The organism is Sphaerimonospora mesophila (assembly GCF_001417795.1).
GTDB classification, from domain to species: domain Bacteria; phylum Actinomycetota; class Actinomycetes; order Streptosporangiales; family Streptosporangiaceae; genus Sphaerimonospora; species Sphaerimonospora mesophila.
This window is the reverse complement of the sequence record NZ_BCBX01000040.1, coordinates 73736-268075: the sequence shown is the minus strand read 5'-3', so window position 1 is coordinate 268075 and position 194340 is coordinate 73736. Positions and strand designations below refer to the sequence as shown.

General features: G+C 70.6%; 163 protein-coding genes and 3 pseudogenes. 102 read left to right on the top strand and 64 right to left on the bottom strand.

All coding sequences use genetic code 11. The features are described 5' to 3' along the window. Nucleotides 1–651: 651 nt before the first annotated feature. Nucleotides 652–1116, bottom strand: a complete 465-nt coding sequence (locus AP234_RS22640) for an Lrp/AsnC family transcriptional regulator (RefSeq protein WP_055481696.1) — start codon at nucleotides 1114–1116, stop codon at nucleotides 652–654. Nucleotides 1117–1247: 131 nt separating this feature from the next. On the opposite strand from AP234_RS22640, the gene AP234_RS22635 reads away from it, so the two are divergent. Next, a complete protein-coding gene (locus AP234_RS22635) occupies nucleotides 1248–2132 on the top strand; it encodes a phenylalanine 4-monooxygenase (RefSeq protein WP_055481695.1) in 885 nt (294 codons plus the stop codon). A gap of 37 nt (nucleotides 2133–2169) precedes the next feature. Here AP234_RS22635 and AP234_RS22630 read toward each other — a convergent pair whose 3' ends face one another. From AP234_RS22630 to AP234_RS22615, 4 genes are all read right to left on the bottom strand, one after another. Then, nucleotides 2170–3648 carry a phosphodiester glycosidase family protein gene (locus AP234_RS22630; RefSeq protein ID WP_055481694.1) on the bottom strand — a complete coding sequence of 493 codons (1479 nt, stop codon included), beginning with the start codon at nucleotides 3646–3648 and terminating at the stop codon, nucleotides 2170–2172. A gap of 171 nt (nucleotides 3649–3819) precedes the next feature. After that, nucleotides 3820–4038 carry a hypothetical protein gene (locus tag AP234_RS22625; protein ID WP_055481693.1) on the bottom strand — a complete coding sequence of 73 codons (219 nt, stop codon included), beginning with the start codon at nucleotides 4036–4038 and terminating at the stop codon, nucleotides 3820–3822. A 156-nt stretch (nucleotides 4039–4194) separates the two neighbouring features. Beyond that, the gene (locus tag AP234_RS22620; protein WP_055481725.1) at nucleotides 4195–5805 is read right to left on the bottom strand and encodes a PucR family transcriptional regulator ligand-binding domain-containing protein; all 1611 of its coding nucleotides are present in this window, start codon (nucleotides 5803–5805) and stop codon (nucleotides 4195–4197) included. A gap of 89 nt (nucleotides 5806–5894) precedes the next feature. Next, entirely contained in the window at nucleotides 5895–6710 is an 816-nt protein-coding gene (locus tag AP234_RS22615; protein WP_055481692.1) for a TetR/AcrR family transcriptional regulator, read from the bottom strand. A 167-nt stretch (nucleotides 6711–6877) separates the two neighbouring features. On the opposite strand from AP234_RS22615, the gene AP234_RS22610 reads away from it, so the two are divergent. From AP234_RS22610 to AP234_RS22595, 4 genes are all read left to right on the top strand, one after another. Then, nucleotides 6878–8362, top strand: a complete 1485-nt coding sequence (locus AP234_RS22610; RefSeq protein ID WP_152990565.1) for an MFS transporter — start codon at nucleotides 6878–6880, stop codon at nucleotides 8360–8362. A 166-nt stretch (nucleotides 8363–8528) separates the two neighbouring features. Continuing rightward, nucleotides 8529–9791 (top strand): aspartate aminotransferase family protein, encoded by a 1263-nt coding sequence (locus AP234_RS22605; protein WP_200926650.1) that lies wholly within the window; start codon nucleotides 8529–8531, stop codon nucleotides 9789–9791. Continuing rightward, complete coding sequence (locus AP234_RS22600) at nucleotides 9775–11280, top strand: CoA-acylating methylmalonate-semialdehyde dehydrogenase (protein WP_055481690.1); 1506 nt, start codon at nucleotides 9775–9777, stop codon at nucleotides 11278–11280. The genes AP234_RS22605 and AP234_RS22600 overlap by 17 nt, the downstream gene beginning before the upstream one ends. A 131-nt stretch (nucleotides 11281–11411) precedes the next feature. Continuing rightward, the gene (locus tag AP234_RS22595) at nucleotides 11412–12629 is read left to right on the top strand and encodes an extracellular solute-binding protein (RefSeq protein ID WP_055481689.1); all 1218 of its coding nucleotides are present in this window, start codon (nucleotides 11412–11414) and stop codon (nucleotides 12627–12629) included. Here the strand turns inward: AP234_RS22595 and AP234_RS22590 are convergent. The 3 genes from AP234_RS22590 to gabT form a co-directional block, all read right to left on the bottom strand. Continuing rightward, complete coding sequence (locus AP234_RS22590; protein WP_055481688.1) at nucleotides 12626–13855, bottom strand: hypothetical protein; 1230 nt, start codon at nucleotides 13853–13855, stop codon at nucleotides 12626–12628. The two genes, AP234_RS22595 and AP234_RS22590, sit on opposite strands and share 4 nt — an antisense overlap. 49 nt (nucleotides 13856–13904) lie before the next feature. After that, the gene (locus AP234_RS22585; protein ID WP_055481687.1) at nucleotides 13905–14153 is read right to left on the bottom strand and encodes a hypothetical protein; all 249 of its coding nucleotides are present in this window, start codon (nucleotides 14151–14153) and stop codon (nucleotides 13905–13907) included. A gap of 169 nt (nucleotides 14154–14322) precedes the next feature. Beyond that, entirely contained in the window at nucleotides 14323–15672 is a 1350-nt protein-coding gene (gabT, locus tag AP234_RS22580) for a 4-aminobutyrate--2-oxoglutarate transaminase (protein ID WP_055481686.1), read from the bottom strand. A gap of 108 nt (nucleotides 15673–15780) precedes the next feature. Here gabT and AP234_RS22575 point away from each other — a divergent pair, with 108 nt between their 5' ends. Then, entirely contained in the window at nucleotides 15781–17337 is a 1557-nt protein-coding gene (locus AP234_RS22575) for a PucR family transcriptional regulator ligand-binding domain-containing protein (protein ID WP_055481685.1), read from the top strand. A 22-nt stretch (nucleotides 17338–17359) separates the two neighbouring features. Here the strand turns inward: AP234_RS22575 and AP234_RS22570 are convergent, their stop codons facing one another. Further along, a complete protein-coding gene (locus AP234_RS22570; protein WP_055481684.1) occupies nucleotides 17360–18001 on the bottom strand; it encodes a TetR/AcrR family transcriptional regulator in 642 nt (213 codons plus the stop codon). A 223-nt stretch (nucleotides 18002–18224) separates the two neighbouring features. Here AP234_RS22570 and AP234_RS22565 point away from each other — a divergent pair, with 223 nt between their 5' ends. Next, nucleotides 18225–19670 carry an aldehyde dehydrogenase family protein gene (locus tag AP234_RS22565; protein ID WP_055481683.1) on the top strand — a complete coding sequence of 482 codons (1446 nt, stop codon included), beginning with the start codon at nucleotides 18225–18227 and terminating at the stop codon, nucleotides 19668–19670. Nucleotides 19671–19714: 44 nt separating this feature from the next. Here the strand turns inward: AP234_RS22565 and dxr are convergent, their stop codons facing one another. Beyond that, nucleotides 19715–20947, bottom strand: a complete 1233-nt coding sequence (dxr, locus tag AP234_RS22560; RefSeq protein WP_055481682.1) for a 1-deoxy-D-xylulose-5-phosphate reductoisomerase — start codon at nucleotides 20945–20947, stop codon at nucleotides 19715–19717. 107 nt (nucleotides 20948–21054) lie between these two features. On the opposite strand from dxr, the gene AP234_RS22555 reads away from it, so the two are divergent. Then, nucleotides 21055–22185 (top strand): trypsin-like serine peptidase, encoded by a 1131-nt coding sequence (locus AP234_RS22555; RefSeq protein WP_055481681.1) that lies wholly within the window; start codon nucleotides 21055–21057, stop codon nucleotides 22183–22185. Between the two features lie 80 nt (nucleotides 22186–22265). On the opposite strand, the gene AP234_RS22550 is transcribed toward AP234_RS22555, so the two are convergent. Further along, nucleotides 22266–23351, bottom strand: a complete 1086-nt coding sequence (locus AP234_RS22550) for a lytic polysaccharide monooxygenase (RefSeq protein ID WP_055481680.1) — start codon at nucleotides 23349–23351, stop codon at nucleotides 22266–22268. 479 nt (nucleotides 23352–23830) lie between these two features. Here AP234_RS22550 and ispG point away from each other — a divergent pair, with 479 nt between their 5' ends. From ispG to AP234_RS22530, 4 genes are all read left to right on the top strand, one after another. Continuing rightward, a complete protein-coding gene (gene ispG, locus AP234_RS22545) occupies nucleotides 23831–25003 on the top strand; it encodes a flavodoxin-dependent (E)-4-hydroxy-3-methylbut-2-enyl-diphosphate synthase (RefSeq protein ID WP_055481679.1) in 1173 nt (390 codons plus the stop codon). Nucleotides 25004–25127: 124 nt separating this feature from the next. Beyond that, the gene (locus AP234_RS22540; RefSeq protein ID WP_063843042.1) at nucleotides 25128–26882 is read left to right on the top strand and encodes an alpha/beta hydrolase; all 1755 of its coding nucleotides are present in this window, start codon (nucleotides 25128–25130) and stop codon (nucleotides 26880–26882) included. 86 nt (nucleotides 26883–26968) lie between these two features. Then, a complete protein-coding gene (locus AP234_RS22535) occupies nucleotides 26969–27811 on the top strand; it encodes a GNAT family N-acetyltransferase (RefSeq protein ID WP_055481723.1) in 843 nt (280 codons plus the stop codon). Nucleotides 27812–28281: 470 nt separating this feature from the next. Next, nucleotides 28282–29106, top strand: coding sequence for an SAM-dependent methyltransferase (locus AP234_RS22530; protein WP_083502345.1), 825 nt, complete (start codon nucleotides 28282–28284; stop codon nucleotides 29104–29106). Between the two features lie 9 nt (nucleotides 29107–29115). On the opposite strand, the gene AP234_RS38820 is transcribed toward AP234_RS22530, so the two are convergent. Then, nucleotides 29116–31284 carry a serine/threonine-protein kinase gene (locus AP234_RS38820; protein WP_055481678.1) on the bottom strand — a complete coding sequence of 723 codons (2169 nt, stop codon included), beginning with the start codon at nucleotides 31282–31284 and terminating at the stop codon, nucleotides 29116–29118. 153 nt (nucleotides 31285–31437) lie between these two features. Between AP234_RS38820 and AP234_RS22520 the strand changes: the two genes are divergently transcribed. Next, nucleotides 31438–32109, top strand: coding sequence for a ThuA domain-containing protein (locus tag AP234_RS22520; RefSeq protein ID WP_055481677.1), 672 nt, complete (start codon nucleotides 31438–31440; stop codon nucleotides 32107–32109). Nucleotides 32110–32112: 3 nt separating this feature from the next. Here the strand turns inward: AP234_RS22520 and AP234_RS22515 are convergent, their stop codons facing one another. Beyond that, nucleotides 32113–33084, bottom strand: a complete 972-nt coding sequence (locus AP234_RS22515; protein ID WP_055481676.1) for an SIS domain-containing protein — start codon at nucleotides 33082–33084, stop codon at nucleotides 32113–32115. A gap of 102 nt (nucleotides 33085–33186) precedes the next feature. After that, a complete protein-coding gene (locus AP234_RS22510) occupies nucleotides 33187–34293 on the bottom strand; it encodes a hypothetical protein (protein WP_055481675.1) in 1107 nt (368 codons plus the stop codon). A gap of 124 nt (nucleotides 34294–34417) precedes the next feature. On the opposite strand from AP234_RS22510, the gene AP234_RS22505 reads away from it, so the two are divergent. Genes AP234_RS22505 through AP234_RS22490 form a run of 4 tightly spaced genes read left to right on the top strand, consistent with a single transcriptional unit; the run spans nucleotide 34418 to nucleotide 38244 of the window. After that, a complete protein-coding gene (locus AP234_RS22505) occupies nucleotides 34418–35515 on the top strand; it encodes a polyamine ABC transporter substrate-binding protein (RefSeq protein ID WP_055481674.1) in 1098 nt (365 codons plus the stop codon). Next, nucleotides 35512–36378 (top strand): ABC transporter permease, encoded by an 867-nt coding sequence (locus AP234_RS22500; RefSeq protein WP_055481673.1) that lies wholly within the window; start codon nucleotides 35512–35514, stop codon nucleotides 36376–36378. The genes AP234_RS22505 and AP234_RS22500 overlap by 4 nt, the downstream gene beginning before the upstream one ends. After that, entirely contained in the window at nucleotides 36371–37165 is a 795-nt protein-coding gene (locus AP234_RS22495) for an ABC transporter permease (RefSeq protein WP_055481672.1), read from the top strand. Before AP234_RS22500 ends, AP234_RS22495 begins: the two co-directional genes overlap by 8 nt. Then, a complete protein-coding gene (locus tag AP234_RS22490) occupies nucleotides 37162–38244 on the top strand; it encodes an ABC transporter ATP-binding protein (protein WP_055481671.1) in 1083 nt (360 codons plus the stop codon). Before AP234_RS22495 ends, AP234_RS22490 begins: the two co-directional genes overlap by 4 nt. A 218-nt stretch (nucleotides 38245–38462) precedes the next feature. Here the strand turns inward: AP234_RS22490 and AP234_RS22485 are convergent, their stop codons facing one another. Further along, nucleotides 38463–39080 (bottom strand): TetR/AcrR family transcriptional regulator, encoded by a 618-nt coding sequence (locus tag AP234_RS22485; RefSeq protein WP_055481721.1) that lies wholly within the window; start codon nucleotides 39078–39080, stop codon nucleotides 38463–38465. 106 nt (nucleotides 39081–39186) lie between these two features. Between AP234_RS22485 and AP234_RS22480 the strand changes: the two genes are divergently transcribed. From AP234_RS22480 to AP234_RS22465, 4 genes are all read left to right on the top strand, one after another. Then, nucleotides 39187–40476, top strand: coding sequence for a nucleotide disphospho-sugar-binding domain-containing protein (locus AP234_RS22480; protein WP_055481670.1), 1290 nt, complete (start codon nucleotides 39187–39189; stop codon nucleotides 40474–40476). Continuing rightward, nucleotides 40473–41864: an NAD(P)/FAD-dependent oxidoreductase gene (locus AP234_RS22475; protein WP_055481669.1), complete on the top strand. Its 1392-nt coding sequence runs from the start codon at nucleotides 40473–40475 to the stop codon at nucleotides 41862–41864. The genes AP234_RS22480 and AP234_RS22475 overlap by 4 nt, the downstream gene beginning before the upstream one ends. Nucleotides 41865–41933: 69 nt before the next feature. After that, a complete protein-coding gene (locus AP234_RS22470) occupies nucleotides 41934–43331 on the top strand; it encodes an aminobutyraldehyde dehydrogenase (protein ID WP_055481668.1) in 1398 nt (465 codons plus the stop codon). 398 nt (nucleotides 43332–43729) lie between these two features. Then, entirely contained in the window at nucleotides 43730–44302 is a 573-nt protein-coding gene (locus AP234_RS22465) for a hypothetical protein (RefSeq protein ID WP_152990564.1), read from the top strand. Between the two features lie 359 nt (nucleotides 44303–44661). Here the strand turns inward: AP234_RS22465 and AP234_RS22460 are convergent, their stop codons facing one another. Then, nucleotides 44662–45345 carry a DNA alkylation repair protein gene (locus tag AP234_RS22460; RefSeq protein ID WP_055481666.1) on the bottom strand — a complete coding sequence of 228 codons (684 nt, stop codon included), beginning with the start codon at nucleotides 45343–45345 and terminating at the stop codon, nucleotides 44662–44664. A 5-nt stretch (nucleotides 45346–45350) separates the two neighbouring features. Further along, complete coding sequence (locus AP234_RS22455; RefSeq protein WP_055481665.1) at nucleotides 45351–46019, bottom strand: TetR/AcrR family transcriptional regulator; 669 nt, start codon at nucleotides 46017–46019, stop codon at nucleotides 45351–45353. A 160-nt stretch (nucleotides 46020–46179) separates the two neighbouring features. Between AP234_RS22455 and AP234_RS22450 the strand changes: the two genes are divergently transcribed. From AP234_RS22450 to AP234_RS22440, 3 genes are all read left to right on the top strand, one after another. Beyond that, the gene (locus tag AP234_RS22450) at nucleotides 46180–47556 is read left to right on the top strand and encodes an alkaline phosphatase D family protein (protein WP_083502335.1); all 1377 of its coding nucleotides are present in this window, start codon (nucleotides 46180–46182) and stop codon (nucleotides 47554–47556) included. 85 nt (nucleotides 47557–47641) lie between these two features. Next, nucleotides 47642–49168 (top strand): glycoside hydrolase family 3 protein, encoded by a 1527-nt coding sequence (locus AP234_RS22445; protein ID WP_055481663.1) that lies wholly within the window; start codon nucleotides 47642–47644, stop codon nucleotides 49166–49168. Between the two features lie 51 nt (nucleotides 49169–49219). Further along, nucleotides 49220–50068 carry an ATP-grasp domain-containing protein gene (locus AP234_RS22440; RefSeq protein WP_055481662.1) on the top strand — a complete coding sequence of 283 codons (849 nt, stop codon included), beginning with the start codon at nucleotides 49220–49222 and terminating at the stop codon, nucleotides 50066–50068. 24 nt (nucleotides 50069–50092) lie between these two features. On the opposite strand, the gene AP234_RS22435 is transcribed toward AP234_RS22440, so the two are convergent. Further along, nucleotides 50093–50848 carry a glucose 1-dehydrogenase gene (locus AP234_RS22435; RefSeq protein ID WP_055481661.1) on the bottom strand — a complete coding sequence of 252 codons (756 nt, stop codon included), beginning with the start codon at nucleotides 50846–50848 and terminating at the stop codon, nucleotides 50093–50095. 303 nt (nucleotides 50849–51151) lie between these two features. On the opposite strand from AP234_RS22435, the gene AP234_RS22430 reads away from it, so the two are divergent. The 3 genes from AP234_RS22430 (at nucleotide 51152) to AP234_RS22420 (ending at nucleotide 53628) form a co-directional block, all read left to right on the top strand. Beyond that, the gene (locus tag AP234_RS22430) at nucleotides 51152–51922 is read left to right on the top strand and encodes a GntR family transcriptional regulator (protein ID WP_055481660.1); all 771 of its coding nucleotides are present in this window, start codon (nucleotides 51152–51154) and stop codon (nucleotides 51920–51922) included. A 290-nt stretch (nucleotides 51923–52212) separates the two neighbouring features. After that, entirely contained in the window at nucleotides 52213–52857 is a 645-nt protein-coding gene (locus AP234_RS22425) for a GNAT family N-acetyltransferase (RefSeq protein WP_063843040.1), read from the top strand. A 72-nt stretch (nucleotides 52858–52929) separates the two neighbouring features. Then, nucleotides 52930–53628: a copper homeostasis protein CutC gene (locus AP234_RS22420; RefSeq protein ID WP_055481659.1), complete on the top strand. Its 699-nt coding sequence runs from the start codon at nucleotides 52930–52932 to the stop codon at nucleotides 53626–53628. Between the two features lie 16 nt (nucleotides 53629–53644). On the opposite strand, the gene AP234_RS22415 is transcribed toward AP234_RS22420, so the two are convergent. Then, nucleotides 53645–54835 carry a DUF6986 family protein gene (locus AP234_RS22415; protein WP_055481658.1) on the bottom strand — a complete coding sequence of 397 codons (1191 nt, stop codon included), beginning with the start codon at nucleotides 54833–54835 and terminating at the stop codon, nucleotides 53645–53647. A gap of 93 nt (nucleotides 54836–54928) precedes the next feature. Further along, the gene (locus AP234_RS22410) at nucleotides 54929–56251 is read right to left on the bottom strand and encodes an FAD-dependent oxidoreductase (RefSeq protein ID WP_055481657.1); all 1323 of its coding nucleotides are present in this window, start codon (nucleotides 56249–56251) and stop codon (nucleotides 54929–54931) included. A 172-nt stretch (nucleotides 56252–56423) separates the two neighbouring features. On the opposite strand from AP234_RS22410, the gene AP234_RS38115 reads away from it, so the two are divergent. Together AP234_RS38115 and AP234_RS22400 are read left to right on the top strand one after the other, a co-directional pair. Next, nucleotides 56424–57050 carry a hypothetical protein gene (locus AP234_RS38115; protein ID WP_063843039.1) on the top strand — a complete coding sequence of 209 codons (627 nt, stop codon included), beginning with the start codon at nucleotides 56424–56426 and terminating at the stop codon, nucleotides 57048–57050. Nucleotides 57051–57206: 156 nt separating this feature from the next. Beyond that, entirely contained in the window at nucleotides 57207–58961 is a 1755-nt protein-coding gene (locus tag AP234_RS22400; protein ID WP_083502334.1) for a proline--tRNA ligase, read from the top strand. Between the two features lie 292 nt (nucleotides 58962–59253). Here the strand turns inward: AP234_RS22400 and AP234_RS22395 are convergent, their stop codons facing one another. Together AP234_RS22395 and AP234_RS22390 are read right to left on the bottom strand one after the other, a co-directional pair. Beyond that, the gene (locus AP234_RS22395; protein ID WP_235558321.1) at nucleotides 59254–59790 is read right to left on the bottom strand and encodes a ferritin-like domain-containing protein; all 537 of its coding nucleotides are present in this window, start codon (nucleotides 59788–59790) and stop codon (nucleotides 59254–59256) included. Next, the gene (locus AP234_RS22390; protein WP_152990563.1) at nucleotides 59783–60298 is read right to left on the bottom strand and encodes a hypothetical protein; all 516 of its coding nucleotides are present in this window, start codon (nucleotides 60296–60298) and stop codon (nucleotides 59783–59785) included. The genes AP234_RS22395 and AP234_RS22390 overlap by 8 nt, the downstream gene beginning before the upstream one ends. A gap of 280 nt (nucleotides 60299–60578) precedes the next feature. Here AP234_RS22390 and rimP point away from each other — a divergent pair, with 280 nt between their 5' ends. The 14 genes from rimP to AP234_RS22325 all read left to right on the top strand — a co-directional run bounded on the left by rimP (nucleotide 60579) and on the right by AP234_RS22325 (nucleotide 75914). Next, nucleotides 60579–61079 (top strand): ribosome maturation factor RimP, encoded by a 501-nt coding sequence (rimP, locus tag AP234_RS22385; protein WP_055481654.1) that lies wholly within the window; start codon nucleotides 60579–60581, stop codon nucleotides 61077–61079. A 23-nt stretch (nucleotides 61080–61102) separates the two neighbouring features. After that, on the top strand, nucleotides 61103–62092 hold the full coding sequence (gene nusA, locus AP234_RS22380) for a transcription termination factor NusA (protein ID WP_055481653.1): 990 nt from the start codon (nucleotides 61103–61105) through the stop codon (nucleotides 62090–62092). Beyond that, a complete protein-coding gene (locus tag AP234_RS35215) occupies nucleotides 62076–62369 on the top strand; it encodes a YlxR family protein (protein WP_083502332.1) in 294 nt (97 codons plus the stop codon). The genes nusA and AP234_RS35215 overlap by 17 nt, the downstream gene beginning before the upstream one ends. A gap of 191 nt (nucleotides 62370–62560) precedes the next feature. Beyond that, nucleotides 62561–65680 (top strand): translation initiation factor IF-2, encoded by a 3120-nt coding sequence (gene infB / locus AP234_RS22375; RefSeq protein WP_055481652.1) that lies wholly within the window; start codon nucleotides 62561–62563, stop codon nucleotides 65678–65680. 70 nt (nucleotides 65681–65750) lie between these two features. After that, nucleotides 65751–66050 (top strand): DUF503 domain-containing protein, encoded by a 300-nt coding sequence (locus tag AP234_RS22370; RefSeq protein ID WP_055481651.1) that lies wholly within the window; start codon nucleotides 65751–65753, stop codon nucleotides 66048–66050. A 49-nt stretch (nucleotides 66051–66099) separates the two neighbouring features. Next, nucleotides 66100–66582 carry a 30S ribosome-binding factor RbfA gene (gene rbfA, locus AP234_RS22365; protein WP_055481650.1) on the top strand — a complete coding sequence of 161 codons (483 nt, stop codon included), beginning with the start codon at nucleotides 66100–66102 and terminating at the stop codon, nucleotides 66580–66582. Beyond that, complete coding sequence (locus AP234_RS22360; RefSeq protein WP_055481649.1) at nucleotides 66579–67583, top strand: DHH family phosphoesterase; 1005 nt, start codon at nucleotides 66579–66581, stop codon at nucleotides 67581–67583. Before rbfA ends, AP234_RS22360 begins: the two co-directional genes overlap by 4 nt. A 115-nt stretch (nucleotides 67584–67698) precedes the next feature. Further along, nucleotides 67699–68625, top strand: coding sequence for a tRNA pseudouridine(55) synthase TruB (gene truB / locus AP234_RS22355; protein ID WP_055481648.1), 927 nt, complete (start codon nucleotides 67699–67701; stop codon nucleotides 68623–68625). A gap of 75 nt (nucleotides 68626–68700) precedes the next feature. Beyond that, complete coding sequence (locus tag AP234_RS22350) at nucleotides 68701–69645, top strand: bifunctional riboflavin kinase/FAD synthetase (protein ID WP_055481647.1); 945 nt, start codon at nucleotides 68701–68703, stop codon at nucleotides 69643–69645. A gap of 215 nt (nucleotides 69646–69860) precedes the next feature. Then, nucleotides 69861–70130 carry a 30S ribosomal protein S15 gene (rpsO, locus tag AP234_RS22345; RefSeq protein WP_055481646.1) on the top strand — a complete coding sequence of 90 codons (270 nt, stop codon included), beginning with the start codon at nucleotides 69861–69863 and terminating at the stop codon, nucleotides 70128–70130. 383 nt (nucleotides 70131–70513) lie between these two features. Continuing rightward, nucleotides 70514–72817 (top strand): polyribonucleotide nucleotidyltransferase, encoded by a 2304-nt coding sequence (locus AP234_RS22340; RefSeq protein ID WP_055481645.1) that lies wholly within the window; start codon nucleotides 70514–70516, stop codon nucleotides 72815–72817. Next, nucleotides 72814–74133 carry a M16 family metallopeptidase gene (locus tag AP234_RS22335; RefSeq protein WP_055481644.1) on the top strand — a complete coding sequence of 440 codons (1320 nt, stop codon included), beginning with the start codon at nucleotides 72814–72816 and terminating at the stop codon, nucleotides 74131–74133. Before AP234_RS22340 ends, AP234_RS22335 begins: the two co-directional genes overlap by 4 nt. A 131-nt stretch (nucleotides 74134–74264) precedes the next feature. Further along, nucleotides 74265–75002, top strand: a complete 738-nt coding sequence (dapB, locus tag AP234_RS22330) for a 4-hydroxy-tetrahydrodipicolinate reductase (protein ID WP_055481643.1) — start codon at nucleotides 74265–74267, stop codon at nucleotides 75000–75002. A gap of 363 nt (nucleotides 75003–75365) precedes the next feature. Next, the gene (locus tag AP234_RS22325; protein ID WP_055481642.1) at nucleotides 75366–75914 is read left to right on the top strand and encodes a hypothetical protein; all 549 of its coding nucleotides are present in this window, start codon (nucleotides 75366–75368) and stop codon (nucleotides 75912–75914) included. A gap of 63 nt (nucleotides 75915–75977) precedes the next feature. On the opposite strand, the gene AP234_RS22320 is transcribed toward AP234_RS22325, so the two are convergent. From AP234_RS22320 to AP234_RS22305, 4 genes are all read right to left on the bottom strand, one after another. Then, complete coding sequence (locus AP234_RS22320) at nucleotides 75978–76847, bottom strand: 1,4-dihydroxy-2-naphthoate polyprenyltransferase (protein WP_055481641.1); 870 nt, start codon at nucleotides 76845–76847, stop codon at nucleotides 75978–75980. A 177-nt stretch (nucleotides 76848–77024) separates the two neighbouring features. Beyond that, the gene (locus AP234_RS22315; RefSeq protein ID WP_055481640.1) at nucleotides 77025–77627 is read right to left on the bottom strand and encodes a GNAT family N-acetyltransferase; all 603 of its coding nucleotides are present in this window, start codon (nucleotides 77625–77627) and stop codon (nucleotides 77025–77027) included. Nucleotides 77628–77665: 38 nt separating this feature from the next. After that, nucleotides 77666–78211, bottom strand: a complete 546-nt coding sequence (locus AP234_RS22310) for a CGNR zinc finger domain-containing protein (RefSeq protein WP_055481639.1) — start codon at nucleotides 78209–78211, stop codon at nucleotides 77666–77668. A 93-nt stretch (nucleotides 78212–78304) separates the two neighbouring features. Then, nucleotides 78305–79702 carry a PLP-dependent aminotransferase family protein gene (locus tag AP234_RS22305; RefSeq protein ID WP_055481638.1) on the bottom strand — a complete coding sequence of 466 codons (1398 nt, stop codon included), beginning with the start codon at nucleotides 79700–79702 and terminating at the stop codon, nucleotides 78305–78307. On the opposite strand from AP234_RS22305, the gene AP234_RS22300 reads away from it, so the two are divergent. From AP234_RS22300 to AP234_RS22280, 5 genes are all read left to right on the top strand, one after another. Further along, a complete protein-coding gene (locus AP234_RS22300) occupies nucleotides 79701–80657 on the top strand; it encodes a DMT family transporter (RefSeq protein WP_083502331.1) in 957 nt (318 codons plus the stop codon). The two genes, AP234_RS22305 and AP234_RS22300, sit on opposite strands and share 2 nt — an antisense overlap. A gap of 94 nt (nucleotides 80658–80751) precedes the next feature. Then, entirely contained in the window at nucleotides 80752–81237 is a 486-nt protein-coding gene (locus AP234_RS22295; RefSeq protein ID WP_055481637.1) for a MarR family winged helix-turn-helix transcriptional regulator, read from the top strand. A 109-nt stretch (nucleotides 81238–81346) separates the two neighbouring features. Further along, a complete protein-coding gene (locus AP234_RS22290) occupies nucleotides 81347–82783 on the top strand; it encodes an MFS transporter (protein WP_055481636.1) in 1437 nt (478 codons plus the stop codon). 315 nt (nucleotides 82784–83098) lie between these two features. After that, a complete protein-coding gene (locus AP234_RS22285; RefSeq protein WP_055481635.1) occupies nucleotides 83099–83308 on the top strand; it encodes a hypothetical protein in 210 nt (69 codons plus the stop codon). 183 nt (nucleotides 83309–83491) lie between these two features. Next, complete coding sequence (locus tag AP234_RS22280; protein WP_055481634.1) at nucleotides 83492–83863, top strand: ClpX C4-type zinc finger protein; 372 nt, start codon at nucleotides 83492–83494, stop codon at nucleotides 83861–83863. 8 nt (nucleotides 83864–83871) lie between these two features. On the opposite strand, the gene AP234_RS22275 is transcribed toward AP234_RS22280, so the two are convergent. The 4 genes from AP234_RS22275 to AP234_RS22260 form a co-directional block, all read right to left on the bottom strand. Beyond that, a complete protein-coding gene (locus AP234_RS22275; protein WP_055481718.1) occupies nucleotides 83872–84363 on the bottom strand; it encodes a GntR family transcriptional regulator in 492 nt (163 codons plus the stop codon). Between the two features lie 71 nt (nucleotides 84364–84434). Beyond that, nucleotides 84435–84914 carry a GntR family transcriptional regulator gene (locus AP234_RS22270; protein ID WP_055481633.1) on the bottom strand — a complete coding sequence of 160 codons (480 nt, stop codon included), beginning with the start codon at nucleotides 84912–84914 and terminating at the stop codon, nucleotides 84435–84437. 119 nt (nucleotides 84915–85033) lie between these two features. Further along, nucleotides 85034–85693 carry a JAB domain-containing protein gene (locus AP234_RS22265; RefSeq protein WP_055481632.1) on the bottom strand — a complete coding sequence of 220 codons (660 nt, stop codon included), beginning with the start codon at nucleotides 85691–85693 and terminating at the stop codon, nucleotides 85034–85036. 52 nt (nucleotides 85694–85745) lie between these two features. Further along, nucleotides 85746–86483, bottom strand: a complete 738-nt coding sequence (locus AP234_RS22260; protein WP_055481631.1) for a GntR family transcriptional regulator — start codon at nucleotides 86481–86483, stop codon at nucleotides 85746–85748. 184 nt (nucleotides 86484–86667) lie between these two features. On the opposite strand from AP234_RS22260, the gene AP234_RS22255 reads away from it, so the two are divergent. From AP234_RS22255 to AP234_RS22235, 5 genes are all read left to right on the top strand, one after another. Then, on the top strand, nucleotides 86668–86922 hold the full coding sequence (locus AP234_RS22255; RefSeq protein WP_235558320.1) for a hypothetical protein: 255 nt from the start codon (nucleotides 86668–86670) through the stop codon (nucleotides 86920–86922). A gap of 326 nt (nucleotides 86923–87248) precedes the next feature. Next, nucleotides 87249–88166, top strand: a complete 918-nt coding sequence (dapA, locus tag AP234_RS22250) for a 4-hydroxy-tetrahydrodipicolinate synthase (RefSeq protein WP_083502330.1) — start codon at nucleotides 87249–87251, stop codon at nucleotides 88164–88166. A gap of 77 nt (nucleotides 88167–88243) precedes the next feature. Further along, nucleotides 88244–89929: a ribonuclease J gene (locus AP234_RS22245; protein ID WP_055481628.1), complete on the top strand. Its 1686-nt coding sequence runs from the start codon at nucleotides 88244–88246 to the stop codon at nucleotides 89927–89929. A 397-nt stretch (nucleotides 89930–90326) separates the two neighbouring features. Further along, on the top strand, nucleotides 90327–90692 hold the full coding sequence (locus tag AP234_RS22240; protein ID WP_055481627.1) for an RNHCP domain-containing protein: 366 nt from the start codon (nucleotides 90327–90329) through the stop codon (nucleotides 90690–90692). A gap of 32 nt (nucleotides 90693–90724) precedes the next feature. Continuing rightward, nucleotides 90725–91135, top strand: a complete 411-nt coding sequence (locus AP234_RS22235; protein ID WP_055481626.1) for an RNHCP domain-containing protein — start codon at nucleotides 90725–90727, stop codon at nucleotides 91133–91135. 63 nt (nucleotides 91136–91198) lie between these two features. Here AP234_RS22235 and AP234_RS22230 read toward each other — a convergent pair whose 3' ends face one another. The 6 genes from AP234_RS22230 to AP234_RS22205 all read right to left on the bottom strand — a co-directional run bounded on the left by AP234_RS22230 (nucleotide 91199) and on the right by AP234_RS22205 (nucleotide 100876). Continuing rightward, nucleotides 91199–92812, bottom strand: a complete 1614-nt coding sequence (locus AP234_RS22230; protein WP_063843038.1) for a DHA2 family efflux MFS transporter permease subunit — start codon at nucleotides 92810–92812, stop codon at nucleotides 91199–91201. A 41-nt stretch (nucleotides 92813–92853) separates the two neighbouring features. Beyond that, the gene (locus AP234_RS22225; RefSeq protein ID WP_063843037.1) at nucleotides 92854–96168 is read right to left on the bottom strand and encodes a BTAD domain-containing putative transcriptional regulator; all 3315 of its coding nucleotides are present in this window, start codon (nucleotides 96166–96168) and stop codon (nucleotides 92854–92856) included. Between the two features lie 15 nt (nucleotides 96169–96183). After that, nucleotides 96184–97374: a hypothetical protein gene (locus AP234_RS22220; protein WP_200926649.1), complete on the bottom strand. Its 1191-nt coding sequence runs from the start codon at nucleotides 97372–97374 to the stop codon at nucleotides 96184–96186. After that, entirely contained in the window at nucleotides 97371–98630 is a 1260-nt protein-coding gene (locus AP234_RS22215; RefSeq protein WP_055481625.1) for a glucarate dehydratase family protein, read from the bottom strand. The genes AP234_RS22220 and AP234_RS22215 overlap by 4 nt, the downstream gene beginning before the upstream one ends. Next, nucleotides 98624–99529: a 5-dehydro-4-deoxyglucarate dehydratase gene (locus AP234_RS22210; protein ID WP_055481624.1), complete on the bottom strand. Its 906-nt coding sequence runs from the start codon at nucleotides 99527–99529 to the stop codon at nucleotides 98624–98626. Before AP234_RS22210 ends, AP234_RS22215 begins: the two co-directional genes overlap by 7 nt. Before the next feature lie 318 nt (nucleotides 99530–99847). Next, entirely contained in the window at nucleotides 99848–100876 is a 1029-nt protein-coding gene (locus AP234_RS22205; RefSeq protein ID WP_055481623.1) for a LacI family DNA-binding transcriptional regulator, read from the bottom strand. Between the two features lie 519 nt (nucleotides 100877–101395). Here AP234_RS22205 and AP234_RS22200 point away from each other — a divergent pair. From AP234_RS22200 to AP234_RS22185, 4 genes are read left to right on the top strand one after another with little or no spacing between them, the layout of a single operon-like run. Continuing rightward, entirely contained in the window at nucleotides 101396–102499 is a 1104-nt protein-coding gene (locus AP234_RS22200) for a Gfo/Idh/MocA family protein (protein ID WP_431998984.1), read from the top strand. Further along, nucleotides 102496–103659: a dihydrodipicolinate synthase family protein gene (locus AP234_RS22195; protein ID WP_055481621.1), complete on the top strand. Its 1164-nt coding sequence runs from the start codon at nucleotides 102496–102498 to the stop codon at nucleotides 103657–103659. The genes AP234_RS22200 and AP234_RS22195 overlap by 4 nt, the downstream gene beginning before the upstream one ends. Next, nucleotides 103659–104528, top strand: a complete 870-nt coding sequence (locus AP234_RS22190) for a sugar phosphate isomerase/epimerase family protein (RefSeq protein WP_055481620.1) — start codon at nucleotides 103659–103661, stop codon at nucleotides 104526–104528. Before AP234_RS22195 ends, AP234_RS22190 begins: the two co-directional genes overlap by 1 nt. Further along, nucleotides 104528–105622: a glycerate kinase gene (locus AP234_RS22185; RefSeq protein WP_055481619.1), complete on the top strand. Its 1095-nt coding sequence runs from the start codon at nucleotides 104528–104530 to the stop codon at nucleotides 105620–105622. The genes AP234_RS22190 and AP234_RS22185 overlap by 1 nt, the downstream gene beginning before the upstream one ends. Before the next feature lie 51 nt (nucleotides 105623–105673). Here the strand turns inward: AP234_RS22185 and AP234_RS22180 are convergent, their stop codons facing one another. From AP234_RS22180 to AP234_RS22165, 4 genes are all read right to left on the bottom strand, one after another. Next, a complete protein-coding gene (locus AP234_RS22180; protein ID WP_055481618.1) occupies nucleotides 105674–107164 on the bottom strand; it encodes an aldehyde dehydrogenase (NADP(+)) in 1491 nt (496 codons plus the stop codon). 66 nt (nucleotides 107165–107230) lie between these two features. Beyond that, entirely contained in the window at nucleotides 107231–109267 is a 2037-nt protein-coding gene (locus AP234_RS22175; RefSeq protein WP_063843036.1) for a DUF6807 family protein, read from the bottom strand. Next, nucleotides 109255–110307: a mandelate racemase/muconate lactonizing enzyme family protein gene (locus AP234_RS22170; RefSeq protein ID WP_055481617.1), complete on the bottom strand. Its 1053-nt coding sequence runs from the start codon at nucleotides 110305–110307 to the stop codon at nucleotides 109255–109257. Before AP234_RS22170 ends, AP234_RS22175 begins: the two co-directional genes overlap by 13 nt. Before the next feature lie 121 nt (nucleotides 110308–110428). Continuing rightward, a complete protein-coding gene (locus AP234_RS22165) occupies nucleotides 110429–111310 on the bottom strand; it encodes an NAD-dependent epimerase/dehydratase family protein (RefSeq protein WP_055481616.1) in 882 nt (293 codons plus the stop codon). Nucleotides 111311–111661: 351 nt separating this feature from the next. Here AP234_RS22165 and AP234_RS22160 point away from each other — a divergent pair, with 351 nt between their 5' ends. The 8 genes from AP234_RS22160 to AP234_RS22125 all read left to right on the top strand — a co-directional run bounded on the left by AP234_RS22160 (nucleotide 111662) and on the right by AP234_RS22125 (nucleotide 121162). Then, a complete protein-coding gene (locus tag AP234_RS22160) occupies nucleotides 111662–112585 on the top strand; it encodes an aldose epimerase family protein (RefSeq protein ID WP_235558319.1) in 924 nt (307 codons plus the stop codon). Between the two features lie 340 nt (nucleotides 112586–112925). Further along, nucleotides 112926–113936 carry a carbohydrate ABC transporter permease gene (locus AP234_RS22155; RefSeq protein WP_083502343.1) on the top strand — a complete coding sequence of 337 codons (1011 nt, stop codon included), beginning with the start codon at nucleotides 112926–112928 and terminating at the stop codon, nucleotides 113934–113936. 52 nt (nucleotides 113937–113988) lie between these two features. Next, the gene (locus AP234_RS22150; protein ID WP_235558323.1) at nucleotides 113989–114783 is read left to right on the top strand and encodes a carbohydrate ABC transporter permease; all 795 of its coding nucleotides are present in this window, start codon (nucleotides 113989–113991) and stop codon (nucleotides 114781–114783) included. Between the two features lie 39 nt (nucleotides 114784–114822). Beyond that, complete coding sequence (locus AP234_RS22145) at nucleotides 114823–116091, top strand: extracellular solute-binding protein (RefSeq protein ID WP_055481613.1); 1269 nt, start codon at nucleotides 114823–114825, stop codon at nucleotides 116089–116091. Nucleotides 116092–116160: 69 nt separating this feature from the next. Next, nucleotides 116161–117447 carry a Gfo/Idh/MocA family protein gene (locus tag AP234_RS22140; RefSeq protein ID WP_055481612.1) on the top strand — a complete coding sequence of 429 codons (1287 nt, stop codon included), beginning with the start codon at nucleotides 116161–116163 and terminating at the stop codon, nucleotides 117445–117447. Nucleotides 117448–117633: 186 nt separating this feature from the next. Then, nucleotides 117634–118638: a LacI family DNA-binding transcriptional regulator gene (locus AP234_RS22135; protein WP_055481611.1), complete on the top strand. Its 1005-nt coding sequence runs from the start codon at nucleotides 117634–117636 to the stop codon at nucleotides 118636–118638. 216 nt (nucleotides 118639–118854) lie between these two features. Beyond that, entirely contained in the window at nucleotides 118855–119664 is an 810-nt protein-coding gene (locus AP234_RS22130; protein ID WP_235558318.1) for an NAD-dependent epimerase/dehydratase family protein, read from the top strand. 1 nt (nucleotide 119665) lies between these two features. Beyond that, nucleotides 119666–121162, top strand: coding sequence for an aldehyde dehydrogenase (NADP(+)) (locus AP234_RS22125; RefSeq protein WP_200926648.1), 1497 nt, complete (start codon nucleotides 119666–119668; stop codon nucleotides 121160–121162). Nucleotides 121163–121243: 81 nt separating this feature from the next. Here the strand turns inward: AP234_RS22125 and AP234_RS22120 are convergent, their stop codons facing one another. Beyond that, a complete protein-coding gene (locus AP234_RS22120) occupies nucleotides 121244–122617 on the bottom strand; it encodes a pectate lyase family protein (protein WP_055481609.1) in 1374 nt (457 codons plus the stop codon). Between the two features lie 255 nt (nucleotides 122618–122872). Here AP234_RS22120 and AP234_RS22115 point away from each other — a divergent pair, with 255 nt between their 5' ends. The 8 genes from AP234_RS22115 (at nucleotide 122873) to AP234_RS22080 (ending at nucleotide 131933) form a co-directional block, all read left to right on the top strand. Next, complete coding sequence (locus tag AP234_RS22115; protein ID WP_235558322.1) at nucleotides 122873–124243, top strand: ABC transporter substrate-binding protein; 1371 nt, start codon at nucleotides 122873–122875, stop codon at nucleotides 124241–124243. 159 nt (nucleotides 124244–124402) lie between these two features. Then, nucleotides 124403–125176, top strand: a complete 774-nt coding sequence (locus tag AP234_RS22110; protein ID WP_055481608.1) for an IclR family transcriptional regulator — start codon at nucleotides 124403–124405, stop codon at nucleotides 125174–125176. Between the two features lie 59 nt (nucleotides 125177–125235). Then, nucleotides 125236–127812, top strand: coding sequence for a DNA translocase FtsK (locus AP234_RS22105; protein WP_055481607.1), 2577 nt, complete (start codon nucleotides 125236–125238; stop codon nucleotides 127810–127812). Nucleotides 127813–127917: 105 nt separating this feature from the next. Then, nucleotides 127918–128655: a helix-turn-helix domain-containing protein gene (locus AP234_RS22100; protein ID WP_063843035.1), complete on the top strand. Its 738-nt coding sequence runs from the start codon at nucleotides 127918–127920 to the stop codon at nucleotides 128653–128655. Nucleotides 128656–128684: 29 nt separating this feature from the next. After that, nucleotides 128685–130124: a 30S ribosomal protein S12 methylthiotransferase RimO gene (gene rimO, locus AP234_RS22095; RefSeq protein WP_055481605.1), complete on the top strand. Its 1440-nt coding sequence runs from the start codon at nucleotides 128685–128687 to the stop codon at nucleotides 130122–130124. Further along, entirely contained in the window at nucleotides 130121–130753 is a 633-nt protein-coding gene (pgsA, locus tag AP234_RS22090; RefSeq protein ID WP_055481604.1) for a CDP-diacylglycerol--glycerol-3-phosphate 3-phosphatidyltransferase, read from the top strand. Before rimO ends, pgsA begins: the two co-directional genes overlap by 4 nt. Nucleotides 130754–130777: 24 nt before the next feature. Then, the gene (locus AP234_RS22085; protein WP_055481603.1) at nucleotides 130778–131299 is read left to right on the top strand and encodes a CinA family protein; all 522 of its coding nucleotides are present in this window, start codon (nucleotides 130778–130780) and stop codon (nucleotides 131297–131299) included. 253 nt (nucleotides 131300–131552) lie between these two features. Beyond that, complete coding sequence (locus tag AP234_RS22080) at nucleotides 131553–131933, top strand: helix-turn-helix domain-containing protein (protein ID WP_055481602.1); 381 nt, start codon at nucleotides 131553–131555, stop codon at nucleotides 131931–131933. 87 nt (nucleotides 131934–132020) lie between these two features. Here AP234_RS22080 and AP234_RS22075 read toward each other — a convergent pair whose 3' ends face one another. From AP234_RS22075 to AP234_RS22065, 3 genes are all read right to left on the bottom strand, one after another. Continuing rightward, on the bottom strand, nucleotides 132021–132842 hold the full coding sequence (locus AP234_RS22075) for a DNA-formamidopyrimidine glycosylase family protein (RefSeq protein ID WP_055481601.1): 822 nt from the start codon (nucleotides 132840–132842) through the stop codon (nucleotides 132021–132023). Nucleotides 132843–132855: 13 nt separating this feature from the next. Next, nucleotides 132856–133320 carry an RrF2 family transcriptional regulator gene (locus AP234_RS22070; protein WP_055481600.1) on the bottom strand — a complete coding sequence of 155 codons (465 nt, stop codon included), beginning with the start codon at nucleotides 133318–133320 and terminating at the stop codon, nucleotides 132856–132858. An 85-nt stretch (nucleotides 133321–133405) separates the two neighbouring features. Further along, a complete protein-coding gene (locus AP234_RS22065; RefSeq protein WP_055481599.1) occupies nucleotides 133406–135286 on the bottom strand; it encodes an endonuclease/exonuclease/phosphatase family protein in 1881 nt (626 codons plus the stop codon). 252 nt (nucleotides 135287–135538) lie between these two features. Between AP234_RS22065 and AP234_RS22060 the strand changes: the two genes are divergently transcribed. After that, nucleotides 135539–136723 (top strand): ROK family protein, encoded by a 1185-nt coding sequence (locus tag AP234_RS22060; protein ID WP_055481598.1) that lies wholly within the window; start codon nucleotides 135539–135541, stop codon nucleotides 136721–136723. Between the two features lie 287 nt (nucleotides 136724–137010). On the opposite strand, the gene AP234_RS22055 is transcribed toward AP234_RS22060, so the two are convergent. The 4 genes from AP234_RS22055 to AP234_RS22040 all read right to left on the bottom strand — a co-directional run bounded on the left by AP234_RS22055 (nucleotide 137011) and on the right by AP234_RS22040 (nucleotide 141772). Then, nucleotides 137011–138465: a glycoside hydrolase family 3 protein gene (locus AP234_RS22055; protein ID WP_055481597.1), complete on the bottom strand. Its 1455-nt coding sequence runs from the start codon at nucleotides 138463–138465 to the stop codon at nucleotides 137011–137013. A gap of 105 nt (nucleotides 138466–138570) precedes the next feature. Next, a complete protein-coding gene (locus AP234_RS22050) occupies nucleotides 138571–139422 on the bottom strand; it encodes a carbohydrate ABC transporter permease (RefSeq protein ID WP_055481596.1) in 852 nt (283 codons plus the stop codon). Then, entirely contained in the window at nucleotides 139419–140345 is a 927-nt protein-coding gene (locus AP234_RS22045; protein WP_235558317.1) for a carbohydrate ABC transporter permease, read from the bottom strand. Before AP234_RS22045 ends, AP234_RS22050 begins: the two co-directional genes overlap by 4 nt. Before the next feature lie 89 nt (nucleotides 140346–140434). Then, nucleotides 140435–141772, bottom strand: a complete 1338-nt coding sequence (locus AP234_RS22040; protein ID WP_055481594.1) for a sugar ABC transporter substrate-binding protein — start codon at nucleotides 141770–141772, stop codon at nucleotides 140435–140437. 216 nt (nucleotides 141773–141988) lie between these two features. Here AP234_RS22040 and AP234_RS22035 point away from each other — a divergent pair, with 216 nt between their 5' ends. Continuing rightward, nucleotides 141989–143164: an ROK family transcriptional regulator gene (locus AP234_RS22035; RefSeq protein ID WP_055481593.1), complete on the top strand. Its 1176-nt coding sequence runs from the start codon at nucleotides 141989–141991 to the stop codon at nucleotides 143162–143164. 57 nt (nucleotides 143165–143221) lie between these two features. Here the strand turns inward: AP234_RS22035 and AP234_RS22030 are convergent, their stop codons facing one another. Next, complete coding sequence (locus tag AP234_RS22030) at nucleotides 143222–144313, bottom strand: glycosyl hydrolase 53 family protein (protein ID WP_055481592.1); 1092 nt, start codon at nucleotides 144311–144313, stop codon at nucleotides 143222–143224. Between the two features lie 91 nt (nucleotides 144314–144404). Then, a complete protein-coding gene (locus AP234_RS22025) occupies nucleotides 144405–146405 on the bottom strand; it encodes a beta-galactosidase (RefSeq protein WP_055481591.1) in 2001 nt (666 codons plus the stop codon). Between the two features lie 205 nt (nucleotides 146406–146610). Between AP234_RS22025 and AP234_RS22020 the strand changes: the two genes are divergently transcribed. The 4 genes from AP234_RS22020 to AP234_RS22005 all read left to right on the top strand — a co-directional run bounded on the left by AP234_RS22020 (nucleotide 146611) and on the right by AP234_RS22005 (nucleotide 150817). Further along, nucleotides 146611–147930 (top strand): extracellular solute-binding protein, encoded by a 1320-nt coding sequence (locus AP234_RS22020; protein WP_055481590.1) that lies wholly within the window; start codon nucleotides 146611–146613, stop codon nucleotides 147928–147930. A gap of 46 nt (nucleotides 147931–147976) precedes the next feature. After that, nucleotides 147977–148873: a carbohydrate ABC transporter permease gene (locus AP234_RS22015; protein ID WP_055481589.1), complete on the top strand. Its 897-nt coding sequence runs from the start codon at nucleotides 147977–147979 to the stop codon at nucleotides 148871–148873. After that, entirely contained in the window at nucleotides 148873–149745 is an 873-nt protein-coding gene (locus AP234_RS22010; RefSeq protein WP_055481588.1) for a carbohydrate ABC transporter permease, read from the top strand. The genes AP234_RS22015 and AP234_RS22010 overlap by 1 nt, the downstream gene beginning before the upstream one ends. A gap of 70 nt (nucleotides 149746–149815) precedes the next feature. After that, nucleotides 149816–150817: a LacI family DNA-binding transcriptional regulator gene (locus tag AP234_RS22005; protein WP_055481587.1), complete on the top strand. Its 1002-nt coding sequence runs from the start codon at nucleotides 149816–149818 to the stop codon at nucleotides 150815–150817. A gap of 88 nt (nucleotides 150818–150905) precedes the next feature. On the opposite strand, the gene AP234_RS22000 is transcribed toward AP234_RS22005, so the two are convergent. Together AP234_RS22000 and AP234_RS21995 are read right to left on the bottom strand one after the other, a co-directional pair. Next, entirely contained in the window at nucleotides 150906–152087 is a 1182-nt protein-coding gene (locus AP234_RS22000) for an ROK family transcriptional regulator (protein ID WP_055481712.1), read from the bottom strand. A 131-nt stretch (nucleotides 152088–152218) separates the two neighbouring features. Further along, a complete protein-coding gene (locus AP234_RS21995; protein ID WP_055481586.1) occupies nucleotides 152219–157168 on the bottom strand; it encodes an ATP-dependent helicase in 4950 nt (1649 codons plus the stop codon). Between the two features lie 105 nt (nucleotides 157169–157273). Between AP234_RS21995 and AP234_RS21990 the strand changes: the two genes are divergently transcribed. The 5 genes from AP234_RS21990 to AP234_RS21970 all read left to right on the top strand — a co-directional run bounded on the left by AP234_RS21990 (nucleotide 157274) and on the right by AP234_RS21970 (nucleotide 160263). Next, nucleotides 157274–157468, top strand: a complete 195-nt coding sequence (locus tag AP234_RS21990) for a DUF3046 domain-containing protein (protein WP_055481585.1) — start codon at nucleotides 157274–157276, stop codon at nucleotides 157466–157468. A 99-nt stretch (nucleotides 157469–157567) separates the two neighbouring features. Then, the gene (locus AP234_RS21985) at nucleotides 157568–158005 is read left to right on the top strand and encodes a hypothetical protein (protein ID WP_055481584.1); all 438 of its coding nucleotides are present in this window, start codon (nucleotides 157568–157570) and stop codon (nucleotides 158003–158005) included. Beyond that, nucleotides 158002–158310 carry a winged helix-turn-helix domain-containing protein gene (locus tag AP234_RS21980; protein ID WP_055481583.1) on the top strand — a complete coding sequence of 103 codons (309 nt, stop codon included), beginning with the start codon at nucleotides 158002–158004 and terminating at the stop codon, nucleotides 158308–158310. The genes AP234_RS21985 and AP234_RS21980 overlap by 4 nt, the downstream gene beginning before the upstream one ends. Next, complete coding sequence (locus AP234_RS21975; RefSeq protein ID WP_055481582.1) at nucleotides 158303–159181, top strand: ATP-binding cassette domain-containing protein; 879 nt, start codon at nucleotides 158303–158305, stop codon at nucleotides 159179–159181. The genes AP234_RS21980 and AP234_RS21975 overlap by 8 nt, the downstream gene beginning before the upstream one ends. Further along, entirely contained in the window at nucleotides 159178–160263 is a 1086-nt protein-coding gene (locus AP234_RS21970) for an ABC transporter permease (RefSeq protein ID WP_055481581.1), read from the top strand. Before AP234_RS21975 ends, AP234_RS21970 begins: the two co-directional genes overlap by 4 nt. An 84-nt stretch (nucleotides 160264–160347) precedes the next feature. Here AP234_RS21970 and AP234_RS21965 read toward each other — a convergent pair whose 3' ends face one another. The 3 genes from AP234_RS21965 to AP234_RS21955 all read right to left on the bottom strand — a co-directional run bounded on the left by AP234_RS21965 (nucleotide 160348) and on the right by AP234_RS21955 (nucleotide 162566). Beyond that, the gene (locus AP234_RS21965) at nucleotides 160348–160623 is read right to left on the bottom strand and encodes a hypothetical protein (RefSeq protein ID WP_055481580.1); all 276 of its coding nucleotides are present in this window, start codon (nucleotides 160621–160623) and stop codon (nucleotides 160348–160350) included. A 111-nt stretch (nucleotides 160624–160734) separates the two neighbouring features. Next, the gene (locus tag AP234_RS21960; RefSeq protein WP_055481579.1) at nucleotides 160735–161397 is read right to left on the bottom strand and encodes a response regulator; all 663 of its coding nucleotides are present in this window, start codon (nucleotides 161395–161397) and stop codon (nucleotides 160735–160737) included. Further along, nucleotides 161385–162566, bottom strand: coding sequence for a histidine kinase (locus AP234_RS21955; RefSeq protein WP_055481578.1), 1182 nt, complete (start codon nucleotides 162564–162566; stop codon nucleotides 161385–161387). The genes AP234_RS21960 and AP234_RS21955 overlap by 13 nt, the downstream gene beginning before the upstream one ends. A gap of 378 nt (nucleotides 162567–162944) precedes the next feature. On the opposite strand from AP234_RS21955, the gene AP234_RS21950 reads away from it, so the two are divergent. From AP234_RS21950 to rny, 6 genes and pseudogenes are all read left to right on the top strand, one after another. Then, complete coding sequence (locus AP234_RS21950) at nucleotides 162945–164147, top strand: alpha/beta hydrolase (protein WP_083502327.1); 1203 nt, start codon at nucleotides 162945–162947, stop codon at nucleotides 164145–164147. A 153-nt stretch (nucleotides 164148–164300) separates the two neighbouring features. After that, nucleotides 164301–164912: pseudogene (gene recA / locus AP234_RS39630) on the top strand (recombinase RecA); the annotation flags it as partial. After that, nucleotides 164904–165716 (top strand): annotated as a pseudogene (locus AP234_RS39625) (intein-containing recombinase RecA); the annotation flags it as partial. The pseudogenes recA and AP234_RS39625, both read left to right, overlap by 9 nt. Nucleotides 165717–165884: 168 nt before the next feature. After that, nucleotides 165885–166511, top strand: a pseudogene (locus AP234_RS39620) (intein-containing recombinase RecA); the annotation flags it as partial. An 8-nt stretch (nucleotides 166512–166519) separates the two neighbouring features. Beyond that, a complete protein-coding gene (gene recX / locus AP234_RS21940) occupies nucleotides 166520–167089 on the top strand; it encodes a recombination regulator RecX (RefSeq protein ID WP_083502326.1) in 570 nt (189 codons plus the stop codon). A gap of 304 nt (nucleotides 167090–167393) precedes the next feature. After that, nucleotides 167394–169019, top strand: a complete 1626-nt coding sequence (gene rny / locus AP234_RS21935; protein ID WP_055481576.1) for a ribonuclease Y — start codon at nucleotides 167394–167396, stop codon at nucleotides 169017–169019. A gap of 69 nt (nucleotides 169020–169088) precedes the next feature. Here rny and AP234_RS21930 read toward each other — a convergent pair whose 3' ends face one another. From AP234_RS21930 to AP234_RS21910, 5 genes are all read right to left on the bottom strand, one after another. Then, nucleotides 169089–169841, bottom strand: a complete 753-nt coding sequence (locus AP234_RS21930; RefSeq protein WP_055481575.1) for a transporter substrate-binding domain-containing protein — start codon at nucleotides 169839–169841, stop codon at nucleotides 169089–169091. A gap of 83 nt (nucleotides 169842–169924) precedes the next feature. Further along, nucleotides 169925–170794: an amino acid ABC transporter permease gene (locus AP234_RS21925; RefSeq protein WP_055481574.1), complete on the bottom strand. Its 870-nt coding sequence runs from the start codon at nucleotides 170792–170794 to the stop codon at nucleotides 169925–169927. Then, a complete protein-coding gene (locus AP234_RS21920) occupies nucleotides 170791–171459 on the bottom strand; it encodes an amino acid ABC transporter permease (RefSeq protein ID WP_055481573.1) in 669 nt (222 codons plus the stop codon). Before AP234_RS21920 ends, AP234_RS21925 begins: the two co-directional genes overlap by 4 nt. Before the next feature lie 78 nt (nucleotides 171460–171537). Beyond that, the gene (locus tag AP234_RS21915) at nucleotides 171538–172407 is read right to left on the bottom strand and encodes a glutamate ABC transporter substrate-binding protein (protein ID WP_055481572.1); all 870 of its coding nucleotides are present in this window, start codon (nucleotides 172405–172407) and stop codon (nucleotides 171538–171540) included. 56 nt (nucleotides 172408–172463) lie between these two features. Beyond that, complete coding sequence (locus AP234_RS21910) at nucleotides 172464–173219, bottom strand: amino acid ABC transporter ATP-binding protein (RefSeq protein WP_055481571.1); 756 nt, start codon at nucleotides 173217–173219, stop codon at nucleotides 172464–172466. 309 nt (nucleotides 173220–173528) lie between these two features. Between AP234_RS21910 and miaB the strand changes: the two genes are divergently transcribed. Beyond that, a complete protein-coding gene (miaB, locus tag AP234_RS21905; protein ID WP_055481570.1) occupies nucleotides 173529–175025 on the top strand; it encodes a tRNA (N6-isopentenyl adenosine(37)-C2)-methylthiotransferase MiaB in 1497 nt (498 codons plus the stop codon). Nucleotides 175026–175034: 9 nt separating this feature from the next. Here the strand turns inward: miaB and AP234_RS21900 are convergent, their stop codons facing one another. The 3 genes from AP234_RS21900 to AP234_RS21890 all read right to left on the bottom strand — a co-directional run bounded on the left by AP234_RS21900 (nucleotide 175035) and on the right by AP234_RS21890 (nucleotide 178640). After that, entirely contained in the window at nucleotides 175035–175763 is a 729-nt protein-coding gene (locus tag AP234_RS21900) for a hypothetical protein (RefSeq protein WP_152990562.1), read from the bottom strand. Nucleotides 175764–175830: 67 nt separating this feature from the next. Next, a complete protein-coding gene (locus tag AP234_RS21895) occupies nucleotides 175831–176253 on the bottom strand; it encodes a hypothetical protein (RefSeq protein WP_055481568.1) in 423 nt (140 codons plus the stop codon). Further along, the gene (locus AP234_RS21890) at nucleotides 176250–178640 is read right to left on the bottom strand and encodes a cbb3-type cytochrome c oxidase subunit I (protein WP_083502325.1); all 2391 of its coding nucleotides are present in this window, start codon (nucleotides 178638–178640) and stop codon (nucleotides 176250–176252) included. Before AP234_RS21890 ends, AP234_RS21895 begins: the two co-directional genes overlap by 4 nt. 444 nt (nucleotides 178641–179084) lie before the next feature. Here AP234_RS21890 and AP234_RS21885 point away from each other — a divergent pair, with 444 nt between their 5' ends. The 11 genes from AP234_RS21885 to AP234_RS21835 all read left to right on the top strand — a co-directional run bounded on the left by AP234_RS21885 (nucleotide 179085) and on the right by AP234_RS21835 (nucleotide 193385). Then, nucleotides 179085–180011, top strand: a complete 927-nt coding sequence (locus tag AP234_RS21885) for a ribonuclease Z (RefSeq protein WP_055481567.1) — start codon at nucleotides 179085–179087, stop codon at nucleotides 180009–180011. Nucleotides 180012–180052: 41 nt separating this feature from the next. Continuing rightward, nucleotides 180053–180583 carry a methylated-DNA--[protein]-cysteine S-methyltransferase gene (locus AP234_RS21880; RefSeq protein ID WP_055481566.1) on the top strand — a complete coding sequence of 177 codons (531 nt, stop codon included), beginning with the start codon at nucleotides 180053–180055 and terminating at the stop codon, nucleotides 180581–180583. Between the two features lie 69 nt (nucleotides 180584–180652). Next, nucleotides 180653–181579: a tRNA (adenosine(37)-N6)-dimethylallyltransferase MiaA gene (gene miaA / locus AP234_RS21875; protein ID WP_152990561.1), complete on the top strand. Its 927-nt coding sequence runs from the start codon at nucleotides 180653–180655 to the stop codon at nucleotides 181577–181579. A 9-nt stretch (nucleotides 181580–181588) separates the two neighbouring features. After that, nucleotides 181589–182425, top strand: coding sequence for a diaminopimelate epimerase (gene dapF / locus AP234_RS21870; protein WP_055481564.1), 837 nt, complete (start codon nucleotides 181589–181591; stop codon nucleotides 182423–182425). Between the two features lie 116 nt (nucleotides 182426–182541). Further along, entirely contained in the window at nucleotides 182542–183855 is a 1314-nt protein-coding gene (locus tag AP234_RS21865) for a carbohydrate-binding protein (RefSeq protein ID WP_235558316.1), read from the top strand. Between the two features lie 166 nt (nucleotides 183856–184021). Then, nucleotides 184022–186334 (top strand): tetratricopeptide repeat protein, encoded by a 2313-nt coding sequence (locus tag AP234_RS21860; RefSeq protein ID WP_235558315.1) that lies wholly within the window; start codon nucleotides 184022–184024, stop codon nucleotides 186332–186334. 724 nt (nucleotides 186335–187058) lie between these two features. Beyond that, nucleotides 187059–188135 carry a quaternary amine ABC transporter ATP-binding protein gene (locus tag AP234_RS21855; RefSeq protein WP_235558314.1) on the top strand — a complete coding sequence of 359 codons (1077 nt, stop codon included), beginning with the start codon at nucleotides 187059–187061 and terminating at the stop codon, nucleotides 188133–188135. A 5-nt stretch (nucleotides 188136–188140) separates the two neighbouring features. Then, the gene (locus tag AP234_RS21850; RefSeq protein ID WP_235558313.1) at nucleotides 188141–190156 is read left to right on the top strand and encodes an ABC transporter permease subunit; all 2016 of its coding nucleotides are present in this window, start codon (nucleotides 188141–188143) and stop codon (nucleotides 190154–190156) included. Further along, nucleotides 190153–191139, top strand: coding sequence for an ABC transporter substrate-binding protein (locus AP234_RS21845; RefSeq protein ID WP_055481563.1), 987 nt, complete (start codon nucleotides 190153–190155; stop codon nucleotides 191137–191139). Before AP234_RS21850 ends, AP234_RS21845 begins: the two co-directional genes overlap by 4 nt. Before the next feature lie 244 nt (nucleotides 191140–191383). Further along, complete coding sequence (locus AP234_RS21840; protein WP_055481705.1) at nucleotides 191384–192304, top strand: ABC transporter substrate-binding protein; 921 nt, start codon at nucleotides 191384–191386, stop codon at nucleotides 192302–192304. A 298-nt stretch (nucleotides 192305–192602) separates the two neighbouring features. After that, entirely contained in the window at nucleotides 192603–193385 is a 783-nt protein-coding gene (locus tag AP234_RS21835; RefSeq protein WP_235558312.1) for an HNH endonuclease family protein, read from the top strand. A 281-nt stretch (nucleotides 193386–193666) separates the two neighbouring features. On the opposite strand, the gene AP234_RS21830 is transcribed toward AP234_RS21835, so the two are convergent. Continuing rightward, nucleotides 193667–194340 (bottom strand): CU044_5270 family protein (locus AP234_RS21830; protein WP_055481562.1); only part of this gene is annotated, 674 nt, incomplete at its 5' end.

Here is a 194340-nt window from a genome sequence, read left to right as displayed (position 1 = left end):
CTGTGGGGCCTTCCCTTTTTTTGTTGTGGGGGGTTGTGGCGGGTCGTGGGGTGTTGGCTGGGGTGGCTGTGCTGTGGGCGCGTCCGGGGTGTGGGTGGGGGCGGGTGGGTGCTCCGGCCGGCTTGAGACCGTGCCCGAGACCACCGCGCCCGGGGAGGCCGGAGGCCTCTGCCGCTAGAGCGTAACTGTCACGGCCGGCCGGAGCAGCCGCCCGTCCCTGCCCGCACTGTTGTGGCACCAGACCCCGGCCACCCCACCACAAAACCCGCCAACCCGGCCACCCCACCACATCAGTCCAACCCCAGACACCCACCCACCGAACCCACCCGACGACCGAACCCGGCCGCCCACCCGTACTGGCCAGCGCACCGGACCGCTGACCGGCGCCGGATGGGACCCCCGTCCACCGACCGGTGCAGGGATGGGCAGGAGGTGCTGCGAGAGCAGGAGGTGCTGCGAGATGGGAGGCCGGGGGTGGAAGGCCGGTCTGGACAGCGGGACCGTCTGGACAGCGGGACGTTTTGACAGACCACAGCGCGGCAGTCTGGGTCCGTCTGGACAGCGGGATGGATGGCGGTTGGTCAAGGGCCTGGGTGGGGCCTTGCGATCCAGGACCGTCGTCACGATGCCACGCCCCGGCGAGCCAGGTGATCACTTCACGACGGCGGCCGCTAGGAGGGGTTCGATGCGGAAGGGAATCTGGGTGGACAGCGCGATCGTCGTATCGGTTCGTTGAATGGCGGGGGAGGCGAGGATTCTCGCGATGATCTCCTGAAGGTGGGGAGTGTTGCGTGCGACAACGCGGCAGAGCAGGTCGGCCTGGCCGCTGGTGCCGTACACCTCGAGGATCTCGGGGATCTCGGTCAGTGAGTGCACGGCCTCGGTGAGTTTTCCCTGGGCGATCTGCAACGAGGCGAACGCGAGGATCGGATAGCCGATCTCCTCGGTCGCCACGGTGGGTCCGAAGTCGCTGATCACGCCGCGGCCGGTGAGTTTCTCGAGTCTTGCCTGAACCGTTCCTCGGGCGACGCCGAGCAGCCGGGCGAGTTCGGTGAGCCCGATCCTGGGGTTGGCGCGCATGGCGACGAGCAGACGGCTGTCGAGCGAATCCAGCATGCGTTCGAGACTACGCCGGACTGATCGGATCGACCAGTGAAGTCCCTGATCGTTCACTGATATTGAGCACCTCGCCCACTTCAAGTGGTCACTCTTGCCAGCTAAACCCCGACTTGCTGTCATATAGAAGTATGTTCGAGGAAGCACAGTATTTCGCTCCGGTGGAGACGCGCGACGACGGATCCGTCGTCGTCGAGTTGGCCAAGAGCCACCCGGGGTTCGCTGACGCCGTCTATCGCGAGCGTCGCAACGCGATCGCCGCGCTGGCGCTCAACCACACGCCAGGCGAGCCGATTCCGCATGTCGAGTACACCGCCGAGGAGCACCACGTCTGGGCGCTCGTGACCAGTGAGCTGGCGGTGAAGCACCGTACGTATGCGGTGCGGGAGTTTCTCGACGCGTCGGAGCGGCTCGGGTTGCCGCGTGACCGCATCCCGCAGCTTCAGGAGGTCAGCGAGCTGCTCGCGCCGATCACCGGTTTCCGTTACCTGCCGGCGGCCGGGTTGGTTCCGCTGCGGGAGTTCTACGGCGTGCTGGCGGACGGCCTGTTCCACTCCACGCAGTACATCCGGCACCACTCGGTGCCTTTCTACACTCCGGAACCGGACATCATCCACGAGGTGATCGGCCACGCGAGTACGCTCGCGTCGCCGCGTTTCGCGGAGCTGTACCGGCTCGCGGGCCGGGCGGCACGTCGGGTCGAGACGGATGAGGCGCTGGAGTTCGTCTCCAAGGTGTTCTGGTTCACGTTGGAGTTCGGGGTCATGCGGGAGGGGGCCGAGCTCAGGGCGTACGGCGCGGGCATCCTGAGTTCCTACGGCGAGATCGAGGAGTTCCGGGGGATGGACATCCGGCCTCTCGATCTCGCCGCGATGGGCACCACGCAGTACGACATCACGAAATATCAGGAGGTGCTCTTCGAGGCGGCCTCACTCGATCATCTCGAGGACGTCGTCGGCACGTTCTGGGACACCTGCGACGACGACGCGATCGCCAGGCTGGCCTCGGTCACCTGATATCTGAGCCCTTCAGAGCATCCGCATGACCTTCTGGTCAGCGGGTGGTGTCGGGGCCGAGGACGAGCAGCGCGTCTCCGACGGCTCGTTCCGCGCCGTCGGAGGGGTGATTGACGACCTTTTTGCCGATCACCATCGCGGTCGAGCCGCCGCCGTCGAGGTTGATCGCGTCACGTGCGCCCAGCCACTTCATGATCGCTGCGGCTTCGAAGAAGGATGCGCCGACGGTCTTGCCGGGGGCGCGTCCGTCGACGACCGCGATGATCAGCTTGCCGTTCCTGGTGACCCCGGCGAGCGTCCGTGGGTGCCTCCGTACGATCATGTTGACGTTCGCCATGCCGTCGCGGGACGCCGTGATGGAGATGCGGCCGCCGCGGACCAGGCCGATCGCACCGCCGATGATGTTGGTTCGCGGCGTGAGCGGGATGGTCTTCCTTGCCCTGAGGTCGGTGACCGTGGTCGTGACCTTGATGGTCGAGCCTTCGGTGGCGTTCTCCCAGAGCCAGTCGGCCGCTGCGCCCACGCCGTGGAGGACGCGGGTGCCGGGGGCGACCTTGCCGCCCGCCGAACGGACCTGGACGACCTGGCCCGACGCGTCGAGCACGGCCTCGGCGCCGTCGTTCTTGGGGGTGGCCCGGCCGAGTTCCTCGGTGTACATCACGAGCTCGTCGGGTTTGGCCACGCGGTTGACGCCGGTCACCTGTACGGGGGCTCCGCCGCTGGGGCGTGCGACCACCATGGAAGACAGCTCGGTGACGCGTGCCGTACGACCCTGGAGCACCAGACCGACTCGGCCGGTAACCGCCTCGCTGAGCAGTTTGCCGCCGACGACCGAGATCCCGGTGGGGTCACCGCGGAACGCGGGCAGCGTGTGGATGTCGAAGAATCCGCCGTTGACCGCGGCGATGGCCTTGGCCGATGCGGCCATCTCGGTGACCTTCTCCCGCTTGGCGGTGCTCTTGCCGAGCGAGGCCTGGAAGGACCCGCGGAACTTCCGTGGATCGACCGTGATGACGCGGACGCTCCAGGGCCCGGTGGTGGCGAAGCCGTCGTCGCCCTGCCAGTCGACCTTGGCGGATACGCCCGCCTCCTTGAGCTGCTTGACGGTCTTGGCGGCCTCGCTCTTCTTGTCGAGAGGCCAGCTCCCCACCCGTACCATCCAGTAGTCGGCGGCCGGGAAGTCCGTCACGGCGGGCCGGGTGAACTTTACGATGACGGGTTCCAGTCCCGCCGCCTGGATCGCCTCCGCCTGAGTCTGAGCGGTGGCCTCGGACATGAAGTCCTTGCCTTTGACCACCACGCTCACCGTGTAGCCGTCCTTCGCGCCGCCGTGCCTCAGCACCGAGTAGGTGACACCGGGGGCGATGCTCTTGGCCGCCGACTTCGGGATCCCCGGCACACCGAGGGGGAACTTCGTCGTCGGGAGGCCCGAGACGGAGTCGGCGAGCGCCGGAGCAGGGAAGGTGGTCATCGTCACGGCCAGGGCGGTGGTCGCCATGGCCAGGCGGCGTCTCATGCGGTTCCTCTCCAGGGTGATGATCCTTTCCTGGACCATCGTGGCGAGAACCGTTAGAGAATGAGGCCAAACGCCGAAAAAGCAACAGAATTGAGCCCGTTTTCCCGATAAATCCCCTCAAAGTGAATAAATGGCGCGAACGTCTTAAACGGGCATTTTTGGGGTGATCGGCTACGACTGGGATGTCCGGCCGTCGATCTCCCTGGCCTGCCGTACGAAGTCCTGGGCGGAGCGGGCCTCGACGTGGATCAGGGCCCCGTCGCGGCCGCGGGACATGCCCCAGTAGCACATCGTGGCCTCGCCCCACCAGATCGTCCACTTGGGGAAGCGGGCAGACAGCGCACGCACGACGATGGACGGGCTGACTTGAGGTTCGATTCTGGTCTGCACTCTTCGAGCAAACACGATTCGATTCGTGAGTACGAGCCTACGGAGAGTAGTCGGTGAGATAGCTTTTATACCCGGACATGCAGACCTGACTTCCGGTGTGCAGCATCTCCACAGGCCGAGGTGCACAACGGGCAAATCGACCGATGGCCGAGGGGGTCAGGGGCTCTCGCGGCGAAACGTCTCCAGGGCCAGCAGCGCGACGTGCAGGGACAGGCACGACTCCACGTCGTCCAGATCCGTCTCGAGGACGCGCTCCAGCCGCCGCAGCCGGTCGTAGAAGGCCGGCCGGGAAAGATGCGCCTTCTGCGCGGCGACGGCCTTGTTGCGTCCCGCGTCGAGGTAGATCCGCAGGATTCTCGTGAGGTCGCCGTGTCGCTGGGCGTCGTACGCCAGCAGCGCGCCCAGCTCACGTTCGGCGAACGTCTGCAGCCGCGCGTCGTCGCGCAGCAGGTGCAGCAGGCCGCGCAGCCGCAGGTCGGGCAGGCGGTAGAAGGCCCGGCCGTCGGGCTGGCGCACCGCCACCTCCGCGACCTGCTCGGCCTCGAGGAAGCTGCGCCGTACGTCTTTGACCGACTCCACCACGGACCCCGCGGCCAGCACGAACGGAGAGGCGAAGGCGGCCCGCAGGCGTTCGGCCAGCGCGCCGAGGGCGGCCTCGGCCGGGGCCCGCGGCGGGAGGGGCAGCAGCACGCCGACCCGGTTCTGGTCGAGCGCGCCGACCAGCGCGGGCAGCTTGATCTCCCGGCACGCGGCCGCCGCCGCCTCGGCCAGCTCGCCGAGCCTGGCCTGCTCGCCGAGCGCGGTGCCGGGCGGCGCGGTGAGCCGGACCACCGCGCTGATCAGCCTGCGGCCGGTGAGCGGCACGCCGACCGCGCGGGCCCGCGCCGCCGCCTCATCGGGATTGGAGAAGGCGTGGGTGAGGATGCCGGTGATTATCGTGCCGTGCGCCTGCCGTTCGAGGGACTCCTTGTGCCGTTCGAGCAGCCGGCCGAGGGCGAGCGTGGTGGCGGCACGCTCGATCAGCACGATGTCGCGCGGGGTGGGCGGGGCGTCGCAGAACATGATCAGCCGGCCCCAGTCCTGTCCGCGGGCGCCGACCATGGTGACCAGCCAGCCGGCCGCGGTGTCGTAGGCCGTTCGCTCCGCGGGGGAGACCGAGCGGGACCGGGTCTCCCAGTTGGCCAGGATGACGCCCGTGTCGGCGCCGGCGGCATCGCAGGCGAGGACCTGGTGGGCCAGGTTCTCCAGCAGGACCGGGCACCCGGAGAAGCGGGCCACCTGACCGAGGACCTCGGCCGGGGAAGCGCCCTCGACGGACAGCGCGGTGAACACCTCGTGGAGCTGTTCGGAGGCCCGCAGCTCCTGCAACTGGCGGTCGATGATCCGCGCGTGGACCGACTCGGTGATCTGTACGAACGGCGTCTCGCGGGCCAGGGTGATCAGCGGGAGTCCGTGCTCCTCTGCGGCCTTGACGACGGCGTGGGGCAGCTCGCGGACGAACCTGCGGCCCAGTTCGACGATCAGGCCCGAGGCCCCGACGGAGGCCAGATCGGAGACGTACTCGGCGAGCTCGCCCGGCTCGCCCGGCAGGGCGACGCCCGTGGTCAGCACGAGCTCACCCCCGCGCAGCAGGTGCGCGATGTCGGCGATCTCGCCCACGTGCACCCAGCGGACCCGCGTGTCCAGCCGGTCGACGCCGGCGACCACGCGCGGACTGCCCCGACGTACCGTGTCCAGCGCCAATACGTCGGCGACCGTCGGCAACATGCCCACGAGGCTACCTGATCATTCTGTAAAGCCGGCGCGGCGTCCGATGACAAGATGGCGCTCCCGGACGGCGTGCCGAGGAATGATCCTCACGACCCGGGGATCCTCTCCTGTCCGGTGCCGTACATCGCCTGACCCGGCCCGTGGCCGGCGTCACCGGACGGCGGCCCGGGCTGGGCGAGCCGGGCGGCCAGGCCGTCGAGCACGCACTTCAGGCCGTAGTCGAAGCGGATCTCCAGAGAGATCTTCGGGTCGAGATCCGGATGGATGCGGAAGTACTCCCGCATCCGGGGCAGGTCGTCGAGCCGGGCCTCGATCAGGGGCCGCGTCTCGCAGAGCATCTCCTCGGCGGACATGCCCGAACGGGCGACCGCCTCGTGCCAGGCCACCTCCGTGGCGGCCATGCCGACGATGTAGGCCGTCAGCGTGGAGATCGCGTGGGCGGCGTCGAAGTCGCCGAAGCCGGCGTCCTGGAAGACGGCCAGCGTCCAATCGGACATCCGCAGCGCGTTGGGACCGACGGTGGGGCGGACGCCGAGCAGGCGGATCGCCCACGGGTGGCGCAGGAAAAGCTGGCGCAGGCCGTAGGCGAAGCGGGTCGCGGCGTTCTGCCAGGAGACCGTCTCACCGTACAGCCGGAGCTCCCCGAACACCTCGTCGAGCACCAGGTCGAACAGCTCGTCCTTGGTCTGGACGTACCAGTAGAGGGAGGTGGCGCCGGCGCCCAGCCGGGCGCCGAGGCGGCGCATGCTCAGCGCGTCGAGTCCCTCGGCGTCGAGCAACTCGATCGCGGCCCGCACGATCTGGGCCTCGCTGAGTCCCGGCTGCTCCCGGTGGGTGCGGCCGGCGCCATCCCTGGCCGCCCGCCGGGCCCACACCGAGGTGAAGTGCTGCTTCGCGGACACGATGGGACTCCTTCGTTCGCCCAAGGATAGGCGACTCGCACGCTGTGCGATAGTTCTCGTACAGTGTCCCAGAAACCTCGAACGCTGTACGAGTCGCAGGTCCGGCGAGAGGGCCGGTGCGGAGTCCGGTGCGAAATCCGGCAAGAAGTGGTGAGAAGGAGAAACTCGTGTCCCATCCCCGCCGATGGTGGATCCTCGGTGTGCTCTGCCTGAGCCTGCTGGTGCTCGTGGTGGACAACACCGTGCTCAACCTGGCCATCCCGTCGCTCATGCGCGATCTCGGGGCGTCCCCGGCAGACATTCAGTGGATCATCGACGCCTACATCCTGGTCTTCGCCGGTCTGCTGCTCACGGCGGGCAGCCTGTCCGACCGGTACGGCCGGAGGCGTTTCCTGATCATCGGTCTGGTGCTGTTCGGCGGCGCCTCGCTGGTCGCCACCCTGGTCACCGAGCCATGGCAGCTCATCGGCGCCCGCGCGCTGATGGGGATCGGCGGCTCGATCCTGATGCCGAGCACGCTCTCGATCCTGATCACGGTCTTCGACGACAGTGAGCGGCGCAAGGCGATCGCCGCCTGGAGCGCCGTGGCGATGGTCGGTGTGATCGCCGGTCCCACGCTGGGCGGCTTCATGCTCCAGCACTTCTGGTGGGGCTCGGTCTTCCTGCTCAACGTCCCGATCGCGGCGATCGCGATCATCGCGGCCGTGCTGCTCATGCCCGAATCCCGCGGCCCGGCCCGCGGCCTCGACCCGCTCGGCGCTGTGCTGTCCGTCGTCGGCATGGCCGCGCTGGTCCTCCTGTTCATCGAGGGTCCCCGTGCGGGCTGGAGCTCGGCCCAGGCGCTGGGCGGGGCGGCGGTCGCCGTGCTCGCGCTGGGCGGGCTCGTCCTCTGGGAGCGACGCTGCGCGCACCCGATGCTGCCGCTCGGGCTGTTCCGCGAGCGCGACTTCAGCGGCGCTTCGTTCTCGATCGTGCTGATGTCGTTCGGGGTCGGAGCCGTGCTGCTCATGCTCACCCAGTACCTGCAGTTCGTGCTGGGCTACGGGGAACTGCGCGCCGGGCTGGCGCTGCTGCCGTACGCCGTCTCCGCCGCGCTGTTCAACGCCGTGGGCGCCGGGCTCGGTCAGCGGGTGAGCAACCGGACCCTCGTGGCGACCGGCATGGTCGTGGTGGCGCTCGGCTTCGGTGCGCTCGCCACCGTGGGCCCGTCCGACGGGTACGGCAAGCTGGTCGTCGCGCTGCTGGTCATCGGGGTGGGCGGCGGCCTCGCCGGTCCCGCAGCGTACGCCACGCTGATGGGGGCGGTGCCGCCCGATCACGCGGGCGTGGGCTCGGCGCTCAACGACACCGTGCAGCAGACGGGGTCGGCGCTCGGCATCGCCGTCGTGGGCAGCGTGCTCGCCGGGGTCTACACCGCGGGCATGCCGGAGCGCGCTCCGGCGGCGGCCAGGGAGTCGATCGATGTGGCGCTCCGGCTCGGCGACGCCGGGCTCGCGCGGACCGCGAAGGAGTCGTTCGTGTCGGCGATGTCGCTCGGTTCCTGGGTCGGCGCCGGCTTCTGCCTGCTCGCGGCGGTGACCGCCCTGCTGGTCCTGCGCCGCCGCCCCGCCGTCGAGCCGGCCGCCGATCCGCAGCCCGTCGCCTCGTCCTGAAGACACGCGAACTGTCGATCTGTAAGGTAAAACCAAAAAATGCCGACATGTTGGCGGGTGTGCCTGCACGCCTACCAGCAGGGATACTCGAAGCATGCCCGATTCCTCGCCCAATCCCACACAGACGTCGCAAACCGACAGCCTGCTCACCCGCCATCGCGCGGTCATGCCCAACTGGGTTGGCCTGTACTACGACGAGCCGATCGAGATCGTCAGCGGCAAGGGCAACCGTGTCGTCGACGCCTCCGGGAAGAGCTATCTCGACTTCTTCGCCGGCATCCTGACCAACATGATCGGGTATGACATCGCCGAGGTGCGCGAGGCCGTGGAGCGGCAGCTCGCCACCGGGGTGGTGCACACCTCCACGGTCTATCTCCTGCGCGGGCAGGTCGAGCTCGCCGAGAAGATCGCCCGGCTGTCGGGCATTCCGGACGCCAAGGTGTTCTTCACCAACTCGGGCACCGAGGCGAACGAGACCGCGCTGCTGCTGGCGACCTACGCGCGGGGATCCGACCAGGTGCTCGCCATGCGGCAGAGCTACCACGGCAGGTCGTTCGGCGCCGTGGCCGTCACCTCCAACCGTTCCTGGAAGAACAACTCGCTCTCGCCGCTGAACGTGCACTTCCTGCACGGCGCCGACAAGCACCTCGCCCAGTTCCGCGGGATGTCGGACGCCGACTACATCGCGGCCTGTGTCGACGACCTGCGGCACGTGCTCGCCACCGCGGTCAGCAAGGACGTCGCCGCCCTGATCGCCGAGCCGATCCAGGGGGTCGGCGGCTTCACGATGGCCCCCGACGGCCTGTTCGCCGCATACAAGGAGGTCCTCGACGAGGAGGGCATCCTGCTCATCTCCGACGAGGTCCAGACCGGCTGGGGCCGTACGGGCTCGGCGTTCTTCGGCATCCACAACCACGGTGTGACCCCCGACATGATGACGTTCGCCAAGGGGCTGGGGAACGGCTTCGCCGTCGGCGGCGTCGTCGCCAGGGGCGACCTGATGGACGGCCCGCACGCCGCCGGCGTGGCCACGTTCGGCGGCAACCCGATCTCGATGGCGGCGGCCAACGCGACCCTCGACTACGTGCTCGACCACGATCTGCAGGCCAACGCCGCCAGGACCGGCGAGATCATCATCGGTGGACTGCGCGAGGCGGCGACCCGCCTGCCCGTCGTCGGCGACGTACGAGGCAAGGGGCTGATGTTCGCCGTCGAACTCGTCGACCCCGCCGGCGGCGCGCCCGCTCCCGCGCTGGCCGTCCGCTTCATGGAGGAGACCAAGAGGCTCGGCCTGCTCGTCGGCAAGGGCGGCCTGTACGGCAACGCCCTGCGGATGGCCCCGCCGCTCACGCTCACCGAGGACGAGGCCCGCGAGGGCCTGGGCATCCTCGTCACCGCTCTGGAGACCATCAATGACGAAGCTCGTTAACCACTGGATCGACGGCACTCGCACCGGGGCCGTCGCCGGCCCGGGCGGTGGCGCGGACATCTTCAACCCGGCCACGGGCGAGGTCGCCGGCCAGGTGGTCCTGGCGACCGTCGAGGAGGTCGACGCGGCGGTGGCCGCGGCCGCCCGCGCGTTCCCGGCCTGGCGCGACATGTCCCTGACCAAGCGGACCCAGATCCTCTTCCGCTTCCGTGAGCTGCTCGACCGGCACCGCGACGACGTGGCCGCGCTGATCAGCGCCGAGCACGGCAAGGTGCACTCGGACGCGCTCGGCGAGGTGGCCCGCGGCCTGGAGGTCGTCGAGTTCGCCTGCGGCATCCCGCACCTGCTCAAGGGCGGGTTCTCCGAGAACGTCTCGACCAGGGTCGACTCCTACTCGATCCGCCAGCCGCTCGGCGTGGTTGCCGGGATAGCCCCGTTCAACTTCCCGGCCATGGTGCCGATGTGGATGTTCCCGATCGCCATCGCCTGCGGGAACACGTTCGTGCTCAAGCCCTCGGAGCGGGACCCGTCCGCCTCGCTGCTGATCGCGGAGCTGTGGCAGCGGGCGGGGCTGCCGGACGGCGTGTTCAACGTCGTGCAGGGCGACAAGGTCGCGGTGGACAGGCTGCTGGCGCACCCCGAGGTGAAGGCCGTGTCGTTCGTCGGCTCGACCCCGATCGCCCGGTACGTGTACGAGACCGGCACCGCGCACGGCAAGCGGGTGCAGGCGCTCGGCGGGGCGAAGAACCACATGCTGGTCCTGCCCGACGCCGATCTCGACCTGGTCGCGGACTCGGCCGTCTCGGCCGGCTTCGGCTCGGCGGGGGAGCGGTGCATGGCGATCTCGGTCGTGCTCGCCGTCGACCCCGTCGGCGACGAGCTCGTGGAGAAGATCGTCTCCAGGGTGCGCAAGCTTGTGATCGGCCCGGGCGACGACCCGACGTCGGAGATGGGCCCGCTGGTCACCGCGGCCCACCGCGACAAGGTCGCCTCCTACCTCGAGATCGGCGTCCAGGAGGGGGCCAAGATCGTGGTGGACGGCCGGGAGACGCCGGTCACCGGCGGCCGCGGGAGCGGGTTCTGGATCGGGCCCACCGTGCTCGACCACGTGCCGCCGGGGTCCCGTGTGCACCGGGAGGAGATCTTCGGCCCGGTGCTGTCGATCGTGCGGGTGCGGTCGTACGAGGAGGGCATGGAGCTCATCAACTCCGGCGAGTACGGCAACGGCACCGCGATCTTCACCAACGACGGCGGCGCTGCCCGGCGCTTCCAGAACGAGGTCGAGGTCGGCATGATCGGCATCAACGTGCCGATCCCGGTCCCGATGGCGTACTACAGCTTCGGCGGCTGGAAGGACTCCCTCTTCGGGGACACGCACGTCCACGGCACCGAGGGCGTGCACTTCTACACCCGGGGCAAGGTCGTCACCTCGCGCTGGCTCGACCCCTCACACGGTGGGATCAACCTGGGCTTCCCCACCAACGCCTGACCCCGGCCCACCGGACCGGCCCCGATATGAGCCGTCACCGGCGGGCCGCCCGCAGCGGCGACCCGCCCGGTGGGCGCCGCCCCGGCCAGTAGGCTCGGGGAGGACCACGTCTCGGGTAGGGGGTCGTTCGCGTGAGCCGTACACACCGGCTGGTGGTCGCCGTCGCGGCGGCCGGGCTGCTGGCCGCGGCATGCGGCGGGCCGCGACAGGACGGCACGACGCGGGCGACACCGGTGTTCACGCCCGCGGCCGGGCGCGCCCCGGCCGCGGGCCCCGCCGGCCCGGCCTCCCCGTCCTCCTCCCCGTCGGTCTCGCCCTCGGCGAGCGCGCGTGCCTCCACGCCCGGCCCGACGCCGCTCGCCTCCATCGGCACCGGCGAGCGGGCGGTCAGCGTGCTCGCCCTCAACGGCTACGTCGAGTGGGGCGGCACCGACCCCAAGGTCTCCTGGGTCGGGGAGTTCGAGAAGACGACCGGCTGCAAGGTCGGTCTGAGGTTCTACGACCCCTCCCGGGACGACGGGGCGAGCGTGCCCGCCCCGTCGTCCTTCGACGTGATCTCGGCCACGCCCGTGATCGCGGGCGGGCTGATCGCCGAGGGGAAGGTCGCGCCGCTGAACACCGCGCTGCTCCCCGGCTACGACAAGATCCCCAAGCGGCTGCGCGAGCTGCCGGCCGAGGACGGCCAGGTGTACGGCGTGCCGTACCTGTGGGGGCTCAACCAGGTGCTCTACGACTCCGGCGAGGTCGATCCCGACGGCGCGGACGCCATCTTCGCCGACGAGGGACCGGTCATGTTCAGGGACAGCCCGCTCTCGCTGGCCGACGCCGCGCTGGTCCTGAAGGAGCGCGGCGCCCGGGTCAAGGACCCGTTCCACCTGACCCCGGAGCAGCTCGACGCGGCGGCCGAGCTGTTCGACAAGCCGGACAGGCGACTCTTCTGGACTGATCCCATCGAGGTCGTGAAGGGCTTCGCCGCGGGTTCCGTACGGCTCGCGCAGGGCACGCCGTACCACCGGGACGTGCTGAGCCGCGGCGACAGGCCGGTGCGTGCGGCCGGCGACCGTCCGGTGACCGGCTGGGCCGACTCCTGGATGGTGTCGGCGCGTGCCGCCCACCCGTCGTGCGCGTACCGGTGGCTGGACTGGACGAGTTCGGCGGCCGTGCAACGTCAGGTGGCGGCCTGGACCGGGTCCGCCCCCGCCAATCCCGGCGCCTGCACCGGTCGCGCCCGGCGGGTCTGCGCGGCCTACCGGATGGGCGAGCCGGACGCGTTCAGGGGCGTCTACTTCGCCGAACGCCCCACCGACTACGACCAATGGATCGGCCGCTGGTCGCAGATAGCCGGCTAACCCGTGGCGAGCCGGTCGACGACGGTCTTCAGGTCGGCGCCGGTCACGTCGCCGAACGGGCCGGTCGGGTAGTCGACCAGCCAGACGTACAGCATGTTGGACATCCCCGGGGCGCTCTCACACGAGCTCGCCGGGCAGGGGGCCGGGCGCTGCTGCCACGGGGTGAGCGGGCCGCCGATGACGGGGGCCGGCAGGCCGGGCGGCATGATGTAGACCACGCCGAGCAGCGTCGATGAACCGTCCGGCCTCTCGTAGTAGATCAGCGCCTCGGGCCGGGTCGGGTCGAGGGCGACGCCGTCGCCGAGCAGCTCGGGCTTGGCGAGTTGCCGCACGCCCTCCACCTCGGTCCAGCTTTCGTACCCGTCCTTCTCCGCGTCGCCGACGGCCGGCCAGCGCCCGGGCACCTCCCGCCTCGTCACCTCGAGCAGTGCGTTGGCCGCGGCGGCCTGCGCCTCGGCGGTCGGCCCGTCCGCGTTCCCGGCCGCGGCGTTCCCCGCGTCGGGCTGGCCTCCGGCGGCGGGCCCGTGATGATGGTGGTGGCCGAGAGACGAGCCGGTGTCGGAGGCCGACTTCGCCAGGGCGGCGGAGACGGAGACCGCGACCGACGGGGTGAAGGATGCGCCGACCGCCGCGGCCACCAGCCCGGACAGCGCGGCCACGCCGACCCGCCTGATCACGGGACGCCCGGTCCAGGAGAGCACGGCCCTGAAGAGCCCGGCGGGAGCCGGCCGGGGCGCCACCGGTTCCTCCCCGGCCGGTCCGTCCTCGACGGGTGCTGTGCCCGGGGGGCCGGAGGCCTCGGCGGTCTGGGCCACCGGCTGCGGGGCGGCGATGCCCGGTGGCGTCCGGCGCTCGGCCAGCACGAGCGAACCCGCGATCAGCATGACCTCCAGGGCCGCGCTCAGCAGATCGGGCGCCTGGACGGGCTGCGGCGTCCACGCGCCCGGATCGAGGGGGAACCCGGCGGTCGTGCCGACCAGCCAGATCAGGAGCACCGCCAGGTTGAAGAACGCGCCGGTCAGCAGCACGTCCTGACCGGCGCCCCGCCGGGTGAGCACGGCCGCAGCCCACGCGAGCTGGGCCCAGCCCACGAAGGCGAAGAACACACCGTGCGCCAGGGACGCGCCGAAGTGACCGGGCATCACGCCGAAGTGGATCGCGGCCGCTCCGGCCGACAGCGCGGCCAGGGCCCACGGCGACGCGGCGGGGGTCCGCGTGTCGTTCATACCTCGATTATCGGGCGTGGTGATCTCCGAAGGGGAGACCCAAGCGCGATCAGGATGTGGCGGCGCGGGAGCGGCGCGGCAGCGGCACCTTGCCCTCTGGCGCGGGCAGCAGGGCCTCCGCGCAGTCTTCACAGGCGTGCACGGGGGCGTTGTCGGGGAGCAGGCCGACCCGGACGCGGGGGCGGGGCCACTTCTTGTGGCACACTACGCAGGCATCGCCATCGCGTTGCGTGGTGCTGAGGCCGGCAGGATCGAACGTCAGCATGAGCCGCTCGGCGCCGGTCGGGTTCCAGCCCATCAAAGTCCCCCCTCGATCGCCTATCGGAACCGTTATAACGCGATTACCCTCCGTGGTCGTCGCGGGCTGGGCCAAGCGATGGTTAAATCGAGGCATAACACAAGCCGTACAACAACAAAAGGGACACCCTGGACATTAGGGTGCCCCTTTTATTGGTATTTAAACGACCCTAAACCTCGCTAAGCACCTTCTCCAGAATTGTCAGGCCCTCGTTTAGAAGGTGATCCGGGATCACCAACGGCGGCAGGAAGCGCAGCACGTTGCCGTACGTCCCGGCCGTGAGCACGAGCAGGCCCTCGGCGTGGCACCGGCGCGCGATCTCCGCGGCGGGGTAGGGCTCCCCGGTGCCCGGCGTCACCAGTTCGACCGCGATCATCGCGCCGCGGCCGCGTACGTCGCCCACGATCGGGGTGCGCTCCTGGATGGCACGCAGGCGCGGCAGCATGATCTCGCCGATGTGCCGGGCCCGCTCGACCAGACCGTCCTGCTCGATGGTCTCCAGCACGCCCAGCGCCGCCTCGCAGGCGAGCGGGTTGCCACCGTAGGTGCCGCCGAGGCCGCCGACGTGGACGGCGTCGAGCAGGTCGGCGCGGCCGGTCACGGCGGCCAGCGGCAGACCGCCGGCGATGCCCTTGGCCGTGCAGATGATGTCGGGCACGATGCCCTCGTCCGCACACGCGAACAGGTCGCCGGTACGGGCGAAGCCCGTCTGCACCTCGTCGGCGATGAAGACGATGCCGTTCGCCCGGCAGAACTCGACGATCTTCGGCAGGAAGCCGCGCGCCGGCACGATGAAACCGCCTTCTCCGGCGATCGGCTCGATCACCACGGCGGCCACGTTCTCGGCGCCGATCTGCTTGTCGATCATCTCGATGGTCTGGGCCGCGGCCTCGTCGGCGCAGTTGTCCGGCCCGGTCGGCCAGCGGAACGGGTAGGCGAGCGGCGCACGGTACACCTCGGGCGCGAACGGCCCGAACCGGTGCTTGTACGGCATGTTCTTGGCCGTCAGCGTCATCGTGAGCAGCGTCCGGCCGTGATAGCCGTGGTCGAACACCACGACCGCCTGCCGCCCGGTGGCGTGCCTGGCGACCTTCACCGCGTTCTCCACGGCCTCGGCGCCGCTGTTGACGAGGAACGTCCGCTTCTCGTGGTCGCCAGGGGTGAGCTCGTTGAGCTTCTCGCAGACCTCGACGTACGACTCGTAGGGCGTGACCATGAAGCAGGTGTGGGTGAAGTCGGCGACCTGCCTGCTCACCCGCTCGACCACCCGCGGGGCCGCGTTGCCGACGTTGGTCACGGCGATGCCGGAGCCGAAGTCGATCAGCGAGTTGCCGTCGGCGTCGACCACCACGCCGCCACCGGCGTGGGTCACGAAGACGGGCAGCGTGGTGCCGATGCCCGCGGGCACGGCGGACTGCTTGCGCGCGAACATCTCCCGCGACCGCGGGCCGGGGATCTCGGTGACGAGGCGACGCTCCTGGGGCAGCCCCGGGCCGCCTCCCGTGGTGGCAGTGCTCATGCTTCGACGGTATGGCTCACCCCCACTTCCCCCGATAGGTCGATATGGAAGAATTAATCCGGTGTTTTAGCCGGGACGGACAAATCGGGGTAACCACCAGGAGGGGCCGTGGCACCCACGCTGCGTCGGGTGACGACGATCGCGCCGCTCCACCTCGTCGTCCTCGCGGGACGGGAAACGCTGGACCGGCCGGTCCGCTGGGTCGCGGTCAGCGAACTCGAGGATCCCACTCCGTTCCTCGAGGGCGGGGAGCTGGTGCTGACCACCGGCATGCGCCTCACCGACGCCGACGCCGTGCCGTACGTCTCGCGGCTGGTCGCGCGTGGTGCCGCCGGGTTGGGGTTCGGCGTGGGGCTCGGCCACGACGCCGTCCCGCCGGGCTTCGTCGCGGCGGCGGCGGCCGAGGGGCTGCCGCTGCTGGAGGTGCCGAGGGACACCCCGTTCATCGCGATCGGCAAGGTGGTCAGCGAGCTGCTCGCTGCCGAGCAGTACGAGGAGATCAGCCGGGCCTTCGCCGCCCAGGGGCGCCTCACCCGTGCGGCTCTCCAACCGGGGGGCGTCGGGGCCGTCGTCGACCGGTTGGCCCGTGAGATCGGCGGCTGGGCCCTGCTGCTCGACGAGGCCGGAGCCGTACGGCACGCGGCCGGGGGCGCGGACGCGAACCCGAGGGCGGGCCGGGAGACGGACAGCAGGACGGACGGGGAGACGGACTGGGCGCGGGCGGTGGCGCGGTCGCTGGAACCGGAGCTGGTCCGGCTGAGGCGCACGCCCACGCTCGCCAGCGTGGCGCTGGCCGGCCCGGACGAACATGTGATCGTCCAGCCGCTCGGCCGCCGCGCGTTCTTCGCGGTCGGGTCTGGCCGGCCGTTCTCCCCGACCCGGCACACGATCGTCAACGCGGCCGGTTCGCTGCTGACGCTCTCCATCGAACAGGAGCGCGCGCGGGGCCGTGAGCAGCGGGCGGCCGAGGCCCGGGTGCGCGCAGCCGCGCTGAGCCTGCTGCTCGCCGGTCGGGTCGAGGCGGCCGAGGAGGCGCTGGCGGCACTGAGCGGGAAACCGGGGGAAGGGCAGCGGGCCGGCGAGCTGCCGGAGGGACCGCTCTCCGTGCTGGTGTGCGCCCACTCCGAGACGGAGCTCGACGACCTCGCCGAGGCGCTGCCCTGCTTCACGGCTCCCCGGGGCGGCCTGCTGGTGGCGATGGCGGCGGAGGCGGAGACGGAGACGATCGCGGAGCTCGCGGGCCGGCACGGCCGGGTGGGCGTGAGCGTCCCCGGAGTCGTCACCGTCGAACGCTCCGCCGACGATTTCGCCGCGGGGCTGGACCAGGCCGAGCGGGCGCTCGCCTCGGCCACCCCGGCCAAACCGGTCGTACGGTTCCCGGAGCTGGCCGGACAGGGCCTGCTGTCCCTGCTCGATCCCGCCGCCGCGGCGTCGTTCGCCGCCGCGCTCCTCGCGCCGCTGCGGGACTACGGCTCCCGAGCCGACCTCGTCGAGTCGCTGCGCGCCTACCTGTCCTGCAACGGGCACTGGGACGCGGCGGCACAGCGGCTCGGGGTACATCGGCACACGCTGCGCTATCGGATGAGACGGGTGAGCGAGCTGCTCGGCCGCGATCTCGACGACCCGGCGGCGCGGGCCGAGCTGTGGATCGCGCTGTCCGTGTGATCCCCCCTGATCGCGACGGTCGTCAGCGGACGGCCGTGCAGTCGGGATCGGTCAGGAAGCTGCGGATGGCGGCGGTCGTGATGGTGTCGTACGTCGTGCCGTCCTGGAGATGACCGGCACGTTCCAGGCTCAGCGCGCCCTGGGCCGCTGCCCACACCGCGTCGGCGATCCGCCGCGGCTGGGTCGGCACCAGGTAACCGGCGGAGATGCAGTCGGCGATGACCCGGTCGACGATGTTCAACGCCGCCCGGGCCAGCGTGCGTGCCCGCTCGCTCGGCGTGAAACCGGGAATGGCCCGCTCGAACATGAGGCTGTAGTAGCCGGGCTCGGACAGTGCGGCTTCCCGGTAGGCGGGACCGAGCGCGATGAGGTGCTCCAACGGATCGCCGCGGTCCGGCACGGCCTCCAGGCGGCGTCGAAAGCGTTCGAAGCCCTCCAGGTAGAGCGCTTCGGCGAGACCCTCGTTGCTGCCGAACATCGTGTAGATGACCTGGGTCGTGCAGCCAGCTTCGGCGGCGATCCGGCGGACCGTGAGGCTCTCGGGACCGGCGGTGTCGAGCAGCCGGCCGGCGACGTCGAGCAGGCGCGTGCGCAGTTCGTCGTAAGTGCTGCGGTGGCCGCGCGTGTAGGCACCCTGAAGTCCGAGCGGCGCCGGCGTACCCATCAGCGACGAGCCCTTCTCATATTGGGGGCCTCACAAACCAGACCCGGAAGATGACTTAACCATGCCGCTCGTCTTTCAAACCGCATTGAAACGGAAAACATCCCGAAATCGCCACGCATTCGTGACCAAGCGAAAACCTTGTCCACATCGGCGTGCCGTTCGCCGTCGATTGTGCGTCATGGAGCAACGCCGATGCCCGCGGGGGTGGCATAGCGTGAGAACCATGGACGTGAGCCGCAGTTCCGACCCTCGCCCCTTCTGGCTCGCCGGTCGTCCCGCCACGGGCGACGCCGAAGGGACCGTGACCAACTCCCACGACGGACGGGTCGTCGGAGCGTACTCGATCCCCACCGCCGAACAGGTCGAGCACGCGGTGGCGGCGGCTGACGCGGTGCGCGGGCAGGCCGCCGCGCTGCCCCTGCACGTGCGCGCTGAGGCACTGGCCCACGTCGCCGGCCGCCTCGGCGAGCGGGCTGAGGAGCTCGCCCGGCTGATCGGCGGGGAGAACGGCAAGCCCCTCCTCTGGGCGCGGGGAGAGGTCGGCCGGGCCGTCTCCACGTTCAGGTTCGCCGCCGAGGAGGCCCGGCGCTTCAGCGGCGAGGTGCAGCGGCTCGACACCGAGGCAGCGGCCCGGGGGCGCCTCGCCTACATCTCGCGGGTGCCGTACGGGCCGGTGCTGGCCATCACGCCGTTCAACTTCCCGCTCAACCTGGTGGCGCACAAGGTGGCTCCGGCGATCGCCGTTGGCGCTCCGATCATCGTGAAGCCCGCGCCCAAGACGCCCCTGTCCGCGCTGGTGCTCGGCGATATCCTGGCCGAGACCGACCTGCCCGAGGGGATGTTCTCCGTCCTGCCGGTGCCGAACGAGCGGGCCGGCGCGCTCGTCGAGGACCCCCGGCTGCCCGTCATCTCGTTCACGGGCTCCGGCCCGGTCGGATACGCGATCATGGATCAGGTGCCGCGCAAGCACGTCACGCTGGAGCTCGGCGGCAACGCGGCGGCCGTGGTGCTGGCCGACGCCGACCTCGACTGGGCGGCCACCCGGATCGCGCTGTTCTCCAACTACCAGGCCGGTCAGAGCTGCATCGCCGTCCAGCGGGTGATCGTGGAGGACACGGTCGGCGAGGAGTTCACCGAGAAGCTGCTCAAGGCCGTCGGCGCGCTCGTCACCGGTGACCCGGCCGACGAGAGGACGCAGGTCGGTCCGCTCATCAGCGAGGAGGCCGCGATCCGGGTGGAGAGCTGGATCGAGGAGGCCGTCGCGGCGGGCGCCCGCGTCCTCATCGGCGGCACCCGCGACGGCGCGGCCGTCGCCCCGACCGTGCTCGCCGACGTCCCGGCCGGCGCGAAGGTCGCGTGTGAGGAGATCTTCGGCCCCGTCATGATCCTGCAGCGGGTCGGCTCGGTCGACGAGGCGTTCGCCGCGGTCAACGACTCCAGGTACGGCCTGCAGGCCGGGGTGTTCACCCGCAGCCTCGACATCGCCTTCCGGGCCAACCGGGAGCTCGAGGTCGGCGGCGTCATCATCGGCGACGTGCCGTCGTACCGGGCCGACCAGATGCCCTACGGCGGGGTCAAGGAGTCCGGCGTCGGCCGTGAGGGCCTGCGGTCGGCCATGGCGGACCTGACCTACGAGAAGGTCATGGTCCTCACCGGCCTCACCCTCTGATCACATGACTCGGCCGACCGGGGCGGCAACCCGGTCGGCCGGCTTCACCTGGTCAGCTCGGCGGCGCGGGTGCGTGCCCACGCGTCGGCGGCCAGCACCTCCTCGACGGAGGACGCCGATCCGGGGACGTGCTCGGCGACCACCCGCTCGACGGTGTCGACGATCCCCAGGAACGGCAGACCGCCCTTGAGGAACGCCTCCACGCACACCTCGTTGGCCGCGTTGTAGACGGCGGGAGCCGTACCGCCCTGGGCGCCGACGTGACGGGCCAGCGCGACGGCGGGGAACGCCTCGTCGTCGAGCGGCTCGAACGTCCAGGTGTGCGCGGTGGTCCAGTCGACGGCGGAGGCCGCGCCCGGAACGCGCTCGGGGAACCCGAGCGCCAGGGAGATCGGCAGCCGCATGTCGGGCGGGCTCGCCTGGGCGACCGTCGACCCGTCGGTGAACTCGACCATCGAGTGGATCACCGACTGCGGGTGCACCACGACCTCGATCCGGTCGAAGCCGATGTCGAAGAGCAGGTGCGCCTCGATCACCTCCAGGCCCTTGTTGACCAGGGTGGCCGAGTTCACCGTGATGACGGGGCCCATGTTCCATGTCGGGTGGTCGAGCGCCATCTCGGGGGTCACGTCCGCCAGGTCCGCCCGCCTCCGCCCCCGGAACGGGCCGCCGCTCGCGGTCACGACCAGGCGGTGTACGGCTCGCGCTTCGGCTCCGGAAGGCCCGGCGGCCCACAGACACTGGGCGAGCGCGGAGTGCTCGGAGTCGACCGGGAGCAGCCGCCCCGGCGCGGCGAGCCGCTTCACCAGCGGCCCCCCGATGATCAATGACTCCTTGTTGGCCAGCGCGAGCACCCGGCCGGCCTCCAGGGCCGCCAGCGTTGAGGTCAGCCCGAGCGCGCCGGTGATCCCGTTCAGCACCACGTCGCACGGGGAGGCGGCGAGCTCGGCGACGCCCTCGGGACCGGCCAGGATCCTCGGCCGCGCGCCGCACGCCGCGAGCGCCTCCCGGAGGGCGGGTACGGCCCCCGCGTCGGCGACGGCGACCGCCTCGGCCCCGAACTCGGCGGCCTGACGGGCCAGCAGGTCGACGCGGCCGCCCCCGGCAGCCAGAGCGGCCACCCGGAAACGTCCCGGGGCGCCCGCGACGACGTCGAGCGCCTGGGTGCCGATGGAGCCCGTCGAGCCGAGCAGCACGATCGAGCGTGCCGACCCGGACTGCGACTGCGACGGGGCACCTGACGGCGGTTCGGGCGGTTGGCGGCGTGCTGTGGTCATGCCCCCATTGTCACCGAGGAGAAAGGGCGGCGGGTAGGTACGCCGCATCGCGCCGATTAACGAAAAGTAGCCACGAGACAACGCATCGTGGTCCACACTCTGGTTCCATGACTCCCTGTCTCCCCCTGATCGCCGTCTCCGCCCTCGTCACCGGACTCGTGGGAGTCCCGCAGCCCTGGGTCGTCACCATGTCCGCCGTGTCCGGGCCCCCGGCTCCCGGCCGCCCGGCCCCCGCCCACCCCACCCCCGGCCCTGCGGCCTCCGGGCCCGGCTCCGCCGTCCCGGCCGTCCCGGTCGGCCCGGTCGGCCCGGCCTCCGACGTCGTGGAGCACGTGGCCACCACGGCCCTGGACTCCTACTGGACGCCGGAGCGGATGGCGCGCGCGATCCCCATCGACGTGCTCTCCACGATCAAGCAGGTGGGAATGGCGGCCGCTCGCATCCTCCCGTCCACGGCGTCGCCGGCTCCGTCCCGGTCACCGGAGGCCGCCCCCGCCGGGGCACGGCCCGTACGGCAGGCCCGGCAGGCGCGCCGCCCCGGCGCGTCGCTGGCCGTGACGAGCGGGTCGAAATGGGCGGCGGGCGGCGCGGTGACGAGGACCACCGGCCGGGTGTTCCTGACCATGGACGGGGTCGACTTCGTCTGCTCGGCCAGTGCCGTGCGCAGCGCGAACAAGGACGTGGTGGTCACGGCGGGGCACTGCGTGAAGGACGGCGCGGGGTCGTGGGCGGAGAACTGGACGTTCGTCCCCGGCTATCGGGCCGGACAGCGTCCGTACGGCGCGTACACCGCACGCCGGATGTTCGTCGCGGGGCCGTGGGCCCGCGGTGGGAACGACGACTACGACATGGGCATGGTGGCGGTGACCACGGCGAACGGACGCCATCTCGGTGACGCCGTGGGGGGTCAGGAGATCGGCTTCAACGCCCGGAGGGGGCTGCGCACCTACGGGTTCGGCTTTCCGGCCGATCCGCCCTACAACGGGGAGCACCTGCTCTACTGCGCGGGTGTGGTCCACGCGGACCCCCAGGGGCAGACGCGGGATCAGGGCCTGCGCTGCGATCTCACGGCGGGGGCCAGCGGCGGGCCCTGGCTCAGCGGCTTCGACCCGGCCACCGGCCGCGGTCGGCTCACCTCGGTGAGCAGCTTCAAGTACAGCAACGATCACCGCACCATGTACGGCCCCTACTTCGGCGCGGCGGCCCGGGACCTGTTCCAGTCCGCCCAGCGCGCGTGAACCGGAGGATCCGGGGCGGCGACGACGCGCCACCCCGGATTCTCAGGTGGAGCTGCGGGACAGCTCCTGTCCAGGACAGGTCAGGCTGCCGAGCAGGAGACGCTTGGCGTGGTGCTGGACCCGTTGGCCAGGAAGCCGAACGAGGTGGACGCGTTCGGCGCGAGGCTGCCGTTGTAGCTCACGTTCTTCACCGAGACATTGCTGCCGGACTGACTGAGCGTGCCGTTCCAGATCTGGGTGATGGTCTGGCCGCTCGGCTGTGTCCAGCTGACCGTCCAGCCGCCGATCGTCGAGCTTCCGTTGTTGCGCACCGACACCTCGCCCTGGAAGCCGCCGCTCCAGGAGTTGGTGACCGTGTAGGTGGCGACGCAGCCGTTGCCGGTCCCGGGAGTCGGGGTCGGCGTGGGCGTGGGAGTCGGGGTGGGGGTCGGGGTCGGCGTGGGAGTCGGGGTGGGGGTGGGGGTGGGCGTCGGGTTCGGGGTGGGGGTCGGGGTCGGGGTGCCGCCGATGCCGGTCACCTCGCCGTTGCCGCCGTCGAAGACGACGTCGGAGCAGCCGTAGAACGTCTCGTTGCTGTCCGAACGCTGCCACACCGAGTAGATGATGTGACGGCCGCTCTTGCCGGACGGCAGCTTGGCGTTCCAGTAGTAGTAGGCGTTCTCGTTGCCCGGGGAGCCGACGCTCGGCGGGTCGGTGACGCTGTCGAACGGCGTGGACTCCAGGTCACTCCAGGCGAGCGGCCGGTTGGGGCTCCAGGAATCCTTGGTGATGTACATCCGGAACGTGCCGGGGTGGGCCGCCCACTTGTTGTACTTCATCTGAATGGTCGCCCCGGACGTCAGATGGGTGACCGGCCAGTCGTTCCGGGCCAGGTCGAACCCGCTGAAGTCGTAGACGACCGCCGCGGCGCTGCACAGCTTGCCGTCCGGGATGAATCCCGACATGCGCCCAGCACCGTCGGACCGCAGCAGGGCGAACCAGTTGTAGAGCGAGTTCGTCCCGCTCTGGGCCACCGCCGCCGCACAGGCCGGATTCTTCGGCACCATGGCCCCGCTCTGGGTCATGCCGTCCTTCCAGCACAGGTACGTCCGGCTGCCCGGAGTCATCAAGGCGCCGTGCGCCGACGCCGGGGAGGCGAACAGCACGGCGGTGACCAGGGTGGACATCGCCGCGACGATGATGCCGATCGTCGATTTCGTTGCTCTTCTTCGTGGGCTTCCCACGGCTTACCCTTTCGCGTGGTCAAGGCTGCCGCACTCCGCGGTGCAGCACGGCACCTCCGGCGTGTGGAACACGCCGGTGGAGGGACGGCCGTTGACTACCGACCAGTTGTGCGAGAGCGCTCACGCTGTTCGGAATGTAGGTCGGCATCGGGGTCCCTGCCCACCAGGTCCGCCCGCCCGCCCCCGACCCGTCCGCGTCGGCCCAGGTCAATGCGGTAACGCAAGTGGATCGTTATGAAAGCTTCATTGACGCGATGTCGACGGCGCCGGTCCGGACACGACGCCGGTGAATCGCCGGGCATCCCGCCATCCTCGGACGTCCCTAGACTGGGAGCGCCGACACGCCGGTTCGCCGACACATTGGTCTCGAAAAACAACGGGGCTCGCCAACCACGGGGCTCGCCAATACACAAGGTGCTGAAATGTCTGTTGATCTCGGGATTCCCACCGTCAGGACCCAGCCGATCGCCAAGCGGCGGGTATCACGCCAGATCATGGTCGGTCCGGTCGCGGTGGGCGGGGACGCCCCGATTTCCGTGCAGTCGATGACCACCACGCCCACCGCCGACGTCAACGCGACGCTCCAGCAGATCGCCGAGCTCACCGCGGCGGGCTGTCAGATCGTACGGGTCGCCGTACCGTCGCAGGACGACGCCGACGCGCTGCCGGCGATCGCGAAGAAGTCCCAGATCCCGGTGATCGCGGACATCCACTTCCAGCCGAAGTACGTGTTCGCGGCCATCGAAGCCGGATGCGCGGCCGTACGGGTGAACCCCGGCAACATCAAGAAGTTCGACGACAGGGTCGGCGAGATCGCCAGGGCCGCCTCGGCCGCCGGGGTCCCGATCCGCATCGGCGTCAACGCCGGCTCGCTCGACCCGCGCCTGCTCAAGAAGTACGGCAAGGCCACGCCGGAGGCCCTGGTCGAGTCGGCGCTGTGGGAGTGCTCGCTGTTCGAGGAGCACGACTTCCGCGACATCAAGATCTCGGTGAAGCACAACGACCCCGTTGTGATGATCCAGGCGTACCGCCTGCTCGCCCAGCGCTGCGACTATCCGCTGCACCTCGGCGTGACCGAGGCCGGCCCGGCGTTCCAGGGCACGATCAAGTCGGCGGTCGCGTTCGGCGCGCTGCTGGCCGAGGGCATCGGCGACACGATCCGTGTCTCGCTGTCCGCGCCTCCGGTGGAGGAGGTCAAGGTCGGCAACCAGATCCTCGAGTCGCTGGGGCTGCGCGAGCGTGGTCTGGAGATCGTCTCCTGCCCGTCCTGCGGGCGGGCCCAGGTGGACGTCTACACCCTCGCCGACCAGGTGCAGGCGGGACTCGAGGGGCTGAAGGTCCCGCTCCGCGTCGCCGTCATGGGCTGCGTCGTCAACGGTCCCGGCGAGGCGCGCGAGGCCGACCTCGGCGTCGCCTCCGGCAACGGCAAGGGCCAGATCTTCGTCAAGGGCGAGGTCATCAAGACCGTGCCGGAGTCGCAGATCGTGGAGACGCTCATCGAGGAGGCGCTGCGCCTCGCCGAGGAGATGGGCGTCGAGGTGGATCTCGACGACGACCTCGGCGACGCCGTCGGCCCCGAGGTCGTGGTTCGCTGACTGCGATTACACTCCGCAATGGAGTGGCTACATATTGGTAATGATCGGGTAGTGTCGGCGGTGGCCGTACGATCACCTCCGTAATGCTGTCCCCTGCCATATGAGAGCAGAGGGAGCGTTGCCGGTGAAGCGGGTCGTCGGAGTGATCGCGGGTGTGACGGTGCTGGTCACCGGGTTGGTCGGGCCGGTCGGTCCCACGGGTCCCGTCTGGGCTCTCGACGCCGCCGGCGGCGGCACGGGTGCGTACGGCACGGCTCCGGGGGCGAGGGCCGTCCCGGACGCCGCACACCCCGCGCCGTGGCAGAGACGGCCGGGGCGGCAGGAGATCTCCTGGGAGCCGTGTAAGCGGCCGGGTTCGTCGGCGGGGCTCGGTGCCGTGCTGCCCCGGCTCGCCGCGTCGGGCCGGACCCGGGCGCCGGGCGAGGAGTGCGCGTCGATCCGGGTGCCGCTCGACTACGCCGAGCCGTACGGCCAGCAGATAACGATCGCGTTGAACCGGATCAGGGGCACGGTCTCCCGGGACGCCGACCACCTCGGGTCGCTGCTGGTCAACCCCGGCGGGCCGGGCGGTTCCGGGCTCGGCCTGGCCAGGTTCGTCGCGGCCCAGCTGCCCAGGGACGTCGCCGCGAGGTTCGACGTGATCGGGTTCGATCCGCGCGGGGTGGGCGACAGCCGCCCCGCCATCTCGTGCGTGGATCCCGAGCGTTACTTCGCCCCGCCGCGGCCGGACAACGTTCCGCGGGGCAAGGCGGAGGAGGACGTGCTCGTCGCACGCGCGAGGCAGTACGCCGAGGCATGCGGAAACCGGTGGTCGTGGTTCCTGCCGTACCTCACGACCGAGAACACGGCCCGGGACATGGACATGATCCGTGCGGCCCTGGGCGAGGAGGAGATCAGCTATCTGGGCTACTCGTACGGCACCTACCTGGGGGCCGTCTACGCCACGCTGTTCCCCACGCGGGTGCGCCGCCTGGTGCTCGACAGCGTGGTCGACCCCGGCGGCGACTGGTACGACGTGAACCTCGCCCAGGACCTCAGCTTCCAGCGCCGCCAGCGGGACTTCCTGGCCTGGATCGCGGAGCACGACGACGCCTACCGGCTGGGCCGTACGGAGAAGGCCGTGACATTCGCCTGGTCCTCGATGCGGTCGCGGCTGCGGGAACGGCCGGCCGGGGGCATCATCGGCCCCAGCGAGCTGGACGACATCTATACCTCGGGCGGTTACTCCAACCTGCTGTGGCCGGCGCTGGCCGAAGCGTTCTCCGCCTATGTCCACAGGGGAGAGACGACCGGCCTGGTCAAGCTCTTCCGCAGCCAGGCCGAGGTGGACGCCGAGGAGGAGAACTCCTACGCTGTCTATCTCGGGATCGAGTGCCGCGACTCGGCCTGGCCGCGTGACTGGTCCCGCTGGCACGCCGACACCGTGAAGATGCACGCGAAGGCGCCGTTCATGGCCTGGCAGAACGCCGTGTACAACGCGCCCTGCGCCTTCTGGCCGGTGCGCGGCGGCAAGCCCGTGAAGATCGGATCCGATCGCCTGCCGCCCGTGCTGCTGATCCAGGCGGAGCGTGACGCGGCCACGCCATACGTCGGCGCGCTGCGCATGCGCGACCGGTTCCCGACGGCCCGGCTGCTCACCGAGGTGCGCGGGGGCAACCACGGAGTGTCGCTGGCCGGGAACGCCTGCGTCGACCAGCGGCTCGCCGCGTACCTGCGCGACGCGACGAGGCTGCCGCGGCGCGGGGCCGCGCGCGGTCCCGACGCGACCTGCGCCGCCCAGCCCGGCCCCCGCCCGGCCGTACGGAAACCGGCCGCGCGGGCATCGGCCCCGGGGGCCGAACGAGGGCACCGGGACCGGACCCGGACGCCGGGACGGTAGACCGTGCCCGGAACGACGGACGACCCGCATTCGCCCGGCACCGGCTGAGTTCCAAAGACAACAAGGTCGCGTAGGCTGGGCCCGTGATGCTGCGAACATCGGCGTCGCGTGTGCTCGACGACAGCGATCGCGACGAGGTGCTGGCGCTCCTCGACACGGACCCGGTCGCCAACGTGTTCGTCGCCTCCCGGGTCAGGGCCGTGGGGCTGAACACTTCGCGGCTCGGCGGCCAGATGTGGGGATTCGGCCCGCGAGGCGGGCTCATATCCCTGTGTTACGCCGGGGCCAACCTGGTCCCGGTCAACGCCACCCGTGAGGCCGTGCACGCGTTCGCCGACCGGGCGCGCAAGCAGGGCCGGCGCTGCTCGTCGATCGTCGGTCCGGCCGAGGCGGTCGAGCGGCTGTGGGAGCGGCTGGAGCCGCACTGGGGTCCGGCCCGCGCGATCAGGAGGTCGCAGCCGGTCATGGCGACCCGGTCGCTGCCGTCCGTCGAACCGGACCCGCTCGTACGGAGGGTCCACCCCGAGCAGTTCGGCGTCCTGCTGCCGGCCTGCGTGGCGATGTTCACCGAGGAGGTCGGGGTTCCGCCGGACAGCGGGGACGGCGGCGCGCTCTACCGGTCGAGGGTGGCGGAGCTGATCCGCATCGGCCGCTCCTACGCGAGGATCGACGACGGCCGGGTGGTGTTCAAGGCGGAGATCGGCGCGGTCACCCCCCAGGCGTGCCAGATCCAGGGCGTGTGGGTGGATCCCGAGCTCAGGGGCCGAGGACACGCGGTGGCCGGCATGGCGACCGTCGTGGAGCAGGCACTGAAATACTTCGCCCCACTCGTCACCCTTTATGTGAACGACTACAACCTGCCCGCGCGGGCCGCCTACCGGAAGGTCGGCTTCCAGGACGTCGACACCTTCATGTCCGTCCTGTTCTAGGGCATCGGCCGAGTTGAACGGACACCGCCGGGGAGGTCCCTGATCGGTGCGGTCGCTGCGCCGGGAGGAAGCTCCGGTCCGCTGCCTGCGATCCCGCGCTCCGCTCCCTGCCATCCCGCGCTCCGCTTCAGGGGATGTGGAACGGCCCGGGGGGTCCCGGGCCGTTTTCCTACTTCTCGATGGTGGTCTGCCATCGCGGAGGTCGTTCCTCCAAGCTGCACGAGCACTGTCCGCAACCCGGAACCATGCCGTTCTCCCTCCCGCTCCGATGTCCTGGCAATCGAACGTTCCAAGTGTGACCGTACGGCGACCCACCGTAAAGGGCAGAAACCGCTATCCACGATTCGGTGGCCTGCCGTACGCCGCCGGGAGCGGCGGGGATTGAGCAAGATCCGTCAATCGTGGTAGAGACGGAGATCGAGGACTACCGTGACCTGATCCGGCGAAGCCGGGGAGAAGAGGGATCACCTGTGACAGACACGTCGTCGGCCTCCGGCGGGTCCGGCGCACAACAGGTGGACGGCAGCGTGGCGCACAACGCGCGCGTCTGGAACCACTGGCTCGGCGGCAAGGACAACTACGCGATCGACCGCCAGGTCGGGGATCACATCTCCGGGATGTTTCCGCATATCGCCGACGTGGCACGGCACGATCGGGCGTTCCTGCGCCGCGTGGTCCGATATCTGGCCGGAGAGGCGGGCATCCGGCAGTTCCTGGACATCGGCACCGGCCTGCCGACCGTCGACAACACCCATGAGATCGCGCAGCGGACGGCGCCGGAGGCACGGGTCGTCTACGTCGACAACGACCCTCTCGTGCTGGTGCACGCCCGTGCCCTGCTCACCAGTTCCCCGGAGGGGGCCACCGACTACATCGACGCCGACGCCCGCGATCCCGACGAGATCCTGCGATCAGCGGCGCGGACGCTGGACTTCACCCGGCCGATCGGGCTCATGATGCTCGGCGTCCTGAACTTCGTGCTCGACGGTGACGAGGCGCGCCGGATCGTGCGCCGGCTGATGTCGGCGGTCCCGCCCGGCAGCCATCTGGCCGTCACCCATCCCACGCTGGAGCTGGGCGGCGAGGTCAACGTGGCGGCCATGCGGTTCTGGAACGAGAACGCCAAGCCGCCGATCACCGCGCGCACGGGTGCTGAGATCGCCCGATTCTTCGACGGCCTCGAACTGCTGGAGCCAGGCCTGGTCGCGTGTTCCCGCTGGCGGCCGGAGCCCGTCGACATCGGCGGGGAGCCGCCGCTGGTGCCGCAGTACGGCGCGCTCGCCAGAAAGCCCTGACCTGGCAGGTCAGCGGGCGGACGACTCGCCCGCCGTCTGGTCGACGGGAGCGTCGTCCGGACTCCTCACGGGCTCGTCCGCGCCACGTCTCGGCTCAGGGGACGGGCTCGGGGAGGGGGCGTCGCCGGGGCAGGGGTCACCTTCCGTCACGACCTGGGCCGAGGCCGTCGCCCCGCCCGGCGAGACGGTGGCGCTGACGCTCCTGACCTCCGCGAAGCCGCACTCCGGCCGCTTGAAGGCGATCTCGAACGACGCCGTGTAGTCCCGTGAGCCGGACAACGTCCGCGTCTCGTCGCGCCGGACCGTGACGGTCCGTCCGGCGTACGTCAGCCGCTGGGTGAAGGCGACCGTGAGATCCACCGGATCCGACGCGTCCGCCGCCGTCACCCGGACGGCGGCCACCGTGCCGTCCCAGGAGTCGACGGCGGTCTCGGGGCAGGCCGGGCCGCGCACCTTCAGCAGCCTGGACTGCTTCCCGCCCGTCGCGGCCGGCCTCGTCGTGGCAGTCACCCGCCGGTAGACGGTGGTGCCGCACTCCGGCCGCGCGAAGCCGTACTCGACGGTCTGCTCGTAGGAGGTCGCACCCCGCAGAGGGATCGTCCGGCGCGGGCCGGAGCCCAGCCGGCCGGGGGAGGGGCCCTCGGCGAACCGGACCGTGAGCAGGGTGCGTGCGTCGCCGGTGGTCTTCACCCGGATCGTCGCCGCCTCACCGTCGAACTCGGCGATGTCGAGCGCGGTCACCTTCAGCGGCGCGGGCGTGGCGGGGCCGGGAGACGCCGGGGCCGGGGTGGGGTCCGGCCGCCCGGTGGCGGGCGGTTCGACGGGACTGGGGGCCGGTGCGGTGGTGGGACCGGTCACCGGGGAGCCGCGCTGCGCGACCCTTACGGGGGCCGGATCGGCCGAGGCCGGCTCGTCCGGATGCGCATCGGGTGGAGCCGCCGGGAATCCCGGGGAGGGGATGGACGGCCCGGGAGAGGGGACGGGCGTCCCGGGCTTCCCCGGGGAGGACGCGCCCGCGTCCTGCGGCGGGGCGACCTGGGACGGCGGGGTGAGGCCGTTCTGCTGGGGGAGCATCCGGGCCACGGGCACGCCGCGGTCGGCCGCGACCATCGCCGCGATCACCATGGCCGACAGCAGCGCCGCGCCGAGCGTGAAACGGGGTGCCGGATGGAGCCGCCGATCGGCGAGCGGCCCGCGACGCGGCGGCCGCCGGCGGAACGAGGCCCCGGTGCGCGGGACCGACGTCGGCCGTGCGCCGCCGAGAGAGGTCTGGGCGATCGAGGTGCCCACCTCGATCGGTTCGGCCGGGGCGGCCAGCGGGAACGTCAGCGCCAGCAGGGTGGCCAGCTCGGCCAGGCGACGGCGGCCCCGCCGCTCCCAGTCGGGTCCGTACACTCCGGCGGCCGCCGTCTCCAACTCGGTCAGGAAGGCCAGGGCGGTGGCCGGCCGGTCCGCCGGGTTCTTGGCCAGTCCCCGCGCCATGAGACGGCGTACCGGGATCGGCGCGTCGACCACCGGGATGGGCGCGCTGTTGTGCTGGTGCCGCAGCGCGGTCAGATCCTCGGCGCGGTACGGCTTGCGCCCGGTGAGGCACTCGAAGAACACGCAGGTGGCGGCGTAGACATCGGCGGCGGGTCCGGAGGGCCCGGCGTCCCACTGCTCCGGCGCCATGTAGGGCGGCGTGCCGGCGGGCACGGCGGGATCTCCGCTGGGCGTGGCTATCCCGAAGTCGGAGAGCTTGCTGGTGCCGTCGGCCTGGACCAGCACGTTCTCCGGTTTGTAGTCCCGGTGCACGATGCCCGCGGCGTGTGCGACCGACAGGCCCCGCAGCGAGCCCTTCAGCACGGCCAGCGCCGCCTCCGGGCCGGTCGACCCGTGCTCGGCGAGGATCCTGCGGAGCGAGACCCCGTCGATCAGCTCCATGACGATCGCCGCGCCGTCGCGGGACTCGACGTACTCGTAGAGCCGCACGATGGCGGGATCGTCGAGCTCCACCATGACCCGGGCCTCGCGCCGGAAGCTCTCCAGGAACACGGGATCGTGCCGCAGCTCGTCGCGCAGATATTTGACGGCGACATAGGCTCCGGTCTCGCTGTAGGTGGCGAGCACCACTCTGCCCGTGCCGCCCGCCCCGAGCTCACGCACTTCCCGGTATTCCGGAACCGACCAGGCGTCCATGTCCCCGCCCCCTCGGATAGCCCCTGAACCAAGGTCTCATCCGTAAGGCCGCCTGTCACCGGTCCATAACTGTCACCTCGGGGCCTTACTTCTCACCTCCCGGTCACCCCGCCGCCCCGTGATGAACCGGCCGCATGTGATGAAGTGCTGCGCATGGTACGGAACCTCATCCTGTCGGGGGGCGTGGCGCACGACTTCCCGGCCACGTCCGCGGCTCTCGCCGAGGTCCTCGCCGAGGTAGGCGTCCGATCCGAGATCACCGAGGACGTCGCGGGCGCCCTCGCCGAGCCCCCCGAGGTGGAGCTGATCACCGTCAACGCGTTCCGCTGGCGGATGGACGGCCATGACTTCGCCGACCAGCGGGACAGGTGGCGGTTCGAGACGCCGCCGGCGGCCAGGACCGCGCTGCTCGATCACCTCGACCGGGGCGGTGGCCTGCTCTGCGTGCACACCGCGTCGCTCTGCTTCGACGACTGGCCGGAGTGGGTCGAGATCCTCGGCGGCGCCTGGCGGTGGGGGAGGTCCTATCACCCGCCGATCGGCCCGGCCGCCGTCGAGATCGGCACGGGGCATCCGATCGTCGACGGGCTGCCGGACTTCGAGGTGATCGACGAGGTCTACACCGACCTCGACGTCGTGCCGGGCGTCGAGCCGCTCGCGACCGCGCACGGGCAGCCCATGCTGTGGGCGCGAGCCGTACGGCACGGCAGGGTGGCCTACGACGCGCTGGGACACGACCTCCGGTCGTACGAGAACCCCGTGCACCGGGAGCTGATCCGGCGGACCGCCCGCTGGCTCGTCGACCGTGTCGACCGGACCGGCTGACCGTCAGGCGCGTGCCCACCATTCGGCGGCGATCAGCTCGGCGACCAGGGTCTCGGTGAGCAGCGCCACGTCGGGGTCGTCGTCGTGCCGGTAGCGGATCGAGCCCGCCTGACCGGCCAGCTCGCCCCCGACCGTGAGCACGGTCGAGCCGCGCTGCCTGATCCAGTCCATCGCCTGCTCGTCGTAGGGCGAGCCGGGGAACACGATGGCCCGGTAGTCGCGGGTCTTGGTGAGGTACACGTCGACGTGCGCCCAGTCGCCGGTCTCGCAGGCGTCGGCCTGGCGACGCGGCCCCTCGCGGACCATGAGCGCGGACTGCTCGGCCGACGACAGCCGTCCGGCCGGTGCGATCATGTAGACGCCGTCCGGGCCGTCGAGCAGCGCGGCGGCGTCGGCCAGCCATTCGCCGCGCCGGTCGAGCAGGTCGGCCGTCGCCTCGGCCGCCCGCCGTACGAGCCCGGCGACCGCCTTGCCCGGCGAAGCCGAGATCCCACGCGGCAAACCGGCGGCGAGCGTGAGCAGCAGGGCCAGCGTGTGCTGGAACGTGCGGCAGGCCACCCCGCCGCGCTCCTCACCCGCGACCATCGGCACCACGAGGTCGGCGCCCTTGGTGACCGGCGAGCCCGGCGCGTTCGTCATCGCCACGACGAACGACTCGCCGGTGTGGCGGGCCAGCGCGTCGAGCGTCTCCCGGCTGCCGCCGGTCGCCGAGATCGCCACGGCCACGGTCCGCGGCCCCGGCCGGGTGCCGAGCGAGGCGGAGGCGTACTCCGCGACCGCGTCGACCCCGGCCGCCCGGAGCCGCTGGGCCGCCACGCCCGCCGCGTACCGTGAACTCCCCATGCCGAGGAAGACGATCCGGTCGAAGTCCTCCGGCCACCCGTCGAACGGGTCACGCCGTTCGAGATGGTCGGCCAGCGCCCCCAGCGTCTCCGGCTTGGCCTCGAGGTCGGCCCGATAAAGCCCGGCGTCCACCGCCACCCTCTCCCCTCTTCCCGTGAACTTACTTTTTCTCGCAGGCAGGCCCTTCGACCTGGCCCGACACCTATCGTGATCTCGCACAGACGTGCGCGGTGATCAGGAAAACCACGAGCGCAGCACGCCCATGGGCGCGTATCGCCAGCGCGGCAGGTGCCGGGCGGCGTAGATCAGTTCGCGGCACTCCTGCTCGATCTCGAACGGCCGCAGCAGCGACCGGTCCAGCAGCTCGGGCCGGCCTGCCCCGTCGAGGGCGGCCGTGTAAGCGCCGACCAGCTCGGCCCGGGTGGTCGCCACCCAGTCCGCCACCCGCGCCGGGTCCGCCGACCTGCGCCTGATCGCCACCTGGCCGACGTGATCGAGACTCGTCGCGAGCTGCGCCAGATCGCGTGCCGCCGGTTGGAACGCCGCGCCGTCGTCCGCGGCGACCGTCGGGTTGCCGTCGAAGTCGACCACGGCGTAACCGTCCCGCCACCGCAGGATCTGGCCCACGTGCAGGTCGCCGTGTATGCGGATCAGGGGCGTACGGACCGGCCGGGCGAGCCGGGCCAGCTCGCCGCGCAGCACCTCGGCGCGCGCGGCCAGCCACGCGCCGTCCGCCCCGTCGGTCAGCGCGAGCGCCGCGCGCAGGGCCTCCTCGGCCCGCGTGCCATAGGCCGGTACGGCGTCGGCTCCGGGCGGTGGGAGCCGTACGGGATCGGGGAAGATCTCCGACGGCGTCGCCATCGCCAGGTGCAGCTCGGCGGCGAGGCGGCCGATCTCGGCGGCGAAGTCCGTGCCCCCGCCGGCCGCCTCGTCCACGCACCACTCCCAGCCGTCCCGCGCCTCCGGCAGGTAGGCGGTCACCAGGGCGACCAGCGCGTCCTCCCAGAAGATCGCGGCGTACGGCCTGGCCGTACGGGCGAAGCCGGCGAGATGGGCGAGCGGATCGAGGGCCGGATGCCGGCCGCGGCCGGGCCGGGGGAACCACTTGACCACCACGCTCTCGCCCACGATCACCGAGTGGTTGGTCTGGTCGACCGTGATCGGCCGCTCCCCGTGCGCCGTGACGGGCAGCGGCGCGAACGAGCGCACGGAGAAGGGCCGCGGCGGGTCGGCGTCATCCGCCAGGGCACGTACGACGGACGAGGTGACGCCCTCCGCCGCCGTCAGCGTGAGCGTCCCGTCGGATGCCTCCGCGACGTGAGGCCAGCGGGGCGCGTCCATGCGATCTCCTGAATTTCAGTTCAACAAGAATCACAAACATAAAGGTCACGGTCGACAGACAAAGTCTTGTCTACGTTGAGCTGTCCTGCAACACTTGCCGCCACCCCCGTCGTAAGGAGCCCCCATGACACGCCGCGTGCCCGTCGCCGTGGCCTCCGCCTGCCTGGCGTTCGCTCTGACCGCGTGCGGCGGAGCCGCCACCACCGACTCGGCGGCCGCGCCAGCGACGCTCGACGCGAACGCGGACCTGTCGAAGCAGAGCCTGACGATCTCGATTTGGGACGGATACAGCCCGAAGGACCTGCCGGAGCGGGTGAAGGCGAAGCTCGGGTTCGACACCAAGGTCGCCATCCACGACACGAACGAGACCATCGTCGCCAAGCTGACCGCCGGCGGCGACAGCGGCATCGACGTCGCGTTCGTGTCCGGACAGTACGCGCAGGCGCTGAACGCCCAGGGCCTGCTGGAGCCGCTCCACGCCGACCTGATCCCGAACCTCGAGAACCTCTACCCCGAGGCCGCCCAGCTCGCCTACGACAAGGGCAACACGTTCTCGGTCCCGTACACCTGGGGCACCACCGGGCTCTGCTACCGCAGCGATCTCGTCAAGACCCCGCCGACGAGCTGGAACGACCTGCTCGACCCGCCGGCCGAGCTGAAGAAGAAGATCACCATGATGACCACCGAACGGTGGCTGGCGCTGCCCGCGCTCAAGGTGCTCGGCGCCTCGGTCAACACGACCGACCAGGCCGTGCTCGACAAGGCCAAGGAGATGCTGCTGAAGGTCAAGCCCGACCTGCTGGCCTACGACGACACGACGTTCGGCGACCGTCTCAAGTCCGGCGAGGCCGTGCTGGTCGAGGCCTGGGACGGGTGGTGCCCGACCGAGGAGAAGAACATCGAGTTCGTCGTGCCGTCCGAGGGCAGCGACCTGTGGGCGGACACCATGGTGATCCTCAAGAGCTCCGAGAACAAGGAGGCGGCGCACGCCTTCATCAACTACATCCTCGACCCCGAGGTCCACGGCTGGGTGGCCGAGAACATCCTCTACAAGATCCCCAACAAGGCGGCGATGGACGCCCTCGACCCCAAGCTGCTCGAGAGCTACCCCGCGCTGGCGCAGCCGCCGGCCGAGCTGCTCAAGGGTGAGAGCCTGATCGACCTCGGCGAGGCGTCGACCGCGTTCACCCGGCTGTCCACCGAGGTCTCGGCGGCGCAATGACGGGCCGACCGTCCGTCGTCGCCGTCCGCAGGGCGGCGGGCCGGCTCGCGACGCTGGGCCCTGGGTTCGGCTTCCTGACCGTCTTCCTGCTGTTCCCGCTGGCGCTGGTGCTGAGCTACACGGTGTTCCGGCGGGGCAGGTTCGGCGGCGTCGTCTACGAGCCGACGGGGGAGAACTTCGCCCGCCTGGCCGACCCCCTCTACCTCGACGTCGTGGCCGGGTCGGTGAAGCTCGCGGTGCTCACGACGCTGCTGGCGCTGCTGCTCGGCTATCCGACGGCGTACATGATCGCCAAGCTGCCGGCGAAGTGGAAGGTCATCGCCCTGGTGGCGGTCGTGCTGCCGTTCTGGACGAACTTCCTGATCAGGACGTACGCCTGGATCGTGCTGCTCAACTCGGAGGGGCTGGTCAACTCCGGGCTGAAGGCGCTCGGCCTCGGCCCGGTGGAGCTGCTCTACACCGACGGCGCGATCGTCGCCGGGCTCCTGTACGCGTACCTGCCGTTGATGATCCTCCCGCTCTACTCGGCGATCGAGCGGCTGGACCCGAGCCTGCGCGAGGCGTCGGCGAACCTCGGCGCGCGACCGGCCAGGACGTTCTGGTCGGTGACGCTCCCGCTGTCGCTGCCGGGCGTGCTGACCGGATGCGTGTTCGTGTTCGTGCCGAGCCTGGGCAACTTCGTCATCCCCGAGCTGCTCGGCGGCGGCCGCCGGATCATGGTCGGCAACCTCATCCGCGACCAGTTCCTCAAGGCACGCGACTGGCCGTTCGGCTCGGTGCTGGCGCTGGCCGTGATCGCCGTGCTCGTACTGCTGCTGTTCGCCCAGGCCTGGGCGGCACGGAGGGCGGGGCGCGATGCGTGACCGATCCGGCGCGGCGGGCGGCCTCGGCTGGCTGCGGCTGCCCTTCTGGCTGACCTACCTGTTCCTGTACGCGCCGATCGCCGTTTTGGTGATCATGTCGTTCAACCGGGCGAAGACGCCGTACACGTGGGACGGCTTCTCCCTCGATTGGTACGGCAGGCTCCTGGAGAACGACGCGATCCGCGGCGGCCTGGCCAACACGCTGATCGTGGCGTTCGGGGCGACGGCGCTGTCGACCGTCCTCGGCACGCTGCTCGCCGTCGGCCTGGCGCGATACACGAGGTCGCGGCTGCTCGACGCGCTCTCGACGCTGCCCGCGATCCTGCCGGACCTGGTCCTGGCGATCGGCCTGCTGGTGTTCTACACCTCGGTCAAGATGACGCTGGGCCTGCACTCGGTGCTGATCGCGCACACGGTCTTCGGCATGGCGTTCGTGTCGGCGGTCGTACGCGCGCGGCTCAGCCACATGGACACCTCGCTCGAAGAGGCCTCCCGGGACCTCGGCGCGACCCCGCTCACCACGTTCTTCACGGTGACGCTGCCCACGCTCGCCCCGGGCATCCTCGCCGGCGCGCTGCTCGCGTTCACGCTCTCGCTCGACGAGTTCGTGATCGCGTTCTTCACGGCCGCGCCGTCAGAACCGACCCTGCCGATCGTCATCTACTCCATGGTGCGGTTCGGCGTCACTCCCGAGATCAACGCGCTGGCGACGCTGCTGCTCGCGGTGAGCTTCACCGTCGTCATCGTCGCCCAGCGCATGACCAGGCTGACCGAGGCACTGAAATGACACTCATCTCCATCGACGGCGTCAGCCGGCGGTTCGGCCAGGTGACCGCGCTCGACTCGGTCGGCCTCGACATCCGGCAGGGTGAGTTCTTCGCCCTGCTCGGTCCGTCCGGCTGCGGCAAGACGACGCTGCTGCGCATCCTGGCCGGGTTCGAGCAGCCGGACAGCGGCTCGGTGCTCCTCGACGGCGCCGACCTGCTCGCCGTCCCGCCGCACCGCCGCCCGGTCAACCTCATGTTCCAGTCGTACGCCCTGTTCCCGCACATGAGCGTGGAGAGGAACGTGGCGTACGGCCTGGAGCGGGAGGGGCTGCCCCGCCAGGAGATCCGCACCCGGGTCGGCGAGGTGCTGGAGACCGTGGGCCTGGCCGCCCAGGCGCGCCGCAGGCCGCACGAGCTGTCGGGGGGCCAGCGCCAGCGGGTCGCGCTGGCGCGGGCCATCGTCAAGCGGCCCCTCCTGCTGCTGCTCGACGAGCCGCTGTCCGCCCTGGACAAGAAGGTCAGGGCGGAGATGCAGCTCGAGCTCAAGCGGTTGCAGAACGAGGTCGGCATCACGTTCGTCGTGGTCACCCACGACCAGGAGGAGGCGATGTCGCTCGCCGACCGCATCGCGGTGATGCGCGGCGGCCGGGTCGAGCAGGTCGACGCCCCCGTGGACCTCTACGAACGGCCGCGCACGCCGTTCGTGGCCGATTTCGTCGGCGCCAACAACCTCTTCGAGGGCCGGGTGACCGGCGGGCGGTTCGAGGTGAGCGGGCTCGGTGTGCTGCCTGCGCCCGTCGACGGGCTCGAAGAGGGAGCCGGGGCACTGCTCGCGATCCGTCCGGAGCGGGTCGGCCTCGCCCCGGTCTCCCCGGCCGCCCCGGAGGAGGGGGAGGCGGGCGTGCTGACGGGGACGGTCGTGGACGTGAGCTTCTACGGCGGCACCTCGCACGTGGCGCTGACCGTGCCGGGCCACGACGGGCACGTGCTGGTGGCCACCCAGGGCCCGGCCCGGGTCGAGGCGGGCGTACGGGTCGCCCTGAGCTGGGACGCCGCGGACAGCGCGCTCATCCCGCTGGGAGAGATTCAGACCCAGTAGCCGCCGACATGAGGCCCCCGCCCCCGGCCCCCCAGCCCCAGCCCCCCGGCCCCCCAGCCCCAGGCCCCCCAGGCTCCCGTGATCTTGTAGTTTCTCGCAAGCCATCCTCCTGACCTGCGCTGTTCGACTCCGTGATCATGCAGTTTCTCGCATGCGAGCCGTCTGACCTGCGCTCGAGTCGTTTGTGATCTTGTATTCGCAAGATCACGGGAGAGGGGTTAGCGGCGGCCGGTGGTCTTGAGGGGGTTGCCGGTGGCCAGGCGGGCGTAGTCGAGGATGAGCTCGACGGCCTTCTCGGGGTCGATCGAGTGATGGCGGGCGATGATGCGGTAGCCGTACGCGTCCTCGAGCGCGACCAGATTGCGGGCGATGGTCTCGGAGTCCTGCGCCAGCGTGAAGACGCCGTGGGCGGCGCCCGTCTCCAGGATCGTCTGGTACATCGACACCTGCCGGTCGAACAGCGTGGTCAGCAGCGTCGCGTACACGCGGTTGCGGCCCGCTGCGCCGCCGAGCTCGCACAGCAGCCGCACACCGGTGTCGTCGGCGCCCTCGGGCAGCCCGGATCGGATCGTGACGACGAGCTTGCGCGCCGGGTCGGCGATGCCGCTGATCTTCTTCACCCGCTGCTCGTAGAAGCGCTCCATGCCGGCCTGGTGGGCCTCGATGAGCAGGTCCCGAAGGTTCGGGTAGTGGTAAAGCACCGCGCCGGAGGTGAGGCCCGCCTCCTCGGCGATCTGGTTGAGGTGGACACCCTCCGTGCCGTGCTGGATCATCGCCCGCCGTGCCGCGTCGATGAGGTCGAGCCGCCGGTCCGCCTTGCTCTTGCGCTGAGTCATTCCGCTCCGCTTCATCTGATGCGACACCATAATCTCCCAGCTCTTGACGGCTCTACCAGTCTCGTATTTGAATCTCGGTTCAACTAGAGTTCCGAGGAGTCCCCAGATGACGGACAAGCCGCTGACGATTCTGTTCATGCCGGAGAGCGCCTACGGGCCGACCAACAACTGCATCGGCATCGGCGACGTGCTGCGCCGCCGTGGCCACCGGGTGGTGTTCGCGGCCGAGACGTCGTGGAAGGGCAAGCTGACGGCGCTGGGCTTCGAGGAGGAACTGGTCGACCTCGAGCCGCCGGCGCCCGTGGACGAGAGCGCGGCCGACCAGGACCCCGGCCAGTTCTGGAAGGACTTCATCCGCGAGACCGCCCCGGAGTACCGCAAGAGCACCCGGGAGCAGCTCGAGACGGTGGTCAAGCCGATCTGGCAGGCGCTCATCGACGGCGCCAAGTACTGCGAGCCGCGGCTCAAGGAGATCATCGAGCGGGTCCGTCCGGACGTCGTCGTCGAGGACAACGTCCTCGCGTTCCCCGCCCTCGTGACGGCCGGCGTGCCGTTCGTCCGGATCGTTTCGTGCAACCCGCTGGAGGTCACGGGGCCGGGTGTCGCGCCGACCTTCTCCGGGCTGCCAGCGGACGGCACCGGCTGGGCGGAGTTCCGCGCCGAGTACGACCGGACCCACCGCGAGATGTGGACGGCCTTCAACGAGTGGGTCGTGGAGCAGGGCGCGCCGCCGCTGCGCGATCTCGAGTTCATCCACGAGGGCAACGCTAACCTCTACGTCTATCCCGAGATCATCGATTACGTCGCCGACCGGCCGCTGGGCGACTCCTGGACGCGGCTGGACTCGTCCGTACGCGAGACCGATGAGGAGTTCACGCTGCCGGACATCCCCGGCGAGGGCTCGCTGATCTACTTCTCGCTCGGCTCGCTCGGCTCGGCCGACCTGGAGCTCATGCGCCGGGTGATCTCCGTACTCGGCCGGACGCCGCACCGCTACATCGTCTCCAAGGGCCCGCTGCACGCCGAGATCGAGCTCGCGCCGAACATGTGGGGCGCCGAGTTCGTGCCGCAGACGAAGATCATCCCCATGGTCGACCTGGTGATCACGCACGGCGGCAACAACACGGTGACCGAGACGCTGCACTTCGGCAAGCCCATGATCGTGCTGCCGATCTTCTGGGACCAGTACGACAACGCCCAGCGGATCGACGAGACCGGGCTCGGCGTCCGCCTCGACACCTACGGCTTCGCCGACGAGGAGCTGACCGGGGCGATCGAGCGGCTGCTCGGCGACGCCGGGCTGCGGGCCAGGCTGGCGGCCGCAGGGGAGGAGATCCGCGGCCGTGACGGAGTGCGCGCCGCCGCGGACGTGATCGAGAAGATCGCCGCCAAGTGATCAAGGATGCCGCGCCCCGGGTCTTCTGGACCGACAGGCCCGGGGCGCCCGGTCCCTGGGAGCCGCTGCGCGGCCGCGCTACGGCCGACCTGCTGATCGTCGGCGGCGGTCTCACCGGCCTGTGGGCCGCCGTGCTGGCCAAGCAGGAGAACCCCGCCTGCGACGTCGTCCTCGTCGAACGCCGGTCGGTCGCGTACGGCGCGAGCGGCCGCAACGGCGGATTCATCGCCGACTCGCTGACCCACGGCCTCGCCCAGGGGTCGCGCCTGTGGCCCGCGGAGATCGGGACGCTGCTCACGCTCGGCCGGGCCAATCTCGCGGCCATCGCCGACTTCGTGGCGGAGCACGACATCGACGCCGACCTCCGGCTGGTCGGCAAGACCACCGTGGCGGTGGAGCCGTACCAACTGGCGGAGCTGAGGCGGGCCGAGAAGCTGCACCGCGAGCACGGCGAGGACGCGGTGTTCCTGGACCGCGACGAGATGCGCGCCGACGTCGACTCGCCCACCTATCTCGGCGGGCTCCGGCTGCGCGGCACGGGCGGCCTCGTCGACCCGGCCGCGCTCACCTGGGGGCTGGCCCGGGTCGCGGAACGGCTCGGCGTCAGGATCCACGAGGACACCGAGGTGACCGCGCTGACGCGGGCACGCGCCGGCGTCGAGGTGGTCACCCGTACGGCCTCTGGGCCGGTCGCCGGGGGCGTGCTTTACGCGGGACAGGTGCTGCTGGCGACCAACGCCTTCCCCGCTGTCCTGCGCAGGCTGCGCAACTTCGTCCTGCCGGTCTGGGACTACGTGCTCGTCACCGAGCCGCTCTCGCCCGCCCAGCGCGCCTCACTCCGCTGGCCGGAGGCCCAGGGGCTGACCGACGCGGGCAACCGGTTCCACTACTACCGGCTCACCGCGGACGACCGCGTCCTGTGGGGCGGATACGACGCGATCTACAACTTCGGCGGCTCGGGCCACGAGCAGCGAGACGCCACGCACAAGCGGCTCGCCGTGCACTTCTTCGAGACCTTCCCGCAGCTCCACGGCCTGCGCTTCACCCACAGGTGGGGCGGGGTGATCGACTCGACCAGCCGCTTCACCCCGTTCTTCGGTACGGCCATGGGGGGCCGGGTGGCCTACGCCCTCGGCTACACCGGCCTCGGCGTCGGGGCGTCGAGATTCGGCGCGCTGGTCGGTCTCGACCTGCTGGCCGGACGGTCCACCGAGCGGACCCGGCTGCGCATGGTCCGCCGCCATCCGGTGCCGTTCCCGCCGGAGCCGCTGCGCTGGCCGGTGGTCGAGATCACCCGCCGGGCGCTGGCCCGGGCCGACGACAACGAGGGCCGCCGCGGTCCCTGGTTACGCCTCCTGGACCGCTTCGGCGTCGGCTTCGACAGCTGAACCGCCCGCCGCGCGCCATGAATCCGCCGCCCAGAGGAAACAGGGCACAGACCGAACAGGGGGAGTCCCATGACCACTTTGATCAATCCCGCAGATGGGCGCGTGCTCGGTGAGGTGCCGGACACGTCGGCGGACGGCGTGGCGGCGGCCGTACGCGCGGCCAGGGAGGCCTACGAGCAGTGGCGTGAGACGACGCCGGGGGAGCGGGCGCGGGTGCTGCTGCGCGTGGCCGACCTGGTCGAGCAGGACGCCGAGGAGCTGACCCGGCTGGAGGTCGAGGAGACCGGCAAGCCGGCGGCCGTGTTCCGGGACGGCGAGCTGCCGTTCGGGGTCGACAACCTGCGGTTCTTCGCTGGGGCCGCCAGGTCGCTGGAGGGCACCGGCGCCGGCGTCTTCAGCCCGGGCTACACCTCCGTGCTGGTCAGGCGGCCGGTCGGGGTCGTCGGCTCGATCGCGCCGTGGAACTTCCCGTTCATCATGGGGATCTGGAAGATCGGGCCGGCGATCGCCGCCGGCAACGCCGTCGTCATCAAGCCGGCGCCCGCCACACCGCGCAGCACCCTGCGGCTCGCCGAGCTGTTCGCCCGCGCGGGCGCACCGGAAGGTCTGCTGGGGGTGGTGACCGGCGGAGCCGAGGTGGGCCAGGCGCTGGTCACCGACCCGGGCGTGGACATGGTCAGCGTCACCGGCTCGACCGACACCGGCCGGGCCGTCATGCGGGGCGCGGTCGACGGGCTCAAGCGGGTCCACCTGGAGTTGGGCGGCAAGGCCCCGGCGCTGGTCTTCGCCGACGCGTCGCTGGAGGAGATGGCGGCGGGGGTCGTGATGGGCGCCACCTACAACACGGGCCAGGACTGCACCGCTGCCACCCGCGTCTACATCGAGAGGTCGCGGTACGCCGAAGCGGTGGAGGCGCTACGCGAGACGCTGGCGCGGGTGCGGCCGGGCGACCCCTGGGCCGCTGACTCCGACATCGGCCCGCTGATCTCGGCGGCCCACCGCGACCGGGTGCACGGCTTCGTGTCCAGGGCGTCCGGCCGGATCGTCTGCGGCGGAGCGCCGGTGGACGGCCCGGGCTTCTACTACGCGCCGACGCTCATCGCCGATGCCGACCAGTCGAGCGAGATCGTGCAGGGCGAGATCTTCGGCCCGGTGCTGGTGGCCATGCCGTTCGACGACGAGGACGAGGCGGTCCGCCTCGCCAACGGCACGCCGTACGGCCTGGCCTCGTCGGTCTGGTCCGGCGACGTGTCGCGCGCGCTGCGCGTGTCCCACCGGCTGGACGTCGGCGTGACCTGGGTGAACGACCACCTCCCCATCGCCTCGGAGGCTCCCCACGGCGGGGTCAAGGGCAGCGGTTTCGGCAAGGACATGAGCCAGGAGGCGGTGCAGGAGTATTCGGTCACCCGGCATCTCATGATCAAGCATGCCGCGCCGGCGGCCCGTGACTCCTTCCGGCCCGCCTGACGAGTCCCCCGAACTGACGGGCCTGGCCCGGGGTGGTGTCGACCACCCCGGGCCTTCTCATGTTCGACTCCGTATTAACAGCATTTATAGGCATATGTCCTGATTATCGGGTGATGCCGTATCGAGTTGTCAGGCCGATGCCTCGCCGTCGCCGTCGAGCCGATTTGTCCACGTGGATAAAACGGACATATTACAGCAATAGGGGTGTTTATTGTATGAACGCATCCATAGAGAGATAATGGTAGATTAAAAGTCGCAGATGTCTGTTTGTGGCGGCATCCGGCTGGAAATCAACATGCACAGGAAAGGTAACCGACAATGGATTGCGAGGGCATTCATCCATATATTCGGGATTGATGTCTCGGGGAAAATCAGAGAACGGGGGGAACATAATGACGATGTTCGCGAAGGTCTTCGCGGGGCTGGCACTCGGCGCCGCGCTCGCCGGGGGCATGGTGACCCTGGGGGCCACCGCCGCCGGGGCCACCACGGGCCCGAACAACAATGCCAACAACAACAACAACCTCAACAACCACAACAACCACCTTTGGAACAACAACGCCTGGTTCAACCCGCAGTTCAACTGGTGGGGCCAGCAGGCCAGGGCGGACAACAGGAACTCGCGTGAAAACCTCGGCATGGCCGTCAAGGACGTTGTGCTCGGGTTCCAGCAGAAGTCCAACAGGGACGACAAGCAGTTCCTCAACAACTGGCTCAACAACCGTGCGATGTTCGGCGGCCAGGGCTGGTTCAACAACAACCAGAACCTGAACGAGGTGCCGAACCAGCAGCGGGCCCGCCAGGTGGCCCAGCCCGTGCTGGTCCAGCCGCTGCAGCGGGTGGTCCGGCAGCCGGTCGTGCGTGAGCGGCTGATCCAGCCGATCCAGGTCCAGCCGGTGCAGCGGGTCATTCAGCCGATCCGCCGGATTCAGCCGATCCGGCGTTTCGCTGACGGGGTCGACGGCTTCTGATCGGGGCGCGACCAGGTCCCACTGAGAGAGAGTCCTGGCGGCCTTTCCCGGTGAGTACGCGCGGAATCCGCGACATCCGGGGAGCGTTTCCGAAGCTGCCCGTACGCGGCAGGAAGGACTCTCGAAGCGGATCGCAGCGGTTCTCCCCCGGCCCGTCCACAAGGACGCGCCGGGGGAGAACCTCGAGCCATTCGCTGTAATCGTCGGCCCGGGTGGCGGGAAGCGGAGCGGGAGGGGGCGAGGACCGCATGCCGGGCCCCGCTCCGTGGGGCCCGGCGGCGGACCGGGAGCCTCCTCCCGGCGCGGCGACCGGAGCCGATCAGGGATCGGGTCTTCCTCGGCGGTGTCCGTTACACCACCTAGGAGGTCGGGAGGTTGCGCAGCGCCTCGCGCCGGCTCAGGCCACTGATGCCCTGATGGTCGACGTAGCGGACGACCTCGTCCGGGTCGGTCTTGGCGTACTCCCGCAGGGCCCAGCCGATGGCCTTACGGATGAAGAACTCGGTGTCCGACAGGTTCGGCTCGATGCACGCGTGCAGCAGGCCGAGATCGGTGCGCTTCTTGAAGGAGTTCTGGCACAGGATCGAGGCGCGCCGCTTCCACATGTCGGAGTCGTTCGCCCACTCCAGCATGAGCGGGCGCATCGCGTCGGGATATCGCTCGAGCAGCGTCCCGATCCGGTGCACCGCGATGTCGTCCACGACGTCCCACCAGGCGCCCGTGACGATCATTTCCTCGTACATCGGAACCGTGTAGAGCGTCTGCCACGACTGGTAGTAGCGGTGGGAGGCGAGCTCGATCGCGGCGTACCGCTCCTCGCGGTACTCGGCCTCCCGCCACAGCGCGAGCACGGCCCTGCGCCACTCCGGCGCCGACTCCAGGCGGTGCTCCCGGAAGACCCGGCGCAGCGCGTTCCGCCGGGGCACGGAGGTCACCCCGAGAAACGGCATGACCGATTTCATGTAGGCGGCCATGGCCGGGGCGCGTGAGGGATCGGCCACCTCGGTCAGCGCGATCCGCACCTTCTCGACGAGTGTCGTCATCGCGATCAGCCGGTCTTCTCGCCGGAGGCGAGGCCGTCGAACAGCACCTTGACGAAGTGGTCGGCGAGGGCGTCGGTGTCCAGATGCCCGTCGGGGCGGAACCAGCGGGCGGTGACCCAGATGGTGTCGCGGATCATCCGGTAGGTGAGCTTCGGATCCACGTCGGCTCGGAACCGGCCCGTGGCCTGGCCGCGCTCGATCTGCTCCACCCACATGCGCTCGACCTCGTCCTCGGCCCGCTCCAGGTAGCCGAAGCGGTCGCCGGGAAGCGACCGCAGGTAGTTCCAGTCGTTCTGCATGACCGTGATGGCCGCGCGGTGCGCCTCCAGTGTGCCGAATCCGACCCGCACCATCTCGGAGAGGACCGAGCGGGGATCGCGACCGCCGCCCACCACGGCCCGGTAGCGGACGGTCACGTCCTCGAGGAAGGTACGGAGAACCTCATCGACGATGGTCTCCTTCGAGTCGAAGTGGTGGTAGAGGCTTCCCGAGAGAATGCCGGCCTCCAGGGCGATCTCCCGGACCGTGGTGGCCTGGAAGCCCTTGCGCGCGAAGAGTTCGGCGGCGAGCTTCACCAGGTGGTCACGCCGCTCGGACGCCGGGCCGCCCACGGCGATCGTCCGTCTCGCCTTCGCCGGAGCGGTGGTGCCGCCCGAGTACTTTCGCTGGCTCACGCTCCCATTGTGGCCCCTCCGTCCCCCGCGGAGGACGGCTTCCGGAGTTCCAGACCTTGACCGGCAGCACCCCGCGTTCCCGTGGGCCGGCGCACCGAACCTCGGACCCCGGCCGGCGACTCGACGTCACGGGAGCTTTCGCTGCGGCAGGATCGGGCCCATGGCGAAATCTGGTACCCCATTTACGCTGGGAGTCGCTTCGGGAGAGCCGTTACCCGACGGGGTCGTCCTGTGGACCCGGCTGGCTCCCGATCCCCTGAACGCGAAGCGGCCGGGCGGCATGCCCGATCGGACCGTGAGCGTGCGATGGCAACTGGCCGAGGACCGCGGGTTCGCCCGCGTCGTCCAGTCCGGCACCGCCGCAGCCAGGCCCGATTGGGCGCACAGCGTGCACGTCAGGGTCGCCGGGTTGCGGCCGGGCACAGAGTACTTCTACCGGTTCTCCGTCGACGGCCACGTCAGTCCCGTCGGCCGTACCAAGACGGCCCCCGCGCCGGACTCCGCCGACACCGTCCGGTTCTGCTTCGCGTCGTGCCAGCGCTACGAGCACGGCCATTTCACCGCGCTGCGCCACCTCGCCGACGAGCTGCCCGATGTGGTGCTCCACCTCGGCGACTACATATACGAGTACGGCAAGCCGAAGCAGCCCCGTCCCGGCCGCTACGTACGACCGCTCGAGTCGGAGGCCGAGTGCACCACGCTCGCCGCCTACCGCAGGCGCTACGCGCGCTATCACATGGACCCCGACCTCCAGGCGGCGCACGCCGCCGCGCCGTGGATCACGCTCCCCGACGATCACGAGGTGCGGGACAACTGGGCGGGGACGCTGCCGGGGAACGGTGGCAGCCCGTCGGCCTTTCTCAACCGCCGGGCCGCCGCCTTCCGGGCGTACTACGAGCATCTGCCGCTGCGGGTGCGCCCGACCGGGCCGGATCTGCGCAACTTCCGCCTGCGGCCGTACGGCCGGGCGGTCGACTTCATGATCGTCGACGCCCGGCAGCACCGCAGCGGTCCGGACATGCTCGGCCGCGAGCAGGAGGAGTGGCTGATCTCCAAAATGAAGACCTCGACCGCCCGGTGGAAGGTGCTCGCGCAGGCCGTGTTCTTCGCCCGGCGGAGGTTCCCGAACGGAGCGTCGAGTGCCGACGCCTGGGACGGTTTCCCCGACTCACGCGCCCGCGTTCTCGCCGAAGCCCCCGACGGGCTGGTGGTGCTGAGCGGCGACGTGCACAACAACTGGGCCTGCGACCTGCGCGCCGACTGGGCCGACCCGGAGTCGGCCGCGCTCGGGGTCGAGTTCGTCGGCACCTCCGTCACCAGCATGCCGCCCGACACCGACGCGAAGGCGATCCTCGAGCTCAACCCGCACATCGGGTTCTTCGACGGCCACCGGGGCTATGTGTCCTGCACGGCGAGCATGGACGACTTCAGCGCCGACTACCGGGTGGTCGACTACGTGGACCGGCGGGGCGCGCCGGTGTCCACCGTCGCCGCCTTCCGGGTCGAGAAGAACCGGCTGCGCCGGATCGACCTGTGAGATTCGGGCGTCCGATGGACTAGCAAATAGGAAACTTTCCTATTAGATTGCGGGGCATGCCTCAACACTGCCTCGCGGGCGCAGCATGAAGCGAAGCCCCGATCTGCTCCGTCTGGCGGACACGGTCATCCTGCCCGGGTTCGAGGGCACCACGGCTCCCGACTGGGTGCGGCGCCGGCTCGGCGGCGGGCTCGCGGGGGTCGTGCTCTTCTCCCGCAACGTCGCCACCCCGGCCCAGGTCGCCGGTCTCACCGCGGAACTGCGCGCGGAGAACCCCGGCGTCCTCATCGGCATCGACGAAGAGGCCGGGGAGGTGACCCGGCTCGAGGCGCGCACGGGCAGCTCGCGGCCGGGGAACTACGCCCTCGGCGTGGTCGACGACGAGGAACTGACCGAGCAGGTGGCCCGCGACATCGGCCGGGACCTGCACGCCGCAGGCATCAACCTGGACTTCGCCCCGGCCGCCGACGTCAACTCCAACCCCGACAACCCGGTGATCGGCCTGCGCTCGTTCGGCGCCGACCCGCTGCTGGTGGCGAGGCATACGACGGCGTGGATCCGCGGCCTGCAGTCCACCGGCGTGGCCGCCTGCGCCAAGCACTTCCCCGGCCACGGCGACACGTCGGTGGACTCCCACCACGGCGTGCCGAGGGTCGGGGTCTCCCGGGAGGAGCTCGCCGAGGTCGAGCTGTGGCCGTTCCTGGCGGCCATCCGCGAGGGCGTGCGCTGCGTCATGACGGGCCACCTGCTCGTCCCCGCCCACGACCCCGAGCTGCCGGCCACGCTCAGCCCGCACATCCTCACCGGCCTGCTCCGCACCGAGCTCGGCTTCGACGGCCTCATCGTCACCGACGGCATCGAGATGGCCGCGGTCTCCGGGCCGTACGGCATCGGCGGTGCCAGCGCGCTCGCCGTGACCGCCGGGGCGGACGCGGTCTGCGTGGGCGGGGAGAACGCCGACGAGGCCACCATGGACCACATCCGCACGGCCATCGTCGACGCCGTCACCGAGGGCACGCTGCCCGAGGAGCGGCTCGCCGAAGCGGCGGACCGGGTGCGGGCCCTCGCCGCCTGGCTCGCGGACCGCGCCGCCCCGGACGCCTCAGCCGTCGCCGGACCGGTGGCGGAGATCGGCCTGGTGGCCGCACGCCGTGCCGTGCGGATCACCCGCAGGCCGGGGGCGGAGGCCGTGCTCCCGCTGACGGCGGCCCCGCATGTGGTCGAGCTGGCGCCGGAGACCAACCTGGCCATCGACAAGGGCATGCCGTGGGGCGCGGGGGAGCCGCTGAGCAAGCTGCTGCCCGGCACCACGGTCGCCCGCCTGGCCGAGCCCGACGTCACGGGGCCCGGCGCACTGGACGGGGTGTCGGACACGGTGCTCGGGCAGGCCGCCGACCGGCCGCTCGTGCTGGTCGTACGGGACGCCCATCGCCATCTCTGGCAGCTCGGCCTGGTGGAGCGGCTGCTCGCGGCCAGGCCCGACGGCATCGTCGTGGAGATGGGCCTGCCCGGCCGCACCGACCTCGGCATCGCCCACATCGCCACCCACGGCTCGGCCCGGGTCTGCGGCCAGGCGGTCGCCGAGGTGCTGACCGGCGCCGTTCCCGAGTGAGCGGCGCGCGTCCGTAGCATGAGGATCTCGGAATGTTACGGAGGTGGCCAGATGAAGGTCGCGTACGTCACAACCGGCCATCCGGTGGCAGGCGATGACGACGAGCGAGAGACCGTCCTGGCGGCATGGTACGGCGCCGGCATCGAGGGCTCGCCGGTGGTGTGGGACGACCCACGCGTCGACTGGTCGTCGTTCGACGCGGCCGTCGTCCGATCGACCTGGGACTACATCGAGCGGCGGGACGAGTTCGTCGCCTGGGCCCACCGGGCCGGGGCGGCGACGCGGCTGTTCAACCCCGCCTCGGTGATCGAGTGGAACACCGACAAGACCTACCTGCGGGATCTCGGGTCACCGACCGTGCCCACCCACTGGGCAGCTCCCGGTGCCGGGTTCTCCGGGGAGGGGTCGCCCGAGGGCGGGTTCCCCGTCTGGGACGAGTACGTGGTCAAGCCCACGATCTCGGCGGGTGCGCGCGGCGCACTGCGGACCGCGGACCGGGCGGTGGCCGAGAAGCACGCGGCCAGGCTCCTCGGCGAGGGCCGTACGGTCATGGTGCAGCCCTATCTGAAGAGCGTGGAGCATGAGGGCGAGCTGTCGCTGCTGTACTTCGGCGGGCAGTTCAGCCATGCCGTCCGGCGCCACCCGATGCTGTCGGACACCGAGGTCACCGCGGCCGGCCGGGCGACGCTGCGAGATCCGGACGACGACCAGTTCGCCCTCGCCGAGCGCGTACTGGCCGAGGTGCCGCCGGACCTTCTCTACGCCAGGGTCGACGTGGCCAGGACGCCGGAGGGCGAGCCGGTGCTCATGGAGCTCGAACTCACCGAGCCGTACCTCTTCCTCCGGTACGAGCTCGCCGCACCTGACATGTTCGCGCAGGTGCTGGCCGATCTCCTCTGAACGGGCTCTCGGCCCGCTGCGCGATCAGGAGGTGAGTCCGCCGTCGACCGGGATGACCGCGCCGGTGAGGTAGGCGCCGGCGCGGGAGGCGAGGAAGATGGCCGCTCCCGCCACATCATCGGGCCGTCCGATGCGGCCCAGCGGGATCCGGCCTTCGACGACGCCGCGCAGCTCCGGATCGTCCAGCACGAACGCCATCATCTTCGACTCGAACGGCCCGGGCGCGATGGCGTTCACCGTGATCGATTCGGGCGCGAGCCGGTGGGCCAGCTGCCGGGTCAGCATGTGCACCGCCGCCTTCGAGGCCGAGTAGGCGTAGTGCTCCATCGGGGAGACGTGGATGCCGTCCACGGAGCCGATGTTGACGACCCGGGCCGGATCGTCGGCGGAGGCGGCGGCGCGCAGCAGCGGCAGGAACCGCCGGGTCAGGAAGAACACGCCCTTGACGTTGATGTTCCAGACCTTGTCGAAGGCGTGCTCGGGATATTCCTCCAGCGGCGCGCCCCAGCTCGCTCCCGCGTTGTTGACGAGGACGTCGAGCCTGCTCTCCCGGGCGGACACCGCCTCGACCAGGGTCTCGACCCCCTCGGCCGTCGACAGGTCCGCCTGGACGGCGTGGCAGCCCAGCTCGGCGGCGGTGGCCGCCAGTTCGTCGTTCTTCCTGGAGGAGATGTAGACGGTCGCGCCCGCGTCCCGGAACCCCTTGGCGATCATCTTGCCGATCCCGCGTGAACCGCCCGTCACGACGACGGTCTTGCCGTCCACAGAAAACAGCGTCATACGCGGCAGCATACCGACCAGTCGGTTCGCGTACGGGGACGGCGGCGCGAACGGGAGTGAACGCGTCCTGGCGGGTGTGGGGGACCCGCCAGGACGCGCTCCGCCCCGGTCGGAGGCCTCGACCTCGGCGAGGGTTGAGGTCGAAGCCCCGGTCGACCGTGCGGAGTCGGTGGACATACCCAATGGATGGATTTGTACCAACGTTTGGATAATCGCGGTCCCGCGCGCTCCGGTCAAGGGGTTGTTCCCCGTCAGAGGGAGATCGTCTAGATTTGTTGGAACAAAAGGTGGGATTGAGGAAAGATGGCACGGTCGTCGCTCTACCAGCAGGTGGCCGCCGAGGTGCGGCGGGCCATCTACACCGGCGAACTCGCGCCAGGCGACCAGATCCCGACCGAGACCGACCTCATGGAGGCGCACGGCGTCAGCCGCAACACCGTGAGGCTGGCCCTGGGGGAGCTGGAGAACGAGGGCCTCATCCTGCGGATGCGCCGTCGTGGAACGTTCGTACGCGAGCGCCGCCCCCTGCTCATGCGTCCCCAGGACGAGTTCCCGTCCCGCGACCAGGAGGTCGAGCGCCGCCTCGACTCGTTCGTGCACGCGGTGACGGCGGAGGGCAGAGAGCCCGACCAGAACATCGAGGTGTCCATCGTCGAACCCCCCGAGGACGTCGCCACGCGGCTCGCCCTCGCCGACGGGGCCCTGGCGGTCGTCCGGCGCCGCCTGCGGTTCGTGGACGGCCAGCCGTACAACACCAACGACTCCTACTTCCCCCTCGACCTGGTGGCGGACTCGGAGATCGCCCGGCCAGGGAACATCACCCGCGGAGCGAACCGCGTCCTGGAGGAGCTCGGTCACCCGCAGACGAGGGTCGTCGACGACATCTCGGCGCGGATGCCCACCTCGGACGAGACGCTGCGGCTGCGGCTGGAGCCCGGCACGCCCGTCATCGTCCATGTCCGGGTCGGTTACGACGGGGAGGAGACGCCGGTGCGGGTCGCCGTTTCCGTGCTCCCCGCCGACAAACACCTGATCCGATACGAGCTGGAACGTCAGTCGGCTTCTCGGCCGTAACCGACCGAGCTCGCAGCTCCTCGCCGTCGATGGCCTCGACGGCCCGATCCGCGTACGACGGCGTGGTCCACCGCCCGGCGTGGCATACGGCGCCGCGCCGCGCCGCGCCGGGTGATCGGCCGTTCTCCTGTGTCCCGGTCGGGTTCGCCGGTGGCGGGGCGCCCGCGCCGCCGGCCCCGAACCAGAGGGGGCCGCCTCGGCCGCTCGCCCCCCTGCCGACGGTCACCGCGCCGCAATCTCGTCACCCTGTGTAATCGCGACGAATCCCTCAGCATCGAAAGGACTTCACCATGCCCGTGAACACCCTGAGCCTGCCCGCGAGGTTCACGCTCAGTCCCCGCCGCGCCACGCCGGACGACCTGAGGGCGGTGCTCGCGCTGCTGGCCGAGACCGCCCGCTGGCTGCACTCGCTCGGCGTACGGCAGTGGCCTGCGGAGGGCTTCCCCGCGGGACGGATCGAACCCCTCATCGCGACCGGCGCCATGTACGTGCTGGACGACGACGTGAACGGTGGCCTGACGGCCACCATGGCCCTCGACGGCCATGCCGACCCCGAGTTCTGGCGGCCGGCCGACCGCCCGGAAGACGCGTTGTACGTCCACAAGCTCGCCGTCGGCCGGTTCCACTCCGGTGAGGGATTGGGCGAGGCCCTGCTCGACTGGGCGGCGCTGCGCGCGGGCATCCTCGGCCGCCCGTGGCTGCGGCTCGACTGCGCCAAGGACAACACGCGGCTGCAGGCGTACTACCGGGACGCCGGATTCCGGCACGTGCGCACCGTCGACCTGCCGCATCGGGCCTCGGGCGCGCTGTTCGAGCGCCGGTCTTCGAGCGTGCCCTCCCCGCGCGGAGCCGCGGGGCCGCTCATCGAACGTCCGTTCAAGCACGCGCGGTCGCATCGTGGTTCGCTGGTGACAACAAACATCACAAGAAGTTGATGCAGCACCGAACGGGACAGATGTCGGCTGATGCCGTATGGCGCCGCAAATGGACCCGATACTGTTCGATTCATGACCGGATCGCTCCTTGAAGTGATCGCGCTGGACGTGCGCGACGCCGTGGCCGCCGAGGCGGGTGGCGCGGACCGCCTGGAGATCGTGTCGGACATGGACTCCGGTGGGCTCACCCCCTCGGCGGAAACCGTCGCGGCCATCGCACGGGAGTGCAACCTGCCGCAGATGGTCATGCTGCGATCGGACGCCGGTTTCACCGCGACTCCCGAGACGCTGGACCGGCTGCGCCGGGACGTGAAGGAACTGGCCCAGGCGGGCGCCGCCGGTTTCGTCTTCGGGTTCCTGACCGGGGACGGCACGGTGGACCTGGCGGCGACCGAGGCGCTGATCCACGCGGTCGCCCCGCTGCCGTGGACGTTCCATCGGGCGGTCGACCACGCCGCGGACGTGCGGGCGGCCTGGCGTGCCGTACGGCTGCTGCCGAACCTCGCCACCGTGCTGACGTCGGGCTCGGCGCAGGGCGTCGGCGCCGGACTGGGCGTGTTACGCACGCGGGCCGAGGCCGGGGACGGGCCGCTGGTGCTGGCCGGGGGAGGCCTCGGGAAGGAGCACGTGCCCGTGCTGCTCGACTACGGCATCCGCGCCTTCCACGTCGGCGGTGCCGTACGGGACTCGGGCGCCGCCGGCGACCCGTGGAGCGGCCCGGTCGATCCCGCCCGGGTGCGCGACTGGCGTCGCCTCGTCGACCAGGCCTGACCGTACCGGCCGGCCGTCAGCCGAGGGCGTGATCGGCCCGTGCCAGCGCGGCGACGAGGGTCTTGATCGTGGCGGGTTCCTCCAGCACACCGCCGGCCGTCCGGCGACGATCCTCCCACGCGCGCACCCGCTCGACATGGTCCTCGTACCGGGCGAGATGGAACGCGTACACGGTGGCGAAGCGGCTGACGAGATGGGACGGATGCATGTCCCAGCCCTGGTAGAAGCCGTTGGACAGCGAATGCCGCACCAGGGCGGCGTGCCGGCGCAGCAGCGCGCGCACGTCGGCGGCCGCGTCCGAGGCAGGAGCCGCGGCGAGCGAGCCGTCGCACAGCTCGACACCGGTCCCGGCCAGGGCGGTCAGCATGACATGCCGGGCGTGGTCACAGGCGGGGTGGTCGAGACGCTGCTCGTGGGGCGGCAGCCCCAAGGATGCGGTGTAGTCGAAGACCCCGAAGTGCGCGGCGGCCAGCCGTCCGCCGAGGGAGGGCACGAGATCGGCGGACCGCTGCAGCATCAGCACGGTCTGCGGCGCCTCCACCTGCATCTCGAAGCGCAGCGTGCCGGGCGCGAGCCGCAGCGCCGCCTCCAGGGCCTCCAGGCACCGGGCGAACCGTCCGAGGTGGTCCTCCATGAGCACCTTCGGGAACGTGACCGTGAACCCCGGCGGCAGTTCGCCGGCCCGTCCGATCACGGTGGTGAGGAAGCCGTCCAGCGTACGGACCGACCGGTGCGGGTCGCCGTCGGCGAACGACCTGATCCGCACGCCCCACCGCCGGGGCAGCGTGCCCGCCCCGTGCATGGCGGCCACGGCCGACGCCGAGCTCACGACGTGGCCGTCCTCCTCCTCGGGCGGGCGCGGGCCGTACCCGTCCTCGAAGTCGATGCGCAGATCCTCGATCGGCTCGCTCGACAGCTTCCTGCGGAGCCGATCGTGCACGGGCCGGGCCAGGTCGGGCTCGCATTCGAACAGCCCGGCCAGATCGGCGGGGGTGAACAGGTGGCGGTGCAGGAGATCGGTCGCCGCGTGCCCCCACTCGGTCACCGTGGTCGCCGTGACCCTGTCCGCCGGGACGTAGACGGTGTGCACCGGCTGCCAGGCGGTCTCCCGTGCGGGAAACCGCTCGGTCTGCTCCCGGTACGTCTCCGCGTACCCGTCCAGCAGTCTCTCCGGTAGTCCGCCTGGCCCTGTCAGCGTCGTCTCCATGCGGATGATCCTGTTACATCGAGTGCCGGTGATGTCGCACGACATGCTCGGACGGGCCTGGGGAGGCGGACGGCCGCCGCCCCGGGCCGCAGATCACGAGGCGGGGCGGGACAGACGGCCGCAGGCGGCCAGCATGGCGGCCCGGCCGACGAGCTTGACCCGCTCGCCCCGGTCCAGGTCCGCGGCGAGCCCGGCCTCGGCGGCCTCGATGGCGAGCCAGTCCTGATAGGTGACCGGGACGACGCCCCGGGCGGCCAGGACGTCGTCGATCCGCCGACGCGCCGTGCCGGGAACGGTGTCGGCGAGCAGGGTGCGCACGGTCTCGGCGGCGTCGGACTTGTTGGTCCCGATGACGCCGGTCGGTCCGCGCTTCAGCCATCCCGAGACGTACTGGCGGTCCGACACCTTCCCCGCGACGTTGGGGACGGTCATCGACGCCGTGTCGAAGGGCACCCCGGCGAGCGGCACGCTCTGGTATCCCACCGACCGCACGACCATCCCGGCCGGGATCGTCTCGAACTCGCCGGTCCCCACCACGCGGCCGCCCTCCAGGCGGGTCCGTTCGAGGCGGACGCCCTCGACCCGTGAGCCGCCCAGGATCTCCACCGGGCGCAGCCAGAAGCGCACGTCCAGCCGCCGCGGCCGCCCGGCGGGCACCCGCTCCGACCACGACCGCAGCACGTCCACGTTCCCCTTGATCTGCCGCGAGAGCGGAGCGAGGTCCTCGGGCTCGACCTTGACCTCGCCGGGCAGCGTCAGCACATCCGCGTTGGACAGCTCGCCGAGCTCGCGCAGCTCCTTCAGCGTGAACTTGGCGTGCTGGGGACCCCGGCGGCCGATCATGTGGATCCGTCGGACCCGCGAGGCCGTCAGCCGGTCGAGCACGTCCTGCGGCACGTCGGTGCGGCGCAGCTCGTCGGCGGTTTTCGCCATGATGCGCGCGACGTCCACCGCGACGTTGCCCACCCCGATGACGACGACCTCCTCCGCGTCGAGGGAGAACGCCTCCGGGGGGACGTCGGGATGCCCGCAGTACCAGTTGACGAAGTCGGTGGCGGCGACGCTGCGCGGCAGCTCCTCACCCGGGATTCCCAGATGCCGGTCGACCATCGCCCCCGTGCAGTAGACGACCGCGTCGTAACACGACATCAGATCGTCGACCGAGACGTCCGAGCCCAGCTCGATCCCGCCGAGGAAGCGCACCCCCGGCGACTCCAGCACCCGCCGCAGGTAGTCGGCGATGGACTTGATGGACGTGTGGTCGGGCGCCACGCCGTACCGGACGAGTCCGTACGGCGTGGGCAGCCGCTCCAGGACGTCCACCTCGACCGGGTCGGGGCACTGCTTGATCAGGGCTTCCGCCGTGTAGATCCCGGCGGGACCCGACCCGACGATCGCGACGCGCAGTGTCACCATGGCCTCCACAAAGCGGCGTCCTACGAGGGATTCTTCATCATCGGGCCGAGCTCCTGCCAGGGCAACCCGGCGCGCTCGATCAATGGGACCGGTTTCAAGACCGTGAGTGGTGGAGCTAAAAGAGGGGGAAACCCTGGGGATGGGGCGAAGCGGCGGTGAGACCCTACCGGACATGAGGGGACCGCACGGTGGACGGGAAGACGGTACGGCACCGGCACGGCGCTGCGACGCCGACCGGCGGTGCCGGGGCGAGGGGGCACCGGACGAGGTCCGCGCGCCCGATGCCCGGCGATACGAGGCGCTGGGCCGGGTGATGGCCACCCTGGCGGACGAGGCGGAGATGCTGGAGGCCTGCCGCGACCTCGCCTGGTGGCGGGGAGCCGATCATGCGTGGCACGTCGAGTGGCGCGACGGGCCCCGCGCGGACGAGGTCGCCGCGCTGCTCGCCGAGCGGATCAGCGGACCGGAGCCCGCGGTCCCCCTCGCCGGCCCGACCGGGCCGGCCACGGCGTCGACAGCGGCGCTCGACGTGATCGGCGTGGGTTTCGTGCTGCTGGCCATCGATCCGGTGGGCATGGACCGGCTGCGCGCTCGCCCGGGCCTGTGGCGGCTGTCGGCGGCGCTCGACGGCGTCACGGGGAACGGCGGTGTCACGGGGAACGGCGGTGTCACGGGGAACGGCGAGGTTCTGGGGAACGGCGAGGTTCTGGGGAACGGAGAGGCTCTGGGGAGCAGGGCGATGGGACAGGTGCGACGCGGCGGGGCCAGGCGGTGCTGGGAGGAACTGCTCGGCGGTTGACCGTACGGCTGCCGCTCTCCCCGCGGTGATTAGAAGGAGCGTCCTGCCCCGGAAGTCGATAACCTTGGGTCACATCATCTTCGCCTCGGCTCTCACGCCTTCTCCGGGACGATCGAGGAGATATCGCGCGAGACCTCTCACGAGCAAGGAGTAGCCGTGCTACTGCGTATGTCGACCCTGTTCCTACGCACGCTGCGTGAGGATCCGGCGGACGCGGAAGTGCCGAGCCACAAGCTGCTCGTCCGCGCCGGATACATCCGCCGGGTCGCGCCCGGCATCTACTCCTGGCTGCCGCTCGGCAAGATCGTCCTGGAGAACGTCGCCCGGGTCGTGCGCGAGGAGATGGACCGGATGGGCGGCCAGGAGGTGCTCTTCCCCGCGCTGCTGCCCCGGGACTACTACGAGCCCACCGGCCGCTGGACCGAGTACGGCGACACGCTGTTCCGGCTGAAGGACCGCAAGGGCGCCGACTATCTGCTCGGGCCGACCCACGAGGAGATGTTCACCGACATGGTCAAGGGGGAGTACTCCTCCTACAAGGACTATCCGGTGACCCTCTACCAGATCCAGACGAAGTACCGCGACGAGGCCCGGCCCAGGGCCGGCATCCTCCGCGGCCGGGAGTTCGTCATGAAGGACTCCTACTCCTTCGATCTCGACGACGACGGGCTGAAGCGCTCCTACGAGATGCACCGGGACGCCTACATCCGGATCTTCGACCGGCTCGGCATCGACTACCGCATCTGCTTCGCGATGTCCGGCGCGATGGGCGGCTCGGCCTCCGAGGAGTTCCTCGCGCCCTGCCCGACGGGGGAGGACACGTTCGTGTCCTGCCACGACTGCGGGTACGCCGCCAACGCCGAGGCCGTCATCACCCCCGCGCCGCCCGCCATCACCGGGTCGCAGCCGCCGCTCCGGATCCTGGACACGCCCGACACGCCGACCATCGAGTCGCTGGTCGCCTACGTCAACGAGCGGTTCGGTCTCGGGATCACCGCGGCCGACACGCTCAAGAACATCGTGGTGAAGGTCCGTACGCCCGGATCCGACGAGATCAAGCCGCTGGTCATCGGCATCCCCGGTGATCGAGAGGTCGACTTCAAGCGCCTGGAGGCGGCGCTGTCGCCCGGCGTCCCGGAGATCTTCGAAGCGGAGGACTTCGCCCGGTATCCGGGGCTCGTGCGCGGCTACATCGGGCCGCAGGTGCTCAAGGCGCTCGGCATCACCTACCTGGTGGACCCCCGCGTGGTCACCGGCTCCGCGTGGGTGACGGGCGCGAACCTGCCCGGCAAGCACGCCGCCCACGTGGTCGCCGGCCGGGACTTCGAGCCCGACGGCACGATCGAGGCGGCGGAGGTGCGCGCCGGGGACGACTGCCCGCGCTGCGGTCACCCCCTGTCCATCGACCGCGGCATCGAGATCGGCCACATCTTCCAGCTCGGCCGCAAGTACGCCGACGCCGCCGGGCTCGACGCCCTCGGGCCCGACGGCAAGCCGATCCGGATCACGATGGGCTCGTACGGCGTCGGCGTCTCCCGGGCGGTGGCCGTGCTCGCCGAGCAGCGCCACGACGGGCTCGGTCTGGTGTGGCCCCGTGAGGTGGCCCCGGCCGACGTCCACATCGTCGGCACCGGCAAGGAGAACCAGATCGAGGTCGCCAGCGGGCTCGCCGAGGAGCTGGAGGCGCGCGGCCTGCGGGTCATGGTCGACGACCGCTCCGGGGTGTCGCCCGGCGTCAAGTTCAAGGACGCCGAGCTGCTCGGCATGCCGACGATCCTGATCGTCGGCCGAGGGCTGGCCCAGGGGGTCGTGGAGCTGCGCGACCGGGTGAGCGGGACGAAGGAGGAGGTCCCCCTCGGCGAGGCCGTCGACCGCGTCCTGCTCGCCTGCCGCCCCACCTCCCAGGCGTGATCTCCCACCCCGCAGGTGTGTGACCTCCCACCCCCCAGGGCGTGATCTTGCAAATACTCGCGGGAACCATCGCCGACCTGCGTCGATAATCTCCGTGATCTTGCAGTAACTCGCTTGGATATCGGTCCACCTGCGGCTTCACCATCCGTGATCTTGCACTGCACGATCACGGATGGTGAATTCCCGGGTCAAGAGGGAACCGTGCGAGTTTTCGCAAGATCACGAAGGCGTCTTCCCAGGTGGAAGGGGCGTGTGCGAGTTTTCGCAAGATCACGGGTGGGGGGTGGGGCGGCTAGCCGTTCGGTTTCGACGGGGACGGGGACGGCGTGGCGCCGGCCGCCGGGGTGCCGGGTTCCGCCCGGCCGGGCATGCCGGGGAACGCGCTGATCGACGGCTGCCAGCCGTACGCCCGGGTGGCGCACTCCTGGGCGGCCAGCGCGGCGAGCCGGCGCAGCGACGGGTCGCGATCGGCGGCGAGCTCCAAATAGGCGGTGATCAGGCGCCCCTCCACGAGCACGGCCAGGCGGACCGCGTCGGCCGGGGTCCGCACCTCGAAGGGCAGGCGGTAGGCGGGCCCGGGCTCCGCCGGCGACCCGCTCCGCCGCGCGATCAGCGAGCGGAGCTGATCGCGCCGTGCTCGATGGGCGTCGAACCCTCCCGTGGCCAGTGAGCGGAGCCTGCCTGCGGTCTTCCCGCCGATCACCCCGTAGGCGTACACGGCGGCGTGCTCGGCCGCCAGTGCCCGGGTGAGCGCGTCGCCCGAGCCGGCCGTGGCATCGGCGGCGGCCGGTTCTGTGCTGTTCGGTCGTGCGATCGCCGGGTCAGACACGCAGGCTCCCGAGCGCGACGGCGTGTACGGCCTCGCACGCGCCGATGCTGGCCAGTAGTTGTGCGAGGACGGGGGAGGCCGCGGCCATCTCGCGGGGCCGTGCGGCGGACGTCCGGCGCTCGGCGTCGCGGAGCCTTCCGATCGACACGGGTTTCTCCGCCGGCGCGGACTCTTCCGCCGGCCCGGGGGAGCCAGCCGATGGCGAGGGCACGCCCGGGGACGAGGGGCCGGTCTCCGCGCCGGCCGGCAGCAGTTCGCGCAGGGCCGCCAGATGGGCGACGTGCCGCTGCCGGAACGGTTCGAGCGCGGCGGCCATCTTGGCCGAGCCGAGAGCGGCCCGCTCGTAGAGTGCGATCAGCCGCTCCTTGTCACCGATCAGTGAACCCAGCAGCACCGCCTGAGGATCCGGCGGCTTCGGCGCGGGCGGTTCGGGCGAATCGGACGAGCAGCCGGTGGCGGTGGCGACCAGCCCGGCCGCCGTCGCGCCCAGCAGCACGCGCCTGGTCACGCGTGCTCCGCCGCTCAGTTCCACGACCAACGTCCTCTCGCCGGCCTCCGCCGATTTCTTTCCGTCCGTCTTCGCCGTCGAGTCGGCGCCCCTTCCTGGACGCGCTCCCCGGGCCGACGTCGTCGTAGCATCGTACGGCGCGCCGCCCAGAAGTCACCGCCCGGTGATGATGGGCGGGCTCGTGTCGGCTCGCCGCTCGGGTATGGCGCTATTTCCGTCCCGTGGTGTCGATAGGCTGTTGGCACATCGGGCGAGGTACACCAGTGAAGGGGAGGTCGGCATGGGCGGAGACCCTCGACGCGGCCGTCTGGTGGAGCTGCTCGGCCCGGTGGTCGCCGAGAAGGGGCTCGACCTGGAGGACGTGAAGATCGTCCCGGCGGGCAGGCGGCGACTCGTGCGCGTGATCGTGGACCGTGACGGCGGCGTCACGCTGGACGACGTGGCCGAGGTGAGCCAGTCGGTCTCCAAACGGCTGGACGAGTCGGACGCTCTCGGCGCGGGGCCGTACGTTCTGGAGGTCAGCTCCCCCGGAGTGGACAGGCCGTTGACCGAGCCGCGCCACTGGCGCCGGGCGCGAGGCAGGCTGGTGAAGGCGGAGCTGCGGGACGGCGCGACCGTGGAAGGCCGCGTGACCGGGACGGGCGAGTCCGGCGTGGAGCTGGACGGGACGCGTCGCATCGCGTTCGACGAGCTGATCCGCGGCCGGGTGCAGGTGGAGTTCAACCGGCCGGCCGATCTCGATGACGGTTACGACATCGACGACACTGACGACGAGGGCTAAGGGGGAGCCTTGTGGACATTGACATGAGCGTCCTGCGCAGCCTGGAGCGGGAGAAGGACATCTCCTTCGACCTGGTCGTCAAGGCGATCGAGGACGCGCTCCTGATCGCGTACTTCCGGACCGAGGGCGCGGCGCCGAAGGCTCGGGCCGAGCTCGACCGCGTCTCCGGCCACGTGACCATCTGGGCGGCCGAGCTCGATGAGAACGGCGAGGTCGCCAGGGAGTACGACGACACCCCGGGCAACTTCAGCCGGATCGCCGCCACGACCGCCAAGCAGGTGATACTCCAGCAGCTCCGTGACGCCGAGGACGAGATCAACTTCGGCGAGTTCGCCAGTCGCGAGGGTGAGCTGGTCGCGGGAATCATCCAGCAGGGCAAGGACCCGAGGGTCGTGCTGGTCGACCTGGGCAAGATCGAGGCGATCCTGCCGCACAACGAGCAGGTCCCCGGCGAGGAGTACCTGCACGGAGAGCGCATCCGCTGCTACGTGGTCCAGGTCAAGAAGGGACCCAAGGGCCCCTCGGTCACCCTGTCGCGGACGCATCCCAACCTGGTGAAGAAGCTCTTCGCGCTGGAGGTGCCCGAGATCGCCGACGGCACCGTGGAAATCGCCGCCATCGCCCGCGAGGCCGGTCATCGCACCAAGATCGCTGTCAGGTCCCGCAGGCCGGGTGTGAACGCCAAGGGCGCCTGCATCGGCCCGATGGGATCCCGGGTGCGGAACGTGATGACCGAACTGCACGGCGAGAAGATCGACATCATCGACTGGTCGGAGGACCCGGCGGAGTTCGTCGGGAATGCCCTGTCGCCCGCGCGTGTTTCCCGAGTCGAGGTAATCGACCCCGACGGCCGGATGGCCCGGGTCACCGTGCCCGACTACCAGTTGTCGCTGGCGATCGGCAAGGAGGGGCAGAACGCCCGCCTGGCCGCGCGGCTCACCGGATGGCGTATCGACATCCGTCCGGACGTCCAGGAGGCACCGGCAGATCCCGCTGATGCGTCGGCAAGGTAAGCTGGAATATGGTTGCCAGGCAGCCCCGTTGAGAACGTGCGTGGGTTGCCGGGTTCGCACGGCAAAGTCCGAGTTGCTCCGCCTGGTGGTGGTCGAGGGCGTCGTCATCCCGGATCCGGGAGGACGGCTCCCGGGACGTGGTGCGTCACTGCACCCGTCCCCGCGCTGTCTGGAGCTCGCCGAACGCCGTCGGGCGTTCTCTCGTGCGTTTCGCGCACAGGGATCGCTCGATCTGAGTGCTCTGCGGGCTCACCTGGAGGGGCTTGACGTCGGATAGCGCCGGGTGAATGGTTACCGTTCGGCTTCGGTCATCCGGGGCCGGGCACGAAGAAATCGTCAAGTAGGACGCCGAGTTGATGGGCGGAGTCAGATTGCCATGAGCGCCTGATGAGCACGCGGCGATGAGTACGTTCAGTTAGCGACGGTCCGGCGGCACTGCAAGGCTCCCGGACCGAGTTAGGGAGTGCAGTGGCGAAGGTCCGGGTATACGAGCTCGCCAAGGAGTTCGGGGTCGAGAGCAAGGTCGTCATGGCCAAGCTCACCGAGATGGGCGAGTTCGTGAGGTCGGCGTCTTCAACGATCGAGGCGCCGGTCGTCCGTAAGCTGACAGAGGCGTTCGGTAAGGGCGACGCCTCCAAGGGCGGCGGCAAGCCGTCCCCACGTCCGGCGCAGCCGAAGCCTGCGCCGAGGCCGGCGGAGAGTCCGGCCGGTGGCGGCGCGACGCAGGCGCCGTCCCCCTTCCAGTCGACAGGCGCGGCCCAGTCCGGGGGCGCGGCCCAGCCGGCGGACACCGCGGCGAGACCGGTTCCGAAGCCCGGCCCGCGCCCGGCCCCGCGGCCGGTTCCGATGCCTCATCCGACTCAGCAGGCCCCGCAGCCCGAGGCCCCGCGTCCTGACGCCGCCCGTCCGCGGGCGCCGCGCCCGGACGTCCCGCGTCCCGAGGCCCCCCGCCCCGAAGCGTCGCGTCCGGCGGCGGCCTCCGGTCCGCGTCCGGGTCCGGCCGTGCCCAAGCCGGGTCCCCGGCCCGGTCCGCGTCCGGGTGCGCCGTCCGGTGGCGGTACGCCGGGAGGCGGCGCGCCGCGCTCCGGTGCGCCCAAGCCGGGTCCCCGCGGCCCGCGTCCGGGTAACAACCCGTTCTCCTCGAACGCCAGCGGCATGGGGCAGCGTCCCGCGCGGCCGGGCCGTGACGGCGCCGAGCGGGGAGACCGGTCCGGTGGCGGCGACCGCGGTCCCCGCGAGCCCCGCCGCGACGGAGCGAGGGACGGCGCCATTCCGCGTCCGCCCTCCGCTCGTTCCGGCGCTCCCGGTGCGGGAGGCCCCCGTCCGGGTCCCGCCGGTCCGCGTCCGGGTCCGGGCATGGGCGGGCCGCGTCCCGGCCCTGGCGCCGGTGGTCCGCGTCCCGGTGGTCCGCGTCCCAACCCGATGATGATGCCGCAGGGTCGCCCCGCGGCCCCGGGCGGTCGTCCGGGCGCCGGTGGCCGTCCCGCTCCCGGTGGCGCAGGTCGTCCCGGTGGCGGTGGCCGTCCCGGAGGCGGGTTCGGCGGTCCCAGGCCGGGTGCCGGCGCAGGTCGCCCCGGTGGCGCGGGCGGCGGGCCGGGTGCCGGTGGTGGCGGCGGGTTCGCCGGCCGTCCCGGTGGCGGCGGCCGCGGCCGCGGCGGTGGCACGGCGGGCGCGTTCGGGCGTCCGGGCGGTCGCCCGACCCGTGGCCGGAAGTCGAAGCGCCAGAGGCGTCAAGAGTTCGACAACATGCAGGCGCCGTCGATCGGCGGCGTGCAGGTCCCGCGTGGTGGCGGGCAGACGATCCGCCTTCCGCGCGGCGCGTCCCTGTCCGACTTCGCCGATCGGATCGGCGCGAACCCCGCCTCGCTCGTGCAGATCATGCTGCACCTGGGCGAGATGGTGACCGCGACCCAGTCGGTCAACGAGGAGACCCTGCAGCTTCTCGGCGCCGAGCTGGACTACAACGTCCAGGTCGTCAGCCCCGAGGAGGAGGACCGGGAGCTGCTCGAGTCCTTCAAGATCGAGTTTGGTGAGGACGAGGGCGACGAGGCCGACCTCGCGCCGCGTCCGCCGGTCGTGACCGTCATGGGCCACGTCGACCACGGTAAGACGAGGACCCTCGACGCGATCCGGCACACCAACGTCGCGGCCCGCGAGGCCGGCGGCATCACCCAGCACATCGGCGCCTACCAGGTGTCGACCACGCATGAGGGCGAGCAGCGGAAGGTCACCTTCATCGACACCCCGGGTCACGAGGCGTTCACCGCCATGCGTGCCCGCGGTGCGAAGGCCACCGACATCGCGGTGCTCGTGGTCGCGGCCGACGACGGTGTGAAGCCGCAGACGATCGAGGCGCTCAACCACGCGCAGGCGGCCGACGTGCCGGTCGTCGTCGCGGTCAACAAGATCGACAAGGAGGGCGCGGACCCCACCAAGGTCCGGGCTCAGCTCACCGAGTACGGCCTGGTGGCCGAGGAGTTCGGCGGTTCCACGCTGTTCGTGGACATCTCCGCCAAGCAGGGCATCGGCATCGACAGCCTGCTCGAGGCCATCCTGCTGACCGCCGACGCCGAGCTCGACCTGCGGGCCAACCCCGACATGGACGCCCAGGGCCTGGCCATCGAGGCACATCTGGACAAGGGTCGCGGTCCCGTGGCCACCGTCCTCGTGCAGCGCGGCACGCTCCGGGTCGGCGACTCGATCGTCTGCGGCGAGGCCTTCGGCCGCGTCCGCGCGATGCTGGACGACAACGGCAAGCCGGTCGAGGAGGCCGATCCGTCGCGTCCGGTCCTGGTGCTCGGTCTGACCGCGGTCCCGCGCGCGGGCGACAACTTCATCGTCGTGTCCGACGACCGGATGGCCCGCCAGATCGCCCAGCAGCGGGCGGCCCGGCAGCGCATCGCCGACATGGCCAAGTCCGGCCGTCGCCGCACCCTCGAGGAACTGTTCAAGGACCTCGAGAAGGGCCAGGTCAACGAGCTCAAGCTCATCATCAAGGGTGACGTCTCCGGTTCGGTGGAGGCCCTTGAGGACGCGCTGCTCAAGATCGACGTCGGCGAGGAGGTCAGCCTCCGCGTGCTGCACCGCGCGGTGGGCGCCATCACCGAGTACGACGTCAACCTGGCGATGGCCGACGACAACGCGGTCATCATCGGCTTCAACGTGCGACCCGAGGTGCGGGCGCGCGACCTGGCCGAGCGCGAGGGCGTCGACATCCGGTACTACTCGGTCATCTACCAGGCGATCGAGGAGATCGAGGCGGCCCTCAAGGGCATGCTGAAGCCGGAGTTCGAGGAGGTCCGTACGGGCACCGCCGAGATCCGCGAGATCTTCAAGGTTCCGAAGATCGGCAACGTGGCCGGCTCGGTGGTCCGCTCGGGCACGATCACTCGCAACAGCAAGGCCCGTCTCATCCGCGACGGCGTCGTCGTGGCCGACAACCTGACCGTCTCGTCGCTGCGCCGGTTCAAGGACGACGCGACCGAGGTCCGAGAGGGCTTCGAGTGCGGCATCGGCGTCGGCTACAGCGACCTCAAGATCGAAGACGTCATCGAGACGTTCGAGATGCGGGAGAAGCCGCGCGTCTGACGTGCGTTCCGCCGCCCCCGTGCCATCACGGGGGCGGCGGCCGGACGTCGCCTCGCGGCGAGACACATCCATGTACATTGGGGCACTTACTCTGGACATCCTGCTCGGCGACGTGCGTTCGCTGAAGCAGAAGCGGTCCGTGGTCCGCCCGCTGATCGCGGAACTGCAGCGGCGCTTCCCCAGCGTCGCGGTGGCCGAGACCGGCCACCTCGATCTGCACCGCAGAGCGGAGATCGGCATCGCGGTTGTCTCGGCGTCGGCCGCGAACTGCGACGATGTGCTCGGCTCGTGCGAGCGTGTGGTCGCCTTCCACCCCGAGATCGAGCTGCTGTCGGTACGGCAGCGGCTCTTCAACGACCACGAGGAATAAGCCGGCCGAGCCGGCGCGTCAGCCGTACAGTGAACGAGGGAGCGTGAGCATGGACGCAGCGCGCGCCAGAAAGCTGGCCGACCGCATCCAGCAGGTCGTCGCCGAGATGCTGGAGCGACGGATCAAGGATCCGCGGCTCGGGTTCGTCACGGTGACCGACGCGCGGATCACCGCCGACCTGGGTGACGCCACGGTCTACTACACGGTCTTCGGCTCGGAGGCCGAGCGGGCCGCGACCGCCACCGCGCTGGAGAGCGCCAAGGGGATCATCAGGTCCGAGGTCGGACGGCAGACCGGATTGCGGCACACCCCGACGCTCACCTTCGTCCACGACCCGCTGCCCGACAGCGCCCGCCACATGGACGACCTGTTCGCGGCGGCGCGGGCCAGGGACGCGGAGATCGCCAGGCAGGCCGAGAGCGCCCAGTTCGCCGGGGACGCCGACCCCTACCGGTTCGAGGAGGATCGGGCCGGCGACTCCGACGACGAGGACAGTGAGGACGAACCCTCAGCGGGGCACCGGGCGAGGTGACGACGATCGACACCACCATCGGGGCCGCGGACTGGGAGCGGGTGATCGAGCTGGTCCGCGGTGCCGACCGCGTCGCGCTCGCGTGTCATGTCTCCCCCGATGGAGACGCCCTCGGCTCGATGCTCGGCTTCGGCCTCGCGCTGGCCGGGAGCGGGAAGAAGGTGGTCGCGTCGTTCGGCGACCGCTGCTTCGCCGTACCACGCCTGCTGCGATTCCTGCCCGGTCAGGAACTGCTGGTGGAACCGGGGGCCTACCCGGCGGAGCCGGATCTGATGCTCACGTTCGACGCCTCCACCATGGAGCGGCTCGGCCTGCTCGCCCCCAGCGCGGGCAGAGCCGGCGAACTGGTCGTGATCGACCACCATGTGTCCAACACCAGGTTCGGCTCGCTGCACCTGATCGACCCCTCGGCCGCGGCCACCGCCGTCCTGACCGAGGAGCTCATCCACCGGCTGGCCCTGCCGGTCGGCCGGGACGTGGCGACGTGCCTGTACACGGGCCTGGTGACCGACACGGGCTCCTTCCGCTATTCGGCCACCACCCCGGCGGCACACGCGATGGCGGGGCGGCTCATCGCCGCCGGGCTCAGACCCGACGAGATCGCCAGGGAGCTGTGGGACCGTTCGCCGTTCGCCTATCTGCGGGTGCTCGGCGCCGCGCTCGGCCGGGTCGCGCTCGATCAGTCGGCGGCGGCCGGCCACGGACTGGTCTGGACGTACGTCACCCGCGCCGACCGGGTGCTCAACGGCCTGCCGTACGACGAGGTGGAGGGCGTGATCGACGTCATCCGCCGGGTCGACGAGGCGGACGTGGCCGTGGTGCTCAAGGAGGACGACGAGGGGGTCTGGAACGTCTCGACCCGTTCGAAGGGCGCGGTCGACGTCGGCCGGGCCTGCGTCGAGCTGGGCGGCGGCGGTCACAGCCGCGCGGCGGGCTTCTCCTCCAGGCTTCCACCGGAGGACACGATCGCCTCCCTGCGCTCTCTCCTCACCCTGGAGTGATCTCGCCGGAGCACGCGGGGGAGGCCGCCCACCCGGGCGTCCTCGCGCAGACGCGCCAGGGCGGTGCCGCCCGACCGGCATGTTTCCAGTTCCCGATCTCGCATTGGACCCATTCATGAGTACGGCAAGGCCCCGCAGAACTCCGCCGCCGAGCGGGTTGATCATCGTGGACAAGCCCGCCGACTGGACCTCGCACGACGTCGTCGGCAAGATGCGCGGCATCGCCGGGACCCGCAAGGTGGGCCACGCCGGCACGCTCGACCCGATGGCCACCGGCGTGCTCGTCGTCGGCGTGGAGAAGGCCACCCGCCTCCTCGGGCACCTCGCGCTGACGGAGAAGGTCTACGAGGCCACGATCCGGCTCGGCGTGACCACCAACACCGACGACGCCGAGGGAGAGGTCATCGCGGTCACCTCCGCAGGTCGGGTGACCGCGAAGGAGGTGCGCAAGGGCGTCGCCGCGCTCACGGGGAAGATCATGCAGGTTCCCCCGCAGGTGAGCGCGATCAAGGTCAACGGTGAACGGGCCTACAAGCGGGCCAGGGCCGGCGAGGAGGTCGAGATCGCCGCCAGGCCGGTCACCGTCCACGAGTTCGAGGTCACCGCGATCCGCCGGGCCCGCGTGGAGACCGCGGACGCCGCCGTGAACGACGTCGTGGACGTCGACGCCACCGTCACCTGCTCCAGCGGGACCTACATCCGGGCGCTGGCCCGGGACCTCGGCGCCGCCCTCGGGGTGGGCGGCCACCTCACCCGCCTCAGGCGCACCCGGGTCGGACCGTACGGCCTGGCCTCGGCCCGGACGATCGACGAGCTCGCCAGGGAATGCGTGATCATGCCGATCGCGGAGGCCGTGACCGCGGCGTTCCCCCGCAGGGACGTGACGGCGCAGGACGCCAGGCTGGTCGCGCACGGCGGCCGTCTGCCCGCGGCGGGGCTCGGGCCCGGCCCCGTCGGGGTTTTCGGCCCGGACGGCACGCTGCTCGCCCTCGTCGAGGAACGCGGTGGCACGGCCAGGCCCCTGGTTGTTTTCGCGCCCTGACATCAATGCACGCTCAGCGGCATGGCAGTCTTGTCTACTGCCGGTTTGCCGAGCCGTACAGGAATCGAGGTCGAAGTGCAGAGCTGGCACGGACTGGATGACGTCCCCGAGGGCTGGGGCAGGTCCGTCGTCACGATCGGCGTGTTCGACGGCGTACATCTCGGTCATCAGCGGATGGTGACACAGATGGTGGGCATGGCCCGTGACCTCGGCCTTCCATCGGTCGTCGTCACCTTCGACCCGCATCCGGACGAGGTCGTCCGGCCGGGCACCCACCCGCTGCGGCTCACCACGCTGCACCGGCAGGCGGAGTTGCTCGCGGGGCTGGGCGTCGACGCGGTGTGCGTGCTGCCGTTCACACTGGAGTTCTCGCGGATGAGACCCGACGAGTTCGTGCAGACGGCCCTGGTGGACCGGCTGCACGCGGCGGGGGTCGTGGTGGGGGAGGACTTCCGCTTCGGGCACAAGGCATCCGGCGACGTGGAGACGTTGCGTACGCTGGGGGAGAAGTACGACTTCGTCGCGGTGGGCGTGCCGCTGGTCAGCGACGGCGCCACCATTTCCTCCACGTTCATCCGGGAACGGCTGACCGCGGGCGACGTCGCGGGCGCCGCCGCGGCGCTGGGGCGTCCGCATCGGGTCGAGGGCGTGGTCGTCCGCGGTCACCAGCGGGGCCGGGCGCTCGGCTTTCCCACGGCGAACGTCGAGTCGCCGCCGTTCACCGCCATTCCGGCAGAGGGCGTCTACGCCGGCTGGCTGCAGTGCGTCGAGGCGTCTCCGGCGTCGGCGGGGCAGCGCTGGCCGGCCGCCATCTCCATCGGGACTAACCCGACCTTCGACGGGGTGGAACGCACGGTCGAGGCGTACGCGCTGGACCGGGACGACCTGGACCTCTACGGCGCGCATGTGGCGGTCGACTTCGCCGAGCGGCTGCGGGACACGCTGCGGTTCGACTCGGTCGAGGCGTTGATCGAGCAGATGCACCGCGACGTGGCCCGCGCCCGCGAGGTCACGGCCTGACGATCGGTAGCGGGCCTTCGACGGGCCGCCCGCCGTGCCGGAGTTGTGCGGGGCGCCGCGACTCGGTGGTAGCCTTGCAAGTCAGCCATGTTCGGGTGCTGTCATGTCCGACGGGCATGGCGGGCCACCGGGCCGGCCGGTCACGGCGACTGTAGGCACGCACGGTCGTTCGCGGGCTCTGATGTCGTGCGTGCCTCTCACCAGAAGGAGAAACAGTGTCGCTCGACGCGACCACCACCAAGGCCATCATCGGCGAGTACGCCACCGGCGAGGGAGACACCGGGTCTCCGGAGGTCCAGATCGCGCTGCTGAGCAAGCGCATCAGCGATCTGACCGAGCACCTGAAGGTGCACAAGCACGACCACCACAGCCGCCGGGGGCTGCTTCTGCTGGTCGGCCGTCGCCGCCGGCTGCTGAAGTACCTGCAGGCGAAGGACATCGCCCGCTACCGGTCCCTCATCGAGCGTCTCGGCCTGCGTCGATAATGTGGAAAGGAGCGGCGATCCTTCGTCGCTCCTTTCTCATGGCGGGCCACAATGGGTCCGGCAGGACGATCGCCCGCGCGAGCGGCCACAGCGAGAGGCCGGATTGAACGCCGCGCGCGGCGGAACATGTGGAATAACTGAATAGCCGAGGGGACGGCAGGCCGGGCCGGCCTGCCCCACCCGACAGACAAGCCCCGCGTCCGAACGCAAGCCGCATGCATGATCCCGCGGCGTGAGAGGGCCGGTCCTCGGTAGTGGCCCCCGGTCGGTACGGCACAGCCGTACGGAAGGAACCGGGCGCTTCGATCGAAGACCGGCACTGCACCTGAACGGGGAGCCCGGCATAAAAGGACGTGGGAGACCGACGAACAAGGAGGTCCCCCGTGGAGGGTGTCCACAGCACGGAAGCCGTTGTCGACAACGGCTCATTCGGCACACGTACGATCCGGTTCGAGACCGGGCGCCTCGCCCGGCAGGCGGCCGGCAGCGCGGTGGCGTACCTGGACGACGAGACGATGGTCCTGTCCGCCACCACCGCGTCGAAGCATCCCAAGGAGAGCCTGGACTTCTTCCCGCTCACCGTCGACGTGGAGGAGCGGATGTACGCGGCGGGCCGGATCCCCGGCTCGTTCTTCCGGCGTGAGGGCAGGCCGTCCGAGGACGCGATCCTCACCTGCCGCCTGATCGACCGGCCGCTGCGCCCGTCCTTCGTCAAGGGCCTGCGCAACGAGATCCAGATCGTGGCGACGGTGATGGCGCTGCACCCGGATCACCTGTACGACGTCGTCGCGATCAACGCGGCGAGCATGTCGACCCAGCTCGCCGGGCTGCCGTTCTCCGGCCCGATCGGCGGTGTCCGAGTCGCGCTGATCCAGGGACAGTGGGTGGCGTTCCCGACCCACGAGGAACTGGCGGGCGCGACCTTCGACATGGTGGTCGCCGGTCGCGTCCTGGCGGACGGCGATGTGGCGATCATGATGGTCGAGGCGGAGTCCACCCGTGACACGCTGAAGCTGGTCGCCGAGGGCGCCGTCGCGCCCAATGAGGAGGTCGTGGCCCAGGGCCTGGAGGCCGCCAAGCCCTTCATCAAGGTGCTGTGCGAGGCGCAGTCCAAGCTGGCCGAGGTCGCCGGCAAGGAGACCGCCGAGTACCCGATCTTCCTGGACTACCAGGAGGACGCACTCGAGGCCGTCACCGCCGCGGTGCGCAGCGAGCTCGCCTCGGCGCTGACCATCGCGGGCAAGCAGGAGCGCGAGCTCGAGATCGAGCGGGTCAAGGCCCTCGCCGCCGAGAAGCTGCTGCCCGACTTCGAGGGGCGCGAGAAGGAACTCGCCGCGGCCTTCCGCTCGCTGACCAAGAGCCTCATGCGCGAGCGGGTGCTCAAGGAGGGCATCCGGATCGACGGACGTGGTTCCAAGGACATCCGGCAGCTCAGCGCCGAGGTCCACGTGGTGCCGCGGGTGCACGGCTCGGCCCTGTTCGAGCGCGGCGAGACGCAGATCCTCGGCATCACCACGCTGAACATGCTGCGCATGGAGCAGATGATCGACACGCTCAATCCCGAGCGGACCAAGCGTTACATGCACAACTACAACTTCCCGCCGTACTCCACGGGAGAGACCGGCCGGGTCGGCTCGCCGAAGCGGCGCGAGATCGGCCACGGCGCGCTGGCCGAGCGCGCGCTGCTGCCGGTGCTGCCTTCGCGTGAGGAGTTCCCGTACGCCATCCGGCAGGTGTCCGAGGCGCTCGGGTCCAACGGTTCGACCTCGATGGGGTCGGTCTGCGCCTCCACCATGGCACTGCTCGACGCCGGTGTGCCGCTCAAGGAGATGGTGGCCGGCATCGCCATGGGCCTCATCGGCGAGGGCGACCAGTACGTGACGCTCACCGACATCCTCGGTGCCGAGGACGCCATGGGCGACATGGACTTCAAGGTCGCGGGCACGAAGGACCTGATCACCGCGCTGCAGCTCGACACCAAGCTCGACGGCATCCCGGCCCACGTGCTCGCCGCCGCGCTGAAGCAGGCGAGGGGCGCGCGCCTGGCGATCCTCGACGTGATGCAGGAGGCCATCGACGCTCCGGCGGAGATGAACCCGACCGCGCCGCGGATCATCACGATCAAGGTGCCGGTCGACAAGATCGGCGAGGTCATCGGCCCGAAGGGCAAGATGATCAACCAGATCCAGGACGACACCGGCGCCGAGATCACGATCGAGGACGACGGGACGATCTACATTGGGGCCACGGACGGACCCTCCGCAGAGGCGGCCCGGTCGCTGATCAACGGCATAGCGAACCCGCACATGCCGGAGGTCGGCGAGCGCTACCTGGGCACGGTCGTGAAGATCGCGGCCTTCGGGGCGTTCGTGTCGCTGCTGCCCGGCAAGGACGGTCTGCTGCACGTCTCCCAGATCCGCAAGCTGCACGGCGGCAGGCGGATCGAGAACGTCGAGGACGTCCTGAACGTCGGCGAGAAGATCCAGGTGGAGATCGCCGAGATCGACTCCCGGGGCAAGCTCTCCCTGGTGCCGGTCGAGGTCGTCGAGAAGGAGGCCGCGGAGCGGGCCGCCGCCGGGAACGGCGAGGACGCCGGCGACGAGGAGGCCGCGGCGCCGCAGGAGGAGCAGCGGACGCCGCGCCGCCGCAGCCGTACCCGCGCCGGACGGGACGACCGCAACTCGTGACGACCACAACTCTCTATCCAGGCAAGGACGGAGTGGGGGTCATCCGCCGCACCGTCCTGCCCGGTGGGCTCCGCGTGGTGACCGAGACGATGCCGACCGTCCGCAGTGTCGCGGTCGGCATGTGGGTCGGCATCGGGTCACGGGACGAGGCCCCCGAGCACATGGGGGCCACCCACTTCCTGGAGCACCTGCTGTTCAAGGGCACCCCCACGCGGGACGCCATGGAGATCTCCGCGTCCATCGAGGGCATCGGCGGTGAGATCAACGCCTTCACGGCCAAGGAGTACACCTGCTACTACGCCAGGGTGCTCGACGAGGATCTCCCGTTGGCGATCGACGTGCTCGCCGACGTGGTCACCTCCTCCCTGATCACCGCCGAGGACGTGGAGTCCGAGCGCGGCGTGATCCTGGAGGAGATCGCCATGCACGACGACGATCCGTCCGACGTGGTACACGAGCAGTTCTCGGCCGAGCTGTACGGCGACACGCCGATCGGGCGGCCGATCCTCGGCAACGAGGAATCGATCAACGCGCTCACCCGCGACCGCATCCACGAGTACTACCAGCGCTACTACCTGCCGCCACGGACCGTGGTCTCGGTCGCGGGCAACGTGAACCACGAGCGGGTGGTGGAACTGGTGGCGGCCGCCTACGAGCGCGCGGGCGCGTTGAACGGCGCGACGGGCGGGGCGCCGCCGGCGCCGCCACGCGTCGGCGGCCCGGGGGTGGAGTCGCGCTCCGGCGTCCGGGTGATCCACCGCCCGACGGAGCAGGCCAACCTGGTGCTCGGCACCACCGGCGTCTCCCGGACCGACGATCGCAGGTTCGCCCTGGGCGTGCTGAACGCCGCCCTGGGCGGCGGGATGTCGTCGCGACTGTTCCAGGAGATCAGGGAGAAGCGCGGCCTCGCCTACAGCGTGTACAGCTTCACGGCGCAGTACGCCGACACCGGTCAGTTCGGCGTCTACGTCGGCTGCCTGCCGTCCAAGATCGACGATGTGCTGAAGATCTGCCGGGACGAGGTGGCCAGGGTGGTGGCCGAGGGCATCTCGGAAGAGGAGATCACCCGGGGCAAGGGCCAGATGCGCGGCGGGCTCGTGCTCGGGCTGGAGGACACCGGCTCGCGCATGTCCCGCATCGGCAAGAGCGAGCTCGTGTACGAGGAGCTCATGTCGGTGGACGAGGTGCTCGCCCGGATCGAGGCCGTGACCGCACGGGACATCGCCGACGTCGCCCGTGACGTGCTCAACCGTCCGCTCACCCTCTCCGTGATCGGGCCGTACGAAGGCAAGGACTTCGGCTTCGCGATCGCCTGAGCGGACCGGGTCCACAGGGGCCGCGCGGGTCAGACCCGCGCGGCCCTGCTCGTCTCGCACCCGTTTCCTGCGTGGAAGGCCGGCCGCGCCCTGCGGCCGTCCCGCCCGGCCGGGGCTATAGCCTTGGGCGCGTGATAAAGGTCGGTGTTCTGGGTGCCCGCGGGCGCGTCGGGGTGGAAGTCTGCAAGGCCGTGCACGCGGCCGATGATCTGGAGTTGGTGGCGGCCGTCGACAAGGACGACCCGCTGGAGTCGCTGACGAAGGCCGAGGTGGTGGTCGACTTCACCCACCCCGACGTCGTGATGGGAAACCTGCGGTGGTGCATCGACCACGGCATCCACACCGTCGTGGGCACCACCGGCTTCGACGCGGAACGGTTGGACCAGGTGCGCGGATGGCTCGCCGCCAACCCCGGGACCAACTCGCTGATCGCGCCCAACTTCGGGATCGCGGCGGTGCTGATGATGCACTTCGCGCGGCAGGCGGCGAAGTACTTCGAGTCCGTCGAGATCGTGGAGCTCCACCACCCCAACAAGGCCGACGCCCCCTCGGGCACGGCTCGCCGTACCGCCGAGCTGGTGGCCCAGGCCCGCCGGGAAGCAGGCCTCGGGTCGTGTCCCGATGCCACCACCTCTCAGCTCGACGGCGCCCGCGGCGCGAGCGTCGACGGCGTTCACGTGCACGCCGTACGGCTGGCCGGCCTGATCGCTCATCAGGAGGTCATCCTCGGCGGCGAGGGGGAGATCCTCACCATCCGGCACGACACCATGAACCGCGCGTCCTTCACGCCCGGGGTCCTGCTGGGTGTACGCCGCGTGCGGGAACTCGACGGTCTCACCGTGGGGCTGGAGCGGCTTCTCGACCTGTAGGCCGCCCGTGAGCCCGTGGGGAGACGCTCTTCCGGGGGCCGGAGATCCAGCGGGCCGGTTCGGTCGGCTTCGACCGACTTCACCGGCTTCGCCGGCTTCAACGGGTGCCCTTTCCATCGTCAATCGGTCGTCTCCGGCGTTTCCGCTGCCATATTCGCAGATCAGGCGAGGGAACGCGGTTCCGGGAGGGCTGGTCGGACTCCCAGGTCCATAAACGTCATCCACCGGGTTGAAGTCCGTCCACAGAACCGTTTTCCGTGGCCCGCGGCCCTCCTCGTTTCCGGCAGGGTTGACGCGGACCGCCGCCCCGGCGGTCCGCGAGACGACGACCACCTGGAGAAAGGCATGGCTACCATGGCCCCCATGGACTTCGAGGAGCGCATCACCGGGCTCGAGATCGACGTGCAGTCGATCAAGATCCTGGTCGGCGCCGTCGACAACAAAGTCGAGCGTGTACGGCTGGACCTGCAGCACGCTCAGGGCGCCAACGTGCGCATGATGCAGGCGCTACGCGACGACATCGTGGACTTCCGCACGAGCGTGGACACTCGCTTCGACAAGGTGGACTCCCGCTTCGGTGAGGTGAATGCTCAGTTCGCCGGGGTGAATGCCCGGTTGGACAAGGTGGACTCCCGGTTCGACAAGGTGGACGCCCGGTTCGACGAGGTGGATGCGCGGTTCGCTGAGGTGGATGCTCAGTTCGCCGCGGTGAATGCCCGGTTCGACGAGGTGGATGCGCGGTTCGCTGAGGTGGATGCTCAGTTCGCCGCGGTGAACGCCCGGTTCGAGGCGGTCGACGTTCGGTTCGATGCTGTTGATCGGCGTCTGGACGCGATCGACGGCCGGTTCGACGAGGTGATGGTGCTCCTCAAGCAACTGGTGTCGGGATCCGCCGGGACGGTGCGAGGCTGACGATCGCCTGCGGTACGGCTGCCGGTAGAGGGGAGGGGCGGCAGCCGTACCGGTGGGCAGAGCTCAGAGGGCCAGACCGAGTGTGAAAAGGGCGCCGAAGGCGAGCTGCAGGCGCCCGGTCTGCTGGAGTGTGGCGATGAGGGCCGGCCCGGTCGCCCCTGACCTGACCGTTCTCACCGGCTCCACCAGGAGCGGGAGCGCGATCAGGGCGAGCGCGGCGAACGGCCGTGCCGGCACCAGGGCGAGGGCGATCGCGAACGGAAGGACCAGGCCCGCCGTGTAGAGCAGTCGAGTGCGGGTGTCGCCCAACACGACGGCGAGGGTCCGCTTCCCCGACGTCTCGTCGGTCGAGATGTCCCGGAGGTTGTTCACCACGAGGAGCGCGCAGGCCAGGAGCCCGACAGGAACGGCGGCGGCCAACGACAGCCAGCTCAGGCGCTCGACCTGGACGTACGTCGTTCCGGTCACCGCGACGAGGCCGAAGAACACGAAGACCGAGATCTCGCCGAGGGCGCGGTAGCCGTACGGGCGTGAGCCGCCGGTGTAGAACCAGGCGGCTGCGATCGCGGCCACGCCGACCAGCAGTAACCACCATGCTCCCGTCGCGAGCACGAGTGCGAGGCCGGCGACGGCGGCCGTGAGGAAGCACAGGAGAGAGGCGGTGAGCACCGCCTTGGGCGTGGCCGCGCCGGAGCCGACGAGACGCATCGGGCCGACCCGATCGGCGTCTGTGCCGCGGATGCCGTCGCTGTAGTCATTGGCGTAGTTCACCCCGACCTGCAGGGCCAGCGCGACGAGCAACGCCACCGCTGCCCGCCACCAGACCGCGGCGCCTTCGGCGAGCGCCGTGCCGGTGCCGACGGCGACCGGGACGACGGCGGCGGGCAGCGTCCGGGGGCGTGCGCCCGCTAACCACTGAGCTGGGGTGGCCACTTGTCTCCCTTTTCTTACCCGAATGCCATGCGATGAGGCCACACAAGTCTGGCCAACCCCTGTGCGCGCGTCCACGGCGGGGGTCCGGATCGGCGAGATGAGGCGAAGGTCAGCGGAGGTGATGCGGAACTCTCCGAAGGAGAGTCCGGATGGATGTGGGGACAGACTTTGGCGATGTCAGCGGATGTCGGTGCTGAGGCGGACCATCCGGATGGGGCGGCCCATGTCGAGCACCCGCTCGGCCTCGTCCTCGCCCCACCCCGCCGACTCCAGGAAGCCGAGCATCGGGTGGTTGTCGGCGAACACCCACGTCACGACCGTGTCGTAGCCGTCCTCCCGCAGGAAGTCCGCCGTCGCGTTGAGCAGGCGGCTGCCGTGGCCACGCCGGATGTGGTTGGGGTCGATGAGCAGCGTCAGCAACTCGGCCGTCGTGCCCGGAGGCAGATCCGGATCCTCGGCCGGTCCGTGCGAGGCGAGGCCGACGACTCGGTCGGACGCCCGCTGGGCCGCCGTGGCCAGGACCCCGCCGGGCCCGAGGGCGGCGAAGGCGTCCGTGTCCGGCACCACGCGCTCGACCGCGACCAGCACCCGGTGCCGTGGGGTGGGCGGCGACAGGATCGCCTCGTCCCACTGGCGGCGCCACATCTTCTCCGCCGCCGGCCCGGTCATCTGCTCAAGTGGGCCCGGAGGCAGGAAGTCGCGATAGGCGCACTTCCACGCCCGGATCTGGGTGCTCGTCACCGCGTCGACGTCCTCGAGACGGGCAGGTCGTACACCCATTCAGCCGGCTCCTTTCTTTACCTGTAACACCGTACTGGTCAGGACGGCCTGGGCGAACCTTCCACCCGGCGTCGTGCCCGATATGCCCTCGTTTTGGTGCGGTTTCCGCAAACCCGCATCGAGCACCAGGAACGCGACCGGTTCTTGGACGAGTCGATGAACGCCCACTGACAGGTGCTCTGCGCGCACACCTTGAGCCGCCGCCACGTCCCCTCGGCGTGGGCCGCCGGGATCGACGCCGCGATCCGCGCGAGTCCTCCCGCCACCCCGGTCCGCGTCGGCCGCAGGCCGGGCGTTCCCCCGGCCACGGTGACCCGTACCGGCAACGCCGCCAGCGCCGCGTCCAGGTCCTCGGGGAGGCCGTACGGCCCGGCGTCGTGGTGGTGCCGCAGCACGCGCCGCAGCCCTTCCCGTAGCCGGGTCGCCATGACCAGGTCCTCGTCGACCGCGCGGTCTCCGTCTTCGATCAGTCCTCGTTCGCGCAGCCACATGGACAGCTCGGCAGGGGACGCCAGCTCGTCGGCGTCGTCCTCGACGTCGTAGGTGTTCACGAAGTCGCGGAGCAGCTCCGCCGGGCCAGCCACGGTCGATCACCCCTGGTGACCACTGTACGGCAGTCGGCGGAGTCGAATAATCGAGGCCTTCGCCGGGGCGCCCCGGGAGCGGGGCGTTAGGTCTCACCCCCCGACGAGGACGGGCGCGAGGCGGCGGATGCCCTCGTCGAGCTCGGCGAGGCTCGCGGCGGCGGTGTGCGTCAGCCGCAGGCGGGGGCCGGGCGGTTCGGCAGGGTAGTAGATGTGCCCCGGGCTGACCAGCACTCCGCCCCGCCGCGCGCTCTCGACCACCGCCGCCTCGTCGGCACCGGCCGGGAGACGTACCCAGACGTGCAGGCCGCCGGACGGGACGAGATGGACGGTCGCCTCGGGGGCGTGCCGGGCCAGGCCGGTGAGAAGGGCCGTCTGACGGATCGTGATCTCCTGCCGGACCATGCGGACATGCCGCCGCCAGGCGGGCGAGCCCACCAACTCCAGCGCCGTCTCCTGGAGCGGCCGGGAGACGAAGAACGATTCCACCAGCTGGCTCGCGCGCAGCCGCCGCGCCGCCGGACCGCGGGCGATCAGCCCCGCCACCCGCAGGCTGGGTGAGGAGATCTTGCTCAGCGACAGGATGTGGACGACCGTGCCATGGGCGTCCAGCGAGACCATCGGGGGCGGGATCGGGCCGGTGGTCAGATATCTGGCGTAGTCGTCCTCGATCACGAACGCGCCCGCCGCCCTCGCCACGGCCAGGACCTGTTCCCGGCGCTCCAGGCTCAGCGTCGCCCCCGTCGGGTTGTGCAGGGTCGGCTGGCAGTAGAAGACGCGGCTTCCGGTGACGGCGAAGGCCTCTGCGAGCAGGTCGGGTCGCACCCCGTCCTGGTCCATGGGTACGGCCGTCGCCCGCAGCCCCGCCACCCGGGCCGCCGCGAGCGCCCCGGGGTAGGTGGGGGTCTCCGTCAGCACCGGCGCGCCCGTGGCCGCGAGCGCCCGGAACGCGTGCGCCAACGCGGACTGGCCGCCGCTGACCACGAGCACGTCATCCTGCGTCACCGCGCCGCCCGCCGTGCCGGCGAACCACTGTCTGAGACCGGCCAGGCCGTTCAGCGGCGGTGTCTCCCAGGCTTCGGCACGTCGTACGGCCCGCGCGGCGGCGACGGTGAGCGCCCGGACCGGCCGCAGTTCCGGGTTGAGGTAGCCGCCGGTCAGCGGGATGACCCCGTCGGGAGGACGAGCGAGCAGGGTCGCCACGGCGTCGTCGTCCACGACGCGATCTCCGAGGGCGACGGTCTGCCAGGAGTGATCGGGAGTCTCGGCCGCGGGGCGGCGGGCGGGGGCGACGAACACGCCGCTGCCGGGCCGCGTCACCACCCGGCCTTCGGCGGCGAGCTGCGCGATCGCCCGGGACACCGTGATCGGGCTGACGCCGTGCCGGCGCATGATCTCCCTGCTCGACGGCAACCGGTCGCCCGGCCGGGACCGCTCGGCCTCGTCCCGGAGGATGGTGACCAGACGGACGATACTGCTATCGTCTTTCATGAAAAATGACAATAGCGCTATCCAGCCCACCTCGATAGCGGAGCGCGCCGGCGGGATGCGGCGGCCACCGGGGCGGCCGGACCGGAGGGCGGCATGGCGGGGCAGCCTTCTCGCCGGGGCCGGCGTGATCTCGTTCTCCGGCTCCTTTCCGGCGACGGTCTTCGCGATGCGCGGGTTCGACCCCTACCTGGTCGCGATCGGCCGGGCCGCCGTTGCGGCGGTCCCCGCGATCATCTGTCTGAGGGTCGCAGGCCTGCCGCTGCTCCCTCCCCGGGGACGGCTGGGGCCGTACGTCTTGATCGTGCTCGGCGTGGTGCTCGGGTTTCCGCTGTTCAGCGGACTGGCCCTGGACGGCGGCGCGAGTGCGGCCCACGCCGCCGTCGTCACCGGACTGCTTCCCGCCGCGACGGCGGCCTGCGCCGTGCTGCGGGCGGGGGAGCGGCCCCGGCCGCTCTTCTGGGTCGCCTGCGCGGCGGGGGCGCTGTCCGTCACCGCCTTCACGCTCACCCGGGGCGGCGGTCACTTCGCGATGGCCGACCTGCTCCTGGTGCTCGCGCTGCTGTCGGCGGCCGTCGGTTACACCGAGGGCGGACGGCTGGCCAGGGAGACGCCGGGCTGGCAGGTCATCTCGTACGCCCTGGTGCTGGCGGTGCCGATCACGGTGCCGGTGACGGCCGTGCTCGCGTTGACCACCGAGGCCGAGCCGACCGGGGTGTCGCTCGCCGGGTTCGCGTACGTCGGCCTCGTGTCCATGTTCTTGGGGTTCATCCCGTGGTATGCCGGGCTGGCGATGGGCGGCATCGCCCGCGCCGGGCAGCTCCAGCTCGCGCAGCCGCTGCTCACGCTGGTGTGGGCCCGATGGCTGCTGGGCGAACGGTTCGGTGTGCTCACCATCGCCGCGGCTCTCGCCGTACTCGTGTGCGTGGCGGCGACACAGGCCGGGCGCCACCGGTGACAGGCCCTGTCGCCGGTCTGCCGGGAACCCGGCCTCGGGGAGATTCGGACTTTTGAAGATAATCCAGAACAGGACGAATTGATAGCCTGGGTGCATGACTGCCATGGCGCCCTCACGTGACGAACCCGACCTGTCCTTCCTGCTCGACCACACCGGTCACGTGCTGAGGACGCGGATGGCGGCGGCCCTCGCCGAGATCGGGCTGACGCCGCGCATGCACTGCGTGCTCGTCCACGCCCTGGAGGAGGAGCGTACGCAGATCCAGCTCGCCGAGATCGGCGACATGGACAAGACCACGATGGTCGTCACCATCGATGCCCTGGAACAGGCCGGCCTCGCCGAGCGCCGGCCGTCCAGCACGGACCGGCGGGCCCGGATCGTCGCGGTGACGGAGCAGGGCGCGCAGGTGGCGAAGCGGAGCCAGGAGATCGTCGACGGTGTTCACCGGGCCGTCGTCGAGTCCTTGCCGAAGGAGGAGGCCGAGGTGCTCGTCCGGGCGCTCAGCCGGCTGGTCGCGGGACATCTGGCCACTCCGGCGGAGGCGCCTCAGGTGGTGCGGCGGGCGCGGCAGCGGGTGTGATGTATCCGTAGTAGATGAATCTGTCAGGGATTGTTCCTTAGGGGATCGTCTGTAACGAAACTATCTGCTACGGTCTCTCCTGTTTCCCATGTGAACAGGAGGCGACCCCATGTCGCGTACCGACCCCTCCCCGTCCCGATGGCTCGTGCTGGGGGTGCTGTCCGTCACGATGCTGATGACGGTCCTTGACGGCAGCATCGTCACCGTGGCCATGCCCGCGATCCAGCGAGATCTCGGCTTCGCTCCCGCCGAGCTGAGCTGGACCGTCAACGCCTACTTCATCGCGTACGGCGGCCTGCTCCTGCTGGCCGGTCGGCTGGGCGACCTCCTCGGCCGCCGGAGCATGTTCCTGGCGGGCAACGCCGTCTTCGCCGTCGCGTCACTGCTCGCCGGGGCGGCGACCGGGCCGGGGACGCTGATCGGCGCCCGGTTCCTCCAGGGCGTCGGCAGCGCCATGGCCACGGCGGTCGTGCTCGGCATCCTGGTGACGACCTTCACGGACGCCGGCGAGCGGGCGAAGGCCATCGGCGTCTTCAGCTTCACCGGCGCCGCCGGGGCGGCCCTGGGGCAGGTGCTCGGCGGGGTGCTCACCGACGTGCTGAGCTGGAACTACATCTTCTTCATCAACGTGCCGATCGGAGTGGTCGTGATCGCGCTGGCGGTGCGGGTGCTGCCCGCCCAGCGGGGGATCGGTCTGTCGGCCGGAGCCGACGCCCTCGGCGCTCTGCTGGTCACCGCGGGTCTGATGCTGGGCATCTACGCCGTCGTCAGGATCGAGCGGCACGGCATGGCGTCCCTGGCGTACGGCGCCGTGTCGCTCGCGCTGCTGGCCGCCTTCCTCGTCCGCCAGGCGGCCGCCCGGACCCCGCTCATGCCGCTGCGCGTCCTCCGGTCGCGTCACGTCGCCGGGGCCAACCTGGTGCAGGTTCTGACGCTCGGTGCGATGTTCGCCTTCCAGGTCGTCGTCGCGCTCTTCATGCAGCGGGTGCTCGGGTACGGCGCACTCGACACCGGTCTGGCCATGCTCCCGGCGGCGCTGTCCATCGCGGGAATGTCGTTGTTCGTCTCCCCGCGGCTGATCACGCGCTTCGGCGCGCGAGCCGTACTGCTGGGCGGCCTGACGCTCCTCGCCGGCGCGATGGCCTGGCTCACCCGCGTTCCCGTCGACGCCCGCTACGCGACGGACCTGCTCCCCGTGATGGTGCTCGTCATGGGCGGCGGCCTGGTGCTCCCGGCACTGGCCACCCTCGGCATGTCCGAGGCGCGCTCCGACGACGCGGGTCTGGTGTCGGGACTGTTCAACACGACCCAGCAGATCGGCCCCGCCATCGGCGTCGCGGTGCTGTCCGCGCTGGCCGCGTCCCGCACGCAGGAACTGCTGGCGGGCGGAGCCGGTGCGGCGGACGCGCTGACCGGAGGCTACCGCCTGGCCTTCACGGTCTCCCTCGCCCTGCTCGTCGCCGCCTTCGTGACCGCGCTCGCCGTACTGCGCCGGCCCCGGGCCGAGACGGAGCACCCGGCGGCACTCCGGCCCGAGCACGTGTAGCAGGAGACGGGGGCAAGCGCCGGCGGGACGCTCCAAGGGCCAGGCATTCCGCGTGAGCGTTTGTGGATCACCCTGTGACTCCAACGGAAAGCCGCTCGGTTGTCACCTGCCTGCGCGGATGCGGCGTCCTACCGGTGCCATGCGAACTTCCTTCGGAGGCAGCGATGTGCATTCCCGCCTCGGGCCACCTGGGTGCGCGCCCGCCACCCGCGGCGCCGCCCTCGTCCGGCCGGTGAGTGACGGTGCCCGCGCCCCCGCGCGACCCGGCTTCAGTACGGCGACGCGATGTCGCCCGCGTTCCCCCAACACGGAGCCATGGTGGAATCACAGACCGTTCTCGTTCTCGTCGGCCTCTTCTTCGTCCTCTGGTTCGTCTTCGACTACGTCCGCAACCACCTGTCCAGGTGCCCCAAGTGCAAGGGCAGCGGCACGTTGAAAGCCACATGGTGGTCCGGGCGGTACCGGCCTTGCCCCCGCTGTGGACGCAAAGGTGAGGTCTCGCACGTCTTCGGCCCGAAGAACTGAGCCGGGACCGCTGCTCGAGGTCGCGGGTCGCTTCGAAAAGGCCGATTTCCGGGCGGTTCAGCTAATTGTCGGGCTGTTCCTGGCGTCCTGCTGCTGATCCTGATTGTCAGGCTGACCCTGACGGCGTACGCTCGCGATCACGCGTCAGGATCAGCCTGACAAGCGAACCGATCGGAGGGCGACATGCCGGCTCCTTCTCTCGCCGAGCAGGAGATCCACTGCTCTTTCTGCGCCAAGCCCAAGGCGGCCGTGGCCAAGATGATCGCCGGTGCGGGTGTCTACATCTGCAACGAGTGCGTCGGGCTCTGCAACGACGTGCTCAACCTGACCCCGGCGGCCGACACCGATCCCGAGATCTCGTGGCCGGACCGTATGACCGACGAGGAGATCCTCGAGTTCCTGCCCCGTGTCGCGGCCGTGAGCGCACAGGTCGACGCCAACCTGCGGGTCTGGGTCGAGCGGCTGCGCGACCGCGGTGTCACCTGGGCAAGGATCGGCGCGGCTCTCGGTATGACCCGCCAGTCCGCCTGGGAGAGGTTCTCCGATGAGGATTGACTCGATCCTCATGTGGTTTCTGGCCCCGTGGTCGGCCACCGCTCCTTCGGGCTCACATAGGTGCCTCGCTGGGGCACAGTGTAAACCCAGCCCTCCCGACGGAGCAGTGCCGCGACCTGCCGTGCCGTTTCGCGGGCTACGCCGTACTGCTGGACCAGCGTCGTCTCACTTGGTACAGGCCGAAGGGGGCGTAGTTCGCCGCGCAGGATGCGGGCGATGATCTCGTCAGCCATCTGTCGGTAGATGGGCACTTTCCGAGGCGTCCTGGTTGCTTCATCTGGACGGCCCACGAATGCGCCCATGCCCTGGACCGTGTAAACGAGACCTTCCTCACGCAGCACACGGATCGCTCGGCGGGCGGTGGTCCTGGCAACACCGAACTCCAACTGGATCGCTACCTCGCTCGGCATGGGCGCGCCCGCTGGGCGATCTCGCAAACGCATGCGCAGGATCTCGGCAAGCTGCATATAAACAGGCGTGTCACCGTCGTGGTTCAGCATGACCATACGGTAGGCAACGTTCGGCCTCGGCGACCGGGCTCGCGGTCACCTGTGGATAAGCACGGGGAGGGTCAGTCGCTCGGCCAGTTCTCGGGCGGGGACACGTACGTCCCGCGATAGGACACGGTGAAAACCCATCCGCATTCGCGGAGATGGCGCACGGCATTGCGCACGGTGACCTTTGCCGCCCCGTACTGCTGCATCATCGTCTTCTCGCTCGGGATCGCCCGATTCGGCTTGTATTCCTTCCGTTTGATGCGTTCGATGACGTCCTCTGCGATCTCCTGGTAAAGGGGAGTCTTCCGGCGAGCCCGTGGGACTGCCTTGTCTCCGACGAACGTGCCCTCTCCCTGCACCGTGTACACGAGACCCTGCTCGCGTAGCTCGCGTGCGACGCGGCGTGCCGTGGTTCTGGCGATGCCGTACTCCGCCTCAAGCTGGGCCTCGCTGGGCATGGGCTGCCCGGGCGGGAGCGCTCCGCTGCCGATGCGCTCTCGGATGATTTCCGCGATCTGCTTATAGACAGGTACCGGTCCGTCTCGGTCAAGCATATTCGCACCATAGACCAAGGTAGACATCTCTGCATAAAGCAGACACTCGCTAGCATGGGTAGATACGTCTTCTAGACCAGGGGTATCGTGAGCACCTAAGGTAGCCTCGGAGTCCTTTGCTACGGATGAGCGATGCGGCGCCAGGCGGTCTCGGTGACGATCACGTGGTCGAGGAAGTGGAGGCCGACGGTGTCGGCGGCCTCGTAGAGGCGGGCGGTGACCTCGAGGTCGGCATGGCTGGGATCGAGAGAGCCGCTGGGGTGGTTGTGGGCGAGGCCGAACGCGGCCCCGCCTGAGGTGAGGACGGTGGAGATGATGTCGCGAACGGGCGCGGGGGTGTGGTCGCTCCCGCCCTCGCTGACCACGGCACGGCGGATGACCGCGCCGCGCGGGTCGCAGATGACGACGACGAGCCGCTCCCTGGGGTTCCCGTGGAGCATGGGGGCGGCCGCCGCCGCGATGTCCGCCGAGCAGGTGATGCGGACGCGTTCGGGCTCGGCGCGGGCCCGCCGGACGAGGTGGAAGGCCGCGGCGACGCGCGCCGCCTTGGCGGGACCGATGCCCGGCACGGCGAGCAGCCGGTGGGGGTCGGAGCGGGCGAGCTCGCCGAGGTCGCCGCAGTACGCGATGAGCCGGGAGGCGAGCTCGACGGCGCTGACGCCCCTGACGCCCGAGCAGAGCAGCAGGGCGAGCAGCTCCCTGTCGGCGAGTGCCCCCGCGCCGGCCGTCATCAGCCGCTCGCGGGGCCGGTCGGCCAGGGGCAGGTCCTTGACGCGCATCGACACCTCCGGATGGGGAATCCGGAACGGTTCTACCAGCGGGGACCGACAGTCAGGCGTGGACGGGGATTCCGTACGCGAGCTGGAACCGGTCGCCGGGGATCACGATGTCACTGGTCTCCACCGCGCGGTCCCCGGCCCAGATGGTCCGCTCGACGTGCAGGACCTGGACCCCGGCGGGCAGCTCCAGCAGGTCGATCTCGGTCGGCTGGGGCACCCGCACGTGGACGCTCTCGCCGATCTCCGTGACCGGGGTGCCCGCGGCGGCCAGCCGGGAGAGCATGCTCTTGCGCTCTCCCGTGCCCTCTTCGGGCGCCTGGCTCTGGCCAAACTCGAGCAGTTCATAAGACGTGAGGAGCTGCATCGGGCGGCCGTCGCCGCGGAGGACGAAGCTCACCTTGACGACGGGGCCGCAGCCCCCGAGCCGCAGACGTTGTGCGATCTCCTGGGGTGCCTCGACAAGCTCGCTCCGCCAGTTCGACGTCGGCTGCCGGCCGCAGGCCTGCATGTCCATGGTGAACCCGACCTGCGGATCGGCCGTGCGGTCACGCTGCAGGGGGAGCAGCACGGGTTTCTCCCGCACCCGGTGTCCAGACCCCACCCGGCCGATGATCAGGCCCTCCTGGACGAGTACGCGGAGCGCGTGGCGAGCGGCGGTCTCTCCCACGCTGTACTTCCGGGTGATCTGGTGGCGGGACGGGATCGGCGCCCCCGGAGGGAGCGTGCCGTCGATGATCTGGCGGCGGATGTCCTCGACTACGCGCAGGTAGACCGGATCAGAGTTGGCCATGAATCCATTCCCTGAGGGGCTGACGAAAGCTTCCCAATCTTGGCGTATCCGAAGAGCCACTCAGAGTAACGGATACGCCCTGTGACTCCAACTTTGCGCCCAGAAAGGTCGGCGAATGGGCCAATCTCCCGCTAAGACGTCAGGTCCTGAAATTCCGCTTCCGCCGCCATATCACGGCATACATGTGGCCCCGATCCAGATGGGCCACCAGAAGATCAACTGGTTGAAGCCGACCGCCCGCAGCGATCGGGTGCGCGTTCGCGTGCACACCTGTGAATGCAAGGCGACGATCTACGAGCTGTGCCACTCCGGCGGTCTGGTGTTCATCCGCCGCACGATCCGGGGGCCGGAAGGATCGGACGTCCACGAGACCGAACGCCTGATCTCGGTGCGCATGGAAGTCCTCTGGAACAGACTCCTCCTCGGCGAGGCCCGCTGAGCTCCGGTGGCCGGTCCCCGCCCGTCCCAAGGCGTCCAGAAGGGCCGCTCGGGCCGGGGATGCCACCTTCCGCGCGGAATCGGCGAAAAATTTTCGGCAGGCATGTGTAACGCGGGCGTAAGGCCCACCGATTGTTCGGGTAGAGGCCGCTGATGTGTGTACCCCCGAGCACATATCGGCGGCCTCTTTCGCTCCCGGAGCCGTCGACCCGAACGGGCGGCCACAGGTGATCAACGGAGTGACCGGCGACGTGCGCTCCGGCGACAAGGGGCATAACGGGGTGCCGGGGTCCTACAACCGCCTGGAATCCGGGTACCGTTCGGTCTATGGCATCGCCAACTGGAACTTCCGACGCCCCCTTCGGTCGCATGCTGACCGCGATGGTCACGCCGTTCACCTCTGACGGCGCCGTCGACTATGCGGGCGTCCAGCGGATCGCCGCATATCTCGTCGATGAGCAGCGCCACGACGGCCTTGTGATCAGTGGCACCACCGGGGAGTCCCCCACCACCACGGATGAGGAGAAGGACCGCATTCTCCGTGCGGTCGTCGAGGTCGTGGGCGACCGTGCTTTCGTCGTCGCAGGGGCCGGGAGCAACGACACCCGTCACAGTGTCGAGCTCGCCCGGGCCGCCGAGCGCGCGGGGGCGCACGGGTTGCTGGTGGTCACTCCCTACTACAACAAGCCTCCGCAGGAGGGCGTGTTCCAGCATTTCACCGCCATCGCCGACGCGGTGGGGCTGCCGGTGATGCTCTACGACATCCCCGGCAGGACCGGGGTTCCCATTGAGACCACGACTTTGGTGCGGCTCGCGCAGCACCCGCGGATCGTCGCGGTGAAGGACGCCAAGGGCGACCTGTTCGCGGGGTCCCAGGTCATGACGGCCACCGATCTCGTGTTCTACTCGGGAGACGACCTGCTCAACCTGCCGTGGCTGTCGGTCGGCGCGGCCGGGTTCGTCAGCGTGGCCGGTCACGTGATCGGCGCACAGCTCGCCTCCATGATCGAAAGCTATCGGTCCGGGGATGTCGCGGCCGCCCTCGAGACGCACCGCCGCGTGCTTCCCGTGGTCGCGGGCATCATGACGCGGACCCAGGGAGCGATCATGGCGAAGGCCGCGTTGACGCTGGTCGGCCAGGACGGCGGACATGTACGGCTCCCGCTCGTCGACGCAACGGAGGACCAGATCGCGATGCTGCGTACGGACCTGGTCGCGGGCGGCGTGAAGCTTGCGGACACCTGACACATATGGAGACGAATGAGCGAGCGAAACACACGGAACAGCGGCACTGACCTACGGGGGACGGGGGAGGAGCTCGCATGAGTCACCCGCATCCCGAACTCGGGCCGCCTCCGCCGCTGCCGGACAACGGTCTGCGCATCGTTCCACTGGGCGGTCTGGGGGAGATCGGCCGCAACATGGCGGTGTTCGAGTTCGACGGGCGGCTGCTCGTGGTCGACTGCGGGGTGCTGTTCCCCGAGCCCGACCAGCCGGGCGTCGATCTCATCCTGCCCGATTTCGACTACATCCGGGGGCGTCTGCACGACATCGAGGCCCTCGTGCTCACGCACGCGCACGAAGACCACATCGGCGCCGTGCCGTACCTGCTGCGGGAGCGTCCCGACATCCCGCTGGTCGGGTCGCGGCTCACGCTCGGGCTGATCGAGAGCAAGCTCACCGAGCACCGGATCCAGCCGGTCAAGGTCGAGGTCGCCGAGAACGAGCGCCGCGCGTTCGGCCCGTTCGAGTGCGAGTTCATCTCGGTGAACCACTCGATCCCCGATGCCCTGGCCGTGGCCATCCGCACCCCCGCCGGGATCGTGCTGCACACCGGCGACTTCAAGATGGACCAGCTTCCGCTGGACGGGCGGCTAACCGACCTCGGGGCGTTCGCCCGGCTGGGGTCGGAGGGCGTCGACCTGCTGATGTCGGACTCCACGAACTCCGAGGTTCCGGGTTTCGTCACCAGCGAGCGGGAGATCGCCCCGGTCATCGACGACGTGTTCCGCACAGCGGACAAGCGGATCATCGTGGCCAGCTTCGCCTCGCACATCCACCGGGTCCAGCAGATCATGGACGCCGCCGAGAAACACGGCCGCAAGGTGGCCCTGATCGGCAGGTCGATGGTCCGCAACATGGGGGTGGCCCGCGAGCTCGGCTACCTGAAGGTCCCGGCGGGCCTGCTGGTGGACTCTCGCGAGATCGAGGAGTGGCCGCCGGAGGACGTGGTGCTGATCTGCACCGGTTCCCAGGGTGAGCCGATGGCCGCCCTGTCCCGGATGGCCAACCGCGATCACCCGATCAGGATCGCGGCAGGCGACACGGTCCTGCTCGCGTCCTCGCTCGTCCCGGGCAACGAGACCGCGGTGAACAAGGTCATCAACGGCCTCAACCGGTGGGGCGCCCGTGTCGTGCACAAGGGCAACGCCCGGGTGCACGTGTCGGGTCACGCCGCCGCCGGCGAGCTGCTCTACGTACTGAACCTGACCAAGCCGTCCAACTTCATGCCGATCCACGGGGAGTGGCGGCACCTGCGGGCGCACGCGAAGCTCGCGGGCCTGACTGGGGTCCCGGACGAGAACATCGTGATCGCCGAGGACGGCGTCGTCGTGGACCTGGTCGACGGCCGGGCGCGGATCGCCGGCGCGGTGCCGTGCGGCTACGTCTTCGTGGACGGCACCTCGGTCGGCGACATCACCGATGTCGCGTTGAAGGACCGGCGCATCCTCGGCGACGAGGGGTTCATCTCCATCGCCGTGGTCGTGGACTCCACCACGGGGAAGCTGACGGGCGGACCGGAGATCACCGCACGCGGCTCGGGCATCGATCCCGACGCCTTCGACGCGGTCATCCCGCAGATCGAGAGCGCGCTGCAGGAGGTCGCCGCGGCGGGGGTGGCCGACGTCATGCAGATCCGCCGCACGATCCGCCGTACCGTCGGGCGCTGGGTCAGCGACACCTACCGCCGCCGCCCGATGATCATTCCGGTGGTCGTCGAGGTCTAGCGGACGCGACCCGGAACGGACGAATCGTCAGCCAGGCGGAGGAGCCGACCGCCTGGCTGATCGGCGTCATGGGCTCCGGCGGAGGGGCCGGGAAAACCATTCGCGGGGCGTGGCGCATCGCTGCTACGCTCCCCGGCGTCCCATCGACGGAACTCCGGGCCGTTGTGCCTTAGAAAGCTGCTGAATTATGCCCTGGTCAGCGCCGAGCGCGCCGTGTCGTGCTCCCGGCGGGTCCTGCCACTGACACACCCTTTCGGTTCGGCCGGATCCCCGGTGCACCAACGTTTCCGTACGTCCGCGTGCCACGCGGACGCCGTCGGCGGATGACGCCTGTCCAGGCCCGCTCGGCGCTTCCTTGCTGCCCTTGTGCCATGAATCCAGCAAGGAGTATCGCCAGATGTCGAAGGACATCCCACATTCCGTTCTCAGGACCGAAACCTTCGGATGCGTGCGCTGCGGTCTCACCGTGACCGCGCTCGACCCGGGCGGCGCCCGGCGCAACCACTGCCCGAGATGCCTCTACTCCCGACACGTGCGGGACGGCGTCGAGGGCGGGCCGTCGGAGTGCCGGTCCGGCATGGCCCCCATCTCCATCGCGGTTCTGCGCAACGGCGACTGGGAGCTGATCCACCACTGCACCCGATGCGGTGAGCTGACCTCCAATCCGATCTGTGATGACGACAACCAGTTCATCCTCATGCGGATGGCGGTGCGTCCGCTCGCCCTGCCGCCGTTCCCGCTCGAAACCTTCGGCGGTCTGTGACGCGACCGGTGACGGAGAGGACGGAACATCGCATGCCACGACGGAAACCGCGCCAGCGGAGACCGCAACGGCGCAAGGACGTGCTGCACGGGCCGGGCGGTGAGCGGGGCGACGCGTTCCGCTGCACCGGCTGCCGCCTGGACGTGCCGCTGGCCGCGCCGGGCACGGCGCACCGCAACCACTGCCCGCACTGTCTCACCAGCCTGCACGTCGACGGCCGGGTTCCCGGCGACCGGCGGGAAACCTGCCGTGGACGCATGACCGCGGTGGGCGTGACGGTACGGCGGGACGGGGAGTGGCTGCTCATTCACCGGTGCCTGACCTGCGGAAAGCTCAGTGTCAACCGGATCGCGGGAGACGACAACGCGTTCGTCCTGCTGCGGTTGGCCATGCGGCCGCTGGTCGGTACCCGCCTGCCCGTCGGCGCGCTGCTCGCGCTCTGAGCGGGCGGCGGCGCCCCGCCTCCCCCGCCGGAAACGGTGGGAGGCGGGGCGCCGCCTGCGGGCTCACCGCGTCCTTCGGGCCGGTTCGCGTGTCTCCCCGGGCTCGTGCTCGTCGTGCTCGTCGTGCTCGTCGAGCTCGGCGTGATCGGGGATCACCTTGGGCACGCCCCGCAGTGCGAACAGGGCGGCGACCGCCAGGCAGACCAGGATGGCCGAACCCGCCAGCCCCGTCACCTGGATGCCGTGTACGAAGGAATCCCGCGCGGTGCGGATGACGGCCCCCGCCGCGTCACCGGGCAGCGCGGCCGCGGCCTGGAGCGCGCCACCGAGCGTGTCGCGCGCCTGGGCGGTGATATCGGCGGGCAGCCCGGCCGGCAGCTTGAGGTCGCCGCGGTAGACGGCGGTCGTCACGCTGCCGAGCACCGCGATGCCCAGCGCGCCGCCTATCTCCGCCGCGGTCTCGGAGATCGCGCTCGCCGCTCCCGCACGCTCCTTCGGCACCGAGGCGAGCACCGTGTCGTTGGTCACGCTGAACGTGAATCCCATGCCGGCGCCCTGGACGATCATGGCGACGAGCAGATAGGGGTAGTTCACCGTTACCCGCAGGCCGAAGAGCATGGCCAAGCCGATGGCGACCATGGCGAGCCCGAGCGCGACGACCGGGCCGCGGCCCCACCGATGGACCAGGGAGCCGGATAGGGCGCCGCCGACGCCACCCGCGAGCCCTCCCGGCAGTGCGGCGAGCCCGGCGATCAGCGGCGACCAGCCCACGACGAGCTGGAAGTACTGGGCGAAGAGCAGCGACACGGCGAGCGTGGCGAAGAGCGTGATGAGCGTGGCACCGACCGATGCCGTGAAGGCACGGCGCCGGAACAGCCGCACATCGATGAGCGGCTCGGCGAGCCGGGTCTGCCGCAGGACGAAGACCACCAGTGCCACGATGCCGATCGCGGCGGCGACGGCGACCTGGGTCTGGCCCACCCCGTCGTACGCGGCCTCCTTCAGCGCGTAGATCAGGCCGAGCACGCCGGCGGCGGAGAGCGGGACGCTGACCAGGTCGATGCGGCCGGGGCGCGGGTTGCGCGACTCGGGCAGTACGGCGAGGCCGGCGATGAAGATCACCGCCATCACCGGCAGATTGATCAGGAAGACCGAGCCCCACCAGTAGTGGTTGAGCAGCGCGCCTCCGACGACGGGTCCCAGGGCGAAACCCACCGCGGTGACGCTGCTCCAGATGCCGACCGCGCTGGTCCGCTCCTTGGCATCGGTGAAGACGTTGCGTACGAGCGACAGCGTCGAGGGCATGATGGTGGCTCCGGCGACGCCGAGCAGCGCACGCGCCGCGATGAGCAGCTCCGGGTTCGGGGCGTAGGCGGTGACCGCCGAGGCGGCGCCGAACGTGACCGTGCCGATCAGCAGCAGCCGCTTGCGGCCGATCCGGTCGCCGACGTTGCCCATGGTCACCAGCAGCGCCGCCAGGGCGAAGCCGTAGATGTCGACGATCCACAGCATCTGGGTCGCCGTCGGGGTGAGGGCCTCGGTCAGTTTCGGCACCGCGAGGTGCAGCACGGTGAGGTCGAGGGACAACATGAGCATGGCCAGGCACGCCACGACCAGCGTGCCCCATTTGCGAGAGATGACGTTCACGGCGTCAGCGTCGGCTTCGACGCTGACCATTCGCCCACGATCCGCTGACCGTCGCTGACGGCGGCATGATCTCAGCCGTCGTCCAACGCGGCCAGGTCTCCGGTGATCAGGCCGAGCGCGGGAAGGGGCTCGTCCATCGCCGCCGGCAGCCTCTCCCGGAGGGCGTCACGGGCCTGGCCGTACAACCGGTAGAAGGTCGTTTCGCCGAGCACGGTGCGGCATCGGCCGGCGACCCGATCGACGTCGGCGTCACCCACCGGAGGGGTGCCGCGCAGCGCCGCGCCGACACCGAGCAGCGATGCGGCACGCTCGGCTTCGCCGTCCAGCAGCGCGACGCCGGCGAGGCCCTCGGCCATGCGCGCCGCGGTGAACAGGTTGACGCCGCCCACCCCGGTCGCCAGCGCCCGGCGATGCCAGGTGAGCGCCTCGGCGGCGTCGCCCTCCATCTGCGCGATCCACCCGAGCGCGAGGTAGGTGCGCGCCCGGTTGTCCTCGGCGTTGAACCGGTCCGCCGTGCATTCGGCGAGCGCCGCCTCGCACAACCGTCGCGCCTCGACCGGATCACCGCTCTTGCGGGCCAGCTCGGCCAGGCCGAGGAGGGCGTCGGCGGTGAGCTCGGGGGTGCCCGCACGCCGGGCGAGATCCACCGCGCGTTCGTAGTCTGCCCGGGCTCCCGCCGCGTTCCCGGTCTGCGACCGCCCCGCGGCCCGCCTGCTCAGCGTCTCGGCCATGTCGGCCGTCGAGCCGAGCTGTTCGGCCAGTTCCAGCGCCTCGTCGGCCAGTGCCTCGACCCTCGTGTGGTCTCCGCGCCACATGGCTATGTCGCTGAGGCCGCTGAGCGCCATGATGATCGACCATCGGTCGCCCACCGGGCGCATCTCGCGCAGCGCTTCCGAGATCGCCCGCTCGGCCTCCTCGAGACGTCCGTCGAACAGCAGCAGATACGCATGCCCGAAGGTGGTCAGCGCCCGCGTCCACGGATCGTGTGCCAGTAGGTGGTATCTGCTCGTCAGCTGTCTGCGCTCGCTCCGGTCGGGCGGGCCTCCGAGCATCGCGTGCAGCACGAGGATGAAGGGCTGCCGGGGCGCCGCCGACATGGTGGTCACCACTCGTAGCGCGGCCTCGACCGGCAGCCCCTGGTGGGTGCCCCAGGCCGCGACGCTGACACACAGCGCGGCCTCCTCGGCGAACCTCCCCGTGAACCCTTCGGCCGGGTCCGTCGCCGACTCCGGCGTGGGCTCGGCCGCCGGCCCCGGGATGATCTTCTGAAGGAGTTCCCGGGCGAGCGCCGCCGCTTCGCCCCGCCGGCCACGCAGCAGCCAGAATCCGGTCAGGGCGGACAGTAGGCGCAGCGCCCGCTCGATGTCGCCGTCCTCGGTCGCCCGGCGGAGGGCGGCGTGCAGGTTGTCGTGCTCACCGTCCAGCCGGTCCAGCCATTCGAGCTGCTCGGCCCGGCGCAGGTGCGGCTCGGCCGTCTCGGCCAGATCCAGGAAGTACGCCACGTGGGCCCGGCGCATCGATTCGTTCTCGCCCGCCTCGGTGAGCCGTTCCGCGCAGAACGCCCTGATCGTCTCCAGCATCCGGTAGCGGCCGTCAGCCGCCTCCACCAGGGATTTCTCGACGAGAGAGGCGAGCACGCCGTCGGTGTCCGGCAGCCCGCAGACCCGCTGCGCCGCCTCCAGCGTGGCGCCGCCCGCGAAGACCGTCAGCCGCCGCGCCATGGTGCGCTCGGCCTCGTCGAGCAGATCCCAGCTCCACTCGACCACGGCTCGCAGCGTGCGGTGGCGCGGCTGGGCCGTACGGCTGCCGCGCGACAGCAGCGAGAACATCTCCGGCCGGGCGACGCCGTCCAGCCGGGCCGCGATCTCGGCGGTGGTCAGCGACCGCGCCCGAGCGGCGGCCAGCTCGATCGCGAGCGGCAGCCCGTCGAGCGCCCGGCAGATCCGCAGCACGTCCCGCGTGACCTCGGGATCGAGCCGGAAGCCGGGGCGTACGGCTCCGGCACGCTCGGCGAACAGCCGTACAGCCGGATAGGCGAGCGGATCGGCGGGACAGACGCCCGGCGGGGGGAGCTCCAGCGGCGGCACCGGGAGCAGCCGCTCGCCCGTGATGCCCAGCGCCTCGCGGCCGGTGGCCAGGACGCGCAGGGCCGGGCAACCGGCGAGCAACTGGTCGGCGAGGCGGGCGGCGGCCTCGATCACGTGCTCGCAGTTGTCGAGGACGAGCAGCATGGGACGCGCTGACAGCGCGGCGATCAGCCGGGCGACCGGATCGCGGACCCGGTGGTCGGTGGCGTAGCGAGCGGACGCCTTGCCTCCGGGAGCCAGGCCGCCGGGAACGGGCGGGGCCAGTGCGCCGTCGCGCAGGCCGAGGGCGCCGAGTACGGCGTGCGGCACGTCAGCGCCGTCCGCGAGCGGCGCCAGCTCGACGAACCGGACGTCGCCGGGATGCTGTGCCGCCGCCTCGGCCGCCAGCCGGGTCTTCCCGCTGCCGCCCGGCCCGGTCAGCGTTACCAGCCGCGCCTCCCCGAGCAGTGTCGCGATCCGATCGAGCTCGCCCGTCCGCCCGATCAGCGAAGTGAGCCGGGCGGGCAGCAGCTGACGGCGCTCGGAGACGCGAGACAGCGACGGATCCGACCGGAGCACGGCCAGGTGGATCCCGGCGAGCTCGGGGGACGGGTCGGCGCCCAGCTCCTCGGCGATCCGCCGCCGTGCGTTCTCGAACGCGGTCAGCGCCTCGGCCTGGCGACCGGCCGCGTAGAGCGCACGCATGAGCTGCCCGATCGAGCGTTCCCGCAGGGGGTGAGCGGCCGTCCTCTCCCGCAGCTCGGCGACCAGGCCGTCGTGCTCGCCGAGCGTGAGCCGGGCCTCGACCAGGTCCTCGGCCGCCGACAGACGCAGCTCCTCCAGCCGGGCCGTCTGCGCGGCCGCGAACGGCGCGTCCACGACATCGGCGAGCGCGGATCCGCGCCAGAGCCCGAGCGCCCGCCGCAGGTGCTCGACCGCACCGGTGTGGTCTCCGGCGGCGAGCCGGCGTCGCCCCGCCGCCGCCAGCCGCTCGAACCGGAGGGCGTCCACGTCGTCGGGCTCGACCGCCAGCAGATATCCGGCGGGGTGACGCACGAGGAGGTCACGGAAAGGCGGCCCGCCGAACCGGAGCTCGCCGAGCAGGCGGCGTAGCCGGGAGACCTGTGCCTGGAGGGCGTTGACGGCCCCCGCGGGTGGCTCGGTGCCGTACATGCCGTCGATGAGCTGCTCCGTCGTCACCACCCGGCCGGCGGCGAGGAGCAGCAACGAGAGGAGCGCCCGGACCTTGGGTCCGCCGACGGCGACGGGAGACGCGTCGTCGGGCCGTGCCTCGACCGGACCGAGGATGCCGAACCGCATGCCGTCAATTCTGGCTCACCCGCGCACGGCCTGGCCGATCGCTTTCAGACGGGTGGCGGACACGAGGCCGCCGTGGTACCAGTGGATCTCGTCCGCGCCCGCGGCGCGGTAGCCGTCGGCGAGCCGGGACAGGGCCGCGCCGTCGGCCGGCCGCGGCGGCAACGCCAGCGCGTACGCCCCGATCCGGACCCGAGCTCCCGTTCGATGCGGCTCATCGGGTCGGTGCCGCTCAGCGAGCCGACGCAGTGCCCGTAGTCCCGCCATGTCCGCCTCGGGGGCGTTCCAGCAGTTGCCGACCAGCAGGTCGGCGTCGACGGCGCCGTCGCCTGTGGACACCGTCGCGAACGATCCCGTGGCCCAGGGGTCGGCATCGGCGTGCAGCGCGAGCGGCATCCCCGGCCGAGCCGACCTGATCCGGGCCGTCAACGGGTCGCGCAGCTCGCGGGCGAGTCCGGTCCGCAGGTCCCGTACGGCTTGCGCCAGGTCGCCCAGCGCGTCCTCCACCGATCCGGGCGCCGATCCGGATGCGCCGTCGACACCGGCCCGGACCCGCGACGCCAGCTCGCTCACGTCGAGGCCGGCCGACTCGTAGCGCGTCCGGCAGGCCCGGCAGAAGCAGAGCGACAGCAGCGCGATCTGCACCGGCGACCAGTCGGCGCCGTCGGTTTTCTCGTGCAGCCCGGCATGGCGGAACCCCAGTGCGCCGCAGGCTTCCAGGATCAGCCCGTCGGGCTCGCCCAGCTCGACGATCTCGCGCACGAGCGTGTGGCAGTAGTCCCGCACCTCCTGGAACGCGGGACAGAGCGCGTAGGGGTACGGCTCGCCGAAGGCGTTGACGACGACCAGGTCGGGGTCGGCCGAGCCGAGCAGCGCGTTGTGCGTGAGCACGGTCCAGGCGTGGACGGACAGTCCCTCGGCGCGCAGCGCGGCCGCGGCCTCGCCGAACGGGTCGGCCGACGCCATCCACCCCGATGGGGTGGCGGGGACGAGCCGGGCCTCCTTCCACGCTTCCTCGCGTACCGGGACATAGCACGCGGCGTGCCGCGCATCCACCAGGCGGTGGGCGGGGTGCAGCGGGGTCGCGGCCCGGGTGGCGTGATAGGTGGCGGCCAGCGCGACCGAGTCGACGCCGAGCGACCTGAGCCGCGCGGGCGCCCGGGGGTCGCCGACGATGTCCCAGGGGTAGGCGTAGACGACGTCGGTCACCAGCGCGGCCGGTGTGCGGAGAACGACGGTTCGAAGGTGCGCATGTAGGTCTCGTCGTCGCGGACACGGACCCCGCACCTGACGTACTGCTCGTGCATGACCGCGAGGGCGTCGCGGTCGAGCTCGACGCCGAGGCCGGGCCCTTCGGGCACCGGGACCGCTCCGTCGACGAACCGCAGCGCGCCGGGCACGACGACGTCCTGGCCGTCCTGCCAGGGCGTGTGGGTGTCGCAGGCGTGCGTGATCGCCGGGGTCGCCGCGGCGAGATGGGTCATCGCCGCGAGGCTGATCCCGAGATGCGAGTTGGAGTGCATGGACAGCTCGATGCCGAACGTCGCGCACAGCGTCGCGATGTGCGCCGACTTGACCAGACCACCCCAGTAGTGGTGGTCGATCAGCAGCACGCCGATCGCGCCCTGACGGATCGCGGGGGGAAGGTGCTCGGGGGTGACCACGCACATGTTCGTGGCGAGCGGCATCGGCACCTCGGCCGCGACCCGCGCCATGCCCTCGATTCCCGGGGTCGGATCCTCCAGGTATTCCAGCGCGCCCTCCAGCGCCCGGCCGACCTCGATCGAGGTGTCGACGGTCCAGGCCGCGTTGGGATCCAGCCGCAGCGGATGGTCCGGGAACGCCTCCCGGAGGGCGCGGATGCCCTCGATCTCCTCGGCCGGCGGGAACACCCCGCCCTTGAGCTTGATCGAGCGGAAGCCGTACCTGCCGATGAACAGGCGGGCCTGCTCGACGAGGCCGGCGGGGTCGAGCGCGGCGCCGAAGGCGTCCTCCGCCGCGCCCGGATGGCCGGCCCACTTGTAGAACAGATAGGCGCTGTACGGCACGGCGTCCCGCACCCGGCCGCCGAGCAGGTCGACGACCGGCCGCCCGGCGGCCTTGCCCATGATGTCCAGGCAGGCCACCTCGAACGGGGAGAACACCCGGTCCACGGTCTTCTCCGGGGTGGCGATCCCGGTGAGCCCGTGCAGGTCGGAGACGACGTCCGTGCCGACGGAGGCGGCCACCGCCGCGTGGATCGCGTTGTGCCGGTAGACGTCGAGGCCAACCAGCGCCTGCGCCGCCGCCCGCACCCGCTCCAGGTGATCGAGATCGCCGTAGGTCTCGCCCAGCCCGGTGAGGCCCTCGTCGGTGACGATCTCGACGATGGTCCGCAGCGCCCAGGGACCGTGCACGCCCGCGGCGTTGAGCAGCGGCGGGTCCCGGAACGCCACCGGGGTGACGACGACCCGGCGGATCAGCATCCGACGATCTCCAGACCACCGGCGATGAGCTCTTCGAGCCGCGCGACGTGCTCGGGCGCCGCGTCGACCAGGGGCGGCCGGACCGGACCGGCGTCGAGGCCGCGCAGGGCCACCCCCGCCTTGACGAGCGCGACGGCGTAACCCGGCACCAGGTCGCGCAGCTCGACGAAGGGCCGGTAGAACCCGGTGAGCAGGCGCCGGACCAGGTCGTCGTCGCCCGCCGTGACCGCCTTGTGGAAGCCGAGGGCGATCTCGGGCACGAAGCAGAAGACGGCCGAGGAGTAGAGGTTCACCCCCATGCCGCGGTAGGCCTGGACCGTCATCTCGGCGGTCGGCAGCCCGTTGAAGAACGTGAACTCCCGGTCGGTGGCCTGCCGTACGGCGAGGGTGATCCGCTGCAGCAGGTCGAGATCGCCGAGCCCGTCCTTGAATCCCACCACGCCGGGCAATCCGGCGATCTCCGCAGCGGACTCGGGGGTGAACTTCGCGTTGCCGCGCTGGTAGACGATCGACGGCAGCGTGGTCGCCGACGCGATCTCTCGTACGTACCTGACCAGGCCGCTCGCCGGGGCGTTCACCAGGTAGGGCGGAAGCAGGAGCAGTCCGTCCGCCCCCGAGCGTTCCGCGACCAGTGCGCAGTCGCGTGCGAACGGCAGCGCGCCGCCCGCACCGGAGAACACCGGGACCCGCCCGGCCGTCGCCTCCACCGCGATCCGCACCACCCGCTCGTACTCGTCGAGGCCCAGGGAGTTGAACTCTCCCGTGCCGCAGGCGGCGAACACCCCACCGGCGCCGGCGTCGACACCACGCTCGACGTGCCGCCGCAGGGCGTCCTCGTTGAGCGTGCCATCAGTGGCGAACGGAGTGACCGGGAAGAACAGGACGCCATCCAAACGCATTTGTCTACTCACTCTGGGTTACCTCCGGGGCCGCGCGGACGGGACCCGGACGGCGGGGCCGACGGATTGACCGATTCATGGACATGAACAGCAGTCAGAACTATGAACAACTGTCGCAACTGTAAGAACTCGGAGCGACAGGTGTCAAGGTCTCCACGGAGTCATGCGAGTGGAACGCCCGGGTGACCCGGGGGCCGTACGCCGGTTCCGGGCGGGTGCGGTCCGGGATCGGCGAGGCGACGGGCGGGCCGTACGTGCGGGTGGCCGGCCGGTCGTGCGGGCCCGCCGTCAGGTGAGATCAGGCGATATCGGGTGGGCTCAGGTGAGTTTCGCCGTGCTGGCCCGGACGACCACCTCGCCGCCCATCCGCAGGACGCGGCGGCGACGCTCGGGGTTCTCGGTGAGCGCGAGCTCAAGGGCACGCTCACCGAGCTGCTGCAACGGCAGCGCCACCGTGGTCAGCGGCGGCGTAAGATCGCGGACGATCGGGATGTCGTCGAACCCGGCGACGGACACGTCGTCGGGCACGGACAGGCCGCGGTCGCGTACGGCGGCGCAGGCGCCGATGGCCATCACGTCCGCCACGGCGAACACGCAGGTGGCCCGGGTCCCCTGGTCCAGCAGCCGGGTCATGGCCGCATACCCGCCATCGCGGGTGAAGGGGCCCTCCACGATGTCGGCCGCCGCCAGCTTCACCCCGGCCTTCCGCAGTTCGGCGCGGAAGCCGCCGAGCCGGTCGGCGACCGTGGTCAGCACGGGAGGTCCGGTCAGGACCGCGAACCGGCGGTGGCCCATCTCCAGCATCGCCCGCGCCATGGCGGCGGCGCCGGCCCGGTTCTCCGGCAGCACCGTGTCGACCCGCAGGCTGCGATGCCTGCTGATCACCGCCACCCGGCCACGGCCGTCGAGGTAGGGCTTCAACTCGGCCTCGAGCGCCCGCTCCCAGTGGAGGTCCTCGAACCCAGAGCCGATGAGCAGGATGGCGTGGGCCCGCTCGGCACGCAGCATCGACACGTACGCGATCTCGCGCTCGGGGTCGCTGAACGTGCTGGCGAGCATCACCAGCAGGTCGTTGTCCGCGGCGACCCGCATGACGCCGCCCGCGATCGCGGCGAAATAGGGGTCGCTGACGTCGTGGCAGACGACGCCCACGGTGCGGTGGGCGCCGCCGGCGAGAGCGCGCGCGTGCGCGTTCGGTGTGTAGGCCAGCCGTTCGGCCGCGAGCAGCACCCGCTCCCGCAGGTGCGGTGTCACCCGCATTCCGTTGAGCGCCCGGGACGCCGTGGCGAGCGAGACGTCGGCGGCTCTCGCCACGTCCTCCAGCGTCACGTGCGTGCGTGCCTGCATCCGCTCTCCCCGCGCAGTGCTTGACCCGGCCATTTCGGCGTGGTTATCGTACGCCCCTGAAAGCGCTTTCAGAAAGCGCGTTCAGAACGGAGCTCGTCCACCGGCGGGAACCCCGGCTCGCCAATGGTACGCGCCTACCCGGCGGCAAGGAAGCGTGGAAAAGGTGCTTTCCCCGGTTCGGCAGGACATGACTCGACATGACTCTTGAAACGCGACACAGAACCGGGAATCGCCGGGGGAGAAGGAGGGTCATGGCCGCGCCGGCGGTGTCCGAACCGAAGACCACCCGGGCGCCGGCCGCACTCCTCTCGGTCCCACGACGACTTCTCTATCCCACGACGACTTCTCGACCCGACGACGACCTCTCGGCCCGGCGACGACTTCTCGGTCCCACGACGACCTCTCGGCCCGACGACGACCTCTCGGTCCGACACGACTTCTCAACGACCGCCAGAACTGGAAGGACACACGGTGCAGCGCACGTTAATCGGGATCGTCCTCAACGGTGTGACCGGACGGATGGGGTATCGGCAGCACCTCGTCCGGTCCCTGCTCGCCATCCGTGAGCAGGGCGGCCTGCCCGCCCGCGACGGCAGCCGCATCTGGCCCGAGTTGACCCTGGTCGGCCGGAACGAGGCCAAGCTCGCCGAGATCGCGGCCCGCCACGGGCTGACGTCGTACACGACCGACCTGGAGGCCGCGCTCGCCGACGAGTCCAACCAGATCTACTTCGACGCCCAGGTGACCTCCGAGCGCGAGCGGGCGATCAGGGCGGCGATCGGCGCCGGAAAGCACATCTACACGGAGAAGCCCCTCGCCGAGGGGTTGGCCGGCTCCCTGGAACTCGCCCGGCTCGCCGCCGCCAAGGGGGTCAAGAACGGGGTGGTGCAGGACAAACTGTTCCTCCCCGGCCTGCGCAAGCTGAAGCGGCTGGTCGACGGCGGGTTCTTCGGCCGGATCCTGTCGGTGCGCGGTGAGTTCGGCTACTGGGTGTTCGAGGGCGACTGGCAGACGGCCCAGCGGCCGAGCTGGAACTACCGCGCCGAGGACGGCGGCGGGATCGTCATCGACATGTTCCCGCACTGGCACTACGTGCTGGAGCAGATCTTCGCCCCGGTGACGGCCGTGACCGCGCACGTCGCCACGCACATCCCCGAGCGTGTGGACGAGAACGGCCGGGCCTACCGCGCCACCGCCGACGACGCCGCATACGCGATCTTCGAACTGGCCGGCGGCATCGTCGCGCAGGTCAACTCCTCCTGGGCCGTACGGGTGTACCGCGACGAGCTGGTCGAGTTCCAGGTCGACGGCACGCACGGCAGCGCCGTCGCCGGCCTGCGCGACTGCCGCGTCCAGCACCGCGGCACGACGCCGATGCCGGTGTGGAATCCGGACCTGCCGGTCACCGAGGGCTTCCGGTCGCAGTGGCAGGAGGTCCCCGACAACGAGGTCTTCGACAACGGCTTCAAGGCCCAGTGGGAGGCGTTCCTGCGCCACGTCGTCGACGACGAGCCCTTCCCGTGGGACTTCCTGTCCGGGGCGCGCGGCGTGCAGCTCGCCGAGGCCGGGCTGCGGTCGGCCCGCGAGGGCCGGCGGGTCGAGATCGAGGAGATCGCGCCGTGACCGCGACGATCTCCCTGCCCGGCGCTGACGGCACGGTCGAGCGGCTGACGCTGCGGGAGCCGGCCGACTGGCGGCGCCCCGCCACGCCCGTGACCGGCCGGATCGCGTACGCCGCCGCGCACGTGGTGGCAGATCCGTACGGCGACAACGCCCCCGGCCGGCCCGCGCGGCTGGACTGGGACGCCACGATGGCGGTGCGGCGCGACCTCTGGTCCTGGGGGCTCGGGGTGGCCGAGGCGATGGACACCGCTCAGCGTGGGATGGGGCTCGACTGGGCCGCCACCCGGGAGCTGATCCGGCGCAGCTCGGGCGAGGCGGCGGCCTGCGGCGGGCGCATCGTCGCCGGCGCGGCGACCGATCAGGCGCCCCCCGTGCTGCGCGACCTGGACGAGGTCGTCGCCGCGTACATCGAGCAGGTCGCCTTCGTCCAGGACTGCGGCGCCACCGCCGTCGTCATGGCGAGCCGGCAGCTCGCCGCCCTGGCCACCGGGCCCGACGACTACCTGCACGTCTACGACCGGGTCCTGTCGCAGACCGGCGCGCCGGTCCTGCTGCACTGGCTCGGCGACATGTTCGATCCGGCGCTCGCGGGCTACTGGGGCTCACGCGACCTCGACGCGGCGACGGAGACGTTCGTTTCGCTGGTCCGTGCCCACGCCGACGTCATCGACGGAGTGAAGGTGTCGCTGCTCGACGCGGACCGGGAGACCGGGCTGCGCGAGCTGCTGCCGGCCACGGTGCGCGTCTACACCGGCGACGACTACAACTATCCCCGGCTCATCCAGGGCGACGGCCGGCACTTCAGCCACGCGCTGCTCGGCGCCTTCGCGGCCATCGCACCGGCCGCGTCGGCGGCGCTGACGCGCCTCGACGCCGGCGACGAGGCGGGGTTCCGGGAGATCCTCGACCCCACCGTCCCGCTGTCACGGCATGTCTTCGCCCCGCCGACTCAGTACTACAAGACGGGCATCGCCTTCCTCTCCTGGCTCAACGGTCTCCAGCCCGGGTTCACCATGGTCGGCGGCCTGCACAGCGGGCGCGGCGTTCCGCATCTGGTGCGGACGTTCCGCCTCGCCGACGCCGCCGGCCTGCTGCTCGACCCCGATCTGGCGGCCGCGCGCATGACGCGGTACCTGTCGGTCGCCGGGGTGATCGCGTGATGGCCGGGCAGACGGGGATCGACACCGGCGTGGCGGACGGCGACCCACGCCTGGCGCGGCTGTCGCTCAACCAGATGACCACCAAGCCCTGGTCGGTGCGGGAGGCCGTCGAGGGCTGCGTGCGGGCCGGCATCCCGGCGATCGGGCTGTGGCGCGGGCCGGTGGCCGAGGCCGGGGTGCGGGCCGCCGCGAAGATCGTCGCCGACGCCGGGATCCGCGTGTCGTCGCTGTGCCGCGGCGGCTTCCTCACCGAGTCCGGTGACGCGGGCCGCGCCGCGCTGGACGACAACCGGCGGGCCGTCGACGAGGCGGTCGCCCTCGGCACGGACTGCCTGGTCATGGTCGTCGGCGGGCTGCCCGCCGGTTCCCGTGACCTGCCCGGCGCGCGGCGGCGGGTGGCCGACGCGGTGGCCGAGCTGGCCCCGTACGCCGCGGAGCGGGGGGTGCGCCTGGCCCTGGAGCCGTTGCATCCGATGTACTGCGCGGACCGGGCCGTCCTGTCGACCCTGAAGCAGGCGCTCGACATCGCCGAGCGGTTCCCGGTCGAGCAGGTCGGGGTCGTCGTCGACACGTTCCACGTCTGGTGGGACCCCGAGGTGTGGACGCAGATCGCGCGGGCGGGTGCCCGCATCGCGGCCTTCCAGGTGTGCGACTTCCTCACCCCGCTCCCGGCCGACGTGCTGCTCGGCCGCGGCATGATGGGCGACGGCCACATCGAGTTTCCGCCGTTCACGCGGGCGGTCGCGCAGGCCGGGTACACCGGCGACATCGAGGTCGAGATCTTCAACGCCGAGGTGTGGGCGACCGACCTCGACGAGGTGCTGGCCACGATGAAGGAGCGCTACATCCGGTTGGTACTGGAGGGCTGATGCGGGTCGTCATGGCACCGGACTCGTTCAAGGGCAGCCTGGCGGCCGGTGACGCCGCACGCGCGCTCGCGCGGGGCTGGCTCGCCCGGCGGCCCGCCGACGAGGTGCGCCTGCTTCCCCTCGCCGACGGCGGCGAGGGGGTCATCGACGCTTTCGCGGCGGCGCTGCCGGCGGGTGAGCGCAGGACGGTGACGGCGCCCGGACCGGACGGCCGGCCGGTCTCCGCCGCCTGGTCGCTGCTGCCCGACGGGTCGGCCGTCCTCGAACTCGCCCAGTCCAGCGGGCTGCCGCTCATGCGCGGCCCGGACCCGCTCGGCGCCCACACCTACGGGCTCGGCGTGGTCATGCGCGCGGCCCTCGACGCCGGCGCCTCCCGCCTGGTCATCGGGCTGGGCGGGTCGGCGTCGACCGATGGCGGTACGGGCGCCCTGCGCGCACTGGGCCTGCGGCTGCTCGACGGACGCGGCCGTGATCTACCGCTCGGCGGCGCCGCGCTCCTCGACCTGGCCCGCATCGACACCGGCGACCTGCTCCCGCCACCCCCCGGCGGGACGCGGCTGCTGGTGGACGTGACGGCGCCGCTGGTCGGGCCGGCCGGAGCCGCGGCGACGTACGGCCCGCAGAAGGGCGCGCGACCGGGCGAGGTCGACCTGCTGGACCGGGCACTGCGACGGCTCGCGGCGGTGGCGGGCGGAGATCCCGACCAGCCGGGGGCGGGCGCCGCCGGCGGCACCTCCTACGGCCTGGCCACGCTGTGGGGCGCACAGATCATGCCGGGCGCCCGGACGATCGCCGCGCTGGTCGGGCTGCCGGAAGCGCTCGCCGACGCCGATGTCGTCATCACCGGTGAGGGATGTTTCGACGAGACCTCGCTGACCGGCAAGGTCGTCGGCTCGCTGCTGGACCAGGCCGGGCAGGCCGCGGTGCGGGTCGGCGTCGTCGCCGGTCAGATGGCGGGTCCGGTGCCGGTGACGGTGTCGGAGGCGGTCTCACTCGCCGACCTCGCCGGGTCGGTCGGCGCCGCGCTGGACGACCCGGCGAAATGGCTGGTCGAGGCCGGTGACGCCATGGCACGGAGAATGACCGGCGGCTGAGCCGCGGCTCTCGCGACGATTCCGATCGGCGGCCCCCTGAAGCGGGCCCGGTCAGGGCAGCGTGAGCTCGCCGTTCACCCGCCGGGGAAGCCGCCACGGGTTGTCGTCGCGCAGCGCCTCGGGGAGCAGGTGCGTCGGGCAGTTCTGGTAGACGACCGGCCGCAGGAACCGGAAGATCGCCGCGGTGCCGACCGAGGTGGTCGACGGTTCCGTGGTCGCCGGGTAGGGGCCGCCGTGCTGCTGCGCCCAGCCGACGGCGACCCCGGTCGGGTAGGCGTCGAAGACCAGCCGCCCGGCCCGGGCCCGCATCACCGCCATGAGCCGGGCCGCCAGCTTCTCCTCCTCGGGCTCACTGTGCAGTGTCGCGGTCAGATTGCCGGGGGTCGCGGCGAGGGCGTGGAGCAGCTCGTCCTCGTCGTCGTAGGCGAGCACGACGGTCATCGGTCCGAAGCACTCCTCGAGCAGCAGCTCGGAGGCGTCCAGGGCGGAGACGTGCCCGGTCAGCAGCCGGGCCGTCACCTCCCGGTCGCCGCCGGTCCGTCCGCTGGCGGCGACGCGCAGGCCGGGCAGCGCCTCCCGCTCGCCGGCGCCGGCCTCGAAGCTCTCCCTGATGCCGTCGCCGAGCAGCACCTGCGGGCCGAGCTCGGCGAAGTGCCGCGCCATCGCCTCCACCAGTGCGTCGTCCCGCGGGGCCAGGACCAGCCCCGGCTTGACGCAGAACTGCCCGGCGCCCAGCGTCGCCGAGGCCACCAGACCCGCCGCGATCTCCTCGGTACGGCGGGCCGCCGCGCCGGGGGTGACGATGAGCGGGTTGAGGCTGCCCAGCTCGCCGTAGAAGGGGATCGGCTCGGGACGGCTCTTGGCCAGGTCGTAGAGGAGGCGTCCGGCCGGGATCGACCCGGTGAACCCGACCGCCCGGACCAGGGGGTGCGTGACCAGCGCGGTCCCGGCCTCGCGGCCGTGCACGAGCTGGACCACCTCGGCGGGAAGGCCGGCCGTACGGGCACCCTCCCGGAGAGCGGCCAGGGTGAGCTCCGAGGTCTCCGGATGGAGGGAGTGCGCCTTGACGATGACCGGGCAGCCGGCCGCAAGGGCGCTCGCGGTGTCGCCGCCGCCGACGCTGAAGGCGAAGGGGAAGTTGCTCGCGGAGAAGACGCCGACCACGCCGACCGGAATGTTCATCCGGCGCAGGTCCGGCCTGACCGAGTCGGCGGCGTCGAGCCGTACGTCGAGGAAGGAGCCCTCGCGCAGCACCTCGGCGAAGAGCCGAAGCTGGCCGCTGGTGCGGGCGACCTCGCCGGTCAGGCGGCCGACGCCGAGCGCGGTCTCGGCGTCGGCGGCGGCGACCAGGGCGTCCACCCGATGGTCCAGCGCGTCCGCCATGGCCTCGAGCAGCGCGGCCCGCCCCTGCGGCCCGGCCTCCTCCAGGCGCGGGAGCAGCGCGTCGGCCCGCCGGCAGGCGAGCTCGACCTCCTCCGCGCCGGTGGTGGGGAAGCCGCGGCGGCGCTCGCCCGAGCGTGCGTCGATGCTCCAGACGGTCATACAGGTCTCCTGATCGGTCTCAGCGGTGGAGTCGGCGTCGGATTTCTTGACGGTGGGGGAGGCCGGTCACCCGGGGCTCCCGGGGTGTGCCGTGCCGACCGATCGCGCCAGTGACGCGGCGGCGGCCCGGTCGAGCCGCCCGTCCACCACGACAGTGATCACTCGGCGGGTCAGCGTGTCCGTGACGGGCAGCGGCCGGTCCCAGGCCAGCGCGGGACCCACGCCGGGGTACTCCGCCACCCGCACGAACCACGGGTCCACCGGACCGGCCTGTACGAAGACCAGGCTCCAGGCGTCGGACACCAGCGCCAGCCAGGGGGAGCGGCTGCCGTGAACGTCGCGTTCGCCCTCCGCCTCGCCGGTGAACACGGCCGGGTTCGACGCGTCCTTGGGCGCGCGCCAGAAGAACCCGCCGTATCCGGCGCCCGGCCGTCCCTTGCACGCCGAGCTCCTGATCTCCAGCGGCTCGCGTACGGTGAGCGTGAAGGCGAAGTCCAGCGCCCACGCGCCGCCCGCCTGCACCGGCCCGGCCAGGACGGTCCGCCGCTCCCCGGCGATGGTCGCGCCGTCGGGGCCGAGCCACGTCAGCTCCTCGTGGAACCCGCCCTCGCACTCCTCGAAGGCGTCGTGCCGCTGCCGGCCGTGGTCGCCCAGCCAGACCGGGCCCCGGTCGTGGACGAAGGTCCTGCCACCCCAGAAGTTCACCCCGCCGACGTCCGCGACGGCCAGGCCGGCGCCCAGGTGATGGACGTGGTCGGCGGGGCGGAACTCGGTCACCCGCACGCCGGCGAGCGTCCGCACCGGGTGCAGGTACGGTCGCGGCGCGTCGGTCGCCGGCAGGTCGGGCCGCCATACGTAGGAGGCCACCGGCGTCCCGGCCACCCGCAGTGTCCGCGTGTCCGCCGCCTGTGGATCCCGCGCGGTCGTTCCGGCCGCCGGTGGGTCCGGTGAGGCCGTGCCCGCCGCCGGTGGGCGCCAGGTGGTCGGCCGCGCCGTCGCCCATGCCGCGTACGGCTCCGAGCTCAGCTCGGAGAAGAGGGCCAGCCGCCGGGCGCTTCGGTCCGTCAACTCCCTGACGCCGGGAAGCTCGCGCCGGTCGGCGTGGATCGTCTGGTGCTCCGCCGCGATCGGCAGCGGGTCGGGCGCCAGTCGCACCGCCTCGAGGAACTCCATGAAGGCGCCGGTGCGCGGGAGCGGCACGAGCAGTTCCGCGCCGTCCCTGACGTGCTCGATCAGGTTCTCCAGCAGGTTCACCCGGGGGTGGACCGTCCCGTCGAGGTCGTCGGTGGTGTAGGTCAGCCGGGCCGTGCCCGCCGACCCGTGCACGATCAGGTACGGCTCGGACCGCCCGGTCGCGCACAGCGACACGGCCACCGTGATCACCTGGCCGTTCGCCAGGTGGATGCGGGCAGCGGCGGTGTCGTCCGACTCGATCGGGTTGGCGTGGAACAGCTCGAGCTCGACCGAGGCGATCACGCCCCGCTCCTCGGCTCCGGCGACCGCGAGCGCGGTGGCGGTGGCGTGCGCGAACGGGTTGGTGAGCGCGCCGTCCATCACCGCCCGCCCGTTCAGCCGGCGGCGGCCGGCCCAGGGCGAACGGGTGAAGTAGTCGGCCGGCCGTTCCCACGCGCCCGCCACCCCGATGCCCCGGATCTCGCCGAGCGCGCCGGAGGCGATCCGCTCGCGCAGCGCGGGGATCGCGGCTGAGCCGAGGCTCTGGAAGCCGACCTGGCAGGCCAGCCCGCTCCGCTCGGCGGCCACGGCGATCCGCTCGAATCCGGCGAGCGACGCCGCGGGCGGCTTCTCCAGCAGCACGTGGGAGCCCGCGCGCAGCGCGGTCACCGCGAGGTCGTCGTGGGTGTCGATGGGCGTGCACAGGATCGTGATCTCCGCACCGGTGCGTTCGATCAGCTCGGACAGGCCGTCGGGACGCGCCTGCTCGGGAGAGCCGAGGCCGTCCAGCCGCTCCGCCTCCACCGGGCGCACGTCGCAGACCCCGGCCAGCTCCACCAGTCCCCGGGCGGCCAGCCCGCGCAGGTTCTCCAGGTGCGAGCGGCCGTGGCCGTACGCGCCCGCGAGCACGACCCTGGTCAACTCGCCCATGTCAGCCCCAGCCCCGCCTGTCCGCCCGAGCGCAGCTCCGCGCCGCCGATCTCCACCGGGTACGGCTCGGCGAGCAGCCCGAGGTCGGACAGGGAGGCGTCCTCGACCAGCTCGACCATGGCCGGATGGTGCAGTGTCAGCGCGAGCTGCCCCGACAGCTCGGTCAGCAGATGAGGGTGGACCGGGACGTCGAAGGCCCGCGCCAGCTCGGCTATGCGCAGGAACGGGGTGATCCCGCCGACCCTGACCACATTGGGCTGGACCACGTCGCACGCGCCCGCCGTGAGGAGGTCGCGGAAGCCGTGGACGGTGTAGACGTTCTCTCCGACCGCCACCGGCACGCCGATGCTCCGGCGCAGCTCCACGTGGGCGGCGACGTCGTCGGCCGGCAGCGGCTCCTCGATCCAGTGCGGGTCGTACGGCGCGAGCGCGGCGATGGCGCGGCGGGCCCGGTGCAGATCCCACCGCTGGTTGGCGTCGATCATCAGCAGCGTGCCGGGGCCGATGACCTCGCGGACCGCGGCGACCCGCTCGACGTCCTCGGCCGGTTCGGGCCTGCCGACCTTGATCTTGACGGCCGGATATCCCGCGGCGCGCCAGCGCCGGGCCTGCTCGACCAGTTCCTCGAGCGAATAGTGCAGGTTCACGCCGCTGCCGTACACCGGGACGCTCCCGCGGCGCGGCCCGAGCACGTCCACCAGGGAGGACTCCCCGCAGCGCAGGTCCCACAGCGCCAGGTCGACCCCGGCCATCGCGATCGTGGTCAGGCCGCCGCGCCCGGCCTCGCTCAGGTGCCGGGAGAGCCGGTCCCACACCAGCTCGGGGTGGGCCGGGAGACCGATCAGCGCGTCCCTGATGTCGTGCTCCAGCAGAGCCCGTACGGCCTCAGCCCCGATCTGCGGCGTCCAGGAGAAGCCGGTGCCGGTCCGTCCGTCCTCCAGCGTGATCTCGCACACGATCACGTGGTTGTACCGCACGTCAGCACCCCACGGGCGACGCAGCGGCATCGTACGCGGCGTGATCCTCAGGTCCTTGATCATAGGGACACCAGGGTGAGGCCCGGGCCGTCGAGAGTCGGCACGGGGAGGAACGGGACCCCGCTGAGGTTCATGATCGATGATCCTTTCGGGAGGGCTCGGCGTCCGGAAGACGGCGTGGTGCTCAGGTCAGCTCGGTTCGCCAGCTGCGCTTGGCCTGCCAGCCGAGCAGCCGCTCGGCCTTGGCCGAGGAGAAGGCGGGGGTGGTGCCCGTGAGGGCGGCCGCGAAGGCGGCGGTGGAAGGGATGACCCGCGGCAGCAGCTCCGCGAGCGGCTCGCGGGCCAGCGCGTCCGCCGCGCCGGCGAAGAAGACCTCTCCGTTGGGCAGGTCGGGCAGCCGGTCGAGCAGGGTGAGCAGCAGGTCGGCCGCGTCGCGGGCGTCGATGTAGTTGAACAGCGAGACACCGGCGATGTCCGGCCGGTCCAGCCGCTCGGCGATCGTGTGCCCCGACTGGGTCGGTGCCCCCTCCCACTCCTCCGGCGCGATCACGAAGCAGGGCCGTATCGCGGCCATCTTCGTCTCGGCCGTACGGGCGAAGGAGCGCATCGTCTCCTCGGCGACCAGCTTGGACAGGCTGTAGGCGTTCCACGGCTGGGCCGGGTGGTCCTCGTCGATGGGCAGGTAGGCGGGGGTCCAGCCGGTCGGCGAGCCGTACCCGATGACGGTCGGGCTGCTCGCCACGATCATCTTGCGCACGCCCAGCGCCACGGCCGCGTCGCACATGTTGAAGGCCAGCTGCGAGTTCGTGCGGAACGTCACCAGGTCGCTGCGGCTGAACGGAGTCGCGATGGCGGCCAGATGCACGACCGTGTCGGGCCGGAACCGGGCGATCACCTCGTAGGCCTCGCCGAGGTCGGCGAGGTCGGCGGGGAGGGCGTCGGCGGCGTCGGCGGGGGTGCCCGGCGCCCGGTCCACACCGATCACCTCGTGGCCGGCCGCGGCGAGCGCGGACACGACGCTGCGCCCGAGGCGCCCGGCGCTCCCGGTGACAAGAGTTCTGCTCACAAGTGTCTATCCCTTCTGGCAGTCCCCGAGGGACTCGGAGTCTGCAACCAGTTGCACCAAACTGTGTCGCTAACCGCTCGAAACGTCAAGTGTTCAATTCGGTGATGTGGTTGACCTGCTATTTCGTGTCCAACGTCAATTGGAGGGCGCGCAACCGGTCGCAGTGCCGACGGTGATTTCCTGGACCGGACGCTGGTACAGGTACGACCGCTTGCGTTACGGTGCCGCCGTCGCCGCGGGCGAGGCCGCCACCCCACCGCCGCCGAGCGGGAGTCCGGCTCCGGCGATCAGGGAATCGATTCAGAGAGCGAGTCAACCGTGAGATTTGGGGCTACACCCGCCGGAGAGACCGTGGACCGGCACGTCCTGGCGAACGGCCGGATGCGGGTCGGGATCCTGACCCTCGGCGCGATCATCCAGTCCGTCGAGCTGCCCGACGGGACCGATGTCGTCCTCGGCCTGCCCACCGTGGCCGACTACCTCCAGCGCAGCCGCTACTTCGGCGCCCTGGTCGGCCGGTACGGCAACCGCATCGCGGGCGGCCGCTTCACCCTCGACGGCGTCCGCCATCAATTGCCGCGCAATGACAACGGGAACAGCCTCCACGGCGGGCGGACGGGGTTCGACAAGCGGATCTGGCGGGCCGAAGCGGACGGCGAGCGTGCCGTACGGCTGAGCTACGTCAGCCCGGACGGCGAGGAGGGCTACCCGGGCACGCTCACCACCTCGGTCACCTACACCCTCACCGAGCGCGACGAGCTGCGGATCGACTACCACGCCACCACCGACGCGGCCACCGTGCTCAACCTGACCAACCACTCCTACTTCAACCTCGCCGGCTCGGGTGACGTACGCGATCACGTCGTCACCATCGAGGCCGACCACTACCTGCCGGTCGACGCCGGGAAGATCCCGCTGCCCGGGGCGCCCACGCCGGTGGCGGGCACGCCGTACGACTTCACCCGGCCCATGGCGGTGGGGGCGCGGCTCGACGGCTGCTACGACCACTGCTACGTGTTGCGCCCCGGCGGCGTGATGCGGGTGGCGGAACCGGTGAGCGGCCGGGCGATGGAGGTGACGACCACCGAGCCGGGCGTCCAGTTCTACACCGGGCACATGCTGGACGGCGTCGCCACGCCGTACGGCAGGCACGCCGGGCTCTGCCTGGAGACGCAGCACTTCCCCGACTCGCCGAACCGGCCCGACTTCCCCTCGACCGTGCTCAGACCGGAGGAGGAGCATGTCTCCACCACCACCTACCGGTTCGTGAGCTGACCGTGTGCCGATCCAGGTCGTGACCCGGGCCGGACAGGGTCCGTACGGGAGGCGCGCCGCGCCCGCCGGTCTTCCCGGCGCCGGCGCGCTCCCGACCGTTCACGGAGCCGTCCGGTCGTCCACGACCGCCCGTCCATCACTGCAACCGCTTGTAATAAGACGGTCGCCAAGTCGATAACTTTCCCACTCGTCGGGGATAGCCACCAACCCTGCTACCTGCATAAACATAGATCTCGACATATCGATAACGCCGAGATAACGCCTGCAAAGGGTTGACGAACGTTTCCTCTGGGCTATAGGAAAGCGCCCAATCCATCACGTCTCATCGGGAGGTCCCGTGATGACGACCGAATCACGCGAGCTTCGGTCCGGATCTGTGTCGGAGGTCCCTCGAGTCGATTCGCCGTCGCCGAAGCCCGCGGTCGCGGCACCCGCTTCCGGAAGCGAACCCTCGGGGAGCGTCAGCCGTTCCCGCCGCGAGGCATGGGCGGCCTACCTGTTCCTCACGCCGTGGTTCGTGGGCCTGTTCCTGATCACGGTCGGTCCCATCGCGGCCTCGCTCTACCTGTCCTTCACCGACTACAGCCTGCTCGAAGAGGCGAAGTGGATCGGCGCGGACAACTACTCCAGGATGTTCGGCGCGGACCAGCGGTTCTGGACCTCGCTGAAGGTCACCACGATCTACGTCGTCGTCTCGGTGCCGCTGCAACTCGCCTTCGCCCTCGCGCTGGCGCTGCTGCTGGACCGCGGGCTGCGGGGCCTGTCCTTCTACCGGTCGATCTACTACCTGCCCTCGCTGCTCGGCGGCAGCGTCGCGATCGCCATCCTCTGGCGGAAGATCTTCGGTGCCGAGGGTCTGATCAACGCGGCGCTCGCCGTGTTCGGCATCCAGGGCAGCAGCTACGTCAACGACCCGGACACCGCGCTCGGCACCCTGATCCTGCTGCACGTCTGGACGTTCGGCGCCCCGATGGTCATCTTCCTGGCCGGCCTGCGGCAGATCCCGAGCAGCTACTACGAGGCGGCCGCGATCGACGGGGCGGGGACGTTCCAGCGGTTCAGATCGATCACGTTGCCGCTGCTCACGCCGATCATCTTCTTCAACCTCGTGCTCGAAGTGATCAAGTCCTTCCAGTCGTTCACCCAGTCGTTCATCGTGAGCAACGGCGGGGGCGGCCCGAACGACGCGACGCTCTTCTACACGCTCTACCTCTACCTCAACGGCTTCAAGCACTACGACATGGGCTACGCCGCTGCGCTGGCCTGGGTCCTCGTCCTCATCATCGCCGGTCTGACCGGGGTCAACTTCCTCGCGTCCAAGTATTGGGTCTTCTATGGCGACAGCAAGTAGGCATCTGCCGGTCCTGTACCGGCGCCGCGTCTCCAGAGGTGCCAAGCACCTGATGTTGGTCGGCTTCGGCCTGGTCATGCTCTACCCGCTGCTGTGGATGATCTCCAGCGCGCTCAAGCCGGAGGAAATGATCTTCCGTGAGCCCGGCCTGATCCCCAGTGAGATCACCTTCGAGAACTTCACCGAAGGCTGGAACGCGCTCGCTCATCCGTTCGGTTACTACCTGTGGAACTCGGCGGTGGTGACGGCGCTGTCGGTCGTCGGCAACCTGGTGGCCTGCTCGATGGCGGCCTACGCCTTCGCCCGGCTGAACTTCCCGCTGAAGAAGCTGTGGTTCACGATCATGCTGGGCTCGATCATGCTGCCGCTGCACGTGGTGATCGTGCCGCAGTACATCATGTTCGCCAAGCTCGACATGATCAACACGATCTGGCCGCTGGTCCTGCCGAAGTTCCTGGCCCACGACTCGTTCTTCATCTTCCTGATGGTCCAGTTCATCAGGACGCTCCCGCGCGAGCTCGACGAGGCCGCCGCGATCGACGGCGCCGGTTACTGGCGCACGTTCTTCCGCGTCATCATCCCGCTCTGCACCCCCGCGCTGGCCACCACGGCGATCTTCACGTTCATCTGGACGTGGAACGACTTCCTCAGCCAGCTGCTCTACCTGAACAACCCGAACAACTTCACCGTTCCGGTCGCGTTGCGCACCTTCCTGGACTCCAGCGGTGAGTCGTCGTGGGGGCCGATGTTCGCCATGTCGATCATCGCGCTCGGGCCGATCTTCGGATTCTTCCTGGCCGGCCAGAAGTACCTGATCCGCGGTGTCGCCACCACGGGTCTGAAGTAGTTCCTCACCCCCCGAAATGAGCAAAGAGAGGACGAAGAGATGCGCTCTCTGAAGATGGCGGCCCTGCTCACCGTGGCCGCGATGGCCCTGACGGCCTGCGGCAGCGGCGGCGACGACGCGGCCGACGGCAAGGTCAAGATCCGGTTCTCCTACTGGGGCAGCGACTCCCGGCAGAAGCTGACCGAGGAGGTCATCGCGGCCTTCGAGAAGAAGAACCCGGACATCGACGTGGTCGGCGAGTTCTCCGACTGGCAGAGCTACTACGAGTCGCTGGCCACCAAGGTCGCGGCGGGCGACGCGCCCGACGTCATGACCCTGGAGATCCGCGGCCTGGCCGAGTACGCCGGCCGGGGCGCAATCGCCGACCTCACCGGCAAGGTCGACACCGCCGCCCTCGACCAGGACGCGCTCGCCGCCGGCCAGGTCGACGGCAAGCAGTACGCCATCCCCACCGGCGTCAACGTCTTCGCGATGTACGCCAACAAGTCCGTCCTCGAGAAGGCGGGCGTGGAGCTCCCGGACGACAAGACCTGGACCTGGGACGACTACATCAAGCTCTCCGCCGAGATCAGCAAGGCCGGCAAGGGCGAGTACTACGGCACCGAGTACACCTCCAACAACCCCACCTACCCGACCATCTACGCCGCCCAGCGCGGTGAGAAGCTCTACGACAACGGCAAGATCGGCATCACGGCCGACACGCTCAAGGCCTGGTGGGGGAACTTCCTCACCATGATCGAGACCAAGGCCTCGCCCGACGCCGCGAAGATGAACGAGATCATCGCCGCCGGCGTGGAGCAGTCGCTGATCGGCACGAACAAGGGCGCGTTCGGCATGTGGTGGAGCAACCAGCTCGGCACCCTGGCCAAGGTCTCCGGCTCCGAGCTGGCCATGCTGCGCATGCCCAAGCTGGAGAGCGGCGGCAGCAACGGCATGTTCCTCCAGCCCGCCATGCACTGGACCATCTCCAGCAAGACCGGGCACCCGGCCGAGGCGCAGAAGTTCGTCGAATTCCTGATCAACGACCCCGAGGCGGGCGGCATCCTGCTCAGCGACCGGGGCCTGCCGATCAACTCCAAGGTCCTGGAGGCGATCAAGGGCAAGCTGACCCCGGCCGACCAGCAGAGCCTGGAGTTCATCGACGAGGTCAAGAGCGAGCTCAGCGCGGCGGTCGTTCCCCCGAAGGGCGCCTCGAAGATGGAGGACGTCATCAAGCGTTACACCGAGGCCGTGACCGCCGGCCAGATGACCCCGGACGAGGCCGCCGGCAAGTTCCTCGAGGAGGCCAACGCGGCCATCTCCGGCTGAGACCGAAGACACCCATCGCCGCCGTACGGCTCGCCCGGGCCGTACGGCGGCCCTCCGCGGAGAGACGAGATGAGATACGCATTCGTCGGGCTCGGCCACCGTGCCCAGATGTACGTCGACGCGCTGCTCGGCGACTGGCGGGACACCGGCGCCATCGTCGCGCTGTGCGACACCAACCGGACCCGGATGGACTACTACACCGAGCTCATCGGGGAGAAGGTGCCCTGCTTCGCACCGGACGACTTCGCGTCGATGCTGGAGCTGTGCGACGCGGTGGTCGTCGCCACGGTGGACGCGACGCATGCCCGTTACGTCGTCGAGGCGCTGGAGGCGGGCAAGCGCGTGATCGTGGAGAAGCCGCTGACGACCGACGCCGAGGGGTGCGCCGCCATCGCCGCCGCCGCGGAGCGGAGGCCCGGCGCGCTGATCGTCACCTTCAACTACCGCTACTCGCCCCGCAACTCGGCGGTCCGCCGCCTCATCATGGACGGCGCGATCGGCGAGGTCACCTCCGTGCACTTCGAGTGGACGCTGGACACCATCCACGGCGCCGACTACTTCCGCCGCTGGCACCGGGACAAGGCCAACTCCGGCGGCCTGCTCGTGCACAAGGCCACGCACCACTTCGACCTGGTCAACTGGTGGCTGGCCGCCGCGGCGCAGAGCGTGTACGCCCAGGGGGACCTGCGCTTCTACGGCGCGGACAACGCCAGGGCGCGCGGTCTCGGCGCGCGGCCGGAGCGCGGCAGGGGCGCCCCCGGTCTCGGCGCCGACCCGTTCATCCTGGACGTCGGCGCCGACCCGCGGCTCAAGCGCCTCTACCTGGACGCCGAGCATGAGGACGGCTACCTCCGTGATCGGGACGTCTTCGCCGAGGGCATCACGATCGAGGACAACATGGCGGTCCTGGTCCGCTACGACAACCGGGCCCTGCTCACCTACTCGCTCAACGCGCACGCGCCCCTCGAGGGGTACCGGGTCGTGTTCAACGGCACCGGCGGCCGGATCGAGCTGGAGGTGTGCGAGCGGGCCTGGACGCCGCCGCGTGCCGCGATCGATCCGAGCGCCGCTTCCAAGGAACACGCGTCGGGCTTCCACGAGCGGCTCACCCTGCAGGAGCACTGGCGGGAGGCGCGAGAGATCCCGATCGAGCATGGCGACGGGGCGCACGGCGGCGGCGACCGGCTGCTGCTCGACGACGTGTTCCGCGGCCCCGGCGACGACCCGCTGGCCAGGCAGGCCGGCTACCTCGACGGGATACGCGGCGTCATGGTGGGCGTCTGCGCCAACGAGTCCATGCGAGCCGGCCGGCCGATCCGGTTGGTCGACGGTGGTACCCGCATGGCCGACCACTGAGCGGAGGAGGCGGCCGGGTTCACCATACTTGTGTCCGACGGGCTGGGCTGGGGGAGCCGCGATCCCGCGAACCCGGCGAGTCATCACGGGTGTGCTCGCCGGCTCGGGAGACGACTTCGGCCTTTCCGCACAGGAGCGGGTCCTCGGCTGGCTCGCCCGCCACTTGAGAGCAGACAGAGGTGTGCAATGGCGGTAACGATCAGGGACGTGGCGCAGGCGTCGGGAGTGCACGTCTCGACGGTGTCGCGTACGTTCTCGGCGCCGCACATGGTGAGCGGGGAGACGCGCAACCGGGTGTTGGCGGTGGCCGAGGAACTGGGTTATCGGCCGAATCGGGCGGCGCGGGCGTTGACGACGGGGCGGACGCACAATCTGGGGCTGATCGTCGCTGACATCGCCAACCCGTTCTTCCCTCCGCTGATCAAAGCGGCGCAGGCGCAGGCGCGTGAGCGGGACTACCACGTGTTCGTCGCCGACACCGACGAGAACTCGCTGCGGGAGCAGGAGTTGATCGAGACGCTCTCCAAGCAGGTGGACGGTGTGCTGCTGTGCAGTCCGCGCCTGTCGAACCGGGTGATCGAGCGGTTGCGGGCGCAGGTGCCGTTCGTGGTGGTCAACCGGTGGATAAAGGGTCTGCCCACGGTGCTGATGGACGTGGGACAGGGCGCGGCGGCGGCGGTGGAGCACCTGGCGGCCCTCGGCCATCGCCGGATCGCGTTGCTCTCGGGCCCCAGCGGTTCGTGGACCAGCCAGGAGATGCACACGGCCGTCACCGCCGCCGTGGCCGAGTTCGACATCGAGCTGACGGTGCTGCGGCCGAACGAGCCGACCGAGCGGGGCGGGCTGGCCGCGGCGGCCGCCGTCGCCGCCTCGGGGGCGACCGGAGCGCTGTGTTACAACGACCTGGTCGCGATCGGGCTGATCGAAGGGCTGCGCGAGCGCGGCCTCGGCGTGCCCGACGACGTGAGCGTCATCGGCGTGGACGACAGCCTGCCGAGCCGGTTGAACCGGCCGAAGCTGACGACGATCACGATGCCGACGGCCGCCGCCGGGCGGATGGCCGTCGATCTCCTGCTGGCGGCGGTCAACGCGGGAGAGGGCGAGGCGGCCACCCTGGCCCGGCTGCAGACCAACCTCGTCGTGCGCGAGTCCACCGGTGCCGCCCCCGCCGGGCCGGGGCCGCGCGAGTAGTCTCCGGTCTCCCGCGCCGCCGTGCCGTACCCGGCGGGCGGGCTCGCGGGGCGATTCGTGCGCCCGCACCCTTTGCTCCCGTTCTTCGAACGTTCCGGTTCTTCGATGTGCCGGCCGGGCGGTCCGGCCCGGTGCTTCCTTGCCGGTCGCCGACGGTTCAGACTGCGGTACATCCGATCTGAGCGACGACATCGAGGAATGAAGGAAGCGGATACGTTGCGAATACTCATGACCGGCGCCGCGGGAGGAATGGGCACCCTGCTCCGGCCCCGGCTGGCCAGGGAGGGGCGTGTGCTGCGCCTGCTCGACATCGAGCTCGACCCCGCCGATCTGAACCCGGGGGAGGAGGCGGTGGTCGGCGACATCACCGATGCCGGCACGATGGCCGAGGCGATGGACGGCGTCGACGCCGTGCTCCACCTCGGCGGCCACAGCCGGGAGAAGCCGTGGGCGGACATCCTCGATGTGAACGTCAACGGCACGTACGTGGTGCTGGAGGCCGCCAGGAAGGCCGGGGTGCGCCACGCGGTGCTGGCCAGCAGCAACCACACCGTCGGGTTCTACCCGCGCACCGGTCGTGTGCCCGACTACCTGTTCCCCCGGCCGGACACCTACTACGGCGTCGGCAAGGTCGCGCTCGAGGCGCTCGGCTCGCTCTACCACGATCGGTACGGCATGGCCGTGACGTGCCTGCGCATCGGGTCGTGCTACGAGCGGCCGCACGACGACCGCATGCTGTCCACCTGGTTGTCCCCCGACGACTGCGCCCGTCTGGTCGAGGCGTCGCTGACAGCGGAGGGGTTCCACATCGTCTGGGGCGTGTCGGCCAACACCCGGGGTGGGTGGTCCCTGGAGGAGGGACGGGCCATCGGCTATGAGCCACGGGACGACTCCGAGATGTTCGCGGCGGAGATCCTCGCGGCCCAGGGCGAGCCGGACCCGGCCGACACCACCCTCGGCCTGATCGGAGGGTCGTTCTGCGGCCACGATCTAAATGTGGACAATCTCTCCAAGAAGGGGAGATGAGATGACTATGGGAGATCTGACCTCAGGCAAGGACATGGTCAACGGAGCCGACGTGGTCGACGACGCGGTGACGCGTGCGGCCGCGTCGGGGACGAGGTGGCGGGAGACCCCGGCCGCCGAGCGCGCCGCGGTGCTGGAGGGCGTCGCCGACGCCCTGCTCAAGCACACCGACGAGCTCTGGCCGGTGGCGGACGCGGAGACCCGCCTCGGCGAGACGCGGCTGCGCGGAGAGATCGCGCGTACGGCCGCGCAGTTCCGGCTGTTCGCCGCCGTGCTGCGGGACGGCGGCCACCTCGAAGCGGTGATCGACCACCCCGACCCGGACGCCACGCCGCCCCGGCCGGACGTGCGCCGGATGAACCACCCGATCGGGGTGGTCGCGGTCTTCGCCGCGAGCAACTTCCCGTTCGCGTTCTCGGTCGCCGGCGGTGACACGGTCTCGGCGCTCGCGGCCGGCTGCCCGGTGGTGGTCAAGGCACACGAGGGTCACCCGCGTACCTCGGATCTGACCGCCTCGATCGTGCGCCGGGCCCTGCCCGACCCCGATCTGCTCGGGCTGGTGCACGGTTTCGAGGCGGGGGTGTCGCTGGTCGGGCACCCGCTCGTGACGGCCGTCGGCTTCACCGGTTCGCTCGCGGGCGGCAGGGCCGTCCAGGAGCTGATCGGCCGGCGGCCCGACCCGATCCCGTTCTACGGCGAGCTGGGCAGCGTCAACCCGGTCGTCGTGCTGCCGTCGGCCGACCCCGCGGCCGTGGCGGCGGGGTTCGCGGCCTCGCTGACGCTCGGCGTCGGCCAGTTCTGCACCAACCCCGGCCTGGTGTTCGTGCCCGGGCACGAACACCAGGCCGGGGATCAGAGCGAGTCCGGGGGGCGGGGTGAGTTCGAACGGGCCATCGGCGCGGCCGTCGCCGCGACGACCGGCGGTCCCATGCTCACCGCGAAGATCCGTGACGGTTATCTGCGCGCGGTCGAGCGGCTGCCCGCCGCCGGCCTCGCCGTACTGGCCAGCGGCAGCGCCCCGGAGGACGGGGACGGCGTGACGCCGCAGGTGTTCTCCGTCGGGCTGGAGGCGTTCGCCGACGGCCTGCCCGAGCTGGCGGAGGAGTGCTTCGGACCCGCCGCGATCATCGTGAGATACCGTGATCCGGCGGACCTGCCGGAGGTGCTGCGACGGCTGCCGGGATCGCTCACGGCGACCGTGCACGCGGCCGATCCGGCCGAGGCGCGCGATCTCGTGCCGGTGCTGCGGCGGCTCGCCGGCCGCCTGATCTGGAACGGCTGGCCGACCGGAGTCGCGGTGTGCTGGGCCATGCATCACGGCGGCCCGTGGCCCGCCTCGACGGCCGCCGCGCACACCTCCGTGGGGGCGGCGGCCATCATGCGGTGGCAGACCCCGGTCGCCTACCAGGACTGGCCGGCCGACCTGCTCCCCCTCGAACTGCGTGACGACAACCCCCTCGGGGTGCCGCAGCGGGTGGACGGCCGCCTCCGGGCCTGACCTGCCCCACCCACCGTGGCGTACGGCTCGCGTCCTGCCGGGGCGCGAGCCGTACGGTCCGGCGGGCTGGGCCGGGGCCGGTCAGGACAGGTGACCGGCCCCGGCGCGGTGGGCGACGGTCCCCTGGACGGCGGCGGCGGGGTCGATCCGGGTGTGCAGGGTCGGCGTCCACCCGGCGTCGGAGCCGAGGTCGGGGTCGTGTGCCGCGTTGTACACGCCGACGAGGTCGACCGGGCGCTGCCTGCCGTCGACGCGCATCAGGTTGTTCTTCGCGGTGAGCGCGGTGCCGCCCCAGTCGTGGAGCACCGTGTCGGGCTTGACGCCGCGGCCCAGCCGGAAAAGGTTGGCCTCCGCGTAGATCTGTGACTGGACGCCGACGCCCAGGGCGTAGATGAACGTCCTCGGGTCCGGGATGTCGTAGAGGTTGTTGTAGATGTGCACCTTGCCGAAGCGTACGCGTGGCAGCCGCTGCAGCACGTTCGAGAAGTGGTTGTGGTGCACGGTCACGTTGAGCTTGCCGGCATCGTTGGCAGGGTTGTTGGTCGAGCCGATCAGCATGGTTTTGTCGTGGTCGGCGAACCTGTTCCATGACACCGTCACGAGGTCGGACGCGTGGGTGATGTCCAGTTCCCCGTCGTGCACCTGGTACGGCCTGCCGAAGTAGATCGGCTGGGACGAGTCCGGGTTGGCGCCGTCGGTGAACGTGTTGTGGTCGATCCAGACGTGGGTCGATCCGGTGACGGAGACGTTGTCGTACAGCGAGTTCCAGTTGCCGTCCGTACCGTCGGTGGGATCCCACTGGGGGAAGCAGTCGGCGGCGTCTTCGAACCGGATGTTGCGGATGATGACGTTGTCGACCTTGTCGACGTGCAGGCTGATGCCGCGGATGGTGGCGCCGGGCAGGCCGACGATCGTGGTGTCCGACGACACCTTGAGCTTGATGTCAGCGGTCTGGGCGGCGGCCGAGGCGACCCTGGCCTCCTCCATCGGCCCCGACGGCTCGCTGGCCCGCCCCCACACCTGTGGGTCGTAGGCGGCCAGGTAGGCGCTCAGCGAATAGCCGTTCCGCACGTAGTCGTCGCAGGTATTAGCGGGGGCTATCACGCCCTTGATATAGATGATCTTGGGGGACGGCGCCTTCAGGGCGGTGGCGAGCTGGTCCCGGTCGGCGACCACGTGGACGTTCGAGGCGGGGGCGGCGGTCCCGCCGGTCGTTCCCGTGCCCGAGGAGGCCCAGCCGTCGCCGGCGGGCAGCGTCTGGCGGCCGAGCCGGTCGAAACGTCCCGGCAGGTCGCCCCGGTCCGGCCGGTCTCGGCCGGCGGAGGAGGTCTGGCCGGACGGGATGTTCTGCGCTGATCGGGTGGTCGACGCGCTGCTCGGATCCGTCACGGCCTGCGCGGGTGTGGCCGCCCCGAGTGCGAGGACGGCTGACAGGAGGAGTGCACTGCTGCGCATGAGCTGTCCTTCGACATGATTATGAACTGCATTCATGTATATGAACAGGGACCGTACGGCCGTGCGGTGCGCCCGGTCAAGACGGAACGGGAAATCACCGAAAGGTTTCCGGCCAAAAATTTCGATCGGGCGCGGGCCCTTGACAGCCCTCGGGGTGGGCCGCCACCGTAGAGGACCTGTCCACGTTCATGAACACGGTTCGAGCATGTGTCTGCTCGTGGGAGTGTCAGGCGAGGAGGTGCGCCGGTGGCGACGATGCGCCGCGATGCCGTGCCGCACTCGCCGATGTCCGGGAACCGCACGAGGCCCGGCCGGGGTGGGGCCGGGTCGGTCCGACGCGGACACCGCCTGCTCGGCGCGGTGGCGGTCGCCCTACTCGCGGTCGCCGCCGGGGGCTGCGGCCCCTCGGGCCCCACCGTCGACGCGGGCAGGACGACGATAACGTTCTGGGACAACAACGGGGGCAGCCGCGCCCCGATCTACCAGGAACTGATCAAGCGCTTCGAGGAGGCGAACCCGGCGATCGACGTCGAGTACGTCGGCGTTCCGATCGCCTCGGTCCAGCAGAAGTACGATGCGGCGATCGCGGCCGGTGACACGCCCGACGTCGGCGGCGTCACCACCTCCTATCTCGCCGCTCTGGTGGACCGGCGGGCGCTGGAGCCGGCCGAGGGCTGGCTGGCCGGGAGCACGGTCAAGGGCAGGCTGGCCGCCGGCATGCTCGAGTCCAGCCGTCAGGCGGCACCGGACGGTGAGCTCTACCTGGTCCCGAACACCTCCAACATGGACGTGATCTGGTACCTCAAGAACCTGCTGCCCGAGCCCGTGGCCACCTGGGACGAGTTCTTCGCCGAGGCGGACAGGCTGACCGATGCCTCCGGTCGGTACGGTTACACGATCCGGGGCGGAGCCGGATCGATCTTCCAGCTCCTCGCCGAGATGTACTCCTACTCCGGAATCACCCGGTTCTTCGACGCCTCCGGCAAGAGCACGGTCAACGACCCGAGGAACACGGAGTTCCTCACCAGGATGGCCGGGATCTACCGGAAGAACACCCCCGAGACCGACATCGCCAACGACTTCCCGGAGATGGTCGCCGCCTTCGCCACCGGGAAGATCGCGATGATGCACCACAACCTCGGTTCGTACAACGACCACGTGAAGGTGCACGGCGCCGACCGGATCGGCGCGTTCCCGCTGCCGGTCGGGCCGACGGGCAGGCACACGGTCGTCGCCAATCCCGTGGACGGCTTCGCGGTGTTCAGGAACAGCGAGCACAAGGCGGCGGCCTGGAAGTTCGTGGAGTTCCTGGTCTCGGCGGAGAGCAACGGCTACTGGAACCGGCGGACCGGGCAGATCCCGGCCAACACCGAGGCCCAGGGCGACGCCTGGGTCGCCGAGCTGCCGCACCTCAAGGCGGCCGTCGACACGCTGAACGACCCGGACACCGCGGTGGTCTCGCCCCCGTACCACCTTCCGCGTTTCTCCTCCATCACGAAGGCCGACACCGAGCCGCTCTTCCAGAAGGTGCTGCTCGGCCGGCTGAAGCCCCAGGAGTTCCTCGACGTCCTGGCGCGGAAGCTGACCGACGCCCAGGCCGAATGGAAGCGGGCGCGTGGCGGCTGACGTCCCAAGACGAGGGCCGGTGCGTACCTGACCACGTGCCGGCCCTCCCCCTTCCGGCCGTGTACGGACCCCTCCGTCCGGCCGGCGGAGCCGGGCGGGCGAGCCCGGCCGGGGAACCGGACCACAATAGGAGGCGGACCGCGGTCAGGGAGGTTACAAATGGCGGAACCGGTGCCACACGTGAAGTCGGCGCTCCGTACGGTCGAGCTGCTCGACTTCCTCGCACAGTATCCCGGCCTGCACAGCCTCACCGACCTGCAGGGCAAGCTCGGCTACCCCAAGAGCAGCCTGCACGCCCTGCTGCGCACGCTGGTCGATCTCGGCTGGATCGAGACCGACGTCACCGGAACGCTCTACCGCATCGGCATGCGGGCGCTGCTGGTCGGCGCGACGTACATCGACGGCGACCCGGTGGTGCAGATCGCCAGGGACGCGCTCGACTGGCTGGCCGAGGCCACCGGCGAGACCGTGCACCTGGCCCGGCTGGACCACTTCGACGTCGTCTATCTCGCCACCCGGGCCTCGCGCCACTACCTGCGGCCGTTCTCCCGCGTCGGCCGCCGCCTGCCGGCGAGCACCACCTCGCTCGGCAAGGCGATCCTCGCCGGCCGCGACGACGAGGAGGTGCGCGCGATGCTGCCGCCGGAGTTGCCCGCGCTGACGCGGCACACCATCACCGATCCCGTACGGCTCCTGGCCGACCTGGGCGAGGTACGCGAGCACGGGTACGCGGTGGACCGCGAGGAGAACACCGAGGGAGTGCGCTGCTTCGGCGTCGCCCTGCGCATCACCGACCCGCCACGTGACGCCATCAGCTGCTCGGTGCCCATCCCGCGGCTCACCGACGAGCGCGAGCAGGAGATCACCGCCTGCCTGTTCGAGGCAAGGGACCGCATCGAACGCCTCGCCGTACGGCAACGCCGTGCCCTCTGATCCTCTCCTGTCGGCGAGCCTCCGGGAAATCTCCCGCTCTCCGGAGTAACTTCGGCACCATGGCCGCCCGTACGTCCGGACAGGGGTCCGGCAAGCGCCCGACGCCGCGCTCCGGGTCCCGTACGGCTTCCGCGAAGCGCCCAGCCTCCCGTAGCCGGGCCGCGGGCAAGTCTGCCCGCAAACCGGCGCAGAAGCACCCCGTCGCGGCCGGTCAGGACCCGATCAGCTGGGTCTTTCTGATCATCGGCAAGCTCATCATGGGCCTGTGGTCCTTGATCGCCAACGCGCTGGGCGGGGCCGCCAGGGCGCTCGGGCAGGGGGCGCGCGATCTCGACCCGGCACACCGCCGCGACGGGGCCGGCCTGGCGGTGCTCGCCGCCGCCATCGTGGTGGCCGCGATGACCTGGCGCGACACCAAGACCGGGGCGGCCGCCGTGGTGGACGCGGTGGTGCGCGGCACGGTCGGCGCGCTCGGCTGGGCGGTCCCGGTGCTGCTGGCGCTGCTCGCCTGGCGGCTGCTGCGCCACCCCGACCAGAACGCCGAGACCGGCCGGATGGGCATCGGGTGGGCCGCGCTGCTCGCCGGAATCCTCGGGATCGTCCACGTCGCGCACGGCACGCCGTACCCGTCGGGCGGGCCGAACGACGGCATGGGGCACGTGTCGGAGGCCGGCGGCATGCTCGGCTTCATGGTGTCGGCCCCGCCGTCGAGCATCCTGCCGCCGTTCATCACGATTCCGCTGCTGCTGATGCTGTCGGGGTTCGGCGTGCTGGTGATCACGGCGACCCCCGTCCACCGCGTCCCCGAGCGGCTGGCCGAGATCCAGCACATGCTCTTCCACCGGCCTGAGGGGGCTCCCGACGCCTCCCGGCCCAAGTCCAGGCCGGCCACACCGAAGAAGCGGCCGCGCAGACGGGCGGGGGACGGCGACCGGCCGGGCGACGGCGAGGCCGGCGCCAAGCCGTACGACACGCCCGTGCTGAAGGAGCACTCCCCGGAGATCGTGCCCGGTCTGGTGGACGAGACCGGCGCAGCGGAGGCCGCCGAGGCCGCCCGGTCCAGGGAGTCGGCACAGTCGGGGCAGGCCGGGCAGCCGGGACATGCGGCGCAGCCGCCGCTGCCGACCCCGGCGCCGCGCAAGGTCGAGCAGCTCATGCTGTCGACACAGGCCGGGCCGTACGTCCTGCCGGATCTGCAGACGCTGCGGCCGGGCACCGCGCCGAAGCCGGAGACCAAGGCGAACCGGACGGTCGTGAACGCGCTGACCAGCGTGCTGGAGCAGTTCGCGATCGACGCGCAGGTCGTCGGCTTCACCCGTGGCCCGACCGTGACGCGGTACGAGATCGAACTGGGCCCGGCGGTCAAGGTCGAGAAGGTCACCGCGCTCACCAAGAACATCGCTTATGCCGTTAAATCGGCGGATGTCCGGATCCTGTCGCCGATCCCCGGCAAGTCGGCGATCGGGGTGGAGATCCCCAACGTCGACAAGGATCTGGTGTCACTCGGCGACGTGCTGCGCTCTGAGGTGGCCCAGCGTGACCATCACCCGATGATCGTGGGCCTCGGCAAGGACGTCGAGGGCCGTACGATCGTCGCCAACCTGGCCAAGATGCCGCACATCCTCATCGCGGGCGCCACCGGGGCCGGTAAGTCCACCTGCATCAACGGACTGATCACCTCGATCCTGCTGCGGTCGACACCGGACGAGGTGCGGATGGTGCTCGTCGACCCCAAGCGCGTCGAGCTCAACACCTACGAGGGCATCCCCCACCTCATCACGCCGATCATCACGAACCCGAAGAAGGCCGCCGAGGCCCTCGAATGGGTCGTGGGCGAGATGGACCGTCGCTATGACGACCTCGCGGCCAACAACTTCCGGCACATCGACGACTTCAACAAGGCGGTCAGGGCGGGCAAGCTGACGCCGCCGCCCGGCAGCGAGCGGGTGTACCAGCCCTATCCCTACCTGCTGGTGATCGTCGACGAGCTCGCCGACCTGATGATGGTCGCCCCCCGGGACGTCGAGGACTCGATCGTCCGCATCACGCAGCTCGCCCGAGCCGCGGGCATCCACCTCGTGATCGCGACGCAGCGGCCGTCGGTCGACGTCGTCACCGGGCTGATCAAGGCCAACGTGCCCTCCCGGCTGGCGTTCGCGACCTCGTCGCTGGCCGACTCGAGGGTCATCCTCGACCAGCCGGGGGCCGAGAAACTGGTCGGGCAGGGCGACGCGCTGTTCCTGCCCATGGGCGCCAGCAAGCCGATGCGGCTGCAGAACGCGTTCGTCTCCGAGAAGGAGATCGCGGACGTCGTCGCCCACTGCAAGACCCAGATGCAGGCCGAGTACCGCGAGGACGTGGCCGCGCCCGCGACCGCCAAGCGGGAGATCGACGAAGAGATCGGCGACGACCTCGACCTGCTGATCCAGGCGGCCGAACTGGTCGTCTCGACCCAGTTCGGATCGACCTCGATGCTCCAGCGCAAGCTGCGGGTCGGCTTCGCCAAGGCGGGGCGGCTGATGGACCTGCTGGAGAGCCGCGAGGTGGTGGGCCCGAGCGAGGGGTCGAAGGCACGGGAGGTGCTGGTCAAGCCCGACGACCTGCCCGCCCTCCTGGCCGATCTCCGGGGAGATTGAATAACTTTGGGTAGACCTCCGAGTACGTTGCGTAGCAGACTACTGGTTGAATGGGACTAACTACGCAATGTAGGGCGAGCGGCAGCTCGGACAAGGGGGCGACCTATGAGCGTTGGCGCTGCGTTGTCGGAAGCGCGGCAGCGAGCTGATCTGACCGTGGCTCAGCTCAGCGATCGCACGCGCATCCGCGAAGGTGTCATCGAAGGCATCGAGCGAGATGACTTCTCCGTTTGCGGCGGCGACTTCTACGCGCGCGGCCATATCCGGGCCCTCGCCGGCAGCCTGGGACTGGACGCCGAGGACCTGGTCCGGCAGTACGACGAGCTCCACGCCGGCTCGCGGTCCCCGGTCCGGGCGTCCGCCGTGTTCCGCGGGGAAGACCTCGTCAGGAACCGGTCGCGGCATGCCCCGAGCTGGACCATGGCCGTCGCCGTCGCGCTGGCCCTCGTCGTGGTGTTCGCCGTCGTGCGGCTGCTGAGCGGCTCCGGCGGCAAGGCGGGGGAGACCGCGGCCCAGCTCCCCATCGCCGTGCCGAACGCGGGAGCCCATCAGGCCCACGAGCCCGGCCGGCCCGCGCAGGCGCGCGGCGTCGTCACGCTCAAGGCCGTCGCGAAGAAGCCGACGTGGGTGAACGTCAGGGACGGCCAGGGCCACAAGGTCTTCCAGGGCACGCTGACGCAGGGCAAGGCGACGACCTGGACGGCCAAGGGCCGGATGCGGGTGACCGTCCGCGACGCGGGAGCCGTACGGCTGGAGGTCAACGGCAAGGACGTCGGCGCCCTCGGCAAGGACGGCCAGACGGTGGTGCGCACCTTCGAGGCGGGCGGCCCGGGTCCCCGCTGAGGGCCAACTGCCGATACCGTAGTTTCATCATGTCTGCTCGCCGAACCGTTTCGCTGATCACGCTGGGCTGTGCCCGCAACGAGGTCGACTCCGAGGAACTGGCCGCGCGGCTCGACGCTGCCGGGTGGCGCCTGGGAGACGAAGATCCCGACATCGTCGTCGTCAACACCTGCGGGTTCATCGACTCGGCGAAAAAGGACTCGATCGACACCCTGCTCGCGGCGGCCGACACGGGCGCCAAGGTGGTCGCGGCGGGCTGTCTGGCCGAGCGGTACGGCGAGCAGCTCGCCGAGGCGCTGCCCGAAGCCGCCGTGATCTCCTTCGACGACTACACCGAGATCGGGGAGCGGCTCGACGACGTGCTGGCGGGCAAGGCGCTCAAGCCGCACTCGCCGCGCGACCGGCGGACGCTGCTGCCCATCACACCGGTCGCCCGCGCGGCCGCCGCCTCGGGTGCGAGCATCCCCGGCCACGGCGCGCCGTCCGACAGGCGCCGGGCCGACGAGAGCCTGCCGGACGGCGTGGCGCCGGCCAGCGGCCCCAGGACGCTCAGGAAGCGGCTGGGCGGTGGCCCGGTCGCCTCGATGAAACTCGCCTCCGGTTGCGACCGCCGCTGCACGTTCTGCGCGATCCCGGCGTTCCGCGGCTCCTACGTCTCCCGCCCGCCGGAGGACCTGCTGGCCGAGGCCCGGTGGCTGGCCGGGCAGGGCGTCACGGAAATCGTGCTCGTCAGCGAGAACTCGACGTCGTACGGCAAGGACCTGGGCGATCTGCGCGCGCTGGAGAAGCTGCTGCCGCGGATCGCCGCGACCGAGGGCATCGAGCGGGTTCGGGTCAACTATCTCCAGCCCGCCGAGCTGCGGCCCGGCCTGCTCGATGTGATCACCGGAACCGAGGGCGTGGCGCCGTACTTCGACCTGTCCTTCCAGCACGTCAGCGGCCCGCTGCTGCGGCGGATGCGCCGGTTCGGCGATGCCGAGCGGTTCCTCGATCTGCTGGCGCGGATCCGCGAGCGCGCGCCGGAGGCGGGCATCCGGTCCAACTTCATCGTGGGCTTCCCCGGCGAGACCCCCGGCGACTTCGACACGCTGGTGGGCTTCCTGGAGGAGGCCAGGCTCGATGTGATCGGTGTCTTCGGCTACTCCGACGAGGAGGGCACCGAGGCGTTCTCCTTCGAGGGCAAGCTCGACCGGGAAGTGATCGACGAACGGGTGACCGCGTTGAGCGAACTGGCCGAGGAACTGACCGCCCAGCGCGCCGAGGAGCGCATCGGCACCGACCTCGAGGTTCTGATCGACGAGGACCTGGGGGACGGGGGATATGAGGGCCGTGCGGCGCACCAGGGCCCAGAGGTGGACGGCTCGGTCACCGTCCAGGGGATCGGACTGGTCCCCGGCCGGATCGTCCAGGCCGTCGCCGTCGACGCCGAAGGGGTCGACCTGATCGCCCGGATCAAGGCAGGCCCATGACGGAGCGCAGCGAGCCGCCCCTCGTCCCGCAGCCCGCGCCGTCCGTGTCCGCCCCGTCGTCCGTCCCGACGACGCGACGGGTGAGCACCTGGAACATCGCGAACGCGCTGACCATCGGACGACTGGTGATCGTGCCGGTTTTCACGGTCTTCCTGTTCCTGGAGGGCCCCACCTGGCGGCTCGCTGCGCTCGGCGTCTTCCTTCTCGCGTCGTTCACCGACCAGCTCGACGGCTGGCTGGCCCGGAAGTACGCGCTGATCACCGACTTCGGCAAGATCGCCGACCCGATCGCGGACAAGGCCCTGATCGGCGCCGGTCTGGTGAGCCTGTCCTTTCTCGGTGAGCTCCCCTGGTGGGTGACCGTCGTGATCCTGGCCAGGGAGGCGGGGGTCACGCTGCTGCGGTTCCTGGTCATCAGGCACGGCGTGATCCCGGCGAGCTACGGAGGCAAGGTCAAGACCGTCCTGCAGATCGCCGCCATCGCGCTCTACATCGTGCCGGTGGTGCCCGCCCCGGTCAGGTGGGTGGCCATCGGACTCGCGCTGGCCGTCACGGTGGGAACCGGCCTCGACTACGTGGTGCGGGCGATCCGGCTGCGGCAGGTCGCGGCCAGGGCACGGGGCGGGTGAAGGCACGTCGATGCACGGGAGGGCATGGTGACCGACGGGACGGCGGGAGAGGCCGCGGCGGAGACGGCGCGTGTCCTGGAGCTGCTGGTGGACGGCGGGGCCACCGTCTCGGTCGCCGAGTCGCTGACCGGAGGTCTGATCGGAGCGACGCTGACGGCTCCGGCGGGAGCGTCCGCGGCCTTCCGCGGCGGGGTGGTGGCCTACGCGACCGACCTAAAGGCCGCGCTGCTCGGTGTGCCGGTCGACCTGCTCGCCAGGGAGGGTGCGGTGCACCCCGACGTCGCGGCCGCGATGGCGCGGGGGGTGCGCGAACTCACGAGGTCGGACTACGGCCTCGCGGTCACCGGGGTCGCCGGCCCCGACCCGCAGGACGGCAGACCGGTGGGCACGGTGCACATCGCGCTGGCCGGTCCGGAAAACCGGATCCGGCACCGTGACATCGTCCTCGACGGGGGCAGGGACCAGATCAGGCAGGGAACCTGCCGAGCGGCTTTAAGCCTGCTTAGAGGTGTGCTGGAGGCAAATATGGGGGAACATTCCGGGTGATTACCGCGTTACGTCACCAGCGAACATGCTCACCACGGTCTGCCGCGGTGTTGCTCTCTACAGGTACGGTGGAGCTGTGAGTGAGGTCCGTGAGCCATCGGCGAGGAGCAAGTCAGGCGCGCGCCCGGCGAGAGGGCCGAGCGAACCAACGGTGACGGCGAGGAGCATGCACGAAGGACATTCGAAGAAGGGGCGACATGAGCCCACCGCGCGAGGCGTCGTGAAGGCGCCCCCCTCCGGGAGGGAGCGACAGATGATCCTGCTGCGTCAGCTGCTGGGTGACGTGCTGCGAAGGTTGCGTATGCGCCAGAATCGCACGCTGCGCGAGGTGTCCACGCTGGCGCGCGTCTCGCTCGGTTACCTCTCCGAGGTCGAACGCGGCCAGAAGGAGGCCTCCTCGGAGCTGCTCGCCTCGATCTGCGGTGCGCTGGGCGTGCCGCTGTCGCAGGTGCTGCGCGAGGTCTCCGACCAGTTCGCGCTGGCCGAGCTGCAGGCCGCCCCGGTCCTGGCCGACGTGCCGGAGCGCGAACGCCTGCCGATCCCCGAGTCCGTGCCCGCCGGCATTCCCGACACCGAGTTCGACGAGGACTTCCGCGGGTACAGCCCGGAGGTCAAGGACATGGTCGCCGCCTGACCACGGCGTTTTCCGGCCCGTCGCGGCCGTCCTGCCGGCGATGCCGGTGTGACTCCGGGTGAGTCCGGGGTTCGCCGGGTACGGCAGCTATCCCTCCGTCCGGAGTTCCTCCGCCTGGCACACGGGACACCAGAAGATCAGCCGTTCGTACGGCTCGGCCCCTCGGCCGGTGGCCGACGACGTCTCGCCGCGTCGGATCGGGGCCCCGCATCGGCGGCACGGCCGGCCCGCCCTGCCGTACACGAACATCGACCTGCCCGGCCGGCGATCACCCGTCGTGACCGGCAGCGGCGCGTCCTTGCTCGCGTCCATGAGAGCGTGGGCGAGCCCGGCCAGTTCCTCCAGCGCGTCCGGTGAGATCGACCCCACCGTGCGCCAGGGCGATAGACGCGCGGCGAACAGCGTCTCGGCCCGCCAGATCGTGCCGATCCCGGCAAGATTGCGCTGATCCAGCAGTGCCTCCGCGATGCCGCGGCCGGGGTGCTCGCCCAGGTTGCGCGCGGCCCGCGCGGCGTCCCAATCCGGGCCGAGCAGGTCGGGCCCGAGATGGCCGACGACCCGGTCCTCGTGGTCCGTGGCCACGAGGTCGACGACGCCGAGCCTGATCCCGACGGCCTGCCACCGCTCGTTCGCGAGCACGAGCCGTACGACGTCGCCGCGGGGCAGCGGACGTCCCGCGGGGGCGACCCGCCAGCTTCCGTCCATCCGCAGATGGGTGTGCACGGTCAGACCGCCCGCCACGCGCGTCAGCAGGTGCTTGCCGCGAGAGATCGTGGTGAGCACCGCCCGGCCGCGCAGATCGGCGGTCGCGTGGCGGGGAACCCGGAAGTCCGACCGGGTCAGCACCCGTCCGTCGAGCGCCTCCCTGAGCCGCCGCGCGGTCCGGTATACGGCATCGCCTTCTGGCACGGCCGCGCGCCGCTCAGACCGACGGGTTGGAGTTCCACGCCGCGGGATCGGAGGCGAGGTCGGTCACCCGGGCGGGCAGATCGCCCTTGGCGAGGTGTTCCAGGGTCACCTCTTCCAGGATCGCCCTCTCGCTCGCGCGCAGCGCGATCCACACCTCCTGCAGCGCCTGGGCGGCGCCCTGGTATCCGACGTGTTCCGGACGCTCACCCCGGACGTTGGCCAACGGGCCGTCCACCGCCCTGATCACGTCGGCGAGGGAGATCTGAGCGGCCGGCCGGGCCAGGACGTAGCCCCCCTCGGGACCACGCTGGCCGCGGACCAGGCCGGCCCGGCGCATCTGCAGCAGGATGTTCTCCAGGTACTTGGGGGGCATGTCCTGTCCCTTGGCCAGCTCGCCGACCGTTGTCGGCCCCTCGCCCGCGGCGGCGAGCTCGGCGGCGGCACGGAGGGCGTAGTCGACACGGGCAGAAAGTCGCATGTGGTCGATTATCCCGCCTGGTAGGCGTTCGTTGGACGGCGGGCTCACCTCATCGCCCTGGTGAGGGACCGTGGTGGTTCGCCGGTCAGTCGAGGCGGAGCCGTACGACCACCGGAAGATGGTCGGAGAACGGGACTCTCGGCACCCGGGCCTCGACCGCCCGCAGCCCGGGCCCGAGGAGCACGTGGTCGATGCGCTTCACCGGCGCGTCCGCCGGTGACGTGGGCGGGTCGCCGAGCGAAAGCAGCGGGTCGGACAGTCCGGCGGCGGAAAGGACCCGCATCTCGGGATCGTCGGGGGTGGTGTTGAGGTCCCCGGCGAGCAGCACCGGCCGGGTCGTCCCGCCCTTCGGCTCGGCCAATGCCCGGACGACGGCCGCCGCCTCGGGAGCCTGGCCGGGAGGGGCCTGCAGATGGGTGTTCACGATCCCGACCTCCCTGCCGCCGACGGTGAGCACGATCGCCTGGGCCTGGGCGCCGGTCGGATGGTCGTGTCCGCCCAGCGGGTGCGAGACGACCTGCCGGACCGGAAGGTTCGTGAGCAGCGCGTCGCCCCAGAGCCGGTCGGCCGCCGGGGCGAAGTAGTAGCGCATGCCGAGGCCCCGGGAGATCCTGGCCAGGTCGTCATGACCGCCGTTGAGCATCCATCCCCGGTCCACCTCGCTGAGCAGCACCACGTCGGGCCGCTGCTCGCGGGCCCAGCCCGCCATCCGGTCCAGGTCGAGCCGTCCCTTGAGGCCGAACCCCATCCGGATGTTGTACGCGATGAGGGTGAACTCGGGCCGGGTCGCCTCCCGCTCGTCCGGGGTCGGCTGCCAGGTCAGCACGGCCGCGAGCGCCGCCAGGGCCAGGGAGGCCGGCAGCCATCGGCCGACCGGCCACCGGGCGGACGTGACGGGGCGGCGCCGGGAGACCTTCGCGCTCGTGCCCGCTACCAGCACGGCCGCCGCGATCGGGACCACGAAGTTCGGGAAGCCGAGATCGGTGTCGTAGGCCGCGTAGTAGAGGAACGTCCCGACGAGGAAGACCACCATGCCGCCGAGGACGGCCCCGCCGCCCCGTGGCGCGCGGTCCGGAGCGGTTCGCGCGGCAGCGGCGAGACGCAGGCAGCCGCCGAGTGCCAGAGGGACGACCAGGGTGGACGGCGAGGCCGGCGTCACGGTCCACGCCACCGTCGCGACCGCCAGGATCACCGTCCACCAGACCCACCCGCTCGTACGCGCGACGACGACGCCCCAGCACAGGGCGACCACATGCAGCGCCACGCCGAGCGCGGTGAGCGCCGCCGGATGCTGCTCCCACACGTCACCGGGGAAGAGGACGGCGCCCGTGGTCATGCCCGAGATCAGAAGGACGGGGCCGAACAGGAACCACACGGCCGCGGGGGCGAGGTCGCCCGCCGACGGTGGCGAGAGCCGTACGGCCGCGAGGAAGGCGACGCCGACGGCCGTCACGGCGAGCCAGGGGAGCGGACCGTCCCGCCAGACCAGGTCAACCCGGTCGAGCAGCAGGTGCGCGACGACGGAGACCGCCAGTCCGGCGGCCAGGCCCACGGGAACCGCCTCGCGCGCGGCCGTGCGTGCGGTTCCGTACAGGAAGAACAGGCCGGCGCACACGCCGGCCGCGGAGACGTAGAGCTGAAGGTCGCCGCCGTCCGCCGTCTGGAGGACGAGCCGAGCCGCGACGAGGAGGACCGCTCCGCAGAGCTGGATCGGCCGGGCACGGGTGACCCGTGCGATCGGGACGGCGGCGAAGGGCAGCACGAACCACAGCGCGGCGAAGATCCCCATTTGTTCCGGCGGGGTCTCACCGGCCCTGCCGTACAGGGTGATCAGCGAGGGTAGGAAGACGCGCAGCGCGTCGGTGAGCAGGAGGACGCCGAGGGCGATGGCGGTCGGGGTTTCGATCCGGCAAGGAATCCACCGCATCATGGGGGTGTCGCGGCGCTCGGTGACCTGTCCGGCCATGTGCTCTCCTCTGTCGAAGACATGAGTGATCCTCGTACTTCGCGAGTGGGAGGGCAACGGTTCCGCGCTCGTGACCGCCTTGTGCGGGCGGGGTGTGGGAGCGTTTCCACGGAAGAGCCGGGAGGGCGCTCCTTCCGGCCGGGGGGTCGGTAAGCTTTCAGGAAGCTTTGTTGGCGATTAAGTGAACCTTTGTTGGCGATTAAACGGGCAGAGTGTGACGGCGTGGCGGGACCGAGCATAGAAAGCAGGAGCATGGCGCGACGTCCTGGCGTGCCCAGGTTGCTCCGAGAGATCAACGACAGGGCCGCCCTGGAACTGCTGATGGCGTCGGGGCCGCTGACCCGTGGTCAGATCGGCCAGCTGACCGGGCTGTCGAAGGTCACGGCCTCCCAGACGCTGGCGCGGCTGGAGGAGCGCGGGCTCGTGGAGGTCGTGGGGGAGCAGGCCGGCAACCGCGGGCCGAACGCCGCGCTCTACGGCGTGGTCCCCTCGTGCGCCTACGTCGCCGGTCTCGACGTGGGCCCCGACTCGGTCACCGCGGCCGTGGCCGACGTCAAGGGGGATGTCGTGGCGGAGGTCACGGCCTCCCCGCACGGCCATGACGATCCGGTGTCGATCGTCCACAACGCGGTGGTGAAGGCGTGCCGGTCCGGCCGGGTGGCCCTGTCGAAACTGCGCGGCGTCGTGATCGGCACGCCGGGCGTGGTCGACCCGCGCACCGGAGACGTACGGTTCTCGTTCGACCTGCCGCACTGGCACGAGGGCATTCACGAGGCACTGGCCAGGGATCTGCGCCGCGACGTGATCATCGAGAACGACGTCAACCTCGTGGCGATCGCCGAGCGGGTGCAGGGGGCCGCCCAGCAGGTGGACGACTTCGTGCTCGTCTGGGTGGGCCGCGGCATCGGCCTGGCCGTCATGCTCGGCGGGCGGCTGCACCGCGGCAGGTCGGGCAGTGCGGGGGAGATCGGCTATCTGCCGGTGCCCGGCGTTCCGCTGGCCGCGGACGTGAAGGCCACACCGGGCCGGCTGCCGTCGCTCGCCGGCGGTCTCCAGTCGCTCGTCAGCGCCGAGGCCGTCACCGAGCTCGCCGGGACGTACGGCTTCACCGGGTCGACGGCGGCCGAGTGCGTGACGCAGGCCGTTGCGGCGGGGCCCGGCGGCGAGCGGCTGCTGGACGAGATCGCCTCACGCCTCGCGCTCGGGGTGGCGTCGGTGTGCGTGGTGCTCGATCCCAGCCTGGTCGTGCTGGCCGGGGAGGTGGGCCTGGCCGGGGGAGCGGGCCTGACCTCCCGGGTGGAGGAGGCGGTGGCCAGGATCTGCCCCATCAGGCCCGAGGTCGTCACCAGCGAGGTGACCGGCGGGCCCGTGCTGCGCGGTGCGGTCCTGGCCGCGCTCGAGCGTGCCCGCGAAGAGATCTTCGCCTCCTCCGCCTGACCCCCCTCCCGCTCCCCGTGATCTTGCGAATCCTTGCAGCGTGCCCTCCTGACCTGCAGGGATTCATTCCGTGATCTTGCAGAAACTCGCAGATGAGGTTCCTGAGCTGCGCCGATGCCTTTGGTGATCTTGAAGTTGACGGGCACGTGCAAGATCACCAAGGGCGTACGCCCTGGTCGGGGCATGGGTCTGCGCGGAACTGCAAGATCACGAAGGGGAGGGTGCCTGCTCCAGGCATGCGTCCGCGAGAATTCGCAAGATCACGGCGGGTGGGGGCGGTGCCGCGCTCAGCCGGTCAGGAGTTCCGCGGCGGCCTGGGCGTTGGCCCTGGCCGCGCCGTACGTCGCGATGTAGGCGGCGGCGCCGGGCCGCCAGATGGGCAGACCCATCTCCACCACGGTCGCGTCCGGCCTGACGGCGAGCAGCGCGGAGACCAGGGTCCTGGTACGCGGATAGCGGTGGGCGTCCTTGACCACGATGATCAGCGAACGGCCGTCTGCCCGGCCGAGCAGCGCGCGGACGTCGGCGTCGTCGAGCTTGATCCGGACGATCTCGGCGTCGGGCAGCCACGGCGCGATCCCCCACGGGACATCGCCCACGGCGATGGTCGGCGGGGTGTCGACCTCGATCACGAACGGGTCGGTCAGCGGCGTCACCGAGCCGGACAGGGTGACCGCGCGCCGGGCGGCGTCCAGGCCGATGCCGTTGCTCTCCGCCGGGTTCTGGCGGGGCATGGCGAACCACTTACGCAGCCGGTCGACCCGCTCGGCCGCCTCTTCGAGACGGGAGGCCGCCAGCCGGCCGTCGGCGACCGCTTCGACGATCCCGGTCAGCACGCGATCGATGTCCTCCGCCGTGGGCAGCGGTCCCAGGCACAGCAGGTCCGAGCCGGCCGCCAGCGAGAGCACGGCGCCGCCGACCAGGCCGACGCCCTCGGTGATGGCGTGCATGTCGAGGGCATCGGAGATCACCACGCCGTCGTAGCCCATCTCGCGCCGCAGCAGGGTGGTCAGCGCCTCTGCGCTGAGCGTGGCGGGCAGGTCGCCCGTGAGATCGGGGACCGACACGTGCGCCGTCATGATCGATTTGGTGCCGGCGGCGACGGCCGCCTGGAACGGGATCAGCTCGCGCTCCCGCAGGAGCTCGCGGGACGCCGCCACGAGCGGGATCTCCAGGTGCGAGTCCTGGGTGGTCGCGCCGTGCCCGGGGAAGTGCTTGACGCACGCGGCGATCCCCAGGGACTGCAGGCCGCGTACGGCGGCGACCGTGTGCCGCGCGACGAGGTCGGGCGAGGAGCCGAAGGACCGGGTGCCGATCACCGGGTTGTCCTCGGCGGTGTTGATGTCGGCGACGGGGCCCATGTCGAGGTTCAACCCGCACCGGGCGAGATCCGCGCCGATCGAGTGGTAGACCCGCTCGGTCAGCTCCACATCGTCGACGGCTCCGAGCGCCGCGTTCCCCGGATAGGGGCTGCCGGTGTGGTAGGCGAGCCGGGTGACGTCGCCGCCCTCCTCGTCCAGTGAGATCACGGGGTTTCCGGAACCGTTCAGCTGGGAGGTGAGGGCCGCGACCTGCTCGGGGTCGCTCACGTTGAAGCCGAAGAGGGTCACGCCGCCCAAGCCGTCCTCCAGGCCGCGCAGAACCCAGTCGGGGGCCTGCGCTCCCTGGAAGGAGACGAGCAGCGTGCCGGCCGCGAGACGACGCAGCCCCCGATCCCCGGTGCTCGCGCACAAGTCAGACATACGTCTCGATTCCTTTAGTGACAAGTTGTGGGTACGGCTCGCGGGCACGGTCCAGTACGGCTACCTCCCTCGTGAGGCGGTAGCCGTAACCGTGCGCTAGCGGGGTTAACCCTTGACAGCGCCCGCGACGAGGCCGGAGACCATCCGCCGCTGGACCAGGAGAAAGAAGATGAGGACCGGGATCGTCATCAGCGTGGAAGCCGCCATGATGGCGCCCCAGTCGGTCGACCGCTGCCCCACGAAGAACTTGAGGGCGATCGGCATGGTGTATTTGCCCTGGTCGCCGATCAGAGTCAGGGCGATGACGAACTCGTTCCAGGTGGTGATGAAGGCGAAGATGCTGGTGGCCACCAGGCCGGGGGCGACCAGCGGGAACAGCACCCGCCAGAAGGTGCTGAAGCGGCTGGCGCCGTCGATCCACGCCGCCTCCTCCAGCTCCTTCGGGACCGCGGCGACGAACGTGCGCAGCATCCAGATCGAGAACGGCAGCGTCAGGCCGACGTTGAGCACGACCAGGCCGAGCAGTTGGTCGGCCAGGCCGAGTCGTCTGGCCATCACGAACAGCGGGATCAGCAGCGCCTCGGCCGGCACCATCTGGACGATCAACAGCAGGATCAGGAACGAGGTGCGGAAGCGGAAGCGGAACCTGGACACCGCCGTGGCGGCGAGCAGCGCGAACACCGCGCCGATCAGCACGGTGGAGAGCGCCACGATCGCGCTGTTGATGAGGAACTGCCAGATCGGGTGCCCGGCGACGCCCTTGGTGAAGACCCGCTCGACATGGTCGAGCGAGGGCGGGCTCGGGAACGGGATGAAGTCCGTGGTGAAGATCTGGTCGTTCGGTTTGAAGGCCGTGCTGACCATCCAGTAGACCGGGAAGACCGCGAAGAGGAACACGGCGATCCCGGCGCCGTTGAGCGCGAACTTCCCGAGTTTCTTACGAGCGACCGGGCTCATCGCACGTCCTCCGTCTTCACGATCTGCCGGACGTACACAAATGTGATGATCAGCAGGATGATGGTCAGTACCACGGCGACGGCCGCGCCCAGGCCCATCTTCGGGCTTCCGCCGAACGCCTCGGCGTAGCTCCAGAGCGAGAGGTTGAACGCCTCGCGGTTCGCGGTCCCGCCGGCGAGGAGATAGAGCTGGGTGAAGACCTTGAAGTCCCAGATGATCGACAGCACGATCAGCACCGCGTAGACCGGCTTGAGCATCGGCAGGGTGATCTTCGCGAACGTCGTGATCGGCCCGGAGCCGTCCATCTCGGCCGCCTCATAGAGCTCGTGGGGGATGCTCTTGAGTCCCGCGAGGATCGACACCGCGATGAACGGGAACGACGCCCACACCACCGAGACGGTCAGGACCAGATAGATGGTGAACGGCTCGTTGAGCCAGGGCTGGCCGCTCCAGTCGGCCCGGCCGAAGACCAGGTTCGACAGCCAGTCGGGCAGCAGGTTCAGCGCCCAGTTGGCGATTCCCGCGTCGGAGTCGAACAGCCACTTCCAGATGATCGCCTGGGCCGGCGGCGGGGTGGCCCAGGCGGCCATCACACCGACGATGACGAACATCGACATCTTCGAACCGAGTCGGTGGAGCAGCAGGCCGACGAGCGTGCCGAGCACGATGGTCAGGGCGACGGCGGCGGCGGCGAACAGGAGGGTGTTGCGCAGCGAAGGCCAGAAGAGGTCGGATTCGAAGATCTTCGTGTAGTTCTCGAGTCCGACGAATTCCGGGGGGACCGGGTTGATCGCCCGGAGGTTCTTCAGCCGCACGTCGTGGAAGGACATGTCGACCATCTGGTACAGCGGATACAGCAGCAGTGCCGCGATGACCAGGAGGCCGGGAGCGAGGAGGGCGTACGGAATCAGCCATGAGGGCATGCCCGACCCGCGCGACGCCCGTCTGCGCCGCGACGGGGCGGAGGTGCTCCCTCCGCCCCGGACGGTTGTTGACGTATGGGCCATGATCTTTACTGGTTGAGGATGGACTCGAGCTCGGTGTTCGCGTCCGCCAGGGCCTCGTCGACGGTCTTCTTGCCCTCGATCACGCTACGGGCCGCGTTCTGCAGCACCGCCTTGGTGTCGTTGGCCTCAGCCCAGTTGGGGGAGGCGGGGAAGCCCTTGGCGACCTTGAACGTGTCCGCGAACGGCTTCTGCGCCGGGTCCTGGGCCAGCTGGTCCAGCGCCTCGGGGTAGAGCGGGAGCAGGCCGCCGTTCGTGGCGTACCGGACGCCGAACTCCTTGCCCGCCGCGAGCTTCACGTACAGGGTGGCGAGGTCCTTGTTCTTGGCGTCGTTCCAGACCGCGATGTCGTTGCCGCCCTGGAAGGCCGGGGCCGGGCCGCTGCCGTCCTTGGCCGGGATCGAGAAGAAGGCCATCTTCGACTCGTCGATCTTGCCCTTGCTCTGCTCCTTGATGGCGTTGATGTCCCAGCCGCCGGTGACGTACATGCCGACCTTGCCGGCCGCGAACCGCTGGGCGATGTCGACGGAGTTCTGCGTCAGACGGCCCTTCCCGGAGACCCCGTGCTTGGTCACCAGGTCGGTGTAGAACTGGAAGCCCTCCTTGAAGGCGGGCTCGGTGAGCTTGCCGACCCACTTGCCGCCCTCGAACGTCGCGAAGTCGCCGCCTGCCGACCAGACGAACGGCGACAGCGACATGTTCGCGTCGGAACCGCCGTTGAAGGCGAAGGCGTCGACGTCCTTGCCCTGCTTCTCCACGATCGTCTTGGCCGCGGTGACGAGTTCGTCCCAGGTCTTGGGAACCTCGATGCCGAGCTTCTCGAACCAGTCCTTGCGGTAGAGGACGGCCCGGGTGCCGCCGCCCCACGGGGCCGCGTAGATCTTGCCGTCGATCGTCTCGTAGCCCCACAGGTTCTGCGGGATCTGCTGGAGCTCGGCGTCGTTCTTCACCGCGTCGGTGATGTCGGCCAGCGCGCCCTGCTCCACCCACGCGGCGACCTGGTCGTTGCCGAACTCCGTGACGTCGGGGCCGTCGCCGCTGGCCAGCGCGGTCGACCACTTCGACTGCGCGTCAGGCCAGGGGATCCACTCGAGTTTGACGTCGGCGCCCGTCTGCTCCTTGAACTTGGCGTTCAGGTCGTTCATGAACTTGTCGTCGTTCTCGGTGGGGGCGCCGAGACGCCAGACCCTCAGGGACTGGCCGGCGAACTGCGGGCCGTTGCCTCCATCGGACGCGGCGGCGGACGGCGTGGAATCGGCGGAGTCGTCGCCGCTGCTGCAGGCGGCGAGTCCAAGAGCCAGCGCAGCGGTCGTGGTGGTCACGGCTGCGATTTTCGCAATCTTCACGTTGGGTATCTCCCTTCCCGGCTTCGCGTCCGGCGGGCGCCTCGGCCGGGCCGGCGGCAATGCCGCTCACCTGGTCGAGACGCTCTCCTTTCGGTCGGCGCTCATGGCGTCCCGAGGCTTGATCGGTTGCCTCCGGGGTGGCTGGCGCTAAACTAACAAGAAACTTTCTTATAAGAAACCGGTGTTAGCGGATCGTGACGAGAGGGGAATCAGCCGGTGTCTCAACGACCGGGAACACCCAGGCTGCTCAGGCAGATCAATGACCGTGCGGCACTGGAACTGCTCCTCTCCAAGGGCCCGCTGACCAGGGCCGAGTTGGGAGAGCTTACCGGCCTCTCCAAGGTGACGTCAGGTCAGCTCCTGTCCCGATTGGAGACCAGGGGGCTGGTCACGTCGGCCGGCGAGCGGCCGGGCGGACGCGGACCCAACGCCGCCCTCTACGGAGTCAATCCGGCGAGCGCGTACGTCGCGGGCATCGACGTGCTGCCCGACAGCGTGACCGTGGGCGTCGCCGACATCACCGGGACCGTCGTCGCGGAGATCATGGTCGATCCGACCGACGCGGGCGACCCGGTGCGCATGGTCCACGGCGCCGTCACGCGGGCCTGCGCGGCCGCCCGGGTCGAGCTGTCCCGGCTGCGCTGCCTGGTGATCGGCACGCGCGGCGTCGTCGACCCCATGAGCGGTGAGGTGCGCTACTCCTTCGACCTGCCCGCCTGGCACCTCGGCGTCCTCGCCGGTTTGCGAGACGTCCTGGGCGACTGCGTGATCATAGAGAACGACGTCAACCTCGCCGCGCTCGCCGAGCAGACGCACGGAGCGGCCAGGGGCATGGAGGACTTCGCGATCCTGTGGGCCGGCGTCGGCCAGGGGCTCGGGGTGATGCTCGGCGGCAGGCTGCACCGCGGCATCACCGGGGGCGCGGGTGAGATCGGCTGGCTGCCCGTCCCGGGGGAGCCGCTGCCGACCGACGTCACCGCCCCGCAGAGCGGGTCCTTCCAGCGTCTCGTCGGGGGAGACGCGCTGGTCGGGCTCGGCCGGGCCCACGGCCTGCAGCCCGGCCCGGAATCGGACGCCGGCGTCGCGGACCTGGTCCGTACGGCTCTGGCCACGGGCAACCAGGAGTTCCTCGACGAGCTGGCGGGGCGGCTCGCGATCGGCGTCGCCGCGGTGTCCGTCGTGCTCGACCCCGGCCTGGTGGTGCTGAGCGGAGATGTCGGCAGGGCCGGGGGGAAGGCGCTGGCGGCCAGGGTCGAGGAGGCGGTGGCCCGCATCTGCCCCAGCCGCCCGACCGTCGCGGTGACCGAGGTCGAGGGCAACGCGGTGCTGAGCGGCGCGATCGTCGCTGCGCTCGGCCGGGCCCGCGAGGAGGTCTTCTCCGACACGGTGTGACCGGCTCGATCTTCGGCCTGGGCGGCTCGAGGGCGGCCCAGGCCGAAGATCAGGCCACTAGGGGGTCCACCTGACGTTCGGGTTGAGGTGACCGGTCCAGTTGAAGATGGCCATGTTGTCCCAGCCGTCGCCACTGCCGTTGATGTCCGCCGGGTCCCAGCCGTTGCCGGGCACCGCGTACCAGGTCGGCTCCCAGTAGAAGACGCCGACGGCGCCCGCGTTGCGCGCCGTGTTCTGCACAGCCGCGAACTCGGCGCCCTGTCCCTGCCAGGTGAGGCCGTACCCCGGGCACCCCGAGGTGACCGAGTTGGGGGTGGAGTCGGCGTCGTCGGCGGTGAACGGGTACGCCGTCTCGGCGATGACGACCGGCTTGCCGTAGCGGGACCGCACGTCCGAGATCACGTTGTGCAGGTTGGACAGCGTGCCGTGCCACATGCAGTAGTACGACAGGCCGGTGATGTCCCAGGACACGCCCTTGGCCCTGATGCCGTCGTAGAACCAGCGGGCGTGGGCGTCGCTGTCCGCGTTCGCGGTGTGGATGATCACCTGCGTGCCCGGGTTGCAGGCCTTGGTCGCGTTGTAGCCGGCCTTGAGCAGCAGGCTCAGGTTCGTGAAGTCGTTGTTGACGACCTTGCCGTCGTTCCACAGCATGCCGACGTTGATCTCGTTGCCGATCTGCACGCTGTCGGGGGTGGTGCCCTGTGCCTTGAGGCTCGAGCACACGTCGTAGGTGTAGTCGTAGACGTCGGTCTGCAACCGGCCGATGCCGTGGCCGGACCAGGCCGCGGGCTTGTACTGCTTGCCGGGGTCCGCCCAGGTGTCCGAGTAGTGGAAGTCGACGAGCAGCTTCAGGCCCTTGGCCTTGACCGTCCTGGCGTACTGCAGGACCTTCGCCTTGTTGTTGTAGCCGCTGGCCGGATCGTTCCAGATCCGCAGGCGGACGTAGTTGACGCCGATGCCCTTGAGGATGTCCAGCGGGTCCCGTTGGGCGCCGCTCGCGTCGTAGTACTTCGCGCCCAGGTCGAGGGCGCGCTGCACGGTGGAGACGTCTGCTCCGCGCATGGTCAGCGTGGTGGCGGCCTGCGCCGGGTGCGCGGCGGGCAGTGCCGTGGCGGCGCACAGCACCAGCGCCGCAAGGATCCTTTTCATGCTTCCTCCGGTCAGGAGAGGAGTGATGGAAGTCCCCCGGCCCTTCGGCGCCGTGCCGTCGGTCAGGTGACGGCACGGCGCCGGAGGACGCCTATGTGCGGATGACGACGACCCCTCCGGCCGGTACGGTCGCCGACCCCGCGTATTCGGCCCCGTCGAGCACGCCGGTGCCGGTCACCCCGTCGACCGTCACCGGCTCGTCCGCGTGGTTGATCAGGAAGTGGTGGTCGCCGCGCCGTACGATCTCCAGCGTGTCGGGCAGGCCGCGCGGCCGGGCCACCCCCGCGTGGTCGAGGACGGCGGCGAGGAGCCCGCGCAGGTCGTCTCCCGGCTCCGGGCCCGGCCGGGGGTCGAGGGCCGTTGCCACGTACCACGCCGTGCCCGCGCCGAGGTCGTGTCGCGTGACGGCGGGATGCCCGGCGTCCGGCCCGTCGGCGAAGCGATGTACGGCTCGCGCCCCCGTCAGGCGCACCCGCTCCGACCAGATCCGGCCGGTCGCGGCCGACGGCCGCAGCGTCACGGTCTCGTCGGCGCGCAGCGGGTGGAACTCCTCGACGGACACGCCGAGCACCTCGCGCAGCGCCCCGGGGTACGGCCCGGCGTGGATGATGTCGTTCTCGTCGACGATGCCGGAGAAGTAGGAGACGAGCAGGTGACCGCCGCCCTCCACGTGGCGGTGCAGGTTCTTGGCCGACGCCTCGGTGAGCAGGTAGGAGCTGGGCAGGACGACCAGCTTGTACGGCGACAGATCGGCCGCGGGATGGACGAAGTCCACGGTGGTGTGCTCGCGCCACAGCGCCTCGTAGTAGGCCTCCATCCGTTCGCGGAACCGCAGGTCGACCGAGGGCCGCCACTCCAGCTCCAGCGCCCAGTACGACTCCCAGTCCCACCCGAGGGCCACCTCGGCCCGGACCGCCGAGCCCCGGACCCCGCCGAGCCTGCGCAGGTCCGCGCCGAGCGCGACCACGTCGCGCCAGATCCCGGAGTCGGTCCCGGCGTGCGGCACCATCGCCGAGTGGAACTTCTCCGCCCCGTAGCGTGAGGCCCGCCACTGGAAGAACAGCGCCGAGTCCGAGCCGCGCGCCACGTGGGCGAGGCTGTTGCGGCGCATCTCGCCGGGCCGCTTGGCGAGGTTGCGCGGCTGCCAGTTGACCGCGCCGGTCGAGTGCTCCATGAGCATCCACGGGCGGCCCCCGGCCACCGACCGCGTGAGATCGGCGGCCATGGCCAGCTCGATGTGCGGATCGGCGCGCGCGGAGTCGAGATAGTGGTCGTTGGCCACCACGTCGACCTCGGCCGCCCACCGCCAGTAGTCCATCGGCTTGCAGTTGGGGATCATGAAGTTGGTCGTGACGGGGAGATCGCTGAACCGGCGGATCACCTCGCGCTCGCGCCGGAAGCAGGCGAGGTGCGCGTCGCCGGAGAACCGCATGAAGTCGAGCTGGAGCCCGTTGAGCAGGCCGACCGGCGCCACGACGGGCGGCTCGACCTCGTCGAACGAACCGTAGGTCAGCCCCCAGAACGTGGTCCCCCAGGCGGCGTTGAGCGCGCCGACCTCGCCGTACCTGTCCCGCAACCAGGCGCGGAACGCCTCGGCCGAGGTCGGGCAGTGGCAGTGCGCGTTGGCCCAGCCGTACTCGTTGTGCACATGCCACATGGTCAGCGCGGGGTGCCCGGCGTAGCGGGCGGCCAATGCCTCGACCACCCGCTCGGCCGCGGCGGCGTAGTCGGGCGAGCTGGGGCAGAAGCCGTGTCGAGATCCCCCGCCGAGCACACGCCCGTCCCGGTCGACCAGCCGGCTGCCCGGGTAGCGGCGGCGGAACCAGGCGGGCGGCGACGAGGTCGGGGTGGCCAGATCGACCGAGACCCCCGCCGAGTGGAGCAGGTCGAGGATGCGGTCGAGCCGGCCGAAGTCGTACTCGCCCTCCGCCGGCTCGATCAACCCCCAGTTGAAGACGCCGACCGTGACCAGGTTCACCCCGGCCTCCCGCATCAGGCGGACGTCCTCCCGCCACACCTCCTCCGGCCACTGCTCGGGGTTGTAATCGCCGCCGTAGGCGAGCCCCTCGGGCAGGACGGGATATCCGGGCACGGTTCCCCCTCGATATCGCTTCTGTGAACGTGCACAGTAGCGCACAACCCGGAGCACGAGAAGGCTTGAGGGGCATCATCGCTGATGAGATCGGGTCCGCTAACAACCGCGTAACGGCCATTGACATGGACGGATCGGCCTTCCACTCTGTGAACGTTCACAGACGAACCTCTCCAGTACCCTCGCCCCCCGCCTGGAGGCATATATGCGCATAAATCGGCTAACAGCGGCGGCGGTCGCGATCCTCGCCGCCACGCTCTCCACGGCGTGCTCGGGCGGTTCAGGCGAGCCGTCCGCCCCGGCCGGCGACAGCACGAGCGCGGCACCGGCCGGGCCGGTCGAACTGACCTACTGGACCTGGGTCCCGAACATGGACAAGATCGTCGCGGTGTGGAACCAGGCGCACCCCGACATCCAGGTGACCGTGAGCAAGCAGGCCGGCGGCGACGACGCGGCGGCCAAGTTCCTCACCGCCGCGAAGGCGGGCAACCCGCCCGATCTGGTCCAGGCCGAGTACCAGATGCTGCCCTCGTTCGTCGCCGCCGACGCCGTGGCCGACATCAGGGCCGAGACCGAGCAGGCCAGGGCCGAGTTCGGCGACGGCATCTGGGGTCTGGTCACGCTCGGCACCGACGCCGTCTACGCCGTCCCGCAGGACAGCGGGCCGATGATGCTCTACTACCGCCAGGACCTGTTCGAGAAGTACGACATCGAGGTGCCGAAGACCTGGGACGAGTACGCGCAGGCCGCCAGAGCCGTACGCGAGAAGGACCCGAAGGTCTTCCTCGGCACGTTCTCCAGCAAGGATCCCGGCTGGTTCGCCGGGCTCTCCCAGCAGGCGGGCGCCCAGTGGTGGTCGATCAGCGGCGACGCCTGGAAGGTCGCCGTCGACGACGAGGCCACCGCGAAGGTCGCCGGCTACTGGGGTGGTCTCGTGAAGGAGGGCGTCATCGACGGCATGCCGTTCTTCACCCCCGAGTGGAACAAGGCGCTCAACGACGGCCGGCTGCTCACCTGGCCCTCGGCGGTGTGGGGCCCGGGCGTGCTGTCCAGCAACGCGCCGAAGGCCGAGGGCAAGTGGGCCATCGCGCCGCTGCCCCAGTGGAACGCGGGGGAGAACCACAGCGGATTCTGGGGCGGCTCCTCCACGGCCGTGGCCGCCAAGTCGCCCGACAAGGCGGCCGCCGCGCGGTTCGCCACCTGGTTGAACACCGATCCGCAGGCCCTCGATCTGCTGATCAAGGAGGGCTCGATCTATCCCGCCTCGACCGAGGGCGCCGCGCTGCTCACGGGGGCCCCCGACTACTTCGCCGACCAGCCCGATTTCTGGCGGCAGGCCGCAGCGATCGGCGCCACCGCCCGCGGCTTCACCTTCGGCCCGAACGTCAACGTGACCTACAACGCCTACAGGGACGCGTTCGACCAGGCCGTCGCCGCCAAGACCGACTTCGCGGCCGCCGTACGCACCATGCAGGAGACCACGGTCGCCGACATGCGCAAGTCCGGCTTCACCCTCGCCCAGTGACAGCCCATGACAGCCATGACAGCCCAGTGACAAGGGCCCGGAGAACATGACCCATCGCAAGAAGGGCGCCCGCGCGCATCGCGCGGGCGCCGTGCCCTATATGTTCCTCGCCCCGGCCATGGCGCTGTTCGCGCTCTTCCTGGCCCTGCCCATCGGTTACACGGTCTATCTGAGCCTGCGGCGGACCAGGGTGTCCGGCCTCGGACTCGGCAGGGGCGCCCGCAAGGAGATCTTCGTCGGGCTCGACAACTACGCGGCGGCCGTCGGCGACGGCGAGCTGTGGGCCGGCTGGCTGCGCGTCCTCGGCTACGGCGCACTCGTGCTCGTGGTCATGCTGGGGCTCGCCCTCCTGTTCGCGCTGATGCTCGACGCGGCGAAGGTGCGGCTGGCCCGGTTCACCCGGATCTCGATCTTCCTTCCGTACGCCGTGCCGGGCGTGGCGGCCACCCTGATGTGGGGCTTCCTCTACCTGCCCAGCCTCAGCCCGTTCGGCGACCGGCCCTTCCTGAGCGCCGATCTGGTGACGTTCTCGATGGCCAACGTCGCGGTCTGGGGCGGCACCGGCTTCAACATGCTCGTGCTCTACACGGCCCTGCGTGCCGTACCCCGCGACTACTACGAGGCGGCCAGGATCGACGGCGCGAGCGAGGTGCAGATCGCGCTGCACATCAAGATCCCCATCCTGACCCCGGCGATCATCTTGACCACCGTGTTCTCCGTCATCGCGACCGTCCAGGTGTTCACGGAACCGACCACGCTGCGGCCGCTGACGAACACGATCAGCTCTACCTGGAGCCCGCTGATGAAGGTCTACCGAGACGCGTTCGTCACCGGCGATCTGTACGCGGCAGCGGCGACGTCCATGGTGATCGCCGCGATCTCCCTCGTCCTGTCGTTCGGATTCCTGCGCGTCGTGAAGAACCGCGCGTTCGGGGAGGGCTGATGGCCGCCACCACGCTGCCGGCGACCGCCGGCCACGCCCGCCGGTCACTCGGGATCGTGCCGACCGCGGTGCTCGTGCTGGGCGCGATCTACACCCTGTTCCCGGTGAGCTGGGTGGTGGTCGCGGCCACCAAGTCGAAGGCCGAGCTGTTCTCCACCTCGACCTTCGCACCCGGCACCGGCCTGCTGTCCAACCTGTCCGACCTGTTCGCCTACCGCGACGGCGTCTTCTGGCTCTGGCTGCTCAACACCGTCCTGTACGCCGGGGGCGGCGCCGTGCTGTCGACCGCGGTGTCCACGATCTCGGGCTACGCACTGGCCAAGTACTCCTTCCCCGGCAGAGGTCTGATCTTCAACCTGCTCATCGGCGGCATCCTGGTGCCGTCCGTGGTGCTGGCGATTCCGCAGTATCTGCTGTTCTCCAAGGTCGGCCTGGCCGATACCTACTGGTCGGTGCTGCTGCCCCAGATCCTGCATCCGTACAGCATCTATCTGGCCAGGATCTACGCGCAGGCCGCGATCCCCGACTCGCTGCTGGAGGCGGGCCGGCTGGACGGTGCGGGCGAGTGGCGCCTGTTCCGCCGGGTGGCGCTGCCGATGCTGACCCCGGGCATGGTGACGATCTTCCTGTTCCAGTTCGTCGCGATCTGGAACAACTTCCTGCTGCCGTTCATCATGCTCGGCGACGACCACAGGTTCCCGCTGACCGTGGGCCTGTACACGCTGCTCGCCGCCGGGGCCAACCAGCCCTCGCTGTACAACCTGATCATCACGGGGACGATGTTGTCGCTCATCCCGCTGATCGCGCTGTTCCTCACCATGCAGCGCTACTGGCGTACCGACCTGTCCAGCGGGGCCGTGAAAAGCCGATGACCGAACGGAAGGGCCCGGGGACGGCGCATGCCGCGGTCGGCGGGGCGTGCGACGGGGGGACAATACGAGCATGGCGAAGCGTCCGACGATTCACGATGTCGCCGCGGCGGCGGGCGTGTCCCGGGGCACCGTCTCCCGTGTGCTCAACGACGATCGGTACGTGAGCCCGGCGGCCCACGCGGCCGTACGCCGGGCGATCGCCGAGACCGGATACATCGTCAACCGCAACGCGCGCAGCCTGGTCACCCAGCGCACCGGGTCCGTGGTGATGGTCCTGTCCGAGCCGCACGAGAAGCTGTTCGAGGATCCCAACTACAGCGTGCTGATCCGCACCGCCATTCGGCGCCTGGCGGAACGCGACGTCTCGCTGGTCATGATGCTGGCGGGCGACGCGGGGGACCGCGATCGGGTGCTCCGCTACGTGCGCGGCGGGCACGCCGACGGCGTGTTCCTGGTCTCCACGCACGCCGGCGACGCCCTCGTGGACGCCCTCGTGGACACCAAGGTCCCCGCTGTCGCGCAGGGCGCGGTCATCGGACGCGAGAACGTGATCCCCTACGCCGCGGCCGACGACCGGGAGGGCGCCCGGCAGATGGCCCGCTACCTGGTCGAGCGGGGCCGCAGGAGGATCGCGACGATCACCGGGCCGATGGACACGCCGGGCGGCATCCAACGGCTGGAGGGCTTCGCCGACGTGCTCGGCCGCAAGGCGACCAAGAAGCTGATCGAGCACGGCGACTGGACCCGGGCCAGCGGTGAACACGCCATGGCCCGGCTGCTCGATCGCACGCCGGACCTCGACGCGGTCTTCGTGGCCTCCGACCTCATGGCGGCGGGCGCGCTGACCACGCTGCGGGCGGCCGGACGCCGGGTGCCCGACGACGTGGCGGTGGGCGGCTTCGACGACTCGTCCGTGGCCGCGTCCACGCACCCGCCGCTGACCACGATCAGCCAGCCGCTCGCCGAGGTGGCCGAGGAGACCGTACGGCTGCTGCTGGCGCTCATCGACGGCGCCGATCACGTGGACCCGGTGATCCTCCCCACCCGCCTCGTCGTCAGAGAGTCCGCCTGAGCGGCCGGGGCCGCCGTCCACCAGGCCGATTTCACCAGGCCGTCCGGGAGGCTGCTCGGGGTCGTTCCCGGGTGCTTCTCGGGGACGCTCAGGCGGCCGAGAAGATGTGGTCGCTGATCAACCGGGTCGCGCCGATCACGCCGGCGGTCGCGCCGAGATCGGACAAGACGATGGGCAGGTTGCCGGTCGCCAGCGGCAGGGATCGGTGGTAGACGAGGCTGCGGATCTCCGCGAGCAGCGCGTGGCCCAGGCCGGCCACACCGCCCGCGATGATGACGAGGCCCGGATTGAAGAAGCTCACCAGACCGGCGAGCACGGTGCCGACCTGGCGGCCGCCCTCGCGGATCATCCGTACGGCGAGGGCGTCGCCCGTGGCCGCGGCCGCCGCGACGTCCTCGGCGGTCACCGCGCCCCTTTCCGCGAGCCGCTCGGCCAGGAACGCCGAGCGGCCCGACTGCGCCGCCGCGAGGGCGTCGCGGGCCAGGGAGGCCCCGCTGAAGTACGCCTCCAGGCAGCCGGTGTTGCCGCAGGCACAGGTAGGGCCGTGATCGTTCACCCGGATGTGGCCGATGTCGCCCGCGCTGCCCGACACTCCCCGGTAGATCTCGCCGTGCACCACGATGCCGCACCCGATGCCGGTGCCGATCTTCACGAGCAGGAAGTCGTCGACGGATCTCGCGAGCCCGGCGTGCAACTCACCGAGCGCCATGATGTTCACGTCGTTGTCCACGAGCACGGGGCAGCCGAGCTCCTGGCTCATCGCCTCCCGCACCGGGAAGCGATCCCACCCCGGCATGATCGGGGGCGCGATCGGCGTTCCGTCCCGGAAGCTCACCGGCCCCGGGACGCCGATGCCGGCTCCGTGGATCTCGGCGGCGGTTCCGTTCGCGCGCAGTTTGCCGACCAGCTCCAGGGCCTGGCCGAGCACGGCCGTGGGGCCCTCGCGCACATCAGCCGGTCTGGACAGGTGCGCGAGCACCTCGAGCTCGCCGTTCATCACGGCGACGTCGATCGAGGTGGCGCCGATGTCGATGCCGACGAAGCGCAGGTGCGAGGCGATGCGGACGATGCCCGAGCGCCGGCCGCCGCGTGAGGCGGCCAGCCCGCCCGACTCCACCAGCCCCAGCGCCGTCAGCCGGTCGAGTTCCAGGGCCAGCTTGGACCTGGAGAGCTGGATCACATCGCCGAGTTCGGCTCGCGAGCGGGCGCCGTCCTCGCGCAGCAGGCGAAGAAGCCGGGCTTGGTGCACGTTTTCAGGGCGAGCCGTCATCCGCTTCACGCCGCTCTCCTGTCGGAAGTTCGTTACGTGCTGAGAATAGCCCGTACTTTTGCTTGGCTGATCAGAGCTTTGTTTGATCGAGGGGTGTCTTTCCGCTGTTTGTGGTCAAAGTCTGCTGCCCCTCAGGCGCGGATGCGCAGGCCGCGCGGCGTCGGATGGAACCCCGCCTCCTCCAGGGCAGCCGCCAGCGGCGAGTCCGCAATGGCGGTCCCGTCGGCCCGTTCCACGGTGAGCTTCCCCAGGGCGCCATGCCGTACGGCCGCCGCCAGCGCGCGCACCGCGGGCCGCAGGTCGTCCGGCTCGTCGCCCGTGGCCTCCGGCGGGCCGAAGGAGAGCAGGGTCTTGCCGCCCCGCTCGACGTAGAGGACCAGCCTCCCCTCCACGAGCACCACCAGCGCGCCGGCCTTGCGCCCCGGCCGGTGCGTCACGTCGCCCCCGCGATCCGGCCAGGGCAGGGCCGCGCCGTACGGATTGGCCGGGTCGGCGGCGGCCAGGACGACCGCCCGGCGCGCGACCGGGCCCGCTCCCGCGAGCACGGGTGAGGGGTACGGCTCGGCCCCCGGGACGGGCACGGGAAGCGGCGTCGGGCCGGCGAACGCGCCCGGCGGACCCGATGCCGTGGCCCGCATCCGGTCGACCGCGCCGGGAAGGGCGAACTGCGCGCCCCCGAGCCCCTCGACGAAGTAGCCCCGGCGGCACCGGCCGCTCTCTTCGTAGGCCCGCAGCACCTGGTAGACCGAGGAGAAACCCCCGGGAAGTCGCTCGGCGGCGACGCCGCCCCTGGTCAGCACGCCGTGGCGGTCGAGCAGCACCTCGGCCATGGCCTGCGCCCGCCGGGTGCCGTCCGAGGCCGGGGCGGGCACCGGCCACCACCGGCCGCTCACCGTCGGCGGGCCGCTCCTGGTGGGCAGCACGGCCCGGCGGCGCCGGACTGCAGCGGGCCGGTGGGCGGGCCGCCCGGTGCCCAGGACCGAGCGGAGCGGGGCCAGGGTGTCTCCGGTCACCCGGCCCGACCACACCAGATCCCACAGAGCGGCGGCGAGCACCGCGTCCTCCGGCACGCCGCTCCCGTACGGACCGGTCTCCCCGGATGGCGCCGCTGCCGCGACGCGGTCGGACAGCTCGCGGAAGAGCAGCGCCCCGCCGCCGCCCAGGATCTCGAGGATCCGCTCGTGCAGCGGGGTCAGCGTGATCTCCTGCGGCGGCGGGAGCAGCAGCGGAGCGGTGTCGGCGAAGTAGAGCGACAGCCAGCCGTCCCCGCCGGGCAGCGACCCCTGGCCCGCCCAGATCACCTCGCCGGAGGAGGTCAGCTCGTCGAGGAGTGCGGGGGAGTAGCCGGGCACCCGGCCCGGCAGGATCAATGTCTCGAGCGCCGAAGCGGGCACCGCCGCCCCCTGCAGCCGCTCTATCGCGCTGACCAGGTCGTCCATGGCCCGCGCCGCTCCCGGCCGATAGACGCCGCCCTGGGGTTCCAGGCCGGCGTGTGCCGGGTCGGCATGCGTCAGATGGAGTTGCGCCGGGCCGTGCCTTCCCGACGGGCCGCCGCCGACCGGGAAGATCGGAGTGACGCCGTGCCAGGCGGGGAGGAAGGCGGCCAGCACCTCGGGCGGAACCGGCTCGACCTCCTTGCGCAGCCGGGCCAGCGACCTGCGGCGCAGCAGCCGCAGCACCCCCGAGTCGCACCACTCCTCACCCCGGCCGCCCGGCCGGAACTCGCCCCGGACCACCCGGCCGGTCGCGGCCAGGCGAGCCAGCGTGTCCTCGACGACGGCGACGCCCACGCCGAAGCGGGCGGCGGCCGCATCAGACGAGAACGGCCCACGGGTGCGGGCGTGCCGGGCGACCAGATCGCCCAGCGGGTCGGGACCACGTGGCATGAGCCCCCCGGCGGGCGGACCCGCCGAGCCAAGAGCGCCCGCACCACCCATGCCGGGAGGCTCCAGGAACTCGTGCGGCACGCCCACCGGGAGCGGCACCCCGAGCGCGTCCCGCAGCCGCCATGCGTCCTCGACCGCCGCCCACTGTTCGTGGCCCGCCAGACGCACCCGGATCGCGCGGCGTTCCCTTTCCAGATCGGCCGGCCAGGCGGGATCGCCCTCGCGGATCGAGACGTCCTCGGCCGACAGCGGGCCGTGGGAGCGCAGCAGATCGGCGAGGTCCTCGGCATCCCGGAGCGGCCGGTCCAGCCGGGCCAGCTCCCGTTCCGTCTCCGCGATCACATCGGGGTCGAGCAGCTCGCGCAGCTCGGCCTGGCCGAGCAGCTCGGCCAGCAGCGCCGTGTCGAGGGCCAGCGCCTGAGCGCGGCGCTCGGCCAGCGGGGCGTCGCCCTCGTACATGAAGGCGCCGACGTAGTTGAACAGCAGCGAAGCGGCGAACGGCGACGGCTGGGCGGTCTCCACCTCGACCACCCGCACCCGGCGGGCGGCCGCGTCGCGCATCAGCCGGACCAGCCCGGGCACGTCGAAGACGTCCTGCAGGCACTCTCGCATCGTCTCCAGCACGACCGGGAAGCCCGCATACCTGCTCGCGACGCCGAGCAGGTGCGACGCCCGCTGACGCTGCCGCCACAGCGGCGTCCGCTTGCCGGGGCTGCGGCGGGGCAGCAGCAGCGACCGCCCGGCGCATTCGCGGAAGCGCGCGGCGAACAGCGCCGAGCCGCCCAGCTCCTCCGTGACGATCTGCTCGATCTCCTCGGGGTCGAAGACCGCGACATCGGTCGGCGCCTCGTCCAGCGTGTCCGGGATCTGCAGGACGATTCCGTCGTCGGAGTGGACCGCCTGGACCTCGACGCCGTACCGCTCGCGCAGCCGCCGTCCGATGGCGAGCGCCCACGGGGCGTGCACACGCGCGCCGTACGGCGAGTGGATCACCACCCGCCAGTCGCCCAGCTCGTCGTGGAAACGCTCCACCACGAGCGTCCGGTCGTCCGGCACATAGCCGGTCGCCTCACGCTGCTCGGCCAGGTAGGCGAGCAGGTTGCCGGTGGCGAACTCGTCGAGCCCGGCGGCCCTGATCCGGTCGTCCGCCGACTTGGGCGACGTGGACAGCTCGCGCAGGAAGGCGCCGATGGCCCGGCCCAGCTCGGCGGGCCGCCCGGGAGAGTCGCCATGCCAGAACGGCAGTTTCCCCGGGCGGCCGGGGGCGGGGGAGACCAGCACGCGGTCCGCGGTGATGTCCTCGATCCGCCACGAGGTCGCGCCGAGCACGAACACGTCGCCCACCCGCGACTCGTAGACCATCTCCTCGTCCAGCTCGCCGACCCGGGTCGGTCGCCTGCCGGAGTCGCCGTCTCCGGCGAGGAACACGCCGAACAGGCCGCGATTGGGGATCGTGCCGCCGTTGGTCACGGCCAGCCGCTGCGCGCCGGGCCGGCCGCGCAGCGTGCCGGTCACCCGGTCCCACACGATGCGGGGCCGCAGCTCGGCGAACTCCTCGCTCGGGTAGCGCCCGGCCAGCATGTCGAGCGTCGCCTCCAGCGCGGTGCGCGGCAGCGTGGCGTACGGCGCGGCCCGCCGGACCAGGGTCTCGATCGCGTCGACCGTCCACTCGTCCAGGGCGGTCATCGCGACGATCTGCTGGGCCAGCACGTCGAGGGGGTTGCGCGGATAGCGCAGCTCCTCGATCTGGCCTGTCTTCATGCGCTCGGTGACCACGGCCGTCTGGACGAGATCACCCCGATACTTGGGGAAGATCACGCCACGGGACACCGCGCCGACCTGGTGCCCCGCCCGGCCGATGCGCTGCAGGCCGCTCGCCACGCTGGGCGGCGACTCGACGCAGGCCACCAGGTCGACGGTGCCCATGTCGATGCCCAGCTCCAGGCTGGAGGTGGCGACCACGGCGGGCAGCCGGCCCGATTTCAGCGCCTCCTCGATCTGGGCCCGTTCCTCCTTGGAGACCGACCCGTGGTGTGCCCGCACGATCTCGGGCACCACCCCGTTCGACGCTCCCGCCTGCGCCATCATCGCTGCCGGCGTGGCCGATGAAGCCGGTGAAGCCGGCGCGACCGCGTCGCCGTACCCCGGGCCGTCCGGCCCGCCGTCCATCCGGTCGGCGGAGGCCGGTACGGCCCCGGCGCGCCGTTCCCAGGCCAGCTCGTTGAGCCGGCTGCACAGCCGCTCCGAAAGCCGCCGGGAGTTGGCGAAGACGATCGTGGACCGATGGGCTCCGATGAGGTCGAGAAGGCGCTCCTCCACGTGTGGCCAGATGCTGCGACGGTGCTCGGCCGGCCGCTCCGCGCCCGCGCCGCCGATCCCGTCCGCTCCGGCCATGCCGGGAGGGGGCGGGGCGAGTTCCGTCATGTCCTCCACCGGGACCACGACGTCGACCTCGATGACCTTCTCGGCGGGTGGCTGCACCACGGTCGCCGGGCGGGAACCGCCGAGGAAGGCCGCCACCTCGGCGACGGGCCGTACGGTCGCGGACAGGCCGATGCGCTGGGCCGGCCTGGGCAGCAGGGCGTCGAGCCGTTCCAGCGTCAGCGCGAGATGGGCACCGCGCTTGGTCGCGGCGACCGCGTGGACCTCGTCCACGATCACCGTCTCCACCCCGCGCAGGGCCTCCCGCGCCCGCGAGGTGAGGATGAGGAACAGCGACTCCGGCGTGGTGATCAGGATCTCGGCCGGATCGGCGGCGAACCGGCGGCGGTCCTCCGCCGCCGTGTCGCCCGACCGGATGGCCACCGATATCTCGGGCACCGGGTGGCCGAGCCGTGCGGCGGTCTGCCTGATGCCGGTGAGCGGGGCGCGCAGGTTCCGCTCGACGTCGACGGCGAGCGCCTTCAGCGGCGAGACGTACACCACCCGGCACAGCCGCCCGCCTCCGGCCTTCGAACGCCCGGCGTCGGCGGTGTCGGTGGCTTCGACGGGGTCGGCCGATCGCTCGACGGCCAGCCGGTCGATCGCCCACAGGAAAGCGGCCAGGGTCTTTCCCGAACCGGTGGGGGCTACCACCAGCGTGTTGTCGCCGCGCGAGATCGACGACCACGCGCCCTCCTGGGCCGCGGTCGGGGCGGCGAACGCGCCGGTGAACCACTGCCTGGTCACCGGGCTGAAACCGTCGAGCGCGCTCACCCGCCCATAATGCCTCCGCCCACCGACAGAAAACGCCGCCCCGGCGGCCGGGGCGCTCTGGACGCTCCGGCCAGTTCGGTGAGGGGAGGATGCCAGACTGTGGGGATGCGCCTCACTGACTTCTGGAGCCGGATGCACCGCCACTTCGGGGAGGCGTACGCGGAGTCGTGGGCGAAGGACTACGTTCTCGCCGAGCTCGGCGGGCGGACGGTCGAGCAGGCACTCGCCGAGGGCATCTCCGCCAAGCGGGTCTGGCACGCCGTCTGCCAGGTCGAGGACGTGGATCCGAAGCTCCGCTGATCTTCCCTATCCTCCCCACTTCCTTCACCGCTGCTCTTCTACTTGAACGATAGTTGAGTGGTTGCTAGTATTTTGAATGAATGAGAGAGGAGGAAGTGGATGAACGCTGATGAAGGGTTCACTCCTCAGCAGGCGCTGCGCGAGGTGGGCCGGGTCGACGGCCGGGTGCGTGACTCCTCGCGCGGACCGGGATGGATGTACCTGGTCACGGGCGTGGCCACCATGATCTACTGGCCGGTGATGTTCCTCGCCAAGGGCGCGGCATCGGTCGTCGCGGCATTCGTCTGGATCGCGCTGACGATCGCGATATGCAGCTACTGGTGGCGTCGGAAGGTCTACGAGCAGCGTCTGATGCGGATCAGGTCGCGGATGACGATCGCCTACGTGTCGGCCTCTTCGGTGACATTCGCGGTCGGCGCGTTCGTCGCGCCCAGGCATCCGACGCCGACCGGATGGGCCGTCGCCATCATCGCACTGGCCGTGATCAGCGGGACGCCCCTGTTGTACGCCGCGTGGCGTCTGCTGACCAGGCGATGAGCACACATCCGCGCCACGAGCTGGACGAGATCATCCACGCGCCGGTCCGGCTGTCCATCGTGGCGGCGCTGGCGGCCGCCGAGAAGGCCGACTTCCGGTTCCTGCGCGACACGATCGAGGTCAGCGACTCCCTGCTCTCCAAGCACATTCTCACCCTCGAAGAGGCAGGCTACGTCCACGTGAACAAGACCTTCGTCGGGAAGCGGGCGCGCACCTGGCTCTCACTGACCGACCGCGGGCGGGCCGCGTTCCAGAACTACATGGACGTACTCCGCAGGATCACCGAAGGGACCCCCCATGCTTGACATCGAGAACTTAGGTAAACGCTTCGGAGAAAAGGTCGCCCTCGACGGGGTGAGTTTCTCCGTACGGCCCGGCGAGATGTTCGGCTTCGTCGGAGCCAACGGCGCCGGCAAGACCACGACCATGCGGATCATCATGGGCGTCCTCGAGACCGACTCGGGCGAGGTGCGCCACGAGGGCCGCCCGATGACCCATGAGGACCGCCGCGCGTACGGCTACATGCCGGAGGAGCGCGGACTCTACCAGAAGATGAAGGTCGGCGAGCAGGTCGAATACTTCGGCAGGCTCCACGGCCTCGCCCCGGCCGCCGCCCGCCGGACCACCGCCGAGCTGCTCGAACGGCTCGGCCTCGTCGAGCGGCGCGGCGACGCGGTCGAGGCGCTGTCGCTGGGCAACCAGCAGCGTGTCCAGCTCGCGGTGGCGCTCGTGCACGACCCGACCGTGCTGATCCTCGACGAGCCGTTCTCCGGCCTCGACCCGCTCGCCGTCGACACACTCGCCGAGGTGCTGAAGGACCGGGCGGCCTCCGGCGTCCCGGTCATCTTCTCCAGCCACCAGCTCGAACTGGTGGAACGCCTCTGCGACTCGGTCGGCATCATCTCCGCCGGTCGCATGGTCGCCTGCGGCTCGGTGGCCGAGCTGCGCGCCGGCGAGGGACGCGGACTGCTCAAGGTCGTCGTCCGCGGCGCGGCGCCAGGCTGGGCCGACGGGCTTCCCGGCGAGATCACCGTGGACGGCGACCGGCAGGTGCTGCTCAGCACCGACGGAGACGACCAGGCCATCCTCCGCCGTGCCGTACAGGCCGGGCACGTCGAGCACTTCGGTCGGCAGGAGCCGACCCTCGTGGAGATCTTCCGAGAGGCGGTCGCATGAACGGGCTGTGGCTGGTGGCGCAGCGGGAGATCCGCACGCGCATCAGGACGAAGGGCTTCATCATCAGCCTGGCGATCACCGCCGTGCTGGTGGCCGCGTTCGCGTACGTCCCGAAGCTGTTCAGCGGGACCGACACCTATGCCGTGGGCGTCGTCGGTACGGCTCCGGCCACCGTCGAGCAGGTGGAGTTCGTGACGTACGCCGACGAGGCGGCGGCACGGCAGGCGGTGATCGACGGGGACGTCGACGCCGCCCTGATCGACGATCAGACCGTGCTCGCCGACGGCGAGCTCAACGACCGGCTCGGCCTCATCCTGCAGAGCGCGCACCGCGACGCCCAGATCGAGAAGGCCGGTCTCACGATCACCCCGCTGCGCGTCGTGTCCGTCGGAGCCGACGCCCGTTACGAGGGGGTGCGGGCCGGTCTCGCCATGCTGCTGGTGATGGTGCTGTTCTTCCTGCTCATCTACTCCGCCATGTTCGTCGCGATGGGCGTGGTCGAGGAGAAGGGGAGTCGGATCGTCGAGATCCTGCTCACCTCCATGCGGCCCTGGCAGCTACTCGGCGGAAAGATCGTCGGCCTGGGCGTGCTGGGCCTGATCAACCTCGGTGTGGTCATCGCGGTAGGCCTCGGCTCGGCCTTCGTCAGCGGGCTCGCGGCCGATCTCCCGCCGGGTATGGCCGGGATCGTGATCAGTGCCGTCGTGTGGTTCATCCTGGGCTACGCCTTCTTCTCGACGCTCGCCGCCGCCTTCGGCTCGCTGGTCTCCAGACAGGAGGAGCTCAACGGCGTGCTGACGCCGATGACGATGCTGATGACGCTGACCTATCTGGTGTCCTACTTCGCCGCCGCGCAGCCCACCGGCACGGCGGCCAAGGTCCTGTCTCTGATCCCGCCGTTCTCCTCGATGGTGATGCCGGTGCGCACCGCGGCGGCGGAGGTGCCGCTGGGGGAGATCATCCTCGCCGTGGCGCTGATGATCGCGGCGGTCGCCGTCGTGCTGCTCGCCGGCGCTCGCATCTATCAGCGGGCCGTGCTCCGTACGGGTGCCCGAGTCAAGCTGGGCGAGGTCATCAGATAGCCGCTCCGGAGAGAACCCCGGTAGAGAAGGCCGCCCCGGCCGGCGAGGTCGGGGCGGCTCCGTACATTCGGGGGAAGGGACGGACTAGACGGGTTGGGAGAGCAGTTTCCTGATCCTGTCGGCCGCCAGGCCGGGCTCCTCGGCGTTCTCCTGGCCGTCGGGGGACCACAGGAACAGCCAGCCCTCCTTGGCCGGGGAGGCGAAGACGATCGTCTGCTTCCGGGTGCTCGGATGCCAGATCCACAGCACCGGCTCCTCCCCGCCGATCATCCGGCTGGCGAGCCCGCGCTCCGGAAGTTGCCGGGCGAGCGCCTCCAGGAGGGAACGGCGCCGCCAGCCGTAGTCACCGGTGCCCGTCACGCGTCGCCGCCTTCTCCTTGGAGATCCGACTTTTCTACAAGCATTGCCGCAGGTCGCCCAGTGGACAACCATGTGGAGGTAAGGCCCGGATATCTAACGATGAGGTTCGGGTCAGGCCAGCCCCGCGTCGTGTGTGAGGAGGGCGATCTGGGTCCGGTTGTCGAGGTCGAGCTTGCGCAGAATGCTGGAGACGTGCGCTTTGACCGTGGTCACGCTCATGAACAGCTCAGCGGCGATCTCGGCGTTGGTACGGCCCCGGGCCACGGCGACGACCACGTCGTTCTCGCGAGGGCTGAGCGAGGCCAGGGCGGCACGCGCCCGCTCGTACGCCCCGGCCTGGCTGACCGCGCGGTCCATCAGCCTGCGGGTGATCCGGGGTGACAGGATCGGGTCTCCCGCGGCGACCCGGCGGATCGCGTCGACGATCTGCGCGGGCGGGGTGTCCTTCAGCAGGAAGCCGCCGGCACCGGCGCGCAGCGCGTACAGGATGTTCTCGTCGGTGTCGAACGTGGTGAGCACGATGACCTCGGGCGGGTGAGGCCGGCGCCGCAGCCTGCGCGTGGCCGTGATGCCGTCCACCCGCGGCATCCGCAGGTCCATGAGCACGACATCGGGGGCGTGGGCATCGGCGGCCGCCGGCACCTCGTCGCCGTCGGCTGCCTCGCCCACCACGGAGATGCCGTGGATCCCGTCGAGCATCATGGACAGCCCGGCGCGAACGAGCGCGTCGTCGTCCACGAGAAGCACGCGAAGGGGACGGCTCACGCGGGCCATGGTAGCCAGGCCCGCAGGTGGAACCCGCCATCGGCGGTCACCTCGTGATCGAGCCGCCCGCCGGTCAGGCGTACCCGCTCGGTCAGTCCGACCAGTCCGGTGCCGGTGCCCGGGGCGAGCGGCGGGGACGCCTCGCCCACCGGCAGCGGGTTGCGCATGTCGATCGTCAGCCGGTCACCTGGCCGACCCTCCAGCACCACCTCGACCGGCCGGCCGGGGGCGTGCTTCCTGGCGTTGGTCAGCCCCTCCTGTACGACCCGGTAGGCGGTTCGAGCGGCGGCGGCCGGCAGCGCCGCCGGATCCGTCACGTTGTCACTCAACAGCACCTGCGCCCCGGCGTCGCGGGACTCCTCGACGAGCCGGGGGAGATCGGCCAGGCCGGGCTGCGGCCGCTCGCCCGAGTCGTGGTCCTCGTCGCGCAGCAGGTCGATCACCTCGCGGAGTTCTTCGAGCGCCTGGTGCACCCCGGCACGCACCACGCCCGCGGCACGCGAGAGCCGCTCGGGCGGGGAGTCGGGGCGGTATTCCAACGCGCCGGCGTAGGTGGCCAGCAGCGACAGGCGATGGGCCAGCACGTCGTGCATCTCCCTGGCGATGCGGTGGCGCTCGAGCATCCGCGCCTCGGCCACCCGCCGGCCCTGCTCGGCCTCGGCCCGGCGGGCACGCGCACGCAGCGAGATGATGAGCGCGCGACGCGACCGGGCCAGCGCGCCCCAGCCGACCAGCGCGCCGTACGCGATCGTGATCAGGGCCAGCCACCAGCCGAAGGAGATCCCTCCGCTGGGCTGCCACGCGCCCTGCACGGCGTGTGCGGCGATCCCCGTGGCGGCGACGGCGGCCGCGACCGGAAAGCCACGCCGCTGAGCGACCTGCAGCGCGCCCAGCGTGGCCGCCGGGGTGGCCGCCGGTGACAGCGCGGCCAGCACGGTGAGTCCCAGCGCGCCGCCGACCGGCCGCCCCAGCAGCGCGGGCGACAACACGCAGCTCAGCACCCCGACCACGATGTCGAGACCCGGCCACGGCGCCGTCGGCCGCGCGTCGGACCTCCCCCAGATCGTCAGTGCCGTCAGGCTCCCCACCCCGACGATCACGCAGAGTGCGACGACGGCTCGTGGGACGGGCCGACGCTCGGGTCCCGCCTCCGCAGCACAGGAGATCTCGCCGCTCATCGGCCAAAGGCTAGCTTCGGGCGCCGCAGCGTCGGCACCTACCAAAGTAGGGGCGATGCCGTACGGAGGTCGGGATCACAGCGGCCACCCGCCCGAGGCGGCGGCCGTACGGCGACGGCGAAGCTGGCACGCGTGGATCGGAAGGGATCGTCGAGAGGGGAAACACGTGGCCCAGCGGAACCACTTCCATTCCTGCCGTTCCGGGTGGATCGGCCGACGTTGTCGTCCGGCGGGCACTGACCGTGGCCGGCCTCGGGCGTACGGCACGCGGCCGATGAGCCGGGCCCCCACCTGGCCGCCCGGCACGCCGTCACATCTTCGAACACCCCGGCCCCGGCCGGGTCGCGATCGGAGCACCATGAGATCTCGGAGTGAGTCATGCCCCTCGGTTATCTGGCGACCCTGACTCCTGTCGCGGTCTGCACCATGCTGGCCCTGGCGCCGCTGCGCCGGCCGCGGCCGCTCGCCGAGCTGGGCTTCCGACTCGGCCTCGCGCTCAACGAGTTGCCGTTCGTCGCCCTCTACTGGCTCCTGGCGTCGACGATTCTGGCCATCGCCGACGGTGACATCGACTCGCCGGGAGGTCGGGCGATGGTCGGATTCGCCGTCGTCACCATGGCGGGACTCGCGGTGATCGCCCGGCGGGGGCTGCGGGCCGGGCCGGTGCTCGATCGCGCCCTGGCCGAGGGCCTCGGGACCGACCGGCGTACCGCCATCGACGCTCGTCCGGCCACGGCCCCGCGCCGCCGGCTTCCGCTGGCCCGCATCCTGTTCGCGCCGTTCCCGGTCGGCCGTCGTGACGTCGAGCGGGTGGCGGACATCGGTTACGGCGACGCGGGCAAGCGGAACCTGCTCGACGTCTACCGTCACCGCTCCCGCCCCTCCGGCGGCCCCACGCTGGTCTACCTGCACGGGGGCGGCTACTTCAGCGGCAGGAAGAACCGCGAGGCGCGCCCCCTCCTCTACCGGCTCGCGAGCCGGGGGTGGGTCTGCGTCAGCGCGAACTACCGCCTGAGGCCGGCCGCGACCTTCCCCGATCACCTGATCGACGTCAAGAAGGTGATCGCCTGGGTGCGGGAGCACGGCCATGAGTACGGCGCCGATCCGGCGGTGCTCTTCGTGGCGGGCAGTTCGGCCGGCGGTCACCTCGCCTCGCTGGCCGCCCTGACGCCCGGCCGACCCGAGTTCCAGCCCGGTTTCGAGCACGCGGACACCTCGGTCACCGCGGCCGTCTGCCTGTACGGCTGGTACGGCGACTACTACGGCCAGGGCCCGGCCTCATCACCGCTGACCTACCTCGGGCCGGACGCGCCGCCGTTCTTCCTGGCGCACGGAGACAATGACACGCTGGTGCCGGTGGCGGACGCCCGGCGCTTCGCGGAGAGGCTGCGGCGTGCCTCCGCCGATCCGGTCGTCTACGCGGAGCTGCCCGGGGCACAGCACGCGTTCGACCTCTTCCATTCCCTCCGCTTCGAAAGCGTCGTCGACGCGATCGAGGACTTCGCCGCCGGAGTCGGTGGACGGGCCGGGCGCGGCCCTCTCGGAAGAGAGACCGGAGCGATGAGGGGAGATGACATGTGATCGAACAGCCGTTCGGCTATATTTGAGTCGTCGCCGCCGGGGTGCGGCGAGCCGGTGGGAACCCCGGGGGCTCTCGGGAAGCCCCGGAAAATGTCGGTGGCACCCCGTAGTTTTCTGGTGACCGAGCAGACGACAACCCTCCAGGGGGCAGGAATGGCAATCAACGACCGCGAGAAGGCCCTCGAGACCGCTCTTGCGCAGATCGAGCGGCAGTTCGGCAAGGGCTCCGTCATGCGCCTCGGCGATGACACGCGTCCCGCGATCGAGGTCATTCCGACCGGCTCGATCTCCCTCGACGTCGCCCTCGGCATCGGCGGCTTCCCCCGCGGCCGGATCGTGGAGGTGTACGGACCCGAGTCGTCCGGTAAGACGACCGTCGCGCTGCACGCGGTGGCCAACGCGCAGAGGGGCGGCGGGATCGCCGCGTTCATCGACGCCGAGCACGCCCTCGACCCCGAGTACGCGAAGAAGCTGGGCGTCGACGTCGACGCGCTGCTCGTCTCCCAGCCCGACACGGGTGAGCAGGCCCTGGAGATCGCGGACATGCTGATCCGCTCCGGCGCGATCGACATCATCGTCATCGACTCGGTGGCGGCTCTCGTGCCAAAGGCCGAGATCGAGGGTGAGATGGGCGACAGCCACGTCGGCCTCCAGGCCCGTCTCATGTCGCAGGCCCTCCGCAAGGTCGCCGGAGCCCTCAACCAAACCCGGACAACCGCGGTCTTTATCAACCAATTGCGGGAAAAGATCGGCGTCATGTTCGGATGCATGTCATATGGGACAAAGGTGACGCTGGCTGATGGCACCCAGGAGAAGATCGGCAAGATCGTCAACCAGCGTATGAACGTGGAGGTGCTCTCCTATGACCCGGAGAGCGACCGCGTCGTCCCTCGGCCCATCACGAACTGGTTCGAGAACGGCAATGCCGAGCGTTTCCTGCAGTTCACCGTGGCCAAGTCGGGTGGGAATGGCCGGGCCCAGTTCGCGGCGACGGAGAACCACCTCATCCGTACTCCGGGTGGGTGGCGAGAGGCTGGTGAGCTGATCGCGGGTGATCGGGTGATGATCAGCGAAACCCATCGGTTGAGCGACCAGCAGTGGCAGGTGATCCTTGGTTCCATCATGGGCGACGGTAATCTCTCGCCGAACAGGCGGGGCCGTACTGGCGTGCGCTTCCGGATGGGGCACGGCGCCCAGCAGGAGGCCTACCTGGACTGGAAGTGCGCGATGCTGGGCAACATCCAGCACTGCAAGACCACCAATGCCAAGGGTGCCGTGTTCGCGGACTTCACCCCGCTTCCGGAACTCGACGAGCTTCGCCAGGTCGTCTATTTCGGTGATGGCAAGAAGCACCTCACCTGGGAGTTCCTCAAGGTTCTCACCCCGCTCGCCCTCGCCGTCTGGTACATGGACGACGGCAGCTTCACCCTCCGCTCGAAGGGCCTGCAGGAGCGCACCGAAGGCGGCTCGGGACGCGTTGAGATCTGTGTTGAGGCGATGAGCACGGGCTCGCGTGACCGGCTGCGTGATCACCTTGCCGGGACCTATGGTCTTGATGTCAAGCTCACGCATCGGGGAGCGCGCGAGGTCGCCGTTCTGCAGTTCAGTACCGAGTCGAGTGCGAAATTCCAGAAGCTCATCGCGCCCTACGTACATCCCTCGATGGCGTACAAACTGTTGCCGCGATTCCAGGGGCAGTTTGACGTAAATCCGCAGCTCGTCGCGCCTGAGATTCGGCTGGTCCCGGCGGCGGTTCTCGATGTACATGTCAAGCCGAAGACCCGCTCGATGAAGAAGTTCGACATCGAGGTAGGGGGTACGCACAACTACTTCGTCGACGGTGTCATGGTGCACAACAGCCCGGAGACGACCACGGGTGGTAAGGCGCTGAAGTTCTACGCGTCGGTGCGGTTGGACGTGCGGCGGATCGAGACGCTGAAGGACGGCACCGAGCCGGTCGGCAACCGGACCCGGGTGAAGGTCGTGAAGAACAAGATGGCGCCTCCTTTCCGCCAAGCGGATTTTGATATTCTTTATGGTCAGGGCATCTCTCGTGAGGGCGGCCTCATCGATATGGGGGTCGAGCACGGGTTCGTGCGGAAGGCCGGTGCCTGGTACACGTACGAGGGCGACCAACTCGGGCAGGGCAAGGAGAACGCCCGCAACTTCCTGAAGAACAATCCCGACATCGCCAACGAGATCGAGAAGAAGATCAAGGAGAAGCTCGGCATCGGGCCGCGCCTCGACACCCCGGGCGAGGCGGCTCCGGCGGCTCCCGCCGCCCCGGCCGCTCCCGCTTCCGGGCGGGCCGCCGCCACGGGGCGGGGTGGCAAGTCCAGCGCGCCTAAGCCGGGTGACGTCTGATCCGCGGGATGAGACGTGACGAGTTCCCCGGCCCACGGCAGGGCCGGGGGCCGGACGCGGACCCGAGGGATCCCGATGCCGATCCTGAGGCGGTCGCGAGGGCGATCTGCCTGCGGCTGCTGACGATGGCGCCGAAGACCCGGGCGCAGCTCGCGGACGCCCTGCGGAAGCGGGGAGTCCCGGAGGAGGCGGCCCATGCGGTGCTGGAGCGGTTCTCCGAGGTCGGGCTGATCGACGACGAGGCGTTCTCCGCGGCCTGGGTGAGCTCGCGGCATCACGGCCGCGGCCTGGCCCGGCGAGCGCTCGCCCAGGAGCTGCGGCACCGTGGAGTGGACGAGGAGACGGTCCAGGACGCGGTGGGGCGACTCGACCCGGATCAGGAGGTCGAGACCGCCCGCATGCTGGTCGCCCGCAGACTGGCCGCCACCCGCGGAGCCGATCCGAGGGCGCGCACCCGCAGGCTCGTGGGGATGCTCGCCCGCAAGGGTTATTCGCCGGGTCTGGCGTTCCGTGTCGTCCGGGAGGCGCTGGAGACCGAGGGCTGCGACGTGGACGATCTCCATGAGGAAATCGACTGACGGACCCCCTGGGATCCGGGCCGATGGACCGCCGTGAGGAGATCCTGACAGTCTTTGCTTGCTCGTTACCTCTCTGACGCTTAATCTCGACCGCAGTGAGGAGTAACTCCGCGCAGCGCGGATTTCCCATAACGGTGAACGACGGGCGATAGATATTGACCGGCCTCCGGGCCATGTCGGGCGTCCTCCGGGATGCCCGGGGATTGAGACGATATTTGTCCTGGTGACGCCGCCGGGTGCTGTAGTGCTGCGCGTGTGCTCCCTCGCTGGCAGAGGTCGCAAGGCGAGGAGAGGGTGAGCGCGCATGGATACGGTCGTGATCGTTTTGGCGGTTGCGGTGGTGCTGCTGGCGCTCGTGTCGGTCGCGGCCCTTGTCATCGTCGTGCGTCGTACCGGAGGCCTGGCACCGCCGGCAGGTCCCTCACCCGAGCAGCTCAGCGCGGTGGCGGCCGAGGTGAACGAGGAACTGGAGCGGGCCAGGCGGGAGGCCGAGGAGATCCGCGGCAGGGCGGAGGAGGACGCGGGGGAGATCATCCGCAAGTCCGAGTCCCTGGCCGAGAGCGCCGCCGCGATGCGCAAAGAGGTCGAGGAGGAGGCCAGGGTCCTCAAGACGGAGCTCAAGGAGCTGCGTGCCGACCTCGAACGGCGCGAGGGCCGGTTGGCCGAGCGGGAGCAGCGGCTGGACGAGGAGGCGCGCAGGCAGGCCGAGCGGGCACGCAAGCTCGCCGAGACGGAGACCGAGCTGGCCGACCGGCGTGAGGAGCTCGACCGGGTCGCCGAGCGGCGCCGGGAGATCCTGGAGCGGGTCGCCGGACTCACGGCCGAGCAGGCCAGGGGCGAGCTGGTCAAGGAGATCGAGAACCAGGCCAAGCGCGAGGCCGCGCTGATCGTCCGGGAGATCGAGAGCGAGGCGCGCAGGGAGGGTGAGAAACGCGCCTGCAAGATCGTGACGCTGGCGGTCCAGCGGGTGGCGACCGAGCAGACGGCCGAGTCCGTGGTGAGCGTGCTCCACCTGCCCGGTGACGAGATGAAGGGCCGCATCATCGGTCGTGAGGGCCGCAACATCAGGGCGTTCGAGTCCACGACCGGGGTCAACCTGATCATCGATGACACGCCCGAGGCCGTGCTCCTGTCGTGCTTCGATCCGGTCCGGCGGGAGACGGCGAGGCTGACGCTGGAGAAGCTCGTCCTCGACGGCCGCATCCATCCCCAGCGCATCGAGGAGGCCTACGAGCGCAGCAAGGAGGAGGTGCGGGACCTGTGCGTACGCGCGGGGGAGGACGCGCTGGTCGAGCTGGGCATCACCGAGATGCATCCCGAGCTGGTCACGCTGCTCGGGCAGCTCCGCTACCGCACCTCCTACGGGCAGAACGTGCTCAAGCACCTGATCGAGTCCGCGCATCTGGCCGGCATCATGGCCGCCGAGCTGCGGCTCGACCGCGACCTGGTCAAGCGGTGCGCGCTGCTGCACGACATCGGCAAGGCGCTCACCCACGAGGTCGAGGGCAGCCACGCGCTGATCGGGGCGGAGATCGCGCGGCGGTACGGCGAGCACGAGGACGTGGTCCACGCGATCGAGGCGCATCACAACGAGGTGGAGGTCCGTACGGTCGAGGCCGTCCTGACCCAGGCGGCGGACGCGATCAGCGGCAGCCGGCCGGGGGCGCGGCGTGAGTCCCTCGAGGCGTACGTCAAACGGCTGGAGCGGCTCGAGGAGATCGCCCAGTCGTACGAGGGCGTGGACAAGGTGTTCGCGATGCAGGCGGGCCGGGAGATCCGGGTGATGGTGCGCCCGGAGGCCGTGGACGACATCCAGGCCCAGGTGATCGCACGCGATGTCGCCAAGCAGGTCGAGGAGGAGCTCACCTACCCGGGGCAGATCAGGATCAACGTGGTCAGGGAGTCGCGCGCCACCGAGTTCGCCCGCTGACCATCGCGGCCGTCCTGGTCGTACGGCGGAGCCGTGCTCCCAGGGGGACGTCCCTCCTGCACGTGGCCCCTATCGGGGCGGGCGTGGCAGCGCCGGGGGCGTCGTGTAGCGCGTGGCCAGCACGCCGAGGTAGTCGATGACGGCCCGTTTCCAGGCGCCGTCGTCGAACATGTGGCGCAGCGCGTCGTTGACCTGCTCCCTGCGGGCGGCCGACCCGGTGCCGATGCCGTACCGTTCGGTGGTCAGGGGTCTGCCGCTGAACCGGAACCGGCCGGGATGCTGCGCGGCGATCCCGGCGAGCACGGGGGCGTCGGCCACGATCGCGTCGATCCTGCCGTCGGCCAGCAGTGGGGCGCAGGCGGCCGGGACGTTGGCCTCCGCGAGGAACGTCTCCTTCCATTTCCCGCCGAACGCGCGGATCAGGCGCCGGGCCGACACGCTGGTCGCGCACACGCGCCTGCGGGCGAGGTCGCGCAGCTTGCGAATCGACAGGTCACCCGCGCGGACGAGGATGTCGGTGCTGGTCACCAGATAGGGCCCGGCGACGTTCCGCAGGTCGGGCGAGCCCATCGTGCCGAGGACCAGGTCGGCCTGCTCCGGGTCGCCGGTGTAGACGATCTGGTCGTCGCGGTAGCCGAGCTCATGGGCGACGTACTGGGCCACCGCGATGTCGAATCCGGAGACCCTCCCGTTGGGCAGGGGCGTCACGAGCCCGGGCTGCCCCTGACGCACGCCGACGACGAGCGTGCCGCTGCTCCCGCATCCCGTGAGCAGCGTGCCCGCCATCGCTACGCCTGCCAGCAGGGCCACGACACGCCGCACGTGCTACAGGATCACGGCCGGTCCGAAAGGCGGCAAGGAGCGACACGGCAAACACTTGGCCATGTCGCTCCTTGCCGGACCGCCTACTCGCCGATGTCCGCCGCCGCGGGGATCGGTTTCACCGATGTCCTGCGGCTGCGCCTGCTCCGCTTCTCCAGCCAGGTGGCCAGCGCGCTGAGCGTCATGTTGAGACCGACGTAGATGACTCCGATGACGATGGCGGCGGGGATGAGCGATCCGAAGAAGACCGCCGGGATGATCTTGAATCCGTAGTTGAGCAGGTCGACGTACGCGATGATGTAGCCCAGCGCCGTGTCCTTGAGCAGGACGACGAGCTGGCTCACGATGGCCGGCATCATCGCGGTGACGGCCTGCGGCAGCAGGACCATCCGCATCACCTGGTTCTTGCGGAACCCGATCGAGTAGGCCGCCTCCGACTGCCCCTTGGGCACGGCCAGCACGCCGGCGCGGACGACCTCGGCGAGGACCGACCCGTTGTAGAGGGTGAGGCCGGCCACCAGCGCGATCAGCGTGTAGTCGCCGCTGCCGAAGACGGCGGGGGCCAGATAGGCGAGGAAGAAGATCAGCAGCAGCAGCGGGATCGCCCGGAAGATCTCGACGACGGCGCCGGCCGGCACCCTGATCCACCGGTGGTCGGAGAGCCTGGCCAGACCGAAGACCGAGCCGAAGACGAGCGCGAACACCGCACCGAGGCCCGCCGCCTTCAGCGTGCCGAGCAGGCCGGGGATGATGTACTCGGTCCAGGTCGAGGGCTCGGCGAACGGCTCCCAGATCCTCCCCTCCCACTGGCCCTTCTCGTCGAACTTCAGGTAGACGAAGTAGACGACCGCCACGATCGCGATCAGCGCCAGCAGGGACAGCGCGTTGTTGCGCAGCCGTGCCCGGGGCCCCGGCGCGTCGAACAGGACCGAGGTGTCGACCGGGCCGCTCATCGGACCACCGCCAGACGCCGGGCGAGCCGGCCGGCGAGGAATCCGACCGGCAGGGTGATGGCCATGAAGGCGAGGACGAGCCCGATGAAGATGGGGATCGACACGCCGGTGTCGTCGAAGGTGTCCTTCATCACGAATGCCGATTCGGCGAGATAACCGGCGGCCATGGCCACCGTGGTGTTCTTGATCATGGCGATGATCACGCTGCCCAGGGGGGCGATGACCGCGCGGAAGGCCTGCGGCAGGATGATCATCCGCAGGGACTGGAAGAACGTGAGCCCGATCGCCCTGGCGGCCTCCGCCTGACCCAGGGGCACGGTGTTGATGCCCGAGCGCAGCGTCTCCGCGACGAACGACGCGGTGTACGCCGACAGGCCCAGCACGACCAGCCAGAACGCGTTCGTGCTGGGTTCCTTGGAGAAGGACAGGCCGAGCGTGTCACTGAGCCCCAGCGCGGAGAAGGCCAGCACCAGCGTCAGGGGCGTGTTCCGCACGATGTTGATGTAGGTGGCGGCGGCCGTGCGCAGGACCGGTGTCGGCGCGACCCGCAGGGACACGAGCACCGTCCCGGCGATCAGCGACAGGACCGCGCACACCAGGGAGAGCTCCACGTTCACCAGGAAGCCCGCGGCCAGGTCGGGCGCGTATTTGATCAGGTCATTCATCGTGCTCCAGTGCTGCTCTACCGGGGCGGCGGCGGCCGGCGACCCGGGGCGGGGTCACCGGCCGCTCGATGCGACAGGTCAGGCGCAGGGCTCGAAGGAGGGAGCGGCCGTCGGGGCGCTGAGCCCCTGGGCCTTTCCGAACCACTTGGTGAACAGCTGCTGGACCGTGCCGTCCTGGTACATCTTGGTGATGGCGGCGTTGACCGCTTCGCAGGTCTTGGTGTCGCCCTTCTTCAGGCCGACGCCGTACTTCTCGTCGGTGAACGGCTGGCCGAGGATCTTGAAGCTGGCGCCGCCCTGCTCGGCGGCCTGGGTGGCGAACCCGGCCAGGATGAGGTCGTCGGTGGTGACCGCGTCGAGGTTGTTCCCGCCGAGCTTGGCGACGCATTCGGAGTAGTTGGCCGCGCCCACCAGCTCCGCGTCGATGTCGAGCTCGCCGTCCGGCGGGGGGTCGGTGATCCGCTTGTAGGAGTTGGAGCCCGCGGCCTGGCAGATCCGCTTGTCCTTCAGGTCGGTGGGCTTGGTGATGCCGGTGTCGTCGCCGCGGACCATCACGTCCTGGTGGGCCACGATGTACGGCCCGCCGAAGGTCACCTTCTCCTTGCGGCTGTCCGTGATCGAGTAGGACGCGAAGATGATGTCCACGGTGCCGTTGGCGAGGAACGCCTCACGGTTGGAGGAGGCCGACTCCTTCCACGTGATGTCGACGTCCTGGCCGCCGGCCAGCTCCTTGATGACGTACTTCGCCACGTCGACGTCGAAGCCCTCGGGTTCCGTGCCCTTCTTCAGGCCGAGCCCGGGCTGGTCCCACTTGGTGCCGACGACCACCTGCTTGGCGTCCTTCACCTTGTCGGCGACGCTGTCGTAGGTCTTGTCGCCGCCGCATGCCGCCACGCCCAGGGTCATGGCCGCGGCGGCGAGGACCGCTCCTATTCGACGCACTCGCATTGACTGCCACCTCTGCTTCCTCGCCTCGGCCCGGTCCGGGCCGGGGACACGTGTGATCAATGGGTGAGGATCTTGGAAAGGAAGTCCCTGGCCCGATCGGTGCTGGGCCGGGTGAAGAACTCCGCGGGTGGGCCCTGCTCGACGACCTGACCGTCGGCCATGAACACGACCCGGTTGGCCGCCCTGCGGGCGAAGCCCATCTCATGGGTGACGACCATCATGGTCATGCCGTCGCGGGCGAGGGTGACCATGACGTCGAGCACCTCCTGCACCATCTCGGGGTCGAGTGCCGAGGTCGGCTCGTCGAAGAGGATCATCTTGGGATCCATGGCGAGAGCCCGGGCGATGGCGGTGCGCTGCTGCTGGCCTCCGGAGAGCTGCGCCGGATATTTGCCCGCCTGGGAGGCGATGCCGACCCGTTCGAGCAGTTCCATGCCGCGCTGCTCGGCCTGTTGCCGGGAGATCCCGCGCACCTTGATCGGGCCGAGCGTGACGTTCTCGAGGATCGTCTTGTGGGAGAAGAGGTTGAAGGACTGGAACACCATGCCGACCTCGGACCGCAGCCGGGCGAGGGCCTTGCCCTCCGCCGGCAGCTCCCGCCCGTCGAAGGTGATGGTGCCCGAGTCGATGGTCTCGAGGCGGTTGATCACACGGCATAACGTGGACTTGCCGCCGCCGGAGGGGCCGATGACCACGACCACCTCGCCGCGTTGCACATCCAGATCGATGTCTTTCAGCACGTGCAACGTGCCGAAGTGTTTGTTCACCCCTTCGAGCTTTACCAGCGGGGTGGAACCACCGGTCTCCGTCATGGTCAACAACGTAGGGGGGTTGATACTGCCAAGTCACTAACCACCTGGTACCGATCCGGTCACGACCTGCGAACCCTCCTGATCAGGGCCGATGTGCACGGCTCGGGCATTCCGAGCCGGACGGGCACGGCCGGGCCGACCGGTGAACGGCTCACCGCCTCCGGCGCTCGGTCCGGCCGCGCCCGCGCGTACGACCCCCGTGGACAACCTACCGGCTCACGCGGCGGAGTGTGATGAGAAGGTAACGGAACGTCGTCATTCCGGTCGGCGTACGGGAAGGTGCCGGGGAGCGCCTACGCTTGTATCGCGATGACTGCGACCACTCACGGCACCGAGGCCGCGGCCCGGACCTACGAGGTGCGGACCTACGGCTGCCAGATGAACGTGCACGACTCCGAGCGGCTGGCCGGGCTGCTGGAGGACGCCGGATACGTCCGGGCCCCCGAGGGGGAGCCCGCTGACGTCGTCGTGTTCAACACCTGCGCGGTGCGCGAGAACGCGGACAACCGGCTGTACGGAAACCTCGGCCACCTGCGGCCGATCAAGATGGCCAGGGACGGCATGCAGATCGCGGTCGGCGGCTGCCTCGCCCAGAAGGACCAGGGCGAGATCGTCCGCCGGGCCCCGTGGGTCGACGTCGTGTTCGGCACGCACAACATCGGTTCGCTGCCGGTGCTGCTGGAACGCGCCCGGATCGCCCAGGAAGCACAGGTCGAGATCAAGGACTCCCTGGAGACCTTCCCGTCCACGCTGCCGACCCGGCGCGAGTCGCCGTACGCCGCCTGGGTCGCGATCTCGGTCGGCTGCAACAACACGTGCACGTTCTGCATCGTGCCGTCGCTGCGCGGCAAGGAGAAGGACCGCCGCCCCGGCGACGTCCTGAGCGAGGTGCGCACGCTGGTCGACCAGGGCGTGCTGGAGGTCACCCTGCTGGGGCAGAACGTCAACACCTACGGCGTCGAGTTCGGCGACCGGCTGGCGTTCGGCAAGCTGCTGCGTGCCTGCGGGGAGATCGACGGCCTGGAGCGGGTCCGCTTCACCTCGCCGCACCCCGCCGCGTTCACCGACGACGTGATCGACGCCATGGCCGAGACGCAGAACGTGATGCACCAGCTCCACATGCCGCTGCAGTCCGGTTCCGACCGGGTGCTGAAGGCGATGCGCCGGTCGTACCGTTCCGAGCGCTTCCTCGGCATCCTCGACCGGGTCCGCGCGGCCATGCCCGACGCTGCGATCTCGACCGACATCATCGTCGGCTTCCCCGGCGAGACCGAGGCGGACTTCCAGCAGACGCTCGAGGTCGTACGGCAGGCCCGTTTCGCCAACGCGTTCACCTTCCAGTACTCCATCCGCCCCGGCACGCCCGCCGCGACGATGGACGACCAGGTGCCCAAGGAGGTCGTGCAGGAGCGGTACGAGCGCCTGGTCGCCCTCCAGGATGAGATCTCCTGGGCGGAGAACCGGGCGCAGGTCGGCCGGACCGTCGAGGTGCTGATCGCCGAGGGAGAGGGCCGCAAGGACGACGCCACCCACCGGCTGTCGGGGCGCGCGGCCGACAACCGCCTCGTGCACGTCGCCGCCGCCGACGCCCGGCCGGGCGACATGGTGACCGCCGAGGTCACCTATGCCGCGCCGCATCATCTGGTCGCCGACAAGGTCATGTCCGTACGGCGGACCCGCGCGGGCGACGCGTGGCAGGCGCGTCAGGACGCCCCTGAACGGGGCCGCGCCGTCAGCCTCGGCATGCCGACGATCGGGCGCCCCGCCCCCGCACCCGTCGAACCTCCCGCCTGCTCGGCGAGCTGAGCGGATCGGCTAATCGCTCATGAGGCGGTCGAGCACCTCGTAGCAGTAGTCGCGGCGCAGGTCGTGGAAGGTCGCGCAGGGGTCGGGCACCGGGCTGGGTCTTGACCGTGCGGTGTCTCTTTCCGCGCTCTCCGCCGCCGACGGCCTCGCGTCCTCCGTCGATGACCTCTCCGGAGCCGCCGGACGCCGCGTCGGCGGCGGCTTCCGCGTGGCCGGGGAGCGGCCCGCGTGGTCGCCGGACGGCGCCGGTCGCGGACGCGGCGGGGCCGTCGCCGGTCCGGTCGGCCGTTTCGCCGCCGCCCGGCCGGACCGGGGCCCGTCGCCACTCGCGGTGCCGCCGTCTCCGGGGGAGTCGGTGTTCCCCGACGTGGCACCGTTTTCTGCGGAGTCGCCCTCTGCCGAAGACCGGCCGGACGCGGGGCCGCCCGGCTTGCGCACCGGGCCGAAACGCCCGGCGGCGGGCGGCGACGGGGCGGGATCCCGCCCCGCCGCCACGCCCTGAGCGCCGGAGCCACCGATGGAGCCCATCTCGGCCTCCGGGACGCCACGCGGCTCCACCGGCGGACGTACGGACACCTCGACGACCGGTGACCGTGCCGGAGCGGCCGAGGTGTGCTCCGGCACGGCACCGAGGGCGATGGCGAAGCCGGCGAGGGCGACCACGCCCGTGACTCCGACGATGGCGAGGATCGCGGAGCCTCGACGCCGGGTTTCCGGTATGGGGTCATGCTGTGGCAACGTGGTGATTCTTCCTGATCGCTACGGACCGTTTCCGGCCTTCACTCTCAGTGTGCTCGCCGGCGTCTCACTCCGAGGACGTTTTCCACAACCCGTCGTCCCCGCGTTCGGCCGGCCCGGCCGTACGGGAGGCCTGGGCGCGGCGCAGTCGCCGTACGATCCGCGTGGCCAGCAGGCCGTGGGCCGACCCGGCCGCGGCCAGGGCCAGCACCTCGAACGGCGCGTGGTGGCGGAGCAGCTCACCCGCGATCAGGGTCACCGCGACCACCGTGACGAACAGCGACACCACCTGGTGGAAACGGTTCGCCTCCGAGTGCGGCCAGTCCTCGGGGTCGGCCGGGCTGGGCGCGTCGGGCACCGCGCGCCGATATCCGGCGAAGATCCGTGAGGACCAGGCGCTGGTCGGCTGTCTGCCGTAGATCTCCAGGATGGCGGCCACCCCGAGGAGCGCCACGGCGTACGCGCAGATGAAAACGGCCTCGCCGCTCATCGGCCCACCGGCTCGGCCGGCTCACCGGAGTCGGCCGGTTCCCCGGGGTCGACGATCTCGGTGAAAAGAAGGACCTGCTCCGGGGCGTCCGCCCGGCGTGCCGCCGCGACCCGATAGCGGATGCCCAGCCAGGTCATCCACAGCAGCGGCAGCACGCCGCCGACCATGAACACCACGTCGCCCGGGAGGCGGAGCCACTCGAGCACGGCGTTGGCCTTGCCCTGGAGGTAGCCGAGGCTGCGGGCGTCGGCGTACCCGGCTTCTAGGACCTTGTAGAGCTGCAGCGCGCCGCCGGGCAGCAGGGTGGCGAACGACATCCAGGCCAGGCCCAGGTTGAGCGACCAGAAGGACAGCCGCGGCCAGCGGTCGGACCACCGCTCCTCCGGGATCAGGTAGCGCAGCGCGAACACGGCGAATCCCACCGCGAGCATGCCGTACACGCCCATCATCGCGCCGTGCGCGTGGTTGGCCGTCAGGCCGGTGCCGATCTCGTAGTAGGACACGATCGGCAGGTTGATCAGGAACCCGAAGATCCCGGCGCCAAGGAAGTTCCAGAAACCGACGGCGACCAGGAACATCACCGCCCAGCGGTGCGGGAACGGCGTGCTCGACGGGCTCTTCTTACGCGCCCCGAGCTGCAGGAAGCTCCAGGCCTCCACGGTCAGGAACAGCAGCGGGATGACCTCGAGCGCGGAGAACATCGCGCCGAGGGCGAGGTGCTCGGCGGGCTCGCCGGAGAAGTACAGGTGGTGCATGGTGCCGATCACGCCGCCCGCGCTGTACAGGACGATGTCGAGGTAGATCACCGCGAGCGCCACCCGTTCGCGCACCACGCCGAGCATGACGAACAGGTAGGCGACGGTGACCGTGGTGAACAGCTCCATGAAGTCCTCGACCCACAGGTGCACCACGATGAACCGCCAGAAGTCGGCGCTGGTGAACGAGGAGTCCGGTGTGGCGAGCAGGCCGACCGCGTAGAACGCCGGAAGCGCGAGCGCGGCGAGGAAGAACATCCACGGCATGTTGGCCACGCTCTCGGTGCGCAGCCGTCTGCGCAGCCCGCGGAAGAGGATCACCACCCAGATCGTCAGCCCGCCGACCAGCAGCACCTGCCACAGCCGGCCGAGGTCGAGGTATTCCCAGCCCTGGTTGCCGAGCCAGCTCCACAGCGGGCCCAGCCATCCGCGCTGCCCGGCCAGCTCGCCCAGCAGGCTGCCGCCGACGACCACGACGAGCGCCCCGAGCAGCAGCCGCGACAGCAGCGCCTGCCTGCGCGGCTCCCAGCCCCGGGAGATCAGCGGTGCCAGGAAGATGCCGATGGCCAGGAACGACGTGACCACCCAGAAGATCGCGAGCTGGGTGTGCCAGGTGCGGGTCAGGTTGTACGGCAGCCAGCGGTCCAGCGGAATGCCGAAGAAGGTGCCGAGATCGGCCCGGTAGTGCTGGGTGGCCGAACCGACGAGGACCTGCACGAGGAACAGCGCGGCCATGGCGAAGAAGAACCAGGCAGTGGTGCGCTGCGCCGGGGTGAGCAGGACGTCGCGCGGCGCGTGGAAGCGCAGGGTCCGCTGGTCGCGGCCGTGCCAGCCCAGGAAGTTCCATCGGCCGAACGCGGCGAACAGCGCCCCGGCGCCCCCCAGCAGGAAGATCAGCGACAGCACGCTCCACGTCACGGTGTGACCGGTCGGCCCGTTGTCGACCAGCGGCTCGGCGGGCCAGTTGTTGGTGTACGAGTACGTCTCCCCGGGCCGCTCGGCGGCGGCGGCCCAGGCCGACCAGCCGAAGTAGGCGGTCAGGTCGTGGATCTCCCCGGGGTCGGTCACCGCCTCGGGGCGCAGCCCCTGCTTGCCCTCCGGACGGCCGAGCAGGTCCGCGTAGTGGTCCCTGATCTCCTGGAACGCCGCACCCTGGGCCGCCGTCCAGACCAGCGTGCCGGTGCGCGCGTCGTATCGGTTGGTCCGGAATTCGGACACGGTGCCGGCGTGCGCGTCCGCGCTCCCCGCCCTGCGGTACCGCTCCTGCACGAAGGTGGCGCTGCGGTGCAGGTAGTCCGCGGTGAAGTCGGGGCCCAGGTAGGCGCCGTGCCCGAAGATCGATCCGTACTGCATGAGGCCGGTGCGCAGGAAGACCCGCTGGCCGTTCCGCACGTCGTCACCGGTGAAGATCACCTGACCGTCGGCCGTGGTGACGCGTTGCGGGATGGGCGGCTCGGCCTGGTAGGTGCGGACCGCGAGCAGTCCGAGGACGAGGAAGCCGAGGGCGGTCACCAGGATGGCCGCCTGAACCCAGCCGCGGCCGATCATTCGTGCTCGCTTGCCCCCGGAATCCGGATCGGGGCGAGCCGGCGGGACGTCCTCGGCCGGCTCCTCGACGATGATGTCCGACATCCTCGCTCAGTCTCCTCAGGTCGTGCGGATGTTGGCCTTCCGGCACCGGACTCGCCTGGCGCTCCCCGCGGCGTCGTCCCGGCCCGGCGTGCGCCGGCGGAGGCTTACGGCGGATGGCTGTCGGCATGCCCGACCAAGCCGGTTTTGAACGAAAAACGTTGTACAAACTACAGGTCGCGAACCCCGGCCCCGCACTCGCCCCGCTGTCACCTTCCATGGCGACCTATTGCCCATGTGAACTGGGATTTTGGCTCGCCGTGAGATTGCCGATGCTCTCGGCGGGTGTTTCGGTCCGACTTGATCGCCTGAGATCTACGGCTGGTATTTACGAGTAAGCCGGTTAATACCATCGATGTGGTGAATCTCTCACTCGGCGACGGAGGAGCGAGGCCGGCGGCCGTCCGGACCCTCGACGGGCATCGGAGACGATCTAGGATCCCTGTTGTGTCCGTCCGCGAACTGGTCGTCCTGGGGACGTCGAGCGCCGTTCCCACCCGCCGCCGCAACCACAACGGGTATCTGCTGCGCTGGGACGGCGAGGGCTTCCTGTTCGACCCGGGGGAGGGCACCCAGCGGCAGATGGTGCACGCCGGGGTCACCTCGCACGACCTCACCTGGATCTGCGTCACGCACTTCCACGGCGACCACTGCCTCGGCCTGCCCGGGGTGATCCAGCGTGTCGCCCGCGACCGGGTGACCCATCCGGTGCGGGTCGCCTATCCCGCCTCCGGCGAGCCGTACTGGCGGCGGCTGCGCCATGCCACGTCGTTCGCCGACACGGACGTGATCGTCCCGTGCCCGGTCTCGGGCGATCGCGTCGAGTGGCCGGCCGGACCGGTGACGCTGACCGCCCGGCCGCTGTCGCACCCGATCGAGGCGTACGGCTACCGCCTGGACGAGCCGGCCGGGCACCGGATGCTGCCGGAAGAGCTGACCCGGCGGGGCGTGCACGGACCGATGATCGGCGAGCTGCTGCGGCATGGTTCGCTGACCCTGCCCGACGGCTCGACGGTGACGCTGGCCGACTGCAGCGAGCCGCGCCCGGGCCAGAGCGCCGCTTTCGTGATGGACACCCGGCTGTGCGACGGGGTGTTCGCGCTGGCCGACGGCGTGGACCTGCTGGTGATCGAGTCGACGTTCCTGTCGGGTGAGGCGGGGCTGGCCGCCGATTACGGGCATCTCACGGCGGCCCAGGCGGGCCGGGTGGCGGCGGAGTGCGGGGTGCGGCGTCTCGTGCTGACCCACTTCTCCGAGCGCTACTCCTTCGAGGACGAGCCCCGTTTCGTCGCCGAGGTCCGCGAGGCGTACGACGGGGACGTGATCGTTGCGCGTGATCTCATGCGTATTCCGGTGCCGAAACGGGCACGTTGAATTTTCGCGGACGTCATGTGGATCGGTGGGAGAATGGGCGGATGGGGCAGACCGTAGCTTTCGGCAGCGTCCCGACCAGGCTCGGCGACGTGCTGGCGGCCGTGACGGAGGAGGGGGTCGTCGCCACGCACTTCCACGACGAGCCGCGCGTGCGGGCGCGCATCGCCGGCCGTCTCGGGCTGACCGTGGCCGACGACCCGGATCGTACGGCGGCCGCGCGCGCCGAGCTCGCCGCCTACTTCAGCGGGGAGCTGCGGGAGTTCGGCGTGCCGATCGACTGGCGGCTCACCTCGCCCCTCCAGCGTCAGGTCCTCCGCACGCTCTTCGACACCGTTCCGTACGGAAAAGTCGTGACATATGGCGAGCTGTCGGCCAGGAGTGGGACCGGTGTTCCCGCCCGCGGCATCGGTTCGATCATGGGCGGCAACCCGATCCCGATCATCGTGCCGTGTCACCGGGTGGTCGCGGGCAACGGCCTGGGCGGGTTCAGCGGCGGCGACGGCGTGGAGTCCAAGCGCTGGCTGCTGACCCTCGAAGGCCATCTCCAGCCACCGCTCGACTGGGACATGTGACACCCGGACGCCACCGGTCGCCCGACCACGGGGACGCCCGACCCCTCCGGCGCTGCGACACTGGACGGTGTGGGGCAGCAACAAGTGATCGCAGTCGTCGGCGCCACGGCGGCGGGCAAGTCCGACCTCGCCGTCGAGCTGGCGCTCCGGCTGGGCGGCGAGGTCGTCAACACCGACTCGATGCAGCTCTATCGCGGCATGGACATCGGCACGGCCAAGCTGTCCCCCGCCGAGCGGCGGGGGGTGCCGCATCACCTGCTCGACATCTGGCCGGTGACCCGGACCGCCAGCGTCGCCGAATATCAGCGGCTGGCCCGCCCGCTGGTCGAGGACCTGCTCGCGCGCGGCCGGACGCCGATCCTGGCCGGCGGGTCGGGGCTCTACGTCAGGGCGGTCCTCGACGATCTGGAGTTTCCCGGCACCGATCCGGACCTGCGCGCCCGGCTGGAGCGGGAGCTCGCCGAGGCGGGTCCGGCCGTGCTGTACGACCGGCTCAAGAACCGTGACCCGGTGGCGGCCGAGACGATCCTGCCGAGCAACGGCCGCCGGATCGTCCGGGCCCTCGAGGTGATCGAGCTGTCCGGGCGTCCCTTCTCCGCCACCATGCCGTCGTACGACTCGGTCTACGACAGCGTGCAGATCGGCGTCGAGGTGCCCCGGCCGGTGCTCGACGAACGGATCGAGCTGCGGGTCTCCCGCATGTGGGAGGCCGGGCTGGTGGACGAGGTCGGCGGGCTGCTCGAGCAGGGCCTGGCCGAGGGGCGGACCGCGAGCCGGGCGCTCGGCTACGCCCAGGTCCTGCGCTTCCTGTCCGGGGAGTGGACCGAGGAGCAGGCCCGCGCGGAGACCGTGCGGGCGACCCGCAGGTTCGCCCGGCGGCAGGAGTCGTGGTTCCGCCGCGACCCCCGGGTGGTGTGGCGGCCGTTCGACCCCGCCGGCGGACGGGCCGCCCTCGCGGACCTCGCCGACCGGGCGCTCGCACTGGTGCGCGGGTAGGATCCCGACATGCGTTTCGTCAAGGGTCACGGCACCGAGAACGACTTCGTCATCCTGCCGGACCCGGACGCGCGGCTCGAGCTGACCGCAGCGGGGGTCGCCGCCCTGTGCGACCGCCGTGCCGGCATCGGGGCCGACGGCGTGCTGCGGGTCGTGCGCACCGAGCGCTGCGCCGAGGTGGCCGATCAGGCCGGTGCGGCCGAGTGGTTCATGGACTACCGCAACGCCGACGGCGGCGTCGCCGAGATGTGCGGCAACGGCGTGCGCGTGTTCGCCCGATACCTGGTCGAAGCGGGCCTGGCCGCCGCCGGGGAGTTCGGCGTCGCCACCCGGGCCGGGGTCAAGCGGGTGCGGCTCGCCGAGACCGGGGACGTCACCGTCGAGATGGGCCGGCCCCTGGTTCTGGGCGGGAGCCGTACGACCGTCGAGGGGCGGACCTACGACGGCCTCAACGTCAACATGGGCAACCCCCATCTGGCCTGCCTGATCGACGATCCGGTCGCCGACTTCGACCTCGGCCGGGAGCCGGAGTTCGACCGGGAGGTCTATCCGGACGGCGTCAACATCGAGCTGATCAACGTGGTCGGCGATCACGCCGTCGTCATGCGGGTGCACGAGCGGGGCTCGGGGGAGACCCGGTCATGCGGCACCGGGGCCGTGGCCACCGCCGTGGCCGCCGCCCGGGCGGCCGGGGAGCCGACCGGGGCTTGGCAGATCCGCGTGCCGGGCGGTACGGTCACCGTCACCCTCGATGCGGACACCAGCCATCTGTCCGGACCCGCCGTGCTCGTCGCCTCCGGAGTGATCGAGGCCGGCCTCCTCGACCAGGTCATAACACCGCGGTAGGGGTAAAACGGTAGATCCCTAGAGGGACCAGTCGCAGTTACCTTGGGGCCATCCCCAGCCCTCTCAAGGAGAACTGCATGTTCCGGAGAAATTCCTTAATTGTGGCCGGAGTCCTGGTGGCCTCCGGTCTCACGATTCCGATCGGCGCGGCCATCGCGGAACCGGCTCCGGCCGCACAGGCACCGGCGGCCCAGGCCGTCGTGGCCGACCCGCCGCCCGGCCTGGTCGCGGCGATGCAGCGCGATCTCGGCCTCAGCGCCGAGCAGGCCAAGACCAGGCTGGCCAACGAGCAGCGGGCGGGCCGTACCGAGTCGTCGCTGCGCGGCAGGCTCGGCGACCGGTTCGGCGGCGCCTGGCTGACCGGCGCCGACGCCAAGCTCGTGGTCGCCACCACCGACTCCTCCTCCGCCTCCGCGATCGCGGCCGAGGGCGCGCAGGCCAAGGTGGTCAAGCACCCGTACGCCGCCCTCGTCGACGCGAAGAACGCGCTCGACCGGGTCGGGAGCAGCGCGCCCAAGACCGCGCCGGTCTGGTACGTCGACGTGCAGAGCAACAGCGTCGTCGTGCTGTCCTCCGAGCCGGCCGCCGCGGAGAAGTTCGTCGCCGCCAGCGGCGCCGACCGCTCGCTGATCCGGGTCGAGCGGTCGGACGAGCAGCCGCAGACCTTCTACGACCTGCGCGGTGGCGACGCCTACTACATCGGCAGCGGCAGCCGCTGCTCGATCGGCTTCCCGGTCACCCGGGGCACCACGCAGGGCTTCGTGACCGCCGGCCACTGCGGCAGCACCGGCGCCTCCACCAGCGGCTCCAACCGGGTCGCCCAGGGCAGCTTCCAGGGCTCGTCGTTCCCCGGCAACGACTACGCGTGGGTCGCGGCGAACAGCAACTGGACGGCCCAGCCGTGGGTCAACCAGAACGGCGGCAACCTGACCGTCCGCGGCTCGAACGTGGCGCTCGTCGGCGCCTCGATCTGCCGGTCGGGCTCGACCACCGGCTGGCACTGCGGCACGGTCCAGCAGCACAACACCAGCGTCACCTACTCCCAGGGCACCGTCTACGAGGTGACCCGCACCAGCGTGTGCGCCGAGCCCGGTGACTCCGGCGGCTCGTTCATCTCCGGCGACCAGGCGCAGGGCGTCACCTCCGGCGGCAGCGGGAACTGCAGCTCCGGCGGCACGACCTACTACCAGCCGGTCAACGAGATCCTCTCGGTCTACGGCCTCACCCTCAAGACCACGGGCAACGGCCCCAGCCCGACCCCGACCCCGACCCAGACCAACAACCCCGGTGGCACCTGGCAGACGTACACCGCGTACTCGGCCGGCGCCACGGTGACCTACGGCGGCGCCACCTACCGGTGCCTCCAGGCGCACACCTCCCTGCCGGGCTGGGAGCCGCCGAACGTGCCCGCCCTCTGGCAGCGGCTCTGATCCACATGTCGCCCGTCAGGGGTTGATTTCCGCAGCGACCCGCGGCGCCGTACCCCCATGGTGCGGCGCCGTGGGCGTTTCATGACCATGCTGTTCAAGACCGTGCTGTTCACGCGGCACGGGCGATGACCGGAGGCCGGGTTTGGCGTCGTGGGCTGTTTGGGACATGGTCGGCGACCTGGCAGACTGGCTGCCCATGGACGTCGACATCTGGGCCTGGGTCGGTGGCACCCAGCGCGAACTGCACGAGACCGGAAACATGGGGCTGGCCATGGCGCTGAGCGACATCCCGGCGCAGGCGCTGGAGGGCCGATACGCCCAGCTGGACGTCATGGCGCCCGCCATCGCCCAGCACGCGGAGAGCCTCGAGCAGCCCTGGCTGGAGCTGTTCGCCCGCTACTGGCACATGATCGGGCGGGTGGGCGACCGGGCCAACGGCGCGGTCGCGCTCGGCGACGCGGCGGCCCTGGTGGAGTTCGCCGAACGTGCGGACGTCCGTGACTGCCCGTCCGCCTCCGCCGCCGTCGAGGTGCTGGCGATCACCCAGGCGAACACCGACGGTCCCGGCCTGGCGAGCGAGCGGATGGCCGCGCTCAACACCGCGCTCAGCGGAATCGGGCCGGATTCGCTCGCCTTCTCCGGTCTGACCACGCAGTACGTCTCCGCGCTGCTCGACGCCGGGCAGGCCGGCGAGGCCGTGGCCTACGCCGAGGCGGCCGTCGACCGGCTGCGCGAGGCGGGCCAGGAGGCGAGCTGGGAACTGGCCGCCGCCTCGGCCCGCGCGCTGCTGGCCGCCGGGCGGGCCCAGGACGCGCTGGCGGCGCTCGAGGCCGCTACCGGCTTCAAGCCGGACGACCCCGTGGCGAAGGACCGCCGCGAGGCCCTGCTCAAGTCGCTGATCCTGGCCACGGACGGCCGCATCGACGAGGCGGTCGAGGCGCTGCCCGACCTCGACGTCGTCGGCGAGCACCCCCGCGAGTGGGTGGAGTGGGCGCACACGGTCAGCCTGCTCGTGTCGAGCGGATCCATCTCCAACACCTGGCAGCTCGGCCGCATCCTGCGCCAGTGGATCACCTATTTCGAGACCATGGGCGGCCACCGCTCCCGCTTCGAGCTGGCGCTCACCGCCGGTCGGCTCGCCGTGGCCCGGCAGGGCATCTGGCAGGCCCGGCTGCTCGCCGACTACGCCGAGTCCGTGCTGGCCGACCTCAGCGGCACCGAGGGCCTCGCCGAGCGGGTCGCCGAGCTGCGTGCCGCGGCCGACGCGGAGGCCGAGCCGCCGCTGCCCGGTCCCAAGGACGAGCTGGTCGCCTACTTCGACGCCGCCGACGGCCGTACGGCCGATCCGGAGCGGTGGGTCGGCTGGCTGTGGCCGCTGTCCGGCACCGACCTGGAGGCGACCCGCCGGCACACCACCACCCTCGGGTTCCTCGGCTACGCCGCGACCGGCGCCGACATCTACTGGAAGACGATCGCCGAGGACGGCGACCCGGCCACCGCCTCGGACGAGGACATCGCCTACCTCACCAGCCTGCTCATCGAGTCGGGGCAGGACGAGCGGGTCGAGCGGCTCGCCGCCCGCCTGCCGGAGACCCGGTCGCACCTCACCCTGGCCCGGCTCCACCGCGCCCGCGAGCGCTGGGAGGAGACCGCGGCCGAGGCCGAGCGGGCCGTCGCCGCCGATCCGACGCTCGAGGCACGCCGGCTGTGGTCCGGCGCCGTCCAGCAACTCGGCGACAACGCCAAGGCCGCCGAGATCCTCCGGCCGCTGCTGGAGTCCGGCGAGGGCGAGGAGGAGGACACCTGGCGGATCATCGTCCTGTCCACCGCCATCGAGGACTGGCCGACGGTCCGGGCCGGGGCCGCCAAGCTGGGCATGCCGATCCAGTCGGCGGAGGGCCCGATCGAGGAGGAGTGGCACCTGATCCGCGCCATCCTGCCCGCCCCCGACGGCAGCCAGCGCGAGGTGCTCGCCGTACGGACCGGCCCGGCCACCGCCCGGCTGGCCGTCCCGCAGCCGCGTGGCATGGAGTACAACGCGGGCGACGTGATCGTCATCGATCCGCGTCCGCTGGAGCCGATCCCGGAGGACCCGCAGGAGCGTGAGAGCTTCGTCGTCCCCTTCGCCGGGGTGACGATGCTGCGGCCGGGCGGCTACACCAGCTGGTTCTTCGACGGGGCGGCCCCCTCCGAGGACGAGTGGGCGGAGTTCAACGAGGTGCTGGCCGAGCGCGGCTGGCCCATGTGGGTCTACAGCGATGAGAACTACACCGTCACCCACCCCGCGACCGGAGAGCGGCTCCCGGGCGTGTTCGGCTGGGTGGCGATTCCGCCGACGGTGCGTCCGGCTGAGCTCGACGCGGTGCTCGACGACGTCACCGAGCAGTGGTCCCACCCGCTGGCCTGGCTCGACCTGGCACGCGAGGTCGGAATCGAGGCCGAGCGGCACGAGCGCATCTCCAAGGAGTACGGCCTCTAGCCCCGCCACACCCCACCCCCACCCTCCCGCCCGTGATCTTGCGATTTCTCGCAGATCGGGCCCTGACCGGGCGTTTCGCGTTCGTGATCTTGCAGTTTCTCGCACGGATAGGTGCTGAGCTGCGTGAACACTCTTCGTGATCTTGCAGTCGCAACTGCAAGATCACGAACACGTAAGTGCAGGTCAGGTGACTCGTCTGCGAGGAAATGCAAGATCACCGATGGTGTTCGCCCAAGTCGGGAGGGTGGTCTGCGAGAAATCGCAAGATCACGGGAGTGGGGGCGGGGGTGTTCGGGGGTGCCCCTTCACGTGCCCGTACGGACGGACCTTGGGGTCGGGGCGTCGGCGCATGTGCGTCCGTTATCCGGTGATCCGGGTGTTCTCATGATCTGAGACGTGACCGCCCGGGAGATCACCGCGCGGTCACGATATGGCGATTAGGTAGTGTTTTTGGTCAAATTTGTGGCTCTTGGGGCCTAGCCTCATCTCTGTTGACAGACGAGATGATCGTTGTGCATTGCGCAACAAATGTGCGTATGCCCAATGAGGACTCGGCAGCCCCAGCTCTTCATCCACGGCCCGCGGATGGCGACATCCACACCGTGCTGCGGCGTTTCCGGGTGTCCGGGAAGCGGTGAGAAAGTGCTGTCCGCGCAGCGGGACATGGCTTTCGACGCGCGACCCGGGCCGCCTCACGGGTGATCGCCAAGTGAGGGGGATCAGAGTGAGCACAGCCGCGATCGAGGTTCGCGGGCTCTGGAAGATCTTTGGCCCCAAGGCCGACCGGATCATCGGAAGCCCCGACGCCGACCTCGACCCCGCCGCGCTCCGCGCCAAGACCGGCTGCACCGCCGCGGTCAGGGACGTCGGCTTCGAGGTCCGGCCCGGCGAGGTCTTCGTCGTCATGGGCCTGTCCGGCAGCGGCAAGTCGACACTGGTCCGCTGCCTCACCCGGCTCATCGAGCCGACGGCCGGAGAGATCGCCATCGGGGGGCAGGACGTGCGCGGCATGTCCGCCGGGCAGCTTCGTGAGTTGCGCCGCCACCGCGTCAGCATGGTGTTCCAGCATTTCGGGTTGCTGCCGCATCGCCGGGTCATCGACAACGTCGCCTACGGGCTCGAGGTCCAGGGCGTGCAGAAAGGCGTACGGCACGGCACAGCCCGCGAGATCCTCTCGCTGGTCGGGCTGGAGGGGCACGAGGACTCCTATCCGGAACAGTTGTCCGGGGGCATGCAGCAGCGGGTCGGCCTGGCCCGGGCGCTCGCCGTCGACCCGGAGGTGCTGCTGTTCGACGAGCCGTTCAGCGCGCTCGACCCGTTGATCCGCCGCGACATGCAGGCGGAGGTCATCCGGCTGCACCGCGAGGTCGGCAAGACCATGGTCTTCATCACCCACGACCTGTCGGAGGCGCTCAAGCTGGGCGAGCGCATCGCGATCATGCGGGACGGCGCGATCGTGCAGGTCGGCACGCCAGAGGAACTGGTCGGGGCGCCCGCCGACGACTACGTGGCCGATTTCGTGCGGGACGTCCCCAGGGCCCAGGTGCTGTCGCTGCGGTGGATCTGCCGTGAGCCCGAGTCCGGCGAGCCGCTGGACGGCCCCGAGCTGCCGGCCGACACGCTGATCCACGACGCGGTGCCGGCCGCCATGGAGTCGGCCCGGCCGATCCGGGTGGTCTCCGGCGACGACCTCCTCGGCATCGTCGACCGGGTCGACCTGCTGGCCGCCGTGGGACCGGACGCCGCCGGTCCCGGGACCGGATCCGGTGGGGTCCGAGTCGGCGCCGCCAAGGAGGTGTGACAGTGGTGACCGCATCCGCAGACACGCCGTCGCTGCCGCCCGTCTCGGCCCCGCCCGGCGTGGAACCGGCGCCGCCGGCCGGGTCGCCGCCGCGATCGCCGGCCCCGGCCGGGAACGGGCCCGGCCGTGCCTCCGGCCGCCTGGTCCGCTGGGCGCCGCCGATCGCCGGGGCCGCCGCGGTCGTGGCGCTCTACGCGGTGTTCAAGGACAGCGCCGTGCTGCCGCACGACGACGACGCGCCGCTGTTCCACTGGCTCAACGACGCCCGCGACTGGGTGGACGCGAACCGCAACAGCAGCCCGCTGTTCCTCTACGTCGTCAACTATGTCCGCATGTTCGTGGCGGAGCTGTACACGCTGCTCCAGACCGCCCTGACCGGACTCGGCTGGCCGGGCCTGATCGGGCTGGCGGGGGCCCTGGGCTGGCTGGCGGGCGGCTGGCGGGTCGCGCTCGTCTCGCTCGCCGGGTTCGGCGGCCTCGGCGTGCTCGGCTTCTGGGAGGCCAGCGTCGACACGCTCGCGCTGACCCTGTCCTCCGTGCTGCTGTCGCTGGCGGTCGGCATCCCCGTCGGGATCTGGTCCGGCCGGTCGCACCGGGTGCGGCGGGTCGTCACCCCGGTGCTCGACGTCATGCAGATCATGCCGACGTTCTCCTACCTGTCGCCGATCATCCTGCTGTTCCTCATCGGGCCGGCCTCCGCGACCATCGCCACGATGATCTACGCGATGCCGCCGGCGATCCGGATCACCTCCCTCGCGGTCCAGCGGGTCTCGCCCACGGCGGTGGAGGCGTCGGAGTCGCTCGGCGCGACCGGGTGGCAGACGCTGCGCAAGGTGCGGCTGCCGATGGCGGCCAACACGATCATGCTGGGGGTCAACCAGACGATCGCCGCGGCGTTGTCGATGGTGCCGCTCGTCGCGCTGATCGCCGCCCCCGGGCTCGGCGTCGACCTCCTGCGTGCGCTCGCCCGGGTCAACGTGGGCGCCGCCCTGGTGCCGGGCGTCGCCATCGTGCTCATCGCCATCGTGCTCGACCGGATCACCAGGGCGGCCGCGATCAGGCGTACGGCTTCCCGCGCACGCTCCGCGGTGGTCCGCTGGGGCGGCTTCGCCGTACTGGCCGTGCTGGGGGTCGCGCTCACCCCGGTCCTGGCACCGGAGTTCCCCGAGAAGTGGGAGATCCAGCTCGTCCGCCCGATCAACGACGTGGTGGACTGGATCGAGTCGAACTGGTACGTCTTCACCGGCTTCCTCAACGACACGGTGGCGTACGGCCTGCTCAACCCGCTTCAGGGCGTGCTGACCAGCGCTCCCTGGTGGCTGGTGACGGTGGCGGTGCTCGCGTTCGCCTGGCGGCTGAGCGGGTGGGCGGCCGGGCTGATCGCAGCGGGCTGTCTCGCCGGGGTCGCCGCCCTCGGCCTGTGGCAGCACGGCATGGAGACGCTGACCATCGTGCTGGTCGGCGCGGTCATCACGATCGCGTGCGGAATGGTGCTCGGAACCGTCGCGGCGCGCTACAGAAGGTTCGCCGCCCTGCTGCGGCCGGTCCTCGACGCCGCGCAGACCATGCCGTCGTTCTCCTATCTGCTGCCCGCCGTGGCGCTGTTCGGCAACGGCCGGTTCACCGCGATCATGGCGGCGTTCATCTACGCGGTGCCCGTGGTGGTGCGCCTCGTCGAGGACGGACTGCGTGCGGTGCCGCCGACCGTCATGGAGGCCGCCAGGTCGGCCGGCTCGACCGAGCGGCAGATGCTGTGGAAGGTGCAGCTTCCGATGGCGCGGAACTCGCTTCTCCTCGCCGCGAACCAGGGGATCGTCATGACCCTGGCGATGGTGGTGATCGGTGCGCTGGTGGGCGCGGGCGCGCTCGGATATGACGTCGTGGCCGGGATCTCGCAGCAGGAGGACTACGGCAAGGGCCTGGCGGCCGGTGTCGCCCTCGTCCTCCTCGGAATCATGCTCGACCGGATCACGCAGGGCGCCGACAGGCGTCGCAGCTCCCACAAGAAGAGGAACGCATGATGAAGTTACGGCTGTTCGCAGGTGTTCTCGTCCTCGCGCTCGGCGCGACCGCCTGCGGTGGAGCCAAGGTCGAGGACGACTCGGCGGCGGCGCCGAGCGCGAGCGCGGGCGGTTCGGCCGCCGGGGCTCCGGCGGGTGGCACCGTCAAGATGGCCATCAACGGCTGGGTCGGCTACGAGGCCAACGCCGCGGTGGTCTCCCACCTGCTGGAGCACGAGCTCGGCTACAAGGTCGAGAAGGTGACGCTCGCCGAGGAGCCGTCCTGGCAGGGCATGGAGTCGGGCGACGTCGACGTCGTCATCGAGAACTGGGGTCACGAGGACCTCAAGAAGAAGTACATCGAGGAGAAGGGCGTGGCCGTCGAGGCCGGGCCCACCGGCAACAAGGGTGTCATCGGCTGGTACGTCCCCGAGTGGATGACGCAGGAGTACCCCGACATCACCGACTGGAAGAACCTGAACAAGTACGCCGACGTGTTCAAGACGTCGGAGTCGGGCGGCAAGGGCCAGATCCTGGACGGCGACCCGTCCTTCGTCACGAATGACGAGGCCCTGGTCAAGAACCTGAAGCTGGACTACAAGGTGGTCTACGCGGGCAGCGAGGCGGCGCTCATCAAGGCGGCCAAGCAGGCCACCGAGCAGAAGAAGCCGCTGCTCATGTACTTCTACGAGCCGCAGTGGCTGTTCAACCAGGTCAAGCTCGTGAAGGTCAACCTCCCGGCCTACACGGAGGGCTGCGACAGCGACCCGAAGAAGATCGCCTGCGACTACCCGCCGTACGAGCTCGACAAGATCGTCAGCAAGAAGTTCGCCGAAACCGGCGGCAAGGCGTACGAACTGGTCAAGAACTTCTCCTGGAGCAACGAGGACCAGAACGCGGTCGCCGACGACATCACGAACAACGGGATGTCCCCGGAGGACGCGGCCAAAAAGTGGGTGGAGGCCAACCCCAACGTGTGGCAGGCCTGGATGCCGAAGAGCTAGCCGGGTCCGGCGATCGCGACCGGCGGAATCCGCCCGGCGCTCCCCAGACTTTTGGCTTCGGGACTCGTCCCGTCCGCTTCGCGCCGTATCGGCCGCGGTCCATCGGTCGCGGCCGATACGGCCATTCCGGTTGTGCAATACTCTGCCGGTGCCACGCGCAACGCTCCCGTAGCGCGCCCGCCGGCCGTTCGAGATCGATTCGAGGTCTACATTGAAGAGGGTCCGTCTCCTTGCCGGGTTGCTGATGATCGCGCTGACCATGACCGCGTGCAGCGGAAGTGAGTCGGATGACGGCGCCGGAGGGACCGCCGCGGGTGGTTCCGGGACCGTACGGCTGGCGATCAACCCCTGGATCGGGTACGAGGCCAGCGCCGCCGTGGTCGCCTACCTGCTGGAGCACCAGCTCGGCTACAAGATCGAGCTGAAGGAGAGCGGTGAGGCGGACTCCTGGAAGGGCTTCGAAGACGGCACAGTGGACGTGGTGATCGAGAACTGGTCCCACCCGGAGCTGAAGAAGGAGTACATCGAGGAGAAGAAGGTCGCGATCAGCGCCGGACAGACCGGTAACAAGGGCGTCCTCGGCTGGTACGTCCCGGAGTGGATGGTGCAGCGATACCCGGACATCACGGACTACCGGAACCTGCCGAAGTACAAGGACCTGTTCAAGACGGACAAGAGCGGTGACCTGGGGCAGCTTCTGGCCGGCGACCGGTCCTACGTGACCAACGACGAGGCGCTGGTCAAGAACCTCGCCCTGCCGTACCGGGTGGTCTACTCCGGCAGCGAGGAGGCGCTGATCAAGGCGGCGCAGGAGGCCACCGAGAAGAAGACGCCGCTCCTGATGTACCTGTACGAGCCGCAGTGGGTGTTCAGCCAGCTCAAGCTCGTCAAGGTCAACCTCCCGCCGTACGCCATCGGCTGCGACGCCGACCCGAAGAAGGTCGCCTGCGACTACCCGCCGTACCTGCTCGACAAGATCGTCAGCACCAAGTTCGCGCGGGAGGGCGGCAAGGCGTACGAACTCGTCAAGAACTTCTCGTGGACGAACGACGACCAGAACGCGGTCGCGTACGACATGGCGGTGAACAAGATGTCCGCCGAGGACGCGGCCAAGAAGTGGGTCGAGGCCAACAAGATCGTCTGGCAGGACTGGATCCCGGCCTGACCCATCGGGTCCCACCCCCGCTGATCCCACCCCCACACCCACCCCCGCCGTGATCTTGCGAAAACTCGCACTGGCTGTGACCTGCGCCGACACCATTCGTGATCTTGCAGTTTCGCGCAGGTAGCCCGGTCTACCTGCGCATTCGCACTCCGTGATCTCGCAGTAGGTGGGCGGGAGTGGGCGCGCCCACCGAATCCCCGACAAAGTTGACATCCGACAAGTCCGGATATTGCTGTCTTTGCCGTTTCTTGGGGCACTGCTATACCTAAGTGTGCGATTTCATGACTTAGGGGTGGCAGTGGGCGGTCGTGGAGCCAGGTTCGCCGCCGTCTCGGCGGCGGCCGCCATATTCGCCGGGGTGCTCGCCGGGTGCGGGCCCATCGAGGACGATCTCGGCCTGGGCCGCATGGGTCCGGCCGACAGCGGTGGTGGGGCGGGCAAGGAGGCGGCGCTCGGCGTCAGCCCGCTCAAGAATCCGGACGGCACCGGCCCCGGACTCGGACCGATCACCTCGGCCGGTGATCGCTCCGAGGCCCGTAAGCTGATCGACAAGGTGCGGACCAAGGGCCGCGGGCCGAAGACCGGATATTCCCGGGACAAGTTCGGGTACGCCTGGGCGGACAGTGTGGACGACGTCCCGTGGGGGCGTAACGGCTGTGACACCCGCAACGATCTGCTGAAGCGGGACGGCCGGGATATCGAATACCGCGAGGGCTCCAACTGTGTGATCGTCAAGATGACGATCTACGACCCCTACACCGGCAAGACCATCGACTGGACCAAGCAGGCGGCGGCGAAGGTCCAGATCGACCATGTGATGCCGCTGTCCTATGACTGGCAGATGGGTGCGTCACGGTGGAGTGAGGACAAACGCAAACAGATCGCCAACGACCCGCTCAACCTGCTCCCGGTCGACGGCTCCACCAACTCCTCCAAGGGTGACGCCGGCCCGGCGACCTGGCTGCCGCCGCAGCGGAGCATCCGCTGCTCCTACGCCGTGCGTTTCGCCCAGGTCTCCCTCAAGTACGACCTCCCGGTGACCACGGCGGACAAGGCGGCGATGCTGGAGCAGTGCGCCTGAACCCGAACCACCCCGCGTGATCTTGCGATTTCTCGCACCCCTCGCGCCTGACCTGGCCAAGTAGCATTCGCGATCTTGCAGAAACTCCCATTCGTGGCGGCTGACCCGCGCGACCGGCTTCGGTGATCTTGCATTCCGTATCGAACTGCAAGATCACGAATGGTATACGCGCAGGTCAGCCGCGTCGCGGCCACATTTCTGCAAGATCACGACAGGTGTTTCGCCTGGTGAGAGGGGATCTCTGCGAGAAAGTGCAAGATCACGCCACGGGGTTGGGGGGGTCAGCCGCCGTTCGCGCATTCGGAGGTGGGGTCGTCCACCTCGGGCGCGCTGTCGGCGACGGTCACCTCGAGCTGGGCCGTCGACGCGACCAGGCTGCCCACGGGGGACCTGGCCGCCTTCTCGTTCACCACGACGCCGCGCTCGCCGAGCAGTTCGTACGTCTTCGGGTCGAAGATGATGTCCTCTCGCACGCCTGAGGACACCCGGCCGACGCCGATGCCCCTGCGACCGGCGGCGTCCTGTGCGTCCTGGGTGACGGTGACGCCGGGGATCGTGGCGGCCGCCTTGAACAGCGCGGCGCGCTGGGCGGCCGGCAGATAGGTCTCCCTGAGCAGATCGCCCACCGCCGTCCAGGCCCCCACGTCCGGCGGGTTGTCGCCGCGCTCGCGCGAGTACAGGTAGTCGCGCATCCCCTCGGCGTCGGTCGGCAGCCTCCTCAGCGAGGTGTAGGCGGTGTCCCGTGTCGCACCGTCGCACACCGGCAACGAGGCCCACCAGGTGCCCTTCTCGCGGTAGGCGTCCTCGGGGATCGGCCAGCCGGGATAGGCGCGGGGCGCCAGGTTCTCGACCTTCAGTGCGCCGTCTCTGGTGCCGTCGGCGGACAGCCAGATCGTCCGCTTCGTCCGGTAGAGATAGCGGCTCTCCTCGCTCGCCTCCCCGGTGTCGGGGTCGG

What these genes read in the sequence shown, in the direction of transcription:
- AP234_RS22640 (WP_055481696.1), bottom strand. Translation starts at nt 1,116, where the DNA reads ATGCTGGATTCGCTCGACAGCCGTCTGCTCGTCGCCATGCGCGCCAAC.
- AP234_RS22635 (WP_055481695.1), top strand. Translation starts at nt 1,248, where the DNA reads ATGTTCGAGGAAGCACAGTATTTCGCTCCGGTGGAGACGCGCGACGAC.
- AP234_RS22630 (WP_055481694.1), bottom strand. Translation starts at nt 3,648, where the DNA reads ATGAGACGCCGCCTGGCCATGGCGACCACCGCCCTGGCCGTGACGATG.
- AP234_RS22620 (WP_055481725.1), bottom strand. Translation starts at nt 5,805, where the DNA reads ATGTTGCCGACGGTCGCCGACGTATTGGCGCTGGACACGGTACGTCGG.
- AP234_RS22605 (WP_200926650.1), top strand. Translation starts at nt 8,529, where the DNA reads ATGCCCAACTGGGTTGGCCTGTACTACGACGAGCCGATCGAGATCGTC.
- AP234_RS22600 (WP_055481690.1), top strand. Translation starts at nt 9,775, where the DNA reads ATGACGAAGCTCGTTAACCACTGGATCGACGGCACTCGCACCGGGGCC.
- AP234_RS22590 (WP_055481688.1), bottom strand. Translation starts at nt 13,855, where the DNA reads ATGAACGACACGCGGACCCCCGCCGCGTCGCCGTGGGCCCTGGCCGCG.
- AP234_RS22585 (WP_055481687.1), bottom strand. Translation starts at nt 14,153, where the DNA reads ATGGGCTGGAACCCGACCGGCGCCGAGCGGCTCATGCTGACGTTCGAT.
- gabT (WP_055481686.1), bottom strand. Translation starts at nt 15,672, where the DNA reads ATGAGCACTGCCACCACGGGAGGCGGCCCGGGGCTGCCCCAGGAGCGT.
- AP234_RS22570 (WP_055481684.1), bottom strand. Translation starts at nt 18,001, where the DNA reads ATGGGTACGCCGGCGCCGCTCGGACTTCAGGGTGCCTACACGCGCGGC.
- AP234_RS22565 (WP_055481683.1), top strand. Translation starts at nt 18,225, where the DNA reads ATGGACGTGAGCCGCAGTTCCGACCCTCGCCCCTTCTGGCTCGCCGGT.
- dxr (WP_055481682.1), bottom strand. Translation starts at nt 20,947, where the DNA reads ATGACCACAGCACGCCGCCAACCGCCCGAACCGCCGTCAGGTGCCCCG.
- AP234_RS22555 (WP_055481681.1), top strand. Translation starts at nt 21,055, where the DNA reads ATGACTCCCTGTCTCCCCCTGATCGCCGTCTCCGCCCTCGTCACCGGA.
- AP234_RS22550 (WP_055481680.1), bottom strand. Translation starts at nt 23,351, where the DNA reads ATGTCCACCCTGGTCACCGCCGTGCTGTTCGCCTCCCCGGCGTCGGCG.
- ispG (WP_055481679.1), top strand. Translation starts at nt 23,831, where the DNA reads ATGTCTGTTGATCTCGGGATTCCCACCGTCAGGACCCAGCCGATCGCC.
- AP234_RS22535 (WP_055481723.1), top strand. Translation starts at nt 26,969, where the DNA reads ATGCTGCGAACATCGGCGTCGCGTGTGCTCGACGACAGCGATCGCGAC.
- AP234_RS38820 (WP_055481678.1), bottom strand. Translation starts at nt 31,284, where the DNA reads ATGGACGCCTGGTCGGTTCCGGAATACCGGGAAGTGCGTGAGCTCGGG.
- AP234_RS22520 (WP_055481677.1), top strand. Translation starts at nt 31,438, where the DNA reads ATGGTACGGAACCTCATCCTGTCGGGGGGCGTGGCGCACGACTTCCCG.
- AP234_RS22510 (WP_055481675.1), bottom strand. Translation starts at nt 34,293, where the DNA reads ATGGACGCGCCCCGCTGGCCTCACGTCGCGGAGGCATCCGACGGGACG.
- AP234_RS22505 (WP_055481674.1), top strand. Translation starts at nt 34,418, where the DNA reads ATGACACGCCGCGTGCCCGTCGCCGTGGCCTCCGCCTGCCTGGCGTTC.
- AP234_RS22500 (WP_055481673.1), top strand. Translation starts at nt 35,512, where the DNA reads ATGACGGGCCGACCGTCCGTCGTCGCCGTCCGCAGGGCGGCGGGCCGG.
- AP234_RS22495 (WP_055481672.1), top strand. Translation starts at nt 36,371, where the DNA reads ATGCGTGACCGATCCGGCGCGGCGGGCGGCCTCGGCTGGCTGCGGCTG.
- AP234_RS22490 (WP_055481671.1), top strand. Translation starts at nt 37,162, where the DNA reads ATGACACTCATCTCCATCGACGGCGTCAGCCGGCGGTTCGGCCAGGTG.
- AP234_RS22485 (WP_055481721.1), bottom strand. Translation starts at nt 39,080, where the DNA reads ATGACTCAGCGCAAGAGCAAGGCGGACCGGCGGCTCGACCTCATCGAC.
- AP234_RS22480 (WP_055481670.1), top strand. Translation starts at nt 39,187, where the DNA reads ATGACGGACAAGCCGCTGACGATTCTGTTCATGCCGGAGAGCGCCTAC.
- AP234_RS22470 (WP_055481668.1), top strand. Translation starts at nt 41,934, where the DNA reads ATGACCACTTTGATCAATCCCGCAGATGGGCGCGTGCTCGGTGAGGTG.
- AP234_RS22465 (WP_152990564.1), top strand. Translation starts at nt 43,730, where the DNA reads ATGTTCGCGAAGGTCTTCGCGGGGCTGGCACTCGGCGCCGCGCTCGCC.
- AP234_RS22460 (WP_055481666.1), bottom strand. Translation starts at nt 45,345, where the DNA reads ATGACGACACTCGTCGAGAAGGTGCGGATCGCGCTGACCGAGGTGGCC.
- AP234_RS22450 (WP_083502335.1), top strand. Translation starts at nt 46,180, where the DNA reads ATGGCGAAATCTGGTACCCCATTTACGCTGGGAGTCGCTTCGGGAGAG.
- AP234_RS22445 (WP_055481663.1), top strand. Translation starts at nt 47,642, where the DNA reads ATGAAGCGAAGCCCCGATCTGCTCCGTCTGGCGGACACGGTCATCCTG.
- AP234_RS22440 (WP_055481662.1), top strand. Translation starts at nt 49,220, where the DNA reads ATGAAGGTCGCGTACGTCACAACCGGCCATCCGGTGGCAGGCGATGAC.
- AP234_RS22435 (WP_055481661.1), bottom strand. Translation starts at nt 50,848, where the DNA reads ATGACGCTGTTTTCTGTGGACGGCAAGACCGTCGTCGTGACGGGCGGT.
- AP234_RS22430 (WP_055481660.1), top strand. Translation starts at nt 51,152, where the DNA reads ATGGCACGGTCGTCGCTCTACCAGCAGGTGGCCGCCGAGGTGCGGCGG.
- AP234_RS22425 (WP_063843040.1), top strand. Translation starts at nt 52,213, where the DNA reads ATGCCCGTGAACACCCTGAGCCTGCCCGCGAGGTTCACGCTCAGTCCC.
- AP234_RS22420 (WP_055481659.1), top strand. Translation starts at nt 52,930, where the DNA reads ATGACCGGATCGCTCCTTGAAGTGATCGCGCTGGACGTGCGCGACGCC.
- AP234_RS22415 (WP_055481658.1), bottom strand. Translation starts at nt 54,835, where the DNA reads ATGGAGACGACGCTGACAGGGCCAGGCGGACTACCGGAGAGACTGCTG.
- AP234_RS22410 (WP_055481657.1), bottom strand. Translation starts at nt 56,251, where the DNA reads ATGGTGACACTGCGCGTCGCGATCGTCGGGTCGGGTCCCGCCGGGATC.
- AP234_RS38115 (WP_063843039.1), top strand. Translation starts at nt 56,424, where the DNA reads ATGAGGGGACCGCACGGTGGACGGGAAGACGGTACGGCACCGGCACGG.
- rimP (WP_055481654.1), top strand. Translation starts at nt 60,579, where the DNA reads ATGGGCGGAGACCCTCGACGCGGCCGTCTGGTGGAGCTGCTCGGCCCG.
- nusA (WP_055481653.1), top strand. Translation starts at nt 61,103, where the DNA reads ATGAGCGTCCTGCGCAGCCTGGAGCGGGAGAAGGACATCTCCTTCGAC.
- AP234_RS35215 (WP_083502332.1), top strand. Translation starts at nt 62,076, where the DNA reads ATGCGTCGGCAAGGTAAGCTGGAATATGGTTGCCAGGCAGCCCCGTTG.
- AP234_RS22370 (WP_055481651.1), top strand. Translation starts at nt 65,751, where the DNA reads ATGTACATTGGGGCACTTACTCTGGACATCCTGCTCGGCGACGTGCGT.
- rbfA (WP_055481650.1), top strand. Translation starts at nt 66,100, where the DNA reads ATGGACGCAGCGCGCGCCAGAAAGCTGGCCGACCGCATCCAGCAGGTC.
- truB (WP_055481648.1), top strand. Translation starts at nt 67,699, where the DNA reads ATGAGTACGGCAAGGCCCCGCAGAACTCCGCCGCCGAGCGGGTTGATC.
- AP234_RS22325 (WP_055481642.1), top strand. Translation starts at nt 75,366, where the DNA reads ATGGACTTCGAGGAGCGCATCACCGGGCTCGAGATCGACGTGCAGTCG.
- AP234_RS22315 (WP_055481640.1), bottom strand. Translation starts at nt 77,627, where the DNA reads ATGGGTGTACGACCTGCCCGTCTCGAGGACGTCGACGCGGTGACGAGC.
- AP234_RS22300 (WP_083502331.1), top strand. Translation starts at nt 79,701, where the DNA reads ATGAAAAATGACAATAGCGCTATCCAGCCCACCTCGATAGCGGAGCGC.
- AP234_RS22305 (WP_055481638.1), bottom strand. Translation starts at nt 79,702, where the DNA reads ATGAAAGACGATAGCAGTATCGTCCGTCTGGTCACCATCCTCCGGGAC.
- AP234_RS22295 (WP_055481637.1), top strand. Translation starts at nt 80,752, where the DNA reads ATGACTGCCATGGCGCCCTCACGTGACGAACCCGACCTGTCCTTCCTG.
- AP234_RS22290 (WP_055481636.1), top strand. Translation starts at nt 81,347, where the DNA reads ATGTCGCGTACCGACCCCTCCCCGTCCCGATGGCTCGTGCTGGGGGTG.
- AP234_RS22285 (WP_055481635.1), top strand. Translation starts at nt 83,099, where the DNA reads ATGGTGGAATCACAGACCGTTCTCGTTCTCGTCGGCCTCTTCTTCGTC.
- AP234_RS22280 (WP_055481634.1), top strand. Translation starts at nt 83,492, where the DNA reads ATGCCGGCTCCTTCTCTCGCCGAGCAGGAGATCCACTGCTCTTTCTGC.
- AP234_RS22275 (WP_055481718.1), bottom strand. Translation starts at nt 84,363, where the DNA reads ATGCTGAACCACGACGGTGACACGCCTGTTTATATGCAGCTTGCCGAG.
- AP234_RS22270 (WP_055481633.1), bottom strand. Translation starts at nt 84,914, where the DNA reads ATGCTTGACCGAGACGGACCGGTACCTGTCTATAAGCAGATCGCGGAA.
- AP234_RS22265 (WP_055481632.1), bottom strand. Translation starts at nt 85,693, where the DNA reads ATGCGCGTCAAGGACCTGCCCCTGGCCGACCGGCCCCGCGAGCGGCTG.
- AP234_RS22260 (WP_055481631.1), bottom strand. Translation starts at nt 86,483, where the DNA reads ATGGCCAACTCTGATCCGGTCTACCTGCGCGTAGTCGAGGACATCCGC.
- dapA (WP_083502330.1), top strand. Translation starts at nt 87,249, where the DNA reads ATGGCATCGCCAACTGGAACTTCCGACGCCCCCTTCGGTCGCATGCTG.
- AP234_RS22245 (WP_055481628.1), top strand. Translation starts at nt 88,244, where the DNA reads ATGAGTCACCCGCATCCCGAACTCGGGCCGCCTCCGCCGCTGCCGGAC.
- AP234_RS22240 (WP_055481627.1), top strand. Translation starts at nt 90,327, where the DNA reads ATGTCGAAGGACATCCCACATTCCGTTCTCAGGACCGAAACCTTCGGA.
- AP234_RS22235 (WP_055481626.1), top strand. Translation starts at nt 90,725, where the DNA reads ATGCCACGACGGAAACCGCGCCAGCGGAGACCGCAACGGCGCAAGGAC.
- AP234_RS22230 (WP_063843038.1), bottom strand. Translation starts at nt 92,812, where the DNA reads ATGGTCAGCGTCGAAGCCGACGCTGACGCCGTGAACGTCATCTCTCGC.
- AP234_RS22225 (WP_063843037.1), bottom strand. Translation starts at nt 96,168, where the DNA reads ATGCGGTTCGGCATCCTCGGTCCGGTCGAGGCACGGCCCGACGACGCG.
- AP234_RS22215 (WP_055481625.1), bottom strand. Translation starts at nt 98,630, where the DNA reads ATGCTGATCCGCCGGGTCGTCGTCACCCCGGTGGCGTTCCGGGACCCG.
- AP234_RS22210 (WP_055481624.1), bottom strand. Translation starts at nt 99,529, where the DNA reads ATGCGTTTGGATGGCGTCCTGTTCTTCCCGGTCACTCCGTTCGCCACT.
- AP234_RS22205 (WP_055481623.1), bottom strand. Translation starts at nt 100,876, where the DNA reads ATGCAGGCACGCACGCACGTGACGCTGGAGGACGTGGCGAGAGCCGCC.
- AP234_RS22200 (WP_431998984.1), top strand. Translation starts at nt 101,396, where the DNA reads ATGGGGTATCGGCAGCACCTCGTCCGGTCCCTGCTCGCCATCCGTGAG.
- AP234_RS22190 (WP_055481620.1), top strand. Translation starts at nt 103,659, where the DNA reads ATGGCCGGGCAGACGGGGATCGACACCGGCGTGGCGGACGGCGACCCA.
- AP234_RS22185 (WP_055481619.1), top strand. Translation starts at nt 104,528, where the DNA reads ATGCGGGTCGTCATGGCACCGGACTCGTTCAAGGGCAGCCTGGCGGCC.
- AP234_RS22180 (WP_055481618.1), bottom strand. Translation starts at nt 107,164, where the DNA reads ATGACCGTCTGGAGCATCGACGCACGCTCGGGCGAGCGCCGCCGCGGC.
- AP234_RS22175 (WP_063843036.1), bottom strand. Translation starts at nt 109,267, where the DNA reads ATGGGCGAGTTGACCAGGGTCGTGCTCGCGGGCGCGTACGGCCACGGC.
- AP234_RS22170 (WP_055481617.1), bottom strand. Translation starts at nt 110,307, where the DNA reads ATGATCAAGGACCTGAGGATCACGCCGCGTACGATGCCGCTGCGTCGC.
- AP234_RS22155 (WP_083502343.1), top strand. Translation starts at nt 112,926, where the DNA reads ATGACGACCGAATCACGCGAGCTTCGGTCCGGATCTGTGTCGGAGGTC.
- AP234_RS22150 (WP_235558323.1), top strand. Translation starts at nt 113,989, where the DNA reads ATGTTGGTCGGCTTCGGCCTGGTCATGCTCTACCCGCTGCTGTGGATG.
- AP234_RS22145 (WP_055481613.1), top strand. Translation starts at nt 114,823, where the DNA reads ATGCGCTCTCTGAAGATGGCGGCCCTGCTCACCGTGGCCGCGATGGCC.
- AP234_RS22140 (WP_055481612.1), top strand. Translation starts at nt 116,161, where the DNA reads ATGAGATACGCATTCGTCGGGCTCGGCCACCGTGCCCAGATGTACGTC.
- AP234_RS22135 (WP_055481611.1), top strand. Translation starts at nt 117,634, where the DNA reads ATGGCGGTAACGATCAGGGACGTGGCGCAGGCGTCGGGAGTGCACGTC.
- AP234_RS22125 (WP_200926648.1), top strand. Translation starts at nt 119,666, where the DNA reads ATGACTATGGGAGATCTGACCTCAGGCAAGGACATGGTCAACGGAGCC.
- AP234_RS22120 (WP_055481609.1), bottom strand. Translation starts at nt 122,617, where the DNA reads ATGCGCAGCAGTGCACTCCTCCTGTCAGCCGTCCTCGCACTCGGGGCG.
- AP234_RS22115 (WP_235558322.1), top strand. Translation starts at nt 122,873, where the DNA reads ATGCGCCGCGATGCCGTGCCGCACTCGCCGATGTCCGGGAACCGCACG.
- AP234_RS22110 (WP_055481608.1), top strand. Translation starts at nt 124,403, where the DNA reads ATGGCGGAACCGGTGCCACACGTGAAGTCGGCGCTCCGTACGGTCGAG.
- AP234_RS22105 (WP_055481607.1), top strand. Translation starts at nt 125,236, where the DNA reads ATGGCCGCCCGTACGTCCGGACAGGGGTCCGGCAAGCGCCCGACGCCG.
- AP234_RS22100 (WP_063843035.1), top strand. Translation starts at nt 127,918, where the DNA reads ATGAGCGTTGGCGCTGCGTTGTCGGAAGCGCGGCAGCGAGCTGATCTG.
- rimO (WP_055481605.1), top strand. Translation starts at nt 128,685, where the DNA reads ATGTCTGCTCGCCGAACCGTTTCGCTGATCACGCTGGGCTGTGCCCGC.
- pgsA (WP_055481604.1), top strand. Translation starts at nt 130,121, where the DNA reads ATGACGGAGCGCAGCGAGCCGCCCCTCGTCCCGCAGCCCGCGCCGTCC.
- AP234_RS22085 (WP_055481603.1), top strand. Translation starts at nt 130,778, where the DNA reads ATGGTGACCGACGGGACGGCGGGAGAGGCCGCGGCGGAGACGGCGCGT.
- AP234_RS22080 (WP_055481602.1), top strand. Translation starts at nt 131,553, where the DNA reads ATGATCCTGCTGCGTCAGCTGCTGGGTGACGTGCTGCGAAGGTTGCGT.
- AP234_RS22070 (WP_055481600.1), bottom strand. Translation starts at nt 133,320, where the DNA reads ATGCGACTTTCTGCCCGTGTCGACTACGCCCTCCGTGCCGCCGCCGAG.
- AP234_RS22065 (WP_055481599.1), bottom strand. Translation starts at nt 135,286, where the DNA reads ATGGCCGGACAGGTCACCGAGCGCCGCGACACCCCCATGATGCGGTGG.
- AP234_RS22060 (WP_055481598.1), top strand. Translation starts at nt 135,539, where the DNA reads ATGGCGCGACGTCCTGGCGTGCCCAGGTTGCTCCGAGAGATCAACGAC.
- AP234_RS22055 (WP_055481597.1), bottom strand. Translation starts at nt 138,465, where the DNA reads ATGTCTGACTTGTGCGCGAGCACCGGGGATCGGGGGCTGCGTCGTCTC.
- AP234_RS22050 (WP_055481596.1), bottom strand. Translation starts at nt 139,422, where the DNA reads ATGAGCCCGGTCGCTCGTAAGAAACTCGGGAAGTTCGCGCTCAACGGC.
- AP234_RS22045 (WP_235558317.1), bottom strand. Translation starts at nt 140,345, where the DNA reads ATGCCCTCATGGCTGATTCCGTACGCCCTCCTCGCTCCCGGCCTCCTG.
- AP234_RS22030 (WP_055481592.1), bottom strand. Translation starts at nt 144,313, where the DNA reads ATGAAAAGGATCCTTGCGGCGCTGGTGCTGTGCGCCGCCACGGCACTG.
- AP234_RS22020 (WP_055481590.1), top strand. Translation starts at nt 146,611, where the DNA reads ATGCGCATAAATCGGCTAACAGCGGCGGCGGTCGCGATCCTCGCCGCC.
- AP234_RS22015 (WP_055481589.1), top strand. Translation starts at nt 147,977, where the DNA reads ATGACCCATCGCAAGAAGGGCGCCCGCGCGCATCGCGCGGGCGCCGTG.
- AP234_RS22010 (WP_055481588.1), top strand. Translation starts at nt 148,873, where the DNA reads ATGGCCGCCACCACGCTGCCGGCGACCGCCGGCCACGCCCGCCGGTCA.
- AP234_RS22005 (WP_055481587.1), top strand. Translation starts at nt 149,816, where the DNA reads ATGGCGAAGCGTCCGACGATTCACGATGTCGCCGCGGCGGCGGGCGTG.
- AP234_RS22000 (WP_055481712.1), bottom strand. Translation starts at nt 152,087, where the DNA reads ATGACGGCTCGCCCTGAAAACGTGCACCAAGCCCGGCTTCTTCGCCTG.
- AP234_RS21990 (WP_055481585.1), top strand. Translation starts at nt 157,274, where the DNA reads ATGCGCCTCACTGACTTCTGGAGCCGGATGCACCGCCACTTCGGGGAG.
- AP234_RS21985 (WP_055481584.1), top strand. Translation starts at nt 157,568, where the DNA reads ATGAACGCTGATGAAGGGTTCACTCCTCAGCAGGCGCTGCGCGAGGTG.
- AP234_RS21980 (WP_055481583.1), top strand. Translation starts at nt 158,002, where the DNA reads ATGAGCACACATCCGCGCCACGAGCTGGACGAGATCATCCACGCGCCG.
- AP234_RS21975 (WP_055481582.1), top strand. Translation starts at nt 158,303, where the DNA reads ATGCTTGACATCGAGAACTTAGGTAAACGCTTCGGAGAAAAGGTCGCC.
- AP234_RS21970 (WP_055481581.1), top strand. Translation starts at nt 159,178, where the DNA reads ATGAACGGGCTGTGGCTGGTGGCGCAGCGGGAGATCCGCACGCGCATC.
- AP234_RS21960 (WP_055481579.1), bottom strand. Translation starts at nt 161,397, where the DNA reads ATGGCCCGCGTGAGCCGTCCCCTTCGCGTGCTTCTCGTGGACGACGAC.
- AP234_RS21955 (WP_055481578.1), bottom strand. Translation starts at nt 162,566, where the DNA reads ATGAGCGGCGAGATCTCCTGTGCTGCGGAGGCGGGACCCGAGCGTCGG.
- AP234_RS21950 (WP_083502327.1), top strand. Translation starts at nt 162,945, where the DNA reads ATGCCCCTCGGTTATCTGGCGACCCTGACTCCTGTCGCGGTCTGCACC.
- recX (WP_083502326.1), top strand. Translation starts at nt 166,520, where the DNA reads ATGAGACGTGACGAGTTCCCCGGCCCACGGCAGGGCCGGGGGCCGGAC.
- rny (WP_055481576.1), top strand. Translation starts at nt 167,394, where the DNA reads ATGGATACGGTCGTGATCGTTTTGGCGGTTGCGGTGGTGCTGCTGGCG.
- AP234_RS21925 (WP_055481574.1), bottom strand. Translation starts at nt 170,794, where the DNA reads ATGAGCGGCCCGGTCGACACCTCGGTCCTGTTCGACGCGCCGGGGCCC.
- AP234_RS21920 (WP_055481573.1), bottom strand. Translation starts at nt 171,459, where the DNA reads ATGAATGACCTGATCAAATACGCGCCCGACCTGGCCGCGGGCTTCCTG.
- AP234_RS21915 (WP_055481572.1), bottom strand. Translation starts at nt 172,407, where the DNA reads ATGCGAGTGCGTCGAATAGGAGCGGTCCTCGCCGCCGCGGCCATGACC.
- AP234_RS21910 (WP_055481571.1), bottom strand. Translation starts at nt 173,219, where the DNA reads ATGACGGAGACCGGTGGTTCCACCCCGCTGGTAAAGCTCGAAGGGGTG.
- miaB (WP_055481570.1), top strand. Translation starts at nt 173,529, where the DNA reads ATGACTGCGACCACTCACGGCACCGAGGCCGCGGCCCGGACCTACGAG.
- AP234_RS21895 (WP_055481568.1), bottom strand. Translation starts at nt 176,253, where the DNA reads ATGAGCGGCGAGGCCGTTTTCATCTGCGCGTACGCCGTGGCGCTCCTC.
- AP234_RS21890 (WP_083502325.1), bottom strand. Translation starts at nt 178,640, where the DNA reads ATGTCGGACATCATCGTCGAGGAGCCGGCCGAGGACGTCCCGCCGGCT.
- AP234_RS21880 (WP_055481566.1), top strand. Translation starts at nt 180,053, where the DNA reads ATGGGGCAGACCGTAGCTTTCGGCAGCGTCCCGACCAGGCTCGGCGAC.
- dapF (WP_055481564.1), top strand. Translation starts at nt 181,589, where the DNA reads ATGCGTTTCGTCAAGGGTCACGGCACCGAGAACGACTTCGTCATCCTG.
- AP234_RS21860 (WP_235558315.1), top strand. Translation starts at nt 184,022, where the DNA reads ATGGTCGGCGACCTGGCAGACTGGCTGCCCATGGACGTCGACATCTGG.
- AP234_RS21845 (WP_055481563.1), top strand. Translation starts at nt 190,153, where the DNA reads ATGATGAAGTTACGGCTGTTCGCAGGTGTTCTCGTCCTCGCGCTCGGC.
- AP234_RS21840 (WP_055481705.1), top strand. Translation starts at nt 191,384, where the DNA reads ATGATCGCGCTGACCATGACCGCGTGCAGCGGAAGTGAGTCGGATGAC.